Below are 225,253 nucleotides of genomic sequence, written 5' to 3'. Positions count from 1 at the left end.
GGGCCAAGGCCACCTTTGGGGCGGTTCCCCGGCCCCTACGCCAAATCGTCAATCATCTGGTATACGTTCCGCGACAATGATCGCCGAATCTCCCCGCCTCCCCCTTCGCCTGCTCGCCCGGTTGGTCCCGGTGCTGGTGGTTGCCCTGTTTTGCCTCTGGAGCAACCCGGCCGCCGCCGATTTCCGGCTGTGCAACAACACCTCGAGCCGGGTCGGCATCGCGCTCGGCTACAAGGACGCCGAGGGCTGGACCACCGAGGGCTGGTGGAACATCTCCTCCCGCTCCTGCGAGACCCTGCTGCGGGGAACGCTGGTCGCCCGCTACTATTACATCTACGCGATCGACTACGACCGCGGCGGCGAATGGTCGGGCCAGGCCTTCATGTGCTCGCGCGACAAGGAATTCACCATCCGCGGCACCGAGGATTGCCTCGCGCGCGGCTATGACCGGACCGGCTATTTCGAGGTCGATACCGGCGAACAGCGCGCCTGGACGGTCCAGCTCACCGATGCCAACGAACAGCCGGCGCAGCAGCGCGTGCCTGGCCTGCCCGGCCCGGTTGGCCCGGGCGGCGTTCCGGGTTTGCCCAATGGCCCGCCCGGTGCTACGCCCCCGGGCTCGCCCGGCCTCCCACCCCCGCCTGGAAATAAGCCATGAGGCGTCTTCGCCGTATCAAGATTCTCGCGACGCTCGGACCTGCATCTTCGGACCTCGCGATGATCCGCCGCCTGTTCGAGGCCGGCGCCGACCTGTTCCGCATCAACATGAGCCATACCCCGCATGACAAGATGCGGGAGCTGGTGGCGACGATCCGCAATGTCGAGAGCAGCTACGGCCGCCCGATCGGCATCCTGGTCGACCTCCAGGGTCCGAAGCTCCGGCTCGGCGCCTTCGCCGAAGGCGCGGTGCAGCTGCAGAACGGCCAGATCTTCACGCTGGATTCCGACAAGACGCCGGGCGATGCCACGCGCGTCAATCTTCCCCACCCCGAGATCCTGGCCGCGCTCCGGCCCGGCCATGCGCTGCTGCTCGACGACGGCAAGGTCCGCCTGATCGCCGAAGAGACCACGAAAGAGCACGCGGTGACGCGTGTCGTCGTCGGTGGCCGGATGTCCGACCGCAAGGGCGTCAGCCTGCCCGACACAGATCTGCCGGTCTCGGCGATGACCCCGAAAGACCGCGCCGACCTCGAGGCCGCTTTGGTCACCGGCGTCGACTGGATCGCGCTGTCCTTCGTGCAGCGCGCCGACGACGTGATCGAGGCCAAGAAGATGATCCGCGGCCGCGCCGCCGTGATGGCCAAGATCGAGAAGCCGCAGGCGATCGACCGCCTCGCCGACATCATCGAGGCCTCCGACGCGCTGATGGTGGCGCGCGGCGACCTCGGCGTCGAATTGCCGCTCGAGCGCGTGCCGAGCCTGCAGAAGCAGATGACGCGCATGGCGCGCCGCGCCGGCAAGCCGGTGGTGATCGCAACGCAGATGCTGGAATCGATGATCCAGTCGCCGGTGCCGACCCGCGCCGAAGTCTCCGACGTCGCCACCGCGGTCTATGAGGGCGCCGACGCCATCATGCTGTCGGCGGAATCGGCGGCCGGCAAATTCCCGGTCGAGGCGGTCTCGACCATGAACCGCATCGGCGAGGAGGTCGAGCGCGACCCGACCTACCGGTCGGTGATCACCGCGCAGCGCCCCGCGCCCGAGGCCACCGCGGGCGATGCCATCGCCGACGCCGCGCGTCAGATCGCCGAGACGCTCGACCTGCCCGCTTTGATCTGCTGGACCAGCTCCGGTTCGACTGCGGTGCGCGTCGCGCGCGAGCGGCCGAAGCCGCCGATCGTGGCGATCACGCCCAACATCAATGCCGGACGCCGGCTCGCGGTGGTCTGGGGCGTGCACTGCGTGGTGGCGGACGATGCGCGCGACCAGGACGACATGGTGAGCCGTGCCGGCCAGATCGCCTTCCGCGACGGTTTCGTCCGCGCCGGCCAGCGCGTGATCATCGTCGCCGGCGTGCCGCTCGGCATCCCCGGCACCACCAACATGGTGCGCATCGCCTCGGTCGGCCCCGAGGGCGAGGCGAACATGTAGGCCCGCCCAAGCGGCCAAAACAAAAAGTGCGAAAACAACCCCATGCACAGTAGCCGGCGCTGCCGGCAACCTTGTGCGGGTTTTGCGAAAAGACGCGCTCAGACAACGGCCTGAGCGTGATCAGGCGTCAACCCCGGCCGCAGCCTCGATTTAAGCCCCAACCAGCGCCTTGGTGGTCGGCAGCAGCGTCTGCTGCACCACGAGGCCACGGGCGCGGGCGTCCATGACGCCGACGGCGCGCAGCGCCAGCAGGGTCACGGTCTGGACTGCGTCACGCATCTTGACGGGATCTTCGAGATTGTCGGGCGCGAGCGGGCCGACCAGGGCCTCATGCAGCGCCCCGAGCAGCGCTGTGGCTGCCAGCGCAGTGTCCTGCGCCGGCAGATGACCGGCACGCACGGCGGCATCGATCCGCGCGGCGATCTCGCCGGCGATCTCGCGCCGGCTGGCAAGCCGGGAGACGCTGACATCGACATCGACGGGCTCGGCCAGAATGCCCCAGGCCAGGCGGCGCTGCGACAGCGTATGGACCGCCACGGTGGTGACAGCCGCGGCCAGCGCCGAGGACGGGCCCGGCGCGGCATCGGCGGCCCGCCGGATCGCCGCGAGCTCGTCGCGCGAGACCTCGGCGATCAATTCGGAGATCAGCTCGGCCTTGGAGGGGAAGTAGCGGTAGACCGTCCCCGCGGCCACACTGGCCCGGACCGCGACCGGCGCGATCTGCACCGCCGCCATCCCGCCTTCCGCCGCCGCCTCGCGCGCTGCCGCCAAAATCGCGCTGCGCCGGGCTGCCAGGCGCTTAACCACTTGATGCGTCCGCCGATAAACCATGGCGCGCTTCCTGTCCCACACGCCAGCCGCACGCCCGCGGCCGAACGCTTCGTCACTGCAAAGATGCAAATCGCCCCGCAAGGACTGAACAACTATTCACGGGGGATGACAAGATGCATTTGCGTAAAGCGTCATGTCATGCGGTGGGAGGCGACTCTTCGCAAATGCACAACGCCGGTTCGCAAACGGCTAACCACGCTCGTTACCGCCATCTTAAACCTGCTCCGCGACTGTGCCGCGGTACTGCAATTCCACTTGTGCGTTTCCTTGGGTGCAGCATGCGCGACACCGACGCCTGGACCGCCTGGCAGCTCTTCCAGCTGAACTGGTTTCCCATCGTTGCCATGGGCAGCCTGCTCGCGTTCGGCCTGCCCGCGACCGGCCTGAGCCTCGAGCCCGTCGCCTACGGCATCACGCTGGCGATCGCGGCCGTCCTCGTCGCCGTCGCCTATCACCACCGCCTCGCCAAGGGCGACCTCGCCGATCCGAAGCTGGTGTTCTCGCTCGGCACGATCGGACAGGTGATTCTCACCTGCGCCATCGTCGGCCCCTTGAGCTACGTCGCGGGCAAGCTGAACTGGCCGCTGCAGGACGACGCGCTGCTGGCGATCGACCGCGCGCTCGGCCTCGATCCCGAACCGATCGCGCGCTACATCAACGATCATCCCTGGCTCGCCGATATCCTGGCGCGCGGCTATGGCCTGATCAAATGGCCGCTGCTCGGCATCCCCGTCGTGCTGACACTGACGGTGCGCTATGTGCGGCTGCAAATGTTCATGCTCGCGATGAGCCTTGCGCTCGCGGTCACCATCGCGATCTCCGCCGTGGTGCCGGCGATCGGCACCTATTACGCCCTGCAATTGCCGGCCGCGCATTTCCCCGAAATCAACACCGCGGTCTATGCCGGCCAGTTGCGCGACATCCTCGCGTTGCGCGACGGCAGCCTGCAGGAGCTGCGGCTGTTCTTCCTGTCCGGCATCGTCTCGTTTCCGAGCTTCCACGCCGCATCCGCCGTGCTCTACATGTGGGCGCTCTGGCCGGTGCGCTATGTCGGCGGCATCGCGGCCGCGCTCAACATGCTGATGATCGCGGCAACGCCCGCGATCGGCGCGCATTATCTCATCGACGTCGCCGGCGGCATTGCGCTTGCCGCGGCCTCGATCTGGGTGACGAAGTTTTATGTCGAGCGGCTCGGCCGCGCGGCGTCCATGTCTGCCGCGCCTGTGCCGGTGTGGCAGCCCAGCCTCGCGGAGTAGCGGCGCGCTCGTCGCCGTCACAAGCACACTGCCGTAGGGTGGGCAAAGGCGCGCCCACCATCTCTCAACAACTGAGATCGAAGTGATGCGCGCGCTAATGCTTCAGTGTCATTGCGAGCGCAGCGAAGCAATCCAGAGTCTCTCCGCGGAAACAGTCTGGATTGCTTCGCTGCGCTCGCAATGACGTTGTGGGTACGGCGTACGCCCACCCTACAAATTTCAATTCCGTCATCCTGAAGTGCTCGCGTAGCGAGCCTCGAGGGATCAACGGCCGAGATGCAGCCGGGCCGTCGCCCTTCGAGGGCCGCTGAAGAAGCGGCCACCTCCAGCAACAGCGGCTTCGCCGCTGCGCGGGGGTGAAGGAGCTCAAAAGAAAAGAGCCCCGCCAAAAGACGGGGCTCTCAAAATTCCCAGATCGTCCAGTCTTACTTGAGGCTGGTCGAGATCGAGCCGAACTTGGTGTTCAGCGTGCTGCCGAGGTTGTTGACGACGGTGATGATGGCCAGCGCGATGCCGGCAGCGATCAGACCGTATTCAATGGCGGTGGCGCCGGATTCATCCTTCACGAAACGCGCAACGAGGTTCTTCATAGAGTGCTCCCAAAAAGTACACAAGGCTACAAGTGGTCTGGTCTCTTCGGCTTCCCAGCGCCGCCCGACCATGGAACCGAACGTAGAGGCAAAGAATTGCGCCGCAGTTAATTCGACTGCGTAAACACTGAGCGGTTTGCGTGTATTGGGCGATGGTAAACCGGAATTGAAAACAACCCGTTAAATTGTAACGACATCACACAGGCCCGCCGTCGATTTACTCGAAGTTATGACCGCCGTGGTTTGATGCTGCGCAACGCGACAAGAACAAGCAGGACGACGAGGCGGCATGTCCCTTTCCTTTGCCAACAGCATCGCTGTGCAGAGCCGCGCGCGGGCGCTGGTGCCGCTCTGCGTCGGCGCGGGCGCCTATCTCTTCTTTCTCTATGTCGGCGACACGTTGCTGCAGGACTCCGACTCGTTCTGGCAGATCAAGATCGGGCAATGGATTCTCGATGACCGCGCCCTTCCCTACACCGACTTCTATTCCTTCACGCGGCCGGGTGCGCCCTGGGTTTCGACCTCGTGGCTGTCGCAGGTCGCCTTCGCGCTGTCCTATGCGCAATGGGACTGGGCGGGACCTGTGATCCTCACCGCGCTCGCGGTCGCATTGTCGGCGGCGATCCTGGTCGATCTGCTCGATGCGCATATGGAGATGCCGCGCTCGGTGCTGTTCGCGATGCTGGCGGTCGTGCTGTCGCTGCATCACATCCTGGCGCGGCCGCACATCCTGGCTCTGCCCGTGATGATCGCGTGGGTCGGCATGCTGATGAATGCCGCCGATCGCCGCAGCACGCCGTCATGGGCCTATCTGCCGCTGATGTCGCTGTGGGCGAATCTGCATGGCGGCTTCGTGCTGGGCCTCGCGCTGATCGGCCCGATGGCGTTCGTGGCGCTGTGGGGACTCGAATCCGACAAGCAGGTCCGGCTGCTGCTGCGCTGGTTCCTGTTCGGTGTCGCGGCGCTGGCCGCGTGCTGCGTCACACCCTATGGCTGGCGCACGCTGCTGGGTGCGACCAACATCCTCAATCTCGGCGAGCTGCTGACGGTCATCTCCGAATGGTCGCCGGTGAACTTCGCATCCTTCAACGCGTTCGAAGGCGCGCTGTTCGGCCTGATCGCGCTCGGGCTCTATCGCGGCCTGACGCTGTCGCCGCCGCGCATTCTGCTGATCCTGCTGCTAACCTGGATGGCGCTCACCCATGTCAGGAGCATCGAGGCCTTCGCCTTCCTGGTGCCGCTGGTGCTCGCCAAGCCGCTCGGTGAGAAATCGCCGTTGCAGCAAGCCGACGCGCAAGGCGGCCAGAGCCCGCTCGCCCGCTACGTCACCGCAGCCGGCGCGCTGATGATCGTCGCCGCGGCCTGGACCTCGACCTCGCTCTTCATGTCGCATCACCGCTTCAACTTCACGATGGACCAGACGCCGGTTGCGGCGGTCGACCTGCTCGAGAAGCGCGGGGCGCAGCGCATCTTCAACGCCTACAAGTTCGGCGGCTATATGATCGCGCGCGACGTCCCGGTCTTCGTCGACGGCCGCGCCGAGCTCTATGGCGAGAAGTTCGTGATGAATTTCTTCAACGCGACGGAGGGACGCAAGCCCGCGTTGCTTCCCGGCCTGCTCGACGAATACAAGATCGACGCCACGCTGCTGGTCGCCGATTCTCCGGGTCCCCAGATTCTCGATCACCTCAAGGGCTGGAAGCGGATCTATACGGACGGGATCGCGGTGGTCCATGTGCGGGACGAAGCGGGCGCGACACCGACGAAATGAGCTTGCAGGGTGGGCAAAGCTAAGCGTGCCCACCATGCTGCAACACTCGCTGAAAGAAGGTGGGCACGCTACGCTTTGCCCACCCGACCTCTGGCCCCTTCTCCTCGGCGACTCCTCTTGCAGGCTGATTACCTGCAGAGATAACGGACGCCGTTCCGGGCGAGATAGGTGCCCGTCGCCGGATCGAAGGAGCGATAGCGTTCGGAGCAAGCCCGCGACGCGCGCGCCATCGCGTTGTCCACGCCTCGCACAGCCGCTCCGCCGTCCGGCAATTCGAGGCCGAGCCGGCCGGCCGGCGTCAGCGTGCCATTGAGGTTGCGATCGGGATTCTCGGCCTCGTACGCATCGGGATGGCTGCTCGCAAAACCGGATTGCGCGTAGGCGGTCGTTGCGGTCAGGGCCGACAACAAAGCCACGGCAGCGAGGGTTTTAAGTCCAGTCATGTTCGATCTCCTTCATGCGCCGGTGCATCCTGCGGCCGGTGCCAGGACGTGGGTCGACATGGTGCGCGGGACAAGCGCGTCGCGAGCCCAACTCGCCATCAGGCGCAATCCGGCCGTTCAAATCCGGAAAGAGTCGTTTGTTTGCAGAATGCGGCCGCGCATACGCGCCCTTGCCTGCCCTGCGTCCGCTTCACGTCTCGGTGCGACGCTGCCTTGAGACGTGACTCGCCAGCATTGCCATGCTGGTAATATCCGTTGCCGAACAGGGAGGGCATCATGATGCTTCGCAATCTTTTCGCCGCGCTTCTCATCATGGTGTCCATCGGCGCATCCCATGCCGCGCCGCAATGGCTGAACCTGCCGCCGACACCGACCTTGCCGAGGGCGACGCAGAGCGGGTTCGCCCCCGTCAACGGCATCAAGGTCTGGTACGCCGTCTACGGCCGCGGCGATCCCGTCATCCTGCTGCATGGCGGCCTCGCCAACGCCAATTATTGGGGTCACCAGGTCCGCGCGCTGCAACGGCATTATCAGGTGATCGTCATGGAGAGCCGCGGGCACGGCCGCAGCAGCCGCAATCAGGAGCCCTATGGCTACGATCTGATGGCCTCCGACGTGGTCGCCCTGCTCGATCATCTCAAGATCAGGAAGGTCGCGATCGTCGGCTGGAGCGACGGCGCGATCATCGGCCTCGACATCGCCATGAAGCACCCGGAGCGGGTGAGCAAGCTGTTCGCCTTCGCGGCGAACTCGGACCCGTCAGGCGTTGCTGACATCGCAAACAGCGACGTCTTCAACGCCTACATCGCGAGGGCCGGCGAGGAGTACAAGCGGCTGTCGCCGACGCCGACGGAGTACAAGGGCTTTGTCGCCGACATCACCAAGATGTGGGAGAGCCAGCCGAAATGGACGGCCTTGGATCTCGCGGCGATCAAGGTGCCGACCTGGATCGTCGATGGCGACCATGACGAGGCGATCAAGCGCGAGAACACCGAGTTCATGGCGGCGAACATTCCGGGCGCGGGCCTCTTGATCCAGCCGCAGGTCAGCCACTTCTCGTTCCTGCAGGATCCCGAGCAGTTCAACGACGATTTGCTGCGGTTTCTCGGGCGTGGAGCCGCGGCGAAGTGAGATATCCGCGCGCGGCACGCCGTCAATTTCCCGTCTGCAATTCGCCGAAGCGCTCCCAGCTCTTGCCGTTGAAGCGCATGAACTGCATCTGGTCGACCGGGACGTGATCGGTCGGGCTGGTGTTGACCTTGATGCCGGGCAAGAGCATCGGCAATTCGAGGTCGCGGATCGCGTAGGCCTGCTTCAGGATGTTCTCGGTCGACAAATCGTCGCCGCAGGCTTTCAGCACGGCCTCGAGCGCCATCGCACTGTTGTAGGAATTGACATAGTTGGTGTCGTGCTGGTCGGCTTCCGGCACGTATTTCGTCATGAACTCGCGCCAGCCTTTCACGCCGGGATCGTCCTTCCAGGCGGGATCGTCGGGGTCTTTCACGTAGGCGGTGGAGAGAATGCCGGTGCCGGCCTCCAGGCCCGCGGGCTCCATCACGGTCGAAACCCACACCGCGACGTTGGAGAGGAATGTCATCGGACGCCAGCCGATCTCGAAGGATTTGCGGATCGCTTGCGCGGCGAATTTCGGCGTCGCCGCGATCACGAACACGTCGGCGCCTGACGCCTTCAATTTCACGATCTGGGAATCGATGGTCGGATCCTGGATCTCGTAGGTGGCATTGGTGACCACGGAATCGTATTTCTCGCCGAGCACGTCCTTGAGGCCGGCGAGATAGTCGCGGCCGTAATCGTCGTTCTGCGAGATCACGGCGAATTTCGCGTTAGGGTTCTTCGCCAGCGCGTAGCGCGCATAGAGCCGCGCCTCGTAGCGGAACGGCGCCTGCACGCCCATGGTCGCCTGCGGATATTGCGCGATGTCGGCGAATTTCGAGGCGCCGGAGCCGATGAAGAGCTGCGGCACGTTCTTGGATTGCAGATATTTCGCGATCGCCGTGTTGTGGGCGGTGCCGATCGAGGAGAAGATCAGCGCGACTTCGTCGCTCTCCACCAGCCTGCGCGTCTGCTCGACCGATTTCGGCGGCGCATAGCTGTCGTCGAGCGAGATCAGATTGACCTTGCGACCGTTGATGCCGCCCTTCTCGTTCAGCATCTTGAAATAACCGACCTCGCCCTTGCCGAGCGCGCCGAAGGCGGAGACCGGGCCACTGTAAGGCATGGTCTGGCCGATTTTGATTTCAGTGGCGGTGATGCCGCGCATCTCGGCGGCAAGCGAAGCAGCAGGCAACAGCAGGAACGAAACGGCGCCAAGCGCGCCCAATGCCGCCCTAGAGCGCATCGGCCTCCCCTCCCCTTTTGTTGATGCGGTCGGGCCGCATCTTTATTTGACGAGAGCATGCCATGAGATCGCGGCGAACTCCAATCATTATCGGGCGGCGATCACCGCGGCCGGGTGGGCAAAGCGGCTTGTCTCGCCGTAGCACGAAGAGCGAAGGCGGAAGCGTGCGCATCACTTCCGTCGAGACTGCCGAGAGGTGGTGGGCACGGCGCGTTGCGCCTTTACGCACCCTACGAGACTGCCGTTGTCGCAGGCGCAACCGCATCCACATCGTCATTGCGAGCGCAGCGAAGCAATCCAGAATGTCGCCGCGGAAAGTTTCTGGATTGCTTCGCTACACTGCGGGCTGGGGTACGAGACCTGGCCCGGAAGCAAACGTTCAGCCAACAAAAAACGCGGCGTTGCCGCCGCGTTTTTCAATTTCATCCTGCCGCTTGCGTTACGCCTGCGGCTGCGGCTCCAAGCCGGGATCCGGATCGGGCCGCGGGCGCGACTTGCCGGCCGGGGGCACGGCGGAGGCGCGCGGCGTGGTCGGCTCGAGCACGGACTCGCGGTTCGGCTTCTTGCCCTTGAGCAGGTCGACGATCTCGTCACCGGAAAGCGTTTCGAACTCGAGCAGGCCCTTGGCCAGCGCTTCGAGGTCGGCGTGCTTCTCGGTGAGGATGCGGGTCGCTTCCTTGTAGCCTTCCTCGACCAGGCGGCGGATCTCGGAGTCGATCTTCTGGACGGTCGCCTCAGAAGCGTTCTGCGTCCGCGAGACCGACATCCCTAAGAACACCTCGTCCTGGTTCTCGCCATAGGAGACCGTGCCGAGCTCTTCCGACAGGCCCCAGCGCGTCACCATCATCCGGGCAAGGCGGGTGGCCTGCTCGATGTCGGAGGCGGCGCCGGAGGTGACCTTCTCGCGGCCGAAGATCAGCTCTTCGGCGACGCGGCCGCCCATCATGATGGCGAGGCGCGAGGTCATCTGCTCCAGGGACATCGACAGCTTGTCGCGCTCGGGGAGCTGCATCACCATGCCCAGCGCACGGCCGCGCGGGATGATGGTCGCCTTGTGGATCGGATCGGTCGCGGGCACGTTGAGGCCGACGATGGCGTGGCCGCCCTCGTGATAGGCCGTCAACAGCTTCTCTTCCTCGGTCATGACGAGCGACTTGCGCTCGGCGCCCATCATCACCTTGTCCTTGGCTTCCTCGAACTCGGCCTGGGTCACCATGCGCTTGTTGCGGCGCGCAGCGGTGAGGGCTGCTTCGTTGACGAGGTTCATCAGGTCGGCGCCGGAGAAGCCCGGGGTGCCGCGCGCGATGGTCTTGAGGTTGATATCGGGGGCCAGCGGCACCTTGCGGACGTGGACCTTGAGGATCTGCTCGCGGCCGACGACGTCCGGATTGGGCACCACGACCTGGCGGTCGAAGCGGCCCGGACGCAGCAGCGCGGGATCGAGCACGTCGGGACGGTTGGTGGCGGCGATCAGGATCACGCCCTCGTTCGCCTCGAAGCCGTCCATCTCGACCAGCAACTGGTTCAGCGTCTGCTCGCGCTCGTCATTGCCGCCGCCGAGACCGGCGCCGCGGTGACGACCGACCGCGTCGATTTCGTCGATGAAGATGATGCAGGGCGCGTTCTTCTTGGCCTGCTCGAACATGTCGCGGACGCGGCTGGCGCCGACGCCGACGAACATTTCGACGAAGTCCGAACCCGAAATGGTGAAGAACGGCACGTTGGCTTCGCCCGCGACCGCACGCGCGATCAGGGTCTTACCGGTGCCGGGAGGGCCGACCAGCAGCACGCCGCGCGGAATACGGCCGCCGAGGCGCTGGAACTTGCCGGGGTCGCGGAGGAATTCGACGATCTCCTGCAGGTCCTGCTTGGCTTCGTCGACGCCTGCGACGTCCTCGAAGGTGACGCGGCCATGCGCTTCGGTCAGCATTTTCGCACGCGACTTGCCAAAGCCCATGGCCTTGCCGGCACCGCCCTGCATCTGCCGCGACAGGAAGATCCAGACGCCGATCAGCGCGATGAAGGGCAGCCAGGAGACCAGCAGCGAGACGAACCACGGCACGTTGTCGCCGGGCGGCTTCGCGGTGATCTGGACCTTGCTGTCATAGAGGCGCTTCACCAGCGTCGGGTCGTTCGGCGCATAGGTCTGGAAGCTGGAGCCATTGGTGAAGGTGCCGTGGATATCCGGCCCCTGGATCACGACGTCGCGCACATTGCCGCGGTCAACTTCGCTCAGGAGCTGGGAGAAGGCGATGTCCTGCGAGGAGGCGCGCTGACCCGGATTCTGGAAGAGCGTGAACAACGCCAATAGCAGCAACACTATGATGACCCAGAGGGCGAAATTGCGCAGATTGGCGTTCATCGATCTTCCTTCGTGGTCGCGCGGATCGCGGCCCTAATCCTTGGGCAATGCGAGGAAATCCCCAAGGAATCCTCTCGGTTAGACGCATACAATTTAGGTGCCGCCCCGCTCGCTGCCAAGGGAACGAGATGGGACTATTTATCCCATCTTAGAGCGATTCCCGCTGAAATAATGGCGACCTAGCCTGGGTTTTTCCTGCCTGGTTCCTGCCTGGTTAAGGTGTCCTGACGCCGGACGGCGGAAACGGCCGGTGTCATGATCCGCCCTCATCCGCCCTTCAAGTCCCTTTGCGGCCGCCGGGCCGGCGCAGGCGTGACGTGGATACGCCCCCCGGCAAGGCTGATCAAGGCTCCCGCAAGGGTCTGCTTCAGGATCGCACGGCCATTTGCGGCTGCGCGGGGATTTTCCGCCAGGGCGCGATCGAGTGCGGCCAGAAGGGTCTCGACCTTGCCGAGTTCCGCCGGCCCCTCATGGCCGAGGGCATTGATGGCCCGCAGCAGCAGCCGCAGCCGGACCTCCTCCGGCAGGAGGGCAAAGGCCTCGGCTTCGAAGACGGTTTGGGCCTCGAAGCTGCGTCCTGTCGCCTGCGACGCATCGCCGCGCGAGCGGAGCTGGAGGAAGCGCTCGGCGCCATCGACCAGCACCTCGACGGCCGCATTGGCGCGCGCGAGGCGTGCGGCCAACCGCGCAAGGCTCCTGCTGTCGCCGCCCTCGGCCGCAAGCTGAGGCAGCAGCGCGCGCAGCCGTGGCCGGGTGAAGGCGGTGTCGCGGTTGGTGGGATCGTCGGCAAAGCCGATTCTGGCCCGCTTCAAGGTCGCGATGAGCTGCGACTTCGGAACGTCGAGCAGCGGGCGCGCCAGCACGATGCCGTCGCGCGCGGTGAGGCGGGCCATCGCCGACAGGCCGGCAAGCCCGCTGCCGCGGAGCATGCGCATCAGCAGCGTCTCGGCCTGGTCGTCGCGGGTATGGGCGGTCAGCACATGGCTCGCACCGGTTTTTCGCGCGGCCTCCGCGAGCAGGCGGTAGCGGGCCTCGCGCGCGGCGGCAGGCAATCCCGTCTTCGGCTTGGCGCCGCGCCAGCGCAGGGTCCGGTGCGTCAGGCCAAGTGCCGTGGCCAGCCGCTTGACCTCACGCGCCTCGCGCGCCGCTTCCGGACGCAGGCCATGATCGACGGTGACGACAGTAAGACGCGGGCCGCGTGCAAGGCTGCGCTGCCAGCGTGCGGCGAGCCACATCAGCGCAACCGAGTCGGGCCCGCCGGAAACGGCGAGCACCAGCGCCGGCGCGCCTTTCAGCCCGGCGAAGAGCTGCTTCGCCGCGCGCGCCGAGATCGGTGAATTGTCGTCGTCTGACATGACGCTGCAATCGTCCGCGGATGGACCGACTGTTTAGCGCAGCACTGTCCGCCTTGTCAGCGGATCAGCACTTCACCCGCTTCTGCTCGCGATCGACCGCGGCTTTGACGCCGGCGGAGGCGCGCGGATATTTGCGGCCGACCTCGCCGAAGGCGGCGCAGGCGGCTTCCTTCTCCTTCAGCGCGGCCAGCGACTGGCCGAGCCGCAGCAGCGCATCGGGCGCCTTGCCCGATTTGTCGTATTTGGTGGTGACGGCGAGGAAGGCTTCCGCGGAGTCGCGATATTGCTGGCGCTGGAAATAGCTCTCGCCGAGCCAGTATTGCGCGTCGCCGAGCAGCGGGTCGCTCGGATATTTCTGCGCAAAATTCTTCATGGTCTGCTCGGCCAGCGCATAGTCCTTGCGCTGCATGTAACCGATGCCGAGATCGAATTCGTCGCGCGGCGTCGCCGAGGGCGGCAGCGTCGTCAGGCCGGCGCCGCCTGATGGCGCCGGATAGCCCTGCGGCTGTTGCGCTGGCGGATAGCCGGGCTGTGCCGCCGGCGGCACCCCCTGCTGATAGCGGGGGCTATTGGCGAGATCGAGCGGCTCGCCGGGATTGCGCCCGCCGGGCGCACCGACCTGGCCGCCCGCCGGCATCGGCTGCTGTCCACCGCCGAGGGCGCGCGGCGCGCCGGGGGCGTTCGGGCTCTGGCTCGGATCGAAGGCATCGCCGCGACGGCGTGAGCCCGGAGCGCCGGGCCCCGGCTGCTCCTGAACGATCGGCGCGGGCGCGGCGATCTGCGGCTGCTCGTAATTCGGCTGGACCTGCTGCTGTTGCGGCTGCTGGCGATAGGCCGGCGCCACCTGGGCGGACGGCACGGCGGCGACATTGGGCTGGACCGGCGGCTGGCCGGGCGCGGCCTGCGCGCCGCCCTCGAGCGCCCGCAGCCGCTCCTCGAGCTGGCGGTTGCGGTATTGCAGCTCCTCGTTCTGGCCGGTGAGCTGGCGCAGCTGGTTCTCCAGCCGCTCGATCCGCATCTCGGGATCATCATCCGTCTGGGCGAGGACGGGCGCGCTCAAGAAGACGGGCGCGCACAAGGAGAGAAGCGCGGCAGTGGCCACGGTGCCGGTTAAAACCTTAAATCTGGATGACATCTTGCCCTGACGACGAAAGCTAAATGGCCTGCGACGGAACATGCGACGCGCCACAGATTGAAGCTGAGTACGCCAAAACTGTGACTGGCACCACGGGGTTCCTGTCACAGAATGCTGAAACGAAACCGGCGCCCGTGAGGGCGCCGGCATGATCGATTCATCAAGATGAACGGCGCCTGACTGAGAGCGTCAGGAGCTCGCGTTCAGCACAGTCACAGCACGACGGTTCTGCGACCAGCAGGAGATATCGTTACAGACCGCGACGGGACGCTCCTTGCCGTAGGAGATCGTGCGCATGCGGTTCGGATCGATGCCGCGCGAGGCGAGGAACGAACGCACCGACTGGGCGCGGCGGGCGCCGAGGGCGATGTTGTATTCGCGGGTGCCGCGCTCGTCGGCGTGACCTTCGATGGTGAAGGAGTAGCGCGGATAGCTCTGGAGCCACTGCGCCTGCTTCTCCAGGGTCACGATCGCCTGCGGGGTCAGGTCGGTCTGGTCGCTCTCGAAGAACACGCGGTCGCCCACGTTCACGACGAAGTCCTGCTGGCTGCCCGGCGTCGCCGCATTGGCCATCGCATCGGTCGGCCCATTCTGCTTGGCGCATGCGCCCATCGACAGCGCGATTGCGACCACCGCAGCCAGCTTCAATCCCTGGAGGATACGCATAGGATAATTCATTCCGGAGCCTCCACGCTCACGTTCGTCCACTGCTGTCCGGTCTACAGGGGGTTGGTTAAGCGAACGTTCCGTCAACCTTGACGGAACCTTGCTTCAGCCGGTCAAATGCCCCCAACCAACGAAAAGCACCCATGATGGTTAATGGGTTGTAAATGTGGCGCGAGGGTGAAAGCAAGCTGCGTTAGCCGGCAAAAACGCCTGTTTTGCTTGAATTTTGAGCCGGGGACTGCGCCCGCCGGACTCAGACGTGGGCGGCGTCCGCCACCAGCACCGGTCGCTGCGGGACCTGGCGCTGGCCGCCGCGCCCGAACAGCATCCGCCGCTCGAACGCGGTGGAGCGCATGATCGGATAACGCTCGAACACCTTCTTGCGGAAGGTCGGGAAGTCCGCCGCCATCAGGCCGAACGCCTTGGTGAGACCGGGCACGAGCCGGGGCTCGGCAATGGTCTCGTGCAGGAACACCCGGCGGTAGAAGGCCTGATGCTCGGGACGCACGATCGCAAGGCCGAGATCGGCGTTGAAATGCTCGCAGGCCATGTAGGCAAGGCGTGTCGTCAGATAGGGCAATTCCGGAACGCGCTTGACCTGGTCAGGATCGGCGACAAAGCGGGTCGGGTCGATCATGACCTCGCCGCGATCGAGCCGCGGCAGCAGGATTTCCGGGAAGACGTCGGCCGAGGTGGATTCGCGCCATTCCGAGGTGAGCACACTGATGCGCACCGAGCTGCAGAGCTGGCCACGGAGATAGACGCCGAAGGTCCACGCGTTCGGCAATTCGTCATAGCGGTCGGTGACCCGGGCTTCCGCCGATTCCTTGACGGCGCCCTCGCGCAGATAGGCGCGGTAGCGGAGATTGTAGATCTCCTCCTTCTCCGCGGGCGTTTCCGCAAGATGATAATCGACGTCGGTCAGGAGTTCGGCACCCCGTCCAACAGCCGAAATGATCGCTCTGGCTGAGGACTGCATTCCAACTCCCTACCCCCACCACTCACCGCAAGTCGCGAGGACAACTTCCGCGCGCGTGATGAATTGTTAACAGCTTCTTAACAACGAAGCAAAGCAATCGAATGGTTAGGGTTAACCACCCGTAGCACTACGGTGCGCAGCAACAGACTGAAACGACAGAAAAATCCTGGGAGTGGATTCAGGCGAAGGAGCGCGAGCCGACGACCTGGAGCAGGCTCTCGCCGCGCCGTCCGTGGGAGGCGTTGAGGAGCTGGCGCATCCGCACGGCAGGCACCGGGCGGCTGAACAAATAGCCTTGCGCCTCCGAGACGGTGCCGTCGGCGCTGATCAGCTCGAGCTGCTCGTTGGTCTCGATGCCCTCGACCACGACGGCCATGCCGAGGTCGGCGGACAGGCGCGCGACGCCGCGGAGCAGCGTCAGCGGCCGGTCGGTGTCGATGCCTTCCAGGAAGGAGCGGTCGATCTTGACCTTCTGCATCGGGAAATTGTGCAGATAGCTGAGGCTCGAATAGCCGGTGCCGAAATCGTCGAGCGAGATGTGCACGCCGAGCGCATGCAGCTGCGACAGGATATCGTGGGTGAGCTGGGTGTTACGCAGCAGCGAGGATTCGGTGATCTCGATCTCGAGCCGATGCGCCGGCAGGCCCGAGACCTCCAGCGCGTAGCGGATTTCGCTGAGCACGTCGCGCTGGTGGAATTGCTGCGGCGAGAAGTTGACGGCGACGCTGACGCCCTCCGGCCACTTCATGCACTCCATGCAGGCGCGGCGCAGGATCCAGCGGCCGAGATCGACGATCAATCCCATGTCCTCGGCAACAGGAATGATGTCGACCGGCGAGACCGTACCGCGCACCGGATGATTCCAGCGCAGCAGCGCCTCGCAGGTGGTGATCTTGCCGGACTTGAGGTTGACCAGCGGCTGGTAGAACAGCTCGAACTCCTCGTTGGCGAGCGCCTTGCGCAGGTCGAGCTCGAGGATGCGGCGGGCCTCGACGGTCGCCGCCATCTCGTCGCGGAAGAAGCAGAAGGTGCCGCGGCCATCGGCCTTGGCGCGGTACAGCGCCATGTCGGCGTTCTTGAGCAGCGTGTCGGCGCTGACGCCATCCGGCGAGGTCAGCGCGATGCCGACGCTGGCGCCGATCTCGACGAGGTGATTGTCGATGCGATAGCGCTCGCTCAGGCGTTCGACGATGCGGCGGGCGAGGCTCGCGGCGTCTTCGGCCACGCTGATGTTCTGCTGGAACACGACGAACTCGTCGCCGCCGAAGCGGGCGACGAAATCCTCGGGCCGCAGCATCTCGCGCAAACGGTTGGCGACCGCGCACAGAAGCTGGTCGCCGCAGGGATGGCCAAGCGTGTCGTTGACCTGCTTGAACTGGTCGAGGTCGACGAACAGCAGCGCGGAGAGCCGTTCGGCATGCTGCGCGTTCGCCAGCAGCCGCTCGATCTCGTCGCGGAACGAGACCCGGTTGGGCAGCGCCGTGAGCTCGTCATAGCGGGCGAGATGGCTGATACGGGCTTCGGCGTTGGTGCGCTCGGTGATGTCTTCCAGCAGCAGCACGGTGCCGCCGCCGGTCATCGGCTGGAACGTCCAGGCCAGCGTGCGGCTGCGCGCCGAATCCGGATCGCCGGTGACGATCTCGCAGATCCGCGCATGCTCGATCTCGGCCAGGATCTGGTTGCCGCTCTCCGCCGAGATGGAGCCTGCGGCGACGCAGGCCGAGACGATGTCGGCGGCGGTGGCGCCGCGCTTGACGAGGTCTTCCGGCAGGCTCATCAGCACGCCGAAGCGATGGTTCATCACCGCAAGGCGTCCGTCGGCGCGAAACATGCACAGGCCGTGCGGCATGTTGTTGAGCGCGGTATCGAACTGGCTCGCCAGCGCGGATTCGCGGAAGCTCGAGGTCAGCGCCTTGACGAAGATCGCATGCAAAGTGAGGTTGATGTTCTTCAGCCCGATGAAGAAGAACACGAGCAGGATGGCGAGCCCGATATGGTAGAAGCCGCCGTGCAGCACCAGAGCGAGCGACATCGGGAAGCAGGCGAGCGCGACGTGCCACTGGATCATCCGCGGCTGGCCGTAATTGCGCGCGGCGCCGCCGGCGGTGTAGCCGATGCCGATGGCGACACAGAGCATGTCGGCAACCGGATCCTCGTTGAGATAGATGACGACGAAGGCCCAGACGCCGAGCACCGCGGCATAGCTGATCGCACCGAGCCAGTAGCGCGGCTCCAGATGCTTGGCTTCCTCGAATGACAGCGGCTTCGTACGGTTCTCGTATCCGCGCATCTGGAACGCGCGCGCGGTGCCGATGGCGATCAGCAGGAATGCGAGCGGCCACAGCCGGGCATCGCCGGTCTTGAGCGCAGTCATCACCGCGGCCACGGCCGCGGAGGCCGAGCCCAGAAAGATCGCCCAGAAATTCTGAACCATAGAGTTGATGAGAGCGGCGTAGAGTATGGGCTCCAGCTCGTCCCGATCGCTCTGCTTCTGGTCAGCCAGCTGCATTGCCTGTTACGCGTCCTGTTTGGCGCGTAGTTTTACCCAGCCGAGATGAAGTCTTTCTGAGGGAACATCGTTAAAGTCGGGTTGTTTTTCGGCAATAGCGAACCCGTTTCCGCTGAAATATCAAGCAACTAGGCAAGCGTTGCCGGGCACAAGGTGAAGGAAAGCTTGCTTTCCTCACCGAACCCGAAAAAATCGGCGCGTTTTTTCGAAAAGATCGCGCGGCTGAACGCGCGATCTATTGACCCGCCGTGGAGGACAACAGCGGAGACCATGCCGGGTCGGAGGCGAAGCCCGGCGTCGGCACCTTCAGCTCGTTGCGGCCGGAGATGTCGACCGAGTACAGCGACGGTCCGCCATTGCCGCCGGGATCGCGGAAGAACATCAGCACGCGGCCGTTCGGCGAGAAGGTCGGGCCTTCGTTGTGATAGCCGGAGGTGAGCAGACGCTCGCCGGAGCCGTCCGGCTTCATGACGCCGATCGAGAACTGCCCGCCGCCCTGCCTTGTGAAGGCGATGTAATCGCCGCGCGGCGACCATACCGGCGTCGAATAGGTGGCGTTGGTATCGTCCTTGGAGAAGGAGATGCGCTGCGCAGGTCCCCCGCCCGCCGCCATCACGTAGATCTGCGACCTGCCGCCCCGATCGGATTCGAAGCAGATGCGGGTGCCATCGGGCGAGTAGGACGGCGAGGTGTCGATCGCCGGCGTGTCGGTGAGGCGCGTGGTCGAGCGCGAGCGCAGATCCATCACGAACAGGTTGGAATTGCCGCCCTGCTGCAGGCTCATGATGACGCGCTGGCCGTCCGGCGAGAAGCGCGGCGCAAAGGTCATGCCCGGGAAGTTGCCGACGATCTCGCGCTGGCCGGTCTCGATGTTGAAGAGATAGACCTTCGGATCGCCCTGGCCGAACTCCATGTAGGTGATCTCTTGCGAGTTCGGCGAGAAGCGCGGCGTCAGCACGAGGTCGGAGCCGCGGGTCAGATAGCGCACATTGGCGCCGTCCTGGTCCATCATGGCGAGCCGCTTGACGCGGCGCTCCTTCGGCCCGGTCTCGTCGACGAACACGACGCGGCTGTCGAAATAGCCCTTTTCGCCGGTCATCTGCTCGTAGATCTGGTCGGAGATGATGTGGGCGATGCGGCGCCAATATTCCGGCGAGGTGAAATATTGCTGTCCGGCGAGCTGCTGGCCGGTGACCACGTCCCACAGGCGGAATTCGGCCTTGAGCCGGCCGTCCTGCTGCCGCGTCATGCGGCCGGTGACGAGCGCCTGCGCGTTGAGGGTCTTCCAGTTCTGGAATTGCGGCGCGACGTCGATGTTGCTGATGCGCTCGATGAAGGCAGCCTGGTCGATCGGGGCAAACAGGCCCGAGCGCTTCAGATTGTTGGTGATGACCTGGGTGACGCCGTTGCTGACGTCGCCGTCGGCGGGCGAGCCCGGCACGAAGTTCGAGATCGCGATCGGGATCGGACGAAACTCCGTGGGATCGATGCGGAGGCGCCCCTGGGCAAAGCTCTCTCTGCTTCCGAGCAGCGCGAGCGTCGATCCGGTCAGGGTCAGGAAACGGCGGCGGTTCATCGATCGGACGTCATTCATCGCAAAATTCTTTTGTTCGGATGTCACAACATGTCTTTCAGGCCGAAAGTCATTTCGATCTTCTTCCAGCCGTCATATTGCTGCTTGGGCATGAACGAATAGACCTGACATTGCACGATGGCGCGCTTGGCGCTCTCGGCCACGGCCTGGGCAATGGACCTGGACGGGCCCCGCACCTCGACGATGATCGGCTCGGCTGCAAGCGAGCCATCGATCTTCATCGGGATATCGATGTCGGCCTCGTATTGATCGGCGTCCTGCCCGTTATAGGTGGGCGTGAAGCAGCGCCGGACCGCAGTCGTGAACGCGCCACGCCAGGTCGCGACGTTGTTGGCGGCAGTCCCGGTCGTCGATCCCAGCGAGGCCGAAGCGTTCAGCGCCGAGCCGGCGAGCTCGTGCCGGGTCGCGGCGCGCTTGTCGAGGTCGCGCTGGATTTGCGCGGGATCGAAGCTGCGCTCCTTGGGCTTCGGCTGCTGCTGCGGCTGCACGGCGGCGACCTTCTGCTCGACCGGCTTCGGCGGCGGCTTCTTGGCCTCCTGCTTCTTCATGAGCTCGGCGAGCGGATCTTCCTTGGCCGGGTCAGGCTTCTTTTCCTGCGGCTTCGGCTCTTCCTTCGGCTTGGTCTCCGCAACCGGCTTCGGCGGCTCGGGCTTCTTCTCGACCGGCTTCTCGACGGGTTTTGGCGGCGGGTCGGGCTGCGAGTTGGTCTTGATCAGCTCTTTCTTCTCGGTGACCTTGCCGACGGCATCCTCTTCGGGCTTGGCCTCGGCGATCTTCTCGACCTTGGGCTTCGGCTCTTCCTTCTTGCCGGTCTTCTGCCCCGACATCATCTTGGCAAGCTGATCCGACGAGATGATGTCGACCGGGAGCGACTCCTCCGGCGCGATGAAGGCCTTGCTGCTAAAGGTGACCAGCCCCCATCCAAGCACGAGGACGTGGAGGGTAATCGACGCAACGAGTGTCTTGTCGACCTTCACCTTCACCGGCTTAGGACCCCTGATCCGCTTCGGTGACGAGCGCCAGCTTCTTGAATCCGGCACCGGACAGCAGGCCCATCACCCTGGCGACCGTGCCGTAATCCGCCTTCTTGTCGGCGCGCAGATAGATGCGCTCCTCGAGCCCGCCGCGCGCATCGGTGATCGCTTTCAGCTTCGGCACCAGCTCGGTGATCGGAACCTCGGCGTCGTTGATGAAGACCTTGCCCTTGATGTCGATGGACATCTGGAGCGGCTTCTGGTCGTTGTTTTCGAGGCTCTTGGCCGCGGTCTGCGGCAGGTCGAGCGGCACGCCGACCGTCAACATCGGCGCCGACACCATGAAGATGATGAGCAGCACCAGCATCACGTCGACCATCGGCGTGACGTTGATCTCGGCCACGACGGGCTTGCGCCGGCCGCGGCGGCCGCCGCCTCCGGACGAACTGGCTACGTTCATCGCCATGATCGAGTGCCCAAATTGCCCTTCACACTATACATGCCGCCCGTCAGCCCCGCTCGTCGATCTGACGGGACAGGATGGCTGAAAACTCATCGGCGAAGCCTTCGAGCCGCTGGGCCTGCCGGTTCACCTCGGAAGTGAACTTATTATAGAAAATAGTGGCAGGAATGGCGGCGATAAGGCCGACGGCGGTCGCAAACAGCGCCTCCGCGATGCCGGGCGCCACCACCGCCAGAGAGGTATTTTTCGACGCCGCGATCGACTGGAAGCTCGACATGATGCCCCAGACGGTGCCGAACAGGCCGACGAAGGGCCCGGCCGAGCCGACGGTGGCGAGCACCAGCAGGCGGCGCTCCAGCCGCTCGACCTCGCGGGCGATCGAGACGTTCATGACCTTGTCGATGCGCATCTGCAGGCCCGCGACGGAGCGGGCGTGGCTCTCGAACGAGCGCTTCCATTCGCGCATCGCCGCCACGAAGCAGGCCGCCATGGAATGCGTCGGCTTGGCCGAGAGGGTGCGATAGAGTTCCTCGATCGACTCGCCGGACCAGAACGCCTGCTCGAAACGGTCCATCGAGCGGCGGGTGCGGGCAAACAGGAAGATCTTGTCGATGGCAATCGCCCAGACCCAGACCGAGCAGGACAGAAGTCCCAGCATCACCGCTTTCACGATCCAGTGAGCCTGCCAGAACAGCGCGATCAGCGACACGTCCGCGGAAGCGGCAACCGGAAGGGCTGACTGAGCCACGTCGGCCGGATTCATAAGCAGTATCCTCTCAAGGCGATCGTTACCTGATGTCCGTGACAGCAAATGGCTGCCAGTTCCCCAATTGCCGCGCCACCAACCGGCGCGGCCGGCAAGCCCGCTCAAAGCCTTGTCTTTCTGGGGTGCAGGGGGCTCGTCCAAAGCCGGCCGCCTGCATTCCCTGCCAAGATGTCAAAACTATGGGCCTTGACCCCCGGCCTTGACGTCGGGCTCCGGGCACGCCTGTCCACCCTTACCAGAGCCCGGCGATGGTTAATGCGGGGTTACCAGGGCCGAATTTGGCTGCGGGAAAGGTAGGCCGCACAGGGGGATGGGGGCGACGGGGCCCGGGGCAGGATGCCGCGTGGATGGAAAAGCGTCGGCCGCGGACCGAGGTCGTTTTCCGCCCCCTGCGGGCGGATTGGGGAGACGGGTTCCCTGGGATTCGTAGCCCGCATGAGCGAAGCGACATGCGGGATCTTCGGGCGACGGCCCCGGATATCGCTCCGCTCATCCGGGCTACGAAGCCGCGCCCTTATCACGGCTGCCCCCTCACCACTTCTCCTTCGAGGTCCGCACGTCGAGCTCGAACGACCAGGCGCGTTCGGGCTGGCGGTAGAGGAAGGCGAAGGCGTCGACGATGCCTTCGATGTCGATCAGGCTGTCCTCGCGGCTGGCGGCGTCCGGAAAGCGCGAGAAGATCTTGTCGCCGGCGATGGCGCCGTCGACCACGACATGGCCGACATGGATGCCGTCGCCCGCATATTCCTTGGCCATGGCCTGCGCCAGCGTGCGCACGCCTGCCTTGGCCGAGTTGAAGGCGCCGTAGCCGGAGCGTCCGCGCAGCGAGGCGCTGGCGCCGGTGAAGAGCAGCGTTCCGGTCTTCTTCGGCACCATGCGGCGCACCGCCTCGCGGCCGAACAGGAAACCGCCGAAGCAGACCACGCGCCAGGCCTGCTCGAAATAGTCGGCGTCCATCTCGATGATCTTGCCCGGCGTGTTGTTGCCGGCGTTGTAGATCGCAAGGTCGAGATTTTCGCCGGCGGCGTCGAACAGGGCGATGATGTCGCTCTCCTTGGTCGCGTCCGCGACGAAGGGCACGGCCGCCCCGCCCGCCTTGGTGATGTCATCGGCAACGGCCTGCAACGCGGACAGCGTCCGGCCCGCGACGATCACCTTGTGCCCCTCGCCCGCAAAGCGCTTGCAGAGCCGGGCTCCGAGCCCGCGGTCCGGGCCGACGCCGATCACGATTGCCGTCTTCATTTGCAGCTCTCCGAAACAGTGATGGGATCAGGCCGCCGAAGCGGGCTCCGGGCAGTTGGTCAGCCGCGCGGGATTGCCGACCGCGGTGCAGCCGGCGGGAATGTCCGACGTCACCACCGTATCGGCGCCGATCTTGGCGAAATCGCCGATGCTGATGTCGCCGAGAATGGTGGCGCCGCCGCCGATGAAGACGCCGCGGCCGATCCGCGGCGAGCGCGCCGGCAGTTCATTGGTCCGGCCAATGCTGACGTGCTGCAGGATCGTGACCTCGTCGCCGATCATCACGTTCGCGCCGATCACGATGCCGGTGGCGTGGTCGAGATAGACCGATGATCCCACGCGCGCGGCCGGATGGATGCTGACCTGCAGGGCATTCGACGCCTCGTTCTGGAACAGCAGCGCCGCATCGCGATGATCGCGGCGCCAGAGCCAGTTCGAGACGCGCCAAGCCTGAAGCGCGACATAACCCTTGTAGTGCAGCAGCGGCGGCAGCAGATCGGCGATGGCGGGATCGCGGCGCGCGATCGCCAGCAAGTCCTGACTGGCGGCTTCGATCAGGTCCGGCTCGCCACCAAGGGCCGCTCGGGAATAGGACGTGAAACGCGCGCGCTCGGCACCGCCGCGGCCGAGCCGCTGCCCGATCAGATCGGCCAAGGCGCCGACAAAATCATCATGCGCGAGAATGCTGCCGACAAGGGCCTCGCCGAACACGGGATCGGCCGCGACCGCGCGCTGCGCCTCGCCGCGGATTTTTTGCCAGAGGCCGTCGCTCACCGTGCCCGCAGCTTCCACCATTGTCGCCTCCGGTATTTCGGCACTCACATGCCGAATATAGGCCGCGAGCCACCCGTGCGCCATGCCGCGTCAGCGGCACGCATGACCTCCCAACACGTATGGCCTCCCAAGATGCCGCAGTTCCCCGTGAGGCTACGAGCTTGCATGCCAGGCAGCCGCGACCATATAGTTCGTCGAATTCTGGCCGACGAGCGTTGGCCGGAGACCTACACGCAGAGCATCTCGTTCAAGACCCGCGGTGGTCCGCCATCCGCGGGTTTTTCGTACCCGGCAGCCGTCGGCGCTGCCGAAACGAATTCCGGATTCCCCTCACCCAAGGTTACGCCAAGACATGTCGCCCAACGCGCCCGCCGACGACCAGCACGACGACGTCATGTACCCCTCCGCCGTGCCGTTCGTGCTGGTCCATCTCGGCTGCTTTGCGGCGATCTGGTCGGGCGTCACCTGGCAGGCCCTCGCGATCTGCGGCTCACTGTATGTCGTGCGCATGTTTGCGATCGGAGCAGGTTACCACCGCTATTTCTCGCACAAGGCTTTTGCCACCGGCCGGGTGTTTCAGTTCATCCTGGCCTGGCTTGCGCAAAGCACCGCGCAGAAGAGCGTGTTGTGGTGGGCGGCCAAGCATCGGCATCACCATCTGCATTCCGATACCGAGTTGGACGTGCATTCGCCGCGTCAGCGCGGCTTCCTGTACAGCCATGTCGGCTGGATCTTTTACCGGCAGCACGATGCGACCGACCTCGTGAAGGTCGGCGATCTCACGGTCTATCCGGAGCTGATGTGGCTGCATCGGCTCGAACTCCTGCCGGCCTTTGTGCTTGCGGCGCTCTGCTTCCTGGTTGCGGGATGGTCGGGTCTGGTCGTCGGCTTCCTGTGGAGCACGGTGCTGGTCTATCACGCGACCTTCTGCATCAACTCGCTCGCCCATGTGCATGGACGCAAGCGCTACGTGACGGGCGATGATTCCCGCAACAACTGGCTGCTGGCGCTGCTCACCATGGGTGAAGGCTGGCACAACAATCACCACGCCTACCAGAGCAGCGTGCGACAGGGCTTTCGCTGGTGGGAAGTCGACGTGACCTATTATATCCTGAAGGTCCTGTCCTGGTTTGGAATCGTCTGGAACATGAAGGCGCCGCCTGAGCTCGTGCTGCGCAATGAGCAGCAGCTCGGCGCACGGGTCATCAACCGCGCAGCCCGCCAGCTCGCCGGACGGTTCGATGCTCACGCGCTGGCGCACGCAATCTCGTCGGCGCTGCACCGCGCCGATCCGGCCCAGCTGCAACTGCCGACGCTGCACGACATCCTCAATCGCGCCCATGACGGTGTCGATGCGCTGACGCATCTGCATCTGCCGAAGATTCCGACCCGCGACGAGTTTCTCGCCGAGGCCAGGGCGATGTTCGCGAGAACGCGATCTCTCAACGAGATCGTGGACCACGCCTACGAACACTTCCTGACGTCGGTTCGCGCGCAGCTCGTGACGGTGCGCTGAGAGGTGCGCTCAGGCCTCGCGGGAAGCGGGTTCTACCGGTCCTGCACATGGGCGTGATCGACGCCGCATAACGAGCGACCGCCGGCACAGAGACGAAAATGGCAGTCGGGATCGGCCGCGCAGCCGCCGTAGATGAGGCTGATATAGCCCAGCACCGCGAATGCGGTGAGGCCAAGCAACAGGCGGGTCCAGAGATCCATGATGCGCGTCATCCAACATGAGCGGCGCTGCGGAACGGGCGCGCTCGGATCTTAGTGTCGGTTCGTCGGCAGTCGGTTCTCGTCCGCGCAAAACCAAACCGCCCGCCTGCGGGTTGCGCAGACGGGCGGCTCGGGGCCATCAGGACTTTGGGGGCATGCGCCTGAAGGCTTTGAGAGGTTTCCTGATCAGCCGTTCTCAGATCAGCCCTGGGGCTGGTCGTTCGGCGGCGGGGTCGGGCGCGTCTTGTGCTGCGCCATGAACTGGTCGAACTCTTCCTTGTCCTTGGCGTGACGCAGACGGTCGAGGAAGTTCTTGAACTCGACCTGCTCTTCCTCGAGCCGGCGCAGCGTCTCGCTGCGGTATTCGTCGAAGGCGCGGTTGCCGGAAGACGGCGGGCCGAAACCGAAGCCGAAGCCACGGCGCTCCATGCGGTCGCGCATGCGGTCCATCTTGTACTGCATCCGCTCCATCTTGTTCTGCCAGCGATCCTGGCCGCTCCAGCACGACATTCTTCTGCTCCCGAGTGTGAAAAAGAGAAGGGCAAGTCCGATCGGCCACCAGATGATGAAGCCGAGGATGGTCACGGCAATCCAGCCAGGATGCCAGGGCGTATCGAGCATGTGGGGCCGCTCGTACTGCTGTTGGTCCGAGGGGCCGCGCCAGCGATTGACATCAGCGGTGTAGGCCATTTCCCTTCTCCATCACGGCATCTGCCGTTGTGAATGTAAATAACATTTACATAGCTAGACCATCCCGCGATTTTGTCAAGCTGGCCGCCTGACACGCCTGCGGAATTATTTGCGCAACTTTATTTCGGCTTGCCCCAGGGCCCACCCGGCGGGACGCCAGAACCGGAGGAAGCCTCCGGTGGCACCGGCGGCGGCTCGGCGCTTTTCGCCTGCGGACGGCGGTCGGTCGGGAAGCCGAGGCCGCGCAGATAAATCAGCACCTCGGCCTCGAGCAGCTCGTCCGGCGACATCGGCAGTTTGCGTCGCGCGGCATCGCCGCGCGAGAACAGCGAGGCGACGCCATGCGCCATCGACCAGATGTGCAGCGCCATCATCATCGCGGGCGGGCGCGGCATGCCGGGCGGGGCGAGTGCCGCAAGGCGCTCGGCCGCAGCGCGAATGACGTTGAAAGCCCGCTCGCTCGCTGCCTGCAGCGCCGCATTGGCATCGACCGGCAGGCCGGATTCGAACATCGCGTTGTAGAACGCCGGCTCCTCGCGGGCGAAGGCGAGATAGGCGCGGCCGACGCGCTCGAACGCCGTGACAGTGTCGGGACGTCCGTCGTCCCAGGCCGCCGTGAGGCGCTGCTCGAACTGCTCGAACCCGCGCTGGGCGATCGAGGACAACAGCTCGTCGCGATCGCGAAAATGCCGGTAAGGCGCCGCTGCGCTGACGCCGGCCATGCGCGCAGCATCGGCGAAGGTGAAGCCGGCCGCGCCCTTCTCGGCGATCAAACCGAGGGCGGCCTGCAACAGGGCTTCCTTCAGATTGCCGTGGTGATAGCCGCGCTCGGCGCGGCCCTGCTCCTTGCGCCAGCTCATGTGAACGACTTTTACATGAGCTGCGCGCGAAGGTCACTAGCGGCGATGCGGCGTGATTAACCCCGTACTTCCACGGGTGGTGCCGGGCCGATGCGGCGACATCGCGCCCGGAACGCCCCTGCCCGAAGCTACATCTGCGGGATGGCCAGCACAGGCATGACCTCGACCGCCTCGCCCGGGAAGATCGCAAAGTGCGGATGGTTTTCGAACAGCTTTGCGGCCTCCTCCTGCGAGGCGGCCCGCACCACCGTGAAGCCTGTCAGCGCGTTGCTGATCTCGGTGATGCCGCGTCCATCGATCCTGCGGGTCTTGCCGAGCGGCCCGCCCAACTCGACGATGACGGCCTTGTGCTTCTCAACCCAGCCGTGCCAGGCGGCCATGCCTTCGCGCTCCTTGGCCTTGCGCTCGGCCTCGGGCATCGCGTTCCAGGCCTTCATTTTCTCGCCGCTCATGCTGCCGAGATAGACGGCCAGGAATTTGTGTTCGGTGCTCATCGCTACTCTCCCTTGTTGATTGATGGACAACAGCCGCGATGATCTCGCGGCCGGTGTGACTACTTCTTGAGGTCGTCGAAGCCGGCGGCGGCGGCCTGCACCTCCGGCGGAAAGTCGGACATTTCCTGCACCTGCCGGATCTCGATGACTTCGTTGGCCGAGGCCGGGCACTTCTTCGCCCAGGCGATCGCTTCCTCGCGCGAGCCCACCTCGATCATCCAGTAACCGCCGAGGACTTCCTTGGCTTCCGCGAAGGGACCGTCGGTGACGATGGGCTTGCCGGTCGCAAACGAGACGCGCGCGCCCATCGAGAGCGGGTGCAGGCCGTCGAGCGTGATCAGGATGCCGGCATCCTTCAGCGCCTCGTTGTAGCGCATCATCGCGGCGACGCGTTCGGGATCGAGTTGCACGTCCGGCGGCGCGGTCTCGTAGCCGAGCGGAATCATCAGCATCATGAATCGCATGGGGGGATCCTATTTCTTCGCCGCGTAGGCGCGGGTGCGCTCTTCCTGCTCACGCAGCTCGGGCGTGAAGGCTTCACCAAAATCCTCCGCCGAAAACACCTGACGGATCTCGATCTCGGCCCCGGGCTCGAACGGCGCGCGCTTCATCCAGGCAATCGCCTCGTCCAGCGAGGCGGTCTTGATCAGCCAGAAGCCGGAGATCAGGTCGGGGGAGATGTCGAACGGACCGCGGGTGACGCTCGCCTCCGGCGCGCCGTACTTGACGCGGGCGCCCTTCACCGTCGGATGCAGGCCCTCGCCCGCCTCGATCACGCCGGCCTTGGCCATCTCCTCGTTGAACTTGCCCATCGCCGCCAGCATCTCTGTGGACGGCATCTTGCCGGCCTCGGTGTCCGGGTTCGCCTTGACGATCACCATGAAACGCATCGACCTGCTCCCTGAATTCTCTGCGGCAGCGGGCCGATCCGGCCCATGCTCCCCTGTAAGACGAACGAGGTTGTAAGATACCGACAGGGGGTGCGAAAATTATTTCGGAGGTCATTGTTCCCTGGAATCGTGCCACGCATCAGCGCGGTTGCGGCACGAACCGGCCATCCTGGAACGCTGCGCCGAAGTAGACCTCGATACGGCGGACCTTGCCGGCCGCGAATGTGAAGAACTCGGTGTTGCGAAAGCTCCTGCCATCCCTTGCCAGGCAGTGATAGGTGACGAAAGCCTCATGACCGGCGACAAAGATGCGCTCGATCTCGTGACGCGCGATCCAGCCGGTGTCGCGCCAGCAGCGTTCGAAATAGTCGACCTTGTTGATGTTGTCGAAGACGCGAGCGCCTCAGGGCGACGGCTTGATCGCGTGAGCACTCCACCACATTGCCGCTCATCAAACCCTTCCTCGCGGGCACCAAAGCGCAGTAAAAGGAGCGCGTGCTCGAGCACGCCCCTTTTCTGATCCAGGACGAATCGCCCATGACCGCCTCCCCGCAGAAAGTCGCCCTTGTCACCGGAGCCGCACGCGGCATCGGGCTCGCGACAGCCAGGAAGTTTCTGGCCGAGGGCTGGCGCGTGGCGCTGCTCGATATCGAGGGCGAGTTGCTCGGCCGCGCGGTCGCCGAGATCGGCCAGCGCGAGGCGACGCTGGCGCTGACCTGCGATGTCTCTGATGCGACCGCGGTCGGCGCCGCGATGAACTCGGTCGCGCAGCGCTTCGGCCGGCTCGATGCGCTGGTCAACAATGCCGGCATCGCGGTGTTCGCGCCGCTGATGGAGACGTCGGACGCCGACTGGCGCCGCGTGCTCGAGGTCAACCTCACCGGCCCGTTCCTCTGCACCAAGGCGGCGGTGCCGCTGATGCGCGACAGCGATGGCGGCGCCATCGTCAACATCACCTCGATCTCGGCGGTGCGCGCCTCGACGCTGCGCTCGGCCTACGGCACCAGCAAAGCCGGCCTTGCGCATCTGACAAAACAGCTCGCGGTCGAACTCGCCTCGCTCAACATTCGCGTCAACGCGGTCGCGCCGGGGCCGGTCGACACCGCGATGGCCAAACAGGTGCACACCAAGGAAATCCGCGCCGACTATCACGACGCCATTCCGTTGAACCGCTACGGCCTCGAAGAGGAACTCGCCGAGGCCATCTATTTCCTGTGCTCGGGGAACGCGAGCTACATCACCGGCCAAATTTTGGCCGTCGATGGCGGCTTCGATGCAGCAGGCATCGGCCTGCCGACGCTGCGCGGCCAGCGGCGCAACGGGTAGAACCCTGTAGGGTGGGTTGGCACGGCGGCTGCGCGAAGCGCGGCCGCTGGGCGTAACCCACCTCTTCTCGGGCGCCGCGAATGATGGTGGGTTACGCCTTCGGCTAACCCACCCTACGAGATCTGCTTCGTGGAGTGCTTCATGCGACGCGTCACATTCGCCAAGGCTTTGCTGCTCGTCGCACCCCTGCTCGCCGCCGCACCTGCCGCGGCCGAAATCCGCATCATCCAGTCGCCCGGCGGACAGGTCGGGCCGTTCCTCGATCTGTTCGAGCAGGTACGCGAGAGCGGCGAGCGCGTGGTGATCGACGGTCCGTGCCTGTCGGCCTGCACGCTGGTGCTCAGCATCGTGCCGGGCGAGCGCATCTGCGTCACCAAGCGCGCCGTGCTCGGCTTCCATGCGGCGCGCTCGGTGGACCGGCGCGGACGCTTCTATGCCGAGCCGGAAGCCTCCGAAGCGGTGCTTGCGGCCTATCCCGGCCCGGTGCGCGACTGGATCAGCCGCCGCGGCGGCCTGTCGTCCCGATTGCTCCTGCTGAAAGGGCGCGACCTCGCCGCGATCTATCCGCGCTGCAGGTAGGGACCGCGCGGCCGCGCGTGATGTGACTGCGCGACATCCGCTTCTGTCCGGTGATTAGGCAATTTCGCAGGATTCCGACTTTCGGCGCGCTGAATCCGCTCAAGCGCTTCGCAATGCCTGCCCAATTTACGCGGTTTCCGGCTTTCCCCGACCGTCTATGATGGGGCTGTCCAGATTGAGGCCGCTCCCGGCTCAAGATGGCCGCGGGGCCGTCACAATCCCAGCAGTGGTCGCGGACTAGGAATGGTTGCGTTTTTTCAAGATTACTCATTTTCAAACGGGTCGCAGGCTGTGCAGCCTCTCGATTTTCACTACCGCCTGTCGGAGCAGGGACGGATCGTCCTTGGTCTGCTGAGCTCCGAAGAGACCGTCGAATTCGAGCTGCTGTCGCGGCGCGACCGCGAGGGCCTGATGGACCTGCCGTCCGAGCTGCGGTTGCTCGAGCTCTATGTGAAATATGCCGGCTCGGGCGCTGGGGCCCCGCTCGCGCCTCGCGAGCCCGCCTGGGAGGCGAGCCAGCCGCCGAGACCGCGACGGCCGCCCGTGCGCACGGCGCGGCCGCGCAACTACATCCTGTCGATGGTCGTGATCGCGAGCGTCAGCTTCACGCTCATCGCATTGCTCATCGGCTAGCAGGCGAGCGCAGCGGCACGATTGCGCCAGTCACGCGCTTCGCCAAGCCTGATTTCGCCAAGGCTGGTTTCGCCAAGCCTAATAGAGCCTCTGGATCGTCTGCGCCAATTCAAGGCTCGCGCAGATAAGCATACCCCATAGTGCGAAATTAATTTGCAGCGCCGCCGCCATCGGTCGCTCCCTTCCAAGTTACGCCCACCCACTTTGTAGAATTTATGAAGAAATTATTAGCGATTCTGTCGCAGAGTGCACAGCCTATTATTGCGCCAGTTGTTGTGCGATGCGATCCGCATCATTTCACGAAGCGGCCGCACTGATCTCGCAAAGTGATGCGAATCGAGTCGCTGCATATTCGGCCATGCCGGCCGCATCATTTCTCTTAGGTTCCATTTGATCGGGGCAATGCAGAGCTTCCTGCGCGGAGTCTTGCGTGTCGCCGTCCGCAAAGAAGGTCCGGCATGGTACGACACGGCTTGGTCTTGCTCACTTTTTGCGCAGCGCTCACGAGCTGCACAGTCGCGCCGGCGCAGGAGCGTCGGCCGATCGCATGGGACGGCCTCGGGCGCGATCCGAACCGGCCTCCTGTCACAAAGCGGCGCGCAGCGAATCCCGCGCCCGCGCAGGACAACCCCAATCAGGAGCGGGAAAGAGTGCTCGGCACCCTGCGCCCGTATTCAGATGCGTGGTGGGCAGTCCAGGACGAGATCGAAGCGGAGAATGACAGGCAGCTCGGCTCCAAGCTCATGATCTGCCCGCGCTGCGTTCAATCGTCCCCACAAGGCGAGGACGTGACCGGATCGATCCGCTGAGCGAGCACCCGGCTCGCCGGTGCGCGCCCCTCCCCATGGCAATAAAGAGTGGGGCGGCCCGTTGGTGAATCAGGCGGTCCGCGCCTGTCACATTCCTTCGGCCGGGCAGTTCACCATCCAGGGAATGCCGAACTTGTCGACGCACATGCCGAAGCCCTTGGCCCAGAACGTCTTGCTGAAGGGCATGGTGACGGAGCCGCCGTCGGCCAGCGCGTCGAACTTGCGCTCGCCGTCGGCGGGATCGGTGACGGTGAACGAGATCGAGAAGCCCTGCGGCTTGCTGAAATGCTCGGGCGGCACGTCGGAGGCCATCAGCACGCTGCCGTCGGGCAGCGACATCCGCGCATGCATGATCATCTTCTCGCGGCCGGGCGCGGCGGGCATGTCCGGCGGCGCGTCCGATGACCGCATCATGGCGTCGATCTTGCCGCCCAGAACCTTGGCGTAGAAGTTGAACGCCGCTTCGCAGGTGTCCTGATAGAACAAATAGGCATTGAGCATCGTTTCTCTCCTCTTCTTCGCTTCCTTGAGGGCGTTACTTCTCGGTGAGCTTCTTCAGGCTGGCGAGGCCGGCCTCGAAGTCCTTGCCGATCATGGTGTCCATGTTGACGAACACCTGCATGACCTTGGACATGAACGGAGCCGGACCGTACATCGCCCATGTGACCAGCGTGGCATCGCCTTGCGGCGCAAAGGTGAACTCGGCGGTGTTGTGACCCTCGAACGGCCGCTCGAAATCGAGCTTGATGCGGAGCTTTGACGGCGTGCTCGCCTCGAGGATCTCCATGTTGCCGGCACCGACATTATTATTGCCGTCCCAGGCATAGGTCGCGCCCTTCCCGGCCGTGGCGCCGCCATAGGTGCGCTTCATGGCGGGATCGCGGTTCTCATAGGGCGACCAGCCGGTCCAGAAACGGAAATCGGAGACGAGCGGATAGATCGCAGCCGCCGGCGCCTTCACCGCGAGCGAGCGCTCGACCCGGAAGCTGTCGGGCTTCGTCAGGGCAAAGACGAGGATGCCGGCAATGCCGACGGCGAGCACGATGGCGATGATGGCAATGGCTTTCAGCATGAATGGCTCCCCTGGATACGGGACTAGGACGAACGGGGAACGGCGCGGCCGACAAAGCGGAGATGAGATTTTTTTGATCGTCATTCCGGGATGGTCCGAAGGACCAGACCTCAGGTGCGCAATTGCGCACCGGGGAATCTCGAGATTCCGGGTTCGCCCTCCGGGCGCCCCGGAATGACGGCTGCGCCGTCACTTGGCCTTCGCGCCCTGCCGGGCCCCGCCATTGGCCCCCTTCGGCTGGCTGTCCCGGATCAGGCGATCGAGGTGCATGCGGATGTGGGCGGCTTCGGCCGAGGTGTTGGCGAGCGCGATGGCGCGGTCGAAGGCGATACGGGCCTCGTCATTGCGGCCGAGCTGCATCAGGAAGGCGCCGCGCACGCCGTAGAAGTTGAAATAATTGGCAAGCTTCGGCGCCAGCGGCTCGATCAGGTCGAGCGCGGCCTGCGGCCCGCGCACCTTGGAGACGGCGACCGCACGGTTGAGCGTCACCACCGGCGAGGGCTGCACCACCTCGAGCGCGCCATAGAGCAAATCGATCTGGGTCCAGTCGGTCTCTTCCGGCGTCGACGCGCGGGCATGCAGCGCCGCGATCGCGGCCTGGATCTGGTAGGGGCCGCTGCGGCGGTGGCGCATCGCCTTGTCGATCAAAGCGAGGCCCTCCGCGATCATGGTGCCGTTCCACAGCGTGCGGTCCTGATCGTCCAGCAGAATCAGCGAGCCGTCCGCGGCGAAGCGCGCGGCGCTACGCGCGTGCTGCAGCAGGATCAGCGCCGTCAGTCCCATGATCTCCGGCTCGCTCTGGAACAGCCGCAGCAGCAGCCGCGCCAGCCGGATCGCCTCCTCGCAGAGCGGCTTCCTGATCTCGGCGGTGTCGCCGCTCGCCGAATAGCCCTCGTTGAAGATCAGGTAGATCATCGCGGCGACGCCGGCGAGCCGTTCCGAGCGCTCGATCGCGCCGGGCGCCTCGAACGGCGTGCCCGCCTCCGCGACCTTGGCCTTCGCGCGCGTGATGCGCTGCTCCATCGCGGCTTCCGACACCAGGAAGGCGCGCGCGATCTGCTTCACGGTCAGGCCGGAGACGATGCGCAGTGCCAGCGCGAGCTGCTGCGTCGCCGGCAGTTGCGGATGGCAGCAGATGAACATCAGCCGCAAAATGTCGTCGCGATAATGCGAGCCGTCGAGCCGCTCGGCGAGCGCACCTTCGGCGTCGTCGAGATCGGAGATCGCCTGGTCGTCCTCGGGCAGCGGCTGCTGCCTGCGGGCGCGGCGCACCTCGTCGATGGCAACGTTGCGGCCGACCATGATCAACCAGGCCGCGGGATCGCGCGGCGGCCCGTTCTGCGGCCAGGTCTTCAGCGCGCGCAGGCAGGCATTCTGAAAGGCTTCCTCGGCGGTATCTAGATCGCGGAAATAGCGCAGCAGCGCGCCCACCGCCTGAGGTCGCGCCGAGGTCAGCGCGGTCTCGATCCAGGCGGTGTCGGTGTCGCTCACGCCGAAATTCCTCCGGGCCGGAACACGCCGACGGGCCGCACCTCATAGGCGCCGCCGGGATTGGCCGAGCCGAGGTCGCGTGCGACGTCGAGCGCCTCGTCGAGGTTCTTGCAGTCGACGATGTAGAAGCCGAGCAGCTGCTCCTTGGTCTCGGCATAGGGACCATCAAGCACCAGCGGCGGGTCTTCCTTGCGCAGCGTCGCCGCCGCTGTGGTCGGCAGCAGCCGCGCCACCGGGCCGAGCCGTCCCTGCTGTGTCAGCTTGTCCTGCACCACGGCGAGCTTCTTCATCACGGCTTCGTCCTGGTCCTTGCTCCAGGAGCCGACGAAGTCCTCGTCGTGATAGCAAAGGATCGCATAAAGCATGGGCAGCCTCTTCCCTGAACGCTTGTTTTGAAGACGATCCACTATGCCCCGCCCCGACAGGGCTGCGGAAAAAATTTGCGAGAAAAATCCGGCAGATCGTGTCAAGGAGGGCCACCAAACGCGGAACTGTAAGAGGACTTCGAATGACCAAAGGCACACTGGCCGTCCTGATCAACAGCACGCAGCAGAACTGGCTGCCGGAGCGCTGGAAGGCCCGGTTCGACGCGGTCTGCGGCGGCCGCCGCGTGGTGCTGCTGCCGGATGCAGGGCTCGATCCGGCCGAGGTGCATTATGCGGCGGTGTGGAAGCCGGTGCCGGGCGATCTCGGCTCCTTCCCCAATCTGCGGGCGATCTTCAATCTCGGTGCCGGCGTCGACGCGCTGATGGCGGACAAGAGCCTGCCCAACGTGCCGCTGGTCCGCGTCGCGGTGCCTGACCTGACCAACCGCATGACCGAATATGTCGTGCTGCACGTGCTGATGCACCACCGCCAGGAGCTCTACTTGCGCGACTCGCAGCGCGCCAAGCGCTGGGCGCCGCTGTATCAGTGGCCGGCGAGCGCGGTCACCGTCGGCGTGATGGGCCTCGGCACGCTGGGCGCTGATGCTGCCGACGTGCTGCGGCGGCTCGGCTTCCGTGTCGCCGGCTGGAGCCGCAGCCCGCGCACCATCGAGGGCGTCGAGTGCTTTAGCGGCACAGCCGGAATGGATGCGTTCCTGCGCAAGACCGATATCCTGGTCTCGCTGCTGCCGCTGACGCCTGATACCCACGGCATCCTCAACCGTGACGTCTTCGCAAAGCTCAATCGCACCAGCCCTCTCGGCGCGCCGGTGCTGATCAATGCCGGCCGTGGCGGCCTGCAGAACGAAGCGGATATCCTGGCCTGTCTCGACGACGGCACGCTGGGCGCCGCCTCGCTCGACGTGTTCGTGCAGGAGCCGCAGCCGGCCGACAGCCGGTTCTGGACCCACCCGAAGGTGGTGCTGACGCCGCACAACGCCGCCGACACCGACGCGGACGCGATCTCGGCCTATGTCGCCGCGCAGATCGCAAGGTTCGAGGCGGGCGGTGCGCTGGAGAACGTGGTGGATCGGACGCGGGGGTACTGAGACGCCTCGGCGTCCCGCCCCCACAACCACCCCGCGCCCCGGCTCGTTCACCCTCTCTTAGCGAGAAGTTGATAGGCGTTGTTAACCAACGCTGAAACAACGAGTCGGACATGCGGACGAGCCTCGGCCTCAGGATGCGGATCACGGTTGCGCTGGCGGTGACGGCGGCGGCGACCGCGCTGATTGCCGTGCTGGGCGCGATGTGGATCATCGCAGGGATCATCGACCGCGCCGACCAGCGCGAGCTGCGCAGCCATTATGATGCGCTGCTGTCGCGGATCGCCGAAGAATCCCGCCGCGCCGCCGCCATGAGCACAGTGGTGGCGGCGATGCCGGCGACGCAGGATGCGATGACGAAGCAAGACCGCAACGCGCTGGTCGGCCTGTTCGGGCCGGTGTTTGCCGCGACCAAGTCCGAATACGGCGTCGAGCAGTTCCAGTTCCATGTCGCGCCGGCGACGTCGTTCCTGCGCGTGCACCAGCCAGCGAAATTCGGCGATGACCTCTCCGGCTTCCGCAAGACGGTTCTGGTGGCCAACCAGGATCGCAAGGTCGTGGTCGGCCTCGAAGGCGGCGTCGCCGGGCTCGGCATCCGCGGCGTGGTGCCGATCGCGCAAGGGACCAATCATCTCGGCTCGGTCGAATTCGGCCTGACGTTCGGCCAGTCCTTCCTCGACGACTTCAAGACCAACCGCCATGTCGACGTCGCTTTCCATCTCGCCGACGGCGCGAACTTCAAGCTGTTCGGCGGCACGCTGAAGGGCAAGAGCTTCTTCGATGCGGCCGATTACGGCCGCGCCACCGGCGGCGAGTTCACGGTGCGGCAGGCCAAGCTCGACAACACACCGGTCGCCGCGCTGCTCGGGCCGATCAAGGATTTTTCCGGAAAGCCGCTCGGCGCCGTCGAGCTGGTGATGGACAATGCCGATTACGAGGCCTCCGCCGATCGTGCCTGGTGGCTTTCGATCGCGATCGCTGCACTCGGCCTCGTGCTCGCCGCCATCGTCGGCTACCTGATCGCCCGCAGCATCTCGCGGCCGATCCTGTCGATCACGAACGTGATGCGCGAGCTCGCGGACGGACGGCTCGACGTCGACGTTCCCGAAAGCCGAGCCAATGACGAAGTGGGTGCGATGGTGAAGGCGGTCGCGGTGTTCCGCGACAATGCGGTGAATTTCAACAAGCTGCAGGCCGATCAGCTCGAAGCCAAGGCGCAGTCCGAGGCGGAGAAGCGCCGCGCCTTCGCCGCGCTGGCCGACAATTTCGAAGCGTCGATCCGCGACGTCGTCACCACGGTATCCTCGGCCGCAGTCGAGATGGAGCACACCGCGCGCTCGATGTCTGATATCGTCGAGCAGTCGCGGCAGCAGACCCGCACCGTGTCGTCGGCTTCGGCGCTGGCCTCGGAGAACGTTCAGACGGTCGCGGCCGCCGCGGAGGAATTGTCCTCGTCGATGACCGAGATCAGCCGCCGCCTTGCACATGCGACCGAAGTGGTCGGCAGGGCCGCGAACGACGGCCGGGCGTCGAACGCGCGGGTGCAGAGCCTGGCCGACGCCGCGCAAAAGATCGGCGACGTCGTCTCCTTCATCAATGGCATCGCAGGGCAGACCAATCTTCTGGCGCTGAACGCGACGATCGAGGCGGCACGCGCGGGCGAAGCCGGCCGCGGCTTTGCCGTGGTCGCCTCGGAAGTGAAGCAGCTGGCGACCCAGACCGCAAAGGCGACAGAGGAAATCGGCGCGCAGGTGACGGCCGTGCAGGGCGAGACCAGCGGCGCGGTGGACGGCATCCAGTCGATCTGCGCGACGATCCAGCAGGTTGACGAGATCTCGGCTGCGATTGCCGCCGCCGTCGGCCAGCAGGGCACGGCGACGCAGGAGATTGCGCAGAACGTTCAGCAGGCCGCCGCCCGCACCGGCGAGGTCTCGCAGAACATCGCAGGTGTCACCGACGGCATCGCGGCGACGGGCACGGCCGCAGAGGAAGTGCTGGGCTCGGCGATCGAACTGTCGAAGCAGTCGCAGCGGCTGCGGGACGAGGTGGATCGGTTCCTGGCGCATATTCGCGCGGCGTAACGCTACCCTTTAACGCCCACCATCACGTCGATCGCGCCCTTCACGATCGCTTCCAGATCCTTGCGCGACACGCGCGCGCGGGAGCGGATGGCGATCGAATGCACCGTTGACGATGCGAGCTGGGCCAGCACCACCGGGTCGGCACTCTCCGGCAACTCGCCCTTCTCCTTCGCCCGCCGGAAGCAATTGGCAAAAGCCTTGTCGAGCTCGCTGAGGCCGTCGAGCACCATCGCGCGGATATCGGGATCGCTCACCGCCTCGGAGGCCGCCGTCACCACTGTGAAGCAGCCGCGCGGGCCAGTCTCGCCCGAGAGATAGATGTTCAGCGCGGCGGCGAAGATGCGCTCGAGCCGCTGGCGCACCGGCATCTCCTCGCGAAAGATCTCGACCATCGAGGCGCGCGCCTCCTCGCGGTAGCGCTGGTAGCTCTTGATGTAGAGCTCGCGCTTGTCGCCGAAGGCGCCGTAGAGGCTCGGCCGGTTCATGCCGGTCGCCTCGCTCAGATCGTCGAGCGACGTCGATGCAAAACCCTGGCGGCGGAACAGGTCGAGCGCCTTGCCGAGCGCGACGTCGGGCTCGTAGGCGCGCGGCCGTCCCCGGCGCTTTGGTTCGCCGCGGCGCTCGGGTTCAGTGGCAGCAGTTGGCGGCTTCGATTTTTGTACCATTTCGCAATTTAATCCTTGACCGTCGATATATTATGCAAGATGGTACAAAAATCAATCTGGCCAGGTTGAGCGACACTCCAAGAGTCACGTCTCCAAGAGACACGTGAAGAGTCACCAGAGGAATTGCCCAAGGAGGCCCAAGATGGATCTTTATTTCTCGCCGCTCGCCTGCTCGATGGCGACCCGCGTTGCGCTGTACGAAGCCGGCGCCGAGGCGAATTATCTCGAAGTCGATCCGCCGACCAAGAAGGTGCTGAACGACGGCACCGACTTCCGCACCGTGAACCCGATCGGCCTCGTGCCGACGCTGCGCACCGACGACGGCGTGGTGCTGACCGAGAACGCGGCGATCCTGCAATATGTCGCCGACCGCTTCCCGCAATCGGGCCTCGGCGCGGCGCAGGGCATCGACCGCACCCGGCTGCATCAATGGCTCTGCTTCATCGGCACCGAGCTGCACAAGGGCCTGTTCATTCCCGTGCTCGACCGCAAGGCGCCGCAGGAGACGAAAGCCTATGCGCTGGAGAAGAACCTGTCGCGGCTCGACTATCTCGACAACTACCTTGATGGCCGCGACTTCCTGCTCGACCATTTCAGCGTGGCCGATGCCTATCTCGTCACGGTCATCAACTGGACCATGGCAACGCCGCCGATCGAGCTCGCCAAATGGCCGAACGTGAAGGCCTATTACGAGCGCCTGCGCCAGCGGCCGTCGGTGGCGAAAGCGATCGCGGAGGAGTTCGAGCTGTACAAGGCCGAGCAGGCGCGGAAGAAGGCCGCGGCCTGACACCGAAGCAGGATCTTCGTAGAGCGACGTCGTCCCGGCACCAAACCGGAACGGCGTCGTTCTTTCGGTAATTCAGCTATCTCGGCGCCTGCAATACGACCCCATAGCGACCGTATATCCGATCGATCGTGCCGTCACCGCGCAGCCGATCCAGCGCCGCGTCGATCGCCTCGCGCAACGCATCGTCCGGGCGAACCATGCCGACGGCGACATTCCAGTTGAGATCGGCGACGCCCTCGTCGCGATCCAGAATCCGGAGTGCCTTGTCAGGATGCGTCAGATTGAAATAGCTCGCCGCGGTAGGCGTGACCGCGGCCGCATCGATCTCGTGGTTTGATACGGCGTCGAGGCTGTCGGTCTCGAAGCCGAATGTCGATGTGGGCACACGCCGTTGACCGATGATCATGGCAGCGATGGAGCCGACTTGGACCCCCACCTTGGTATGCTCGCCGAGGCTCTTGAAAGATGTGAGCGCGCTGGATGAAGGCACCGCGAGCGCGACGCCCGTGCGATAGTACGGCTTCGAGATCCTCAAGCGGGTTTCGCCTTGCGCTTCGCGGTCGGCGATGACATCCAGGAGAACGTCACAATTGGCGGCGCGCATCTGGTACTGCGTGATGATCCAGTCGAGCCGCAGCGAGACACCGAGCTCTCGTGCCAGCTGCCGTCCGAGCTCGACCTGAAAGCCGGGCGGATCGCCGGCCTTGCTCGCAAAAGGAAGCGAGTTGGGGTGCGCGCATAGTCCGAGCACGCCACTCGCGCGGATCGCGTCCAGGGTTCGCGCATGCACCGGTTCCGACAGCCCTATGGCGGCACCGACGATGGCCAGGACAATTGACTTCATTCCGCGTCCTCATCTGGATGAATCGGGTCCCGGCGGGTCAATCCGCGCGCGGCTTCAAGGCGCGGATATATTTGACGATCTGGTCGATCTGCGCGTCATTGAAGCTCTCGCCGAACGCCGGCATCGCACCTTGCTTGCCGCTCTTGATGCGGTTGTGCAGAAAGTCGTCGTCTCGTTGCGAATTCATCAATTGTGGCCCCCTGCCGGCAGACCGGCCGCCATCGGAGTGGCAAAAGCCGCAGGTCCCCGCGAACAACTGCTCGACGTCCAATGACCCGTTGTCCGGCACGGGCGCGGCAGATTGTGCGCGAGCGACCACAACGCATAGCAACGACGCACCCAGCATCGCCGGATACGATTTCAAACGCAGTTTCAACACGTCAGCTCCATTCCTGAATGACGCGCGGCCGCTGCGATCGACTGAGAAGCGGGCTCGCGCCCGCTCCTCTGCAGATCGTCCAAGGGAAGACTATTTCAAGCTGAAGACGATGAGCGCGCCGTCGTCCCGCGGCATGCTCTTGTAGACGCCACCGAAGTTCGGTGCATATTCGTCTGCCAGCATACCGCCGAAGCCGGCCGCCACGGCGATGTATTGCTTGCCCCCGACGGAGTAGCTGACGATACCGCCCTGGTGGCCGGTGCCGTTGTTGTGCTTCCACAACTCCGCCCCGGTTTCGGCATCGTAGGCGTGAAGGACGCCGCGGGAGTCGGGCACGAACACGAGATTACCCCCGGTCGACAAAACGCTCCCAAGCGGCGGCTCGGGAAAGCGAACCTCCCATTTCTTCGCGCCTGTGATCGGATCCCGCGCGTCGAGATGTCCGTAGATCTCGCCGCTCGGAGGAGGCGCCATCTTGAAGTCGGCGCCGATGTTGAGCTGGACCTGGGGCGCGGTGACCGGCGTCGTCTTCTGAATATCCAGCGTCATGCACCATTCCTGACCGATCTTGTAGTAAAGATTGGTCTTCGGGTTGTACGAGCCGGCATTCCAGCTGATGCCGCCGCCGATGAACGGACACAGCGGCTGTTCAGTGACTTTCCCGACGGGGAAATCGCGACGGCCGATCAGCGCGCCTGTCTTGGGATCGATATCCTTGACGAAGTTGATGTTCTCAACCAGCCGCCAGACGTTCTTCACGCCAAGGTTACGGTCATAGACGAAGACGAAGCCGCCCTTGTTCGGATGAACCACGTATTTCTGGCCGTCGCGCTCGAGCATCACGAACTCACCGACGGCGCTGTCGAAGTCCCAGGCATCGTGCGGCAGTTCCTGATGGTAGGATTTCAGCTTTCCGGTATCGATATCGAGAGCGATAACGGAACTCGTATAGAGGTTGTCGCCGGGGCGCGCACCTTGCGTCTTGTAGTCAGCGCCCGACCAATCATAGAGCGGGGCCGGGTTTGCGGTGCCCCACAGGATGGAGTTGGTCTCTGAGTCGTAGGTGCCTGGCATCCAGCCGCCGCCACCGCCAGTGCGCCAGGAATCGTTACCCCAGGTCTTCATGGCTTCGTCGGTACCCGCCACCGTCAGGAACTCCCACTTCTTCTTGCCGGTGGTGGCATCGACGGCGAAGATCGGGCCGCGACCCGGCCATTCCCCGCCCTGCGAGCCTATGATCACGCTCCCCTTCGCGTAAAGCGGCGCCCCGGTGAAGCCGACCGTGAGCTTCTGCGAGTCGATCAGCCTGGTTTCCCAGAGAACCTTTCCCGACTTCGCATCGAGCCCGAAGAGACGACCATCCATCGTACCGACGAAGACCTTGCCCTCGCCAAGGGCTACGCCGCGGTTATAGGGCGAGTGTGTCTGTCGGCTGATAAGCGCCTCATCGAGTTCCGGAAAGAACGACCAGATGACCTCGCCCGTCGCGCCGTTCAACGCAAAGACCCGGCTGTAGGAACCCGAATAGTAGAGCACGCCATCGGCCACGAGCGGCATTGACTGCAGGCCGCGCGTCGATCGTCCGGGAATATGCATCCAGGCTACGCCCAGATTGCCGATGTTGTTCGTATTGATCTGCGCAAGCGGGCTGTAGTGATGGGACTTGTATGAACCGTGATAGGTGAGCCAATCGTTCTGACCGGCGGCCTCGATCCGGGCTGTATCCACCGATTGAGCCAACGCCGCCGACGCCGCAAGTGTCACGCCGACAAGGACAGGTAAACCCGAGCTAAGCCACTGCTTCCTCATATGCACTTCCTCCCGCTTCTGTGTGATTGCGTCTTATGAGCACCGCCGCGAGGGATGTTTGCAGTTCAGTACGCGTCGATTGTTCTCCGTCGGAGATGAGCTGCCAACAGATCTCCCTCCCTTTCGGCGCATGTCGCCAAAGGAGTTACGTTTACTGGAGTGGTTGCTATTGCACTTCTGCTCGCCCTCACAGAGTACGCCGGATCACGGGGAGTGCAAAGACGGAATGGGCACTCGGCGTGAACTTGACGCACGGGGACGACTTGAAACGGCAGTGGCGCTGACCGTTTCGTCCCGATCGACAAATCTTCGCGCTGAAGCGGGTTATTCGCACCAGCACGCGGCGTAAGCTCCGCAAATGGCCGTCCCGGCTGTGCAGCCGGGCGGCGCTACCCGTATAGCACCCGCGGCAGGATCGTGACGATGCCGGGCCAGAGCGTCAGCAGCAGCACGAAGCCGACCATGATGATCAGATACGGCATCGTGACGCGCGCGATGTAACCGAGGCCGTCCTCGGTCAGGCCCTGGATCACGAACAAATTGAAGCCGACCGGCGGGGTGATCTGCGCCATCTCGACGGCGAGCACGAGGAAGATGCCAAACCAGATCTCGTCGAAGCCCGCCCCCTTCACGATCGGCAGCACGATCGGCAGCGTCATCACGATCATCGAGAAGCCGTCGAGGAAGCAGCCGAGGATCAGATAGAAGATGATCAGCACCACGATCAGCATGAAGGGCGACAAGCCGAGCCCTTTCACGAAGGCCGCGACCGCCTGAGGGATACCGAGGAAGGCCGCGGCATTGCCGAGGATCGACGCGCCGAGCACGATCAGCGCGATCATCGAGCAGGTCACGACCGAGCCGATCAGCACGTCGCGCATCACCTGCTGCGACATCGAGCCTTGCGCCCAGGCGACCAGCCCGGCGCCAAGCACGCCGACCGCGGCGGCCTCCGACGGTGTCGCGAGCCCGCCATACATCGAGCCGAGCACGCAGGCGATCAGGAACAGCGCCGGCGCGAGATCCTTCAGCGCAGCGAAGCGCTCGCCCCACGGCACCTGCGAGAGCTTGGCCTCCGTCTCCGGCACCATCGCGGGCTTGAGCGTCGTGTGCAGCATCACCCAGCCCATGAAGGTGGCGGCGAGCAGCAGGCCGGGCAGCACGCCGGCGGTAAAGAGCTTGAGAATGGAAACGTCGCCGAGCACGCCATAGATGATCATGATGTTGGACGGCGGGATCAGGAAACCGAGCGTGCCCGCGCCGGCGAGCGAGCCGATCGCGATGTCGCGGGAATAGCCGCGGCGCGTCAGCTCGTTCAGCGACATGCGGCCGATCACCTGCGTGGTCGCCGCCGACGAGCCCGAGATCGCCGCGAAGATGGTGCAGCCGATCACGTTCACGTGCAGCAGGCGGCCGGGCAGAAGGCCGGCCCAGGGCGCAAGTCCCTGGAACAACGAGCGGGACAGGCGGGTGCGGAACAACAGTTCGCCCATCAGGATGAACAGCGGCAGCGCCAGCAGCTCCTGCGTGGTCAGGATGTTCCAGGCGTATTGCGGCAGCAGCTTGTCGAGCGGGATCGAGCGGAACATCGCGAGCAGCAGCGTCGCGGTGAGCGCAAGTGTGAGACCGATCCAGACGCCGCAGGCCAGCAGCGCAAACAGGATCGCGAAAAGGGCAACGACTTCGATGGTCATGCGATCTTGAATCCGGGAGCGAGCAAGAGGGTCATTCGACGGGCGAGGCCTTCATGCGATGATCCTCCAGCGGCAGGCCGAGCACGGCCTGGATCGCGCGCGCCAGGAATTGGAGCGTGAGCAGCAGCATGCCGAAGGTGACGACGGCTTCCGGAAACCACAGCGGCGTATCGCTCGAGGTCGAGACCTGGCCGCGCACATAGGCGCCGAAGGCGAACTTGGCCATTGCCGAGGTCAGGAACGCCATGAAGGCGAAGCCGGCTGCAGCCGAGAGCACCTCCAGCGCGCGTTGCAACGGCCCAGGCACATTCTTCAGGAGCAGCACGACACGGATGTGGCCGCCGACGCGCAGCGTCATGGCGGCGCCGAAAGTGAAGGACGCCGCCATCAAGTAAGACGAATATTCCCAGGCGATCGAGATCGTCGGCGGGAAGAAAGAGAGAAAGTTCGAGAGGAAGCGGGTTGCGACCTCGCACAGCATCAGCAGCGTCAGCGTCAGCAGGCAGCCGCCGCCGATCCAGCCGTCGAGCCGGCCGAGACGGTCGATGCCGTCGAGCAGGATGCGCAGCGGCGCGGGCGCCGCTGCATTGAGGCTCCGCGGAGCTTCGGGCGAAACGCTCACCACGGCGCCGCCCTCAGCCGCGCTTCATTTCGGCGAGATAGGCCCGCACCGGCTTGTCGGCCGCTGGCACGCGCTTGAGGAAGGCATCGAGCTGCGGCGCTGTCTTGGCGCGGATCTCCGTCATCATGGCGTCCGAGACCGGCACCACCTCCATGCCACCTTCCTTGAGGCGGTTGAGGCTGTCGACGTCGGCCTTGAGCGAGTTGGCCCAGAAGCCCGGCTCCAACTTCGCCGCGATGCCTTCGACGAGCTTCTGCTGATCGCTGCTCAGCGCCTTCCAGGAATCGAGGTTGACGGTGAGCATCTGCGACGACCAGACGTGATTGGTCGGATAGATGTATTTCAGGAACTCCCAGAACTTGCCGTCGACGCCCGACACCGCCGAGGTGGAGACGCCGGACACCGCGCCGGAGGCCAGTGCCGGAATGGTCTCGCCCCAGGGGATCATCACCGGCGCCATGCCGACCACGGCCAGCATGTCGACGGCGTTCTTGTCGGGGACGCGGATCTTGATGTTCTTCAGACCCTCGACGTCGGCGACCTTGGTCTTGAGATGCAGGTACTGCGTCGGCCACGGCACGATGTAGAGGATCTTCTGGTTGTTGCGCGCGGCGACCTTCTCGTATTCGGGCCGGACATATTTGTGCAGCACCTTCAACTCGTCCATCGAGCCGCAGAGGAACGGGATGCTCTCCACGCCCATGAAGGGCTCGTCGCCGACCTGCTGGATGTTGAGCACGTCGGCGAGCGGCACCAAGCCGTCACGCACGGCGCGCAGATGCTCGGGCCCCTTGAAACCGAGCTGGCCGCCGGCCTTCACGGTGATCGCGACGGCGCCGTTGCTCTGCTTCTTCACTTCGTCGGCGAACGCCATCGCGTTCTGGGTGTGGAAATTGCCGTCGGGCCAGACCGTCGACATGTCCCAGCTCACGGTCGCGGCCCGCGCGCGGGTCGAGATGTGGCCGGCGGCGAGCAGCGTCGCTGCGCCCGCGGTGAAATTCCGTCGCGTGATCATCAAACCCCTCCGTTTACCAAGCGCGCTGATGTTTCAGCTCGCGTACCCATAAACCTCAATCGCGTTCTCTGAAGACACGAGGCCGCTTTCGATGTCGTCCTTGACGGCCGCACGATCGCGCTCGGCGGGGGCACCGATACCGGCACCTCCGGGTGTGAGCACCACCAGACGGTCATCCGGCGGCACCTGCTGAAAGCCTTTGCCGCGCAGCTTCTTGCCGGACTTCAGGCCGACATAGCCGGCCTCGCCGTTCTTTCCGCCGTCACGTCCGCGCGGCGGATGCTCGATGCGGTCGAACGCCGCCAGAATGTCGAACGGTGCATCGACGCCGCTGCCGACCTCGATGATCTGACCGAGACCGCCGCGGGTGCGTCCTGCACCGCCGGAATCCGGACGCAGCTCCTTGCGCCAGAAGATCAGAGGCGTTTGCGTCTCCGCGATCTCGACCGGCGTGCCGCGCACGCCGCTGGGATAAGCGGTCGCCGACAGGCCGTCCTTGCCGAAGCGCGCACCGGTGCCGCCGTTGGACGTCACAGCCATCGAGAACCCGTAATTGCCGCCGACGCCGGAGCGGGTCTGGCCGCGCACATTCAGATTCCACAGGCACGAGGTGCCTTCCGCCGGCACGCGCTCGGGAATGATCTGGCGCAGACAGCCGAACACCACGTCGGGCAGCATCTGGCCGATGATGTGGCGCGAAGCGACCGGCGCGGGCTTCGGCGCATTCAGGATCGCGCCTGTTGGCGCCGACACCGTCAGCGGCGAGAGCGAGCCGGCATTGTTCGGAATCTGCGAGGCGACGACGCAGCCGAGGCCGAACACGGTGTAGGCCGTAGTGTAGGACAAGGGCACGTTGATGCCGAATTTCGAGGCGGCGGACGTGCCGTCGAAATCGACGTGGATGCCTTCGTCGGAAATCGTCAGCGTTGCCGCCAGCGTCACCGGCGCATCATAGCCATCGACGACCATGGTGTTGCGCCAGCTTCCCTTTGGCAGCTTGGCGATCTCGGCGAGCACCGCCTCGCGCGAGCGGTCGCAGATGTAGTCGCCGAGCACGTCGAGCGTGTCGATGCCGAACTCGGTCATCATCTCGACCAGGCGCTCGCAGCCGACGTCGTTGCAGCCGGCCAGCGAATAGGTGTCGCCCTCGGTGTCGATCGGCAGCCGCGTGTTGGTGCGGATCATCGCCATCAGCGTCTCGTTGACGACGCCCTGGTCGATCAGCTTCAGCATGGGGATGTAGAGCCCCTCCATGAACACGTCGGTGGCGTCAGGTCCGAAGCCGATGCCGCCGATGTCCATGAGATGACTGGTGCAGGAGAACAACGCGACGACCTTGCCGTCCTTGAAGCAGGGCGTGGTGACGACGAAATCGTTGAGATGGCCGGTGCCCATCCAGGGATCGTTGGTGATGTAGGCGTCGCCCTCCTTCATCGTCTCCAGCGGGAAGTGGTTGATGAAGTGCTTGACCGATTCCGCCATCGAGTTGACGTGACCGGGCGTGCCGGTCACCGCCTGCGCCAGCATCCGACCCTTGAGGTCGAACACGCCGGCCGAGAGGTCGCCGCATTCGCGCACGATCGGGCTGAATGCGGTGCGGAGCAGCACCTGCGCCTGCTCCTCGACCACGGCGATCAGCCGGTGCCACATGATCTGAAGGTCGATCAGGCTCGCGCCATTTGCCTTGCTCATGATCAGGCCGCCTTCCGTTCCATGACGATGCTGCCGGCACCGTCGATATGGGCATCAAAACTGGTGGAGACGAAGGTGGATGTCTCGTCCTCCGCGATCACCGCCGGACCCGCGATCGTCGCGCCCGGCGCCATGTCCTCACGGCGATAGAGCGGGATCTCGATCACTTCCCCTGCCCGTCCGTCGAAGAACTTGCGGCTGCCGGAGGCCTTCGCTGCGGGCTTGCGCGTGACGGCCGCGACCGTGGCCGGATTGCGCGCGTCCGTAGTCGCGAGCACCGACCAGCTCAGCACCTCGATCGCGGCGCCCGGGATCGGCCGTTCGAACATCGCGGAATAGTCCGCCTCGAATTTGTGGCGCAGACTGGCGAGATCGGCCGTGGTCAGCGGCCGGTTCGGCAGCTCGACGGTGATCTCGTGGCCCTGGCCGACATAGCGCATGAAGGCCGCGCGGCGTTCGCGCACGGGTGCACCGGCAGCACCTGGCTCGACCAGCGCGCGTGCCTCGGTCACCATCTCCTGCAGGAGATCGGAGACCGAAGCGGTGTCGAAATCATCGAGCCGGACGTGACGGCTGCGCACCAGTTCATAGGCGATGGGAGCGGCGAGGAAGCCGACGGCAGAACCGACGCCGGCATTCGATGGTACGATCACGCGAGACACGCCGATCTTCTCGGCGACACGCGCGGCATGCAGCGGCGCCGCGCCACCGAAGGCGATCAGCGTGTGCTGGCCGACGATCTCGCCGCGCTCGACCGCATGCACGCGCGCTGCACTCGCCATGTTCTCGCAGACGACCTCGTGCACGGCATAGGCCGCGGTTTCCGCCGACAGTCCGAGCGGCACGCCGACGCTGCTCAGCAGAGCCTTCTTCGACAGTTCCGGATCGAGCTTGATCGTGCCGCCGGCAAAGGCGTCGGGATCGATCATGCCGAGCGCAACGTCAGCATCGGTGACGGCCGGGCGTTGGCCGCCGCGGCCGTAGCAGGCGGGTCCCGGCTCCGACGAGGCACTCTCTGGGCCGACGGTGACGCGCTTCATCGCGTCGACATGGGCGATCGAGCCGCCGCCGGCGCCGATCTCGACCATCTCGATCACGGGGATACGCACCGGCAGGCCGGAGCCCTTCAGGAAGCGCGCGGCGCGGTCGACCTCGAACACGCGCGAGGTCTCGGGCTGGTACTTCTCGATCAGACAGATCTTTGCGGTGGTGCCGCCCATGTCGAAGGAGAGCACCTTGCTCTCGCCGAGTCTTGCGGCGATCTGCGCCGCAAAGATCGCGCCGCCGGCGGGGCCGGATTCGACGAGACGCACCGGAAAGCGCCGCGCCGTCTCGATCGAGGTGACGCCGCCGCCAGAGGTGACGAGATAGATGGCGCCGCGGAACTGCTCGACCTGCAGGGCATCGGCCATGCGGGCGAGATAACCATCGATCAGCGGTTGCACATAGGCATTCGCAACCGCTGTGGACGTACGCTCATACTCGCGGATCTCGGGACACACGGCGGACGACACCGTCACGGAGACGCCCGGCAATTCCTCACCGATGATCGCGGCCGCGCGGCGCTCGTGCTCGGGATTGGCATAGGAGTGCAGGAACGCGATCGCGACGCTCTCGACCTTCAATTCACGCAATCTCGGCGCGAGTGCGCGCACCGCTGCTTCGTCCAGCGGGAGACGAACGGCGCCGTGCGCGTCGATACGCTCGGGCACGGTGAAGCGCAGGCTGCGCGGCGCCAGCGGCTTGGGCTTGTCGATGGTGAGATCATACTGGTCGTAGCGGCTCTCGGTGCCGATATCGAGCACGTCGCGAAAGCCGTCGGTCGCGATCAGCGCCGTCTTGGCGCCGCGCCGCTCGATGATCGCATTGGTCGCGAGCGTGGTGCCGTGAATGAAGACGTCGATGTCGCTGATATGGGCACGCGCATCGGTGAGAATGAGACGCATTCCATCCAGCACGGCCTGCTCGGGCCGCTGCGGCGTCGTCAGCACCTTGCGCGTTTTGCGATCCTGACCCACGTCCAGCACGATGTCGGTGAACGTGCCACCGATATCCACGGCAAGCCGCACCTCGGCTCCTTCAAGCATTCCAAAATTCTCCGGCTGATCGTCAGAACTCAGGGTGAAAATGCAGCAATTTCCGTGCCATCGAGCATGCCGAAATGCCGCGCCGGGCTATTCTGCTTGGCACCTATGCAATAGGCAAGACGTGTTCGTGTCGCGCCTGATCAGAGCAGGAATGCAAGTGCTGCTTCGCAGCGCTCCTCGACCTTCAGCGTGAGGAGATCGTCGGCGCGGGTACGGCCGAGATTGACGGCCGCGATCGGAATGTCGCGCTGCGCGGCCGCCTGCACGAAGCGGAATCCGGAATAGACCATCAGCGAGGAGCCGACGATCAGCATGGCATCGGCCTGCGCCAGATGATCCTGTGCGGTGGCAACCACATCGCGCGGCACGTTCTCGCCGAAGAACACGACGTCGGGCTTGAGGATGCCGCCGCAGGCCTCGCAGGCAGGCACCTCGAACGACGAGAAATCAGCGTGATCGAGATCGGCGTCGCCGTCAGGTGCGTCCGCGGCATCCAGCGTCAGCCACTCGGCATTGGCGCGGCCGAGCGCGTGCTGGAATTCATTCCGCGGCGTCTTCGCCCCGCAACCCATGCAGCGGACGAGATCGAGCCGGCCGTGCAGATCGATCACCTGACGATGGCCGGCGGATTGATGCAGCCGGTCGACATTCTGGGTCAGCAGCATCTCGCAGCGCCCGTTCGCCTCGAGCCGCGCGAGCGCGCGATGCGCATCGTTCGGCTTCGCCTGGCCGAACCGCCGCCAGCCGATCAGGCTGCGCGCCCAGTAGCGCTGGCGCGTCGGCTCTTCGGACATGAAGGCCTGGAAATTGACCGGCTGGGTCCGCTTCCAGTTGCCGTGGCTGTCGCGATAGTCGGGAATGCCGGAGTTGGTGCTGCAGCCGGCGCCGGTCAGCACGAACAGCTTTTCGTGCCGGCCGACGAATTCTTCGAGCGGGGAGGTTGCCACCGGAGGGTTTGCCATGGCGCAGATGTAGTCTCTGCCGGCCCGTTTTGCCAGATCAGGGCCGTTCCGGCGGCTCGAACCCCGCGATCAGCTTGACGAGCTCGCTCTGCCGCGCGGTGCCGGTCTTGCGGAAGACGTTGTGGAGATGCGTCTTGACGGTGGCCTGCTTCAGTCCGAGCGCCTCTGCCAGCGCCTTCACCCCGCTCACCTTCATGACGGCATCGAGCAGCCGGATCTCGCTTGCGGTGAGCTTGTAGACCTTCGCCAGCACCTCCAGCGGCGGCGGATTGGCCAGCGAGGTCCTGCGCACGAAGACCGCGGCAACCGCGGAATGCAGCGCGCCGGTGTGCTGACGATCGCCGGAGGTGAGCGGCAGCACGCTGGCAAACCATTGGCCCGGCTGCGCCGTCGAGAGCGAAATCGGCCCGCTGCCGTCAGCCGCCGTATTGCCGTTCTCGGCAGCCGCGAGCGCCTCGCGCAGCGCCCGCTGCGCTTCGGGCACGGTCGCCACCAGCACCCCGTTCCTGTCGATCAGCAGCGAGGCCTCATCCAGTATCGCGCGGCCGGGCGCATTGGTGAAGACGAGGCGTCCGTTCGGGCCGACCAGAAAGACGCCGGCGGACACATGGTCGAGCGTCTGGGCCAGCACCGCCTGCGCCGACTTGCCCTGATCGAACAACCGTCCGATCGACACCGCGCGCTGAAAATGCGGCACGATCAGCGCTAGCCGCCTGCGATCGTCGATATCGGCGAGACCGTCCTCCTCATGCATACGAACCGCGAGGATCGACGCGCTCGTTGCGGTCTTCTCCAGGTTCGCCGCAAGCGCGTCGATGATGCCCTGCGGCTTCATCCACTCCGCGTAGAAACGCGTCTCGACGATTTCCTCGAAGGGAATGAGGTCGGTGGATCCGCACACCTCACCGGCCTCGACGAACGCAGCCGCCGGAAAACACGGATTCAAGGGAAGATACTTCTCGAAATAGAGCTTTGTGTAGTGCGGATCTTCGTTGAAGAGATGCAGGACCGCGGATTGCTCGGTCGCCGTATCGTGCCAGAACAGGCTGCCTGATGAGCCGCCGACGAACCGACAAGCTTGCTCCAGGGCACGGGGCCACAAAGTGGGGTCGAGCGCGGCGTCATAAACGAGGCCGATCAGCTCTGAAAGCAAAACGGCTTCAGACATTACGGCCGGCTTTTACAAATATTGAACAATACTTTTGGCATTCGCGCCCTACAGCAACACATTACCGCAGTGTGCATGACGACTGTAAAACTTCAACCTTACGAATGACGCAAGGTGCTATGCGCGAAGCAGCGGCGTGAAACCGCAATCGGCGTAGGGAGTGATCGATCTGCTCCATCCTTGTGCAGATGCAATTTTCCCTTGTACGTGCTGTTCGCTGCGCGGCGCCTAGCTCGCCCAGTTCTCACGGAACTCGGGGAACAGCGTCAGGCCTCCGCAGGCGTAGATCGTCTGCCCGGTGATGTAGCTCGCATCGTCGGATGCGAGGAAGGCAAAGACGGCGGCGATCTCTTCCGGCGTGCCGACGCGGCCGAGCGGAATGTGGCTGGTGACGACGCCACGCTTGTCAGCATCGCCGGTCCAGGCCCCATTGATCGGCGTGTCGATCGCGCCGGGACCAACTGCATTCACACGGATGCCACGGCTGGCGAACTCCAGCGCCAGCGTCCGCGTCAGATTGGCGATGCCGCCCTTGCTGATCGAGTAAGCGAGATAGCCGGGCTTCGGGATGATCTGGTGCACGCTGGAGCAATTGATGATGCTGCCGCCTCCGCCGCGCGCGACGAAATGCGCGAGCGCCTTCTGCGCGCAGAGCACGGCACCATTGAGATTGACGTCGATGATGCGGCGGTAGGTTTCGATGTCGAGCGTCTCGCTCGCAGACTCCCGCTGAAAGCCCGCATTGTTGACGAGGCAGTCGAGGCGCTTCCAGCGCGCCAGGACCGTCGCGAACATCGCGCCGACCTCCTGCTCATTACTGACGTCGGCCTTGACGATGACGTGGTCGAGCTTGCCGTGGCCGCGATCGCCCGAAGCCGTGCGTGCCAGCACGAGCGTCTCCTCGGCGTTCTCGGGATGATCGACATAATTGATGGCGACGGTCGCGCCTTCCTGGGCGAGCCTGACGGCAACGGCGCGGCCGATGCCCTGCGAGGCCCCGGTCACCAGCGCATATCGGCCGACGAGGCGAGAGGGAAAGGCGGTCGAGAGATCGGTCTGTGGCATGGAGCTTTCTCCGGGATGCCTGATCATGGATGGAACCGGCGTTTTGTTCCATCCGTCACCGCATCCCTGCGATTCATTCCGCGCGACGCGCGATCGGTGACGTCACGATCTGGTAGAGGATAATCGCGCCAAACGTCGCCGTGCCGATCCCGCCGATCGTGAACGCGCCGAATTTCAGCGTGAGATCGCCTGCGCCCGCGGTCAGCGCCACGGCGACGGTGATCAGGTTTGCAGGGATCGCGAAGTCGACCTTGTTCTCGACCCAGATCCGGCCCGCCATCGCGGCGATCAATCCGAACAGCACGATCGAGAGGCCACCGATGACGGGCCCCGGGATCGACAGGATCAGCGCGCCGAATTTGGGCGAGAAGCCAAGCAGGATCGAAACCGTGGCGGCGAAGGCGAACAGCAAGGTCGAATAGACCTTGGTCGCCGCCATGACGCCGATGTTCTCGGCATAGGTGGTGACGCCGGTGCCGCCGCCGCAGGCCGCCACGATGGTCGCGAGACTGTCGGCGAACAGCGCGCGGCCGAGATAGGCATCGAGACTGCGGCCCGTCATGGCGCCGACGGCCTTGATGTGCCCGAGATTCTCCGCGACGAGAATGACCGCAACCGGTGCGATCAGGAAGATCGCATCGGCCTGGAAGGTCGGCGCGGTGAAGTTCGGCAGGCCGAACCAGGGCGCCGCCGAGAGTTGCGCGAAGTCGATCGGCTTGCCGAAGCCGAGGCCGTTCGCGAACAACAGGTACAACAGATATCCGCCGATCGCGCCGAGGATGATCGGCAGCCGGCGCCACAGGCCGGGAGCGGCGACCGCAACCACGCCGATCATCAGGACGGTCGCGAGCCCGATCCAGGTCTCGAACGCGTTGGCGCTCACCGCCTTGACCGCGACGGGCGCGAGGTTGAGGCCGATCGCGGCGACCACGGCGCCGGTGACCGCCGGCGGCATCAGCCGCTCGACCCAGCCGACGCCCGCCCACATCACGATCAGCGCGATGACGCCATAGAGCACGCCGGCGCCGACGATGCCGCCGAGCGCAACGGAGAGGTTCGGGTTCGGCCCCTGCCCGGCATAGCCGGTGGCGGCGATGACCACGGCGATGAACGCGAAGCTGGAGCCGAGATAGCTCGGCACGCGTCCGGCGACGATGACGAAGAAGATCAACGTGCCGATGCCGGAGAACAGGACCGCAACGTTGGGATCGAAGCCCATCAGCAGCGGCGCGATGATCGTCGAGCCCGACATTGCGACGCAATGCTGGAGACCGGAGACGATGGTCTGTCCCCATGACAGCCGCTCCTCCGGCATGATCACGCCCGAGGTCTTGAGTCTCCAACGCGGAAAATAGCCCTGTGATTGCTCGTCCGAGCCGGTTGCGATCGTCATGTTCCCCCCAGTTGCGGTGCAGCGATTGATCTTCGTGCGATCCGACAAAAATGTGATTGTCGCTTCTGCGGCGGCCATCACATGATGCGGAACATACAAGATTCAAAATCTTGCAAGATCAATGCGTTCCGGGGCCCACAATATGACACAAGTCGCGATCCAGCCAGCCATCCATCGCCGGCATCAGCCCTGGTACAAGATCCTCTACGTCCAGGTGCTGATCGCGATCGCGCTCGGAGTGCTCATCGGCTATTTCTATCCCGATCTCGGCAAGGCGCTGAAGCCGCTCGGCGACGGCTTCATCGCGCTGATCAAGATGATGATCGCGCCGGTGATCTTCTGCACCGTGGTTCACGGCATCTCCTCGATGGGCGATCTCAAGCGCGTCGGCCGGGTCGGGCTGAAGTCGCTGATCTATTTCGAGACGGTCTCGACTGTCGCGCTCGCGGTCGGCCTTCTGGTCGGCGAGATCCTGCAGCCCGGGCACGGCTTCAACATCGATCCCGCCACGATCGATCCGAAATCGGTCGCGACCTACGTCACCAAGGCCAAGGAAGAAGGCATCGTCGCTCATCTGATGGCGATCATCCCCGACAGCTATGTGGGCGCGATCGCGCGCGGCGACCTGCTGCAGGTGCTGCTGATCTCGATCCTGTCGGGCTTCGCCATCGCCTTCCTCGGCAAGGCCGGAGAGCCGATCGCGGAGGCGATCGACAAGGCGGCAAAAATGTTCTTCGGCATCATCCGCATCATCGTGCGTGTGGCGCCGATCGGCGCGTTCGGCGCGATGGCCTTCACTGTCGGCGCCTACGGCCTCGGCTCGCTGCTCAACCTCGCCGCCCTGATCGGCACGTTCTACCTGACCAGCATGCTGTTCGTGCTGATCGTGCTGGGCTCGATCGCGCGGCTCGCCGGCTTCTCGATCCTGCGCTTCATCGCCTATATCAAGGACGAGCTCTTGATCGTGCTCGGCACCTCGTCGTCGGAGACGGTGCTGCCGCAGATGATCCAGAAGATGGAGCATCTCGGCGCCTCACGCTCGGTGGTCGGCCTCGTGATTCCGACCGGCTACAGCTTCAACCTCGACGGCACCAACATCTACATGACGCTGGCGACGCTGTTCCTGGCGCAGGCGACCAACACGAATCTGACGATCTGGCAGGAGCTCGGCATTCTGGGCATCGCCATGATCACGTCGAAGGGCGCCTCGGGTGTGACCGGTGCCGGCTTCATCACGCTCGCCGCGACGCTCTCGATCGTGCCTGACATTCCGATCCAGTCGATTGCAATCCTGGTCGGCATCGACAAGTTCATGAGCGAGTGCCGGGCGCTGACCAATCTGATCGGCAATGGCGTCGCCTGCGTCGTCATCAGCATCTCCGAAGGCGAGCTCGACCGCGAGGCGCTGCACGAGACCATGGCCCATCCGCTGGAGATGGGCGAAGCGCTGGAACCTGGTGGCGGGGCTGCGTCGTAGGCCGCGGTGCGGGAAGCGCGGCTGAGTTCCGACGCGGTAGTTTCCCGGAATGGTCAATTGCCGCTGCACGCGTCACAACAGCGGCGTTGGGATCACTGATTGATACTCATTCATTCCACCCGACGCGCTGGGGGCAGAGCGTCGGGTTTTTGAAGAATTCCCGCCAGCACTGGCGCATCAGGCCAACTTCTTGGGCTTTGGCCGTGAGACGGCCAAAGCCGCTGGATGCGCCGGTGATCAGAACGATCTTGGTCATCGGATATCTCCTTTGATGTCTGGTCTTGCGGAATCAGATGATCCCGCCATTGGCGCGCAGCACCTGGCCGTTGATCCATGCGCCATCGGGGCCGGCGAGGAACGAGACCGCCGCGGCGACGTCGGTGGGCTGGCCGAGCCGCTCAAGCGGCGCGAGCTTGGCGAGGTGGTCGATCACCTCTCTGGTCTTGCCGTCGAGGAACAGCTTCGTCGCGGTCGGCCCCGGCGCCACGGCGTTCACGGTGATGTTGCGGCCGCGCAGCTCCTTGGAGAGCACATGCGTCATGGCTTCGACCGCCGCCTTGGTCGCGGCATAGACGCCATAGCTCGGAGACAGCAATCCGGTCTGGCTCGAGGACAGGTTGACGATGCGGCCGCCATTGCGCAGCCGGCGTGACGCCTCGCGCAGCGTGTTGAAGGTGCCCTTCAGGTTGATCGCCATCTGGCTGTCGAACAGCGCGTCGTCGGCCTCGGCGATCGCGGCGAGCCGCATGATGCCGGCATTGTTGACGATGACGTCGACACCACCGAAGGCGGCGTCCGCCATGTCGAACATGCGCGCGACCGCAGCGGGGTCGCTGACGTCGGCCTGCGCGGCGACGGCGCGTCCGCCGGCCTTCTCGATCTTGCCGACCAGCGCTTCCGCGTCGGCGGCGCCGCCCGCGTAGTTGATGACGACCGTGAAGCCGTCGCCCGCGAGCCGTTCGGCAATGGCAGCGCCAATGCCGCGCGAGCCACCGGTGACGATTGCGACTTTTCCGTTTGCGTTGGACATTTGCCTTCTCCGTGGTTCCGAGCCGCTCCTTGCGGCTGACACGGAGGAAATTGCCCTTTGCGGGGTCAAAAATAATCTGGCATAAATTGGCATCATTGTTCTGACATTGCGAACAATAGCCATGGACCGTCTGGACGCGATGCGGCTGTTCACGCGCGTGGTCGAGCGCCGCAGCTTCACCCAAGCCGCAAACGACTTCGGCCTGCCGCGTTCGAGCGCGACGCAGGTGATCCACCAGCTCGAACGCCGGCTCGGCGTGCGGCTGCTCCAGCGCACGACGCGGGTGGTCCGCCCGACGCTCGACGGCGAGGCCTACTACCGCCGTTGCCTTGCCATTCTCGAGGACGTCGAGGATGCCGAGGGCGCGTTTTCGGGGACCAAGCCGAAGGGCATGCTGCGCATCGAGGTGCAGGGCACACTGGCGCGGCACTTCCTGATGCCGAACCTGCCGAAGTTCTTCGCGCAATATCCCGACGTCGAGATCACGATGAGCGAGAGCGACCGCTGGGTCGATCTGGTCCAGGAGGGCGTCGACTGCGCGCTGCGCTGGGGCGAGCTCGCCGACAGCGGCCTGATTGCGCGTCGGATGGCGGTGCTCGATCGCGTCACCTGCGCCGCGCCCGCCTATCTGAAGCGCATGGGACGGCCGAAATCGATCGAAGACCTTGCGCGTCACCACATGGTCGGGCTGCGCCGGCTGTCCAGCGGCGATCTCGAGCCGCTGCGGTTTGCCGTCGACGGCAAGCTGCACGACCTTTCGCTGCCCGCGCCATTCTCGGTCACGGGACCGGAGAGCTATCTGTTGGGAACGCGGCTGGGCCTCGGCATCGCGCAGATGCCGCGTTTCCACATTGCCGACGATCTCGCGCGCGGAAGCCTGGTGGCCCTGCTCCCGGATAACCCGCCGCCGTCGGCGCCGGTCTCGCTGATGTATGCGCAGAACAGGCAGCTCACCCCGCGCGTACGCGCCTTCAGCGACTGGCTGGCGCAGGAATTTCGCAAAGACGGCTCATGAAGATGGCGTGGTGTCGATCGCAGAGAGATCGAGCCGGCGCGTCACGCCAATCGCCTCCAGGAACGCCTCGTCGTGACTGACGATGAGCAGCGCACCGTCATAGGCCCGCAAGCCCGCTTCGACGGCTTCGATGGACTCGATGTCGAGATGGTTGGTCGGCTCGTCCAGGATCAGCAGCGATGGTGGTCTCGTCCCGCCGAACACGCAGGCAAGGCCCGCGCGAAGCAGCTGCCCGCCGCTCAGACTGCCGGCGTCCTGCAAGGCTGCATCGGCGCGAAACATGAACCGGGCCAGGGCGGCATGGCACTCATTGGTGCCCGCCATGGGATTGAGACGCCGAAAATTGTCCAGGATGGAGATCACGGGATCGAGCAGGCTGACCTTCTGGTCGAACAACGCGAAGTCAGGCCTGACACGCACGGTGCCCACAAGCGGGGACATCTCGCCGGCAATCAGCTTTAGCAGCGTCGTCTTGCCGGAGCCGTTGTTTCCGACAATCGCGACACGTTCCGGACCGACGATAGTGAGTGACAGATCGCGCAAGACCGGCCGGTCCGGCTGATAGCCGGCACTGACCCGATCGAGCCAGACCACCTCCCGGCCTGCCGGCAGCTGGGTCGAAGGCAGTTTTACGGTGAGCGGCTGAAGAACCTCGATGCGCCGGCGCGCGGTGTCGACCGCATCGAGCGCCTCCGCACGGCGCCGCTCGGCGATCTCTGCGGTCTTGCCGCCGCTATCCTCGCTGCGGCCTTTGCGCGCGCCGGCCAGGATGCGCGGCATGTCGCCCTTGGCGCGCTTCTTCTTCCCAACGCCGTCCTTGCGCGCTTTCCGTTCGGCCGCCTCTTGCGCCTTGCCGTCGATCTCGGACAGGTGCTTCTCGGCATGCGCGAGATCGTGCCTGACTGCGGCAAGCTCGACGGCCTTCTGCGCGCGATATTGGCTCCAATTGCCGCCATAGCGGGTCGCACCGAGCGAGGTCAGCTCCACGATGGCGTCCATCGTCTCGAGCAGGTCCCGGTCATGGCTGACCACGATCGCTCCGCCGCGCCAGGCGGCCAGCAGATCGATCACCGCCTGGCGCCCGTCATGATCGAGATTGTTGGTCGGCTCGTCCAGCAGCAGGAAGTCCGGCTCGGCAAACAGCAGCGCGGCAAGACGAACGCGCGTGAGCTGTCCGCCGGACAAACGGTCCAACTCGGTGTCTAGCGCAATATCGAACCCGACATGGGCCAAGGCCGATGCGAGCCGAGCCTCCAGGGTCCAGTCGGCGTCGGCGACATCCTCGGCCGAGGCATCGCCGCGCTCGGCCCGGCGAAGCAAATCCAGGGCATCGCGCGCGCCGAAGAGATCGACAACCGTCGCACCGGCGCGGAGCCGGGCGTCCTGGCGCAGCAGCCCGACGGTTCCGTTGACGATCACGCGCCCCGACTGCGGAACGTGCTCGTCCGCGATCGCGGCGAGCAACGTCGTCTTGCCGACGCCGTTACGGCCGACAAGGCCGGCGCGCTCCGCGCCGAAGGTCAGATCGATGTTGGAGAGAAGAGAGCGTCCGTCAGGCGTGGACAGCGACAGGCGCGACAGGATGATTGAAGCAGGCATGGAATTCCCCGTGAGCAATGCGGATCGGCGTTGCGGTCGGGGTGAAATCCATGGCTGCGAATATCCCTATTGATGGGGCTCTCTTACTAGTCCCGCAAGGGGGCGAGATCAAGCCGCGGTGCCAAGGACGACGGCCCGGTGAGCGCCGACGTCCCTCGCGGTCCATACACTCAGCCCTTGAGCGCGGTGACGACGACCTCGATCAGCGCGCCGCCGCCGAGATCGGCGACGCCGACGGTGGCGCGGGTCGGCAGATTGTCGCCGAAGAACTCGGTCCAGGCCGCGTCCATCTCCTTCTTCTTGGAGAGGTCCGTGACGAAGATCGAGGCGCTGACGACGCGGCTCTTGTCGGTGCCGGCTTCCTTCAGATAGCCGGCGATCTTGCCGAGGATGTTGCGGGTCTGGTCGCCCATCGAGACCGAGGTGTCGTCGGCGATGGTGCCGCCGACGAAAACGAAGCCGTTGGCTTCGACCGCGCGGTGCATGATGGGCGTGCGGATGCTGCGGGTGATGCTCATGATGTCCTCTTCTTAGAGCGTGGAGGGATGGAAGCGGTCGATGCCGAGATCGCTGACGCGGGTCTGGCTGCCGCCATTGACGATCAGCTCGGCCATCACGGCGCCGGCGCCGGGGCCGAGCTGAAAACCGTGCAGCGAGAAACCGAACTGGTGGTAGAGCCCCCTGTGGCGGCTGCTCGGGCCGAACACGGGAATGTCGTCCTTCATCTTGGCTTCGATGCCGGCCCAGGCGCGGACGATCGTGGCGTTGCGCATCACCGGGAACAGCTCGAACACGGTGCGCGCGCTGATCGCGAGGCTCTTCCAGTCCAGCACCGTCTCGTTGCGATCCTGATAGGGCGTCGCCAGATGGCCGCCGCCGATCAGAACGGTGCCGTTGGAGAACTGCTTGAAGGACAATTTGCGGCCGCGCAGGATCACGACGGGATCGATGAAGTGCGGCACGCGCGAGGTGATCATCAGCATCGGCGCCACGGTCTCGACCGGCACGGGCTCGCCGAGCGCGGCGGCGATCTTGCCGGCCCAGGCGCCGGCGGCATTGACGAGCACCGGTGCAGCAAAGGTCTCGGTCCCGACATCGACATGCCAGAGGCCGTCGTTGTAGCGGATGTTGCTGGCGGCCACGCCTTCGCGCACGGTGGCGCCTAACTGTTCGGCCTTGCGGCGGAACGCCGTCGTCGTCTGCGCCGGATTGGCCGCGCCGTCGCGGCGCGAGACCACGCCGCCGGGACAGGTCTCGGCGACCGCCGGCACGAGGCGCCGCAACTCAGCGGCGTCGATCAGCTCTTCATGGGTGAAGCCGAGCGCGTTGAGCTCGGCGACGCGCGCGCGGCAGACCGCGAGCTCCTCCTCATTCTCCGCGACCAGCACCTGACCATGGCTCTCGAAGCTGCAATCGTCGTCGAGGAGGTCCTTGATCTTCTCCCAGATCCCCATCGAGCGGATCGAGAGCGGGATTTCGGGGATGTGCCGCGCGAGCTGACGCACGCCGCCGGCATTGACGCCGGAGGCGTGGCGGCCGGCGTAATCTTTCTCGATCAGCACCGGTTTCAGGCCGGCGAGGCACAGATGCAGCGTCGTCGAGCATCCGTGGATGCCGCCGCCAATGACGATCGCATCCACATTCCTGGTCATCCGCGCACCACGGCCTTGATGTCGGCCTCGCTCTTCGGGACGGCGGCGAGCTCGGCGAGCGTGATCGGCTTCACCGGCGCGCGCAGCCGGTAATAGCCGATCTCCTGCGGAGTCTTGCCGCGCGCCTGCGCCATCAGCTCGGTGACGGTGAGGCCGCAGAGCCGGCCCTGGCAGGGGCCCATGCCGGTGCGGCGATAGGCCTTGAGCTGGTTCGGCCCGGTCGCGCCGATCGCAACGGAATCGAGAACGTCCTTTGCCGTGACCTCCTCGCAGCGGCAGACGATGGTGTCGCCCGAGGGAATACGGAATTGCGGCGCGGGGCGGAACAGTGTGTCGAGGAAGACGCGGCCACGCTCGGCCTTGGCGAGATCGGACCGCAGCGTCACCATTGGCGCAAGCTTCGCGGCAGACGCCGGCGCCAGCGCCTCGACCGCGGCGCGGGCGGCGATGCGGCCACGGACCACAGCCGCATTGGCGCCGCCGATGCCCGCGCCATCACCAGCAATCGCGATGCCGGCAACCGACGAACTGCCGCTCGCGTCCAGCACCGGCGACCAGCATAGTTGCAGATCGTCCCAGCGATGCTCGATGCCTGCGGACATCGCCAGGTTGACGTTGGGCACGACGCCCTGATGCAGCAGCAACAGATCCGCAGGAAGGGTCTCGCGCTTGCCGCCCGCGACATAGCTGACGCTCGCAAGCTGGCCGTCACCGGATGCCGCAAGCTCGGTGACGCCGGAGACGACCTGCACCTTGGCTTTCACCTCGCGCATCATCGACAGGCCTTTGGCGAAATAGGGCGAGGTCAGGAACGCGAACGCGTGCGGCAGCGCCGCGAAATAATTGCCGCGCTCGGTGGTGTCGAGGACGCGGTCGATGCGGCCGCCGAGGCGCAGGATCTGCGCGGCGAGCAGCCAGAGCAACGGCCCCTGCCCGGCGATCACGGTGCGTCCATCCGGCACCAGCGCCGACGATTTCAGCATCGTCTGCGCGGCACCCGCGGTCATCACGCCCGGCAGGGTCCAGCCGGGAATCGGGAACGGACGTTCCAGCGCGCCGGTCGCAAGGATCACGCGCTTCGCCTTGACGAAGGCGGACGCGCCGCCGATCGAGATGGCGATATCGAGATTGCGATCGAGGCTCCAGACCGTTGCACGGTGGATGACCTCGGCGCTGCTCGCGCGCAGCGCCTGCACGAGATCGGCGCCCACCCAGTAGTCGGCGCCGAGCTGGTTGCGGTCGGTCACGGGCGTGGACGAGATGGCGCGGAACACCTGGCCGCCCGGACCGATGTTCTCGTCGAGCAGCAGCGTCGTGAGACCAGCTTCCGCGGAGGTCGCGGCAGCGGCAAGGCCTGCAGGCCCCGCACCGATCACCACGACGTCATAGTCTTCGCGCTTGGGAGCCACAGTCATTTTCCGATCTCCCGCTTGCCCTTCTGAATCTCGATCTGCATGCCCTCGGCGACGGGCACGAGGCAGCCCTGACGATTGCCGACACCGTCAATGGTGACGAGGCAGTCGAAGCACACGCCCATCATGCAATAGGGCAGACGCGGCGCGCCACTGACTGCCGTCGAACGCCGCGCGTCCTGACCGGACGCCAGTAGTGCAGCGGACACGGTGTCGCCCTGGCGCGCCGCGACGGCCACGCCGTCGACGAAGATCTGCACTTGCGGGCGTTTGTCCTGTTCGGATCGTCTAAACATGGGATGCCTCTTGGCTCCTTGATATCTCTAGTAACCGCTGTTGTTCGCGGCGCCCGCGCCGCCGAAGCGGCTGGCGGAGAACGCGCCGACCAGCTCCGGCTCGAGCGCGCCCTGCGCAACCATGCGCGCGATCTCGAAGGCGTGGTTGGAGGCGAGCGTCACGCCGGAATGACAGCAGGCGACGAAGGCGCCGGGATGCGTCTCCGACTGGTCGTAGATCGGAAAGCCGTCCTGCGGCATGACGCGGATGCCGGCCCAGCTCCTGACCACGTTGAGCCGTGACAGATGCGGGAACATGCGCTGCGCGCGGTCGGTCATGACAGCGCTGATCGAATGCTTCAGCGTTCGATCATCCAGCTCGTCCTCCTTGCTGTCGCCGATCATCACCGTGCCCTCGTCGGTCTGGCGGATCGTGGTCAGCGGATGCGGCAGGAACGGCATGGTGCGTTCGGTCACCACGATCTGCCCGCGGGTCGGGCCCATCGGCGCGTAGAGGCCGACCATCGGCGCGAGCGTCTGGTTGGCGTTGCCGGCTGCGAGCACAACCTTGGCGGCGCGCACCTCACCCTTCGGCGTGGTCAGGCGGAGTTCGCCGCCGCTCTTGCTGATCGCCGAAACCGGCTGCTCCGGGAAATAGTCGATGCCGAACGCCTTGAAGCCGGTATGGAAGGCGCGGAAGGTGCGCAGCGAATTGACGTGGCCGTCGAGCGGGCAATAGCTGCCGCCGGAGACTTCCGGGCCGATCAGCGGCAGCGACTTCTTCACCTCGGATGCCGAGAGCATCTCCATCTTGTAGTCGGCAGAGCCGGTCTGGTTGTGCATGCGCTTGACGAGCTCAGTGCGCTGACCGAATTCGTCGTCGCCGAGCGTCAGATGGAAGCCGCCGTTCTGCTGCAGGGAAACGTCGAGGCCGGTCTGCTGCTTCAGCTCCGAGGCGAGCCGGCCCCAGGCTTCCGATGCCCGCACGGTCCAGACCGTATAGGCGGGCATGCCGAGCCCCTTGCTCTGCACCCACACCAGCGCAAAGTTCGCGCGCGAGGCGCGCTTGGTGATGTCGCCTTCGTCGAGCACGGCCACGCGCTTGCCGAGCCTTCCGAGGCCCCAGGCAATGGCGGAGCCGAGCAGTCCGCCGCCGACAACGGCGACGTCGTATTCCCTGGACATGGGTTCTCCTATCGTCCCGTATCGCCCTTGCCGGCGAGCACACGGTCGAGCCCGTAGAAGCGGTCGAGCAGAATGAGGGCGGTCATGGTGATCGCGATCACGCAGGCCGAGACCGACGTCACCAGCGGATCGATGTTGTCCTGGATATAAAGGAACATGCGCACCGGCAACGTCTCGGTGCCGGGTGCCGCAAGGAAGACGGTCATGGTGAGATCGTCGAAGGACTGGATGAAGGCGAGCGCCCAGCCGCTGATGACGCCGGGCAGGATCAGCGGCAAGGTCACGCGGCGGAACAGCGTCCAGCCGCCGGCGCCGAGCGAGACCGCGGCCATCTCGACCGTGCGGTCCATGCCGGTCGCGGCCGCCAGCGTCAGCCGCAGCGCGAACGGAAACACGATGATGACATGCGCGATGATCAGCGCGGCAAAGCTGCCGCCGAGGCCGGCCGAGGTGAAGAAGCGCAGGAAGGCGATGCCGAGCACGACATGCGGGATCATCAGCGGCGACAGGAACAGCGCCGCCAGCGCATCACGCCCGCGAAAGCGATAGCGCGCGATCGCCAGCGCCGCCGGCACTGCGAACAGCAGCGCCACGAAGGACGACAGCGCGCCGAGACCCAAGCTGACCCAGAAGGCGTGGATGAACTCGGGATAGTTGCCTATCGCCCTGAACCAGCGCAGCGAAAAGCCGTTGGACGGCAGTGACAGAAATCCTTCGGGCGTAAAGGCGACGAGGCAGACCACCAGGATTGGCGCCACCATCACGATGACGAAGATGGTGTGGAAGATCAGCGCGAGCGGACCGTTCTGCCTCATCGGAACACCTCGGCGTAGCGGCGTTCGATCAGGGCATTGCTGCCGACCACGATCAGCACCAGCGCGACCAGCAGCAGTGTCGCGACCGCCGCTCCCAGCGGCCAGTTCAGCGTATTCAGGAATTCGTCATAGGCGAGCGTCGCCGCGACCTTGAGCCGGCGGCCGCCGATGATCGCGGGCGTCGCAAAGGCGCTGGCCGACAGCGAAAACACGATGATCGCGCCCGACAGCACGCCCGGCATGATCTGCGGCATGATGATGCGGCGGATGATGGTCACGGGCCCGGCGCCAAGCGACATCGCGGCATTCTCGATCTGCGGATCGAGCCGCTGCAGCGCCGCCCACACCGACAGCACCATGAACGGCATCATCACATGCGCGAGCGCGACCACCATGCCGGTTTCGGTGAACATGAAGGGGATGGGGGAGCGGATCGCGCCGAGCGACATCAAGAGCTTGTTGACGAGGCCGTTATTGCCGCCGAACAGCAGTGCCCAGCCGAGCGTGCGCGCCACCACCGAGATCAGCAGCGGCCCGAGAATGACCAGCAGGAAGAAGCTCTTCCAGCGGCCGCTCATGCGGTTGAGGATGTAGGCCTCGGGCGCACCAAGCAGCGCGGTGAGCAGCGTGGTCAGGATCGCGATCCGAAAGGTCCGCCAGAACATCTCGGCGTAATAGGGATCGGTCGCGATCTCATGCCAGTTCTTGAGGATGAAGACCGGCTCGATGCCCTTGTACTGGCCCCAGTCGTGGAACGACAACATCACAGTCATCGCCAGCGGAATCAGCAGCACGCCGACGAACAGCATCAAGGCGGGCGCGGTCAGCGCCCAGGGCGCACGCGCGACGCGCTCCTCGGCAGCCGCGCTCATGCGCCGGCCCTCGCGCGCACGCTCATGTCCTCGGGCCGCCAGGCGAGGCGAACGGCCTCGCCTTCGGCCGGCTGCGCCGTGCCGTTATTCTGGCGGATCACGATCGCCGGGCCGCATTCGCTGTCGCACTGGAACAGCCAGTGATTGCCCTGGAAGATGCGCGTGACGATCTTTGCGCTGAGGCCGGCATCGCCGAAGCCGATTCGCTCGGGGCGGATGCTGACGGTGACAGGACCGCTCAGCCCGGCCGGCGCCGGCGCGCTCCAGGAACCCGCCACGAGTTGCGTGGGCGTAACGGTCCGATCAATGGTCCCGGCGAAATCGTTGGTCTTGCCCAGGAACTGAGAGACGAAGGCCGAGGCCGGCTTCTCATAGGTTTCCTGCGGCGTGCCGATCTGCTCGATCTTGCCCTGGCTCATCACCACGATGCGGTCGGACAGCGACATCGCCTCGTTCTGGTCGTGGGTGACGAGAATCGTGGTGGTGCCGATGGTGCGCTGGATCTGCCGCAGCTCGATCTGCATCTCCTCGCGCAGCTTTGCGTCGAGGTTCGACAGCGGCTCGTCGAGCAGAAGCACGCTCGGCTTGATCACCAGCGCGCGCGCCAGAGCGACGCGCTGCTGCTGGCCGCCGGACATGCGGCGGGGATGGCGGTCCTCGTAACCGGCGAGGCCCACCATTGCCAGTGCGGCACGCACGCGCTCGGCCCGCTCGCTGCGCGGGACGTTGCGCATCTCGAGACCGAACGCGACGTTCTCCGCCGCCGTCATATGCGGAAACAGCGCGTAGCTCTGGAACACGATGCCGAGCCCGCGCTTGGCCGGATGGATCGCGGTCAAATCCTTGCCCTCCAGGCGGATCGCACCGCGCGTGGGATCGAGGAAGCCCGCGATCATCTGCAGAGTCGTGGTCTTGCCGCAGCCGGAGGGGCCAAGGAAGGAGATGAACTCCCCCTTGCCCACCGCGAGACTGAAGTCGTCGACCACAGTCTGCGCGCCGAACTGCTTGGCGACCCGATCGAGCTCGAGAAAGGCCATGACGCTGTCTCCGCGAACGTTCAGATCAACGCTCGACCTCGCGGTTCCAGCGCTTGGTCCACTCCTCGCGCTTCTCGTTGATGACGGTCCAGTCCGGATTATAGAGCTTGGCCGCGCGCTCGCCGATCGGAGCCATCTTGCCGAGTTCCGGCGGTACCTTCAGCGATTTCAGCACCGGGCCGTAGCCGTAGTCCTTGAGCATCACGAGCTGGATTTTTGGATCGAGCAGCATCTTCACGAAGCTCGACGCCAGCGGCGAGGCGTTCGGCTTGGTGATCGGACAGGCCGTCGTCAGCAGCGTCGCGGCGCCTTCCTTCGGGTAGACGAAGTCGACGGGGAAGCCGGTGTTGGCAAAGCTCTGCACGCGGCCGGTGCCCCACACCGCGATGACGGCCTGACCGGACTGGAACAGCTCGGTCATCTTGCCCGGCGACGGCTCATAGGCGAGCACGTTCGGATTGATCTGCTCCTTGAAGATCTTGAAGCCCGAATCGACGTTGGACTCGCCGCCGCCGTTCATCTTCGACAGCATCACCAGCGCTTCGAGACCGTAGGTGTTGTTGATCGGCGGGATCACGAGCTGCTTGGCGTATTTCGTGTCCTTCAGATCGTTCCACGAGGTCGGCGGCGCCCAGCCTTTCTCGGCGAACACCTTGGTGTTGTACATCAGGCCGGTGGCGACGATGCCGATCGCAACGGCGCGATCGTCCTTGAAGCGCGCGGTGTCGTAGAGATCGGCCGGAAGACCATCGAGCTTGCCGCAGAATCCGAGCTGGATCGCCTGGTACATCGGGCCGTCATCGACGATGGCGACGTCGATCTGCTGGTTGCCCTTCTGCGCCTGGAGCTTGGCCAGCGTGTCGGTGGAGTTGCCGGCGACGTACTCGACCTTGACGCCGTTCTCCTTCTCGAAGGCCGGGATCACCTCGTCGCGGATCGTCTTCTCGAACGAGCCGCCGTAGCCGGCGACATAGAGCGTCTTTTGCTGGGCCGAGGCGGCCGACGGGACGGCAATGAGCGCCGCGATGCTGGCCGCTGTCAGAAGGCGAAGAGTCTTCATGTGGTCCGATCTCCATACCGGAATGAGGTGACGTGCCGACAAATCTCAGACTGAGGCGCCTTCCGCATTTCCTTCCGCGCAAGCCCTCTCCGGACAGGGCTCCGGCCCCCGTGCGGCGGGTTTTGGCGCGATCTGGAGGTTTGAACCCCTCCAATCTGCCGAAAAAGCAGGCTGTCTCCAGTCCTGATGAAAAAGATCGCAACCTATACTTCCATCGTCCAATGAATAATGGCACCATCTGGATGCCGAAATGTTATGAATGGAAATCGGGATGGCGCGGATCAATTCGCGGCAGGTGGAGGCCTTCCGCGCGACGATGCTGACCGGCAGCGTCACCGAGGCGGCGAAGCTGATGGTGGTGACGCAGCCGGCGGTCAGCCGTCTGCTGCGCGACCTCCAGGCGCTGTTGAAAATGGAGCTGTTCGAGCGGCGCGGCACCGGCCTGGTGCCGACCGCGGCAGCGATGGCGCTTTATACCGAGGTGGAGCGCTCCTTCGTCGGCCTCGAACGCATCACCGCGGCGGCCGAAGAGATCCGCGGCCGCCGCACCGGCTCGCTGCGCATCGCGGCATTGCCGGCGCTGTCGAACGGCTATCTGCCGCGGCTCACGGGTCACTTCCTGAAAGAACGGCCGAACCTCAACCTCGCCTTCTTCGGGGTGATCTCGCCGATCGTGGTCGACTGGGTGCTGAACAATCAGTGCGACGTCGGCTTTGCCGAGGTGCCGATCGCGCATTCCGGCCTGCCGAGCCAGAGGCTGCCGGCACCCGCGCGCGTCGCAGTGCTGCCGACAGGTCATCGCCTCACCGAAAAGGACGTGCTGGAGCCGCGCGACTTCGAGGGCGAGACGTTCATCTCGCTGTCCTCAGGCACGTCGAGCCGGCACCTCGTCGACCAGGTCTTCCATCGCCACGATGTCCGCCGCGTGCTGCGGGTGGAGACCACGTTGTCGGAGATCATGTGCGGCATGGTGTCGTCGGGCCTCGGCGTCGCAATCTGCGATCCCTTCACCGCGCAGGAGTTTTCGACCCGCGGCGTCGTCGTGCGCCGCTTCCTGCCACGCATCGACTTCGAGTTCTCCGCCGTCTTCCCGGCGCAGCGCAGTGCCTCGCCGATGGCGCTGGATTTCGTCGAGACCGTGCGCAAGGCGCTCGCCGAGTTCGACGATCTGCCGGAAGCCGCGATCAGCCGTTGAATGCGGCCTGCGCCTCCGGCAGGTCCCAGATCTTGCCGATCGCGGCGGTGCCTGCCGCCATGATCGCGGCTTCGTCCGCAGCGAGATAACGGCCGGCATCGACCAGCATGCGGCCATCGACCATGACCTGGTCGATATTGGCCCGGTTGGCGAGTGCGATCAGCGCGCGGCGCGGATCGAACAGCGGTTGAAGATGCGGATGGGTGAGATCGACGACGGTGAGGTCGGCGGTGGCGCCCGGCTCGATCCGGCCGAGGTCCGGCCGCTTGATGACATCGGCGGCCACAGCCGTGTTCGCCTCGATCAGCTCCGGCGAGTTCGCCACGTCGGCGCGCTGCGAGGTAACCTTCGAGATCAGCGAGGCCGCATTGAGCTCGCCGAGCAGGTCCATGTTGTAGCCGTCGGTGCCAACCACGGTGCGCACGCCATGCTCGGCAAACCGGCTGAATGCCGCGGTAACGCCAGCGCGTGCGAACACGCGCGGGCAATTGAGCACGGTCATGCCGCGCGCGGCCATCAGCTTGAGATCGGCATCGCTGCTGAACATGCAATGCGCCGCCATCAGATCGGGCGCAAGCAGGCCGAGCCAGTCCAGATATTGCGCCGGCGTACGGCCGCCATAGCGCTTGCCGATGGTCTCGACCTCGGCGCGGCTCTGCGCCATGTGCGTGGTGATGGGAACGCCGAGCTCGCGCGCCCGCGTGGCGCAGGCCTTCAGCAGATCCGGGCCGCAGGTATCGGTGGCATGCGGGCTCATGGCGAGGCTGATGCGGCCGTCACCGCGATTGTTCCAGCGCTGGTAGAGCGCGTCCCATGTCGCCATGTCGGCGGTGCCGTCGTCGCCGGAATAGCGCACCACGCCATCGGGGCCGGCCTTGGCGTCCGACGTCGAGAACAGGTAGGGCGCGCCGTAGAAGCGGATGCCCATCTCCTCGGCCGCGTCGAACATCTCTGGGATCGAATTGCGGAACGGCTCCATCACCGTGGTGGCGCCGCCCTTGAGCAGCTGGAGGATGCCGAGCCGCGCGACCGCGAGCCGCTCCTCCGCCGACAGGATTTCGGCGCCGCGCTTGGTCAGCGGCAGCAGCACCGTATAGACGATGCTCTGGTTGTTCTTGCGGCCGTTGCCGTCCTCGGTGTGGCTGCGCGCCACCGCTTCCGAGAAGCAGTGATTGTGCAGGTTCAGGAGGCCCGGCAGCACGAAACGGCCCGGGCGGTCGTAGACCTCGTCCGCGCTCGGCTTGCTGCGCGTGATCGCGGCGATCTTCTTGCCTTCGACCAGGACCCAATGGTCGCGCAGCACATCCTGCGCGCCGTCTTTGCGTGACAGCACATAGCTGCCGAAGATTGCCGTGGTGCTCATGCGGGGCGTACGTTCCAGAAGACGGCGGTGCCGTCGAGAATGCCGGTGATCTCTTTGCGATAGGCGGTCGGCTGCTTGTACAGGCCGATCGGAATATAGGGGATTTCCTCGAACGCGACTGCCTGGATCTCGCGGCAGATGCGCTGCTGCTCGGCGAGCTCGGAGGCCGCCAGCCACTGGCTGCGCAACACGCCCATCTTCTCGCTTGCATACCAGCCGGCGACCTTGCCTTCGCCGCGGATATTGGTGTTGCCGGCGGGATTCAGCCAGTCGATGCCCTGCCAGTTGCCGACCGCCGCGCTCCAGCCGCCCTGCCCGATCGGATCTTTCTTGAGCTGGCGCTGCAGGACGACGGCAAAGTCGAGCCCGGCATATTCGACGTTCATGCCGGCCTTGCGCAAGCTGTCCACCGCGATCTCGCCGAGCGGCTTCTGCGCCAGCGAATTGGTCGGGACGAGCACGACGATCTTCTCGCCATTGTAGCCGGCGGCCTTCAGGTCGGCCTTGACCTTGTCGTAGTTGCGCGGGCCGCGGAACACATCGAGGCCGACATCGTTCGCCATCGGCGTACCAGGCGCGAAGAAGCCGATCGGCGAGACCTGGAAGGCGGGATCGGTGCCGGCCACCGCCGTCATGAACGCTGCCTGGTCGATCGCACCGAGCAGCGCGCGGCGCACGGCGGGATTGTCGAACGGCGGCTGCAGATGATTGAGGCGCAGCATGCAAGCGTAGCCGCGAGGATCGAGGATGCGCGTCTCGATATCGCCGGCGGCCTTGATGATCGGGAGCAAATCGTGCGGCGTGGTCTCCTGCCAGTCCTGCTCGCCGGTCTGGAGCGCGGCGACGCCGGTGCCGGCATCGGGCGTGGTGGTCCAGACCACGCGATCGTAGTGGACGATCTTCGGACCTGCGGTCCAATCCGGCTTGCCGTCGGTGCGCGGCTGATAGCGGTCGAACTTGGCATAGGCGTTGCGGGCGCCCTGCACGCGCTCGTCGGCGAGATAGCGGAACGGACCGCTGCCGACGACTTCGGTCAGCGGCTTGAACGGATCCTGGCTCGCCAGCCGCTCCGGCATCATGAAGCAGGGATTGATCGCGGCCTTGCCGAGCGCCTGCGGCAGCAGCGGGAACGGACGCTTGAGACGGAAGCGGATGGTGCGGTCGTCAGCGGCCGACAGCTCGGCAGTCGCCTCCAGAAGCTCGCCGCCAAAACCGTCGCGTGCGGCCCAGCGGCGGATGCTGGCGACGCAGTCGCGCGCGAGCACGCGCTCGCCGTCATGCCAGAACAGCCCGTCACGCAGCGTGAGGTCCCACTGGAGCTGGTCGCCGGAGATCGCGTGGCCCGACAGCATCTGCGGCGAGACCTGCAGCGCGGAGCTCATGCCGTAGAGCGTGTCGTAGACCATGAAGCCATGGTTTCGCGACACCTGCGCGGTCGAATAGATGGGATCGACGAAGGCGAGGTCGATGACGGGAATGAAGCGCAAGGTGCGCTGCGCCTCGGCACGGACGATACCTGGCAGCGACAGCGCCGGCATGGCGGCGGCGGCCTTGAGGAGCGAGCGGCGGGAGATAGGCATTAAGGGAGGCTCCTGAAGATTTAGGTATTCAACAAGACCGCGCCGATCGCGGCCGCAACGGCCTGCTGTGCAGGTTCAATGACCGGCACGCCAATCGCTTCCGCAATCGCCGCGCGATGCGAGGCCATGCCGGCGCAGCCCATCACCACGACATCGGCGCGGCATTGCGTGACCAGCGCACGGCCGGCCTCGATCAGCCGGCCGCGGATGTCCGCGCTGGCCGTTTCGGCTGCGCTCGCGCCGACCGACCAGCTTCCGGCATAGCGACTGTCCACGCCCATCACCCGCGCCATGCGCTGCTGGCGGCGGATGCTGGAGGGCGACAGCGCAATGACGCCGAAGCGCTCGCCAAGCATCAACGCGCGAAAGATGCCGCATTCGGCGATGCCGAGCACCGGACGACCGCCGGCGGCTTCGCGCACCGCATGCAGGCCGGGATCGCTGAAGCAGGCGAGCACGAAGGCATCTGCATCCTCACGCGTGACGCGATTGACCAGCGGCATCACCACGCTATCGGCATCGCGCTGCGAGCTGATGCCGGGCGGTCCCTCGGCAAGGCCGACCACATCGATATCAGGCCCGCCCGCGATCCGCAGCGGCGCAACCGCGTCATCGATCGCCGCCGTCACCGACGCCGAGGAGTTGGGGTTGATGACGAGGATACGGCGACGGGTCATGGCATGGCTCAACGGTTGGCCGCCTCGTGGCGCAGGAAGTTCTCCGCGATCTTCTCGCCGGTCGTGATCCAGACATCCGGGCACGATTTTGCGTAGGTCAGGAACTCGCGCAGCAGGCGCAGCCGCATCGGACGGCCGCTGCACTGCGGATGCAGCACCGTCGTCACCATCGCGCCCCAGTCGCGGACCTCATCCAGCTCGTCCTTCCACATCGAGAGCACGTGCTCCTTGGGGAAGATCGAGCGCGGGCTGAAGCGCGCGGACAGGCCGTGCATCCAGTCGTCATAGCTTGCGGTGACCGGCAGCTCGATCGTGCCGGGCTTGCCGTCGGCGAGGCGGTGGCGATAGGGCCGCACGTCGTCGCGGAACGAGGACGTGTAGACGATGCCGTGACGCACCAGCGCCACGCGCAACTCCTCGGTGAATTCGCCGTAGGGCGCACGATAGCCGGTCGGCTTGACGCCGAGCCGGCGCTTCAGCGCCTCGAAGCCGCGCTCCAGCTCCTCCTCGATCCAGGGATCGCCGGGATCGGGCAGCAGATGGTGATAGCCGTGATGGCCGATCTCGTGGCCGGCCTTGAGGATGGATTCGGCCATCGCCGGATGCGCATCCACCGACCAGCCCGTGACGAAGAACGTCGCCTTGAGATCGAGCTGGTCGAGCAGCTCCAGCAGTTTCGGAGTGCCGACGCGGGCTTCATAGCCGCCATAGCTCATGGTGATGAGCCGCTGCGCATGCACCGCGTCCTTGCTGGTCCACGCGCTCTCCGCGTCCACGTCGAACGACAGGAACATCGCCGCCTTGTACGGCTTCGGCCAGGGATATTCCGGCGCGGGATCCGCGGTGTTGGCTGGGGTGAGCGGGATGCTCTGGAGTGCCTTACTGTCCAGCATTGATGGTCGCCTTCTCTATTGCGTTGTCGCTCAGTTTCCACTTGGCGAGCAGGGTCTTGTAGGTGCCGTCGGCGATCAGCGCATCGACGGCCTCCAGCATCGCCTGGTGAAGCGCCTTTTCCTTGACCGGCAGCGCGATGCCGGTGAATTGCTGCGCAAGGGTCTGGCCGACCGGCACGTAAGCGCCGGGCTCCTGATCCATGATATAGGGCAGCGTCTCGTCACCCTGCACGGCGGCGTCGATGCGCCCCTGCCTGAGCTGGGTGCGGGCATCCGCCGAGCCGTCGGTGCCGACGAACACGATGGCATTGCCGCCGCAGTTCTTCTCGCTCCAGGCCGCGATCTGCGCCGGGAACATGGTGCGGCGGCTGGCACCCACCTTCTTGCCGCAGAGCGAGACGGCGTCCTTGAACTCCGCCGCGCGCGACTGCTGAACGAAGAAGCGCGGACCGCTGCGAAGATAATCGACGAAGGTCGCGGTCTCGTGCCGGCTTGCATAGTCGGTGAAGCCTGACAGGATCGCGTCCGCCCGCCCCGTCGCAATCGACGGCATGAACTCGGCGAAGCTGGTCTCCTGCCATTCGATCTTGACGCCGAGCTTGCGGCCGATCGCTTCGCCAAGCTCGACGTCGAACCCCGTGAGCGCATTGGTGGCGGGATCACGGAACTCCATCGGCGGATAGTTCGGCACCAGCGCCACCTTGAGGCTGCCGCGCTTGGCGATCTCCGCGGGAAGCTCGATCGCCAAAGCCGATACGGTCATGGCGCCCAGGACTGCCGCCGCTACGAAAAGTCTCTTCATCAACTCGCCCCCACTGCTAGATCACTGCTGAAAGAAATGCCTTGGTACGCTCCTCGCGCGGCGCACCCAGCACGTCGGACGCCCGTCCCTGCTCGACGATCGCGCCCTGGTCCATGTAGACGACGCGGTCGGCGACCTCGCGAGCGAAGCCGAGCTCGTGCGTCACCACCATCATGGTCATGCCGCTCTTCGCCAGCTCCTTCATGACGGCGAGCACCTCGCCGACGAGTTCGGGATCGAGCGCGCTGGTCGGCTCGTCGAACAGCATCAGCATCGGCTTCATCGCCAGCGCACGGGCGATGGCGACGCGTTGCTGCTGGCCGCCCGAGAGTTGTGCGGGATACCAATCGGCTTTCGCCGACAATCCGACGCGCCGGAGCAATTCGAGGGCTTCAGAGCGCACCGCGTCGGATTTGCGGCCCTGGACCTGAAGCGGCCCCTCGGTGATGTTCTCGAGCGCGGTCTTGTGCGGAAACAGGTTGAAGCGCTGGAACACCATGCCGGTCTTCAGCCGCTGCCGCCCGATCTCCCCCTCGCTGAGGCGATGGAGCTTGCCGCCCTGCTCGCGCACGCCCAGCAGTTCACCGTCGAGCCAGATGCCGCCACTATCGATTACGGCGAGCTGGTTGATACAGCGGAGCAGCGTGGTCTTGCCGGAGCCGGAGGCGCCGATCAGGCACATCACCTCGCCGGGCCAGACGTCGAGCGAGACGTTTTTGAGAGCCTGGAACTCTCCAAAGTTCTTGCTGACGGAGCGGATCGCGACGAGGGGTTTTGTCATCGCGCAAGCCGCAATGTGCCGCGCGCGAAGCGGCGTTCGAGCAGCATCTGGAGCGGGGTCAGGATCGAGACCACGAGCAGGTACCATAGCCCGGCGACGATCAGGAGCTCGATCACGCGGGAATTGGCGTAATAGATGTTCTCGGCGTTGTGCAGCAATTCCGGATACTGGATGACGCTCGCAAGCGAGGTCGCCTTCACCATGCCGATGAACTCGTTGCCGAGCGGCGGAATCACGACGCGCATCGCCTGCGGCAGCACGATCCGGCGCAGCGCGCGCAGCCGCCCCATTCCGATCGCCTGCGCCGCCTCATATTGCCCGATATCGACCGACAGCATGCCAGCGCGCATCACCTCGGACGTATAGGCGCCCTGGTTGATGCCGAGCCCGAGCAGCGCAGCGAGGAACGGCGTCATGACGTCGACGGCGCGCGCACTCCACAAGCCGGGAATGCCGATGGTCGGAAACACCAGCGCGAGATTGAACCACAAGAGCAATTGCAGGATCAGCGGCGTGCCACGGAACAGCCAGGTGTAGCCGCCGGCCACCGTCTTCAGCACCGGATTGGGCGACAGGCGCATGATCGCGACGACAATGCCGAGAAAGATGCCGAGGACCATCGCCAGCATCGCCATCACCATGGTGTTGACGATGCCTTCGAGGATGACCTTTGCGGTCAGGAAGCGGCTGACATAGGACCATTCGATCTGGCCGTTCGCAAAGGCACGCACGATTACCGCCAGCACGAGGACGATCAGGGCCGCGCTGAGCCAGCGAAACCAGTGCGGCTCGCGCGCGATCCGCATCCCCGACAAATCAGGGAAACCCTCCGCGAGTGCCGGCGCCGGCTTCATTGCGGCGCCGCGTTCAGCATGGGCTGCGCGACGGCGTTGGCGCCGAGACCCCATTTGTCGAGAACGGCCTTGTAGGAGCCATCAGCGATCATCGCGGTGAGCTTCTCCGTCACGACCTCGCGCAGGGCCGCATCGTCCTTGCGGAACATGATGCCTTGATATCCCTTGGCAAAGGGCTCCCCGACGACGCGGTATTTGCCGGGCTCCTGCGATTGCGCATAAGGCAGCGTCTCGCTGCCCTGCACGGCGGCGTCGATGCGGCCCTGCTTGAGCTGGTTGCGGACGTCGATCGAGTTCTCGCCCGGAACGTACTGAATCGCAGGCTTGCCGGTCGTCTCGCAGTTCTGCTTGCTCCACTTCTCGATCTCGACCGGGAAGCTGGTGCTGCGCGTGGTGCCGACCTTCTTGCCGCAAAGATCGGTCGCGTCCTTCGCCGCACTGTCCGCCATCACGAAGAACTGCGGGCCGGTCCCGAGATAATCGACGAAGTCGGCGGTCTCGCGCCGCGAGGCGCGGTCCGAGATGCCGGAGATGATGAAGTCGGCGCGCTTGGTCTGGAGCGACGGGATCAGCTCGGCGAACGGCGTCTCGCTCCAGACGATCTTGACGCCGAGGCGCTTGGCAAGCTCGTTGGCGAGATCGATGTCGAGCCCAACGAGTTCGTTGCTGGCGGGATCGCGATATTCCATCGGCGCGTAGGTGGAGTTGACCGTCAGCTTCAGCGTGCCCGCCTGCTTGATCTCCGCCGGAAGCTCGGCCGCCTGCGCTGACGTGGCGGCAGCCAGTGCTGCAAGAGCGAGGAAATGCGAGAGGCGTGTCATGTCAGCTCCTTTGCTAACGCTTTCCGTTGCCGGTCCTATTCGGCGCTATTGCGAGCGCCGTGCCATTTGGTCAGTCCGCGTCGAGAACCGCCGGCTCGATGACGCCGGCACGCTCGGTGATCACCCTGTATTGCTCCGGCCGCCGGTGGGCGGCGAAATTGAACATCTTGTCCTTGCCCTGGCGGCAGAGATCGAGATCGATGTCGGCGACGATCACCTCATCTGCCAGCGTCTGCGCCTGTGCGACAATTCGTCCATTGGGATCGACGATGCAGGACCCCCCGATCAGGCCCGAACCATCTTCTTCGCCCGCCTTCGCCACCGAGATCGCCCAGGTCGCATTCATATAGGCGTTGGCCTGCGTCACCAGCGTCGAGTGGAAGGTGCGGAGCGCTCCGTCTTCCGTCGTGCCGCCATTGGGATCATAGGCCGCCGAATTGTAGCCGATGCAGACGAGTTCAACGCCTTGCAGGCCGAGCACGCGCCAGGACTCCGGCCAGCGACGATCGTTGCAGATCATCATGCCCATTATTGCGTGGGCCCAGGCCGAGCCGGCGCGGAAGGCGGGGAAGCCGAGGTCGCCATATTCGAAATAGCGCTTCTCGAGCTGCTGGTAGCGCGCGCCCTCGCGAGGCTCGACCGAGCCCGGCAGATGCACCTTGCGATAGCGGCCGAGAATCTCGCCGTCGCGGTCGACCAGGACGGCGCAATTGTAGCGGCGGCCGTCCGGCGTCAGCTCGGCATAGCCGACATAGAAGCCGACGCGCAGCGCGCGCGCCCGGTCGAACAGCTTCGCCACCGCCGGGTTCGGCATGCCGCGCTCGAAATAATGGTCGAGCGCATCGCCCTCGAGCAGCCAGCGCGGAAAGAAGGTGGTGAAGGCAAGCTCGGGGAACACCACGAGGCTGGCGCCGCGGCTTGCCGCCTCCTCCAGCATGGCGAGCATTCGCGAGAGCGTGTGCTCACGGCTATCTGCTTTTTGCGTCGGCCCCATTTGAGCGGCGGCGGCGCGAAGGACACGAACCAAGATTGCCTCCAATCTGTGCGTAGTGCTGCCTCAATGGGCGAATGAACCCTTTGATGCGACGTGCAAATCCGTCGCCATTACGCGGAAGCGGGGCTGCAAAATCAATTCGTTCTGCTATGATGTTTTGGCCCAGAGTATAATCGGCAGTGATATGAACCTGCGTCAGCTCGAGATCCTGCGTGCCGTCATCCGCCATCGCACCACGGTGGCGGCGGCGGACGAGCTGGCGCTGTCGCAGCCCGCGGTCAGCAATGCGCTGAAGACGATGGAGGCGCAGGCGGGCTTTGCGCTGTTCGAGCGCGTCAACAACCGGCTGTTTCCGACCGCCGAAGCGATGGCGCTCTACAAGGAGAGCGAAGCCATTTTCGCGCTGCACGCAAAGCTCGAGAGCCGCGTGCGCGATCTGCGCGAGAACCGCTCCGGGCATCTTGCGATCGTGGCGACACCGCCGCTCGCCTACAGCATCATCCCGTCCGCACTGTCAGGCTTCCTGCGCCGCCGCCCGGAGACGCGCGTCTTCTTCGACGTGCGGCGCTACGAGGGGATCATCGAAGGCGTGCTCAGCCGCGTCGCCGAGCTCGGCTTCGCGCTCGGGCTGACGCATCATCCCGGCATCGCGCATGAAGTGGTGCATACCGGCGAGATGGTCTGCGTCCTGCCGCCGCAGCATCCGCTCGCAGGCAAGCCGGTGATCTCGGCCGCCGATCTCTCCGGCATGCCCTTCATCGGGCTCGAACGCGGCACGCGGCTCGGCGAGGCCGTGCGCGACAGTTTTGCGCGGGCCGGCGCGCCGTTCCGGCCGACCGTCGAGGTGCGCTACTGCAACACGGCCTGCGTGCTCGCAGCCGCCGGCGTCGGCGCCGCGGTGGTCGATCCGTTCTCGCCGCGGCAGAACGGCGGCAGCGGGCTCGTCGTGCGGCCGTTCACGCCGACGACGCACGCGGTCGCCTATATGCTATGGTCGGAAGCCGAGCCGTTGTCGCGCCTCGCCAAGGCCTTCCTCAACGAGGTCCGCAAGGAGAGCGGGTTGCTGGAGCCCACAGCGCCACACCAGCAACATGGGGCAGAAAGCGACTGAGCTTCGCAACCTTTTGACCTTGGGGGGCACATGGCACGCATCACCATCATCGAGACCGGACAGGTCCCGCAAAAGTACCGCGAGCAGCATGGCTCGTTCCCGGACATGTTCGAACGCATGGTCCGCGCCGAGGACCCGACCGCCACGGTCGACGTGGTCAGCATCCCCAATGGCGATGCGCTGCCCGATCCGGGCAAGCTTGAAGCCGTGCTGATCACGGGTGCTGCCGCCGGCGTCTATGACGGGCTCGACTGGATCGCGCCGCTGGAAGATTTCGTGCGCACCGCCTACGCCAACAAGACGCCGATGGTGGGCGTCTGCTTCGGACATCAATTGATCGCGCAGGCGCTCGGCGGCACCGTGCGCAAATCCGACAAGGGCTGGGGCATCGGCCGGCACGTCTATCAGGTGCTGCCGGAGAACGGCGTCGTCGACGGCGAAGCCGTCGCCATCGCCTGCTCGCACCAGGACCAGGTGATCGAGGCGCCGAACGATGCGTTGACGATCCTCTCGTCAGAGTTCACCCCGCATGCCGGCCTGCTCTACGCCAACGGCGCCACGCTGACCGTCCAGCCGCATCCCGAGTTCGACGTGGAGTTTGCGGAAGTGTGCTGCGAGCTGCGCGACGGCAAGGCGCCGGAGGATGTCGTGGCAACGGCAAGGGCGTCGCTGGCGGAGCCGATGGACAGCGCGAAGCTCGGTGGGGCGATTACGCGGTTTCTGGCGCGCAAATCCATCCCCTCATCCTGAGGAGCCCGCCAAAGGCGGGCGTCTCGAAGGATCGAGGCCCGAGCTGCAGCAGCGGGGCCTTCATGGTTCGAGACGCCGCGGAGCCTGTCATCGGGCCGCGCGCTGCGCGGACCCGTTGGCGGCTCCTCACCATGAGGGGCGAGAAGTATCAGAACGGATCCGTTCCCAGACCCGGCACGTCGGCCGGCCGGGGCCCCGGCGCCGCCCAGTGAAAGCGGCGGTCCTTCTCCGCAATCGCGATGTCGTTGATCGACGCCTCGCGACGCTTCATCAGCCCGTGCTCGTCGAACTCCCACTGCTCGTTGCCGTAGGAGCGATACCACTGCCCGCTCGCATCGTGCCATTCGTACTGGAAGCGCACTGCGATGTGATTGCCGTCGAAGGCCCAGAGGTCCTTGATCAGGCGGTAGTCCTGTTCCTTCTCCCATTTGCGGGTGAGGAACGCGACGATGGCTTCGCGGCCCTGGAACACTTCCGAGCGATTGCGCCAGCGGCTGTCCTCGGTATAGGCGAGCGACACTTTCACCGGGTCGCGGGAATTCCAGGCGTCCTCGGCCATACGGGCCTTTTGCGCGGCGGTCTCACGGGTGAAGGGCGGAAGCGGCGGGCGCGACATGGTGGCCTCATCGGTTGATCGGGGCCGCAAATCTATCGTCGCGGGCGACGGAGTCGAGAGGCCGTTACAAATCGGGCGATCACTTATCGGGCGATCACGAAATCAAATCGGCCTTCATCAGCATGCGGATCGATTTCGGGATCGGCTGCGCGCGGCCGCCGCTGATGAAGGCGACGCGCACTTCGGCTTTCACCAGCACGTCCTCACCGCGCCGCACCTCCTGCGCCAGCATGATGGATGCGCCCTTCACAGCGATTGGCCAGGTCACGACGTCGAGCACGTCGTCCATCCGCGCGGGCTTGAGGAAATCCAGATGCATCGAGCGCACCACGAAGGCGAAGCCCGCGCCTTCCGTCTCGGGCTGGTCGAACAGCGCCTGCTGCTCGGCTCCCATCAGCCGCAGATGATTGGTCCGGCCGCGCTCCATGTAGCGCAGATAATTGGCGTGGTAGACGATGCCCGAGAAATCCGTGTCCTCGTAGTAGACGCGGACCTGCATGTGATGGCGGCCGTCGCGGATCTCGCCGTCGAGATGAGCTGTCACGTCGCGAGCCTCTTCGCTTGTCACTACCGATCCGTTTTGCGCAAAAACGGCCGGCCGCGCAAGCATGGTCAGGACACGACCAGCCCCGTTTGTCCCAGCGTCACCTCGACGATCTCCGGCGGCACGCCGAAACGCACGGGCATGACGCTGCAGCCGAGGCCGCCGGACACGATGAGGTCGCATTTCAGCCGGAAGTGACCATAGGCGAGCCGGATGCCGTGCTTGGGCGACACGGCCGGCGACCAGCCGAGCAGGCGGATCTGGCCGCCATGGGTGTGGCCGGACAGTTGCAGCGCGACCCGCCCGGGCACGCGCAGCGCGACGTCGGGCTCGTGTGCGAGCAGGATGACCGGTGCGTCGTCGGCGATCTTCGCCAGCGTACCCGCAAGATCGTCGGCGCCGAAGCGCACCATGCGGCGATAGCGTTGCGCCGGAAAATAGGCGAGCTGATCGCCGAGGCCGGCGAGCCAGAACGGACGACCGTCCTTGGTCAGGCGCACCGCGTCGTTCTCGTAAACGGGAATGCCGGCCGCCTCCAGCGCGCGATGGGCCACCGTCGGCCCCTGCCCGATCTGCTGCACGGTCTTGTCGTCCCAATAATCATGGTTGCCCATCACGGCATGGACGCCGAGCGGCGCCTTGAGGCCGGCCAGGACCTTGGCCCATTCGCTCGACGGAATGATGCGCGTGACCCGGCGGACGCCGGCGACATAATCGCCGAGCAGCACGATGATATCGGCCTTCAGCGCGTTGGTGCGATCGACGATGGCCTCGATCCGCTCCAGCGACATCCAGGGATCGCAGGCATGGATGTCGGCGATCACGGCGATCTTCAGCGGAAAATCCGCCGGCCATTGCCGCGGCGTCGGATGATAGCGGGTGACGTTGAGCCGCAGCACCGGCTCGACGCCGACGCCATAGGCCGCGGTCGAGACACCGAGCGCGGACAGGGCACCGATGGAACGGATGAGATGACGACGCGTGATCATGGAAGCCCGATGGTGATGCGGCCTCTTGATGCTGTCCGATTGGAGCGGAATTGGGGTGCGTTCGTGCAGACCGTCTGCAGCCGCGTGCAGAATTCCGCATCAAGGTTACCAGCGCCGCTCGCCGACCAGCGCATCCAGCCGCGCCTTCAATTCGTCGGGAGCGCGGTAGTACCAGACGCCGCCGAGCAGATCGCGAAAACGTGCGTCGGCGCGCGCCTCGCGCTCGATACGGTCGATCGTTCCGGTGCTGATCACATCTTCGAGGGGACCTGCGGCCAGCAGCGACAGCAGCACCGGATTGGACTCGATCTTCAGGATCTCCAGGATCAGGTCGATCATCCTGTCCGGATCGTCCTCGCGCAGATCGCGCTCGAAATCCATGATCGTGAACAGATTGTCATCCTGATCGCGTTCGGACTTCGAATATTGCTCGACCCAGGCGCGCGCGAGTTCGGCGATCGGCATGCCGGCGCAATCGAGCGGCTCGCGCGGCGTGCGCTGGGCCAGATGGTCGGCACGCCAGGCCTCGCTGTCGGCAAGCCCGACAATGCGCGACATCAAGGGATCGTCAGCGGCGACATGCACGCCGCCGAGCAGCCAGCGCAGCCGGTCATTGTGTGCTGCCTCCAGCTCGACGCGCGCGATCACGTCCTTGCCATGCGCGTAGAACAGCGCCAGCAGGAACTTGTCGTTGAGCTGCATCACCGTCGGCTTGTCGGCCTCGGTCCTGAGCACCTCGAGCACGAGATCGAGCGCGGCCTGCGGCCGGCGATGCGGCAGATGATCGAAATAGAGTTTGAGCGCCCACAGGCTGCCGACCTGGTCGCGGCGGCTGACGCGCTGAAGCGCGCACCACATCGACGCCAGCTCGCCGAGCGGCATCGGATCCAGAAACGCCTCGGTCTCGTCGGGCGTGCGCAGTTGCGGCGCGGCCGCGATTGTCTCCAGCAGCGTCGCGTCAGTCTGCCCGATGTCTTCCTGCCCCATGTCTTGCTGCCCCATGTATTCCCACTCCCGTCCGTATGCGTGAGCAGCGATCCCGATCGTTGCTCGTTCGCATTAGTGACGGAGTGGAACTCGCGGGTTCACCAATTGTGACAGTCAGTCGTCGTCGGCCTGATCAGTGCCGAACAGGCCGAACTGTGCCGCCGCATCGCGTGAGGGCTCGGCGATGTCGAGATGACGGAAAGCGTGCGAGGTCAGCAGCCGGCCGCGCGGGGTGCGCTGGAGATAGCCGCACTGGATGAGATAGGGCTCGATGATGTCCTCGATCGCATCGCGCGGCTCGGAGAGCGCTGCGGCCATCGTCTCGACACCGACCGGGCCGCCGCCATAGTTGAGCGCGATGGTCGAGAGGTAGCGGCGGTCCATGGCGTCGAGGCCCGCGGCGTCGACCTCGAGCGCACTGAGTGCATGATCGGCGATCTTGCGATCGATCGTGTCGGCATTCGCCGCCGAGGCAAAATCGCGCACGCGCCTGAGCAGGCGCCCGGCGATACGCGGCGTGCCGCGGGCGCGGCGCGCGATCTCGTTGGCGCCATCGGCGCTCATGCCGACATTGAGCACGCGCGCGCCGCGGCTGACGATGCTCTCGAGCTCCTCGATGGTGTAGAAGTTGAGCCGCACCGGAATGCCGAAGCGGTCGCGTAAGGGATTGGTGAGGAGGCCCGCGCGCGTGGTGGCGCCGACGAGGGTGAACTTCGACAGCTCGATCTTCACCGAGCGCGCCGCCGGCCCCTCGCCGATGATGAGGTCGAGCTGAAAATCCTCCATCGCGGGATAGAGCACCTCTTCAACCGCAGGGTTGAGGCGATGGATCTCGTCGATGAAGAGCACGTCGCGCTCTTCGAGATTGGTGAGCAGCGCGGCGAGATCGCCGGCCTTGGCGATCACGGGACCCGACGTGGCGCGAAAGCCGACGCCGAGCTCCTTGGCCACGATCTGCGCCAGCGTTGTCTTGCCGAGGCCGGGAGGGCCGACGAACAGCACATGATCCAGCGCCTCGCCGCGCTTGCGCGCGGCTTCGATGAAGATCGAGAGATTCTTGCGCGCCTGCTGCTGGCCGACGAAGTCGGACAGCGATTGCGGCCGCAACGCGGTGTCACCGACATCGTCGCTGCGGCGCTCGGGCGAGACCATGCGGTTGGCCTTGGGATCGCTCACTTCGAGAGCTCCTTCAGGCCGAGGCGGATGAGCTGCGCCGTTTCGGCGCCTTCACCCGCGCTGCGCGATGCCGATGCAATGGCCGCGGCGGCCTGCGGCTGACCGTAACCGAGATTGACCAGCGCGGAAATCGCATCCGCAACCGGGCGCGGCGCGCGCTGATCGTCGACGGCGCCGGCGAGATGCACGACGGCGGGATCGACATTGGCGAAAGCCGGCGCCTTATCCTTCAGCTCGGTGACGATGCGCTCGGCGACCTTGGGGCCGACACCGGGCGTGCGCGCCACTGTGGCCTTGTCGCGCAGCGCAATGGCGTTGGCCAGATCAGCCGGCGCCAGCGTGCCGAGCACCGCGAGCGCGACCTTGGCGCCGACGCCCTGCACGGTCTGGAGCAGGCGAAACCATTCGCGCTCCTGATCGGTGCGGAAGCCGAACAGCTTGATCTGGTCCTCGCGGACATAGGTCTCGATCGACAGCACGGCCGCCTCGCCCGGAGACGGCAGATGCTGCAGCGTCCGCGTCGAGCAATGCACCTGGTAGCCGACGCCGCCGACATCGAGGATGACGAAATCCTCGCCGTAGGAATCGATCAGGCCCTTGAGCTTGCCGATCATAGCCCGGCCACCTTCAGCCTGAGCGCCGTGCTCTGGCGGTGATGGGCATGGGTGATGGCGATGGCGAGCGCGTCGGCGGCGTCCGCGGTCGGCGGCTCGGCCTTCGGCAGTAATATCTTCAGCATCATTCCGATCTGCTGCTTGTCGGCGTGGCCGGCGCCGACCACGGTCTTCTTCACCTGGTTCGGCGCGTATTCGGCGACAGAGATGCCGAACATTGCAGGCGCCAGCATGGCGACGCCGCGGGCCTGGCCCAGCTTCAGCGTCGCGGCGCCGTCCTTGTTGATGAACGTCTGCTCGACCGCCGCTTCCATCGGCTTGTGATCGGACAGGACGGAAGCGAGCCCCTCGTGGATCGCGAGCAGCCGGCTCGACAGCGGCAAATCGTCCGGCGGTTCCACCGAACCGCAGGCAACGTAGATCAATCGGTTGCCGTCGGCCTCGATCACGCCCCAGCCGGTGCGGCGCAGGCCGGGGTCGATGCCGATGATGCGAACGGGGACGCGAATCGGGAGCGCGGTCATGGGCCAGTGATAGCGGCTGGCCGCCGCAGGGGAAACAGAAACAGAACGGAAGTAACAGGGGAAGTGATAGTCCGTGCCCCGGGCGCGACGCAGCACGAAGTGATGCGTCGCAGAACCGGGGCCTATATCGCCGCCGGCACATAGGAGGCACCACGGGTCCCGGCTCTGCGCAGCAGCGTTTCACGCTGCAGCGCGTCCGGGACACGAGAAGCCGCTACCCGCCCATCTTCGCGACCAGCGCGTCCGACACCTCGAAATTGGCGTAGACGTTCTGGACGTCGTCGTGCTCGTTGAGCAGGTCCATCAGCTTGAGCAGCTTCTCGCCGGTCTCGTCGTCGACGGCGACCGTGTTCTGCGGCTTCCAGATCAGTGCGGCCTTGCGCGGCTCGCCGAACTTGGCTTCCAGCGCCTTGGCGACGTCGCGATAGCTTTCGGTCGAGGCGTAGATCTCGTGGCCGCCTTCCCCGGAGACCACGTCGTCGGCGCCGGCCTCGATCGCGGCATCGAGCACGGCGTCGTCATCGGCGACGCTGCGGTCGTATTCGATGACGCCGGTGCGGTCGAACATGAAGGAGACCGAGCCGGTTTCGCCGAGATTGCCGCCCGACTTGGTGAAGAAGGAGCGGATGTCGGAGGCGGCGCGGTTGCGGTTGTCGGTCAGCGCCTCGACGATGACAGCGACGCCGCCCGGGCCATAGCCCTCGTAGCGGATCTCGTCATAGTTCTCGCCGTCGCTGCCGAGCGCCTTCTTGATGGCGCGCTCGATATTGTCCTTCGGCATATTCTCCTGGCGCGCGGCGATCACGGCGGCGCGCAGGCGGGGGTTCATGGCGGGGTCGGGCGTACCCAGCTTGGCGGCGACGGTGATTTCCCGCGCCAGCTTGCCGAACAGTTTCGACTTCTGCGCATCCTGCCGCCCCTTGCGGTGCATGATGTTCTTGAATTGGGAATGTCCGGCCATGCGTGATCTTCTCTAGGGAATCGTGCGCCAAAAGTGAGCGAGGGAAGCGCGGCCTTATAGGCCGCCAACCCACCGGAATGAAAGAGGCTCTACGACTTTAAGGTAATTCCGTAGTGGCCCGTGCCCAGAAGTCAGGCAGCGTTAACCCTGATTTCATTCCGGCTTGCGAAAATAGCGTCCGCCCGTCTCCCGGCAAGAGTTGACCTGATGGCGTTCGCATTATTTCGGAAGCGTCTGCCGGATGCGCCTGCGCTTGCGCTTGCCCCAGCGCCGCAAGTCTCGCAGTCGCCGGTCGATGCCGCCCCGCCCCCGGCCACCGAGGGTGATTCCGCCCGGGAGATCCTGGAACTGCTGGAACTCGAGCTCGGGGCCATGATCCGCCAGCTCGAGCGCGCCGCCAATTCGGTCGCCGGCGGCGCCGAGGCGACCGCCGCAACGCTGGCCACGATCCGCGACCGCACCGACGCCCTGACCGGCCGCAGCAACGCCGCACAGTCGACCGCGTCCACCTTCGCCCACGCCGCAGACAAGTTCACCCAGTCCGCGCAAGGCATCGGCGCGCAGGTCCGCGCCGCCGGCAAGCTCGCCGACGAGGCCAGCACCGCGGCGCAGGAAGCCCGCGCCAACGTGGACCGCTTGCGCGAATCCTCCGCCGCGATCGGCAACGTCGTCAATCTGATCGCGCAGATCGCGCGGCAGACGACGCTGCTCGCGCTCAATTCGACCATCGAGGCCGCACGCGCCGGCGCGGCCGGCAAGGGCTTTGCGGTGGTCGCGACCGAGGTCAAGGCACTGGCGGTGCAGACGCAAGGCGCCACGGAAGAGATTTCGCGGAAGATCGACGCCTTGCAGCGCGACGCCGCCGGCTCGGCCGACGCCGTGCACCGTATCTCGCAGGCGATCGAGGCGATCCGCCCGGTGTTCGACACCGTCAACGGCGCCGTCGCCGAGCAGAACGCCACCACCAGCGAAGTCTCCGGCAATGCCGCCAGCGCCTCGGACTTCATCATCTCGGTCGGCGAGAACGCGGCCGAGATCGATGCCGCGACCAAGGCCGCCGAGAGCCATGGCGAGAACGTCGCCAGCGCCGGCAAGGCCGTCACCACTTTCGCCCGGAAACTGAAATCGCGCTGCGCGGTGCTGCTGCGCCAGAGCGAGCACGACGACCGCCGCAAGACCGAGCGGCTGCCCTGCCATCTCAAATTCGAGACCGCGCGCGGCACGATGCCGGTCTACGAGATATCGATGGACGGCGTGCTGATCGGCAGCGCGGAGGCGGGCCGGCTTGCGCCGCAGGCGATCGTCGAGGGCACGCTCGAAGACGTCGGCGCCTGCCGCCTGCGCGTCATCGAGCAATCCAGGGCCGGTGCCCGCGCGCAGTTCGTCAGCCCCAATGCCGCGCTCGGCGAAAAGATCGAAGACAAGCTCTGGTCGATCCACGAGGAGAATAGCGAGTTCGTCACCCGCGCCATGGAAGCGGGCAACGCGCTGACCGCGATCTTCGAGCAGGCGGTCGCGCGCGGCGAGGTGAAGATCGACGATCTCTTCGACGCCGACTATGCGGAGATCGCCGGGACCAATCCGCAGCAATATCGCACGAAATATCTTGATTGGGCCGACCGCGCGCTGCCGCCGTTCCAGGAAGCCTTCCTCACCAAGGACCAGCGCATGGCATTCTGCGCCATGGTCGACCGCAACGGCTTCCTGCCGGTGCACAACAAGATCTATTCGCACCCGCAGCGGCGGGGCGACGTCGCCTGGAACACCGCCAATAGCCGCAACCGGCGCATCTTCAACGATCCGGCGGGGCTGGCTGCCGCGCACAACCAGCGCTCGTACCTAGTCCAGAGCTATGCGCGCGACATGGGCAACGGAAATACGGTGATGATGCGCGAGATCGACGTCCCGATCCGCGTGCAGGGCCGGCACTGGGGTGGATTCCGCACCGCTTATAAACTGTAGTACAGGCTCCAGTGCACTCTCGGGCAAGACGGCGGGCGCGAATCATCCTTTAAGCTTGGAATTGGAATTGGAATGGGAATGCCCGCGGTGAGCCGATGAACGGCTCCGCCTGGAGAACGCCCGTAAATGTCCCTCGCACAACTTGCAGTCATGGACACCGGCTCCAACCGGACGCTGGCCGAGCGGCTGATCGACCAGCTCGCCGACCGCATCGGCGGTCTCGGTGTCGAGCTCGCCGACATCGCCGGCAATGTCCAGGAAGTCGCCAACCGCGTCGCCAACCAGTCGGAGCGGTTCCACCACCTCCAGAAGACCGCCGAGACCATGGTCTCGGCCAATCACGACATCGCCAATGCCTCGCAGGCGGTGCAGACGACCACATCGGCCGCGGTCGGCGAGATCGCGCAGTCGCGTAGCGCGGTCGATACCGCCGTCAGCCACATCTCCGAGCTCGTCGCCGCCGTGGAGCGGATCGAGGCGCGTCTCAGCGCCGTCGGCTCGGCGCTGGCGCAGGTGGCGAAGGTCTCCGGCTCGATCGAGGCGATCGCGAAACAGACCAATCTGCTGGCGCTGAACGCCACCATCGAAGCCGCGCGCGCCGGCAATGCCGGCCGCGGCTTTGCGGTGGTCGCAAGCGAGGTGAAGAACCTCGCCGAAGCCACCCGCCAGGCCACGCATCAGATCTCCGACACCGTGCGCGATCTCGACGGCCAGATCGAAGGCCTGATCGGCGAGAGCAGCGATGCCTCGCAGCGCGCCAAGACCGCGGGCGAAGGCGCCCAGCAGATCTCCGGCATCATCTCGCGCGTCCAGCAGGGCTTTGCGTCGGTCGAGGCCGAGATCGACAGCGTCACGCGGGCAGCGACCTCCAATCTGGGACATTGCGACACCGTCATCAGCGAGCTCAACGAGCTTGCCAAGGGCGTTGACCTCTCTTCGCACGACCTTGGGAATGCCGACCGGCGGATCGCAAAGCTGCTCGACACCTCCGAGGGCCTGATCGCGCTGATCGCCGACAGCGGCGTGGAGACGTCGGATGCGCCGCTGATCCGCATCGTCGTCGAGACCGCCAGGCAGGTCTCGGCCGAGTTCGAGGCCGCCATCGGGCGCGGCGAGATCACGCTCGACCAGCTCTTGGACGAGAACTACCGCGAAATCCCCGGCACCGATCCGAAGCAGTACAACACCGCCTATGTCGACTTCACCGATCGCGTGCTGCCCGCCATCCAGGACCCGATCCAGAAGTCCGATCCCCGCATCGTGTTCTGCGTCGCCTGGGCCAAGGGCGGATATCTACCGACCCATAATCCGAACTATCGCCTGCCGCAGGGCAAGGACCCGGTCTGGAACAATGCCAATTGCCGCAACCGCCGCCTGTTCACCGATCGCGCGGTGAAGAAGGTCGCGGCCAACACGAAGCCGTTCCTGCTCCAGACCTACCGCCGCGACATGGGCGGCGGACAGTTCGTGCTGATGAAGGACCTGTCCTCGCCGATCGTGATTCGCGGCAAGCACTGGGGCGCTTTCCGGATGGGTTTTCGGCAAAGCTGAGGGCCGCTGCGGCGGCCCTTGAATCAAAAACCTGAAAAACAACCCCATGCACAGTAGCCGGTGCCAGGGAAATCAATGGCTTGGGTGCCCGGGCTTGAGGCTCGTCGAGCCGACGCCAATGCCTCACGCTTCAGGCGCGGAATGCAGCCGTTGACCCGTCGGGCAAAACAGGGATATAATACGATTATTCCGAAATAGCGCGCATGCTGAGACAGACGCCTCGCTCCAGTGAATCTGCGTGTGCCGCCGTCGGCGCCCTCTCCCACAAGGGAGCTATCGCGTATGGGCTTGGCGAGTATGGGCTCGGCGAGGCCTGAGCAAGCGCCTCGTCCTTCGAGACGACCGCTTCGCGGTCTCCTCAGGATGAGGCTGAGTGGGAGCTTTGCCTGCCGAAATTGCCGCCACACATTCCGTCCTCATCCTGAGGGCCCGCCGGAGGCGGGCGTCTCGAAGGATGGCCGCGTGCGAGGTTCGCCACGTTTTTCTGACATGCAATAGCCCTGCGCAAGGAGGGCGAGCACAGCAAATGCTGCGATCGATCCCGACGGACGCGCCGCCTGACTTTCCCAATCGCACGACTTTCGTCATCGCATGGTTTTGCGCATTCGCACGACCGCGCGCGGCAATCAACAATGCATGTGACGAAAAAGCGTCAGAAAATGACGATTATCATATCAATCGGCCCAAAACGCTTGCAGCGATCGGCGCACGAATTCGTGAACGTCATGGCCTGACGCGTCGGTCGCGCAAATATGCATCGCGAGAAATTTCGGCGCTTCATCGTTTCGCACCGGTATGATTATGGTCGCGCGGAAATTCGCCGACCCGATCGCCGTAAGCGATCCAGCGAGCAAGGGGATGCATATGGCAACAACACTCACCATCAACGGCGAAACGAAATCGTTCGACGCGCCACCTGAAATGCCCCTGCTGTGGGTATTGCGCGACATCCTCGGAATGACGGGCACGAAGTTCGGCTGCGGCATCGCGCAATGCGGCGCCTGCACCGTGCATGTCGACGGCAAGGCGGTGCGCTCCTGCGTGCTGCCGGTGAGTGCGGTCGCGAACCGCGCGGTCACCACCATCGAGCATGTCGGCAGCACGCCGGCCGGCGCGAAGGTGCAGAAGGCCTGGTTAGAGGCCGAAGTGATCCAGTGCGGCTACTGCCAGTCCGGCCAGATCATGGCGGCGGCCGCGCTGCTGGCGGCAACGCCCCATCCTGACGATTCCGACATCGACGCCGCGATGGCCGGCAACATCTGCCGCTGCGGCACCTATGTCCGCATCCGCGAGGCCATCAAGCAAGCCGCCAACGGCCGTCAGTCCTGAGGTTCGCCATGAATGCACACAACAACCTCTCCCGCCGCACGCTTCTGACCGGCGGCCTCGCCAGCGGCTTCCTGCTCGCCTTCCATCTGCCGCTGCGCGCCGCCGCCAACGAGCCGGTGCAGCCCCGCGACGTGACCGACGGCAAGTTCGCACCCAACGCCTTCATCCGGATCGACCCTGAAGGTGTGACCACGCTGGTGATGCCGCAAGTCGAGATGGGACAGGGAATCTACACCGCGGTCTCGATGATCCTGGCGGAAGAGCTCGACGCGGACTGGTCGAAAGTCCAACTGCTGCACGCGCCCGCCAACGAGAAGCTCTACGGCAACCCGATTTTCATCATTCAGGCAACCGGAGGCTCCACATCGGTCCGGGCATTCTGGAAACCGCTGCGCGAAGCCGGTGCCAGCGCACGCGCCATGCTGGTGCGGGCCGCAGCCGCGCAATGGGGCGTCGATCCTGCCAGTTGCACGACGTCGAAGGGTGAGGTGACCCACAAGGCGAGCGGCCGGAGGCTCGCCTATGGCGCGCTTGCCGCCGCCGCAAGCGGCCAGACGCCGCCCAAGGATGTCCCGCTCAAGGACCCCAAGGATTTCGTCTATATCGGCCAACCGTTCAAGCGGCTCGACACGCCCGAGAAGGTCAACGGCAAGGCCGTCTACGGCATCGACGCCATCGTGCCGGACATGAAGTTCGCAACGCTGGCGCAGTGCCCGGTGTTCGGCGGCAAGGTCGGCAAGGTTGATGACCGCGCCGCAAGGAAGATTCCGGGCGTGCGGCAGATCGTTGTGCTCGACGATCTCGTCGCCGTCGTCGGCGATCACATGTGGGCGGCGAAGAAGGGCCTCGACGCGCTCGATATCGCGTGGAACGAGGGTCCGAACGCGAAAGATCAATTCGAAAGCGATCTGGGACGATTTGCGCGCTGCCAGCGCAAAGGACGGCGTGGTCGCCAAATCCACCGGCGACATCGCCAAGGGCCTCGCCTCCGGTGAAAAGATCGAAGCTTCGTTCGAGCTGCCGTTCCTCGCGCACGCAACGATGGAGCCGTTGAACGCCACGGTGCATTGCAAGGCCGACTCCTGCGAAATCTGGACCGGCACCCAGATCATGGCGCGCGTGCAGTCGGAGGCGGCAAAGGCGGCCGGGCTCCCGGTCGAGAAGGTGACCGTCAACCAGCACCTGCTCGGCGGCGGCTTCGGCCGCAAGCTCGAGCCCGACATGGTGGTCGCGGCCGTTCGCATCGCCAAGCAGGTCGACGGGCCGGTCAAGGTGGTCTGGACCCGCGAGGAAGACATTCAGCACGACGTCTATCGACCGGTCTATCGCGACACGATCGCAGCGACCCTGTCCGGCGGCAAGATCACCAGCTGGAAATACAAGATCGCCGGCGCGGCGATCATCGCACGCTGGCTGCCGCCGGCCTTCCAGAAGGGCATCGATATCGACGCGATCGACAGCGCCACCGACGTGCCCTATGACATCCCGAACTTCCACGTCGAATATGTCAGGGCCGAACCGCCGGCGATACCAACGGGGTTCTGGCGCGGAGTCGGCCCGAACAACAACGTGTTCGCCGCCGAATGCTTCATGGACGAGCTGGCGCGCAAGGCGGGCAAGGACCCGGTCGAGTTTCGCCGTGGAATGCTGGCCAACCAGCCGCGCTTCCTGGCTGTCCTCAATCTCGCGGCAGAAAAGGCCAATTGGGGTCAACCCTTGCCCGCGCGCGTCGGGCGCGGCGTGTGCCTGCAGCCGTCCTTCGGCAGTTTCATCGCCACCGTGGTGGAAGCGGAGGTCGACGAGCTAGGTGAGGTCAATCTGCGCCGTGTGACCTCGGTGGTGGATACCGGTATCGCCGTCAATCCCGATACGATCGTGGCGCAGGTCGAGGGCGGCCTGGTCTTCGGTCTCACCGCTGCGCTCTACGGCGAGATCACGATCGAAAAGGGGCGCGTCCAGCAATCCAACTTCCATGACTACCGGATGTTGCGGATCAACCAGATGCCCAAGATCGAGGTGCACGTCGTCAAGAGCGGCGAGGCGCCCGGCGGAATCGGCGAGACCGGCACCACCGCTGGACCGCCGGCGCTGCGCAACGCGATTTACGCCGCAACCGGCGTGGCGCTGCGGCGCCTGCCGATCGATCGAAAACTGCTGGCTGCGGGGAAGAAGGCATGAGCGGCAAGATGCGTATCCTCACAAGCGTCGTTGTGATCGCAATCGTCGCAGCAGGGCTCGGCACCTGGATCATCCGCGGGCCCGGCCCGCTCGATTTCGCCGGCGGCACCAGGGTGGCGCTGGCGGATTACCGCACCGGCAAGCCGACCGGCGTGCCGGCCAAGCTCGAAAAGGCCAGTCTGGTCGAGCGCGGCGAATATCTCGCCAAGGCGGCCGACTGCATGGTCTGCCACACCAAGCCCGGCGAGAAGGACTATTCCGGCGGGCTCGGCTTCAAGCTGCCGTTCGGCACGCTCTATTCGACCAACATCACGCCGGACAAGGACACCGGCATCGGCAATTACAGCGACCAGGATTTCCTCAACGCAGTCCAGCACGGCAAACGCCGCGACGGCGCGCGGCTCTATCCGGCGATGCCGTATACGTCCTACACCTTCATGACCGACGAGGACGTGCTGGCGGTGAAGGCCTATCTGTTCAGCCTGCCGGCGGTCCGCGCCAAGGCGCCCGACAACACGCTGTCGTTCCCGTTCAACCAGCGCTCAGCGATGATTATCTGGTCGGCCGTGTTCAATCCGGACACGCGCTTTACGCCTGACGCCTCGAAGAGCCCCGAGTGGAATCGCGGAGCGTATCTCGCCGAAGCGCTGGCGCATTGCGGTGAGTGTCACACCCCGCGCAATCTCGGCTTCGCGCTGGATAACCGCAAGAAGTTCGGCGGCGCGATCACCGCGGGCTGGCGCGCCTTCAACATCTCCTCGGACAAGGCGACGGGTCTCGGCAACTGGAGCGATCAGGATCTGATCTCGTATCTGTCGCTCGGCCACGCTCCGGGCCACGGCTCGGCATCGGGTCCGATGGGTGAAGCGGTCGACCACAGCTTCAGCCAGTTCGCGCCAGAGGACATCCGCTCCATCGTTGCGTATTTGCGCAGCGTGCCGCCGGTCGCCTCGCCGGACCTGCCTGCGACCACGGCGCCGGTCGCGCCCGCCTCGCACAAGGAAGGCGTCACGGCGGACGCGCGCGGCAAGAATGTGTTCGCCAGCGCCTGCGCCAGCTGCCACGGCTGGAGCGGTGAGAGCCCGGTGTCGCCGATGGCAACGCTGACCGGCACCTGGGCCGTCAACGACCCCGCCGCCACCAACGTCGCGCAGATCGTGCTGTCAGGCACCAAGCGCCACACGCCCGACGGCGCACTGTCGATGCCGGCGTTCGGCAACGCCTATACCGACGACGAGATCGCGGCGGTGGCGAATTACGTGACGGCGCGGTTCGGCACCAAGGGCTCGAAGCTGACGGCGAAGGACGTGGCGGAGCTGCGGGAGCAGACGGCGGAGTAAGTCTCTCGCCGCAAGCGCCGCTGCCCCTTCTCCTCTTGCGGGAGAAGGTGGCATAGGCGGCCTTCGGCCGCCGTTCTTGAGAACGCCGAAGCGACGCTTCGGCTATGGCGCCGGATGAGGGGTTGTCTCCGCGAATTCAAATGCGAGAGGCTCACACGCGGAGAGAAACCCCTCACCCGTCTCGCCGCGGCGCGCTCCGCGCGGGCAAGAGCCGCCTTGGCTTGCTCCAGCGCATCTTCGCGCGTCAGAGTTCCGGCCGCGTCCGCCGGCTGCGGATGTGATCCCAGTAAAAGTATTTGGATTCGCGGCCGGCCGCAAAGCGCACCTCGAAGCTGCCGGATTGCGGCACGGCCTCGTGCTTGATGATACGGACACGGTCCGTCATCAAGACGCGTCCATCACTCGGCTGAAGGCGGGATGCTGCCGATTCTTGACCTTGATTCAGCGGTCGAAACGAGCGCCACGGTACCGTGCCAAAGGGTCGCTACGGATCGCGCGGTCCTTTCCAGTCGGTAAAGTCGTACACACTCCACCAGCGATGAAGCGTGTGGTTGCACTCCGTGCAATCAAAACGGCCGTTTCCTGCGACCGACCGCTTTATCTGGATTGCACTGTGGAGTGCACCACAAAACAAGCAACTGAAGAAGACGCGGATCGGGCTAGTCATTGATTTGAAACGAAGGTGCGTGTGCCTGTCGGGGAGACCGCGACGCCATATGCGAAAGAGAAAATGGTGTCTTGGCAATTCGAGCCAAGAACTTGTGAATTTGCGCCAACAACTGGACGCTATCCACCATTCCTGAATCGTTCCTGATCCCTGGTTGATACAATCGCCGCCATCTCCCAATGTCGCTGTTCTGATGAAGTGTGTCCTCTCGCCGGGTGATTTTGGGGATAACTGCGATCAGACCTCGGCGCCGTTGATCTAAATCAAACGGGCAATCTGGCCAGTCGGATCATTCACCGCGACCGGGTCGTAGTCCGGTTCACCCGGTCGAGCCGCTAGGCTAGGAGCGACTCTGGAATGCGGACCCCGGCCACCCACCCAACCCGGCTGGGGTCCGATTTCCAGCTGACGGATGCCAGAAGTGCAAACATGCCGTTCGCCGCAGCGCGGATTGATCGACTCTCGGAGCCGTCCGGTGGTTGCCCTGGCCGCGCCACAACGTCAGTTCGCTTCGGCCGTGCGCCCGCGAAGAGCGGCCGGCTCTTTTCTGGGCAACGCTCCGAGCTGGTTCATCCTATCGGGATCGAGCATCCCAAGCATGTCTAACAGCGGGCGGCGATGACTTCGTTTGGCTTGCTGGTCGTTACCATCATCGGCATCCTGTGTGCCGCAGTGCTCGTAGCGCCAACGACGCGACACGCCTATCTCGGCCAAGCCCGCCGCATGGTCGGCATCTTGTTTTGGCTCGCCCTGTTCGTGCTGCTTGTGAGCCTCTGGTCGCGGATCGGCTGGTGATTTTTGGCCGCCAAGGTGCTCGAACGAACCGAGGTAATAAGCCCGGTCGACTTGGATCGGGCCAACTGAGCGGGTTAGGCCACGAGTTTCATCGGCTTGACGGCCTTCACGGCAAACTCGCTGATGATGCGCCGTAGGTCAGAGGGGTTGTCTCCGCGAATTCAAATGCGAGAGATCACACGCGGAGAGAGACCCCTCACCCGCCTCGCCGCGGCGCGGCGAGCCACCCTCTCCCACAAGGGGCGAGGGTGCACCGTCAGCGCTGCTCGAGAATTCAGCTCAACCAGAACCGCGGCGTCGCCGGCTCCAGCCGCCCGCCGATGCGCACCGGCGCGATCTTGAGCGCGAGTCCCGTCGCATCGTCCGTTTCCACCGCGACACCGCTCAGCGTCGCCACGCCCGCGGCCGGCTCGAAACGGCCCGACGGAATCCCCGACGTGAACCGCCGCAGCGGCTCTTCCTTCTGCATGCCGATGATGGAGTCGTAATCGCCGGTCATGCCGGCGTCGGTCATGTAGGCGGTGCCGCCTGACAGGATCTGGTGGTCGGCGGTCGGCACGTGGGTGTGCGTGCCGACGACGAGGCTGGCGCGGCCGTCGCAGAAGAAGCCGATGCCCTGCTTCTCGCTGCTCGCTTCGCAATGGAAGTCGACGACGATGGCATCCGCGGCGACGCCGAGCGGACAGGCGCCGAGCTCGCGTTCGAGCGCGGCGAAGGGATCGTCGAACGGGGTCATGAAGACGCGGCCGAGCGCGTTGACGACGAGGGCATGCTTGCCGTTCTTGGTCTCGACCAGCGCGGCGCCGCGGCCGGGCGTGCCGCGCGGATAGTTCGCCGGACGCACCAGGCGCTCGGCGCGCTCGATGAAGACGAGCGCCTCGCGCTGGTCCCAGGAATGATTGCCGAGCGTCACCGCATCGGCGCCAGCATCGAGAAACTCCTGGTAGATCGCTTCGGTGATGCCGAAGCCGCCGGCCGAGTTCTCGCCGTTGACGACGACGAAATCGAGCGACCAGTCCTTGACCATGCCGGGCAGATAGTCGGCGACGGCCGTGCGTCCTGCACGGCCGACGACGTCACCCACGAAGAGAATGCGCAACTTCAGAACTCCGGAAATCGAACGCGTCGGATTCGGTTAGCACATAATCCAGCGCGACGTCGTGCGATAGTGCCGGGACCGCCTCGATCTCCTGTGCGGCAAAAGCGAGCCCGATGCCGACGATATTCTTGGTCTTGCGCAAATGCGCGAAGGTGAAGTCGTAATGCCCCGCGCCATAGCCGATGCGATGGCCGAGGCGGTCGAACGCCGCGAGCGGCGTCAGCATGATGTCGGGAATGACTTCCGCCGCTGCCGGCGACGGCTCGGGAATGCCGAGCGGGCCGAGCATCAGGCGATCATTCGGATGGAAGATGCGGAAGATCAGCGACTGGCCGCGCGCGGTGACGCAGGGCAGCGCCAGCCTGGCGCCCTCCTCGGCGAGCTTCTTCAGCAGCGGCATCGGGTCGATCTCGCTGCGGATCGGCGAGTAGCCGGAGACGATGCTGCCGGGCAGGAGCTCGAACGGCAGCCCGCGCTTGGCGAGCTTTGCGGCGGCCGTGGCGCGCTTCTTCTCGCTGAGCGCGTCGCGCTTGGCGAGGGCTTTGGCGCGGAGCTCGGCTTTCGAATTGGGCATGCGCGTTTTCCCCCGAGGCAGAGCCCTGCTCTGCTGCCATCGGCCGCCTTGCACGCAATTGCGCTTCGGACGGCCGAACCGATATTGCAGAAACGCCAGTGCAAGAACCTCGACGCCGCGGCGTACTGGATGCCCCGGTCAAGCCGGGGCATGACACCGAGACCTTGATTGAACCGCAAGCGTGTCGGGGACGCAATTCGACGGACACGAACCAGAAGGAAACAGTGCGAAGCCGCGTACGCCGTTGAAGCACTCGATCCCGGAGTTCCCTACGAAAGTAGGTGGGCACCATATGTCCGGGCCCACGGGCCCGGCCAGGGACAGTTCCCTAAAGGATCGATAAGGCCCCGGGGATATATGGCTCCTGACGCGCGTCGCAGCCTCGCCGGAGCAATGTAACAACGATACTGACGAATCGCCAGCCCAACCGCACGGCCGTCCAAAATCAGCCGATCGCGATCCCGTTGCCGACGGTCCGGTTCAGGACCTGGGTCGACTTCTCGATGCGTTCGGCGGCGGCATTCAGCGCGTTGACCACGGCGGTCTGCGTCATCCTGGCGCGCTCGACGGCGGCATTGCGGAAATCCCGCAGCTCGGTCAGCTCCTGCTCCATGGTGCGGATGCGGTTGCCCGAATCGACCAGCTCGTCACAGACGGTCAGCGCGGCCATCACGGTGAGGCGCGCGTCGCCGATCTCGCCGAATTTTCCGCGCAGCGACTGAATCCGCGTTTCCAGGCTTTCAGCGAGCTTCAAGAGCCGCACCTCCTGGCCTTCCTCGCAGGCCATTCGGTACTGCCGGCCATTGATGGTGACGTTGATGTGGCTCATCCGTCCTCTCCGGTATCGAGCACCGAACGTATCGTGACGATTGCGGAATCCAGCCGGTCGGAGATATCGCGATTGGTGCGCTCGAGCTTGCGCGCCTTCACCAGTGCGCCGTCGAGCTCGTCGGCAAGCCGCGAGCGATCCGCGCCCAACGCCTGGATTCGTGCTGCAAGCTCGTTCTCGTCGCGATCGGCATCGCGCCGCCGCTCCACCGCGCTTTCGAGCGAGTCGAGCGCCGCCATGAGTCTGCGCGTCGCGATCTCGATCTCGACGGCGGAGGACTCCGTCATGGCAGAGCTGTTGGAAACGCGATCGTTCATGCAGTCAGCGGCGGAACCTTTGGCCTATCCTGCGGCCTTTACCCGGGAGCTTGCCGTCCGGCAAAAGACTCGGTTCGGCAAACGGTTAGAAGCAGAAATTTACGTGGCAAGCTAGGGAAGCGCAACGCCGCCGCGAAACTATGCACTGCTAAGCAACTTTTACGGCCAAACCGGCGTTTGATTGCCTTGGACTCCCGGAACCGAGGTGCTATCCCAGCCCGACCTTCCGTGGCCGCCAGGCTCCCCCCACGCGGCCCGCACCACCGCCAAGCGCCTCATTTCAGACGGATTTCAGACATGACGCAAGTCGACCACACCCGTATGGCCAACGCGATCCGTGGCCTCTCGATGGACGCTGTCGAGAAGGCGAAATCGGGCCACCCCGGCCTGCCGATGGGCGCCGCCGACATCGCCACGGTGCTGTTCACGCAGTTCCTGAAATTCGACGCTGCCGCCACCAACTGGCCCGACCGCGACCGCTTCGTGCTCTCGGCCGGCCACGGCTCGATGCTGCTCTATTCGCTGCTGTATCTGACCGGCAATGTCGACATGACGCTGGACCAGATCAAGCAGTTCCGCCAGCTCGGCGGCTTGACCCCGGGCCACCCCGAGAACTTCCACACCAAGGGCATCGAGACCACCACCGGTCCGCTCGGCCAGGGCATCTCGACCGCGGTCGGCATGGCGCTCGCCGAGAAGATGCTCGCCGCCGAGTTCGGCAAGAAGATCGTCGACCACCACACCTACGTGCTCGCCTCCGACGGCGACCTGATGGAAGGCGTGTCGCAGGAAGCGATCGCGATGGCCGGACACTGGAAGCTCGGCAAGCTGATCGTGCTCTACGACGACAACGGCATCTCGATCGACGGGCCGACCTCGATCGCCGATTCCGTCGACCAGGTGAAGCGATTCAAGTCCGCCGGCTGGGCCGCCGAGAAGATCGACGGCCACGACCAGGCCGCGATCGCCGACGCCATCACCCGCGCGAAGAAGTCGAACAAGCCGACGCTGATCGCCTGCCGCACCACCATCGGCTTCGGCGCGCCGCATAAGGCCGGCACGTCGAAGGCGCATGGCGAAGCGCTCGGCGCCGACGAGCTCAAGGCCGCCAAGGAAAATCTCGGCATCTCGCTCGAGCCGTTCTCGGTGCCCGATGACGTGCTGAAGGCCTGGCGCGCAGCCGGCAGCCGCGGCGCTGCGGCCCGTCAGGAATGGGAAGGACGGCTCGGCGAGCTCGGCAGCCGCAAGCGCGCCGAGTTCGAACGCCGCCTGCGCCATGAGCGTCCGGCTTCGCTCGCGAAAGCCATTCGCGCGTACAAGAAGGAGCTGCTGGAGAAGCCGATGACGGCGGCGACCCGCAAGTCTTCGGAAGCCGTGATCGAGGTGATCGCCGGCGCGATGCCGATGGAATTCCTCGCGGGCTCCGCCGACCTCACCGGCTCCAACAACAACAAGGCGAAGTCGGCGACCGCGTTCTCCGCCAAGACGCCGAAGGGCCGCTTCATCCATTACGGCATCCGCGAGCACGGCATGGCGGCTGCGATGAACGGCATCTTCCTGCATGGCGGCTTCGCGCCGAACGGCGCGACCTTCCTGGTGTTCACCGACTATGCGCGTCCGGCGATGCGTCTCGCCGCGCTGATGGGCACCGGCGTCGTCTACGTGATGACGCACGACTCCATCGGTCTCGGCGAAGACGGCCCGACCCACCAGCCGGTCGAGCATCTCGCCGCGCTTCGCGCCATTCCGAACATGCGCGTGTTCCGCCCCGCCGACTCCATCGAGGTCGCCGAGTGCTGGGAGCTTGCGCTCAATCGCATTGACGGTCCGACCGTGCTGGCGCTGACGCGGCAGAACCTGCCGCAGCTCCGCACCAATGCGCCGAACGACGTTCCCTGCGCGGCCGGCGCCTATGAGCTGGTCGCCGCCCAGGGCGAAGCCAAGGCGACGCTGTTCGCCTCCGGCTCCGAGGTCGAGATCGCGGTGGCCGCCCAGAAGCAGCTCGCCGAGCGCGGCATCGCGTCACGGGTGGTTTCGGTGCCCTCGCTCGAGCTTTTGTTAGCGCAACCAGAAGCCAAGCGTGCCGAGATCATCGGCAACGCGCCGGTGAAGGTCGCGATCGAGGCCGCGGTGCGCTGGGGCTGGGATGCCGTGATCGGCCAGGATGGCGAATTTATCGGCATGCATTCGTTCGGCGCGAGCGCGCCGGCGAAGGATCTTTACAAGCATTTCGGCATTACCGCCGAGGCTGCGGTTAACGCTGTGCTGAAGCGCGTCAGCTGAGAGTTGAGCTTGCCAAAAAAAAGGACTACGTAATCTCTCATATGATCAAGCACCGCCCGGCCGAACCGGGCGTCCGCCCCTAAAAAACCCTCGCAGGCGCGTAAGTCGCGCGTTGTGCGGGGAAGATTAGGCGTTATCGAACCCGTCATTGAACGGTCATAAGGAGATGAAACATGGCAGTCCGCGTCGGAATTAACGGTTTTGGCCGCATCGGCCGCAACGTGTTGCGCGCTATCGCCGAGTCCGGTCGCAAGGACATCGAGGTCGTCGGCATCAACGACCTCGGCCCGGTCGAGACCAACGCCCATCTCCTTCGTTTCGACAGCGTCCATGGCCGCTTCCCCGGCACCGTCACCGTCGATGGTGACTCCATCAATCTCGGCAGCGGCAAGATCAAGGTGACCGCCGAGCGCGATCCCTCGAAGCTGCCCTGGAAGGATCTCGGCGTCGACATCGCGATGGAGTGCACCGGCATCTTCACCGCAAAGGACAAGGCCTCCGCGCATCTGACTGCCGGCGCCAAGCGCGTGCTGGTCTCCGCCCCCGCCGACGGCGCCGATGCCACCATCGTCTACGGCGTCAACCACGACACGCTGACCAAGGACCACATGGTGGTCTCGAACGGCTCCTGCACCACCAACTGCCTCGCGCCGGTCGCGAAGGTGCTGAACGACCTCGTCGGCATCGAGACCGGCTTCATGACCACGATCCACGCCTATACCGGCGACCAGCCGACGCTGGACACGCTGCACAAGGATCTCTACCGCGGCCGCGCTGCTGCGATGTCGATGATCCCGACCTCGACCGGTGCCGCCAAGGCGATCGGCCTCGTGCTGCCCGAGCTGAAGGGCAAGCTCGACGGCGTCTCGATCCGCGTGCCGTCGCCGAACGTCTCGGTCATCGACCTCAAGATCGTCGCCAAGCGCGCCACCGACGCCAAGGAAATCAACGCGGCGATGAAGCGCGCCTCCGAGCAGCAGCTCAAGGGCATTCTCGGCTACACCAACCAGCCGAACGTCTCGATCGACTTCAACCACGACCCGCACTCCTCGACCTTCCACGAGGACCAGACCAAGGTGCAGAACGGCACGCTGGTGCGCGTGATGTCCTGGTACGACAACGAGTGGGGCTTCTCGAACCGCATGGCCGACACCGCCGTCGCGATGTCGAAGGTGATCTAAGCAAGGTCTCGTGTCCCGGACGCGGTGCAGCGCGCTTGCGCTGCTCCGCAGAGCCGAGCCCCATCTCCCCGCGTAGGTCCCGGTTCAGCACAGCGGCACTTCGCGCCGCTAGTAGCGCCCGGGACAAGAGAGAGTGTCCGATGGCGAACAAATTCCGCACCCTCGACGACGTCGACGTGAAGGGCAAACGCGTGCTGCTGCGCGTCGATCTCAACGTGCCCATGGAGAACGGGCGCGTCACCGACGCGACCCGGCTCGAGCGCGTCGCGCCGACCATCACCGAAATCTCGGACAAGGGCGGCAAGGTCATCCTGCTCGCGCATTTCGGCCGGCCCAAGGGTCGCGATGCCAAGGAGTCGCTCAAGCCCGTCGCCGAAGCGCTGTCGAAGGTCGTGAAGAAGCCCGTCGCCTTCGCCGATGATTGCATCGGCGAGCCCGCGGCAACGGCTGTGGCGGCGCTGAAGGACGGCGACATCCTGTGCCTCGAAAACACCCGCTTCCACAAAGAGGAAGAAAAGAACGATCCCGCCTTCGTCGCGGAATTGGCAAAACTCGGTGACATCTGGGTCAACGACGCGTTCTCGGCCGCGCACCGCGCCCACGCTTCGACCGAAGGCCTCGGCCACAAGCTGCCGGCCTATGCCGGCCGCACCATGCAGGCCGAGCTCGACGCGCTGGAGAAGGCGCTGGGCTCGCCGACCAAGCCCGTCATCGCCATCATCGGCGGCGCAAAGGTCTCGACCAAGATCGACCTGCTCGAAAACCTCGTCAGCAAGGTCGATGCGCTCGTGATCGGCGGCGGCATGGCCAACACCTTCCTGCACGCCCAGGGCGTCGCGGTCGGCAAGTCGTTGGCCGAGAAGGATCTCGCGCCGACCGCGCTGCGCATCATGGAGAAGGCGGAAGCCGCCAACTGCGCGATCATCCTGCCCGTCGACGCAACCGTCGCCTATCACTTCGCCGCCAACGCGCCGTCGCATGCCTACGGGCTCGATGCGATCCCGGCCGACGGCATGATCCTCGACGTCGGTCCGCAGTCGATCGCGCGCGTCCACGCCGCCATCGACGATGCGGCAACGCTGGTCTGGAACGGACCGCTCGGCGCCTTCGAGATGCAGCCGTTCGACCGCGGCACCGTCGCGGCCGCCAAGCACGCGGCCGAGCGCACCAAGGCCAAGAAGCTGATCTCGATCGCGGGCGGCGGCGACACCGTCGCGGCGCTGAACCAGGCCCATGTGGCCGGTCAATTCACCTATGTCTCGACGGCCGGTGGCGCATTTCTTGAATGGATGGAAGGCAAGCCCCTGCCCGGCGTCGAAGTTCTGCGCACCAAGTAATTCGTCGGAAAAAAGCACGCGGCCCTTAGGCCCAAACGGAGAAAAAGACACATGGCTCGGATCACGTTGCGTCAATTGCTCGACCATGCGGCTGAGAACGATTACGGCGTACCGGCCTTCAACATCAACAACATGGAGCAGGCGCTGGCGATCATGGACGCCGCCAACCAGGTCGACGCTCCCGTCATCATTCAGGCCTCGCGCGGCGCGCGCTCCTACGCCAACGACGTCATGCTCAAGCACATGATGGACGCGGTCACCGAGATCTATCCGCACATCCCGGTCTGCGTGCATCTCGACCACGGCAACGAGGCCGCGACCTGCATGACCGCGATCCAGGCCGGCTTCACCTCGGTGATGATGGACGGCTCGCTCAAGGCCGACGGCAAGACCCCCGGCGACTGGACCTACAATGTCGGCGTCACCAAGACCGTGACCGACATGGCCCATCTCGGCGGCATCTCGGTCGAGGGTGAGCTCGGCGTGCTCGGCTCGCTCGAAACCGGCATGGGCGACAAGGAAGACGGCCACGGCGCCGAAGGCAAGCTCAGCCACGACCAGCTCCTGACCAATCCGGACGAGGCCGTGAAGTTCGTCCAGGAGACCAAGGTCGACGCGCTGGCGATCGCGATGGGCACATCGCATGGCGCCTACAAGTTCACCCGCAAGCCCGACGGCGACATCCTCGCCATGAACGTGATCGAGGAGATCCACCGCAAGCTGCCGAACACGCATCTGGTCATGCACGGTTCGTCGTCGGTGCCGCAGGACCTCCAGGACATCATCAACGCCTATGGCGGCAAGATGAAGCCGACCTGGGGCGTGCCGGTCGCCGAGATCCAGCGCGGCATCAAGAACGGCGTGCGCAAGATCAACATCGACACCGACAACCGCATGGCCATGACCGGCCAGATCCGCAAGGTCCTCAAGGACAATCCGGAAGAGTTCGATCCGCGCAAGTACCTGAAGCCCGCGATGGAAGCCATGACCAAGCTGTGCAAGCAGCGGCTCCAGGAGTTCAACACCGCCGGCCAGGCCGCCAAGTTCAAGAAGATCCTGACCCCCGCCGACATGGCCAAGCGCTACGCCAAGGGCGAGCTGGATCCGAAGGTGGCGTAAGCCCCTCAAGCCTATTCCCGGGTCATTCCGGGACACGCGAAGCGTGGGCCCGGAATCCATAACCACAGTCTGGGGTTATGGATTCCGGGCCTGCGCCTTTCGGCGCATCCCGGAATGACAGAAAGCCCCCTTTACCCTGCGACCAACGTTAACTCGGCAATTGCCCGAGAACGGTCTATTTTCACAGGCAAGGGCAGAATCGTTTTGGGAGGAACTCTCGATGAATCTGACTGAGCTCAACAGGATCGCGACCGCCATGGTCGTATCAGGCAAGGGTATCCTTGCCGCCGACGAATCCTCCGGCACCATCAAGAAGCGGTTCGACGCGATCGGCGTGGAATCGACCGAAGGCAATCGCCGCGACTATCGCGAGATGCTGTTCCGCTCGAAGGAGGCCATGAGCCAGTACATCTCCGGCGTGATCCTCTATGACGAGACGATCTGGCAGGACGCCAAGGACGGCACGCCGCTGGTCAAGCTGATCGAACAGAGCGGCGCCATCCCCGGCATCAAGGTCGACGAGGGCACGCAAGCCCTGCCGATGTGCCCGGGAGAGCTCGTCACCGTCGGGCTCGACAAGCTCGCCGAGCGGCTGAAGAAATATTACGATCGCGGCGCGCGCTTCGCCAAATGGCGCGCGGTGATCGACATCGGCAGCGGCATTCCCTCGATGACCGCGATCAGCGTCAACGCCCACGCACTCGCCCGCTATGCCGCGCTGTGCCAGGCCGCGCAGATCGTGCCGATCGTCGAGCCTGAGGTGCTGATGGACGGCGATCACGACATCGACCGCTGCTATGATGTCACTAGCCGCGTGCTCAACAAGACGTTCCAGGAATTGCGCGTGCAGCGCGTTGCACTCGAAGGCATGGTGCTGAAGCCGAACATGGCGATCTCCGGCAAGAAGTCACCGAAGCAAGCCTCCGTCGAGGAGGTCGCGGAGAAGACGATCCGGCTGCTCAAGGCCTGCGTGCCGGCGGCGGTGCCCGGCATCGCCTTCCTCTCCGGCGGCCAGTCGGACGAAGAGGCGACCGCGCATCTCAACGCCATGCACAAACTGGGGCCGCTGCCCTGGGGCCTGACCTTCTCCTACGGCCGTGCGCTGCAGGCAGCCCCGCAGAAGGCCTGGTCCGGCAAGGCCGAGAATGTCGCCGCGGGTCAAACCGCATTCAGTCACCGCGCCCGCATGAACGGCCTCGCCTCCAAGGGCGAATGGCAAAGCAGCCTGGAAAAGAAGGCAGCCTAGATCTTGTCGAACAAACCGCCTCCGCCGCGCCCGGCGCCGCGTCTCTATCTCGCGACGCCCGTCGTCGATGATCCCGCTGCGCTCGTCGCCGAGCTGCCGGCTCTGCTGGCCGCCGCCGACGTCGCGGCCGTGCTGGTGCGGCTGAAGGAGACCGACCAGCGCACCATGATCACGCGCATCAAGGCGCTGGCGCCGCCGGTGCAGAAGGCGGGCGCCGCACTGCTGGTCGACGGCTACCCCGAGCTCGTCGCACGCGGCGGCGCCGACGGCGCACACCTCCCCGGCATTGCCGCGTTGAAAGAGGCGCTGCCCTCGCTCAAGCCCGATCGCATCGCCGGCGTCGGCGGGCTGACGACGCGACACCATTCCATGGATGCGGGCGAGATCGGCGCGGACTATTTGCTGTTCGGCGAGCCCGACGCGAGGGGACAGCGGCCCTCGGCGCAAGCGATCGCCGAGCGGCTGGACTGGTGGGCCGAGCTGTTCGAGCCGCCCTGCGTCGGCTTTGCGACCTCGCTGGAGGAAGCCTACGACTTCGCCGCCAGCGGCGCCGATTTCGTGCTGGTCGGCGATTTCATCTGGGCCGATCCGCGCGGGCCCAAGGCTGCGCTGATCGAGGCCGACGCTGCGATCAAGAAGGCCCATGCGGCTGCGCCTGCTAGCGAGGAGCACGGCTAGCGCCCGACATGAAGCTCCCGCGCATCACCATTCTGGCTACGCTGCTGATGACGGCGCCTGCGGCCGCGCAGCTCCAGATCACGCCGCCGGCCGCAACGCCGCCTCCTCCGGCCGAGAAGCAGAAGCCCAAGCCGCCGGCGCCTCCCAAGAAGAAGGAGGCCGCGCCGGCGCCAAAACCTTCAGCTTCGCCCAAGCCGGCCGCGTCCCCCAAGCCGGCGCTACCCGCAACCGTGATCCCCGCACCGGAAGCTGATACGCCCGGTGTCGATCTGGTGTTCGGCGCCTATCAGCGCGGCCAGTACAAGACGGCGTTCGAGCTCGCCAAGGCCCGCGCCGCGACCGGCGATCCCAAGGCGATGACCATGCTGGGCGAACTCTATTCCAACGCCATGGGCATCCGCCGCGACTACGCCAAGGCGCTGGAATGGTACAAGCGCGCTGCGGATGCCGGCGACCGCGAGGCGATGTTCGCGCTCGCGATGCTGCGCATGTCCGGCCGCGGCGGCCCGGTCGACAAGGGCGAGGCGGTCAAGCTGATGGCCTCCGCCGCCAAGCTCGGCGAGCCCAAGGCGGCCTACAATCTCGCTCTGCTCTATCTCGACGGCCAGACCCTGCCGCAGGACGTCAAGCGTTCCGCCGAGCTGCTGCGCCAGGCGGCCGATGCCGGCCTGCCCGAGGCGCAATACGCGCTGGCGACCTTCTACAAGGAAGGCACCGGCGTGCCGAAGGATCCCGAAAAGGCCGCACGGCTGCTCCAGGCCGCCGCGCTCGCCGACAATGTCGATGCCGAGGTCGAATACGCCATCGCGCTGTTCAACGGCACCGGCACGCCGAAGAACCAGCCGGCGGCCGTCGCGCTGCTCCGCAAGGCCTCCCGCCAGGGCAGCGCGATCGCGCAGAACCGCCTGGCCTGGGTGTTGATCAACGGCATGGGCACGTCCGTGGACAAGGTCGAGGGCTTCAAATGGCACCTGGTGGCCAAGACCTCCGGCAAGGGCGATCCGGAGCTCGACAAGCAGCTTTCCGACCTGCCAGCCGAGGATCGGTCCAAGGCCGAGGCCGCCGCCAAGAAGTGGCTCGGGACCAAATGACTTGACCTCAAGCCCCTCGCAGGGCACCCAATTCCCTCAAATGGCGCGGTTTTGCGCCCCTGCCCCCGATCAAGACCAGAGCTCATGCTGTATTCCGCAACTATCAACGTCATGGTCAAGGCGGCGCGCCGCGCCGGCCGCAGCCTCAAGCGCGATCTCGGCGAGATCGAGCACCTCCAGGTCTCGCTGAAGGGGCCGGCCAATTTCGTCTCGCTGGCCGACAAGCGCGCCGAGGAGATCCTCTACCAGGACCTCGCCAAGGCCCGGCCCGGCTACGGCTTCATCGGCGAGGAAGGCGGCACGCGGGAAGGCACCGACAAGAGCCACACCTGGATCGTCGACCCGCTCGACGGCACCACCAACTTCCTGCACGGCATCCCGCAATTCGCGATCTCGATCGGTCTCGTGCGCGAGGGCACCATCATCGCTGGCGTGATCTACAACCCCGCCAATGACGAGCTCTACATCGCCGAGCGCGGCAAGGGCGCCTTCCTCAACGACCAGCGCCTGCGCGTCGCCGGCCGCCGCCAGCTCAACGAATGCGTGGTGGCCTGCGGCCTGCCCCATATCGGCCGCGGCGACCACGAGGAATTCCGCCGCGAGATGACCGCGATCCAGGACCGCGTCGCGGGCCTGCGCCGCTTCGGCGCCGCCTCGCTCGACCTCGCCTTCGTCGCCGCCGGCCGCCTCGACGGCTATTGGGAGCGCAATTTGCAATCCTGGGACATCGCCGCCGGCATGCTGATGGTGCGCGAAGCGGGTGGCACGGTCAGCGACATCGCGACGCCGGGCGACCCGCTGGTGACGGGCCACGTCGTGTGCGGCAACGAGTTCGTGCACGGGGAGCTGGTGAAGATTTTGAGGAAGCCGGCGTAAGGCGCAGGCTCGCGCTCCAACGGCTAGGAGTCGTCCTCGTCCGATTCCTCGTCGCGATACTCGCCTCCGAGGGTCAGGCCCTCGATCGTCGTGGCGCCTTTCGACTTGATCACCCGGCGAAGCGGGACCGAACTCTCGCTTCGCAAGGCCGCCATCAGCTGTTCCGAATGGGTGACGATCCAGATGTCGGCGCGGCCTGATGCCTTGACGATCAGCCGGGCCAATGGCGCCAGCAGCGACGGATGCAGGCTGGTCTCGGGTTCGTTCAGTGCAATGAACGGCGGAAGCCGGTAGCCCATGAACACCGCGAGCAGGCAGATGTATTTCAGCGTCCCATCGGATAATTCGTGAGCCCTGAACGGCCGCGGCATATCCGTCAGCTGCAGATCAAAATCACATAAGCCGTTTGCTTCCCATGCGCGGAGCTCAGCGCCCGGGAATGCATCTTCGATTGCGTGCTGCAGGTCGGCGGTGTCTCCCCGGATGGTGTAAAGCGTCGCCAGGGCCGCGGCCAAATCGGTGCCGTCGGCACTGAGCGAGGGCGTCGTGATCGCGAGACAAGGCTTTCGGATCGGTGACGCCGGATCGGTGCGAAAATCGTGATAGAAGCGCCAGCCCAGCATCGCGTTTCTGACCAGATCAATTTCGGGGCATTCCTTTCCATCGGAAAAACCCGCGAGCGCCGTCTCGGACGGCAGCACCGCGTCCTTGTGGCTGTTCCAGGCGCCGCTCTCGCTGCGGACACTGACGAGCGAATTCTTCCGCTCCATCATTTGAACCGTTCGTTTGCCCCGCGTCGCTTCGATAGTTTCGGCCTTGATCATCGGTTCGCCGGAAAATGCCGCCTCGAGCGGGCCGGGAAATCCGAGCTCGATGGAATATCTGAGATGGTCGAATTTGGCCGACAACCGCAGTCGTCCATCTTCGCCTCGCTTGCGAAGGCCGGACCAGCAGACCGAATTCAGTCCGCCTTCCTCGGCGATCGTGCGCGTAATTCGACCTGTCGCCGCGTCGCGCAACAGCGACAAGGACTTGTAGAGATTGGATTTGCCGACACCATTCTCACCCACAAACACGGACAAGGGGTGGATCGGTATCGAGAGCCGCCGAATGGAGCGATAGTTGGAGATCGCAACATCGGTCGGACGCATCGCATGCTCTCAATCGGCGGGCTGGCTGTGCATTCGCGCCGCGGCGCGAATACATGTACTTTCAATCGGGAGCTGTAGTCTGGATTGACCACCCCGAGAAAGCAAGCCGACCGATCCGGCGTTCAGTGGCCGGCCCTTGCCGGCGCGGGCGGCCCAGACATTTCGGCCTTCTTCTCCTCTGCCTTCTCCCGGTCTCCCGCCAGCACGCGCTGCACCGAGACGAAGAACACCGGCACCATCAGCAGCGCCAGGATCACCACCGCGATCATGCCGCCCATCACGATGCTGCCGAGCGCCTGCTGGCTGGCGCCACCGGCGCCGTGGGCGATGGCCATCGGCAGCACGCCGCAGATGAAGGCGAGACCCGTCATCAGGATCGGGCGGAAGCGCAGGCGGCAGGCTTCGATGGTGGCTTCCACCAGCGGCTTGCCCTCTTTCCGCAGATCCTTGGCAAACTCGATGATCAGGATCGCGTCCTTTGCTGCAAGGCCGATGATGGTGATCAGGCCGACGGTGAAATAGACATCGTTCGGCAAGCCCCGCAGCATCGCCGCGATCACGGCGCCGACGATGCCGAGCGGCACGGTGAGCAGCACCGCGAGCGGAATCGTCCAGCTCTCATAGAGCGCGGCCAGACACAGGAACACCACGAAAATCGAGAGAGCGAGCAGGAACGGCGCCTGCGAGCCCGACAGCTTTTCCTGCAGCGACTGACCGGTCCATTCATAGCCGAAGCCGCGCGGCAGCTTGCCGGCGAGCCGTTCCATCTCGGCGATGGCGTCGCCCGAGGTGAAGCCGGGTCGGGCTTCGCCGGAGATGCGCACCGCCGGATAGTAGTTGAAGCCGGCGATCTGGGTCGGCCCACGCGCCCATTCGACGGTGGCGAAGGACGAGAACGGCACCAACTGGCCGCGGCTGTTCTTGACGTTGTAGTTCAGGATGTCCTCGGTCCGCATGCGGTCGCGGGCATCGGCCTGCACCACGACGCGCTGCATGCGGCCGCGGTTCGGGAAGTCGTTGATGTAGTTCGAGCCGAGATTGGTCGAGATCGTGTTGTTGATATCCTCGAAGGTGACGCCGAAGGCGCCGGCCTTCTCGCGGTCGATCACGAGGTTGACCACGCCGGCTTCGGGCAGGCCTTCGATATAGACCTTCTGCAGCACCGGGCTCGCATTGGCTTCGGCGATCAACTGATCGGCGGCGCGCATCAGGGCCGGATAGCCCTTCTGGCCGCGATCCTGGAGGCGGAACGAGAAGCCGGAAGAATTGCCGAGATTGTCGATCGGCGGCGGCTGCAGCGCGGAGATCTTTGCGTCGCGGATCGAGGACGACAGATCGCGGTTGATGTCATTGACGATCGCCGCGGCGGAATCCTTCGGCCCGCGCTCCGACCAGTCCTTCAGCGTGATGAAGGCCTGTGCGGTGTTCATGCCCTGGCCGGAGAAGCTGAAGCCGGTGAGGAAGGTGACGTTGTCCACGCCCGGCCGCGCGGCCAGATATTTCTCGACCTTCTCGATCACCGCCTCGGTACGGGCGTAGGACGAATCCGACGGCGTCTGCACGTCGGTGGTGACGAAGCCCTGGTCGTCGATGGGCAGGAAGCCGCCGGGCAGGCTGACGAAGGCCCAGGACAGGCCGACCAGCAGCGCGACGTAAACCATCATCAGGCGGCCGGTGCGCTTCAGCGAGAAGCCGACGGTGCGGGCATAGTGGAATCGGCAGGACTCCAGCAGATGATTGAACCGGCTGAAGACGAAATTGCTCGAGTGGCCGTGCCCCTTCGCAACCGGCTTGAGCAGCGTGGCGCACAGCGCCGGCGTCAGCGAAAGCGCGAGGAAGGCTGAGAAGCCGATCGCCGCGACCATGGTCACCGAGAACTGGCGGTAGATGATGCCGACCGAGCCCGGGAAGAACGCCATCGGCACGAACACCGCCATCAGCACCAGCGTGATGCCGATGATGGCGCCGGTGATCTGCGACATCGCTTTCCGCGTCGCTTCCTTTGGCGACAGGCCCTCCTCGGCCATGATGCGCTCGACATTCTCGACCACGACGATGGCGTCGTCGACGAGGATGCCGACCGCGAGCACCATGCCGAACATCGAGAGCATATTGATGGAGTAGCCGGCGAGCAGCAGCGTGGTACAGGCGCCCAGCAGCGCCACCGGCACCACGATGGTCGGAATGATGGTGTAGCGGATGTTCTGCAGGAACAGGAACATCACCACGAACACCAGCACCACGGCCTCCAACAGCGTCGTCAGCACCTTCTTGATCGAGGCCTCGACCACGGGCGTGATGTTGTAGGGGATCTCGTAGGAGATGTTGGCCGGGAAGAAGCGCGACAGCTCCTTCATCTTCTCCTCGACCGCGCTCGCGGTCGCCAGCGCGTTGCCGGTCGGCGACATCAGCACCGAGAGACCGGCGGTCGGCTTGCCGTCGAGGCGGGTGTTGAACTGGTAGCTGAGACCGCCGACCTCGATGCGCGCGACGTCGCGCAGGCGCACGGTCGAGCCGTCGGCATTGGCGCGCAGGATGATGGCGCCGAATTCATCGGGGGACGAGAGCTGGCCCTTGACCAGCACCAGCGCTGAGGTGCGCTGGTTCGAGGTCGACGGCTCGGCGCCGATGCTGCCCGAGGCGACCTGCGCGTTCTGCGCGGCGATCGCCTTGTTGACGTCGTCAGCGGTCAGCCCATAGCCGACGAGTTTCGCCGGATCGACCCAGACGCGAAGCGAACGCTCGGTGGAATAGAGCGTGGCGCGGCCGACGCCGGGGATTCGGCGGATTTCGCCGAGCACGTTGCGGATCATGAAGTCGCCGAGGCCGACCTCATCCAGGCTGCCGTCGGTCGAGTTCAGCGTGATGATCTGCAGCACCGCGCTGGAGGCTTCCTCGATCAGGATGCCCTGCTGGATCACCGCGCGCGGCAGGCGCGCTTCGACGCGCTTGATGCGGTTCTGCACCTCGACCGAAGCCGCGCTGGTGTCGGTGCCCGGCTGGAAATTGGCGATGATCTCGACCTGACCGAGCGAGTCGCTGGTCGATTCGAAATTGAGGATGCCGGAGGCGCCGTTGAGCTCCTCCTCGATCAGGCGCGTGACGCTGTTGTAGAGGTTTTCGGGCGACGCGCCCGGATAGCTGGTCGAGATCGAGATCGAGGGCGGCGCGATGATCGGATATTGCGCGATCGGCAGCAGCGGCACCGCGATCGCGCCGATCAAGCAGATGAACAGCGCGACGACCCATGCGAAGATCGGCCTGTCGATGAAGAAGCTCGGCATTTGCCGCTTTACCCTCGTTGTTTCGTTAGTCCCTCATGGTGAGGAGCGCGAAGCGCGTTCGAACCATGAAGGCCCGGCTCTCACCCGTGGCCATCCTTCGAGACGCCCGCGTCCAGCGGGCTCCTCAGGATGAGGAAGACACTTGCCGCGCTAAAGCGTTACCGCGTGACCTTGAGGGCGTGCCGGTTGTCCGCGTTCGCCTCGGCCTCGGACCAGGATTGCGGCTTGACCTTGTCGCCGGCGGCGAATTTCTGGAAGCCTTCGACCACGACCTTGTCGCCGGCCTTGAGGCCCTCGGTGACGAACCAGACGCCGTCCTGCACCGAACCGGTGCGCACGGGCTGCACCGCGATGTGGTTGTCGTCCTTGACCACGAACACTTCGCTGCCGCCGCCGCCATTGCGCTGGATCGCCTGCTGCGGGACGGCGATGGCGTCGCTATCGAGGCCCTGGTCGATGCGGACGCGGACATACATGCCCGGCAATAGCTCCCGCTTGGGATTGCGGAACTCGCCGCGCAGCGTCACCTGGCCGGTATGGGCATCGACCTTGGCATCGGAGAACAGCAGCTTGCCCTCGAGCGAGTAGAGGGTGTTGTCGTCGAGCACGAGGTGCACCTTGGCGGCGTCAGCCGCGATGCGCTCGAGGTCGCCGCTCTCGAACGCGCGGCGAAGCTGGTTGAGCTCGGTCACTGATTGCGTGAAGTCGGCATAAATCGGATCGAGCTGCTGGATGGTGGCGAGATTGGTCTCGTTCTGCACGACGAGCGCGCCCTCGCTGACGATTGCCGCGCCGACGGTGCCGTCGATCGGCGCGCGCACGGTGGCATAGTCGAGGTTGAGTTTTGCGCGGGCGAGCTCGGCCTTGCGGCCCTCGACCTCGGCGTGGGCCTGACGCTCGGCGGCAACAGCCTTCTCGTTCTCGGCCTCGGGCGCGGCGCGCTGGCTGGTCAACGTGGCGATACGGTGCGCCTGCTGCTTGGCCTGCATCAGCGCGGCATCGGCCTTGGCGAGCGCGGCCTCGTTGGCCATCACCTCGACCTCGAACGGACGCGGATCGATACGATAGAGCGGATCGCCGGCCTTCACCTCGCTGCCCTGGCGGAACAGGCGTTCGACCACGATGCCGGAGACGCGCGGCCGCACGTCGGAGACGCGGGTCGGCGCGATACGGCCCGGCAGCTCGCGCACCACGGCGCGCGGCTGCGGCTTCACGACGATAACGCTGACATCAGGATCGGTGGCCGGAGCAGCAGAGACGGCCGAGCTCGATTCGTCGCAACCCGCGAGCAGCGGCGCAAAGGCCGCGAGCATCATTGCAACGCATGCCGATCGCGCGCGAAGTCCTGACATGAAGTTAAGTGCCCCGATGTTGTTGAAACTGGTCACGCGACACGGAGCCCGTTCTGGGCGATTCCGCGCAGCTGATGCCGTCAAAATAGAATGGACTTGCTGCGACGCAACGGATGGCGCGGGCGGCTCAATGTCACACGGCCTATCATGCTGAGTTCCGGAGGCTTTTTGGGGGTCACTCGATTGTGAGTCCGGTTCCATCAGGGCGCGCTGCGACCGAACATCGCAATCACTCGGCGGCCTTCATCCGGTAGCGGCTGACGCCCCACTCGGTTCCATCGGCGTAGCCGAACAGGCCGGAGGTCGCGAGCAGGAACCAGCGCCAGCGGCGCATCCACTGCGCGGTCTCCTCGCCGTAGACATTGCGCAAGGATGCTTCGACCGCGTCGCGATTTGCATCGAACCTGGCGAGCCAGTCGTTGGCGGTGCGCTGGTAATGCGTGCCGCTCCAGCACCATTCCTTCTCGATCGCGAAGATGTCGCCGAACTGCCTGACGAGGTGATGGCTCGGCATCAGCCCTTCCGTGAAGACGTGCTGCGCGATCCAGTCCTCGCGGTCGGTCATGTCGCACAGATGCGAGCCGGAGCGATGGGTGACGATGTGCATGAAGAAGCGCCCCTCGGGCGCGAGCCACGACCGCACGCGCGTCATCAGCTTGCGCCAGTTCAGGATCTGCTCGAACACCTCGATCGAGACGATGCGGTCGAACTGGCCCTCGGGCGCGAACACGTTCATGTCCGCGGTGATCACGCGCAGGTTCAACAGCCCGCGCTGCTGCGCCTGCGCCTCGACATAGGCGCGCTGGGCCTGCGAGTTCGACACCGCCGTGATCTTCGCATGCGGAAACTGCCGCGCCATCGACAGCGACAGCGAGCCCCAGCCGCAGCCGAGCTCGAGGACGGTCTGGCCGTCGGCGATGCCGGCATGCTCGACCGACTGGCGCAGTGCCTCCTCCTCCGCCTCCTGCAGGGTGGTCGCATCGGTCCTGTAGAAGCAGGACGAGTATTTGAGGTTGGGACCGAGCACCTGCGCGAAGAACGAAGCGGGCACCTCGTGATGCCCGTCACCCGCCTCCCCGGCGATCGGCCGCAGCATCATCCGTCCGGCGAAGGCGGCATCGTCGGCCGCCCCCAGCGCGGCGAGGCGGCCCGCGCTGCGGGAGCAGAGGCGCTGGATCGCGGCGCGGATCACGACGTCAGGCAGCGGCACGCGATCGGCGCTGCCGATGATCGTGGACACGAAGCTCATACGACCACTCCGTCTCTGGCGGCAGGGGCGAATGACGGCCTAAACCCGTGGAATGCCGACGTTTTGCGGCACACGTCGCTGTCAAAGCGCGGTCCGGGCTTTGGGTTCCGGGAGCTCTCCACGAAATCGGCTCATCCGGCGCTTTTTTTGGGCTGGCGCTGTGCCATAGTGCGCACTGCAAGCAAGTTCGTAACGGATGATACCGGCCATGCCGTCTGGCGCCCCGCCCCGCTCTTCCATCGATATCGAGTACACGAAACTGTCCTCACCCAGCGTCTTCCTGGTGCGGATGCTGGTCTTCCTGGTGCTGTGCAGCCTGGTCGGTGTGGTGCTCTACAAGCAGATCATCCAGGCCTTCTTCGCCAATCCGGGCCTCAACGCCCTGATCGGCGCGGTGCTGTTCATCGGCATCGTGCTGGCCTTCCGACAGGTGATCCGGCTCTATCCTGAAGTGTCCTGGGTCAACAATTTCCGCATCGCCGATCCCGGCCTGGCGCCGGCCCGGCACCCAAAGCTGCTGGCGCCGATGGCGATGATCCTGGGTGGCGAGCGCACCGGGCGGATGTCGATCACCCAGACCACGATGCGGCATCTGCTCGATTCGATCGCGACCCGCCTCGATGAGGCCCGCGACATCTCCCGCTACATGACCGGCCTGCTCGTCTTCCTCGGCCTGCTCGGCACCTTCTGGGGTCTGATCGAGACGGTCGGCTCGGTCGGCAAGGTGATCGACGGGCTCAAGGTCGGCGGCGATTCCGGCGCGCTGTTCGACACGCTGAAGGAAGGCCTCGCCGCCCCGCTCGGCGGCATGGGCATCTCGTTCTCGAGCTCCCTGTTCGGCCTCGCGGGTTCGCTGATCCTCGGCTTCCTCGATCTGCAATCGAGCCAGGCCCAGAACCGCTTCTACACCGATCTCGAAGACTGGCTCGCCACCACCGTGCGCGAATATGGCCATGGCGAGGTTGCGGTCGCGGCCGGCGGCGGCAGCAGCGTCGCCAGCGGCGAGCTCCAGGCCGCGGTCGAGCGCTTACGCTCCGTGCTCGAGGAAGGCAGTGCCAGCCGCGGCACCACCGCCGCGATGGCGAGCCTTGCCGAAGCCATCCAGGCGCTGGTTTCGCACATGCGCACCGAGCAGCAGATGATCCGCGAATGGGCCGACGGCCAGGGCGAGCAGAACCGCGAGATCCGGCGCCTGCTGGAACGAATCGCGCGCCAGCCCGAGAAGGGTTGAGGACGAAACGAAGGTCTCGTGCCCCGGACGCGATGCAGCACGAAGTGATGCATAGCGTCCGGGGCCCAGCACCTTCTGAGTGACAGATGGGTCCCGGCTCTGCGCAGCAGCGTTGCACGCTGCAGCGCGTCCGGGACACGAAAGTGGAGATCGACGACATGGCTCTAGCGCGCGGCCGCCGCAGCGAAGGCGCCTTCAACTACTGGCCGGGCTTCGTCGACGCGCTGTCGACGCTGGTGCTGTCGATCGTGTTCCTGCTGTCGGTCTTCCTGGTCGTGCAGTTCTTCCTGTCGCAGGAGGTCACTGGCAAGGACAAGGCACTGGAGCTGCTCAACGCCAAGATCGCCCAGCTCAACGAGTTGCTGTCGCTGGAGAAGCTCGGCAAGCTCACGCTCGACGACCAGGTCTCGCAGCTCAAGGCGGGCCTGGCCTCAGCCGAGACCGAGCGCGACCGCATCAAGGGCCTCTACGACGGCCTCGCCGCCGCCGGCAACGACGCGCAGGGCAAGACCAGCGAGCTCGGCAAGGCGCTGGATTCGGAGAAAGCCGTCTCGGCGCGGGCGCTGGCGCAGATCGAGGTGCTGAACCAGCAGATCAGCGCGCTGCGCCGGCAATTGGCGGCACTCGAAGAAGCACTCGATGCGAGCGAGAAGCGCGACAAGGAATCGCAGAACCGCATCGCCGATCTCGGATCGCGCTTGAACGTGGCGCTGGCCCAGCGCGTGCAGGAATTGTCGCGCTACCGCTCCGAGTTCTTCGGCCGCCTGCGCGCCATCCTCGGCAACCGCCCTGATATCCGCATCGTCGGCGACCGCTTCGTGTTCCAGTCCGAAGTGTTCTTCGACACCGGACAGGCCGTGCTGCTGCCGGAGGGCCGCGCCGAGCTCGACACATTGGCAGCTGCGCTGATCGAGCTCGACAAGAAGATCCCGAGCGACATCCCCTGGGTGCTGCGCGTTGACGGCCATACCGACGTGCGCCCGGTGAGCGGCGCGAACTTCAAGTCGAACTGGGACCTGTCCGCGGCCCGCTCTATTTCGGTGGTGCAGTATCTGATCTCGCTCGGCGTGCCGGCGCAGCGCCTGGTTGCCGCCGGTTTCGGCGAATTCCAGCCGCTCGACACCGCCAACACGGAAGAGGCCTACAAGCGCAATCGCCGCATCGAGCTGAAGCTGACGGAGCGGTAGTGAGCGGCGCGATCCACCTTCGCCCCTACCGGCCCGAGGACGAGGCAGCCTCGATCGATCTCTGGCATCGCACCTGGCAGCAGGCCTATCCGCAGATCGACTTCGCCGCGCGGCTGGACTGGTGGCGCGAGCGCTGGCGCAACGATCTGGTGCCGAAGGCGCAGGTCGTCGTTGCCGAACAGGACGGCGCCCTCACCGGCTTCGTCACCATCGACGGCGAGGGCTATCTCGACCAGCTCGTGGTCGATCCCGATCACTGGGGCTCGGATGCGGCGCGGCTGCTGGTCGATGAAGCCAAGCGGCTGTCGCCGTCGGGCGTCACGCTGCTCGTCAACAAGGACAATGCCCGCGCCATCCGCTTCTATGAGCGCAACGGCTTTGCCCGTGCCGGCGACGACGTGAACCCGACCTCGGGCCGGCCGGTGCTGAAGATGATATGGCGGGCGTGACGCCTGTCACTTAAGGGCGCCGGCGACGTCTGCTAGTCGTGGCGACGATGGCAAAGCAACGGAGACGATCGATGAAGCTGGCTGACCTCGCCAAGGGGTCTACGGTCCTGCTCGGCGTCATCGTCGCCGGAGTTGTGTCGACGAGCTATGTCGACCAGCGCTTCGCCACGCAGCTCAAGGCCGCGAGTGAGCCTGCTCCGGCGAGCAGCCCCCCGCCGACGAGCCCTCCTGCGTCGACGGACGTCCCGGCTCCAACAAACACCCCCGCAGCATCGGCCTGCATCGGCGAGGACGGCCGATGGAAGAACTGGCCGTGGCCGAACGTGCCGATGGGCTCGCCGAAGTGCAAATGAGGACCGCGCAGTCGGTCATCGCCGGCGCTTGAAAACAAGAATGTCGAAAACAACCCCATGACGTGGCGCGTTCGTCCATCCGCCCTCCCTCAGAACCTCACATTGAAGTTGGCGCGGAGGGATTGATCGGTGAGACCCGAGCCGAACTGACCACCATATGAGACGCCGAGCATGGCGGCGGGCGTAATCGCGTAGTCAAGACCGGCTTCGATCGCCGCCGCATTGCGCGCGATTGGAACACCGCCGATCGAGAAAGTGTCACCGCCACCGGCGAACCGGATCTGGGAGAGCGGCGTGGTGTCGCCGAAGGCGTGCCGCCAGCCGAGCATGCTCTTGGCCGTCACGGTCGCACCGTAGAGGTCGAACCTCGTCGACGCGCGCAGGCCGAGCGTCGTGAACGCCGCATCGGTGGTCGAGCTGCCGCTCGCCAGCGCCGCAGCGCCGCCCTTCTCGGTGAAGCCGTCGGTGCTCAGGCTGACATAAGCGAGGTTGGCGAAGGGCTCGAACCGGGCAGCGCGCATCGTGATGGCGTAGCCGAACTCGCCGAAGGCCTGCGCGGTGCCGGCGTTGTAGTTGCCCTTCAGACTATCCCCGAAGCCCGGGAACGCCACCGAACGGCTCGTCGAGATATCGTGCCAAGTGTAGGCAGCACCCGAGCGGAAGGCGAGATCGCCCCATTGCGTACCGCCATAGAGCCCGACATGGTAGTTGTCGCTCGATCCGGACGAACTGCGATCCCCGACGTTGAAGGTCGAGCGGCTGTAGCCGCCGAGCATGCCCACGCGCCAGGTGTCGCCGACGACGCCGTCGGCGCCCATGAAGAAGCCGCCGATGTCGCGCTTGATCGTAGCGGCATTGCCGTTGCCGTTCGACTGGCCCCAAGCGCCGAAGCCACGGCCCCAGACGGCAAAACGATCGCTGGTGGCTGACGCCGCGACCGGCTTGCCGTCAACATAGGTCATGACCGGCGAGCGCACCGCACCGACCGCATCGAAGGCATCGCGCAGGCGATCCAGCGCAGCATCGCGCACGAAGCGGCTGTCCTCAATCATCCCCGCCTTGGCCGAGGCATGCACCTCACCCGAGAGCTGGTCGAAGGAGCGCCGCGCCACCGCATCGGTCGGCAGCATAAGGACGGCATCGTAGATCGGATTGCCGCTGCCCAGGCTGTCCGTGCCCGCGCCGGTCGCCCGCTGGTTCGGCGTCAGGCCGGCAGCCGCAAAAGACTTGGTCTGGGCCACGTCGAGATAGACATGCGTCGGGTCATAGCGCTCGACCAGACCGATGAAGGCCGAGAGCGCGGTGTCGCCGGTGAGCGTATAGGTGCCGCTGACGCCGCCATTGGCTTGCAACACCGTATAATGCGTGCCCAGCACATAGGGTGCGGCATCGAGCTTCACGATGTTGAGCACCGCGCCGTTGGCGATCGTCGCCGTGCCGGTCGCATTGATGCGGTCGGCCAGACCCGTCGAGGTCAGTTCGACCTGATAGGTCGAGCCCGCCGCCTGCGCGATATTGCCGTTGACGTTCAGCGTGCCGATCGAGTTGCCCGGCCCGATGGTGCCGCCGGCATTGGCGACGATGCCGCCGACCGTGCCGTTGCCGCCAAGCATGCCGCCGCCCGACACCGTCACCAGCGAGTTGGCCAGCGAGCCGTTCACCGCCAATCGGCCGCCGGTGACGTTGGTGGCGCCGGTGAAGGCGCTGGAATCCGCGGTCAGATTGGTGTTGCCGGCGATCTGGTTGATGGTGCCGAAGCCGGCGATCGCCAAGCCGAAGGTGTAGTTGGCGTCGGTGTGGTTGAAGTTGACCGCGCCGTCGCCGAGGCCGAACTGGACGTTCGTGGCGTTGAGCGTGCCGGCCCCAGCCGCAGCCGATCCGACCACACTGCCGATGTTCAGCGCGCCGGCCGAGCCGGCCTGCGCCGCGATGACGGCAGCGCCGCCAACCGACACCATGCCGCCGTTCGAAATCGTCAGCGCGCCGGAGCCGATGTTGCCAACCGTGAGGCCGCTGCTATTCGTCCAGGTTGAACCGGCGCCGTCGACAACCACCGTCCCCTGTGCGCCCGAGCCATTGCCCACGGTCGCAGACGTGTTGCTGACCGCGCCACCATTCAGGATGTTCAGTGTGCCGGAGCCACCATGGCCAACGGTCAGGCTTCCGCTGTTGGTCCAGGTCGAGCCCGCTCCCGAGACGGCAACCGTTCCCGTCCCGGTGGCGATATTGCCGATGACGCCGCCGACGCTGTCGACCGCTCCTCCGTTGACGATCGTCAGCGTGCCGGTGCCGGCATCGCCGACGAAGAGGGCCATACTGTTGGACCAGCTCGAGCCGGCGCCGGTGACCGCGACCGCCCCGGTAGAGCCGAGAGAATTGCCGATATGGCCCACCGTATCGCTGACGCTGCCGGCGTTCGAGATCGTCAGCGTCCCGTCGCCGCCCGAGCTCACCCCAATATAGAGGGCCGAACTGTTGTTCCACGTCGAGCCGACACCGTCGACCGTAGCAAAACCCTTCGCATAGTTTCCGAGATAGCCGATGACACTTTTGACCGTACCCCCGTTTGCGACGGCCAGGGTCCCGGTCCCGGCTCGGCCGATGGCCAGGGTGGAGCTGTTGATCCAGGTCGAGCCCGCACCGGAGACCGTCACCGCTGCCGTGGACGATGCCGCATATCCGACATAGCCCAACGTGTTGCTGACCGTGCCCCCACTCGAAATGGTCAGCGCAGCCGCACCGGATTTGCCGATCGTGAGATCGGCGCTGTTGGTCCAGGTCGAGCCGGTACCGTCGACGGTCACCGTGCCGATGGATCCTGCCTGCGAGCCGACGAGACCCACGGTGTTGCTGACAGCGCCGCCGTTTGAAACGATCAGCTTCCCCTCGCCGCCATCACCGACTGTCAGCTGCCCGCTGTTGGTCCAGGTCGAGCCCGTGCCGTTGACGGTCGCCGTGCTCGTCGAGCCGCTGAAAGCCCCTATCTTGCCAGCGACGCTGGTCACGGTGCCGCCGGCGGTCACGGACAGTGTTCCCTGCCGGAAATTTCCGACGACCAGATTGCCGGTGTTGGTCCAGGTCGAGCCTGCGCCGCTGATCGTCACCGTGCCCATATGCGTGTCGGCGATCAGCCCGTTGACGTCGGTGAGATGGCCACCATTGGAAATTGTCAGCAGGCCTGTGCCCGCCTGGCCGACGGCCATGTCCGCGTTGCTGATCCAGGCCGACCCCGCTCCGTCAATGCTCGCGGTGCCGGTGGAGCCGGAAAAATAACCGACATAGGCGGCGCCACTCACAACCTTGGCGCCATTCGTGACGCTCAGAGTGCCGCTGCCCGAGGTGATATGGCCGACATAGAGCGACCCGACGCTGGTCCATGTCGAGCCGGCACCGTCCACCAGCACCGTCCCGTTGGTCGCGCCGGTATAGCCGATCGAGCCGATACCGCTGCTGGTAAGCTGTCCGCCGCCCGAGATCGTCAAGAGGCCGTCGCCGATCGACAGATTGTTGGTGGCCGCGTTCGGCCCCGCGATGACGGCGGGGTTCGGAGTCGAGGTCGCGATGAAGACGTTGACACCGGATGTGGGGAGCGTGCCGGTGTTCCAGTTTCCGGTCACGAACCAGTCGCTGGACGTGGTCCCCGTCCAATCGGCCGCCCTGGCCGCATCCGGGAGGGCCTGGCCGACCGATAACGTCAGGGCGAACACGGAGGCCGACGACAGGAGACGACGGCCGTCGAGCGGCCGCAATCCGAGGGACCTCAAATATAGCCCCTTGCGGCTGGTAAGACTGCCCATGCGAATCCAAAACCTCCGATTCAACAGCCACTTGGCTTGTGCTCGGAGCTATCGCATCGCGTTTGGACATCGTCTTGCCCTGGACTGCGGGCGAATTGACCTGGGGTGCGGCGCGACCGCTTTTCCGATCGGGCGTGACCGCGGGGCCATACGTTCGATGGCGCGTTGCTCTGCGCTCCATCCTTGGCAGGACACGAGAACCAACGGCGCGGTCTATTGTGTGGTGGAAGACCGGGAACTGCCCGGCATTGCGATCGCCGCGTCCGGCCCGGGCGCGGCCGGACTCACGGATCGATATCCGTAGCGCTACCGGACGGAACCTGGGGTGCAGCCGAAGCGATGGCGGAACGCGCGATTGAAATAGGAAAGACTGCTGAAGCCGCAGGAATAGGCGATCTCGCTCACCAGCAGCTTGTCGTAGGCCCGATCAGACAGGATCTGCCGCGTTTTCTGCAACCGCAATTCGAGGACGTGCTCAGCAAAGCTGAAGCCGGTCTCTTCCAGAATTTCGTGAACATAGCGAATGGACAGTCCGAGTTCCTGCGCGACCCTGCGTGCGGAAATTTCAGGACTGAGGAAGCCATCCCGGATCTTGGCCAGAATCGCCTGCAATCGCGCCGCCCGCAGGCCGCGCAGGCCCGCGATCTCGGCCGCCTCGCCTTTTGCGCCGGTCGCCAGGCCGACGAGATCGACGATCGTCTCGCCAACATGCGCCATGAGATCGGGCGAGACGATGGGCGGGCCGGCTTCGAGAATGCGACAATATCGCGTGAGCAGACCCAACGCCTCGTTCTCGGCGTCGATGCGCAACGCCAGCCTGTCATCGACATGTTTGAATGTGGTGGCGAGCACGTCGCGGGGGATCACCACATTGGCCCAGAGGTTTCTGTCTCCGCCGATCATTTTCAATGGCTCGGCTGCCGAAACCAGAGCGGCCTGTCCAAATCCGACACTATAGTCACGACCGACCTGCGTTCCGGCCAGCACCGTGTCGCCCCTGTTGACGAGCAGGAGATAACCGTCACGGCCATCGTCGGCGATGTTCCTGGCCTGCCTGTTGGCCCGTTTGATGGTGCCGGCCATCTGGCCGAGAACCAGCGGCCCAATGGCGGTAGCCTCGATATCCGCCTCGAAAGGGAGATTGTCGGAGACGCTGTATTCCACCGACCAGATTTCAGCGACGTGGATGTCCTGCCAGCGGGCGAATCTTGCTTTATCGTTCAGCTCTGAAGGCAGATCACGCGATGAAAATACCGTCTTATGTAGCAACGATGCAGTCCCAGCGAAAACAGACGCCCTTCGATAAGGAATGAACAGGCTTCGATCTTATCAAGATCGACAGGTTTTATAGTCAAATTCGATACTTATGGATCAGGACAGTCGGGCATCGCAAAGCGGCTGCTCGTATTCCGTTGCATGCCGCTGGTCTCGTCCGAAACCAGTCCCGCCGCATCTGCCGCAAGCTGGCTGATGAGCCGTCGGTTGAGGCCAAACGGGTATTTTGCGATGTTCCAGCCAGACACCGAGCTCTGCGGCTCTCCTGAGAGGCGACGGCGAGGTTCTGTGATTGCGAGTGCGAACGGCGGGCGTGTTGGACGCCTATGGGGGATGCGTGCAGAGGATAGTCTACAGCTCAAATGACCTGATAGGCGATGAAACACTCCGGAAAGAGCAGTGGATTTCATCGCTCTCATCCGGCTATGCCCATCTGCGTGCCGATCCGTCGATCGGCAGGTCATTTGAGGGCGAGCTCAGAATTGCCCGAACCAACGATGTCGCCGTAGGCACAATCCATGGCACCGTGAAGTCGATATCGCGGACCACGAGTGATATCGCTGCTCACAATACGAACAATGTCGTGCTGCTCCTGAATGCGGGGCAATACCCGCTCGGGGTCGACCAATCGGGGAAGAGCGTCGAACTTGCTCCTGGAGCGTCCGTACTCATCGAGCAGAGCGCGCCCTCGATCATTCTGGCTAGCGACGGACAATGCGGTCTCGTCGCTGTGCAGACGGAGCGGGAACGCGTTCGCCAACGATGCGCTCTGTTCGAGGACGGCCTGATGACGGTCGTATCCGGCCCGTCGGTGGTCAATGGGCTTCTCCGCGCCTATATCGATGTCCTCGTCGGAGAGACCGCCCCCACGATTCCCCTGATCAAGCAGTTCGCGGCTGATCATATCGCCGATCTGATCGCGGCGACGGCTTCGATCGCTATTCCCAATCTGGGGGAGGACAACGCACGGTTCGGAATCTCGAGCCGCGGGCGTCTGATGTCGGCTCGGCGCTACATCTCCCAGCGCCTCGAGGATCCTTTCCTGAGCGAGGAAGGCATTGCCGCGCATGTCCGCGTCTCCACCAGCCAGTTGCGAAAGGACTTCGAACGCTGCGGATTGAGCGTCGGTCGCTATGTCCGTGAACAAAGGTTGGAGAAAGCCGTGGCGATGTTGCGAGACCCGGCCTTGCGACGCCATCGCATCATCGACATTGCGTTCGCGTGCGGTTTTCGCAATCTCGTGACCTTCAACCGCGTCTTCCGAGCCGCTTACGGCATGCCTCCTTCCGAACTCAGGCAGGTAGGTGCGCCCCACTTCCAATGAAGCACCGCGCCAGCACAGAACCTCACGCCCCCTCGAACTGCAGCCTCGCCAGCCTCGCATAGAGACCGTTCGCGGCGACGAGCTCGGCATGCGTGCCCTGCTCGACGATCTTGCCCTGGTCCATCACCAGGATACGGTCGCAGGAGAGGACGGTGGCGAGGCGGTGGGCGATCACGAGCGTGGTGCGATGACGCATCAGCTCTTCGAGCGCGGTCTGCACCAAGGTCTCGCTTTCGGCATCGAGCGCGGAGGTCGCTTCATCGAGCAGCAGCAGCGGCGCATCGCGCAGGATGGCGCGGGCGATGGCGATGCGCTGGCGCTGGCCGCCGGACAGGGTCACGCCGCGCTCGCCGAGCGGGGTCTCATAACCTTCGGGCAATCGGCGGATGAATTCGGCGGCATGCGCGAGCTCGGCGGCGCGCTCGACCTCGGCGTCGGTCGCATCGGGACGGCCGAAGCGGATGTTCTCGCGGGCGCTGGCGGCGAACACGTTGGATTCCTGCGGCACCAGCGCGATGTGCGAGCGGAAGTCGCGCGGGTCGGCGGACTTGACCGGCACGCCGTCGAGCAAGATCGCGCCGTTGCGCGGATCGTAGAAGCGCAGCAGCAGATGGAAGATCGTGCTCTTGCCGGCGCCGGAGGGACCGACGATCGCGACCTTCTCGCCGGGACGCACGGTGAACGACACGGTGTCGAGCACGTTAACGTCGGGCCGCGCGGGATAGGCAAAGCTGACGTGATCGAAGCCGACCTCGCCGCGTGCCGGCACCGGCAGCGTACGCGGCGATGCGGGCGCGGCGATCTCGGGCTTCACATGCAGGATCTCGAACAGACGCTCGGCCGCGCCTGAGGCCGCCGAGACCTCGCCCCAGACCTCGCTGAGCTGGCCGAGGCCCGCCGCGGCAAACGCCGCATAGAGCACGAACTGGCCGAGGCGACCGGGCGAGATCGTGCCGATCAAGACGTCATGCGAGCCGATCCACAGGATCCCGACCACGCTGGCGAACACGATGAAGATGACGATGGCGGTGAGAACCGCGCGGGCCTGGGTCGAGGTGCGCGCGGCCTCATAGGCCTGCTCGACCTCGCCGCCAAAACGCTTCGCAGCCAGTCCTTCGCTGGTATAGGCCTGCACGGTGCGGATTGCGCCGACCAGCTCGCCGGCATAGGCCGAAGCGTCGGCCAGCGTGTCCTGCGCATTGCGCGACAGCCGCCGCACCCAGCGCCCGAAGGCGACCAGCGGCAGCACGATCAGGGGGATCGCAAGCAGCACGAAGCCGGAGAGACGCGGGCTGGTGATGACCATCATGGCTGCCGCGCCAAAAAACATCATCAGATTGCGCAGCGCGATCGAGACGGAGGCGCCAACCGCGGACTTGATCTGCGTGGTGTCGGCGGTCAGGCGCGACACCAGTTCGCCGCTGCGCGCGGAATCGAAGAAGGCGGGCGAGAGCGAGAGCAGATGGGCGAAGACGTCGCGGCGCAAATCAGCAACGATGCGCTCGCCGATCGTCATCACGAGGTAGTAGCGCGACGCGCTCGCCAGTGCGAGCACGGCGACGACGGCGATCATCACCGAGAAGTAACTGTTGATCAGCGCGATGCCTTCGGGCGTCAGGCCGAAATCGATCATCCGGCGCACCGCGACCGGCACCAGCAGCGTGGTCAGCGCGGCGACCGTCAGCGCCACGAAGGCGAGCGCGGCACGGCCGCGGTAACGGTTCACATAGGGGGCGAGGGCGAGCAGCGGCCGCAGCTTGGCGCGGCCCTTGGCGGGCTGCTCGACCAGCTCGGCTTCGATGGACCGGGCTTCCGCCGGCGCGGTGTCGGGCGCGTCGCGATACTGGTCGTCAAGCCGTTCCACAGCGCTCATGAGATCGGACCCAGGAAGAGAGATTAACTCCACATAGGCCGGTGCGGGAGGAGTGGCAAATCCGGGATGTCCCTTAGGGGACGGCCCGGTTCTCAAGTCCCCACAATGGCTTGTTTTAAAGGGGGCTGTGGGGTATAGACCCCGCCAAATCCGTCATTCGAGAGTCACTCAAGCCGGGCGCCGGGCGCCCTAGGAATTGCCATGAAAGCCGAAATTCATCCGGATTATCATACGATTAAGGTCGTCATGACCGACGGAACCGAGTACCTGACCCGCTCCACCTGGGGCAAGGAAGGCGACACGCTGAACCTCGACATCGACCCGAAGTCGCACCCGGCCTGGACCGGCGGCAACGCCCAGATCATGGACCGCGGCGGCCGCGTCTCGCGCTTCCAGAAGAAGTTTTCGGGCTTTCTCAAAAAGGATTGATCCGGCCCGCAAGGCTGGAGACGAAAAACGCCCCCGGAGCACCGGGGGCGTTTTTGCTTTTGGGGGGACTGTCGTTCCGGGGCGATGCGCAGCATCGAACTATGGTGCGCGCCCCGGAATGACAGAAGATAGACCTTACCGCTCGAACGCGGCCTTCAGCGCGTTGAGGTGCGGCACCAGCGGGTTGCCGATGGCGACGTGCTCGGCCGGCGCGGTGTGGATCGAGGTGTCGAGGCGGCGGACGCGGGCCTGCAGGCTCATCGAGCGGTGGATCAGGTCCTGGAGCTGCGTCGGCAGCTTCTCGATGGTGTCGGTGGGACCGGGATCGGCGGCGCTGAGCTTGACCTTGGTCTTCTCGCGGTTGGCCTGGACCAGCGTCATCTCGCCTTCCTTCACCGCGCGGTGCAGCAGCAGCCACGAGGCGAGTTGCATCAGGCGCGTGGTGAGGCGCATGCTCTCGGTCGCGTAGGTGAGGCTGACGGCGCGATCGAGCGCCTTGGCTTCAGTGCGGCCGGCGCCGTCGAGATAGGCAGCGGTTTCTTCGACGAGGTCCATGCCCTCGCGGAACAGCGTGCCGAACGCCGCAGAATTGGTGAACCGCTCGCTGAGTTGAACGAGAGCGCCGTCGGCCTGCAAACGTTCCATGGTTAACGCCCCTTACGCAACTGTTTACCCACCCGGCTTAGGCGCCGGCTTATGATGAACAAATCATTGCGCGGGCGAGGCGCCGAGTCCAGCGACAAGCGCGGATATGGTTTCCGCGGGTCATTCCTCGGAATTCAACCGAAGGGAGAGGCAAAAAAAGAGCCGCCGGAAGACCGGCGGCTTTGAAAGTTGATAACAGGGAGGCGTCAAACAGAGTGGACAGGAGCCACTCGGTGTCCAAACGAGGACAGCTCCAGTCATAAAGTGAAAAGCTTAATCGACCGTAAACGAACGAATTTTTTGAGGGTTCGTTAGCCATGTCGGCCAAAGGCCGAGCCGCGCCCGTGCCCCGGACGCAGTGCGGCACGAAGTGCTGCGCTGCTGAGCCGGGGCCCAGCTTTTGGGCCGATGAATTTCGAGAGGCATGGGTCCCGGTTCTGCGCGGCAGAGCTACGCGCCGCAGCGCGCCCGGGACACACGAGAGTTGATTGCCGAACCTACGACTTGAAAAAACTGTTCGCCGCATCGCGCGAGGCGCGCTTCTTGGTGGCGGCTTCTTCGAGCCTGGCGATCTCGGTCTTGAGCAGGGTGACGCGCTCGGTCAGTTCCTCCACTGACAAGAGTGAGAGATCCTGTCCGATTTCATGCGTGATCTTCTTGCGCGGGCGGTCGTCGTCTTCGATCGGCATCCTCGTTCCTCCTGCGTTCGCGCCACCACACGGCCGAGGCGGTTGCCAGCTTGGACCGCGCTGGCTAAGCAATGGCCTCGTTCCTCCCGCACCTTTGCTCAAGGACACATCATGGACAAGCTGCCCGCGCAAATGACCGTGGTCGCCATCTCCACTCCCGGCGGACCGGAGGTGCTGGTGCCGGAACAACGCGCCCTGCCGCAGCCCGGCCCCGACGAGATCCTGGTCAAGGTTCAGGCTGCCGGCGTGAACCGGCCCGACGTGGCGCAGCGCTCCGGCGCCTATCCGCCGCCGCCCGGCGCCAGCGACCTGCCCGGCCTCGAGATCGCCGGTGAGGTGGTCGCCGTCGGCAGCAACGCCAAGCGGCACAAGATCGGCGACAAGGTGATGTCGCTGGTCGCCGGCGGCGGTTATGCCCAGTACTGCATCGCCCAGGACGCCCAGGCCATGAGCGTGCCGCCGGCACTCTCGATCAAGGAAGCCGGCGCGCTGCCGGAGACCCTGATGACGGTCTGGCACAACGTGTTCGAGCGCGGCGGCCTGAAGGCCGGCGAGACGCTGCTGATCCATGGCGGCTCCTCCGGCATCGGCACCATGGCGATCCAGCTCGCCAAGGCGTTCGGCGCCAAGGTGTTCGTCACCGTCGGCTCGCAGGACAAGGTCGATGCCTGCCTCAAGCTCGGCGCCGACCGCGCCATCAACTACAAGACCGAAGACTTCGTCGCCGTGATCAGGGAAGAGACCAACAAGGTCGGCGTCAATCTGATCCTCGACATGGTCGCCGGCGAGTATGTCGACCGCAACTATGATGCCGCCGCCATGGACGGCCGCATCGTCCAGATCGCGACCCTCAACGGCCCCAAGATTACCGCCAACATCGCCAAGGTGATGGTCAAGCGCCTGACGCATACCGGCTCGACGCTGCGTCCCCGTAGTAATGCGGACAAGGCGGCGATGGTGGCCGCGATCGAAGCGAAAGTGATGCCGCTCTTGCGCGAAGGCCGGGTCAAACCGCTGATGGACAGCTCTTTCCCGCTGGAAAAGGCATCCGACGCGCACCGGCGCATGGAGACCTCAGCACATATTGGCAAAATTGTGTTGGAGGTCTAGGCCAGCGGCCCACGGGGGACGCCGGAAACCCTTTGATTTTCCTCGCTTTCGTGGCATCTATCGCGTCGCACCGAACCAATTCCGTCCGGTGTGAAATCGTCTTCCACCGAAGAGTTGCGTCGAACGCGGAGAACTGACCTTGCGTCTGATCAGGTGCCTCGCGCCCATCGCGCTGGGCCTCATGATTCTCGTCGCCGCGTATCCTGCGCGCGCGCTCGACGCCGTCAGCGTCCGCAGTGACGCGCCCGCGATCGACCTCACCGGCGTGCTCGAGCATCAGCGCAGCGATGCCGACCGCATCCAGGTCTCGACCGCGCCCGGCACCGACGGCATCGTCCGCCGCATCGAAGTGCGCGCCCGCGAAGGCGGCCAGAACTGGATCGTGTTCGCGCTCGCCAACAACACCGACGACCAGCTCGACCGCCTGATCGTCGCCCCGCATTACCGCATCGTCTCCTCAGGCCTGTTGTGGCCCGACCTTGGTCTCTCACGCATCGCGACCATCACGCCCTCGACGGGCGACCGGCCGGAGCGGCAGGAAAGCCCGACCGCCGACGTGTTCCGCGTCACGCTCGACCCGGGCGCCGTCGTCACCTTCGTCGCGGAACTGCGCACCGACAAGCTGCCGCAGCTCTATCTGTGGGAGCCGGAAGCCTACAAGGACAAGGTCAACTCGTTCACGCTGTACCAGGGCATCGTGATCGGCATCTCCGGCCTGCTTGCGCTGGTGCTGACCATCCTGTTCGTGGTCAAGGGCAGCATCATGTTCCCGGCCGCAGCGGCGCTGGCCTGGGCGGTGCTGGTCTATATCGGCGTCGATTTCGGCTTCTGGGGCAAGGTGCTCGACATGTCGAACAACGCCGAGCGCATCTGGCGCGCGGCAGGTGAGGCGATATTGGCGGCGACGCTGCTGGTGTTCCTGTTCGCCTATCTCAACCTCAGTCGATGGCATGTGCGCTACTCGCACATCACGGTGGGCTGGCTCGCGTTCCTCGGCTCCCTCGTCGCGCTCGCTCTGTTCGATCCGGCCGTCGCCTCCGGCATCGCGCGCATCTCGCTGGTGCTGATCGCCTTCGCCGGCTTCGCGCTGATCGTCTATCTCTCCACCCACGGCTTCGACCGCGCGGTGCTGCTGATCCCGACCTGGTTTCTCCTGGTGGTCTGGGTGGTCGCGGCCGGCATGACGGTTGCGGGTTCCGTCACCAACGACATCGTCGGCCCTGCCCTGCTCGGCGGCCTCGTGCTGATCGTGATGCTGATCGGCTTCACGGTGATGCAGCACGCCTTCGCCGGCGGCGGCGCCACCACCGGCGTCGTCTCCGACATCGAGCGCCGCGCACTGGCGCTGGCCGGTTCCGGCGACCTGATCTGGGACTGGGACGTCTCCGCCGACAAGGTCTTCACCAGCCCCGAGACCGAGGCCCTGCTCGGCCTCAAGCGCGGCACGCTGGAAGGTCCGGCCGCCTCCTGGCTGGAAGTGCTGCACCCGCTCGACCAGGACCGCTTCCGCGCCGCGCTCGACAGCGTGCTCGACCAGCGCCGCGGCCGCCTGGTGCAGGACTTCCGCCTGCGCACGCCCGACGGTCACTTCATGTGGTTCGCGCTGAAGGCGCGCCCGGTGGTCGGCTCGGACGGCGAGGTCTCGCGCGTCGTCGGCACGCTCACCGACGTCACCGAGCTGCGCAACGCCGAGGAACGCCTGCTGCACGATTCCGTGCATGACAATCTCACCGGCCTGCCCAACCGCAAACTGTTCATGGACCGGCTCGGTGCCGTCGCGCATTTCGCCAAGTCGATGCCAACGCTGCGGCCGACGCTGATGGTGATCGACCTCGACCGCTTCAAGCAGGTCAACGATTCCGTCGGCATCGCGGTCGGCGATTCCATCCTGCTGACGCTGGCCCGCCGCCTCACCCGCATCCTGAAGCCGCAGGACACGCTTGCGCGTCTCGCCGGCGACCAGTTCGGCCTGATCCTGCTCTCCGAGCAGGACCCGGCCCGCATCACCGCCTTCGCCGAGACCATCCGGAAGACCATCCGCGCGCCGATCGCCTTCAACGACCGCGAGATTTTTCTCACGGCCTCGATCGGGCTGGCGCTGTCCGATCCGCAGACCCAGCTCACGGACGAGATCATCAAGGACGCCGAGCTCGCGATGTATCACTCCAAGCGCATCGGCGGCGACCGCATCGACGTCTACAAGCCGGCGATGCGGGCACGGAAGACCGACCGCCTCACGCTGGAGAGCGAGCTGCGCCGCGCCATCGAGCGGCAGGAGATCACGATCCTGTACCAGCCGATCGTGCGGCTGGAGGATCGCTCCGTGGCGGGCTTCGAGGCGCTGGCGCGCTGGGATCATCCGAAACTCGGGCGCATGGCGCCGTCGGAATTCATCGGCATTGCGGAAGAGACCGGCCTGATCGTCGATCTCGGCATGTTCGTGCTCGACCAGACCGCGAAGCAGCTCTCGGTGTGGCAGCGCGCGATGCGCTCGCGCGAGCCGATCTTCGCCTCGGTCAACGTGTCGTCGCGGCAGCTTTTGCGCCACGACCTGATCCACGACGTCCGCACCGTGCTGTCGCGCTCCTCGGTCGCGCGCGGCACGCTCAAGCTCGAACTGACGGAATCGCTGGTGATGGAGAATCCGGAGCACGCAGCGCAGATGCTGACACGCATCCGCGAGCTCGGCACCGGCCTGTCGCTCGACGATTTCGGCACCGGTCATTCCTCGCTGGCCTATCTGCAGCGCTTCCCGTTCGACACCATCAAGATCGACCAGTCCTTCGTCCGCACCACCAGCCGCGGCACGCGGCCGGTGATCCTGAAGTCGATCATCGCGCTCGCGCATGATCTCGGCATGGATGTGGTCGCCGAAGGCGCCGAGACCGATTCCGATGCGGTCGAGCTCTACCAGATGGGCTGCGAATACGCGCAGGGCTTCGCCTTCGGCGAGCCGATGGACGCGGACGCCGCGATGCGGCTGCTGACGGAAGTGCGGTTGGAAGCGGCGAGCTAGTCTCTTTCCTCTCCCCCGCTCGAGAGTCCGTTCGCGAAGCAAGCAGGTGATGCATCGGCGCGCTGATGCCGGGCTTGATCCAGATCAATGGGCCCTCCCCGACCGCCACGGAAGATTGCACAACTGCATTCGATCCGGAACAGCGTCGTCATCGAGGTCACTGGGCTCGCCGCCGTCGTTCCCGGAATAAGCGAACCACACGCGTCTCTCTCGGGAGCTACCGATGACCCGGCACCTGTTCTTCGCGATCACCCTCATCAGCACCGGCATGTTCCTTGCCGCATCAGCCGAAGCCGCAACAGTGACAGCCGCTCTATGCGAGGATCGAGGCGCAAATTGCCTCGGCACGTGTGCCGACTACGCCGGTGGGGCCGGTGACGTTCGGGGGCGCCAGAACACATGCGTGCGCGCCTGCGACCGGCAGACGACCAGATGCCTGATACGAACACATGCCGCAGACGACCGCTGGCCCCATAATCGCCAATGAAGGCTGTGGTTTTGCACGTAGGCTGACCGCCCCTTCTCGCGCTTGCGGCGTACCGCATCCAGCTGGCCTACCCTGGCCTCCGCCGCAACCCCATCACCAGCCCAAATCCCGCCAGCAGCGACATCGCGGCGAGGCCGCCCCAGACCATTCCCGCCTGCTCGAGATACACGTCCTGCGAGACCGGATCGAAGCAGCGGCCGAGCTCGTTGAAGCAGTCGCGCCAGCGCCAGTAGCGGGCCTCGAAGGCGAGCGCGAACAGCACGCCCAGGCCGATCAGGGCTGCGCCAAAAATCCCCCTTAGCCAGCGCAGGATCATGCCGCGTCAGCTCACCTGCGCTGCTTCTTCTTCGTGAACCGCACGCTCGCGCCGTCAGGCATCCGCGTCGCCACGAACCCGGCGGCGAGACAGGCTTCGCGCTGCGGCATCTGGATGTCGGGGCTGCGCAGGCTGTCCCACCATGAGGCACGGTTGGCCGCGCGCGGCAGCGCCGCGCCGATGATCTCCTCGATCTGCTCGAAGGTCAGCACGAACTCCGCCTGCTTCTGCCGCATCAGATAGTCGCGCAATGCGTCGTAGTCGTTCACAATCGTCCTCTCGTCCGCAGCCGGATCGCCGATCAGGCCTGCCGAAAATCGTTAGCCGGGTAAACCGCTTCTTAACTCATTGCGACAGCGTCGTCGCGGCTTAAACACTACTCAAGATTTCGGGCGCATCCATCAGGGTCGGGAGCAAACGATGCTGTCTGGATGGCGCGAAGCCATGGCCCGCCGGCCGTGGCGGATTTCGGCGAAACTGCTGATCGTCTCGTCCCTCGTGACGGTGATCGGCTTTTCCGCCATTTGCGTCAACGTCATGCTCGACATGCGCCGCGGCGAGGAGGCGCTGGCCCGCCAGACGCTGGAGAACCTCGCCACCTCCATCGAATCCGACATCAGCCGCAACATCGAGATCTACGATCTGTCGCTGAAGGCGGTGGCGAGCAACATGCTGCTGCCCGAGCTCGCCACGGTCTCGAAAGCGGTCCGTCACCTCATCCTGTTCGATCATGCGACCACGGCGCGGCACTTCGGCGCCATCCAGGTCTACGATGCCGAGGGCAGGCTGACCATCGACGCCTCCGCGCTTGATCCGCGCGCCGAGAACCGCGCCGACGAGGATTATTTCAGGGTTCACCGCGACAATCCCGGCGCGGGCCTCTACATCAGCCGGCCGATGCTGTTCCGCGGCGCCTATTCGATCGTGCTGAGCCGGCGCATCAGCGACACCGACGGCGGCTTCCTCGGCGTCGTGGCCGGCTCGATCCGCTTCAGCTATTTCCACGAATTGTTCGAACGGCTGAACCTCGATCCCGAAGACACCATCACCGTGCTCAAGCGCGACCGCACCATCATGATGCGACGGCCGTTCGATCTCGACGTGATCGGCACGAACCTCGGCGAGCGCCAGGCCTGGAAGGCCGACAATCTGCGTGTCGGCGCATCCTATTCGGGCCAGGGCCCGGTCGATCCGACGCCGCGGCTCTATGCGCGCAGCGGCGACAGCGGGCCGCTGTTCGTCGTCGCCGGCAAGCCGTTGAGCGCCGTGTTCGACCTCTGGCGCAAGGAGGCCATTCGCATCGGCGCCGTGGTGCTGCTGCTCGCGCTGTTCCTGCTGGGATCCTCGATCGTGCTCGCGCGCGAGATCGGCCGGCGCGCCGAAGCCGAGAGCAAGCTCGAGGAGATGGCGACGACGGACGCACTCACGGGCCTGAAGAACCGGCGCAAGTTCGATACCGTGATCGACAGCGAGTGGCGGCGCGCGATGCGCCAGAAAGCGCCCATCGCGCTGCTCATGATCGATGCCGATCACTTCAAGGCCTACAACGACACGTTCGGCCACCAGGCCGGCGACCAGGTGCTGGTCGGCATCGCCATCTGCATTTCCGATTCGGTCAGCCGCGCCGGCGATTGCGCCGCGCGCTATGGCGGCGAGGAATTCGCGGTGCTGCTGCCGAACACCTCGGCCACCGACGCCTTCAAAGTCGCCGAGGCGATCCGCGGCAAGGTGCAGGGCTGGTCCGACGACCAGACGGCCTCGACCGTCTCCTGCGGCATCGCCAGCCTCGTTCCCGCCATCGGCATGGACTGGACCGTGCTGGTCGCCGCCGCCGACAAGGCGCTCTATGCGGCGAAGGCGGGCGGGCGCAACCAGTCGGTGGTCGCGAGCCTGCCGAAGCTGTCGCTGGTGGCGTGAGGTCCCTCGGTGTCGTCCCCGCGAACGTGGGGACCCATACCGCGGAATCTATCGATCGTTGCCGGTCACAATACCGAACGACGAGTCTTCGCCAAACTACTCCCTGTGGTTATGGGTCCCGGATCTGTGCTTCGCTTGTCCGGGACGACACAGAGTATTTGGCTACGACTGCCCCAGATACTTCTTCATCTCGGCGATCAACCCGTCGCGCAGCTCGGGCCGCTTCAGGCCGTAGGCGATGTTGGCGCGGAGGAAGCCGGGCTTGGAGCCGCAATCGTGGCGCTCGCCCTCGAACTCGACGCCGTAGAATTTTTGCGTCTTGGCAAGGCCGATCATGGCGTCGGTGAGCTGGATCTCGCCACCGGCGCCGCGCTCCTGCGTCTCCAGGATCTTGAAGATCTCGGGCTGCAGGATGTATCGGCCGGTGATCGAGAGGTTGGAGGGCGCGGTGCCCTTGGCCGGCTTCTCGACCATGCCGTCGACCTCGAACATCTTGCCGGTGCGCTTGCCGACGCCGCAAATGCCGTATTGATGGGTGAGATGGTCGGGCACGGCCTCGACCGCGATGACGTTGGACTTCTCGCCGAGCTTGTTGGCGGTCTCGATCATCTGCTTCAGGCAGCCGGGCGTGTTGAGCACGAGCTCGTCGGGCAGCACGACCGCGAACGGCTCGTCGCCGACGATGTCGCGCGCGCACCAGACCGCATGGCCGAGGCCGAGCGGCGCCTGCTGGCGGGTGAAGCTGACGGCGCCGGCTTCCGGCTGGTTCTGCGCCAGGATCTCCTGTTCGGCCTTCTTGCCGCGCTGGCTAAGCGTCGTGTCGAGCTCGAACATCTTGTCGAAATGATCTTCGATGACGTTCTTGTTGCGGCCGGTGACGAAGATGAAATGCTCGATGCCGGCTTCGCGCGCCTCGTCATAGACGTACTGGATCAGCGGCTTGTCGACGATGGTCAGCATTTCCTTCGGCATCGCCTTGGTGGCGGGCAGGACGCGGGTGCCAAGGCCGGCGACGGGGAATACGGCTTTGCGAATTTTCATGGGATTGATCGAATACCTGAGGAGATACGTGACGGGAGCAATGTCATCTTGCTAGCCTGTTTGCAGCCGCTAACAAAGGCGGATGTGGGGCCTCGCGATCACAGAGTTAAGAAAAAAGCAGCCAACAAAATTTCACCTTTGTTAAGCTATTGGCAACCGTAACCGGGCCTCCTGAGGGCGGATTTCTGGCCGGACGGGTGAGGTATGATGCAATCAATGGCAGGGCTGGCAAAACGTGCTGGATTTGTGACCGGCGTAACTCTAGCTGCCTTGCTGCTGCCGGCTTCCGCGCACGCCCAGGCGCAGAACGGCCTCTCCAACCTGTTCGGCGGCATTTTCTCCGGCTCCAATCCGGCACCAGCGCAAGCCCCGCCCGGCCCCGGCGGCGCGCAAACTGGAGCGTTGCCCTGGACCGGCGAGGACGGCGCCTCCGGCCATCCGCTGATGACGGCCGCGGCGATCCGCGAGGCGGCAGGCAATTTCGACAATTGCGTTGCGGGGATGTGGCCGGATGCCGCACGCCGCAACATCACGCAGGAGAATTTCCAGCGCTTCACCGCCGGGCTCTCGCCCGACCTGCGCATCATGGACCTGATGGACTCGCAGCCCGAGTTCACCAAATCGATCTGGGATTATCTCGACATCCTCGTGAACGACAACCGCCTCGCCAAGGGCCGCGAGGTGCTCGCCAAATACAAGGCGCAGTTCGACGCCACCGAGAAGGCCTATGGCGTCGATCGCTACATCATCGCCTCGATCTGGGGCATCGAGTCCAACTACTCGACGCAGATGGGCGACCGCAGCGTGCTGCAATCGACCGCGACGCTCGCCTGCATCGGCCGCCGCCAGGCCTATTTCAAGGACGAGTTCCTCTCGGCGCTGGAGATCCTCAACCGCGGCGACCTCAGGCCCGAGCAGATGCGCGGCTCCTGGGCCGGCGCGTTCGGTCCGACCCAGTTCATGCCGACCGCATTCAAGCGCTTTGCCGTGGACGGCGATGGCGACGGACGGCGCGACGTCGTCGACAACCCCACCGACCTGATCGCCTCCACCGCCAACAATCTCAAGAAGGACGGCTGGCAGGCCGGCCAGACCTGGGGCTTCGAGGTCGCAGTTCCCCAGGGCTTCAACTACATGCTGGCCGACCGCGCCAAGGCGATGACGATCGCGCAATGGGAGAAGCTCGGCATCAAGCGCCCGAGCGGCCAGCCCTTCCCGCACCCGGCGGAGAAAGCCTATCTGCTGGCGCCCGCCGGCGCACAGGGCCCGGGCTTCCTGATGCTGCAGAACTACCGGGTCATCATGAAGTACAACCCGGCCGAGGCCTATGCGCTCGCGATCGGCCATTTCGCCGATCGCCTGCGCGGCGGCCAGCCCTTCGTGCAGCCCTGGCCGCGGCAGGAACGGGAGCTGTCGCGCACCGAGCGGCTGGAACTGCAGCAGCTGCTGGCCCAGCGCGGCTTCTACAAGGGCACCCCGGACGGCCAGTTCGGCGGCCAGACTCGGGAGGCGCTGCGCAATTTCCAGGCCTCGATCGGGGTCCCCGCCGACGGATTTGCCTCCTCCGACGTGCTGGACCGGCTGCGCGGGCGGTAAAATCGCGCCGAAAGTAACCCTGAACTGGGATTTTGCCCGGCAGCCTTGACGGGAGCGGCTGTTCCCCGGTGTATGGGGTCAAGAATCTGTCAAAGAATCTGCGACGGAACCTGCCCGTTTGGCGCCTGATTCCGTTATTATAACGAACCAGTTCCGATCCCCATTGCGCGTGCCCGAGATCGCATGTCGAAGCCAAAGTCCTTCTTCAAGGCGCTGACCGAGACCGGCCCGTTGATCGCGCTGGGGACGGCGGTTGCGATTCTGGTGTCGGTCGCAGGACCCGCCTCGGCGCAGTTCTTCAACTTCCCCGGCTTCGGCGGTCCGCCGCAGCGCCAGGCCCCGCCGCCGCGCAACGGCGGAGGCGGTGGTGGCGGCTGGTTCGGCGGCGACTTCTTTGCGCCGTTCCAGCAACAACAGCCGCAGGCGCCGCGCCAGGACTTTTCGCGCGCGCCGTCACCGGCCAAGCGCGACACCATTCCCGACAAGAACGTGCTGGTGATCGGCGACGCCATGGCCGACTGGCTCGCCTATGGCTTAGAGGACGCCTACAGCGAGCAGCCCGACATGGGCGTGATCCGCAAGCACAAGACCACGTCCGGCCTGATCAAGTACCAGCCGAAGGGCGAGCCCTCGGATTGGGCGGCCGCGGCCAAGGGCATTCTCGAGACCGAGAAGCCCGACGTCATCGTCGTCATGCTCGGCCTCAACGACCGCAGCGCGATCCGCGAGCCGGTGACGGAAAAATCCGACAAGGCTTCGGACAAGGACAAGAAGAACGACAAGGGCGCGCGCGCCAAGCCACCGGCCAAGCCCGGCGAGGCCAAGCCCGATGCTGCCGCGAAACCGGACGACAAGCCTGCCGACGCCGATCTGCCGCAGGACGACGCCGACAATGCCGATACGCCGGCCGCAGCGCCCGAGAAGACCGCGCGCAATCCGAACGGCCTCTACGAATTCCGCGACGAGCGCTGGGTCGAACTCTACGGCAAGAAGATCGAAGAGCTCGCCAACGTCCTGAAGTCCAAGGGCGTTCCGGTGCTCTGGGTCGGCCTGCCGGCGATCCGCGGCCCGAAGGGCACCGCGGACATGCTGTTCCTGGATTCGCTCTACCGCGAAGGCGCGGCCAAGGCCGGCATCACCTACGTCGACGTCTGGGACGGCTTTGTGGATGAGGCCGGCCGCTTCCTGCAGAAGGGCCCGGACTTCGAAGGCCAGATCCGCCAGCTCCGCAGCTATGACGGCGTCTACTTCACCAAGCCGGGCGCGCGAAAGCTCGCGCACTATGTCGAGCGCGAGATCACGCGCCTGCTCGCGGGTCGCTCCGGCCCGATCGCGCTTCCGAGCGAACCGGCGACGCCCGACACCAGCGCCGAGCCCGGCAAGCCCGCGCCACGGCCGCTCGCCGGCCCGATCGTGCCCCTGATCGCGGCCTCGATCACGACCGATCAATTGCTGGGCGGACCGGGCTCGCGTCCCGCCGCCGTCGATGCGCTCGCTGCGAAGACGATGGTGAAGGGTGAGCCGCTGTCGGCGCCGGCCGGCCGCGCCGACGATTATGCCTGGCCGCGCCGCGAGGTCGGCCGCGAGCAGGCCAAGGGCGATACGCCGATGGCCGCGACGACGCCTGAGGGCGGCACGCCGAATGCATCGGGCACGCCCGGTGCAGCCGCGGCGATCGCGCCCCCCAAGCCGCTCGCGCCGAAGAAGCCGCCGCCGGTGGTGCAGCAGCCGGCGCAGGCGCAGCCTTCATTCCGCGATTTCTTCGGCTTCGGCTCGCCGCAGCCGGCACCGCGCCAACTCGCACCGGCGCCGCGTAATCCGAATCCCAATGCCAATCCCTGGATTCCACGTCCGCCGGCTAACGTCGGGCGCTCGGCCGAGATGTTCCGGTAGCCTTGTGTCCCGGACGCGCTGCAGCGTGTAACGCTGCTGCGCTGAGCCGGGACCCAGCCGTCTCACGACATTCACAAAAATATGGGCCCCGGCTCAGCAGCGCAACACTGCGTGCTGCGCTGCGTCCGGGGCACGAGAGACGTGGCTTCGGCTCAGCTGTAATAACGCCAGCGCGACGGCGGAGGGCGGCGCGCGGGGCGCGACATCAGCAGCGCCAGCGCAAAGCCGATGCCGCCGGCGATGAGCAGCGCACCGAGCGGATTGTCCTGCACCTTCTTCGACAGCGCCTGCGTGCCGTCGCGAAAAGTCTCGCCGCTGTTGTCATAGGCGTCCTTGGCATAGCTCGCCGCGGTGTCGGTGGCATCGCGCACGGCGTCCTTGGCCTGGCCGTAGAGATTCTGCACGGTGCCGGCGGCTTCGCGCGCCTTGCCCGACGCCTGGGTCTGCGCATCGCCCGCCATGTCTCCGATGGCGCCTTCCGCACGTCCGGCGAATTCCTTGGCCGATCCGACGATCCGATCCTTGTCCATGATGCTCCTCCTCGGGGGTCTGCCCAAGTAACCGATCAGGAGGGGCGCAGTTCCAAGTGATGACGAAAGTGTAGAAGGCGTAGTGCGTAGCCCGGATGAGCGAAGCGACATCCGGGACTTTGCTTGCACCGTTCCCGGGTATCGCTGCGCTCACCCGGGCTACAGAATAAGCCCGCCGTCGACGACCAGCGTCTGTCCGATGATGTACGACGACAGTGGCGAGGCCAGGAACAGCGCCGCGCCCGCCATGTCGGCCGGCGTGCCCAGGCGCCGCAACGGAATGCGCGACAAGGCGCCTTCGAGCCGCTTGGGATTGTCGGTCGTCACCTTCGTCATCTTGGTGTCGACGAGGCCGGGCGCGATGCCGTTGACCCGGATGCCGTCCTCTGCCCAGGCCTCGCCCAGCGTGCGCGTCAGTCCGACCGCGCCGGTCTTGGAAGCGTTGTAGGCGGGATTGCCCATGGTGGAATGATAGGCCGCGGTCGAGGACACCATGATCAGCGCGCCCTTCGAATCCCGCAACATGGAATGAAAGCGCGTCGCGCACGCCATCAGGCTCATGAGGTTGACCTCGACGACCTTGCGGAAGCCCACCATCTCGAACTCGCCGCGGCGATAGATCACCGCGCCCTGCGCAAGCACGAGGATGTCGAGCCGGTCGAACGACGGCTTGAAGGCTTCGATCGCACCGGGGTTGCCGACATCGAGCTGCGCATAAGCGAGGCCTGAGAGATCGGAGCCTTCCTCCGCCGAATATTCCGCTGCACGAGCACGCGTGCCGCACACCGCAACTGCTGCGCCTCTCACGCGAAAAGCTTGCGCGATGCCGTTGCCGATGCCGCTGGACCCGCCGACGACCAGCACCTGCTTGTCTGAGAAATCCAGCTCGTTCGCCATCGCGGCCTCCCCATTGTTTTGCTTGTTTGACCTGTCTGCGGATCGGTGCCAGCCTTGTCAATCTCATAACAACAAACAAGACGGCGCGAGGAAACAGCCATGTCGGAGTTCAAAGAGCTCAGCCGGTCGGTGAAGGGCCTGACCGTACTCGTCACGGGCGCAGCGAGCGGCATGGGGCGCGCCACGGCGCGCGTGTTCGCAAGCGAAGGCGCGAACGTTGCCGTCACCGATTATGACGAGCAAGGTGCGCATGCTGTTGCGAAGGAGATCGCGGGAAGCGGCGGCTCAGCGAAAGCGTGGAAGCTCGACGTTGCCGATGGCGGCGAGATCAAGCACGTGGTCGGCGATGTCGCCGCGCATTTCGGTGGGCTCGACATCATCGTCAACAATGCCGGCATCTCCGTGCGCGTCGCGATCGACGACGAGGCTTATGAAGATGCCTGGGCGAAGGGCCTCGCGGTGATGCTGACGGCGCATCCGCGCATCATCCGCGCCGCATTGCCGCACCTGCGCAAGTCGAACAGCCCGCGCATCGTCAACATCGCCTCGACCGAGGCACTCGGCGCCACCGCATTGCACAGCCCCTATTCGGCGGCGAAGGGCGGCGTCGCCAGCCTCACGCGCTCGCTCGCGGTCGAGCTCGGCCGCGAGGGCATCACCGTCAACTGCATCTGCCCGGGACCGATCCGCACAGGGATCACCGACCGCATCTCGGAAGAGCACAAGACGATCTACGCCAAGCGCCGCACCGCACTCGGCCGCTACGGCGACCCGGAAGAGGTCGCGCATATGACGCTGAGCCTGTGCCTGCCGGCGGCGTCGTTCCTCACCGGCGCGGTGATCCCGGTCGACGGCGGGTTGATGGCGCGGAATGCGTGAGCGGCGTCAAAGGTGCGTAGCCCGGATGAGCGAAGCGACATCCGGGACCTTGCATGCACCGTTCCCGGGTATCGCTGCGCTCGCCCGGGCTACATCGTGCCCGCTACGGGCAGCCATGCGCACCAAGCGTTGACAACCACCGGTGCGAGAGTAGCTTTTTCGGCAGCAGAGCGGGACCAACCGCTCGCGGTTCGCGGGAGAAACACCATGACGATCGCCATCCGGCAGCTTCAGACGCATTTTGTCGGCGAGGTTTCCGGCCTCGACCTGCGAAAGCCGCTCACGCCGGACGAGGCGCGCGAGGTCGAGGCCGCCATGGACAAGTATGCGGTACTTGTCTTCCACGACCAGGACATCACTGATGAACAACAGATGGCCTTCGCGCTGAACTTCGGTCAGCGCGAGGATGCGCGCGGCGGCACGGTCACGAAGGAGAAGGATTACCGGCTCCAGTCCGGCCTGAACGACGTTTCCAATCTCGGCAAGGACGGCAAGCCGCTGGCGAAGGACAGCCGCACGCATCTGTTCAACCTCGGCAATTGCCTGTGGCATTCCGATAGCTCGTTCCGGCCGATCCCGGCAAAGTTCTCGCTGCTGTCGGCGCGCGTCGTGAACCCCAAGGGCGGCAATACCGAGTTCGCCGACATGCGCGCGGCCTATGGCGCGCTCGACGACGAGACCAAGGCGGAGATCGAGGATCTCGTCTGCGAGCACTCGCTGATGTATTCGCGCGGATCCCTCGGCTTCACCGAATACACCGACGACGAGAAGCAGATGTTCAAGCCGGTGCTGCAGCGGCTGGTGCGGACGCACCCGGTGCATCGCCGCAAGTCGCTGTACCTGTCATCGCATGCCGGCAAGATCGTCAGCATGAGCGTGCCGGAGGGACGGCTGCTGCTGCGCGATCTCAATGAGCACGCCACGCAGCCCGAATTCGTCTACGTCCACAAATGGAAGCTGCATGACCTCGTGATGTGGGACAACCGCCAGACCATGCACCGCGTCCGCCGCTACGACCAGTCGCAGCCGCGCGACATGCGCAGGGCAACGGTGGCGGGGACCGAGCCGACGGTGCAGCAGCAGGCGGCGGAGTAGCGACGCTCAGCGCTACTCAGCAATCCGTGTCATCGCCCGCGAAGGCGGGCGATCCAGTATTCCAGAGGCCGGTATTGGAGAACTCGCTCTCACCACATCTGCTGCGGCGTACTGGATGCCCCGGTCAAGCCGGGGCATGACGGCGGCGGGTGGGGCGAAGACAGCGGAGGCTAACGCTACGCGTGCCCGGCCTCGTTCGAGAGCATGCCGGGGTCGATGCCGATCTTGCGCAGGGCGCGGCCGTATTTCTCATCGACATCGTCGCCGAAGATCAGATCCGCATCGGCGTCGCAGTGCAGCCAGCCGTTGCTCTGGATCTCGGTCTCGAGCTGGCCCGGCGCCCAGCCGGCATAGCCGAGCGCGAGGATGGCGTGCTTGGGGCCGGAGCCGTTGGCGATCGCGCGCAGGATGTCGACGGTCGCGGTGAGGCAGACGCCGTCATCGATCCGCAGCGTCGCATTCTCGATGTAGAAATCGCTGGAGTGCAGCACGAAGCCGCGGCCGGTATCGACCGGGCCGCCGCGCAGCACTTTCATGCTCTCGGCATTCTCGGGCAGCTTGATGTGCTCGCCCTTCTTGATGATGCCGAGCTGCTGCAGCAGCTCGGGGAAGTCGATGCTGCCGGCGGGATGATTGACGATGATGCCCATCGCACCTTCCGCCGAATGGGCGCAGAGATAGATCACCGAGCGCTCGAAGCGCTCATCGCCCATCACGGGCATTGCGATCAGCAGCCGGCCGTCGAGATAGCCCCCCGAATTGGGGAGCGCCGGGCCCGCGCTGCGGGTGCTTTCGCCCGTTCTCTTGCCTGTGGGAGCCATCGGTAAAGCACTCCGGTTTCAATTCCTATCCTGATGTCGGGCCGGGCCGCTGTCAAATCAAGGCTTGCAGAGACTTGATTCGAATGCATCCATCACAAGCAATTCAATGGTTTGCCCCGGGGCGACCCTGTAAAGACGTGCCATGCTCACACAAGTTCCCCTGCGTGCGGCGATTGGCGTCGCGACAACCCTGCTTGCGTCGTCGCTGGCGATGGTAGCCCGTGCCGATGATTCTTCACCATGGCAGCGTGACGGACATTCCGCGGTGCGGCTGCTGGCGGGCTCGCGCAGCGGTGCTGTGCTGCTCGGCGGTATCGCCTTCCAGCTGCAGCCCGGCTGGAAGACCTATTGGCGCATACCGGGCGATTCCGGCGTGCCGCCGCGGTTCGACTTCTCGAAGTCGGACAATGTCGAGGCGGTGACGGTGATGTGGCCGGCACCGCTGAAGTTCGACGACGGCGCGGGCGGCCATTCGATCGGCTATCACGACCAGATCGTGCTGCCCCTGCGCATCGTCGCCAAGGCCGCCGACAAGCCGGTGACCCTGCGCGCCGAGATCAACTACGCGGTGTGCGAGAAGCTCTGCATTCCCGTCGACGCCAGTGTCGAGCTCGGCTTCAACAACGTCGCCTCGACCGAGGACGCCAATCTGCGTGCCGCGCTCGACACCGTGCCGAAGCCCGCCACGATCGGCGATCCCAACCCGCTCACCATCCGAGACGTCAAGCGCGACGGGCCCAAGAACGTGCTGGTCGACGTGGTCGTGCCCGACAGCCGCAACGTCCATCTGTACGTGGAAGGGCCGACGCTCGATTGGGCGTTGCCGATCCCGGAGCCGGTCAAGGAGAGCCCGCCAGGCGTGAAGCGGTTTTCGTTCGAGCTCGACGGCCTGCCGCCGGGCGCCAAGCCCGACGGTGCAGCGCTGAAATTCACGCTGGTCGGGCCGGAGAAGTCGTACGAGTTCAATACGAATTTGGAGTGAGGCCGGCTGTCGTCCCGGGGGGCGCCAAGCGCGAGCCCGGGACGACACCGAGTATGGGAACCCCCACCCAACCGAATCTTAACGAATGGTTGCTAAGCCCCAAGGCCACCGCAGCAGGCCTGCCGCATGCGGATGCCTTGGGGACTCTTCGTGGCCGTGATGGATGCAGAACCCGCAACGACCGGACCGGCCGGGCTGATCGCGCGGCTGCGCGGCAAGCTGACGGGCGGGTCGAGCGAAGCGTCGCTGACGCGGCGGCTGGCGGGCACCATCTTCATCATCCGCGTGATCAGCGCGGGACTTGCCTATTTCTCGCAAGTGCTGCTCGCGCGCTGGATGGGCACGTCCGACTACGGCATCTATGTCTATGTCTGGACCTGGGTGCTGTTGCTCGGCAGCATGATGGATCTCGGCATCGCCGCCTCCGCACAGAAGATCATTCCTGAATACCGCAGCAGCGGCGATCACGCACTGCTGCGCGGCTTTCTCTCCGGCAGCCGCTGGCTGGTCTTCGCCGTCTCGACGCTGGTGTCGCTGGGCCTTGCCGGAATCGTCAAACTGCTGTCACCCTGGATCAATCCGGCCGAGGAGCTGCCGCTCTATATCGGCTGCATGACGCTGCCCGCCTTCGTCGTCGCCAACACCCAGGACGGCATCGCGCGCTCGCATGACTGGATGCAGCTCGGCCTGATGCCACAATTCATCATCCGCCAGGCGCTGATCATCGGCATCACGGCCTCTGCCTTCCTGCTCGGTTATCATCTCGGCGCGGTTGCGGCGATGGTCGCGAGCGCCGGCGCCGTGTGGATCGCGATGACCGGGCAGATGGTGGTGCTGAACCGCAAGCTCGCCGATCATATCGAGCCCGGCCCCAGGGCTTACGACATCGGCGGCTGGCTCGCGGTGTCGCTGCCGATCCTGCTGGTCGAGAGCTTCTATCTGCTCTTGTCCTACACCGACGTGCTGGTGCTGCAACAATTCCGCCCGTCCGACGAGGTCGGCGTCTATTTCGCCGTGGTGAAGACGCTGGCGCTGGTGTCCTTCATCCACTACGCGATGGCGGCGACGACGGCGCATCGCTTCGCCGAATACAACGCCAGCGGCGACAAGGCGCGGCTGTCGGCCTATGTCGCCCATGCCATCAACTGGACGTTCTGGCCGTCGCTGGCGGCGACCATCGTGCTGCTCGCGCTCGGCAAGCCGCTCTTGTGGCTGTTCGGACCGCAGTTCACGATCGGCTACGACATAATGTTCGTCGCCGCAATCGGCCTCGTGGTGCGCGCTGCGATCGGCCCTGTGGAGCGGCTGCTCAACATGCTGGGCCAGCAGAAGATCTGTGCGCTGGCCTACGCGCTGGCCTTCGTGATGAACGTCGTGCTCTGCATCGCGCTGGTGCCGCGCTTCGGCGGCCACGGCGCCGCGGCCGCGACCTCGATCTCGCTCACCTTCGAGACCGTGCTGCTGTTCTGGATCGTGCGGCAGCGGCTCGGCCTGCATGTGCTGGCGTTTGGGCGCTAGCGGGTTTGATGCGAATGGAACTTGCAGCGATGGTCTGATACCCTTCAGCCTATGGCGAAGCGCGACCAAACAATCCCTCCTCAAGATGTACGCGATGGCGGCGAGTACTATGCCACCGCGGATGAGCTGCGGATGATCGATGCCGCCTTAGCTTCCATAGATCGCGGCGAGGTTGCGACCGAGAGCGAGGTCAAGGCAGCCTTCGCAAGATTTCGCCGCGACTGAAATCCTCCGCGAGGATCGGGCGAAACGCGCATGTCGCGGAAGGTCCGAAATTTAGATAAAACGACCTGTCATCGTCGCCCCGCAGCACAATTTTTCTTATTGCTCCCGGATGATTGCACGCTAAGGGAAATTTATTCTACGTCATATTGCCCAAGTGACGAGATGAACCTAAGATTCCCCAGACATGATTGACCCGCTCTACGTCGCCTCCGGTTTCGGCGTCGGCCTGCTTGTCGGAATGACCGGCGTCGGCGGTGGCTCGCTGATGACGCCGCTGCTGATCCTGCTGTTCGGCATCCATCCCGCCACGGCCGTCGGGACCGACCTGCTCTATGCGGCCGCCACCAAGACCGGCGGCAGCGTCGTGCATGGCTGGTCGCGCAGCGTGCACTGGCCGGCGGTGCTGCGGCTCGCCTGCGGCAGCATTCCGGCGAGCGCGCTGACGCTGCTGGTGCTGTGGAAGCTCGACCTCAAGAGCGATTCCGAGCGCGACCTCGTCAACCTCGTGCTGTGCTTCGCGCTGCTGCTGACCGCGACGTCGCTGATCTTCCGCAAATCGATCATGGAGCGCTATCGCAAGCGCCTCCAGCAGGTCGACGAACGCACCACGGCGATTGCGACCGTCGTCACCGGCATCGTGCTCGGTGTGCTGGTCTCGATCTCGTCGGTCGGCGCCGGCGCAGTCGGCGTGACCGTGCTGCTGCTGCTCTATCCGCGCCTGCCGATGGCCACCATCGTCGGCTCCGACATCGCCCACGCCGTGCCGCTGACGCTGGTCGCCGGCACCGGGCACTGGCTGCTCGGCTCAGTGGATTGGGCCCTGATGGGAGTTTTGCTGATGGGCTCGCTGCCGGGCATCATCGTCGGCAGCTACAGCGCAACGCGCGTCCCCGAAACGGTGCTGCGCCTGACGCTGGCCTGCGTGCTGTTCGTGGTCGCCGGCAAGATCATGTTCGCGGAACTGAATCTGTCGTCCGCGATCGTGACGGCGCTGGCCTGGACGCATTGAGCAGAGAGCGGCATCGAGCCGTTCAACGAAAAACGGCGGGATCCGGTCCCGCCGTTTGCGTTGCTCGTTCCGGAACGCCTACTCCGCGGTCCAGCCGCCGTCGATCGACAGGTTGGTGCCGGTGATCTGCGCGGCATCGTCGCCGCACAGGAACAGCGCCAGCGCCGCGACCTGCTCGGACGTCACGAACTCCTTGGTCGGCTGCGCGTCGAGCAGCACGTCGTTGATGACCTGCTCGCGCGTCAGGTTGCGCGCCTTCATGGTGTCGGGGATCTGCTTCTCCACCAGCGGCGTCCAGACATAGCCCGGGCTGATGCAGTTGCAGGTGATCTTGTGGGTCGCCACTTCCAGCGCGACGGTCTTGGTCAGGCCGGCGATGCCGTGCTTGGCCGACACATAAGCCGACTTGAAGGGCGAGGCGACCAGCGAGTGCGCCGATGCCGTGTTGATGATGCGGCCCCAGCCCTTCTTCTTCATGCCGGGCACCGCGGCGCGGATGGCATGGAAGGCCGAGGACAGGTTGATCGCGATGATCTGGTCCCACTTCTCGACCGGAAACTCCTCGATCGGCGAGACGAACTGGATGCCGGCATTGTTGACGAGGATGTCGACCGAGCCGAACGACTTCTCGCCCAGCGCGATCATCCCGGCGATCTCGGCCGGCTTGGTCATGTCGGCGGGCGAGTAGACCGCCTTGACGCCGAAATCCGACTCGATCTTGGCGCGCTCCTTCTCGATGTCCTCCGGCGAGCCGAAGCCGTTGATCACGACATTGGCGCCGGCGGCGGCGAAGGCGCGCGCATAAGCAAGCCCGATGCCGCTGGTCGAACCGGTTACGACGGCGTTCTTGCCTGACAGAGTACCCATCTTATTCGCTCCTTTTTGGCGGGGGCGCGGTGACGTCCCCCGTGAGATCGTAGGTCACCATGGTCTCGCCGGATTGCGGCTTCTCGAGCCAGTCTTTGTGGCGCATCGACAGATGCACGTCGCGCACGCCGGCTTCCCAATGCTCGACCATGGCGACATGCGAGAAGTCGTAGTCCTTGGACGAGGATTCGTAGTTCTTGCTGCGGTAGATCAGGTGCACCACCGTGACGGTGCTCTCACGAGATGCCTTGGCAAGGAATTCGACGGAAGGGTCGTTCTTGAGATAATCGGGCAATTTGGAAATCAGGTCGCGCACCGCCCTGCGGGCATTGTGCAGCTGCTTGTTCTTGTCGGTGTTCATTCGCGTGCGGCTGGAGAAGCGGATGTCCTTCTCGCGCTCGGTGGCCTCGAGCAGCGAGTTCGGCAGATCGCCGCGCGCGGAAAACAGGTCGACCTGGAAGATCAGCATGTCGCGATCGACCTCGGCGTCGAGCACGTAGTCGAGCGGCGTGTTGGAGGCGATACCGCCGTCCCAGTAATGCTCGCCGTCGATGACGACGGACGGAAAGCCCGGCGGCAGCGCGCCGGAGGCCATGATGTGCTCGGGGCCGATCTTCTTGCCGAGCTTCTTGAACTCGTAATTGTCGAAATACTTGAAGTTGCCGGAGGTCACGCCAACGGCTCCGACGGAGAAGCGCGTCTTGAGATCGTTGATGCGGTCGAAATCGACCAGCCGTTCCAGCGTCTTCTTCAGCGGCGAGGTGTCGTAATAGCTTTCCGCCTCGGGATGGCCCGGCGGCCACATCGGTGCAGGCGGAACGCGCGGCACGAAGAAGCCCGGCACGCCGAAGGTCGCGATCAGCGCGGCGCTGGTCGAGTTGAACAGCTCGCGGCTGTGATCGCTCTTGCCGATCGGCTTCCATGGCACCGGCGCGGAAACCATCTCCCAGAACTCCTTGAGCCGCTTGACGCGGATGTGGCCTTCATTGCCGGCGATGATGGCGGCGTTGACCGCGCCGATCGAGATGCCGGCGACCCATTCCGGCTCGAAGCCGAAATGGCACAGCGCCTGATAGGCGCCGGCCTGGTAGGAGCCGAGCGCACCGCCGCCCTGCAGGACCAGGACACGTTGCGCATTCGCGGGGACGCGGGCGGATTCCGGACTGTGATCGGTCATCTGGGAACAATAGCAAAAGGCGACCCACCGTGGCGACAGTTTCGCCGCGGCGTCAATGCATTCCGGGATCAAGTCTGGCTTATCGGGGCTCCGTCGCGGCCAGGATCATGGTCCAGAACACCTTGTATTTGGTGCCCGGAGCATAGCTCGCCGCGATGCCCAATTTTGTGACACCGCCCTTGAGCATGTTGGCGCGGTGCGGAGGCGAGTCGCGCCAGCCGGAAAACGCTTCCGCCAGCGTATGATAGCCGGCCGAGATGTTCTCGACCGCCACCGTTGCGGGATAGCCGCCGGCGGCAAGGCGCTTGGCCAGGGGCGCGCGGACGTCATGGTCCATCTTGTTGGCCGCGGCCATGGCGTTGGACTGGGATTCGGCAAGCCGCATCAGATCGGGGTCGATCACAACGGTGCCGAGCGCGTTGTTCTGGCGGTATTGCGAGATCATGATCGCGGCCGCCTGGGCGTCGAGCTTGGAGCCCGGGACCGCCATGTCGGCATACATCGACGGCTGCTGCTGGATCGGCGCCTCGTTGCCGGCGCAGCCGGCGAGAAGCAAAAGAATGAGTATCGCCGCCGCAGCGCGCATGAATCGAAGCCCCCAAAGGAAGGGCCGTTGTTGCATATCAACCGTGGCTGAAAGGTGAATTTTGCGGAAAAATCGACCCTTTGGATCGGCTCAGGCGCCCGCAAATATCCGGTAGCGGCGCGGCTCGAGGCCGATCGTGTCGCCGGCGTGCAGTTCCTTGTCGCGGGGGGCGTCGATCTCGATGGTGCCGCCACCCGACAGCGCCACCTCGGCCCGCTGCACGGGGCCGAAATTACGGACGTGCTGAACGGCGCCCTCGAAGGCGCCGCTGCCGGGCGGGCCGACCAGCATGTCATGTCGCCGCACGAACAGCTTTGACGCGCCAGGCGCAAGCCCCTCCGCGGCGAGCCGCAGCGGCTGGTCGCCGAGCCTGATCACGCCACCCTCGACCTGGACCGGCAGCTCGATGGATTCGCCGATGAAGCCGTGGACGAACGCAGTTGCGGGCGTCTCGTAGACGTCGTCGGGCGAGCCGATCTGCTCGATCCTGCCTTTGTCCATCACCACGACGCGGTTGGCGACTTCGAGCGCCTCCTCCTGGTCGTGGGTGACGAAGATCGAGGTGACGTGGATCTCATGGTGCAGCGAGCGCAGCCATTTGCGCAGTTCTTTCCGCACCTTGGCATCGAGCGCACCGAACGGCTCGTCGAGCAGCAGGATGCGCGGCTCGATCGCGAGCGCGCGGGCGAGCGCGATGCGCTGGCGCTGGCCGCCGGAGAGCTGGCTCGGATAGCGGTCGGCGAGCCAGTCGAGCTGCACGAGGTCGAGCAGCTCCTTGACGCGCGCGCGGATCGTCGCCTCGTCCTTGCGGATCGCGCGCGGCTGCACGCGCAGGCCGAAGGCGACGTTCTCGAACACGCTCATGTGCCGGAACAGCGCGTAGTGCTGGAACACGAAGCCGACGTTACGCTCGCGCGCGTCCTGCGTCAGCGCGTCCTCGCCGTTGAAGGAGACTTCACCCGCGTCCGGCCAGTCGAGGCCGGCGATGATCCGCAGCAACGTGGTCTTGCCCGACCCTGACGGGCCGAGCAGCGCCAGCAGCTCGCCGTCATTGACCTTGAGGTCGACGCCGTCGAGCGCGGCGAAGCTGCCGAACTTCTTGACGAGATTCTTGACTTCAATGGTCATTGACGTCCTGTCCTTCGTCGAGGTGACGTTCGAGAATGGTCTTGGCGATCAGCGTGATCAGCGCCAGCATCGCGAGCAGCGAGGCGATCGCGAACGCGGCGACGAACTGGTACTCGTTGTAGAGAATCTCGACCAGCAGCGGCATGGTGTTGGTCTCGCCGCGGATGTGACCGGAGACGACCGACACCGCGCCGAACTCGCCCATCGCGCGGGCATTGCAGAGCAGGACGCCGTAGAGCACGCCCCATTTGATATTGGGCAGCGTGACGCGGAAGAAGGTCTGCAGGCCCGAGGCCCCGAGCGAGATCGCCGCCTCTTCTTCCTGCGTGCCCTGCTCCTGCATCAGCGGGATCAGCGCACGCGCCACGAAGGGGAAGGTCACAAAGGTGGTGGCGAGCGCGATGCCGGGCACCGCAAACAGGATCTGGATGTCGTGATCCCGCAGCCAGTTGCCGAAATAGCCCTGCGCGCCGAACAGCAGCACGAAGACGAGGCCCGAGATCACCGGGCTCACCGAGAACGGCAGGTCGATCAGCGTGATCAGGAAGGTCTTGCCCGGGAATTCGAACTTGGCGATGGCCCAGGACGCGACGAGGCCGAAGATGAGATTGAGGCTGACCGAGATCGCCGCGACGATCAGCGTCAGCTTGATCGCAGCCATCGCCTCCGGCTCGGCGAGCGCGGCGAGATAGGCCATGACGCCGCGAGAAAACGCCTGCGCGAACACCAGGACCAGCGGCAGCACGACGAAGACGCTGAGGAAGACCACCGCCAGCGCGATGATGACAGCCCGCACCACCGGCGGCTCGGTGCGGAGGCTGTCGCGCGCCGCCACGGCGTGCGCCCGCGCGCGCGCATCCTGCGAGGTCAGCGAGACGGGCTCTGCGATCTGCATCGTCATGATCCGCCCTCAGCGCGCCGGAATCCGGCTCTGCGCCCAGCGCTGGAGCCGGTTCACCGCAAAGATGATGACGAAGGACACGACGAGCATGACAGCCGCAATGGCGGTCGCATCGGCGTAGCGGAATTCGGACAGACGGATCACGATCAGGAGCGGCGCGATCTCGGAGATGTTGGGCAGGTTGCCCGCGATGAAGATCACCGAGCCGTATTCGCCGACCGCGCGCGCGAAGGCGAGCGCAAGGCCCGTCAGCAGCGCCGGCGCGAGCGAGGGCAGGATCACGCGGATGATGGTCTGCCAGCGGCTGGCGCCCAGGCTGCCCGCAGCCTCCTCGATCTCGGGGTCGAGATCCTGCAGCACCGGCTGGACGGTGCGGACCACGAACGGAATACCGATGAAGATCATGGCGACGAAGATGCCGACCGGCGTGAACGCCACCTTGATGCCGAGCGCGGCGAGCGGCGCACCCAGCCAGCCCTTCTCGGCGAACAGCGCCGTCAGCGCGACGCCGGCAACCGCCGTCGGCAGCGCGAAGGGCACGTCGACGATGGCATCGAAGATGCGCCGGCCGGGAAAGCGGTAGCGCACCAGCGCCCAGACGATGATGCTGCCCATCACGAGGTTGACGCAGGCCGCCGCGAAGGCGAGGCCGAACGAGACCCTGAGGGCGTTCAGGGTGCGGCGGCTGGAGAGGATGTTCCAGAACTGCTCGGGACTGAGCTCGAACGATTTCAGGAACAGGCCGGCGAGCGGAATCAGGATGATGACCGACAGCCAGGTCAGCGTCAGTCCCATCGTGAGACCGAAGCCCGGCAATGTCCGTCGTCGTGCTGCAATCACGCTCACCAGGCCCCCTACTGCCCCTCCGACAGCGCCCGATCAGTTCTTGTAGATCTGATCAAATACGCCGCCGTCGGCAAAATGTTCCTTCTGCGCCTTGGTCCAGCCGCCGAAAACGTCGTCGATCGTGAACAGTTCGACCTTGGCGAAGGAGTTTTCGTACTTTTTGGCGATCTCGGCATCGCGCGGGCGATAGAAATTGCGCGCCGCGATCTCCTGACCTTCCTTGGTGTACCAGTACTGGAGATAGGCGTCAGCGGCGTTGCGGGTGCCTTTTTTGTCGGCAACCTTGTCGACGATCGCGACCGGCGGCTCGGCGAGGATTGACAGCGGCGGCGCCACGATCTGGAATTTCTCCGGACCGAACTCCTTCAGCGCCAGATAGGCCTCGTTCTCCCAGGCCAGCAGGACGTCGCCGACGCCGCGCTCGACGAAGGTCACGGTCGCGCCACGCGCGCCGGTATCCAGCACCGGCACCTGCTGGAACAGCTTGCCGACGAACTCCTTGGCCTTGTCGGCCGAGCCGTATTTCTTCTGCGCAAAGCCCCAGGCCGCAAGATAATTCCAGCGCGCGCCGCCCGAGGTCTTCGGGTTCGGCGTGATCACGGCAACGCCCGGCTTGAGCAGATCGTCCCAGTCCTTGATGCCCTTGGGATTGCCCTTGCGCACCAGGAACACGATCGTCGAGGTATAGGGCGATGAATTCTGCGGCAGACGCTTCTGCCAGTCGGAGGCGGTGAGGCCCTTGTTCGCGACGGCGTCGATGTCATAGGCGAGCGCCAGCGTCACCACGTCGGCCTGCAACCCGTCGATCACCGCGCGCGCCTGCGAGCCGCTGCCGCCATGCGACTGCTTGATCTCGACGCTCTTGCCGGTTTCCTTCTGATAGGCGGTCGCGAACGCCTTGTTGAACTCGACATAGAGCTCGCGCGTCGGATCGTACGACACGTTCAGAAGATTGATGTCAGCGGCGAGAGCCGAGCTTGCCCAGAGCAGTCCTGCCGCGAGCGGAACGATACGGCGCATCATGTCCATCTCCATTCACCTCGACGACTTCAGCGTCGTCGATGGCACGCGGGCATAACTCAGGGCGAAAGGCTCTCAAGTCAACGGAACCGGATTTTCTTGTTCGCTAGCTCGCAGCTCGCCTGTGCTACGAAATCTTCATCGTGTGGATGCCGCATTCTGTCTTGGCTCGGCCACGCCAGCGACCCGCGCGCTCATCCTCACCTTCGGCCGTTCTGCTGGTGCAAGGCATACACCCAACCGAACGGAAACCGGACGCCGCAAGTGGATGACGCGGCAATTTGGCGCGGACGAAAATCGCTTCGAGTTCCTCGCGCGAGACATTGGCGAACGGATTGAACTTCAACCGCACGCCGTCGTCCTCAACCACCGGAATATCGGTGCGCGCATTGCCCTGAAAGCGCTTGCGGCCGTTGAGCCAGGCATCGAACGGCTTCAGCGCGCGCGCCAGCGGCTCCACTTTACGAATGCGGCAGCAGGCGTCGGGATCGGAGAACCAGAGGTCGCGATCGGGATCCTTCTGCAAGAGCGTCTCCTCGGGCGGCTTGACCGAGCGGACGTCCTTGAGGCCCAGCATTGCGACCAGCGTGTCGCGATAGGCCAGCGTTTCTTCGAACAGCCAGCCGGTGTCGAGGAAGATCACCGGGATCGCCGGATCGACATCGGCAACCACCTTGAGCAGCGTCGCCGATTCCGTGCCGAAGGACGACAGCAGCGCAAGCTTCTCGCGCCCGACCGCCTTCAACGCGGCCGCGACGACCTCCGCAGGAGACGCATCGCGCAAGGCGCGGTCGAGCTCGTCCGCAGTCGGCGACACCGACGCGGATTGGGATGCAAATTGAGTAGCCATCGCGTTCACGTGCCGACACCCTCGGAATGACGCAGCTGCATGCGCCGGTGCAGCGCCGTGATCCGGCCGTCGCCGGTCGGCTGGTAGAACACCGAATAGCGCTTCGCGGTCTGCATGAAGGCTTCCGCATCCGCCTGCTTCTTGACCTCGAAGGAATCGAAGCCGGCACGCAGCATGAACACGAACTGGTCGCGCAGGATCTGGCCCGTGGCGCGCAGTTCGCCACGGTAATTGTAGCGCTCACGCAGCAGCCGCGCCTGGCTGTAGGCGCGCCCGTCACGGAAGGTCGGGAACACCAGCGCGACCACGGCGATCTTGCCGAGATAAGGCACGAGCTCGGCAATGTCGCGATTGTTCGGCCAGATCACGCCGATCTTGCCCGAACGATTGAGCAGCGCATCGGCTTCGCCGAGGAAGCGCTCGGCCGGTACCAGGATGTCGCCGCCCTCGGGCAGCGGCGTGTCGACGGCGAGCTTGACGAAGCTGTCGTCGGCGATTTTTCCGCCGTTAACGAGTGGCATAAACGCGCTCCTTGAAGGGTTCGACGCCGAGGCGCTTGACCGTGTCCATGAACAGCTCTTCCGGCCGCTCACGCAGCGCAAGGTAGGCTTCCACGACGTCCTCGATGACGTCGGCAACCTCGTCGAATTTCACGCCGGGACCGATCAGGGTGCCGAGCGCGGCGTTCTCGTCGGCGCGGCCGCCGATGGTGATCTGGTAGACCTCCTCGCCGTTCTTCTCGACGCCGAGAATGCCGATATGGCCGACATGGTGATGGCCGCAGGCATTGATGCAGCCGGAGATGTTGATGTGCAGACGGCCGATCAGGTTGGCGAGCTCGTGGTTGGCGAAGCGCCGCGTCAGCTCCTGCGCGATCGGGATCGAGCGCGCATTGGCCAGCGAGCAATAATCCAGACCCGGGCAGGCGATGATGTCGGTGATCAGGTTGACGTTCGGCGTCGCCAGCCCGAGCTTGTCGAGCGCCTTCCACAGCGCCGGCAGATCGCGCTTGGCAACGTGCGGCAGCGCCAGGTTCTGCTCGTGGCCGACGCGGATCTCACCGAAGGAATATTTGTCGGCGAGATCGGCCAGCGCATCCATCTGATCTGCGGTGGCATCGCCGGGAGGCGCGCCGATCGGCTTCAGCGAGATGGTGACGATGGAATAGCCCTGCACCTTGTGCGGGGCCACCGAGTTCTTGCGCCAGGCTTCGAACTCGGGATCGGCCGCAGCCTGCCGCAGCTCGTCCGGCATGTGCGGCAGCTTCTCGTAAGCGGGGTAGATGAAGCGCGAGCGGATGTCCTCGATCACCTCGTCGTCGATCTCGAGCGAGGAATGACGGATCTGCTGCCACTCCTCCTCGACCTCGCGCGAGAATTTCTCGATGCCGAGCTCGTGCACCAGGATCTTGATGCGCGCCTTGTAGATGTTGTCCCGGCGGCCGTACTGATTGTAGACGCGCAGGATCGCCTCGATGTAGCTGAGGAGATCGCGGCCGTGGACGAAGTGCTTGATGGTCTTGCCGATGAACGGCGTCCGGCCGAGACCGCCGCCGACCAGAACCTCGAAGCCGGTCTCGTCCTTCTCGTTCTTGATCAGCTTGAGGCCGATGTCGTGAACCTTGATCGCGGCGCGGTCATGGTCCGACGCGGTGATCGCGATCTTGAACTTGCGCGGCAGGAACGAGAATTCCGGATGCAGCGTGGTGTGCTGGCGGATCAGCTCCGACCAGATGCGCGGATCCTCGATCTCGCCGGGCGCGACGCCGGCCCACTGGTCGGAGGTGACGTTGCGCATGTTGTTGCCGGAGGTCTGCATCGCGTGGATGCCGACCTCGGCGAGATCGGCAAGCGCATCCGGCAGGTCCGACAGCTTGATCCAGTTGAACTGGATGTTCTGGCGCGTGGTGAAGTGGCCATAGCCGCGGTCGTATTTGCGCGCGACGTGGGCGAGTGCCCGCAACTGGTTTGACGCAAGCGTTCCGTAGGGGATCGCGACGCGGAACATATAGGCGTGCAGTTGAAGATAGACGCCGTTCTGCAGGCGCAGCATCTTGAACTCGTCCTCGGTGAGCTCGCCCGAGAGACGGCGCTGCACCTGGTCGCGGAATTCAGAGACGCGCTCGTTGACCAACGTGCGGTCGATTTCGTCGTAAGCATACATGATTGAAGTGCCTTACAGCTCGGCCTGCGATCAGACCGGCAAGTCGATGGTCACACCGTCGCGGCGGATCTGCTCGCGCAGATTGCCCGGCAGGATCTTGCCGGCGTCATCGACCTGCACCGGCGCGATATAGGGGCCGATCGCACCGACGTCATCAGCCACGGCCTCGGCGAGCAACGCTTTCGCCGCATCCGAGTCCCGCACGATCGAGGCATCGGTCAGCTCCACCGACCAGCCCTTGGCGGCGGTACGATAGACCACGACGCCGTCCCAGGTCCGGTTGGCGGTCACGACGGAAGGGCCCGTGATTTTCAGTTTCTGTTGCAGAGGAGAGGTCATTCGGCAGCATCCAGGAGGTCAGAGATGATTTGAGCTGAGTTTTTCTTGGGAGTTTGACGACCAAGCGAACCGGCATGCCGGACCACGTCGCCGATGATGAGGATGGCGGGACCGCCATTGGTCCGCCGCACGAGTTCGGGCAGGTCGCGCAGCGTACCGATCGCGCCTTGCGCATCGGGACGCGTGACGCGGGCGAACACGCCGACCGGCGTCTCTGGTGAACGGCCGGCGGCAAACAGCCCGGCGCGAATCGCGGGCGCCGCGGTCATGCCCATGTAGACCACGACGGTCATTTTGGTGTCGGTCAGGGTCGACCAGTCCACCGTCTCCGCATCGCGCGCCTTGTGCGCGGTGAGGAAGGTGATGCGGGTCGCTTCATGGCGATAGGTGAGCGGCACCTCGAAATCGGCAGCGCCGCCGAGACCAGCGGTGATGCCGGGAATGATCGAATAGGCGATGCCGGCGGCGCGCACGGCTTCGACTTCCTCGCCGCCGCGGCCGAACACGAAGGGATCGCCGCCCTTCAGCCGCACCACGCGCTGGCCGGACTGTGCGGCTTCGATCATACGCTTGTTGATGGCGTCCTGCCCGATACCGGGCTTGCCGATGCGGCGGCCGACCGGAACGCGCGTGGTGTCGCGGCGGATGCGGTCGAGAATTTCAGGCGAGACCAGCTCGTCATGGAAGACGATGTCGGCATCCTGCAGCGCGCGCAGCGCCTTGATGGTGAGAAGGTCAGGATCGCCAGGGCCGGCGCCGACCAGCGCGACCGAGCCTTCCGGCTTGTCGGCGCGCGCGAACGCCGACGGATCGGATATCTGCTTGAGCATCGCGTCCGCCTCGTCCTTGCGGCCGGCGAGCACGGATGCGCCGATCGGACCGTCAATGACGCGCTCCCAGAAACGGCGGCGCAGCGGAAACTCGGCGATGCGCTCGTTGATGGATTTGCGGAAGCCGCCGATGAACTCGGCGAGCTCGCCGATGCGCGCCGGCAGCAGCGCCTCGATCTTCTCGCGCACGCGCCGCGCCACCACCGGCGAGGTGCCGCCGGTGCCGACCGCGACCACGACATCGCCGCGATCGACGATGGCCGGGAAGATGAAGCTGGAGTGCTCGAGATCGTCCATGACGTTGACGGGCAGACCAAGCGACTTGGCGCGCGCCGACATGGCAACGCCGACATCGCCTGCGCCGGCGCAGACAATCGCGATGACGCCCGAGAGATCGGCGGTGAGCGGATCACCGGTCGCGATCTCGATGCGCGCCGCGTCCTCGGAGTTCAGGCCCAGCTCGTGATTACCGTCGACCGCGTGCACGCGGATGCGCGCACCGGCGGCGGCAAGCACGCGCAATTTTGCGCGCAAAAGCTCACCCGCGCCGATGAGAACCACCGGACCGGCCTTGAGATCGAGGAACACCGGCAAGAACCGCATGCGATACTCGCTTCCCCCACATCCGGGGTTGACTGGAATTATTTTCTATATATGTGTCGTTTCGAGCGCGCAAAGAGAAAATTTTTTCTTCTCTTCTGCACCGCAACTATAGAAAATTCGCCTCCAAACGCAAAGTGGCAGAGATGCATCTTCTCAGGACCGATTCCGGTGCAGATGGGCGCGACTCCCGCGCCCCCGTTTCCGAGCAAATTCCCGTCGGGCTGACCGCCCCCAGCATGGACCATCTCGACCAGCTCGAGGCGCAGAGCATCTACATTTTCCGCGAGGCCTTTGCCCGTCTGAAGAAGATCGCCCTGCTGTGGTCGCTCGGCAAGGACTCCAACGTCATGATCTGGCTGGCGCGGAAAGCGTTCTTCGGCCGCATGCCGTTCCCGGCGCTCCATGTCGACACCGGCAAGAAGTTTCCGGAGATGTATCGCTTCCGCGATCATTACGGGAAGGAGTGGGATCTCGATCTCCGCGTCGAGCCCTGCCCGCCCATCGATGCCGTCGACCCAACGTTGCCGCCGGCCGCCCGTTCCGCCGCGCGCAAGACCGAGGGCCTCAAGATGGCGCTCGCCAAATACGGCTTTGACGGCCTGATCGCCGGCATCCGCCGCGACGAGGAAGCCACCCGCGCCAAGGAGCGCGTGTTCTCGCCGCGCGGCCTGGAAGGCAATTGGGACGTGCGCGACCAGCCGCCGGAATTCTGGGATCATTTCAACGCCTCGCCGCCGCAAGGCGCGCATTTGCGCATCCATCCGATCCTGCATTGGACCGAGGCCGATATCTGGGCCTACACCAAGCGCGAGAACATCCCGATCATCCCGCTCTATCTCGCCAAGGACGGCAAGCGCTATCGCTCGCTCGGCGATCAGGACATCACCAATCCCGTGAATTCGACCGCGACGACCATCGACGAGATCCTGATCGAGCTCGAGCAGACCAAGGTGCCGGAGCGTGCCGGCCGTGCGCTCGACCACGAGACCGAGGACGCTTTCGAGCGCCTCCGCGTCGCCGGCTATCTGTGATCTCAAGGACGCGAGCGCGATATGAACATGATCGTCACCCCCTCTTCGTCCGCGACGCCGAACGGCACCACGCGGCCGCAAGTCCGCATCGTCATCGTCGGCCATGTCGACCACGGCAAGTCGACGCTGGTCGGCCGCCTCTTGCATGAGACCGGCAGCCTGCCCGACGGCAAGCTGGAGATGCTGAAAGCCGTCAGCGCGCGGCGCGGCATGCCGTTCGAATGGTCGTTCCTGCTCGACGCGCTCCAGACCGAGCGCGACCAGGGCATCACCATCGACACCACGCAGATCCGCTTCCGCACCAATTCGCGCGACATCGTGCTGATCGACGCGCCCGGCCACGCCGAATTCCTGCGCAACATGATCACTGGCGCCTCGCAGGCCGACGGCGCGGTGCTGATCATCGACGCGCTCGAAGGCGTGCGCGACCAAACCCGGCGACACGGTTATCTCCTGCATCTGCTCGGCGTGAAGCAGGTCGCGGTCGTCGTCAACAAGATGGACCGCGTTGATTTCAGCGCCGATCGCTTCAAGGAGATCAGCGACGAGATCTCGGCGCATCTCAACGGCCTCGGCGTCACACCGACGGCCGTGATCCCGATCTCGGCCCGCGACGGCGACGGTGTCGCCGAGCGCACCGACCGGATCGGCTGGTACAAGGGACCGACCGTGGTCGAGGCGCTCGATCGGCTCGAGCCCGCGCGGCCGCTGGAAGCACTGGCGCTGCGCCTGCCGGTGCAGGCGATCTACAAGTTCGACGATCGCCGCATCGTGGCCGGCCGGATCGAATCCGGCAGCCTCATTGCGGGCGACGAGATCGTGATCATGCCGGCCGGCAAGATCGCCAAGATCAAGACGGTGGAGAGCTGGCCGGTGACGCCGGTCGCGGGACGTCAGGGCGCCGGCCGTTCGGTCGGCATCACGCTCGACCGCGAATTGTTCATCGAGCGCGGCGACATCATCGCCCATGCCAACGCCGCCCCGCGCGAGACGCGCCGGCTGCGCGCGCGCATCTTCTGGCTGCACGACAAGCCGCTCGAAAAGGGCGACCAGCTCCTGGTCCGCTGCGGGCCGAAGGAAAGCCGCGCCACCGTCGTCGCCATCGAGAAGGCGGTCGATCCCGGCGAGCTCTCCAGCAGCGAGAACAAGGCGATCGGCCGCAACCATGTCGGCGAGATCGACATCTCTCTGTCGAACCCGATTGCCACCGATCCCTACACGGAGAATCCGCGCACCGGCCGCCTCGTGATCGAGGTGTCCGGGCGTATCGCCGGCGGTGGTCTGGTGCTGTCGGTCGATGCCGGCCAGCGCGCCGTGCCGGTCGACATCGTGCCGGTGGAATCGGCGCTGCGGCCCGACGAGCGCTCCGCGCGCTATCGCCACAACGGCGCGGTGGTCTGGCTCACCGGCCTGCCGGCGTCCGGCAAGTCGACGCTGGCGAAGGCGCTGGAGCGGCGTCTCTTCACCAATGGCGGCTCGCCGATCCTGCTCGACGGCGACACGCTGCGCGCCGGCCTCAACGGCGATCTCGGCTTCTCCGCCACTGATCGCAGCGAGAACATCCGCCGCCTCGCCGAAGTCGCGACGCATCTCGCCCGCAACGGCCATATCGCGATCGTCGCGGCCGTGTCCCCTGCCCGCGAAGACCGCGCCGCGGCGCGCCGCATCGCCGACACCGCGTTCCGCGAGATCCATGTCGCAACGCCGGCCGGCGTCTGCGAGGAGCGCGACCCCAAGGGCCACTACAAGAAGGCCCGCTCAGGCGCGCTCGCCTCGTTCACCGGCATCGGCAATGACTACGAGCGGCCTGAAGCGGCCGAGCTCGTGATCGACACCTCGACGCGGACGGTTGCCGAGGCCGCGGATGAGATCGAGCAGATGCTGAAGACATCAGGCGTGCTGTTCGACGAAGTCCTGGACCTCGCCGCGAACATTTGAGGCTATCCCAGCCCCCGCTGTCGTCGCCCGGCTTGACCGGGCGACCCAGTATTCCAGAGACAGCGTTGGGATACGGAGAAGCCGCGGCGTACTGGATTCCCCGCTTTCGCGGGGAATGACAGCGGTGTGCGCCTCCCCCACCTCGTCTTGACATTTTGACAAACCTTTGGGGGTCTTCTCAGCGCCCCGATTTTGGGGCTAATAGGTCCTGAAAGCTGCCCCACGTGGGCGCATTTTGCTGCTGTCGGGTCAAAAGCAGCCAAAAACAGCCATTTCCAACAAGAAAGACCATCATGAAACGCGTCGACGCCCACGGATTGAAGATCGCACCCGTCCTTTTCGATTTCATCGCCAACGAAGCGGCCCCGAAAACCGGGATCGCGCCGGATGCGTTCTGGGCCGGGGTTGCAGGGATCATCAAGGACCTCGGGCCGAAGAACCGCGCGCTGCTGACGTTGCGCGACACGCTGCAGGCCAAGATCGACGACTGGCATCGCGCCAACAAGGGCAAGGCGTTCGACCTCGACGCCTACACCGCCTTCCTGAAGGAGATCGGCTATCTCGTCCCGGAGCCGGCGACGCAGAAGGTCGAGACCGCCAATGTCGACGAGGAGATCGGCAAGATCTGCGGCCCGCAGCTCGTGGTGCCGCTCACCAATGCACGCTACGCGCTGAACGCGGCGAATGCGCGCTGGGGCTCGCTCTATGACGCCTTCTACGGCACCGATGCGATCCCGCACGATCCGTCCGAAGGCGGCAAGGGCTACAACAGGGCGCGCGGCGACAAGGTGATCGCCAAGGCCAAGGCCTTCCTCGATGCCGCCGCGCCGCTCGCGACCGGCAGCCACACCGACGTCACCGCCTACAGCGTCGTCGCGGGCCAGCTCGCCGTGAAGCTGAAGAGCGGCAATGCCACCGCGCTGAAGAACGCCGCGCAGTTCGCGGGCTTCCAGGGCGATGCGGCCGCGCCGAGCGCGGTGCTGCTCGTCAACAACGGCCTGCATGTCGAAGTGATGATCGATCGCGGCAGCGTGATCGGCAAGGACGATCCGGCCGGCGTCGCCGACATGATCATGGAAGCCGCGGTCTCCACCATTCTGGACATGGAAGATTCGGTCGCAGCGGTCGATGCCGAGGACAAGGTGCTGGTCTATCGCAACACGCTCGGCCTGATGAACGGCACGCTGTCGGCGGACTTCGAGAAGGGCGGCAAGACGCTGACGCGCTCGCTCAATGCCGACCGCGCCTACAAGACGCCTGACGGCAAGGGCGAGCTCAAGCTGCACGGCCGCAGCCTGCTGCTGATGCGCAATTGCGGTCACCACATGTTCACCGATGCGGTGCTGGACGAGGCCGGCGAGGAAGTCCCCGAGGGCCTGCTCGACGCCGCCGTCTCCGGGCTTCTTGCCATTCATGACTTGAAAGGCAACTCCAAGGTCAAGAACAGCCGCACCGGATCGGCCTATATCGTCAAGCCGAAGATGCACGGCCCGGACGAGGTCTCGCTGACCTGCGAGATCTTCGACCGCGTCGAGAAGATGCTGGGCCTGCCCGAGAACACGCTCAAGGTCGGCATCATGGACGAGGAGCGGCGCACCACCGTCAACCTCAAGGCCTGCATCCAGCGCGCCTCCAAGCGCATCATGTTCATCAACACCGGCTTCCTCGACCGCACCGGCGACGAGATCCACACCTCGATGGAAGCGGGCCCGATGATCCGCAAGAACGAGATGAAGGCGCAGGCCTGGATCAAGGCCTACGAGGACTGGAACGTCGACATGGGCCTGATCGACGGCCTGCCCGGCCATGCCCAGATCGGCAAGGGCATGTGGGCCGCCCCCGACAAGATGGCGGACATGCTGGCGCAGAAGCTTGCCCATCCGCAGGCCGGCGCCACCACGGCGTGGGTCCCCTCGCCGACCGCCGCGACCTTGCACGCGCTGCACTACCACCAGGTCAACGTGATCGCGCGTCAGCAGGAGCTGACCAAGGGCGGCCCGCGCGCCAAGCTCTCGGACATCCTCACCATTCCGGTGTCGAAGTCGAACTGGGCGCCCGACGACGTCAAGCAGGAGATCGACAACAACTGCCAGGGCATTCTCGGTTACGTCGTGCGCTGGATCGACCAGGGCGTCGGCTGCTCCAAGGTACCCGACATCCACGATGTCGGCCTGATGGAAGACCGCGCCACCTTGCGCATCTCCAGCCAGCATCTCGCCAACTGGCTGCATCAGGGCGTGATTACGGAAGCGCAGGTGATGGAATCGCTCAAGCGCATGGCCGTGGTCGTCGACAAGCAGAACGCGGGCGATGCGATCTACAAGCCGATGGCGCCCGCCTTCGACGGCGTCGCCTTCAAGGCCGCCTGCGACCTCATCTTCAAGGGCCGCGAGCAGCCGAACGGCTACACGGAGTACATTCTCACCGCGCGCCGTCGCGAGGCCAAGGCTCTTGGATAAAAAGGCTCTTGGCTGATAAGCTCGTCTATTCAGACATCAAAAGCCCCGGCCCAGGCCGGGGCTTTTTTGTTGGGCGAAACGTCGCGGCGCACGGAGGAACGGCCGCCCACGCATCGCGTTGTCGGGCCATCAGCAACGGGAGATGCACATGGACTGGAATCGCATCGAAGGGAACTGGAAGCAGTTCAAGGGATCGGCCAAGGAGAAGTGGGCCGAGCTCACCGATGACGACCTCACAGTGATCGAGGGCCGCCGCGAGCAGCTCGAAGGCCGGCTCCAGGAGCGCTACGGCAAGGCCAAGGACCAGGTTCGTCAGGACGTCGACGACTGGCTCAAAGGGCTGCATTAAGCGCAGCACAAACGAAGCCCCGGCTCAGGCCGGGGCTTTTGTTTGAGCGCGTAGCCCGGATGGAGCGCAGCGCAATCCGGGTTGGTGTCGCTTGGGGCAAGACCCCGGATTTCGCTGCGCTCCATCCGGGCTACGAATTCCTGCTAGAACACCGCGAGATATTTCAGCAGCGACACGATGCCGATGATGATGACGATCACGCGCGCGATCTGCTTGGCGCGGCCGTCCATCGGCAGCATGTTGATGAGATAGAGCACGAGAATGACGACGAGAAAGGTGACGAGAACGCCGACCAGCATTTAAGGACCCCCTTCAGGCAAATTGCTAACGGTGTCCTAACGCCCGTCGCTCGCGCCGGTTCCGTCCTCGCAACCCATTACAACTTCTGGTAAATCCGTATTTGTACAGGTAGGCCGACTGCCTAAAACTTTACCCTTTTCCTTTCAAATGCAGAAACCGTGTGCGCTCCAGGCGCAAACGGCATGCGATTGCCGATCTGCCGCGCCCACCGTTTTTTCGATGTTGCCGGGCGTCTTCACGAACTTTGCAATGGGAATTTGGGGGGACTTCGATGCTCAATCGCCTGACCGTGTCCGCGCTTTTGAAAGCGGTGATCGCCATCACATCGGTCTGCGTGGTGATCGCACTCTCGCTCACGGCCTACGCATCGTGGGATCGCCTGAGGACCGCCAACCGCATCTCGCAGATCGCGGACGCTTCCGCCGATCTGTTCAAGGCGATGCACAATCTGCGCACCGACCGCTCGACCACCTCGCGTCTCCTGAACGCGACCGAGCCGATGGATTCCGAGATCGAGAAATACCTGCGCGCCTTGCGCGATGCCCAGATGCCGGCGATGGCGCGGGCGCTCGAGCTGCTGCCCGGCATGGACTTCCCGCAATCGGGCTCGCTGGTGCCTGAGCTGTCGCGCCTCTACAAGCTGCTGATCGAGGAGCAGAAGGAGTTCTGGGAGAGCGTGGCCAAGCCCAAGGACCAGCGCCGCGCCGGCCTCACCAAGGAATACATGGAGACGACGCAGGGCCTGCTCGACGTCCTCGACAAGCTCTCGAACACGCTCGCCGCCACCGTCAACCACCAGGACGCCGAGATCGACCAGCTGCTGTCGATCAAGCAGAGCGCCTGGCTGCTGCGCAACACCGCAGGCGAAGCCTCGCTGATCGTCTCGACCGGCCTTGCCGCCGGCAAGATCACGCCGGAAGGCCGTTACAACTATACCCAATATGTCGGTGGCACGGCCGCGATGTGGAAGGCGCTGGAGCTGGCGACCTCGGGCATGCAGCTGCCGCCGGCGCTGGCCTCCGCGATGGCCGCCGCGAAGACCGGCTATTTCGAGCCGCAATATCTGGCGCTGCGTGACCGCCTCGCGGACGCGCTGGTCAAGGGCGAGAAGGCCGAGATGACCGCCAACCAGTGGAGTCCGGTCACGGTCGGCCGCATGGCCAGTGCGGTCGCGGTCGCCGAGGCCGCCCTCGACGCTGCCAAGGCCCATACGCAAGAGCAGCGCGGCGCCGCCCAGAGCGCGCTGATCGTGCAGCTCGTGCTGCTGGCGCTCGCCATTGGCCTCGCCATCGGCGCAAACGTGCTGGTCAGCCGCCGCGTCATCAATCCGCTCAACACCATCCGCGACGCAATGCTCAAGGTCGCCGGCGGCGATCTTGCCGTCGACAGCGGCTATCTCGACCGCCAGGACGAGATCGGCGCGCTGGCCGGTGCACTGGAAACCTTCAAGCAGCAGGCGACCGAGAAGCTCAAGATCGAGGCGCAGGAGCGCGAACGCAATGTCGGCGCAGCCGCACGCCAGCGCGCCGTCGAGGCCTATGTCGGCGAGTTCGAGGGCGCCGTGCGCAAGACGCTCGGCGAGCTGAGCGAGGCTTCCGGCGAAATGCGCAAGACCTCGGGCGATCTCTCCGCCGTGTCACGCCAGACCAACGACCGCGTCCAGGTCGCCGGCAAGGCCTCCAATGACGCCTCGATGAGCGTCGACAGCGTGGCCGCCGCCGCCGAGGAGCTCTCGGCGTCCATCAACGACATCAGCCAGCAGGCGGCGCATGCCGCGGGCATCGCCGGCCGTGCCGTCACCCAGGCGCGCGAGACCGACGGCACCGTTCAGGGCCTGCAGAAGTCCGCGGGACGCATCGGCGAGGTCGTCGGCCTGATCAACACGATTGCGGCGCAGACCAATCTGCTCGCGCTCAACGCCACGATCGAAGCGGCCCGCGCCGGCGAAGCCGGCCGTGGCTTCGCCGTGGTCGCCTCCGAGGTGAAATCGCTCGCAAGCCAGACCGCGAAGGCGACGGAAGAAATCTCCGAGCAGATCGCCGACATCCAGAAGGTCGCCGGCGATGCCATCAACGCGATCCAGACCATCGGCGGCATCATCGGCGAGGTGAACGAGGTCGCCACCGCGATTGCAGCCGCCGTGCAGGAGCAGGGCGCCGCCACGCAGGAGATCACGCGCAGCACGCAATTCGCGGCGCAGGGCACCAAGAACGTCTCGGACAACATCACCGGCGTCAAAGCCGATGCGGATGCCGCCGCAGCGGCCGCCGACAACGTGAAGAGCGCTTCCGAGATGTTGGAGAACCAGAGCCGCCAGCTCGGCCACGAGGTCAGCGACTTCCTCGGCAAGATTCGCGCCGCGTAAGCTGCAAGCTGTACGCAAGCACCGCTGCAAGCGCCCACGTCAGCCCACGACGTGGGCGCAAACTTTTTCAGTAGCCGAAACATCGTCAACGCACCGTAATTATACGGCAGGAACACTGTCTAAGTTTTTACCCTTTTCGGGCCAAATGGGTGCCAAGCGCCGGCCATAGGGCATGCGCGACTGCGTGCATCCCTGGTCGTTCGAAGTTCGTTGGGGGCTGCCGTTCGGAGCCACGAACTTCGAAACGCGTACCGGGGTGTCCGATGCTCAATCGCTTGTCCGTATCCACGCTGCTGAAGGCGGTGATCCTGTCCACGGCGCTCGTCGTCGTCATCGGCTTCTCGATCAGCGCCTGGAATTCATGGGGCCGGCTGCAGCAGGCCAACCGGATCGTCGCCGTCTCGGCCGCTTCGGCCGAAGTGTTCAAGGCGATGGCCAACATCCGGGCCGACCGCTCGACCAGCAACCGCCAGCTCACCTCCGACGTCCCCATGGACAAGGACATCGAGAAATACATCCGCGAGATCCGCGAGGCCCTGATGCCCGCGCTGGCCCGCACGCTCGAGCTGCTGCCCACGACCGACCTCGGCCAGCGTGACACGTTCCTCAGCGAGCTCGGCGCGCTGAACAAGACGCTGCTGGCGGCACAGGCCGAGTTCTGGGTCGAGGCGCTCAAGCCGCGCGCCGAGCGCCGCGCAGCGCTCGCGAAGGAATATGTCGCGACCGAGGACACGCTGATGACACAGCTGGACAAGCTCGCCGGCGCCCTCGTCGCAAGCGTCAACAACCAGGACGCCACCATCGACCAGCTCCTGACCATCAAGCAGATGGCCTGGCTGCTGCGCAGCACCGCCGGCGAATCCTCGCAGATCGTCGGCAACGCCCTCGGCAGCGGCAAGATCGCACCCGAGGTGCAGCTCGCCTACACCAAATTCGTCGGCGGCACCGACACCGCCTGGACCGCGATCGAGCTTGCCGCTCTGGGCATGCAGCTGCCGCCGGCGCTGGCATCCGCGATCACCGAGACCAAGTCGGTCTATTTCGACCCGCAATATGCTGCCACCCGCGACGGCGTCATTACGTCGATCGCCAAGGGCGAGAAGCCGTCGATGACCGCTAACCAGTGGAGCCCCTATTCGGTGCCCCGCATGATGACCGCGGTGAAGCTCGCCGACGCGGCGCTGCAGGCCGCCAAGGATCACTCCGCCGCACAGCGCTCGGCCGCCGTGCAGTGGCTAATCATCAACACCGCCCTCCTCGTGGCCGCGATCGTGCTGACCGGCGCCGCGATGCTCGCGGTGAGCCGCCGCGTGATCACCCCCTTGCACCGGATCCGCGATGCCATGCTGAAGGTCGCCGGCGGCGATCTCGGCGTCGACAGCGGCTATCTCGACCGCCAGGACGAGATCGGCTCGCTCGCGGGCGCGCTGGAGACGTTCAAGCAGCAGGCGATCGACAAGTTGAAGATCGAGGAGCAGGAACGCGAGCGCAATGCCGGTGCCGCCGCGCGCCAGCGCGCGATGGAGGCCTATGTCGGCGAGTTCGAAGGCGTCGTCCGCAAGTCACTGGGCGAATTGAGCGAGGCTTCCGGCGAGATGCGCAAGACCTCGGGCGATCTGTCCGCCGTGTCGCGCCAGACCAACGAGCGCGTCGAGATCGCGGGCAAGGCCTCGAACGACGCCTCGACCAGCGTCGACAGCGTCGCGGCGGCCGCCGAGGAGCTCTCGGCCTCGATCAACGACATCAGCCAGCAGGCCGCGCATGCCGCGGGCATCGCCAGCCGCGCGGTCAACCAGGCCCGCGAGACCGACGGCACCGTGCAGGGGCTGGCGCAGTCCGCAGGGCGCATCGGCGAGGTCGTCGGCCTGATCAACACGATCGCGGCGCAGACCAATCTGCTGGCGCTGAACGCCACGATCGAGGCGGCCCGCGCCGGCGAGGCCGGCCGCGGCTTTGCCGTGGTCGCATCGGAAGTGAAGTCGCTGGCCAGCCAGACCGCGAAGGCGACGGAAGAAATCTCCGAGCAGATCGCCGACATTCAGAAGGTCGCGGGCGATGCCATCAACGCGATCCAGGCGATCGGCGGCATCATCGGCGAGGTCAATGAAGTCGCCACCGCGATCGCCGCCGCCGTGCAGGAGCAGGGCGCGGCGACCCAGGAGATCACCCGCAGCACGCAATATGCCGCGCAGGGGACCAAGAACGTCTCCGATAACATCACCGGCGTGAAGGCCGACGCCGACACCGCCGCCGGTGCCGCCGAGAACGTCAAGCAGGCCTCCGAAACGCTGGAGACGCAGAGCCGCCAGCTCGGCCAGCAGGTCAGTGACTTCCTGGGGAAGATCCGCGCGGCGTAGGGGAGCGCAGCCCCCTACTCCTTCGCCACCACCGGCACCTGGCGGAACTTCGCGCGCACCGAGTCCGGCAGCGGCGAGAAATTCATCGCGACGCCGCGACGATCATTGGCGTTGCGGCTCGCAACCACCAGGCCGTCGCTGCCTGCGACGATGTCACCCTTGCGCAAGGTGGGGTCGTCCTCGACCTTGACCTGGGCGAGACCGACCGGATCCTTGCCGTTGCAGGTACAGCCCGCGACGATCTCGTTGCGATAGCGGAACGCATTCGGCAGGTCGGAATAGGATTTGCCCTTGTCGGTCGTGGCGTCGTCGATGTTGCTGCCATAGACCAGCGAGGTCTCGGACGTCGGGCAGAAGCTCTTGCAGGATTGCGCCTTGCTCTCGGCGTCGTTGCCCTGCGCCGGGAAATAGCGGCCGTCGCAACCGCGTACGCAATAGGCGGTGCCGCCGCCATAGCCGGCGCGGGAACGCGGTGTCTCATAGCGCGGCATGTCGTCGGTCGGGAACGGCATGCGGATCTCCGGTGGCCGCCTGCCGAATCCGCCGAACAGGGCCGAGAAGAAATCTTGCGCATGCGCCGACGGGGTCAGCGCGAGGCCCACGGAGGCGACGGCGAAGACCGCCGCCGCACCACCGGCCAGTTTGCCGATCAAACGTCTCTTCATGTCACCTCGCGCAACTTCGTTTAGTTCACGGCCGACGCAGGGATGTTCAACGCCTGCCGTCCGGTCGGCAGCGTCGTCACCGCAGGGCGCTTGCGCACGGGATCGCCGCCCTTCGCCATCAGCGGCGCGTTCTTCGGCAGCACCACGACCTTGGTGCCGACACTGACGCGGCTGAAGAGATCGCTGACGTCTTCATTGGTCAGGCGAATACAGCCGGACGAGACGAACTTGCCGATGGTGGTGGGATCGTTGGTGCCGTGGATGCGGTATTGGCTGGTACCCAGATACATCGCGCGGGCGCCGAGCGGATTGCCGGGGCCGCCGGCAACGAAGCGCGGCAGATAAGGCTGGCGCGCGATCATCTCTGCCGGCGGATGCCAGTCCGGCCACTCCGCCTTGCGGCTGACGCTCTGCACGCCCGACCAGGTAAAGCCCTCGCGGCCGACGCCGACGCCGTAACGGATCGCGCGGCCATTGCCGAGCACGTAATAAAGGTATGTGTTGCCGGTATCGATCACGATGGTGCCGGCAGGCTCGCTGCGATCGAAGCTGACGATCTGCTTGCGCAGTCGGTCGGGCAGCTGGGCATCCTCATCGGTGGCCTGCGGCGCCTCATTCGAATAGCCTTGCGAATAGCCTTGGTTCGCATAGCCCTGGCTCGCGTAACCCGGCGAATAGGCCTGCCCTTGCCAATAAGGCTGCGAATAAGCCTGCGGCTGCATCGGCGCGTAGAGGGTCTGGGCCTGCGCCGCAAACGGCATGGTCAGCAATGCTGTCGCGAAGGCACAAGCGGTGACGGCGCGCGGCGAGAAGCTGCGACGGACTGCAGAGAACTTTGTCATGTGCTGCCCCGTTGGATGTGCATCAGGGTGATGCGGCTTCCAAACAACGCAGATCAGGCGACTCAAGTTCCGGCGAACGATGCGGCGGCGACGTCACAGTCAAGCGAGGACGACTTCACGAAACCGCGATGGAACCGGGGCGCCCCCGGGACGTTGTCACATCATCAATGGGCGCGCGGAGGACTTCCGTGCGGGAGAGAAATCGTGCGCGTCCTTCCCAGCGAACGTCTGATTTCCGGCAGCAGCGAAGGTGACCCGCTCCCCGGCAGCCATGCCGAGTTGCCGCCGGTGATCCGCCGCACCGAGTTCGTCGCCTTTGCGCTGGCCGGCTTGCTCCTGATCGCCATGGTCACCGTGCTCTATGTCGCCAAGGCATTTTTCCTCCCCGTCGTGATGGCCATTGTCGCCGGTACCATGCTGTCGCCCGCTGCATCCTTCCTTGAGCGACGGCACGTCCCGCGCGCCCTCGGTGCCGTGCTGATCGTGATCGCGGTGACCGCGCTGGTGACGTTCGTGTTCGCACTGATTGCCGCGCCCGCAATGGAGTGGAGCTCCCGCCTGCCCGAGCTCGGCGCGCAGCTGAAGGACAAGCTCCACGTCTTCGACCGCCCGCTGGCCTTGTGGAAGGAGCTTCAAACCATGATGGGCGGCTCCGAAAACCTGCCGGGCTTCCAGATGCCGAAATTCGAATGGGTGCAGCCGACGCTGGAATTCCTGTCGCCGACCTTCGCGGAGTTCCTGCTGTTCTTCGCCACGCTGATCCTGTTCATCGCGAGCTGGCGCGACCTCAGGCGCGCGCTGATCATGACGTTCGGCGACCGCGACGCGCGGCTGCGCACGCTGCGGATCGTCAACGAGATCGAGGTCCATCTCGGCAACTACCTCCTGACCGTCACCGTGATCAATATCGGCGTCGGCGTCGCAACCGGCCTCGTCTGCGCACTCACGGGCATGCCCAATCCGGCCGGGCTCGGCGCCCTCGCGGCCGCGCTCAACTTCATCCCGATCATCGGACCGGTCGCGATGTTCGTCGTCCTGGTCGTGGTGGGGCTCGTCGCCTTCCCGACCCTCGGCGGCGGAATGATGGCCGCCCTCGCCTTTGCCGGCATCACCTTCATGGAAGGGCACTTCGTCACGCCGATGATCATCGGGCGGAGACTGGCGCTGAATGCGCTCGCCGTCTTCATCGCGCTGGCGTTCTGGACCTGGCTGTGGGGGCCGATGGGCGCGTTCCTGTCGTCCCCGCTGCTGATCGTCGGACTGATCCTGAAGGAGCATCTGATGCCGGTGAATTCGCCGCAACTGCCGCAGGCCTGACCGTTTTCGTAAACGGAACTTCCCCCAGGACGAAACGTTTCTCGGCTATCTCAGCCGCCAACAATTCGGAGTCCCAGATGTCATCGAGTCAAGCCGAATCCGGAATGAGAGACTGGACCGACAAAGCCACCAGAGAACGCCTCGAGAAGGATGTAGCAGCCGTGAAAAGCGATATCGCCGCCCTCACCGAACAGATCACCGACGCGCTCAACACGTTCGCCAACTCCACCAGCAAGCAGGCCAGACGCGGCTATCGCCAGGCGCGCGACAACATGGATTCCGCGATCGACGACATGTCGGAGCGCGGCAGCGCGATGATGGGCGCGGCGCAGGACGCCTACGGCTCGATCGAGGAAACGCTGGAAGACGCGATCACGCAGCGGCCGCTCGCGACCGTCGGGCTCGCGCTCGGCATCGGCTTCCTGATCGGCGCTGCCTGGCGCCGGTAAGGCCGCGACGCGGATAGTGAGACGGCGGCGCTGCGGTGCCGCCGCTATTGGCTTGTGACGATACGGCTTGTGGGGAATCGAGGAGCAAGTCCATGTTTCAACGGATCATCGACGGCATCAGCGCGTCGACCGGCGCGACGGTCCGACTGACGTCGCTCGCCGCAGGTGCCGCATTCGCGCTGTTCATCACGACATGCTTCCTTTGCGCCGCCGCCTTCATCTCGGTCCTGCAGACCTATGGACCGGTGCAGGCCTGCCTCGCGGGCGCGGGCATCTTCTTCCTGCTGACGCTCGCTGCGGCCGGGACCTATTGGGGCTACAAGCGGGAGATGCAGAAGCGCGCCCGGATCGCCGCCGAGCGCGCCGCCAAGTCGGCGGCCGCGAGCATGCTTGCCGATCCCATGCTGATTGCGACGGGCCTTCAAATCGTTCGTGGCATCGGCATCAAGCGGCTGTTGCCGATCCTGGCGATCGGCGGCGTCGCCCTCGGGATCATGGCGAGCCGGACAGGTGTTCCCGACGAGGCATCGGCTGAGCCGGCCGAGTAACGGCGATGATCAGTCCCGGCTGCGGATGATGCAGATCGCGGCCACAACAAGCGGAACGGTGAGCGCGATCCACGACAACGGCAGCCATATCCCGGTCTGACCGATCAGGGCGGCCAGCAGGCCGAACACGCTCAGAACGGCGAGCAGCGCCGGCCAGCGCCAGATCACGCCAATCGAACGGTGCGCGCTCATTCTGCCGCTCCGGGCGACGGCAATGGCAAGTCCGCGGCCAACCGCTGTTGCCTTTTCGCGGCTCGCGACCGCGCGAGCCAGAGATAAAGTCCGCTGCCGAGCACGACGATGGTCACGAGGTCGAGCACCACCCAGATGATCTTCAACGGCATGCCGCCGTAATCGCCGAAATGCAGCGGGCGCGACAGCTCCAGCGCGCGGAGATACCAGGGCATGGTGACCGCGGACACCAGCGCGCCGCTTCTGGCATCGACCAGCACCGGGCTGAACAGGCGCGAGGTCAGCGGTTCCTTGCCCTTGGTCCAGACCACGTAGTGAAACGGCGATCCGAACGGCGAGCCCGGATAGACCACGCTGGTCGTGATCATGTCGGGGAATGCGACTTTCACCGTATCATACGCGGCCTGCGGCGAGGACAGCTCACTGGTCTGCGGCACCGGCTTGCCCTGCAACGGCGCCAGCATCGCGCGCACGTCGGTCTGCTGCCACAGCGCGAACAAGGGCGTCGAGAGCTCGTTGATCACGCCGGTCGCGCCGACCACGAGCGCCCAGCCGAGCGTGACCACGCCGAGCAGATTGTGCAAATCGAGCCATTTCAGCCGCCGCGACCGGGCCGCGCGCACGGTACCGAAATCCAGCTTGCGCATGAAGGGCCCGTAAATCGCGATGCCGGAGACGATGGCCGCGATGAACAGCAGCGCCATCGCACCGAGAAACAGCTCGCCGGGAAGACCCGCGAACAGGTCGCGGTGCAGGGAGAGCATCAATTGCAGGAAGGTGAGGCCGTCCTCGCCGAACGGCTTGGTCTGCTTCAGCACTTCGCCTGTATGCGCGTCGAACCGGATCGAATGCAGCGACTTGCGGTTGGCCCTGAACGCCTCCCAGGAGCTCGCCATGAACACCATGATCTTGGGCTCGTCGTCATCGACGAACACCGAAAGGATGGTCTCGCCGGGATAGAGCTTCCTGCTGGCCTCGACCACCCGGTCGAGGCTGACACTGGGCGTGCCCTCCGCCACCCGCGCATAGGGCAACGCGTCGTCGAGCAGGCCGTCGATCTCGTCGCGCAGCACGAGCGGCAGGCCGGTGATGCAGATCAGGAGCAGGAACAGCGTGCAGATCAGGCTCGACCATTTATGCACGAACAGCCAGCGCCGCAGCGCGGGCTTTCGCTCATACACACGGTCGTCGAAGATCGCCTGATCGCTCATCGCCCACCCTCACCAGCGGTAACGCAGCGTCGCTATCACATTGCGGCGCAGGCCGTAATAACAGCCGGTGTCCTGGCAGAGCTGGACATAGGTCTTGTCGAACAGATTGGTCACGTTCGCACTCGCGAGGAAGCCCTTGAACTGCGGACCGAGGCCGGACAGATCGTAGTGCACGCCGAAGTCGACCAGCGTGGCAGCCGGGACGTCGAACGTGTTGAGCGAGTTGCCGGGCGAGCTGCCGAGATAGCGCACGCCGCTCGACAGGCCAAAGCCGTCAAGCACGCCGCCGTGGAACGTGTAGTCGGCCCACAGCGCGGCGGCGTGTGGCGGGATGCCCGGAACGCGCTTGCCGAGATTGGTCGAGTTGGACGCCGTGTTGACGATGTCGGTATAGGTGTAGGAGCCGAGCACGGTCAGACTGCGGTTGATCTCGCTCTTGCCTTCGAGCTCGATGCCGCGTGAGCGGACCTCGCCGGTCTGCACATTCGAACGCACCCCGCCGATGATATGGGTCGGGTCCGGATCCGGGGTGAGCACGTTCTGCTGCGTCAGGTCGAAGGCGGCCAATGTGATCAGCGTCTTCGGATCAGGCTGATACTTGACGCCGATTTCCTCCTGCTGGCCCCGCGTCGGCTTGAACGCCTGGCCGAAAAAGTTGGTGCCGAGCCTCGGCTGGAAGGATTCGGTATACTGGATGTAGGGCGCGACGCCATTGTCGAACTTGTAAAGCAGCGCCGCGCGCTTGGTCAGCGCGCCGTCCGATTTCGGCGCGGTCGTACCGGCGAGGAGATTATCGGTATTGAGGTCGGCCTGGTCGTAGCGCAGGCCGAGCAGCGCGACGAAGCCACCGCCGAACTTGATCTGGTCCTGGCCGTAGAACCCGACCTGCTCGAGCCTCTGGCGGTTATAGGAGGCCACCTGCGGAGTCGGGAGCGGCAGGCCGTACACGGGATCGAAGGCGTTGATCGGCGGCACGCCCGTGGTCGTGTTGCGGCCAAGCGCGGTATCGACGGAGTTGCGATAGTCGATGCCGACCAGCGCGGTGTGGTCGAGCGGGCCGGCCTTGAACTTGAACTCGCCCTGATTGTCGAGCGCAAGCGAGCGCAGCGTCTCATAGGTCGAATAGACGCCGCGCGGCAGGCTGAACGGGTTGGTCAGGACGGTTGGCGAGACCACCGCGAAATCGGTGGAGTTGTCCATGTAGCGCAGGTTCTGCCGCACCGTGACCACGTTGTTGAAATGGTGCTCGAACAGATAGCCAACGGAGGCCACTGTGCGGTCGGTCTTGTCGAAGCCCGGCTCACCCGAATAGAAGCTGGTCGGAATTTTCGCGCCGCCCGCGACGGGAAACACCGTGCCGTTGGCCGGCAGCAGGTTGAAGAAGCCGGCCTTGGGATCGCGCTGATAGGTGCCGAGGACCGTGAACGTGGTCTGGTTGTCCGGCCGCCATGTCAGTGACGGCGCGATCGAGACGCGCTGATAGCCGGTATGATCCACCTGGCTACCGACATCGAAGCCGGACGCGGTGAAGCGGTAGAGAAACTCCTTGTTCTTGTCGATCGGCCCGGACAGATCGACACCGGCCTGTGCGCGACCGTAGCTGCCGGTCGAGACGAACATCTCGTGATAGGGCTCGAGCGTCGGCCGCTTGGAGACGAGATCGACCACGCCGCCCGGCGAAGCCTGGCCGTACAGCACCGAAGCCGGGCCGTGCAGGATTTCGACACGCTCGAGATTGAACGGCTCGACGATCGGATAGGCGAAGATGCCGGCATTCATCAGCCGCAGCGAATCCAGATACTGGTCGGCGAGAAAGCCGCGAATGTAGACCTGGTCGAAGCGCGCATCCGCACCCGCCGGCTCCACCATCACGCCCGAGACATAGCGCACCGCCTGCGAAACGCTCTGCGCGCCCTGGGCCTGGATCTGATCCTGCGTCACGACCGAGATCGCAGCCGGCGTCTCGATCAGCGCCGCATCGGTCTTGGTGCCGGTGCCGCTGCGGGTCGCCACCATGCCATCGACATGGCCGAACGCCGATTCCTTGCGACCCGCACCGGCGCTGGCCCCGGCTGCGGCCGCCGCGGCGGCGCTGGCGGCTGAATTCGCGCGCGCGGCAGCACGTGCGCGGGCCGCAGCGCGGCTGCGCGCGGAGGATGCAGCGGTACGTTTCGGAGCAGCGCTGCCCTGGACGATGACCGGGCTAAGCTCGGTGGACGAACCCGCCGTCGATGATTGCGCCGCCGCGCCGCCACTCACTGCGATCAAAACGACTGAGCTGACGGCCCCCACGAACCGCCAGCGCCCCACTTCCAAAATGCCCACTACAACTTCCCCAACTTCCAACGGCTACGCATCGGCAGCCGGAGCTAGGAGTTAGCGCAGCGGTTCAATGAAGCGGGCTGGAAGCTCTCCAGACTGGAGGTTTTCCATTTCCAGACTTCAGAAACTCTGCAGCCGCAGGCAGCACGGTGCAGCACCGGCCCTTGCAGGCGCCTGGCCGCGCGAAGCCAGGAGGGACGACCTAGCCAACGCCGCCACGACCGCTGGTCGGACCGCCTTGCTTTGCAAAAGTTGCGTCTCGGACGGAATTAGCCGGGGGCGCAGGAAGGCTCCGGCCCGCTCTGCGCAATTTTTGGCCAGTAGGGGACAAATCAGCCCCCACTCACGTAAAAGCTACTCGGATAGGCAGGCGGTTGCCGGTAAAAGCATCAACCTGATTCCCAAACCTATTTTACTCAATGAAACCGTCCGTTAAGGCGAACCTCGCCGCATTTCATCACGACGCCCGGCTGTATTTGACGCTCGGCATCGCCAATTGGTCGGTGTTCGTCGATCACATCCCGAACAACGTCGTCAATTTGCTGACGCTGCGGAATTTCGGTTTCAGCGGCGCAGCCGATTTGTTCGTGTTCGTGGTGGGCTATGGCGTTGCCATTATCCACGGCAGGATGGCGCTGGAACGCGGCTACCTCGTCGCGGCGACGCGGATCTTCCGCCGGGTGTGGCGGCTCTACGCCGCCTATGTCGTGCTGTTCGTCATCTACATCGACACCATCGCCTATGTCGCCTCGCAGTCGATGGCGCCCGAGATCATCCACGAATACAACATCTCCGGCATTCTCGAGCATCCGCTGCGCATCCTGATCCGTGGCCTCGTGCTGCAGGAAGAGCCGCTGAACCTCGACCTGCTGCAATTGATGATCCCGCTGATGGCGTTCTTTCCGTTCGCGCTGTGGGGCCTGTTGCGGCGGCCGAACGTGACGCTGGCGGCATCGGTCGCGCTGTACGTTGCGGCGCGCTGGTTCGACTGGAATTTCCGCGTCTATCCGGACCAGGACTGGACCTTCAATCCGCTGTGCTGGCAGATGCTGATGGTGCTGGGCGGCTGGTTCGCGGTGACGGGAGCACCCGGCCGCGCGCTGCACGGCATGTCCTGGCTGCGCATCCTCGCCGGCGCCTATCTCGTGTCCGCGATGGCGATCACCCTGATGCGCCACTCGCCGGCGCTGTCCGCCTATCTGCCGGACCTGCTCCTCAACAACATCGCGCCGACCGACAAGGAGAACCTTGCGCCCTATCGCGTGGTCCACTTCCTTGCCCTCGCCTTCATCGCGACCCATCTCATTCCGGCCGATCATCCCGGCCTGAACTGGCGGCCGCTCCAGGCCGTGATCACGTGCGGCGAGGAATGGCTCGCGGTGTTCTGCACCGCCGTGTTCCTGTCCTTCGCCGGCCATCTCATCCTGATCACCGGTCCCAATCTGGTGGTGATGCAGATCGCGGTGAGCCTTGTCGGCTTCGCGGCAATGACGGGTGTCGCCTATTACATTTCCTGGTCGCGACGGCAGGACCTGCCTGCCGCGTTGCGGCAGCAGGCCTAGAGCGTCCCTCGAAGGCGCCTCATCAAATAATCGTGCGATTCTGCTAGGCCGAAAGCGGCCGCTGCGCTATGCCGGGAGGCGTTGAGGAGACCGGGCGCGGCGATGGCGAAAGGCGGAGGTGAAGAGGCGGGCAACGCTCCCAAGCGCGGCCGGCCAAGATCGATCGAGACCACCAACGCCATTCTCGAAAGCGCCTATGCGCTGATGGCCGCCACCGGCCTTGCCACCACCACCATCGACGCCGTCGCGCGCCATTCCAGCGTCTCCAAGATGACGATCTACAAATGGTGGCCCTCGCGCGAGGCCTTGCTGATCGACGCCTTCCTGCACCATGCGGCGCAGATGCTGCCGCTGCCGCCGGCGAGTTCCGGCAGTCCCGCGGCGCGCGCCCGCCGCCATGCCGCGGCCTATGCCGAGGCGCTGCAGGGCGAGTTCGGCAAGGTACAGCTCGCGGTGATCTCCGAATGCATCTCCAAGACTGGCTCGGCGGAGCTGTTCTATGCGCGCTATCTCCAGTTCCGTCGCGACGCGCTGGTCGAGATGATCGCCGCGGGCCAGAAGGACGGCAGCGTTCTGGCCGAAGGGGCGGCCGAAGATCTCTACGACGCGATCTATGGCGGCCTGTTCTATCGCTACGTCTTCGGCATCGCGCCGATCACGCCCGGCTATGCGCGCAGCCTGGTCGACCTGGTGCTGCGGCCCAAGAGCTAGCTGCGCACCGGCCGCACCGGCGCCGAGATCTTGTCGGTGCGATCGCGCTCGGTCATATCGACCACCGTCTCCATCGGCGCAGTCAGCTCGTAGACGTAGGAGACGTCGGTGAAATAGCGCTTGGCGGCGCCGCCGAGCGCTTCGGGCGCGACGCGGTCAAGCAGGATCAGGCCGAAATCGGAATCGGGGCGGCGCGTCGCCTCGCTGGTGTTGAACTCTTCCCAGCGGAAGTGGAAGATCTCCGCGCCCTCCTCGCCCGTCACCGTCCAGTTGGCGGTGATGTGCGGATGCTTGCCGACCAGCGACAGGCCCTCGTCCGAATGCGAGGCGAGCTCGAAGAACAGCAGCGACAGGCTTTGCGCCGCGCGCGCGCTGACCGCGATGTCGGGACCGGTGACGGCGATGCGGTCCGCATGCGGAATGGCGCGGGCCTCGAACAGGCCCTTCAGCTTGACGCCCTGCCATTGGCTTTCGCTGAGCAGCGAGACCACGTTGGACATGGCGTGGATGCGGCCGATCAAGAGCTCGCGCGCGACGTCGATATCCGAGCCGTGGCGCAGCGTGCGCGTCACGATCGACTGGATCACCGCCAGGATGTTCTTGACCCGATGGTTGAGCTCGTCGATCACCGCGGTCAGCCGGCGCTCGAAGCCGATCCGCACCTGGATCTCGCGGCTGAGCCTCAGATTGTTGTAGGCGACGTAGCCGAACAGGCCGCACACCATCGCGGTGATGGCAAAGCCGATCGCCGCGACGATGATCGCGGTCTGCTCGGCGCGCCGCGCCGAATTGGTCTTGGCGTAATAGCTGAGCTGCCAGTCACGCCCGCCGAAGCTCATGGTGCGCGTCGCCGATGGCGCCGGCCCGTCGGCCGCCGCCGTGCGGGTCGAGACCACGCCCTGGTCATTGGCAACGAGCTCGCCGCCGTCCTTGCGCGGATCCTTCAGCGCGACCGAGAACAACGACATGTCGTCGTTGGTCAACATCAGCGACGCCAGCTCATAGGAGAATGTCACGAAGCCGACCGGCTCCGTCGCGCCTTCCGGAATCACGGGAGCAGCGACGATGACGCCGATCGGCCCGTTACCGCGCAGCAGCGGAATGGGGTCCGAGGCAATCGATCGCTTCTCGATCCGGGCGCGCGTGAGCATCGCGCTGCGCACGGGGTCCTGGTCATAGCTGCGGCCAGGCAGCGCCTTGGTCTCGTCGCTGCGCGGCTCGAGATCCATCAGCACGTCGATCGGCCGGTTCAACGTCGCCGGGTCGATCGGCTTGTCGCCGTAGTCGCGGATTTGCGGCTTCGGGAAGCCGGCGGCCGCGATCGCGTTCTGCGCCGCGGCGATCTCGTTCGGCTGGATCCGGGCGACCCAGCCGGCCACCACGAAATCGGTCTTGAAGGCGTAGATCGCCGAGCGCAGCGGCTCCAGCATGTTGGGCTTGAGCACCGACGGCGCGCGGAACAGGCCTGAGGCGACACGGGCGAGCAGCTCGCGCTCCGTCAGCCGGTCCTGCACCAGGCTTGCATGGACGTCGATTGCGCGCGCCAGCGCAATCCGGTCCAGCGCCAGCTCCTGGTCGTGGACGCGATAGGCCGCGAGCCCGGAGAGCATGACCCCGAGCAGAGCGATGAAGCCGATGATGAATCCCAGCCGGACCACGCGACTACTCAGGCGGAAGCAGGAGGTCGGCAATAAACACGGAGCATATGAACGCCGCTCGAACGGCCACGTGCCGAAACAGGGTGAACCCCAGTGGCGGAGATAATGGAGGAGGAGGCATCAGTACGCAACTTGGGTCGCCTGAAAAGCTTAATCCGCCCGGCCGATGGTCCGGCCAAAATCACTCGACATGACGGCTTTGCCCCGGGCACCGGAGGTAGTTAATCGCCGTGTCGGAAATTTGTTCCGCAAGGAGCGGCTCTGCCCCAAGTGTTAACGGTAAAAACACCTGCGCCAAGTCGTCGCGTCGGGCGGCCCGGCCGCTTCAGGCCGCGGGTTTCAGCCCACCCTTGGCCTCGATGAAGCCGACGATGCGGTCGAGCCCCTCGCTCTTCTTCAGGTTGGTCATGACGAACGGGCGCTCGCCGCGCATGCGCCTGGCGTCCGTGTCCATCTTCTCGAGCGACGCGCCGACATGGGGTGCAAGGTCGATCTTGTTGATGACCAGGAGGTCGGAGCGGGTGATGCCGGGGCCGCCCTTGGACGGGATCTTGTCGCCGGCGGCAACGTCGATCACATAGATGGTGAGGTCGGCCAGCTCCGGGGAAAAAGTGGCAGCGAGATTGTCGCCGCCGGATTCAATCAGCACGAGGTCGAGGCCGGGGAATTTCGCGCGCATGTCGGCAACCGCCGCGAGGTTCATCGAGGCGTCCTCGCGGATCGCGGTGTGCGGGCAGCCGCCGGTCTCGACGCCGGCGATGCGGTCCGGAGTCAGCGAGCCGGAACGCACGAGAAATTCGGCATCCCATTTGGTGTAGATGTCGTTGGTGATCGCGGCGATGTCGTAGCGCTCGCGCATGGTCTTGCAGAGCAGATCCATCAGCGCGGTCTTGCCCGATCCGACCGGGCCGCCGACGCCGACACGCAGGGGGCCGTGAGATTTCGCCATGTGACTTGCTCTCTCTTGATGGTTGAAGGCGGCACCGCTCACGAGCGGAACAGCCGCGTATATTGCGCCTCGTGCCGCAGGCTGGCGAGATCGGCGCGGAAGGTGGCGCTGCCGAGATCGTCCAATGTCGCATTCAACGCACGATTGGCGGTGGCGGCAACGGCAGATTCCAGCCTGACCAGCACGCGTTGGCTGTCGGTCTGGCCGAGCGGAATGAGGCGGCTCGCCGCGGAAATCCAGTTCGAGACCAGCGCATGCAGGAAGGCGTGCAAGGTCGGCGCCAGCGGCACGCCGTGCATCGCGGCGACGACGCCGACGGCGACGGGATAGATCAGTGGCGAGCGGCATGACGCGACCATGGCATCCAGGCCCTCCGCATCCCAGGCGGCGCGGGAGATGTCGATGAAGGCGCGGCCCTGCGAGGTCGTCTCGAGCTGCCGCTCGCGCGACGGCACGAAGGCCCAGGCAAGCTCCGCGGTATCGCTCAGGGCAGCTTCTTCACCCGCTTCGGCCGCGCGATAGGCGTGGACCAGAAACGTCGCGTCGCAAAAGCCCGAGCCGTCGCCCAGCATCGCATCGAGCCAATCGGCCAGCGTCGCGATATCGGTGATGTCGCCCGCCTCGACCGCCCACTCGATGCCGCTGGAATAGGAAAAGCCGCCGACGGGGAACGCTGGCGACAGCCAGGTCATCAGTCGGTACAGCGCCGCCGCCTCGCGCTCGGCGAGGTCACCGGCACCGACCGGCTCATTTGTGGTCATGAGCATGCTTGTGGCCGTGGTCGTGGTCGGGATGGTCGCAATGCTCGTCGTGGTGATGATGGTGATCATGGTCATGTCCATGCGCGGCATGGTGATGATGGTGATGATCGTGGTGATCATGATGCCCGTGATCGTGATGGGCATGATCATGATGCGCATGGTCGTCGTGACCGTGCGCGTGGCCGGCATCGGCGTAGGCACCGCCTTCGGGATCGAACGGTGCCTCGATCTCGACCACGCGGGCACCGAGACCTTTCACCATGGCCTCGATGACGTGGTCGCGGCGGATGCGCAGGGCCTTGGCCATGATCTGCGTCGGCAGATGACGGTTGCCGAGATGCCAGCCGACGCGGATGAGGTGATGCGGATCGCGGCCGCGGATCTCGAGCAGCGGTTCGGGCGCCGCAACCACTTCGACCAGCCTGCCGTCCTCCAGCACCAGCGCATCGCCGCCGCGCAGCGCGACGGCATTCTCCAGGTCGAGCAGGAAATTCAGCCCCCGCGTCCCCGTCATCGCCATGCGGCGGCGGTGCCGATCGTCGAAATCGAGCACGACCGTATCCACCGGTGCTTCGGTGAAGCGGTGTTGTCCCTTGACCTGCGTCGCCCGGATCATGCGCTTTATCCTGTTACCGTGTCTCGACCTTCTCGGGCGTGATCACCTCGATCTTCGGCGGCGCCGTGAAGCACTTCACCGCAACGCGGCCGAACGTCTTCATGTGCTCCATGCCACGATGCGGCACCAGCGCCTCGGCATTCTCCCACTGCTCGACGAACACCATCTTGCTGGGATCGGTGACGCTCTCATGCAGGTCATAGGCGATATTGCCGGGTTCCTTCCGCGTCTCCTTGATGCAGGCGGTGGCGGCAGCAATGAATTCGGCGCGCGTCTCGGGCTTGATGGTCAGGGTGGCAACGACGTAGATCACGAGAAATCCTCCCGGCTTTTCTTTTGAGGTTAGATACCGGGCGGGACATTAGACCAGGCGGGATCGAACGCAAAACCGGAAAAGCCGCCCCAAGGCATGCAATCGGGCATGCTCCGGGGACATGCGTTGAGTGGCTATTTCAGTACATGAAATATCGCTGCGCCATCGGCAGCACCTCGGCGGGCGGGCAGGTGAGCAGCTCGCCGTCGGCGCGGACCTCATAGGTCTCCGGATCGACCTCGATATTGGGCGTGGCGTCGTTGTGGATCATGCTCTTCTTGGAGATCTTGCTGCGGGTGTTCTGTACGGCATAGAGCTTCTTCTCGATGCCGAGCTTTCGCGCGAGACCGCTGGTGATCGCGGCCTTCGAGGTGAACACCACCGAGGAAGCCGTGCGCGCCCTGCCGAAGGCGCCGAACATCGGCTGGTAGTGCACCGGCTGCGGCGTCGGGATCGAGGCATTGGGATCGCCCATGGGCGCCGCGACGATGGTGCCGCCCTTGACGATGCAGTCCGGCTTGACGCCGAAGAAGGCCGGCGACCACAGCACGAGATCGGCGAGCTTGCCCTTCTCCACCGAGCCGATCAGTTTCGACACGCCGTGCGCGATCGCCGGATTGATCGTGTATTTCGCGATGTAGCGCTTGACGCGGAAATTGTCGTTGTCCTTGCCCTTGTCCTGCGGCAGCGACCCGCGCTGCTTCTTCATCTTGTCCGCGGTCTGCCAGGTCCGGATGATGACCTCGCCGAGACGGCCCATCGCCTGCGAATCCGAGGACATCATCGAGAGCGCGCCGAGATCGTGCAGGATGTCCTCGGCCGCGATCGTCTCCTTGCGGATGCGGCTCTCGGCGAACGCCAGGTCTTCCGCGATCGAGGGATCGAGATGGTGGCACACCATCAGCATGTCGAGATGCTCGTCGATGGTATTGCGGGTGAAGGGGCGCGTCGGGTTGGTGGAAGACGGCAGCACGTTCTTCAGGCCGGCGACCTTGATGATGTCAGGGGCGTGGCCGCCGCCGGCGCCTTCGGTGTGGAAGGCGTGGATGGTGCGGCCCTTGAACGCCTTGATCGTGTCCTCGACGAAGCCGGACTCATTCAGCGTGTCGGAATGCAGCATGACCTGGATGTCGTAATCGTCGGCCACCGACAGGCAATTGTCGATCGCGGCCGGCGTCGTGCCCCAATCCTCGTGCAGCTTCAGCGCGCAGGCGCCGCCCTTGATCATCTCGACCAGCGCGGCAGGGCGCGACGCATTGCCCTTGCCGGAGATGCCGAGATTGACCGGGAAGGCATCGAACGACTGGATCATCCGCCCCATGTGCCAGGGACCGGGCGTGCAGGTCGTGGCAAACGTGCCATGCGAGGGACCGGTGCCGCCGCCCAGCATCGAGGTGACGCCACTCATCAGCGCGTGCTCGATCTGCTGCGGACAGATGAAGTGGATGTGGCTGTCGAAGCCGCCGGCGGTGAGGATTTTTCCTTCGCCCGCGATCACGTCGGTGCCGGGACCGATGATGATGGTGACGCCCGGCTGGATGTCGGGATTGCCGGCCTTGCCGATCGCAGAGATCATGCCCTCCTTGATCGCGACGTCGGCTTTCACGATGCCCCAATGGTCCACGATCAGCGCATTGGTGATGACGGTGTCGGCCGCGCCCTGCTTGTTGGTGACCTGCGACTGTCCCATGCCGTCGCGGATCACCTTGCCGCCGCCGAACTTCACCTCCTCGCCATAGGTGGTGAAATCCTTCTCGACCTCGATGATGAGATCGGTGTCGGCCAGCCGCACCTTGTCGCCGGTGGTCGGGCCGAACATGTCGGCATAGACGGAACGCTTTATTTTGACGGACATCACAAGCCCCGTTTGCATTTGAATGTTTTGATGGTGCTCACAGCGAGGCCCTCGCCTTTCGCACCGTATTGTCGAATGTCGTGTCGAGCCATGAATTGCCGCCGCGGCAGCCGGCTACGACCTGCTCGGCCCAGCCGGTGTAATCGACGAGATCGTCGCGCTCTTCAGTGGTCGGATCGGAATGAATGCGCGCGCCGATATTGCTGATCTTGTCGGCGATCTTGATCAGCTTTGCGCCCGGCGATTTGTGGGGCGCATCGACGACCTGCAGGCGCCGCCGCTCGGCCTTGGGCAGGCTCATGTTGTCGGTGCATTCGACGACGAGCGAGGCGACGCGATCGGAAAATTTTTGAACGAGCTCCTCCCGCGTGGTGTCGGTATCCTCGATCACATCGTGCAGCCAGCCCGCCGCGACCAGTTCGGCATCGGCACCGTCCGTCGCAGTCGCCAGCAGGTTCGCGACCTCCGCGAGATGGTTGATGTAAGGCTCATTCCCCCGCCCCTTGCGCGCCATGCCATTGTGCCGGCGCGCGGCCAGCTCAGCAGCTTCGGAGATGAGGCGGATGGCGGAGAGCATGAATCACAGCTTCCCCATCACGTCGCCACGAAAACCGTAGATCGTCTTCTTCCCCGCCATGGCGACGAGCTGGATGTCGCGGGTCTGGCCGGGTTCGAAGCGGACGGCGGTGCCGGCGGCGATGTCGAGGCGCATGCCGCGGGACTTTTTGCGGTCGAACTTCAACGCCGGGTTGGTCTCGAAGAAATGGTAGTGCGAGCCGACCTGGATCGGGCGGTCGCCGGTGTTGGCCACCGTCAGCGTCACGGTCTTGCGGCCGGCATTGAGCTCGATCTCGCCGTCCTGGATGAAGAGTTCGCCGGGGATCATGCTTCTCGCTCCTACCTGATCGGTTCGTGCACGGTGACGAGCTTGGTGCCGTCAGGGAACGTCGCCTCGACCTGGATGTCGTGGATCATCTCCGGAATGCCCGGCATCACCTGGTCGCGGGTGAGGACCTGCGCGCCTGATTGCATCAGCTCGGCGACGGTACGGCCGTCGCGCGCGCCTTCGAGGATGAAATCGGAGATGATCGCGATCGCCTCGGGATGGTTGAGCTTGACGCCGCGATCCAGCCGGCGTCGCGCCACGATGGCCGCCATCGAGATCAGAAGCTTGTCCTTTTCGCGGGGAGACAGGTTCATGAAGAATCTCTTCCGTTCAACACTTCAATTCAGCCACAACCGGGGCAGCGCCGCGCCGGTGCGCGCCAGCACGGTCATCATGTCGGCGCGCAAACGCGCCGCATCTTGGGCACAGAACCGCGCCATTGCAAAGCCATTCCAGGCCGAGATTCCGACCTCGCCGGCGAAAGATTCCGATGCCTCGCGAATGCGCTCCACCAGTGCCTCGTCGCCGGGAACGATCAGGGCCGTGCCGATCGCAGCGCCGCCCTTGGCGACAGCGGATCGCGCGAGTTTCGCGCCGATATTGCCGTCGAGCCTGACGGTCTCGGCAAACACCAGCCTGCCACCACGGCGCAGCCGCCAGCGGTCGACGAACTCGCCCTGCTCTACCCGCTCGCCCATGGCGGTGCGGCCGAAGACGACGATTTCGCAAAGCAGGAGCGAGGCGGCATCATCGAGCTCGATGTCGAAACCGCGATGGACCCGGGCGCGATCGAACAGGATCGTCTCCTGCGGCAGCCAGCCTAGATGCGCACCCGCGGCAGCCTTCAAGGCAATGCTGAGCTGCGCCGGCGCGCCGGGCGCGCGATAGACCTTTTCGGCCGCGGCCGTGGTCAATGTCAGGCGCGCGCCTTCGGCCGCCGCGATCTCGATATCGAAATTGTCGCCACCGGCGACGCCGCCGGCCGTGTTGACGAACACGCCCGAGAGCCCCTCGCCTTCAGGCGAGGGAAAGCGCACGCGCAGCGAGCCGGATTCATGCAAGGCCCCGCGCCGCGTCACGCCGTCGCGGGCGTGCACGTCGAAGCGCACGGCGCCACGGGCGCGGTTGGCCTCGAACACCGAAGATGTCGCCAAAGCGTCGCTGCGCATCCGTCTCCCCAGCCGGTCGCGGCAGGATTGTTCCGGCTTACAGCGCCATCTGGCGGCTGATCTCGCCGGGATCGAGGTTGGAGCGGTCGCAGGTGAACTTCACCGCACCGCGATCCATCACCGCGAAACTGTCGCCGAGTTCGCAGGCAAAGTCGAGATATTGTTCGACCAGCACGATGGCGATGTTGCCGAGGTTGCGCAAATAGGAGATGGCGCGGCCGATGTCCTTGATGATCGAGGGCTGGATGCCTTCGGTCGGCTCGTCGAGCAGCAGCAATTTCGGGCGCATCACCAGCGCGCGGCCGATGGCGAGCTGCTGCTGCTGGCCGCCGGAGAGATCGCCGCCGCGCCGGCCGAGCATGGATTGCAGCACCGGAAACAGCGAGAACACGTCGTCGGGAATGTGCTTGTCCTCGCGCTTGAGGGGGCCGAAGCCGGTCTTGAGGTTCTCCTCGACCGTCAGCAGCGGAAATATCTCGCGGCCCTGCGGCACGAAGCCGATGCCCTTGCGCGCGCGCTCATAGGGCTTGAGGCCCGTGATATCGCTGCCGTCGAGCACGATCGCGCCCGAGGAGATCGGATACTGGCCCACCATGGCGCGCAGCAGCGAGGTCTTGCCGACGCCATTGCGCCCGAGCACGCAGGTGACCTTGCCCGGCTCGGCCGCGATCGAGACGCCGCGCAGCGCCTGCGCCGCGCCGTAGAACAGGTTGATGTCCTTGACCTCAAGCATCGCTCAGCGTCCCAGATAAACTTCGATGACCCGCTCGTTGGACGAGACCTGGTCGATGGTTCCTTCCGCGAGCACCGTGCCTTCGTGCAGGCAGGTGACCTTGACGCCGAGCTCGCGCACGAACGTCATGTCGTGCTCCACCACCATCACGGTGTGGGTCTTGTTGATTTCCTTCAGCAGCTCGGCGGTGAGATGCGTCTCGACGTCGGTCATCCCTGCCACGGGCTCGTCGACAAGCAGCAGTTTCGGGTCCTGCGCCAGCAGCATGCCGATCTCGAGCCACTGCTTCTGGCCGTGACTGAGGCTGCCGGCGAGGCGGTTGCGCGCGTCGGTGAGGCGGATCGTCTCCAGCACCTTGTCGATGCGCTCGGATTCGGCCCTGCTGCCGCGCCAGAACAGCGTGCCCTTGACGCTGTGATCGACATTGAGCGCGAGCAGGAGGTTGTCCTGCACGGTCTGGCTCTCGAACACGGTCGGCTTCTGGAATTTGCGGCCGATGCCGAGCTCGGCGATGCGGGTCTCATCGAGCCGCGTCAGATCCGTGACGCCGTCGAACAGCACCGTGCCCTCATCGGGCTTGGTCTTGCCGGTGATGATGTCCATCATCGTGGTCTTGCCGGCGCCGTTCGGGCCGATGATGGCGCGCATCTCACCGGGCGCGAGCGTCAGCGACAGATTGTTGATGGCGTGGAAACCGTCGAACGAGACGTGCACACCGTCGAGATAGAGCATTGCGGAGGTCGCGCGGGTGTCCATGACGTTCATGACCGCTTACTCCGCCATCTTTGGTTGGGTGACGCCGTCTTCGGCCGCAGCGCTGGCCGAGGCGGCGGCGCGCTTTTCCTTCGAGGAGTCCCACCAGGCGTTGAAGGTGCCGACGATGCCCTTGGGCAGCAGCAGCGTCACCAGGATGAACAGCGCGCCCAGCATGAACAGCCAGTACGGCGCCAGCACGCCCGAGGTGAAGAACGTCTTGGCGTAATTGACGACGACGGCACCGAGCGCCGCGCCGACCAGCGTGCCACGGCCGCCGACCGCGACCCAGATCACCGCCTCGATCGAATTGCCCGGGGCGAACTCGGATGGATTGATGATACCGACCTGCGGCACATAGAGCGCGCCGGCGACGCCGGCCATGCAGGCCGACACGGTGAACACGAACAGCTTGTAGGATTCGACGCGGTAGCCGAGGAAGCGCGTGCGCGACTCCGCGTCACGGATAGCGATCAGCACCTTGCCGAGCTTGGACGAGACGATGGACCGGCAGATCAGGAAGCCGAGGATCAGCGCCAGGCAGCTGAGCGCGAACAGTGCTGCGCGGGTGCCTTCGGCCTGGACGTTGAAGCCGAGGATGTCCTTGAAGTCGGTCAGGCCGTTGTTACCGCCGAAGCCGAAATCATTGCGGAAGAAGGCGAGCAGCAGCGCATAGGTCATCGCCTGCGTGATGATCGACAGATAGACGCCGGTGACGCGGGAGCGGAAGGCGAGCCAGCCGAAGCAGAAGGCGAGCAGGCCGGGCACGAACAGCACCATCAGCGCCGCGAACCAGAACATGTCGAAGCCGTACCAGTACCAGGGCAGATTCTGCCAGTTCAGGAACACCATGAAGTCGGGCAGGATCGGGTTGCCGTAGACGCCGCGGGTGCCGATCTGCCGCATCAGATACATGCCCATCGCGTAGCCACCGAGCGCGAAGAAGGCGCCGTGGCCGAGCGAGAGAATGCCGCAATAGCCCCAGATCAGGTCGATCGAGAGCGCGAGGATCGCGTAGCAGACATATTTGCCCCAGAGCGCGACGAGATAAGTCGGCACCTGCAGGAACGAGCCCGCCGGCAGCAGCAAATTGGAGAGCGGGATAAGAATTCCGCAGGCCGCGACGACGGCGAGGAAGATCGTCGCGCCGCGGTCCAGCGATCGCGTCAGCATGTGAGGGGTCATGCTTCCACCGCACGGCCCTTGAGCGCGAACAGTCCGCGCGGGCGCTTTTGAATGAACAGGATGATGAGAACCAGGATCGCGATCTTGCCGAGCACGGCGCCGGCGACCGGCTCCAGGAACTTGTTGGCGATGCCGAGCGTGAAGGCGCCGACCAGCGTACCCCAGAGATTACCGACGCCGCCGAACACCACGACCATGAAGCTGTCGATGATGTAGCTCTGGCCGAGATTGGGGCTGACATTGTCGATCTGCGACAGCGCCACGCCGGCGATGCCGGCGATGCCCGAGCCGAGGCCGAAGGTCAGCGCGTCGACGCGCGAGGTGGCGATACCCATCGAGGCCGCCATGCGGCGGTTCTGCGTCACCGCGCGCATCTCGAGGCCAAGCGCGGTATAGCGCAGCATCGCCAGCAGGATCGCGAACACGGCGAGCGTGAAGACGAGGATCCAGAGCCGGTTATAGGTGATGGTGATCTGGCCGAGCTCGAAGGCGCCGCTCATCCAGGAGGGGTTGCCGACCTCGCGGTTGGTCGGGCCGAACATGGTGCGCACCGCCTGCTGCAGCACCAGCGACAGGCCCCAGGTCGCGAGCAGCGTCTCGAGCGGGCGGCCGTAGAGGAAGCGGATGATGCTGCGCTCGATCAGCACGCCGATCGCGCCGGCGACGAGGAAGGCGAGCGGCACGGCGATCAGCAGCGAGTAGTCGAACAAGGCGGGGTAGCGGGTGCGGATCACTTCCTGCACCACGAAGGTGGTGTAGGCGCCGATCATCACCATCTCGCCATGCGCCATGTTGATGACGCCCATCACGCCGAAGGTGATGGCAAGGCCGATCGCGGCAAGCAGCAGCACCGAGCCGAGCGAGAGGCCGTACCAGGCATTCTGGACCGTGGACCAGACCGCCAGCGAAGACTGGATCGAGCTGATCGCGCTCGCCGCGGCCTTGGTCACCGAGGCCGGCTGGTCGCCCATGCCTGTCAGCAGCGCCATGGCCTCCTGGTCACCGCGCGCCTTGAGGGTGGCGACCGCCTCGAGCTTCTCGACCTCGCCGGCGTCGGACTTGAATAGCAGGATCGCCGCACGGGCATCGCCAAGCGCGGCCTTGACCGATTTGTTGGTCTCCTTGGCAAGCGCGGCATCGACCGCATCGAGCGCGGTTTCTTCGTGCGACTTGAAGACGGATTGCGCGGCCTGCAGGCGCGTCGCCAGATCCGGCGACTGCAGCGTCAGGCTGCCGAGCGCGGCATCGACGCTGCGGCGCAAGCGGTTGTTGAGACGCACCGCGCTCGCACTGTCGGGAACGCTGGCGACGGGCTCGCCGGTCGCGGCATCGATCGACTTGCCGTCGGTGCCGGTGACGTAAACCTTCTTGGTATCGGGATCGGCCATGAGGCGGCCGTCCTGGAGCGCGCTGATGATCGGGAAGGCCAGCTTGTTGCCGCTGCTTGCGACAACACCGATCGCTTCATCGGTGTCGGAAAAATCGTCATTGGCGAATTTGGCGACCGCATCCTCGAACGGACCGGCAAAGGCCGGCAGCGCGAACGCGATCAGGAACAGCGAGAGGACGAACGAGCAGAGACGAGCGGACAAATTGATTGGCACTTTGAATCACCCCGGCAGAAGCGGGGAGAAGGCGGCGGAATAGCCGCCTCCTCCCGTCGTGCAGTAGAGAGCGTCAGGTCCGGATCAGGAGCCCGAGCCGAGGCACTTGTTGGTCTTGGTGTTGAAGTTGCCGCACTTCTTGCCGACCCAGTCGCCGATCAGGTCCTTGGAGCCGTCGAGCTCCTTCGACCAGGCGTCGCCAGCGACGAGGCTCGGGGTCTTCCAAACCACGTCGAACTGGCCGTTGCCCTTGATCTCGCCGATGAACACCGGCTTGGTGATGTGGTGGTTCGGCAGCATCTTCGACACGCCACCGGTCAGGTTCGGCGCTTCGATGCCGGGAAGCGCGTCGATCACCTTGTCCGGATCGGTCGACTTCACCTTCTCGACGGCCTTCACCCACATGTTGAAGCCGATCACGTGCGCTTCCATCGGGTCGTTGGTCACGCGCTTCGGGTTCTTGGTGTAGGCCTGCCAGTCCTTGATGAACTTCTCGTTCGCCGGGTTCTTGATCGACTCGAAGTAGTTCCAGGCGGCGAGATGGCCGACCAGCGGCTTGGTGTCGATGCCGGCGAGCTCTTCCTCACCCACCGAGAACGCGACCACCGGGATGTCCTTGGCCTTGATGCCCTGGTTGCCGAGCTCCTTGTAGAAGGGAACGTTGGCGTCGCCGTTGATGGTCGAGACCACCGCGGTCTTCTTGCCGGCCGAGCCGAACTTCTTGATGTCGGCCACGATCGTCTGCCAGTCGGAATGACCGAACGGCGTGTAGTTGATCATGATGTCTTCCTGGGCGACACCCTTCGACTTCAGATAGGCTTCCAGGATCTTGTTGGTCGTGCGCGGATAGACGTAGTCGGTGCCCGCGAGCACCCAGCGCTTCACCTTCTCGTCCTTCATCAGATAGTCGACGGCGGGGATCGCCTGCTGGTTCGGCGCAGCGCCCGTGTAGAACACGTTACGCTCGGACTCTTCGCCCTCGTATTGCACGGGGTAGAACAGAATGTTGTTCAGCTCCTTGAAGACCGGGAGCACCGACTTGCGCGACACCGAGGTCCAGCAGCCGAACACGACCGAGACCTTGTCCTTGGTGATCAGCTCGCGGGCCTTTTCGGCGAACAGCGGCCAGTTCGAGGCGGGATCGACGACGACGGCTTCGAGCTTCTTGCCGAGCACGCCGCCCTTCTTGTTCTGCTCGTCGATCAGGAAGAGGATAGTGTCCTTCAGCGTGGTTTCGCTGATGGCCATGGTGCCGGAGAGAGAGTGAAGCACACCGACCTTGATGGTGTCGTCCGCGGCCTTGGCACCGGAAATGGAAGCCAGACCGAGCATCAGGCCGGCGGTCGCGGCGAGCACGCCGCGGCGGCTAAATGACGCCGCTATATCGTGAATGGATTTGGTAGGCATGGATGTATCATCTCCCTGACGCAGACGTGAAAAACGCTGCGAAACGGCCCCACGGCCGCCTGCGATTAACGGAATCGCAAGAACCGTGCCATGGCCTAGGCACATGCCAACTCATTGGTCAGATTAGACAATTTGACTGCAATCCAAGTTTCGCCGTAGTCTGATTGCTCAAAATATGGGCGAATAAAATGTATGCCAATGCGGCAGACAGGTCATTTATTGAGCAAATAACCGCCTCTGTCTAAATTTCCGGCATAACTATTTCTGCACCGCAATCGTCGTTTGGCGCCGCTTTGCCTTGAAAGCGCCCCCTCAATGTTCCATATGACCACCCGAGACCTCTTGAGAATCAAGGGGTCGTAGCGAGCCGCGTGTTCTTAAGCCCGTACGGGCCTCTGGCTTGCCCCATAGCTCCCAAGCCATCCGACACCCCAAACACGCAGGTGTCTTCTTGACACCCTTTTGCGCGCGCCGCGCTGAATGCGCCGGGCGTTCGCCTTTGACATGGAAAGAACCCATCTTTTGACTTCGTTTCAGGACTTCGGCCTCGCCGAACCGATCGCACGTGCTCTCGCCGAAGAGAATTACGTCACCCCCACCCCCATTCAGGCCCAGACCATCCCCACGGCGCTGACCGGCCGCGACGTCGTCGGCATCGCCCAGACCGGCACCGGCAAGACCGCATCCTTCGCGCTGCCGATCCTGCATCGCCTGCTCGAGAACCGCATCAAGCCGCAGCCCAAGACGGCCCGCGTCCTGGTGCTCTCGCCCACCCGCGAGCTTTCGGGGCAGATCCTCGACAGCTTCAACGCCTATGGCCGCCACATCCGCCTGTCCTCGACGCTGGCCATCGGCGGCGTGCCGATGGGCCGTCAGGTCCGCGCCCTGATGCAGGGCGTCGATGTGCTGGTCGCCACCCCCGGCCGCCTGCTCGACCTCGTGCAGAGCAACGGCCTGAAGCTCGGCAGCGTCGAGTTCCTCGTGCTCGACGAGGCCGACCGCATGCTCGACATGGGCTTCATCAACGACATCCGCAAAATCGTCGCCAAGCTGCCGATCAAGCGGCAGACGCTGTTCTTCTCGGCCACCATGCCCAAGGACATCGCCGAGCTCGCCGATTCGATGCTGCGCGACCCCGCCCGCGTCGCGGTGACCCCGGTCTCCTCGACCGCCGAGCGGATCAACCAGCGCATCGTCCAGGTCGACTTCTCGGCCAAGCCCGCCTTCCTGACCAAGCTCCTGAAGGACGAGCCGATCAACCGCGCGCTGGTCTTCACCCGCACCAAGCACGGCGCCGACAAGGTCGTGAAGACGCTCGAAAAGGCCGGCATCCCCGCCAGCGCCATCCACGGCAACAAGTCGCAGAACCATCGCGAGCGCACGCTGGCGCAGTTCCGCTCGGGCGAGATCCGCACCCTGGTCGCCACCGACATCGCCGCCCGCGGCATCGACGTCGACGGCATCACCCATGTCATCAATTTCGACCTGCCCAACGTGCCCGAGACCTATGTGCACCGCATCGGCCGCACCGCACGCGCCGGCGCTGACGGCACGGCGATCTCGCTGGTCGCCGGCGGCGAGGAACTCGCCTATCTCCGCGACATCGAGAAGCTGATCCGCGTGGCGCTGCCGCGCGAGGATCACCGCACCGACGCCGGTCGCCGCGATGCGGGTCCTCCCCCGCAGCAGCAGCGACAGGGCCGGCCAGGCGGCCGCCCGGGCCAGCGTCCGCAGGGCGCACGGCATGGTGACGGACGGCGTGGCGACGACAGGCATGCCGACGGGCGCCACCATAGCGGTGGCAGGCACGGCGACGGACGGCCCGGTGAAGGCCGCCATGGCGAGGGCAGACCTGTTGATGGCAGGCCCGGTGAAGGCCACAAGGCCTCCAAGGGGTCTCGCCGCCGCCGCGGTTCCGGTGGTAAGGTGAATTCCTCACCAGCCGATCGGTCGGAACAGCGTCCCGCGCATAGCGCCGGCAAGCCTGATGGAATACAAGGCGTTGCCTTTTTGCGTCGCGAGAGCCGCCCCAACGGCCGACCGAACCGCAATCCTCATTCGAACTAACAGTCCACGACTGGAGACAACCACATGGCTAAGGAAGAGCTGATCCAGTTCGAAGGACTGGTCACCGAAATCCTCCCCGACGCCCGCTACCGCGTGCAGCTTGATGCCGGACACGAGATCGTCGCCTACACCGCCGGCAAGATGAAGAAGAACCGGATCAAGACGCTGGCGGGTGACCGCGTGACGGTGGAGATGTCGCCCTACGACCTCGAGAAGGGCCGGCTGATTTTCCGCCACAAGGACGAACGTCCCAGCGGCGTGGGCGGACCTCCGCGCCCCGGTCAACGCGGTGGCCAGTTCCGCCGTCGCTAATCCCTTTGGGCGCGAGAGCGCGAAGTAAAATTCCGACCTGTATGCTGATCTGCCGCGAACATCGCGGCGGATCAAAAAATCGTGCACGTCAGGATTGTTTAGAGGCCCTATTTCCAATAAAATGAATTAATCGATTTTCGGCCGGACGACATTAGCATCCACCGGTACAGCCGGTTCAGACACGCTGACGACCCTTCCAAAAATTCGATCTAACCTGCCTGCGCAAGCAGGCTCCGACACTGTGTATTTGAGAAGGGACTACCCCCATGAGCATGGGAACCGTGAAGTGGTTTAACGCGACCAAGGGCTTCGGCTTCATCCAGCCCGACGATGGCGGCCAGGACGTGTTCGTTCACATCAGCGCCGTCGAGCGCGCTGGCCTCGGCACGCTGCGTGAAGGCCAGAAGCTCTCCTACGAGATCGTGGCTGATCGTCGCTCCGGCAAGTCGGCTGCGGACAATCTCCGCTCCGCCGGCTGAGCCTGCGCGTCGGCCCGGATCGTTTCGGACGAACCAGCCAAAGAAACAGAAAAGGCCGTGCGCGACGCACGGCCTTTTCATTTGAGGCTTTGCTTGCCGATGTCAACAGGTCGCCGGGACGCTGTTGTAGGCAATGCAGGTGACCTGGCGCGGCCGCGTGTAGGCGACGTCGCTCAGATTGATGCCCGACTTCAGGACAAATTTGACCGAGGGCGTGTAGGTGTAATTCACCTCGCTGAGGATGAGGTAGGTCGACGGGATCAGCAGCGTCGACGGAATCATCGAGGTGACCGTGGTACCCGCCACCCGCGTCGAAGGCGGATTGGTCAGCGTCGCCTGCGTCGCGCCGCTCGCGATCGTGGCGGACTTGGCCCACGAGATTTTGGCGACGCTGTTGGTGTCGATATAGATCTCGGAGAGCGTGGCGTTCACGAGAGAGGCGTCGTAAGGCGTCATCACCGAGATGCTTGCCGTGAACGTGTTCTGCAAATTGGTGTCGGTCACGGTCGACGACGATTGCGACGTCAGATCGGACAGCGTTCGCGCGATCAATGTGACCTTGCGATCGATCGCCACCGCCGACGAGAACTCGACCGTGCCGAAGAACATCACCAGCATCAGCGGCACGATCACCGCGAATTCGGTAGCCGCCAGACCTCTGCCGTCGGCAAGGAACTCGTACGCGTAAGAGCGCGCCGTCCGCCAGATTTTCGCAATCGCCTGCATCGTTCCGCCGATCCGTTGTCTCAGTAAGGCTCGTTCTTGAACGCGGCCGTGGCCACCAGCAGCCGCTTGCTGCCGGTGAGATTGGAGATGTTGTAGCCGAGCCCGGTGACGAACAACGGCCATTGATAGAACAGCCGCACCACGACGATGTCGCCTGCGGCGCCCGGGCTGTAGCCCATGGTGGAATCGAAATTGCCGGCGGCATCGATGTGGCTCGGCAGCGTCACCGCGGAGAACGACGAGAAGCTCGTGACGTCGACATAGAGGCTGTTGCAGTCGAACAGCGCCGGAATCTGGCTGCAGACATAGGTCTTGAAGGTCGCCTGCGTGCAGGGCGCGCTTGCGCCCGACACGGCACAGGCCGTCACCGAACCGGATTGCGCCTGCCCGGTCAGCACGACGCGCGCGGAATTCTGCGTGATGGTCTCGAGCACCTGGCCCGCGAAGAACATCAGGGCCGTCTCGATGATGGCGAACAGCAGCGCAAAGAACATCGGCGCGACCAGCGCGAACTCGACGGCGGCGGAGCCGCGTCGATTGCCGCGAAACCGGCGTAGCGCAGTTCGGAGCGTAAATCTCTTAGGTGCAGGCGACGGCATCGCGTCAAATTCCCCGGCAGCGGCGATCATCTGCCTCGTTCAGTAGCGGAAACTGATTGTTTAAGTGTTTCAGGCGATCCGCACCCGGCGGACCGCGCCCTCAAGGATGCGTTAACCACGAGCGATCCGAACGGCGCGGAGAAAGGCGTGTCTGAAAGAGAGCTCTTCAGCGCGCGCGTGTCCGGACCGGATCATGCGATCCAGCCCGGGCAAACGGTCAGGCTAGTTGGTCTTGTCAATTGGTCTTGTTAGTTAGTCTTGGCGCCCGCACCGGCGCCGCCGCTGGCATTGTTGCTCAGCGAGCCGGCCTGGCTCATCGTGTTGTTGAAGTAATTGTCGCTGTCGCCCAGCGTCACGCGGCGCTGGCACTGCGGCACGCAGCTGTAGGACTCCCGCTCGATCCCGCGATAGACGGTGACGAGCCGGTCGCTCGGACCTTCGACCTGGATCTGACGGTCCACCAGGATCTCGCCGGCCCGGTCGAGCGCGATGAAGTTGGTCGCGCCATAACCCTTCCCGGTCACGACGATCATGCCGCCGGGCTGGAGCGTGACGTCGGCGATCAGGGGATTGCCGACCACGATGGTCGCCACCTTGCCCGGCAGCCGGACCAGCTTGGCCTGGTCGACATTGACGGCGATGGTATCGGCGGTGGACTCGGCCAGGCCGACAGAAGGCGATGCCAGCACCGCGGCGGCAACCAGAAGACAGACGCGCGCATGGCGGCGCAGCAGTTCTTTACGCATACTCTTACCCCCGGGACGTCACAAACCGGCAGAAGCGATTGGATCGAAGCGGAGCCGGCGCCCGACCGCGCTAACCTGCCCTTAATTCGTGAACGTTCCGCAAACTCGCCGACTATTGTTTGAACGGACTGGCGTTTTCTGAACCGCTAACGGCGGAACGGATAGGCGAGCTGGCCCGCGATCTCCTTCGGCATGGTGGCTTCGTCCTTGCCGTAGTCCTGCGGCAGTTGCCCCTCCGGCATGCGGAAGGTGCCGAACAGCACGTCCCAGATCGGGAACGTGCCGGCGAAATTGGTGTCGCCGCCCTCTTCGAGCGGGGTGTGGTGCCAGCGGTGAAACACCGGCGTCGCCAGCACATATTTGAACGGCCCGAAGGTCCAGTTCAGGTTGGCGTGCACGAAGGCCGAGTGGAAGGTCGTGAACGGGGCGACCCAGACCATCACGTTCGGGGAGATGCCGGCCATCAGCAGCACGACGTCGACGCCGATCGTGCCGAGCACGAGGTTGACGGGATGGAAGCGGGCCGCCGAGATCCAGCTGATCTCTTCCGAGGAGTGATGGATTGCGTGGTACTTCCAGAACTCGCCGCCGTGAAACAGCCGGTGCAGCCAGTACAGCATGAAGTCGGACAGCACCAGGAACAGCACGGCCTGGACCCAGAGCGGCAGTTGCGCCAGCGGACCGTGGCCATTGTCGTAGAAGGCGATGAGCCCGTCGGCATCATGGATGTTGAAGACGAGGCTCGCGCCGACGATCAGGAGCCCGATCCGCATGGTGCGGGCGAACACCGGCACGAAGAACCAGTAGCAGATGTCGGTGACGATCTCCCGCTTGCGCCACCACGGCACACCGGGATTGCACGCCCAGAAATGCTCGAGCACCGTGAAGATCATCGCCAGCACGAAGGTGACGGGGACCACTTTCGCGATGGTCTCGCCGAGCATCAGCGCGACTTGCATGGGCAGGCTCGACATCGTCGCCTCTCTTTACGAACAGCTGGTCCGCCTTAGGCCTACTCCGCGAAATTTAAGGGACGGTGAAGCCGGCGGTGCGCTTGCAGCAGATCCGGAACCGCGGCGAGTTTCAGCGAGCGCCTTAAGGTGAAATTCACTCTGGGCAAAAGCATCGCGCAGGATTCGGGTTTGCACGATCGAATTAACTCTACCGAAAGAGCTCGGCTCTCATGTTCGGGGCGTCAAAGACAGCGCCGAACGAGGCGATCCAACCAGACGGAGTGAGTTCATGAAGAACCTGATTGCGCGTTTCGCCAAGGATGAATCCGGCGCCACCGCCATCGAATACGGTCTGATCGCCGCCGGCATCGCGCTCGCCATCATCACCGTCGTCAACAACCTCGGCAGCACGCTGAGCACCAAGTTCGGCTCGATCAGCACCTCGCTGAAGTAAGCGACCGACGACGACGGCAAAAGCCCCGGACCTCCGGGGCCTTTGTTTTTTTGAGGACGGCGAGTTCCAGTGGCGTTGCGCGAGTACAGACCCGATGCCGCAGTTGCGGCGAGCAAGGCGGAGACGGTGCAGACCGGCTCACCGGCCTACTGGGTTTGCCTCGCTTTGCTGCTTGCCACGGTCGCGCTCGCCGCGCGCATTGCCAGCCTCTGGTGAGCACCTTTGCGGTCGCTGCCGTTGTCGGTTTGTTTAGCACTGCCCGCTAGCATCGCCGGACGCCAGATCCCGCGACGAAACCAGCCCTCAAGACGCAGCTCATGATCCTCGACCTTGCGCGCCTTCTGCTGTTCCCGGCTCTGATGGCTTTTGCCGCCGCGAGCGACCTCTTCACGATGACGATCTCGAACCGCGTCTCGCTGGCGCTGGTCACGGGCTTCTTCGTGCTCGCGTTTGCCGGTGGCATGGCACCGTACGAGATGCTGAGCCATGTCGGCGCCGGCGCGCTGCTGCTGGTCGTGGCCTTCGGCTGCTTTGCGATGGGCTGGATGGGCGGCGGCGACGCCAAGGTCGCGGCCTCGGTCGCGCTGTGGTTCGGCTTCGCGCAGTTGATGGACTTCCTGCTCTATGCGTCGCTGTTCGGCGGCGCGCTGACGCTGCTCCTGCTCCAGTTCCGGCAATGGCCGTTGCCTTACGGGCTGGCGGGCCAGGCCTGGCTCGCACGGCTGCACGACAAGGAGAGCGGCATCCCTTACGGCATCGCGCTCACGCTCGGCGCGCTGATGGTCTATCCGGAGACCGAATGGGTGAAGGCAATCGACCTCGCCCATCTCGCACTGCGCTGAACACACCGGGTAAACCCGGCGTTAAGCCGATTTAGATACGCCTCATTAACCATGCTTTGACGAATAGCTGGTCAACTGCCGATCACGGCGGCGGCAGCGTCGCGGCGTTTTGTGGAAAGTGAAGCGTATGAATAGGGCACGCATAGTCGTCCTGACGGTCGCCATCTGCGCCGGCGGCGTCGCCGCGTACCTGGCGAGCGGCTCGGACAATTCTGCGCATCCGCCAGCGGCTCCGGTCGCACAGCTTCCCACCGTCGACGTGCTGGTGGCCAAGAACGACATCGGCCTCGGTCAGACCGTGAAGCCGGAAGACGTGCAATGGCAGACCTGGCCGGCAGCGACCGCCAGCACCACCTTCATCCGCCGCAACGAGCGTCCCGAGGGCGCGAGCCAGGTGACCGGCTCGATCGCGCGCGCTCCGTTCATCCAGGGTGAGCCGATCCGCGACCAGAAGCTGGTCAAGCCCGAAGGCTCCGGCTTCATGGCGGCGATCCTGCCGACCGGCATGCGCGCGATCTCGACCGAGATCTCGCCGGAGACCGGTGCAGGCGGCTTCATCCTGCCCAACGATCGCGTCGACGTGCTCCTGACCCGCCGCCTCAAGAACCCCGACCAGAGCAGCGGCGCCCCAGACATCGTCACGTCCGAGATCATCCTGACCAATGTCCGCGTGCTCGCGATCGACCAGGCTCCGAAGGAGAAGGAAGGTCAGAACGCGGTGGTCGGCAAGACCGTGACCCTCGAGCTCAATCCGTCGCAGACCCAGTTGCTGTCCGCCTCCCGCCAGAGCGGCACGCTGTCGCTGGCGCTGCGCAGCATCGTCGACGTCAAGATGAGCGAGATCACGCTCGACGATTCCGCGCAGAAGCGCGACGGCGTTTCGATCATTCGCTACGGAATCCCAAGCTCGACGGCGAAGCCACGATGAGGACTGTCGATATGAAATGCAGGGCAGATATGGCGACGATGCGAACCTCGATGGTCCGCGCCCTGTCGTTCTCGGCCGCTCTCGCGCTGACGCTGAACCCGGCGCTGAGCCCCGTGGTCGCAGCCGACTACCGCCCGGGGACACCGGTTGCGGCCGACGGCCAGATGAACGCGCGCTTCCTCTCGCTCGGCGTCGGCAAGTCGATCGTGATCGACCTGCCGCGCGACATCAAGGACGTGCTCGTCGCCGATCCCAAGATCGCCAATGCGGTGGTGCGCTCGGCGCAGCGCGCCTACATCATCGGCGCGGCGATCGGCCAGACCAACATCGTGTTCTTCGATTCCGCGGGACAGCAGATCGCGGCCTATGACATCGCGGTCAAGCGCGATCTCAACGGCGCGCGGGCCGCACTGAAGCAGATCCTGCCCAATTCCGACATCCAGATCGACGGGCTTGCCGAGGGCATCATCCTGACGGGCTCGGTGGCTTCCCCGATCGAGGCGCAGCAGGCCCAGGAGCTCGCCACGCGCCTCGCCGGCGGCGCCGACAAGGTGGTGAACTCGATCGTGGTTCGCGGCCGCGACCAGGTCATGCTCAAGGTAACGGTGGCCGAGGTCCAGCGCAGCATCGTCAAGCAGCTCGGCATCGACCTCACCGCGAACCTGAACTACGGCACCTCGGTGGTGAGCTTCACCAATACCAACCCGTTCACGGCTCTCGGCCACAACCTCGTGGACGGCAACAATCTGACCACGAAGTTCGGCTCGACGCCGTCGGTGCAGGCCACGCTGCGTGCGATGGAAACCGCGGGCGTGATCCGGACGCTGGCCGAGCCGAACCTGACCGCGATCTCCGGTGAGTCCGCGACCTTCATCGCCGGCGGCGAATTCCCGGTGCCGGCAGGTTATGCGTGCGACCCGACCACGCATGTCTGCACCACGCAGATCAGCTTCAAGAAGTTCGGCATCTCGCTCAACTTCACCCCGATCGTCCTGAGCGAGGGCAAGATCAGCCTGCGGGTGATGACCGAGGTCTCGGAACTGTCGAACGAAAACGCGATCACGCTGTCCCAGGCGGTGACCTCGACCTCGGTGAACTCGCTGACGGTGCCCTCGATCAGGACCCGCCGCGCCGAGACCTCGCTGGAAATTCCCTCCGGCGGCGCGATGGCGATGGCCGGCCTGATCCAGCAGCAGACCAAGCAGGCGATCAGCGGATTGCCGGGTCTGATGCAGCTCCCGGTTCTCGGCACGCTGTTCCGCAGCCGCGACTTCGTCAACAACGCGACCGAGCTGGTCGTGATCGTGACGCCCTACGTCGTTCGCGCGGCCTCGCCGAAGGACCTGTCGCGGCCGGATGACGGCTTCGCCGCGCCCTCCGATCCGCAGGCCGAGCTGCTCGGCAACATCAATCGCATCTACGGCGTGCCCGGTAAGACCGAGCCGGCGCGCAACTACCGCGGCACCTACGGTTTCATCACCGACTGAAGCGGAACGGGGACCTCACGATGACCACAAGACCACCCCAGCTTCGCAAACGCGCCATCGGCCTCGGTGGCGCGCTCGTCGGCATCGCGCTGGCGCTTGGCGGCTGCCAGCACGACCAGGACGTCGTGGCTTCCATTCCTGACGATTACAAGCAGCGTCATCCGATCGCGATCGAGGAGCAGAACCGCTCGATCGTCGTCTTTGTCGGCCACGCCCGTGGCGGATTGACCGCCGCCCAGCGCGCCGACGTGATGGGCCTGGCATCGACCTGGATGCACGAGGGCACTGGCGCCATTCATATCGACGCGCCGTCCGGCACGCCCAACGCGCGCCCGGTCGCCGAAACGATGCGCGAGATCCAGGGGTTGCTGGCGGCCGCGGGCGTTCCACCGCGCGGCGTCACCGTCCGCCCCTACCAGCCGGAGGACAAGCGCTTCCTGCCCCCGATCCGGATGACCTATTCCAGGATCGCCGCGGTCGCCGGCCCCTGTGGACTGTGGCCGGAGGACCTCGGCCCCTCCATGAAGAACAAGAGCTGGTTCCAGAACAAGGACTACTACAATTACGGCTGCGCCTATCAGCGCAACATGGCCGCCATGATCGACAACCCGTCGGACCTCGAGCAGCCGCGCCCGGAAACGCCGTCCTACACGACGCGGCGCACCGCGGCCTTCGAGAAATATCGCAAGGGAAATCCGACCGCGGTTACCTATCCTGAGGCCGAAAAGGCCAAACTCAGCGACACCGGCAAATGATCAGTTACGCTCGCCAGACACACGAAGAGCAGCCGGAGGCTCCGCCCCCGCCGGTCGAGGAGCATATTGCGCCCGCGCCGCGCGTCTCGGTCCAGGCCTTCTGCGAGACCGTGGAGACCGCTGCCGCGGTGCAGTCGGCCGGCGAGGATCGCCGGCTCGGCAAGGCTCATTTGAAGATCCAGATGGGCGGCATGGCTGCCGCGATCGAGGCCTACCGCTCGGCCCCGACGCCGAACGTGATCGTGCTCGAGAGCGACGGCCGCACCGACCTCCTGGGCGGGCTCGACCAGCTTGCCACCGTCTGCGACGCCGGCACCCGCGTGGTCGTGATCGGCCGCATCAACGACGTCATGCTCTATCGCGAGCTGGTGCGGCGCGGCGTCAGCGACTACGTGCTCGCGCCGGTCGGCGCGATCGACGTCGTTCGCTCGATCTGCAACCTGTTCTCGGCGCCGGAAGCCAAGGCGGTCGGCCGCATCATCGCGGTGGTCGGCGCCAAGGGCGGCGTCGGCGCCTCGACCATCTCCCACAACGTGGCCTGGGCGATTGCGCGCGACCTCGCGATGGACGCGGTCGTCGCCGATCTCGACCTCGCCTTCGGCACCGCCGGCCTCGACTACAATCAGGACCCGCCGCAGGGCATCGCGGACGCCGTGTTCTCGCCGGATCGCGTCGATACCGCCTTCATCGACCGCCTGCTGTCGAAATGCACCGACCATCTCAGCCTGCTGGCCGCCCCGGCGACGCTCGACCGGGTCTATGATTTCGGCACCGACGCCTTCGACGCCGTGTTCGACACGCTGCGCTCCACCATGCCCTGCATCGTGCTCGACATCCCGCATCAATGGTCGGGCTGGACCAAGCGCGCCCTGATCGGTGCCGACGACATCCTGATCGTGGCCGCGCCCGACCTCGCCAATCTGCGCAATACCAAGAACCTGTTCGACCTTCTGAAGGCCTCGCGACCGAACGACCGGCCGCCGCTGTACTGCCTGAACCAGGTCGGGGTGCCGAAACGGCCCGAAATCGCCGCCGCGGAGTTCGCCAAGGCGATCGAGAGCCAGCCGGTCGTCTCGATCCCGTTCGAGCCCCAGATCTTCGGGGCTGCCGCCAACAACGGCCAGATGATCGCGGAGATCTCGGCCAACCACAAGTCGATCGAGATGTTCCTCCAGATCGCCCAGCGTCTGACCGGCCGCAGCGAAACGAAGAAACAAAAGTCGTCCCTGCTTTCACCCCTGATTGAGAAGTTGCGGGGAAAATAGGCCGCCGCATGGAGTCGTTAAGTGTTCGGTAAGCGTAGCGGAACAGACACCGACCTTCGGGCCCCGAAGCCCGCCGCGTCGCCAGAGCCAGCCCCGGCTCCGGCGCCGACGGTGTCGCGCGCGCCGCCCCCGCCGGCCGTCGCCTCGCCGCCGCTCGCCCCGGCGAAGCCCGCGCCGGCCATGGAGACGCGCCGCTCGGACAATTACTATGAGGTCAAGGCGACCATCTTCGGCGCGCTGATCGAGGCCATCGACCTCGCCCAGCTCGCCAAGCTCGATTCGGAATCGGCCCGCGAGGAAATCCGCGACATCGTCAACGAGATCATCGCGATCAAGAACATCGTGATGTCGATCGCCGAGCAGGAAGAGCTGCTCGACGATATCTGCAACGACGTGCTCGGCTATGGTCCGCTCGAGCCGCTGCTGTCGCGCGACGACATCGCCGACATCATGGTCAACGGCGCCAACACGGTCTTCATCGAAGTCAACGGCAAGATCCAGAAGACCGGCATCCGCTTCCGCGACAACCAGCAGCTCCTCAACATCTGCCAGCGCATCGTCAGCCAGGTCGGCCGGCGCGTCGACGAATCCTCGCCGATCTGCGACGCGCGCCTCGCCGACGGCTCCCGCGTCAACGCCATCGTGCCGCCGCTGTCGATCGACGGCCCTGCGCTCACCATCCGCAAATTCAAGAAGGACAAGCTGACGCTCGATCAGCTCGTCAAGTTCGGCGCGATCTCGCCGGAGGGCGCCGAGATCCTCCAGATCATCGGCCGCGTTCGCTGCAACGTGCTGATCTCCGGCGGTACCGGCTCGGGCAAGACCACGCTGCTCAACTGCCTTACCAACTACATCGAGCACGACGAGCGCGTCATCACCTGCGAGGACGCCGCCGAGCTCCAGCTCCAGCAGCCCCATGTGGTGCGGCTGGAAACCCGCCCGCCCAACATCGAGGGCGAGGGCCAGGTCACGATGCGCGAACTGGTGCGCAACTGCCTGCGTATGCGCCCCGAACGCATCATCGTCGGCGAGGTCCGCGGACCCGAGGCGTTCGACCTGCTGCAGGCCATGAACACCGGCCATGACGGCTCGATGGGCACGCTGCACGCCAACAACCCGCGCGAAGCCCTGTCGCGCTGCGAATCCATGATCACGATGGGCGGCTTCTCGCTGCCGTCGCGAACCATCCGCGAAATGATCTGCGCCTCGATCGACGTCATCGTGCAGGCGGCGCGCCTGCGCGACGGTTCGCGCCGCATCACCCACATCACCGAGGTGATGGGCATGGAAGGCGACACCATCATCACCCAGGACATCTTCCTCTACGACATGGTCGGCGAGGACGCCAACGGCAAGATCATCGGCAAGCACCGCTCGACCGGCATCGGCCGTCCGAAGTTCTGGGAGCGCGCCCGCTATTACGGCGACGAGAAACGCCTTGCCGCCGCGCTCGACGCCGCGGAAGTGGCACCGAAGACGTGAGCAGGTCATCGACGCCATGAACATGCAGGTCCTCGCCCTCGCCTTCCTCGCCACCGCCGCCGTCGGCGGCATCGCCTGGGTCTTCCTCTATCCGCTGCTGTCGGGCGAGCGGAAAGCGGAGAGCCGCCGCGCCTCGATCGCGCGCGCCGATGCCCCCGCGGCCAAGCAGTCCGAGAAGAGCCAGCGGTCGCGCCGCGAGCAGGTCGAGACGTCGCTGAAGGATCTCGAGGCCCGGCGTCAGCAGGAAAAGAGCGTTCCGCTCAGCGTCCGCCTGTCGCAGGCCGGGCTCGACTGGACGCCGCAGAAATTCTGGATCGTGTCGGCCGTCGTGGGCGGCGCGTTCTTCGCGGGCGCCATGTTCGTCGGCGGCGGCCTGCTCGGCGCCGCGGGCCTTGCCTTTGCCGGCGGCCTCGGCCTGCCGCGCTGGGCGCTCGGCTTCCTGAAGAAGCGCCGCGAAACCAAGTTCCTGGCGGCCCTCCCCGACGCCGTCGACGTCATCGTCCGCGGCATCAAGGCGGGCCTGCCGCTGTTCGAATCGATCAAGGTGGTCGCGGCCGATTCGCCCGAGCCGCTGCGCAGCGAGTTCCTGGCCATCATCGAGACCCAGGCGATCGGCATGCCGCTCGGTGAAGCCTGCACGCGCCTCTACGAGCGCATGCCGCTGCCGGAAGCCAACTTCTTCGGCATCGTCATCTCGATCCAGCAGAAGTCGGGCGGCAACCTCTCCGAAGCGCTGGGCAACCTCTCCAAGGTGCTGCGCGACCGCAAGAAGATGAAGGAAAAGATCCAGGCGATGTCGATGGAAGCCAAGGCTTCGGCCGGCATCATCGGCTCGCTGCCGCCGATCGTGATGTTCCTCGTCTATCTGACGACGCCACACTACATCTCGCTGCTTTGGACCCATCCCACCGGCCAGCTCATGCTGGTCGGCTGCGTCATCTGGATGTCGATCGGCATCATGGTGATGAAGAAAATGATCAATTTCGACTTTTGACGGTGCCGTATGGTCGAGTTTCTCGTTGCGAAACTACATGACGTCCGCTTCATGACCATGCTGCTGGCGGCCATCGCCGCCAGCGCGACCGTCTATACGCTGGTGATGCCGCTGTTCGCCGGCGAGGGCCTGTCCAAGCGCATGAAGGCGGTGGCGAGCGAGCGCGAGCGCATCCGCCAGCGCGAGCGTGACCGCCTCAGCAAGAACGAGAAAGTCTCGCTGCGCCAGACACCGAAACAGGTCGTCTCCAGGGTCGTCGAAGACTTCAACCTCACCAAATGGCTCGCGCAGGAAGCAGCGCGCGAAAAGCTCATCATGGCCGGCTACCGCGGCCAGGCGCCCTACGTCACCTTCCTGTTCGCCCGCATGGTTGCGCCGATCGTGCTGTTCGTGGGCACGGTCATCTATGTGTTCCTAATTGCACACATGGACCGGCCGATGCCGATCAAGATTGGTATCTGCGTCGGTGCGGCCTATCTCGGCCTGCAAGCGCCGATGCTGTTCCTCAAGAACGCGATCTCCAAGCGCCAGCTCTCGATCAAGCGCGCCTTTCCCGACGCGCTCGACCTGCTGCTGATCTGCATCGAGTCCGGCATGTCGGTTGAAATGGCGTTCCGCAAGGTCGCGACCGAAATCGTGGGCCAGTCGATCGCGCTGTCGGAAGAATTCACCCTGACCACCGCCGAGCTGTCCTATCTGCAGGATCGCAAGGTCGCCTATGAGAACCTGGCGCGGCGCACCGGGCTCGAAGGCGTCAAATCGGTGTGTCTCGCGCTTCAGCAGGCGGAGCGCTACGGCACGCCGCTCGGGCACTCCCTGCGCGTCATGGCGCAGGAAAACCGCGACATGCGCATGAACGAGGCCGAGAAGAAGGCCGCCGCGCTGCCGCCGAAGCTGACGGTGCCGATGATCCTGTTCTTCCTGCCGGTGCTGTTCGTCGTCATTCTCGGACCGACCGGCATCAAGATCTCCGAACTGCAGTGACTCAAAAGGCGGACCGCGAGCGGTCCGCCGGCAACTTCAAAAATAGGGTCTGATTAGGACGCGGACTCATTAAGGCGCAGCCACAGCCTGATTGACGCGAGTTGAACGAAGGCAAGGTAGTTGGCGGCGAGCCTGTCGTAGCGCGTTGCGACCCGACGACATTGTTTGATCCTGTTAAAGAACCGCTCGACCCGGTTGCGAGCGCGGTAGAGATAGGGGCTGAAGCAGATCAGATCGCTGCGGTTGCTTTTCGGCGGGATGTTGGCCCACGCGCCCTTCTTTATGGCGAGCTCCCTGATCCAGTCGGCATCATAGCCACGGTCGGCAAGCAGCATTGACCCGACTTTCAGACGAGACAGCAGTTTTGCGGCAAGTCGAACGTCGTGCGCCTCACCGGGGCTCAGCGCCAGCCGTACCGGCGGACCATTGCTATCGACCACCGCATGGATTTTGCTCGTCAAGCCGCCGCGGGACCTTCCCATCGATTGGCGCTGGTTTCGTGTGATGCAGGCTCCATGCTGATGTACACGGACAATGGAGGTGTCGATCATCTGGACAGCGGCATCGTGGGCAGCAGCAAGTGCGTCTATGATGCGGCCCCCAGACACCAGCCCGCCGCCAGCGGACGAAACGATTATAGCAGGTCGTGTAAGGGCCAAAATGATCCGGCAAACCGCGCCAAGGTGCCCCGGATCGCAGGACCCAGAAGATGCCGTTGAGGACACGCCGGTCGTTTACCCGGGGAACGCCACGCGGCTTGTTCGGCAGCATGGGCTTGATGGCAACCCATTCATAGTCGGCGAGTTCGTCGCGCATGATTCGCCCCCCAGTTTGGGAGTTTGAATCGCGCGGGGCCGCCCAAGCGCAACGCTTCTGGCCCGGCCCCGGTTCGGCGCTCACAGGGTAGAAGCGGACATCAACCTCCCGACAACCCCCGCTGAATCCGTCGAAAATGACCCGAAGCGGACATTGGATTGCGATCCTAGTTAGCACCGGTCAGCCGTTTTCGTGCGAAGCCTCGGCCAAGTAAATTTCAGCGGAACGGCGGCAAGTGGACCGACCAGCGATGACCACGGCACTAGACAATCGTCTCTACCGTGGTCACGCCACGCAATGTCGGGTTACGTGAGCAACCCGATGACGATGATCCCGGCGGCGAGGGCCAGACCGCCGGCGAGCAGACCGAAGAACACTCCATCATTGTGACCACCATGATGTTTGCCACCAGTCACCTGCTCGAGATCGTCGAGGGACAGCTCAGTTAATCGGCAATTTCGGGGATCAAGGGTTTGGTAGTCATGGCAATCTCCGTTTGCTTCCGACCGGGCAAGCGATCATCGCTTCCGTTTATCGCGTGACGACTGAATGCCGGAATGTCTGGATGCGCGCTGTTCCCGAGGGAACACCCAGACCGGGCGGATGATATTCGATCCTAGCGCCCCCGGCCGCGGGGTGCGCGCGGTCTGCGTCAATTGATCCACATCAAGCGGGCGTTTCGGTTCTGTGCCGTCATCCTGTTCTTAAGTCCATGTGGAGGCGACGGATGTTTCTTTTCGCTGCACTTTGGTGCGGGTATTCGGATCGGATGGTCAGTGATCGCAGCCTCCGTGGCGCAGCGCGGCATCCCGGGAAAAATGGCTCGCAGAGATCAACCCTTCTCCTCGTCGTGCTGACGCTCGCCGGACTTGGCGCTGCGCAGCCGGCGCGTGCTGACTCTTCCCCCGAGTGGCGCGAGTTCAGCGGAACGTGGACGGCGGCCGGCAGGCGACAGGACATCGGTCTCGGCGGCGATCGTCGCGCCTCGGTTGCGGATTACAGCGGATCACTGATGCTCTACGGGACCTCGCGTCCTGCGCTGGGCTTCCGCGCGGAGGCCGTCGTGCTCAACGACAGTGCGACGGGCTTGATCGGACGGGCTGTCTGGACCGACGAGACCGACAACCACGTCTACAGCGAGCTTCGCGGCGAAACCACCGCGGCAGGCAACCGCATCGTCGGGACCTTTGTCGGTGGCAGCGGCCGGTACAGGGGCGCGACAGGCACCTACGAGTTTTCCTGGCGCTTCCTGCTGGAGACCGAAGACGGGATCGTGCAGGGCCAGTCAACGGGGCTCAGCGGCAAGGTCCGGTTTTTGCCGACACTGGGCCGGCCGGGCGGAGGCACGTCCGACCGATGACACCACCCCTCACACTCCTGAAGCAGGCGTTGCCGTTCGTGCTTGCGATCGGCATCTGGCTGACACCCGTTCCCGCTGGATTGACCGCGCCCGCCTGGCACCTGTTTGCCGTGTTTGCAGCGGCGATCGCCTCGGTGCTGATCGGCTCTTTTCCGCTGCTCCCGTCCGCGCTGCTCGCTGTCGCGGCGGCGGTCCTGACCGGCACCGTCTCGCCGGCGAAGGCCTTTTCCGGCTTTGCCAACCCCAGTGTGCTGCTGGTCGTGATTGCCTTCCTGGTCGCGATCGCCGTGGTGAAGTCGGGCCTGGGGCGACGCATCAGCCTGTTCATGGTAAGCCTGTTCGGCCAATCGTCCATTGGGCTTGCCTACAGTATCGTCATCACGGACGCGCTCATCGCTCCGGGCTTTCCCAGCAACACGGCGCGAGGCGGTGTTCTGTTCCCGATCGTGCTGTCGGTCGCCACCGGGTCCGGTTCGCGACCGGATGATCCCAACGGTCGCAAACTGGGCGGCTACCTCATGTTCTGCGGGATGGCGAGCTTGTCGGTTTCGTCGGCGCTTTGGATGACCGCCACCTCGGCGAACCCGCTCGGGGTCCAGGTGGTCAAGGATTTCGGGGTGGCAATCGGCTTCGGCAAATGGCTGGTCGTGGCGGCCGTGCCTGCACTGACTGCGCTTCTGCTGCTTCCCTGGGTTGTGACGCGCATTTTCCCGCCGGGAGTTGGCCAAACACCCGATGCACCCGTTGCGGCGCGGAAGGAACTTGCGACGCTCGGTCCGCTCAAGCGCGATGAATGGATCACGGCCGGCATATTTGCGTTCATGATCCTGGGTTGGGTGTCTGCCGATCTGTTGCAGCTGAATGCCACCAGCGTCGCCTTCGCCGGGCTCGGAATGCTGCTCATTTCAAGAGTCCTGGAATTGACAGACATCGCGGAACACGGAGAGGCGCTCGAAACTTTTCTGTGGCTTGCCGTTTTGTTTGCCTTGAGCGGGCAGCTCAACGAAATGGGGTTCATGGGTTACGTCGGCCAGCGGCTGGCCTCCTACATCGTCGGCCTTTCATGGCAAATGACGTACGTCGTTCTGATCGTGCTGTACGTGCTGATCCACTACTTATTTGTCAGCCAGACTTCACAGGTGCTGGCTTTGCTCGGCGTTTTCGTTGACGTCGGCGTCCGGGGAGGCGTGCCAGCACCGCTGATGGCGTTTGCGCTGCTGTTTGCGAGCAGTTACTTCTCGGTCATCACACCCCAGGGCGGCAGCCAGAACGTGATCTTCGTGAGCAGCGGCTACCTCACACAGGCGGAACTCTACCGGCTTGGCCTGCTCGTGACACTCTTCTTCCTTGCAGTGTTTCTGATCATTGGGACCCCGTGGATCCTGCTAGTCGCTTGACGACTCGCCGAAGCGCCCCTCATGGCGGGGTTGACGACGACAAAGCTGGCGGCCGTCGCGCTGACCGCAGCGCCCGGCGCGATAGTCGGGGTCGCGGCGGCGGGTGAGGACGGGCATGGGCGTATTTAAGCCGATAGTCGCCAGGCCGAGGCAACGTGCTGCGGGCGGGGATAAGTAGTTCTACGGGCCGACACGGGAATCAACCTAGAGACCGCCAAGGACTTGGGGATTAAAGTACCGATGTCGCTACTCGGCCGCGCTGATGAGGTGATCGAATAGTCAGCTTGCTGCGATGCATGAGTCCGGAAATGGCCCATCGCGACATATTGCGCTGCCGCACGAGCTCGGCCGCTACAGGGGCAAAGCGGACATTGCGTTCGTCGCATGACGTCGCTGGGTTGCTGGGTTTATGGGTACACGGCCTAGTCGGGCTGGCTGAGCGAGGCGACCGGCGTCCGCTTCGGCGCGCCGCGCGGAGCTTCGTTGCGGTTCAGCATATCCTTCAGATATGCGACATTGGCCGCGGCCTGATCCGGCGGCAGGTCCGCCTTGACGATGGTCTCGGCCTCCGCGAAGCGGCCCTGGAGACCGACGACGAGGCCGAGATTCTGCCGCACCCGGCTGCTGGCACGCGGCGAGGCATAGGCCTGCCGCAGCGCCTCTTCAGCCTTGGGCAGATCCCGCGAGAGCATGTAGGACAGGCCGAGATTGGAGAGCACGCCGGGATCACCCGGCGCGATCTTCAGCGCGCTCACGTAATAGGAACGCGCTTCCTCGTGGCGTCCCATCTGGTCGAGCGCGGTGCCCTGCACCGAGAGCAGGCGCCAGTCCGGATTGTCGGGCGAATGCGCCTTCGACAGCACGTCGAATGCCTGCTGGAAATTGCCGTTGTCGGCGAGCGCGCGGCCATACTGGGCCAGCAGCGGCTTGTTGCCGGGATTAGCGATGGTCGCCTGTTCGAGCACGGCGGCGGCCTGGGCGCGCTGGCCGTTGGCGCGCAAAGCCTGGCCATAGCCGAGCGCGGCCTCGGCGTCCTTGGGATTGGCGCGGTAACGTTCGCCATAGACTTCGACGGCACGCGCCGGATCGGTGGGAGCGGCCTCCGCCCGCGGCGATCCGATCGAGCCGGTGACGTCGGAGAACTTCGGCATCGACGAGCAGCCGCCGAGACTCATCGCCACCATCGCAACGAGCGAGGCAGACGCAAGAAGCCGTGCAGGACTGAACCGTTGACGCATGACGCCTTAACTCTCGAGCGGATGGATCGAGCCGAACGCGTCAGCAATAGACTGTTAACCCTAATGGCCGGTTAACGACGCGCCCTCACGGCGGCGTCTGCGGCGGCGCCTCCCCGCCGAGGCCGAGATCGAGGCCGAGCGCCTTCACCTGCTCGTTCAGGTCCCGCAGAAACAGCCCTCTCTGCGCGTTGAGATCGGTGCCGGCGCACGGCTCCGCGGGCCATTCGCGCCTGACGTCCTCGCGGCTGACCAGACGCCTCGCGACGAGCTCGTCGAACTGAAATGGATCAATGCCGAGCGCACCGGCAGAGTGCGCGATCAACCGGCGCAGCAGCCCGGCCGTCGCGGCGAGCGCCTCAACGTCATGCTTGCGGCCGGACCTTCCGAGCTTGCCTTGGAGATCGGCGAGGGCCTGCGAGGTGACGAGATAGACATAGAGTGCGCTGGTCCAATCCGCCCCGCCATCAGCATAGAAGGCGCGGCGCATCAGCAGCCGGCGAACCAGCCCCGCAACCTGATCCCGCTTGAGTGTCGCGAACGACGCGATCTCGATGGCCACCTGGACGGCTGGGTCGCGGGCGTAATCCCGCCCTGCCGGCAGCCGGATGACGCCATCAGGCAGGTTGGAGTCGAGCAGGTGGAAGCCACCATTATTGCGTGGCCGCGAATAGCGCGCGATCGCAAACCCGTATTCGACATCGTGGCCCGCGGACATCGGCCCGAAACGGATGATGTTGAAGCCGGCGTCGTCGCCGGCCTGCCCCGTCGACGACGGACAGGACAGCACGTAGATCGTGCGCCAGAATGTTTCATCGCCCGCGCTCCGCGTCGCACGCGGATCGGGAATCGAATAGCGGGTCAGCCCCTCGACATGCCGGTGACCGTGCAGGACCAGATCGACGTTGAGCGAGGTCGCAGCTTCGAGAAAGGTCGCAGGCGCGGCGAGATACATCAGCGGCTCGTCCGGCACGCCGAGAAACCGTTTGCCCTCGCCGGTTGCCTGCGGCAGCGGATGATGATGCAGCGCCAGCACCCGCACCAGGTTTTCCCCAGGCTCTGCATAGTCGGCGCGCCCCGCGGACCCCATGCTGCCGGCGAGCTCGATACTCAGCCGGGCGGAGTCCGCGACCATCGCATGGTAGGTGGTCTCGTCGATATTGCCGCGCGCAAGCGTCGTGAGGCTGGCGCGATTGGAATCCAGCAGCACCAGATCGAGACCGGCCTGGCGGTAATAGATGCTCTTCGAGGTCCGCGGCAGATGCAGGTAATCATAGACGTCGTGTCGTCCGGCGCGCTGGCTCGTCCGCTTGACGTCGTGATTGCCGGCTATCGCCTGGATGTCGGTGAATAGCCCTGTCTGCCGGAACGATGCGATGACAGCGAGCGCCTCGTCGAGCGCACGCGGCGTCGGATCGTCGACGAGATCGCCTGTGATCAGCAGGATGCGATCGGGAATGTCAGCGAGGCCCGCCATTCTCTCGCGCAGCGCAGCGCCGAGGGCCTCGATCGTCGCAAGCAGCCGCCCTGACCCGTCCAGATGCAGGTCGGAGATCTGCGCAATAACGAACGATCTATCCATGTTGCGCCGCTCATTGCGAATGCTGCGCCGCCCAAACGATGAGAGAAATGCCGTCGACGAGAAGCTTCAAGCCGGTCTCGGCCCGGGCAAGGATGACTCCGGGCAAGTATCAATCGTGTGCCGCTGCGCTTCCACACGCGACGCGTGCGACGCCGCACGGAACAATTTAAAATACCCGTCGATCATGCCACAACCGCAGCGCTAGTAAAGCCCTGCGGCCGCGCGGACGTGAACGGCAGTTCTCGGCGTGGGGAGCTACGGAATCCGGCCGCCCGAGGTTTCGCTTCGCCCGATCAATATTCGATGGCCATCCGCTTGCGGATTTCGTCGATGCGCTTGTCGAGCGCATCGAAGCGCGCGTGAACAGAGCGATCGTGGAGGTAGAAGACGTAGCCGCCGGCCAGGAACGCGAAGATCCAGTGATGATGCTCGACATAACCAAAGATCGCCTCGACGGCCTGGCCGATGAACGTGACCACGCTCCACACGAACTCCATTGCTGTCCTCCCGGCAGGATTTGCTTCGGCCACCCGCGCTTCTCCACGTCCGGCGGCCGTTTTTCGGAACCTAGCATGGCGCCCCGGCCACGAGTAGCGGCTCGCCGAACGGTGACGGCAAAGCGGATTGCGGCCACGGCAAAACTCTGCGAAGTCTGCTCCATTCGCTCATCAGCTTGAACTGACGACCCGGACCCGCCAATGCCTTCTGTCTTCGAGACGTCGCCGACCGCCATCCCGATCACTTTCGTCACCAAGTCGAGCTGGGATCAAATCGCCGAGACGCTGCCGCCGGCGCAACGCCAGTTCGCCAAAGCGAGCGCTTTTGCCGGCAAGCCCGGCGGCTACCTGGCGCTGCCGGCGCCCGACGGCACGATCGCGCAGGTGCTGTTCGGCCTTGATGACGAGGGTGCAAAATCGCGCGACCTGTTCCGGCCAGGCGCCCTGCCCGGCCTGCTGCCGCCGGGCACCTATCGTTTTGTCAATACGCCGCACGATGCGCGACTGGCGGCGCTGGCTTTTGTATTGGGTTGCTACCGCTTCGCCCGCTACCGCAAGGCCGATCGCCCCGATGTCCGCCTGGTGCCGCCGGATGGCATTGACGCCGCCGAAATCGATCGCATTGCGGATGCTGCGATGCTGGCGCGCGACCTCATCAACACGCCATCCAACGACATGGGTCCGGCGGAGCTGGCCGCGGCGGCGCAGTCACTGGCCTCCGAATTCGGCGCGAGCTTCGCCTGCACCATCGGCGAGGATCTGGAAAAGAACTTTCCGCTGATCCACGCCGTCGGCATGGCCTCCAGCCGCGCCCCGCGGCTGATCGACATCGGCTGGGGCGACCCCGACCATCCCAAGGTGACGCTGGTCGGCAAGGGCGTCTGCTTCGACACCGGCGGGCTCGATCTGAAACCCTCGAGCGGCATGCTGATCATGAAGAAGGACATGGGCGGCGCCGCCAACGTGCTGGCGCTCGCGCGCATGGTGATGGATGCCAAGCTGAAGGTCCGGCTGCGCGTGCTGATTCCCGCCGTGGAGAACGCGGTTGCCGGCAATGCCTTCCGCCCGCTCGACATTTTCACCTCGCGCAAGGGCATCACGGTGGAGATCGGCAACACCGACGCGGAAGGCCGCCTCGTGCTCGCCGACGCGCTGGCGCTGGCCGACGAGGAGAAGCCCGACCTGCTGATTGACTTGGGCACGCTGACCGGCGCGGCCCGCGTCGCGCTGGGCCCGGATTTGCCGCCCTTTTACACCAATGATGAGACGCTGGCCGCCGACGTCGCGCGGTGCGCGGTGAAGGAGAACGATCCGTTGTGGCGCATGCCGCTATGGCCGCCCTACGATGCGTGGCTGGATTCCAAGACCGCCACCATCACCAACGCGCCCTCCGGCGGCTTTGCCGGCTCGATCACCTGCGCGCTGTTCCTGCAGCGCTTCGTCGAGCACGCCAAGAGCTGGCTGCACGTCGACATCTACGGTTGGACACCGTCGGCGAAGCCGGCGCGTCCCGAAGGCGGCGAATGCCAGGCGGCACGCGCCATCTACAAGATGCTGAGCGAGCGCTATGCATGATCCGCGATTGACACCGGCACGAGGCGACCTCGCCGCAAAGTACCTCGAAGGCAAGGTGCAGGCGGATCGCTTCGTCACCGGCGAAGAGTTCGAGGTGACCGCGCCGATCGCGCCGGTGCGCGAGCAGCCGTCGTCGGGCGCGATGCTGATGACCGAAGCGCTGCGCGGCGAGCGCGTCACCGTCTACGACCGCAACGGCGAAGGCTGGGCCTGGGGCCAGCTCAGCGGCGACGGCTATGTCGGCTGGCTACCGGATGCGGCACTGACAAAGCCGGTGGCAACCCCGACGCACAAGGTAAGCGCGCTGCGAACGCTGGCTTTCCCCGGTCCCTCGATCAAGCTGCCGCCGGCCGACACGCTGGTGCTGGGATCGAAGATTACCGTGGCGCGCGAGGACGGCAGCTTCGCCGTGGCGCGCGACGGAACGTTCCTGCCGAAGTCGCATCTCGCCGCGCTCGATCATCGCGAGCCGGATTTCGTGGCCGTCGCCGAGCGTTTCGTCGGCACGCCCTATCTCTGGGGCGGCAAGAGCAGCCTCGGCATCGACTGCTCGGGCCTGGTGCAGGTTTCGCTGACTGCGGCCGGCATCGGCTGTCCGCGCGACAGCGACATGCAATTGGCCGGGCTCGGACGCGCCCTGGAGCCGCACGAGCGGAGCAAACTGCAACGTGGCGATCTGATCTTCTGGAAGGGCCATGTCGCGATCATCAGCGACGCCGTCACCATGGTTCACGCCAACGCGTATCACATGGCGACGGTGACCGAGCCGATCGAGCCCGCCATCGCGCGGATCAAGGCGGCCGGCAGCGAAATCGTCGCGATCAAGCGGCTTTAGGCGCACGCCAAGTTGCCGATTCCGCGTCCCGGCGGCCGTTGGATTGATCTATCTCAAGCTCCGCCCGAAATGCGGACCCAGCTTAACCTTCGCAAGCCGGCGATACGTCCGGGCGATCGGAAGGTGGGGCATGTATCGGCATATTCTCATTCCAACAGATGGCTCCGAGCTGGCGCAGCGCGGGGTGGCGCACGGATTGGCCTTGGCCAAATCCGAGGGCGCGAAGGTATCTCTCATCTATGTTGTGGAACCGCTGCTTGCTGTGACCGGCGATTTTGCGAGCGTGCTGGATCACGCAGAGATGGCGGCCCGGGAGGCCGGCGTAACCTGCGAGACAATCCAGGTGGAGCACGGCCAGCCCGACCAGGCCATCGTCGCAGCCGCCGAGGACAAGGGCTGCGATCTCATCGTGATGTCATGGCATGGCCGCAGCGGGCTTTCGACGCTTCTCATCGGCAGTGTGACAAACAAGGTGCTGACCTACGCGAAAATCCCCGTGCTGGTCTGCCGATGAACATGCAGACCGTTTTATCCAGCACCATCAGGTCATGGGGCTTGTGAACAGGATGCCGGAAGCTTCGGATTTTTCGTTCGGTGGTGTGCTGGATCCGATGGAGCGGATCTCGGAGACCCTGTTCGGCCTGATCATGGCTCTCACCTTCATCTGCTCGCTCGGCATCGCGACGGGATCCAACATCAATCTTCAGACCATGCTGATCGGCGCTCTCGGCTGCAACCTTGCCTGGGGCATCGTCGATGGCGGTCTTTATCTGCTGGGTCAGATCAACAGCCGCGGCGGCAAGGTTCGAATTCTCGACGCGGTGCGGCAGGCGCCGGATTCCGAGACCGCGCGTCGCGTGATCGCCGACGCCCTGCCACCGGAATTGGCGGCGCTTCTGCCGGCGCAGCATTTGGAAGCAATGCGGCAGAAATTGCAGCAATTGCCGGTGCCGTCCCGCCGCGTCAGCTTGACCAGGCGCGATTGGACCGGGGCGGTGGGCCTTTGCCTGCTGAGCTTCCTTGCGACCTTCCCGGTGGTCATTCCGTTTATCTTCCTGAGCGACGCCAGAATGGCACTGCGCGTCTCCTACGCCGTCGCCATCTTGATGCTGTTCTGCTGCGGTTACGTGTTCGGAATTCAAAGCGGCTTGCGGCCCTGGGCGGCAGGTCTTGCAATGGTGGCCCTTGGTGGTGCGTTGGTCGGCGTCGCGGTGGTTCTCGGAGGATAGCGACAGTGAAGCCATGGGGCGGAGCATCGGTTCGGCGGTTACGCGATGCCTCATGCACCGCGCTGGCCGGGCTGTGGCTTGCATCCATGACCGGGGCTTTGGCGCAGACCAGTCCCCCAAGCTCAGGCGGCGCGATCGGTCTTGGCAATCGCGGATGGTCGGCCGCCGACACCAACCGTGAATCCTCGACGACCGAGCTCGAATTCAGTGCCCGCGCGGGCGCTGCATCCGACTACATCTATCGCGGGACCACACTGTCCGATCATGGGCCGGCGGTCGGTGCGGCCTTCGAGGCGCGATTCGGCGCGCTCTATGCTGGAACGACAGCGGCCACCGTCAGGCTGCCGACCCAGCCGGCGGCCGAGCTCACCTTCGCCGGCGGGATCCGTCCGAAGATCGCAAACACCGATTTCGATCTCGGCATCACTTATTTCGCCTATCCCGGCGAAAGGCTTCCCGGCGAAACCAACGGCATCAACTATTGGGAGGCGGTGATCCGCGGCGATCGTCAGATCGGCGAGCAGATTCGCATCGCGGCCGGCTACGCCTATTCTCCGAACGTCTCGAACACCGGTGCGTGGAGCCAATACGCTGCGGCCGGTATCGGCTATGATGTCCCCGGACGGCTGCTGCCGCAAAACCTGGCCGTATCCTTCACGGCTGCTGCCGGCTATTCCTGGTTCGGCAATCAGGCCGCGCAACTCGGTGGCTTCCCGTTACCAGCCTATCTCAACTGGCAGGCGGGCGTGACCTTCACCCACAAGGCGTTCAACCTCGATCTGCGCTATTACGATACCAATCTGTCGAAGGAAAACTGCTTCGTCTTTACGGGCGATCCAAATGCGCAGCCGGGCGGCCGCATGAATCCTGTCACCAACCCAGAGGGCCTCGTCTCGAACTGGTGCGGCGCGACATTCGTTGCCAAGGCCTGGTTTGCGTTCAACTAGCTCTTGCCCGCGAGCGATCCAACGCAACCAGCAGAACCTACGTCGCTACCGACCCATTCCCGGCCGTCTCCAGCCGGAACGCCGCCGCGAACAGCGCGCGCGTGTAGTCGGTCTTCGGACTCTTGAACAGCTCGGCGGCCTGGCCTTCCTCGACCACCTTACCGTTACGCATCACGATGAGATGGCTGGCGAGCGAGGCGACGACGCGCAAATCGTGCGAGATGAACATGTAGGTGAGGTCGCGCTTGCGCTGAAGCTCGCGCAACAGATCCACCATCTGCGCCTGGAACAGCATGTCGAGCGCGCTGGTTGGCTCGTCCAACACGACGAAATCCGGCTCCAGCACCACCGCGCGCGCGATCGAGATGCGCTGGCGCTGGCCGCCGGAGAATTCGTGCGGATAGCGGTAGCGGGTGTCCGGCTTCAGTCCGACATCCTCGAGCGCCTTGACGACGCGCGCCTCGCGCTCCTCGCGCGACAGCTTCGGCTGATGCACGGACAGGCCCTCGGCGATGATGTCGGCGACCGACATGCGCGGGCTGAGCGAGCCGAACGGATCCTGGAACACGATCTGCATGTCGCGCCTGAACGGCCGCATGTCCTTGAAGCGCAGACCCTGGATGTCTTTTCCTAAGAATACGATGCGCCCGTTCGAGGAGATCAGGCGCAGCAGGGCCAGCCCGAGCGTGGTCTTTCCCGAGCCGGATTCGCCGACGACGCCGAGCGTCTCGCCCTTGCGCACGGCGACGCTGACGCCGTCGACCGCCTTGATGTGCCCGACCGTCTTGCGCATCAGGCCGCGCTTGATCGGAAACCAGACCTTGAGATCGTCCGCCGACATCACCACCGGCGCATCCGGCTGCGGCGGCGCCGGATCGGGCTTAGGCTCCGCGGCCAGCAAATCGCGCGTATAGGGATGCTTCGGAGCCTTGAAGACCTGCTCGACCGGCCCCTGCTCGACGATCACGCCGCCCTTCATGACGCAGACGGTGTCGGCGATGCGGCGCACGATGCCGAGATCGTGGGTGATGAAGAGCAGGCTCATGCCGAGCCGGGCGCGGATCTCGGCGAGCAGCGCCAGGATCTGCGCCTGCACGGTGACGTCGAGCGCCGTGGTCGGCTCGTCCGCGATCAGCAGATCAGGCTCGTTGGCGAGCGCCATCGCGATCATCACGCGCTGGCGCTGGCCGCCGGAAAGCTGGTGCGGATAGCTCTTCAGCCGCGTCTCGGGCTCGGGAATGCCGACCTGGGTCAGCAGCTCCAGCGTGCGCTTGCGCGCCTGCGCATGGCTGGTCGGATTGTGCAGCTGGATGATTTCGCCGATCTGCGCCTCGATCGTGTGCAGCGGGTTGAGCGAGGTCATCGGCTCCTGGAAGATGATGGAGATGTCGCTGCCGCGAATCTCCCGCATCTGCTGCTCGCTCTGGTCGATCAGCTCCTGCCCCTTGAAGCGGATGCTGCCCGAGGGATGCGAGGCATTCGGATAAGGCAAGAGCTTCAGGATCGAGAGCGCACTGACCGATTTGCCGGAACCGGATTCGCCGACCAGCGCGACGCATTCGCCGCGCTTGATCTGGAACGAGACCTTGTCGACCGCGAGCGTGGTTGCACCGCCCTGGTGGAAGGCCACCGAGAGATCGCGCACGCTGAGCAGGGGCTGGTTGATCGCGTCCATCACGCCCTCACTTGAACGTCTTGCGCGGGTCGAAGGCGTCACGCACGGCCTCGCCGACGAAAATCAGCAGCGAGAGCATGATCGCCACCGAGAAGAAGCCGGTGAAGCCGAGCCACGGCGCCTGCACGTTGGACTTGCCCTGCGACAGCAGCTCGCCGAGCGAGGGCGAGCCGGGCGGCAGGCCGAAGCCGAGGAAGTCCAGCGCGGTCAGCGTCATCACCGAAGAGGAGACGATGAACGGCAGGAACGTCATGGTCGCGACCATCGCATTCGGCAGCAGATGCCGGAACATGATCACCTTGTTCGACACGCCGAGCGCCCGCGCGGCCTGGATATATTCGAAATTGCGCCCGCGCAGGAATTCGGCGCGCACGAGGCCGACCAGCGACACCCACGAGAACAGCAGCAGGATTCCGAGCAGCACGAAGAAGCCCGGCACCAGCACCGACGACAGGATCAGCAGCAGATAGAGCGAGGGAATCGCGGTCCAGATCTCGATGAAGCGCTGGAAAGTGAGATCGATCCAGCCACCGAAATAACCCTGGATGCCGCCGGCGGCGATGCCCACGATCGAGGAGACGATGGTGAGGCAGAGGCCGAACAGCACCGAGATCCGGAACCCGTAGATCAGCCGCGCCACCACGTCGCGGCCCTGATCGTCGGTGCCGAGCCAATTGTATTCGAGGTCGCGGCAGCTTTTCAGGCCCTTCTTCTCGACCACCGGCTTGCACTGCGCCTCCGTCAGCATCCAGGTCGGCGGCGACGGCGCGGGCGTCGGCAAATCGAGATTGTGGGTGTCGTAGGAGTAGCGGATCAGCGGCCAGACGATGCTGCCGCCCTTGTCCTTGATCAGCTTCTGCAAATAGGGATCGCGATAGTCGGCCGCGGTCTCGAAGTCGCCGCCGAACGTCGTCTCCGAATAGGTGACGAAGGCCGGCCAGTAGAGATGGCCGTCATATTTGATCAGGAACGGCCGGTCGTTGGCGATCAGCTCGGCGAACAGCGACACCACGAACAGGACCATGAAGATCCAGAACGACCAGTAGCCGCGCCGGTTCGCCTTGAAATTTTCCCAGCGCCGCCGGTTGAGCGGCGACGGCGCGAACGGCTTGCGCGTGGCCGGTACGGCTTCGCCGAGCGGCGACGTCGTTGTGGTCTCGATCGGGGTCGGGGCGGTCAGCGTCATCAGACCTCCCTCGCCTCGAAGTCGATCCGCGGGTCGATCCACATATAGGTCAGATCGGAGATCAGATTGACCACGAGGCCGACCAGCGAAAAGATGTAGAGCGTGCCGAACACGACGGGATAGTCACGGTTGAGCACGCTCTCGAAACTGAGCAGCCCGAGCCCGTCGAGCGAGAAGATCGTCTCGATCAGCAGCGAGCCGGAGAAGAAGGCGTGGATGAAGGCGCCCGGGAAGCCCGCGATCACGATCAGCATGGCATTGCGGAAGATGTGACCGTAGAGCACCTGGCTTTCACTGCAGCCCTTGGCGCGCGCCGTCATGACATATTGCTTGCGGATCTCGTCCAGGAACGAGTTCTTGGTCAGCAGCGTCATGGTCGCGAAGGCGCTGAGGCCCATCGAGAGCAGCGGCAGGGTCAGGTGCCAGAAATAGTCGATGATCTTCCAGTACCAGGGAAACTGCGACCAGCCGTCGGAGGTCAGGCCGCGCAGTGGGAACAGGTTCAGGAAGGAGCCGCCGGCGAACAGGATGATCAGGAGGATCGCGAACAGGAAGCCCGGGATCGCAAAGCCGATGATGATCACCGCCGAGGTCCAGGTGTCGAAGCGCGTGCCGTCCTTGACTGCCTTGCGGATGCCGAGCGGGATCGAGATCAGGTAGGTGATCAGCGTCAGCCAGATGCCGAGCGAGATCGAGACCGGCAACTTCTCCTTGATCAGTTGGATCACGCTGACGTCGCGGAAATAGCTCTTGCCGAAATCGAAGCGGGCGAAATTCCACACCATCAGTGCGAAGCGTTCCGGCGCCGGCTTGTCGAAGCCGAACTGCGCCTCCAGCTTCTTGATGAAGTCAGGGTCGAGCCCCTGCGCGCCGCGATATTTCGAGCTGATCGCGTCGCCGCCGGCGCCGACCTGCCCCGGCGCGCGCTGCGCAAAATCGCCACCACCCGAAATGCGGGAGCTGCCGCCGGTATCGGCGCCCGAGAGCTGCGCGATCACGCGCTCGACTGGCCCGCCCGGCGCAAACTGCACCACGACAAAGGACACGAAGAGGATCCCGAGCAAGGTCGGGATCATCAGGAGGATGCGGCGGGCGATATAGGCGCTCATGACTATTTCGCCTGCTCGAGCTTGGCCGCCTTGGTGCCGTCGTGCCACCAGATGTCGGGAGCGCCGACGCCGTTGGCGTAACGGGGCAGCTTCTGCGGATGACCGAACTGGTCCCAATAAGCCAGCCGGTGCGTCTTGTTGTACCATTGCGGCACCCAATAGCGGCCGGCGCGGAACAGGCGGTCGAAGGCGCGGCAGGCGATGGTCAATTCCTCGCGGCTGTCGGCGGCCATGATCTTCTCGATCATCGCATCGATCGCCGGGCTGGCGACGCCCGCCAGATTGTACGAGCCCTTGGTGGCCGCGACCTGCGAGGAGAAGAACGCGCGCATCGCATCGCCCGGCGTCGCCGACATGCTGAAGCGCTGGATCGTCATGTCGAAGTCGAAATCTTCCTGACGCGCCTTGAATTGCACCGCATCGACGAGACGCACGCTCGCCTCGATGCCGAGCGTCCCGAGATTCTTGATATAGGGCGCATGGTGCGGCTGGAACGAAGGCTCATCCAGCAGGAACTCGATCTTGAATGGCTCGCCGTTCGGCAGCACCCGCTTGCCGTCCTTGATGGGAACGCCGGCCTCGGTCAACAATTGCTGCGCCTTGCGCAACAGGCCGCGGTCCTGTCCGGAACCATCCGAGACCGGCGGCGAGAATGGCGCGGCGAACACATCGTCGGGCACCTGGCCGCGGAACGGCTCGAGCAGCTTCAGCTCTTCGTGCGATGGCGGACCAT

The 225,253-nt window shown here is 65.1% G+C and carries 215 protein-coding genes, 1 other RNA gene and 2 pseudogenes (1 of these 218 running past the window's edge); 83 read left to right on the top strand and 135 right to left on the bottom strand.

The genetic code is table 11. The features are described 5' to 3' along the window. Positions 1-76: 76 nt before the first annotated feature. Positions 77-658: a DUF1036 domain-containing protein gene (locus VGR99_RS21855; RefSeq protein WP_326901243.1), complete on the top strand. Its 582-nt coding sequence runs from the start codon at positions 77-79 to the stop codon at positions 656-658. Further along, positions 655-2,091 (top strand): pyruvate kinase, encoded by a 1,437-nt coding sequence (gene pyk / locus VGR99_RS21850; RefSeq protein WP_326901242.1) that lies wholly within the window; start codon positions 655-657, stop codon positions 2,089-2,091. The genes VGR99_RS21855 and pyk overlap by 4 nt, the downstream gene beginning before the upstream one ends. 150 nt (positions 2,092-2,241) lie before the next feature. Here pyk and VGR99_RS21845 read toward each other — a convergent pair whose 3' ends face one another. Continuing rightward, entirely contained in the window at positions 2,242-2,922 is a 681-nt protein-coding gene (locus VGR99_RS21845) for a helix-turn-helix domain-containing protein (protein ID WP_326901241.1), read from the bottom strand. 278 nt (positions 2,923-3,200) lie between these two features. On the opposite strand from VGR99_RS21845, the gene VGR99_RS21840 reads away from it, so the two are divergent. Then, a complete protein-coding gene (locus tag VGR99_RS21840; RefSeq protein ID WP_326901240.1) occupies positions 3,201-4,178 on the top strand; it encodes a phosphatase PAP2 family protein in 978 nt (325 codons plus the stop codon). 425 nt (positions 4,179-4,603) lie between these two features. Here the strand turns inward: VGR99_RS21840 and VGR99_RS21835 are convergent, their stop codons facing one another. Next, positions 4,604-4,768 carry a Flp family type IVb pilin gene (locus VGR99_RS21835; RefSeq protein ID WP_130363127.1) on the bottom strand — a complete coding sequence of 55 codons (165 nt, stop codon included), beginning with the start codon at positions 4,766-4,768 and terminating at the stop codon, positions 4,604-4,606. A 289-nt stretch (positions 4,769-5,057) separates the two neighbouring features. On the opposite strand from VGR99_RS21835, the gene VGR99_RS21830 reads away from it, so the two are divergent. Then, the gene (locus VGR99_RS21830) at positions 5,058-6,539 is read left to right on the top strand and encodes a hypothetical protein (protein ID WP_326901237.1); all 1,482 of its coding nucleotides are present in this window, start codon (positions 5,058-5,060) and stop codon (positions 6,537-6,539) included. A gap of 128 nt (positions 6,540-6,667) precedes the next feature. Here the strand turns inward: VGR99_RS21830 and VGR99_RS21825 are convergent, their stop codons facing one another. Further along, positions 6,668-6,982: a BA14K family protein gene (locus VGR99_RS21825; protein WP_326901236.1), complete on the bottom strand. Its 315-nt coding sequence runs from the start codon at positions 6,980-6,982 to the stop codon at positions 6,668-6,670. 276 nt (positions 6,983-7,258) lie between these two features. Here VGR99_RS21825 and VGR99_RS21820 point away from each other — a divergent pair, with 276 nt between their 5' ends. Next, a complete protein-coding gene (locus tag VGR99_RS21820; RefSeq protein WP_326901235.1) occupies positions 7,259-8,113 on the top strand; it encodes an alpha/beta hydrolase in 855 nt (284 codons plus the stop codon). Between the two features lie 22 nt (positions 8,114-8,135). Here the strand turns inward: VGR99_RS21820 and VGR99_RS21815 are convergent, their stop codons facing one another. The 13 genes from VGR99_RS21815 to VGR99_RS21755 all read right to left on the bottom strand — a co-directional run bounded on the left by VGR99_RS21815 (position 8,136) and on the right by VGR99_RS21755 (position 24,181). Next, positions 8,136-9,341: an ABC transporter substrate-binding protein gene (locus VGR99_RS21815; RefSeq protein WP_326901234.1), complete on the bottom strand. Its 1,206-nt coding sequence runs from the start codon at positions 9,339-9,341 to the stop codon at positions 8,136-8,138. A gap of 439 nt (positions 9,342-9,780) precedes the next feature. Further along, positions 9,781-11,703, bottom strand: coding sequence for an ATP-dependent zinc metalloprotease FtsH (ftsH, locus tag VGR99_RS21810; RefSeq protein ID WP_018641582.1), 1,923 nt, complete (start codon positions 11,701-11,703; stop codon positions 9,781-9,783). Positions 11,704-11,969: 266 nt separating this feature from the next. Then, positions 11,970-13,058, bottom strand: a complete 1,089-nt coding sequence (gene tilS, locus VGR99_RS21805; protein WP_326901232.1) for a tRNA lysidine(34) synthetase TilS — start codon at positions 13,056-13,058, stop codon at positions 11,970-11,972. A gap of 64 nt (positions 13,059-13,122) precedes the next feature. Next, on the bottom strand, positions 13,123-14,193 hold the full coding sequence (gene ybgF / locus VGR99_RS21800; RefSeq protein ID WP_326901231.1) for a tol-pal system protein YbgF: 1,071 nt from the start codon (positions 14,191-14,193) through the stop codon (positions 13,123-13,125). 189 nt (positions 14,194-14,382) lie between these two features. Next, a complete protein-coding gene (gene pal, locus VGR99_RS21795) occupies positions 14,383-14,871 on the bottom strand; it encodes a peptidoglycan-associated lipoprotein Pal (protein ID WP_326901230.1) in 489 nt (162 codons plus the stop codon). A gap of 241 nt (positions 14,872-15,112) precedes the next feature. Continuing rightward, positions 15,113-15,838, bottom strand: a complete 726-nt coding sequence (locus VGR99_RS21790; protein ID WP_326901229.1) for an N-acyl amino acid synthase FeeM domain-containing protein — start codon at positions 15,836-15,838, stop codon at positions 15,113-15,115. Positions 15,839-16,016: 178 nt separating this feature from the next. After that, entirely contained in the window at positions 16,017-18,347 is a 2,331-nt protein-coding gene (locus tag VGR99_RS21785; RefSeq protein ID WP_326901228.1) for a putative bifunctional diguanylate cyclase/phosphodiesterase, read from the bottom strand. A 235-nt stretch (positions 18,348-18,582) separates the two neighbouring features. Continuing rightward, complete coding sequence (gene tolB, locus VGR99_RS21780) at positions 18,583-19,941, bottom strand: Tol-Pal system beta propeller repeat protein TolB (RefSeq protein ID WP_414645149.1); 1,359 nt, start codon at positions 19,939-19,941, stop codon at positions 18,583-18,585. A 23-nt stretch (positions 19,942-19,964) separates the two neighbouring features. After that, on the bottom strand, positions 19,965-20,924 hold the full coding sequence (locus VGR99_RS21775) for a protein TolA (protein WP_326901227.1): 960 nt from the start codon (positions 20,922-20,924) through the stop codon (positions 19,965-19,967). 4 nt (positions 20,925-20,928) lie between these two features. Then, on the bottom strand, positions 20,929-21,381 hold the full coding sequence (tolR, locus tag VGR99_RS21770; protein WP_326901226.1) for a protein TolR: 453 nt from the start codon (positions 21,379-21,381) through the stop codon (positions 20,929-20,931). A gap of 43 nt (positions 21,382-21,424) precedes the next feature. Continuing rightward, positions 21,425-22,141 carry a protein TolQ gene (gene tolQ, locus VGR99_RS21765; RefSeq protein WP_018641591.1) on the bottom strand — a complete coding sequence of 239 codons (717 nt, stop codon included), beginning with the start codon at positions 22,139-22,141 and terminating at the stop codon, positions 21,425-21,427. A gap of 534 nt (positions 22,142-22,675) precedes the next feature. Then, complete coding sequence (locus tag VGR99_RS21760; RefSeq protein WP_326901221.1) at positions 22,676-23,386, bottom strand: SDR family NAD(P)-dependent oxidoreductase; 711 nt, start codon at positions 23,384-23,386, stop codon at positions 22,676-22,678. Between the two features lie 27 nt (positions 23,387-23,413). Beyond that, on the bottom strand, positions 23,414-24,181 hold the full coding sequence (locus VGR99_RS21755) for a serine O-acetyltransferase (RefSeq protein WP_326901219.1): 768 nt from the start codon (positions 24,179-24,181) through the stop codon (positions 23,414-23,416). A gap of 331 nt (positions 24,182-24,512) precedes the next feature. Between VGR99_RS21755 and VGR99_RS21750 the strand changes: the two genes are divergently transcribed. Further along, on the top strand, positions 24,513-25,676 hold the full coding sequence (locus tag VGR99_RS21750) for an acyl-CoA desaturase (RefSeq protein ID WP_326901218.1): 1,164 nt from the start codon (positions 24,513-24,515) through the stop codon (positions 25,674-25,676). A 32-nt stretch (positions 25,677-25,708) separates the two neighbouring features. Here the strand turns inward: VGR99_RS21750 and VGR99_RS21745 are convergent, their stop codons facing one another. The 7 genes and pseudogenes from VGR99_RS21745 to VGR99_RS21715 all read right to left on the bottom strand — a co-directional run. After that, positions 25,709-25,876: a hypothetical protein gene (locus VGR99_RS21745; protein WP_326901217.1), complete on the bottom strand. Its 168-nt coding sequence runs from the start codon at positions 25,874-25,876 to the stop codon at positions 25,709-25,711. A gap of 201 nt (positions 25,877-26,077) precedes the next feature. Continuing rightward, on the bottom strand, positions 26,078-26,566 hold the full coding sequence (locus VGR99_RS21740) for a DUF2852 domain-containing protein (protein WP_326901215.1): 489 nt from the start codon (positions 26,564-26,566) through the stop codon (positions 26,078-26,080). Between the two features lie 119 nt (positions 26,567-26,685). Next, positions 26,686-27,426 carry a TetR/AcrR family transcriptional regulator gene (locus tag VGR99_RS21735; protein ID WP_326901214.1) on the bottom strand — a complete coding sequence of 247 codons (741 nt, stop codon included), beginning with the start codon at positions 27,424-27,426 and terminating at the stop codon, positions 26,686-26,688. Positions 27,427-27,554: 128 nt separating this feature from the next. Beyond that, positions 27,555-27,920 carry a YciI family protein gene (locus VGR99_RS21730; protein ID WP_326901213.1) on the bottom strand — a complete coding sequence of 122 codons (366 nt, stop codon included), beginning with the start codon at positions 27,918-27,920 and terminating at the stop codon, positions 27,555-27,557. A 59-nt stretch (positions 27,921-27,979) separates the two neighbouring features. Beyond that, positions 27,980-28,384, bottom strand: coding sequence for a YciI family protein (locus tag VGR99_RS21725; protein ID WP_326901211.1), 405 nt, complete (start codon positions 28,382-28,384; stop codon positions 27,980-27,982). 9 nt (positions 28,385-28,393) lie between these two features. After that, positions 28,394-28,810 carry a YciI family protein gene (locus VGR99_RS21720; RefSeq protein ID WP_326901210.1) on the bottom strand — a complete coding sequence of 139 codons (417 nt, stop codon included), beginning with the start codon at positions 28,808-28,810 and terminating at the stop codon, positions 28,394-28,396. A gap of 139 nt (positions 28,811-28,949) precedes the next feature. Beyond that, positions 28,950-29,186: pseudogene (locus VGR99_RS21715) on the bottom strand (DUF4440 domain-containing protein); the annotation flags it as partial. A 161-nt stretch (positions 29,187-29,347) separates the two neighbouring features. Here VGR99_RS21715 and VGR99_RS21710 point away from each other — a divergent pair. The 4 genes from VGR99_RS21710 (at position 29,348) to VGR99_RS21695 (ending at position 32,157) form a co-directional block, all read left to right on the top strand. Next, positions 29,348-30,136 (top strand): SDR family oxidoreductase, encoded by a 789-nt coding sequence (locus VGR99_RS21710; RefSeq protein WP_326901208.1) that lies wholly within the window; start codon positions 29,348-29,350, stop codon positions 30,134-30,136. A gap of 141 nt (positions 30,137-30,277) precedes the next feature. Next, the gene (locus VGR99_RS21705) at positions 30,278-30,715 is read left to right on the top strand and encodes a hypothetical protein (RefSeq protein ID WP_326901206.1); all 438 of its coding nucleotides are present in this window, start codon (positions 30,278-30,280) and stop codon (positions 30,713-30,715) included. A 291-nt stretch (positions 30,716-31,006) separates the two neighbouring features. Next, positions 31,007-31,348: a hypothetical protein gene (locus VGR99_RS21700; RefSeq protein ID WP_326901205.1), complete on the top strand. Its 342-nt coding sequence runs from the start codon at positions 31,007-31,009 to the stop codon at positions 31,346-31,348. 458 nt (positions 31,349-31,806) lie between these two features. After that, positions 31,807-32,157, top strand: a complete 351-nt coding sequence (locus tag VGR99_RS21695; RefSeq protein WP_326901203.1) for a hypothetical protein — start codon at positions 31,807-31,809, stop codon at positions 32,155-32,157. An 87-nt stretch (positions 32,158-32,244) separates the two neighbouring features. Here VGR99_RS21695 and VGR99_RS21690 read toward each other — a convergent pair whose 3' ends face one another. The 4 genes from VGR99_RS21690 to VGR99_RS21675 all read right to left on the bottom strand — a co-directional run bounded on the left by VGR99_RS21690 (position 32,245) and on the right by VGR99_RS21675 (position 35,085). Next, a complete protein-coding gene (locus VGR99_RS21690; RefSeq protein WP_326901202.1) occupies positions 32,245-32,658 on the bottom strand; it encodes a VOC family protein in 414 nt (137 codons plus the stop codon). 34 nt (positions 32,659-32,692) lie between these two features. Beyond that, positions 32,693-33,229 carry an SRPBCC family protein gene (locus VGR99_RS21685; RefSeq protein WP_326901201.1) on the bottom strand — a complete coding sequence of 179 codons (537 nt, stop codon included), beginning with the start codon at positions 33,227-33,229 and terminating at the stop codon, positions 32,693-32,695. Positions 33,230-33,418: 189 nt separating this feature from the next. Beyond that, positions 33,419-34,720: an RNA polymerase sigma factor gene (locus VGR99_RS21680; protein WP_326901199.1), complete on the bottom strand. Its 1,302-nt coding sequence runs from the start codon at positions 34,718-34,720 to the stop codon at positions 33,419-33,421. Further along, positions 34,717-35,085, bottom strand: a complete 369-nt coding sequence (locus tag VGR99_RS21675; protein ID WP_234680602.1) for a YciI family protein — start codon at positions 35,083-35,085, stop codon at positions 34,717-34,719. Before VGR99_RS21675 ends, VGR99_RS21680 begins: the two co-directional genes overlap by 4 nt. Positions 35,086-35,228: 143 nt before the next feature. Here VGR99_RS21675 and VGR99_RS21670 point away from each other — a divergent pair, with 143 nt between their 5' ends. Then, positions 35,229-36,194, top strand: coding sequence for a glyoxylate/hydroxypyruvate reductase A (locus VGR99_RS21670; protein ID WP_326901197.1), 966 nt, complete (start codon positions 35,229-35,231; stop codon positions 36,192-36,194). Positions 36,195-36,304: 110 nt separating this feature from the next. After that, positions 36,305-38,272 (top strand): methyl-accepting chemotaxis protein, encoded by a 1,968-nt coding sequence (locus tag VGR99_RS21665; protein ID WP_326901196.1) that lies wholly within the window; start codon positions 36,305-36,307, stop codon positions 38,270-38,272. A 2-nt stretch (positions 38,273-38,274) separates the two neighbouring features. On the opposite strand, the gene VGR99_RS21660 is transcribed toward VGR99_RS21665, so the two are convergent. Next, complete coding sequence (locus tag VGR99_RS21660) at positions 38,275-38,937, bottom strand: TetR/AcrR family transcriptional regulator (RefSeq protein WP_326901195.1); 663 nt, start codon at positions 38,935-38,937, stop codon at positions 38,275-38,277. Between the two features lie 142 nt (positions 38,938-39,079). Between VGR99_RS21660 and VGR99_RS21655 the strand changes: the two genes are divergently transcribed. After that, positions 39,080-39,724, top strand: coding sequence for a glutathione binding-like protein (locus VGR99_RS21655; protein ID WP_326901193.1), 645 nt, complete (start codon positions 39,080-39,082; stop codon positions 39,722-39,724). A 76-nt stretch (positions 39,725-39,800) separates the two neighbouring features. Here VGR99_RS21655 and VGR99_RS21650 read toward each other — a convergent pair whose 3' ends face one another. The 12 genes from VGR99_RS21650 to VGR99_RS21595 form a co-directional block, all read right to left on the bottom strand. Next, positions 39,801-40,568, bottom strand: coding sequence for a substrate-binding periplasmic protein (locus VGR99_RS21650; protein WP_326901192.1), 768 nt, complete (start codon positions 40,566-40,568; stop codon positions 39,801-39,803). A 37-nt stretch (positions 40,569-40,605) separates the two neighbouring features. After that, complete coding sequence (locus VGR99_RS21645; protein WP_326901191.1) at positions 40,606-40,947, bottom strand: cytochrome c; 342 nt, start codon at positions 40,945-40,947, stop codon at positions 40,606-40,608. A 90-nt stretch (positions 40,948-41,037) separates the two neighbouring features. Then, positions 41,038-42,756, bottom strand: coding sequence for a pyrroloquinoline quinone-dependent dehydrogenase (locus VGR99_RS21640; RefSeq protein ID WP_326901190.1), 1,719 nt, complete (start codon positions 42,754-42,756; stop codon positions 41,038-41,040). Positions 42,757-43,145: 389 nt separating this feature from the next. Further along, complete coding sequence (locus VGR99_RS21635) at positions 43,146-44,450, bottom strand: TRAP transporter large permease subunit (protein ID WP_326901189.1); 1,305 nt, start codon at positions 44,448-44,450, stop codon at positions 43,146-43,148. 31 nt (positions 44,451-44,481) lie between these two features. Beyond that, on the bottom strand, positions 44,482-45,075 hold the full coding sequence (locus tag VGR99_RS21630; RefSeq protein ID WP_326901188.1) for a TRAP transporter small permease: 594 nt from the start codon (positions 45,073-45,075) through the stop codon (positions 44,482-44,484). Between the two features lie 10 nt (positions 45,076-45,085). Beyond that, entirely contained in the window at positions 45,086-46,087 is a 1,002-nt protein-coding gene (locus tag VGR99_RS21625; protein WP_326901187.1) for a TRAP transporter substrate-binding protein, read from the bottom strand. A 33-nt stretch (positions 46,088-46,120) separates the two neighbouring features. Then, positions 46,121-47,779, bottom strand: a complete 1,659-nt coding sequence (locus tag VGR99_RS21620) for a hydantoinase B/oxoprolinase family protein (protein WP_326901186.1) — start codon at positions 47,777-47,779, stop codon at positions 46,121-46,123. 2 nt (positions 47,780-47,781) lie between these two features. Further along, entirely contained in the window at positions 47,782-49,866 is a 2,085-nt protein-coding gene (locus tag VGR99_RS21615) for a hydantoinase/oxoprolinase family protein (RefSeq protein WP_326901185.1), read from the bottom strand. 140 nt (positions 49,867-50,006) lie between these two features. Then, complete coding sequence (locus VGR99_RS21610) at positions 50,007-50,828, bottom strand: NAD-dependent protein deacetylase (protein WP_326901184.1); 822 nt, start codon at positions 50,826-50,828, stop codon at positions 50,007-50,009. Between the two features lie 37 nt (positions 50,829-50,865). Next, complete coding sequence (locus tag VGR99_RS21605) at positions 50,866-51,996, bottom strand: helix-turn-helix transcriptional regulator (protein WP_326901182.1); 1,131 nt, start codon at positions 51,994-51,996, stop codon at positions 50,866-50,868. Positions 51,997-52,224: 228 nt separating this feature from the next. Beyond that, the gene (locus VGR99_RS21600) at positions 52,225-53,061 is read right to left on the bottom strand and encodes an SDR family oxidoreductase (RefSeq protein ID WP_326901180.1); all 837 of its coding nucleotides are present in this window, start codon (positions 53,059-53,061) and stop codon (positions 52,225-52,227) included. A 73-nt stretch (positions 53,062-53,134) separates the two neighbouring features. After that, positions 53,135-54,454: a solute carrier family 23 protein gene (locus VGR99_RS21595; RefSeq protein ID WP_326901179.1), complete on the bottom strand. Its 1,320-nt coding sequence runs from the start codon at positions 54,452-54,454 to the stop codon at positions 53,135-53,137. A gap of 142 nt (positions 54,455-54,596) precedes the next feature. Here VGR99_RS21595 and VGR99_RS21590 point away from each other — a divergent pair, with 142 nt between their 5' ends. Beyond that, positions 54,597-55,931: a dicarboxylate/amino acid:cation symporter gene (locus VGR99_RS21590; RefSeq protein ID WP_326901178.1), complete on the top strand. Its 1,335-nt coding sequence runs from the start codon at positions 54,597-54,599 to the stop codon at positions 55,929-55,931. A gap of 106 nt (positions 55,932-56,037) precedes the next feature. Here VGR99_RS21590 and VGR99_RS21585 read toward each other — a convergent pair whose 3' ends face one another. Next, entirely contained in the window at positions 56,038-56,187 is a 150-nt protein-coding gene (locus VGR99_RS21585; RefSeq protein WP_326901177.1) for a hypothetical protein, read from the bottom strand. A gap of 33 nt (positions 56,188-56,220) precedes the next feature. Further along, complete coding sequence (locus tag VGR99_RS21580; RefSeq protein ID WP_326901175.1) at positions 56,221-56,961, bottom strand: SDR family oxidoreductase; 741 nt, start codon at positions 56,959-56,961, stop codon at positions 56,221-56,223. Between the two features lie 121 nt (positions 56,962-57,082). Here VGR99_RS21580 and VGR99_RS21575 point away from each other — a divergent pair, with 121 nt between their 5' ends. Beyond that, positions 57,083-57,976 carry a LysR family transcriptional regulator gene (locus tag VGR99_RS21575; RefSeq protein WP_326901173.1) on the top strand — a complete coding sequence of 298 codons (894 nt, stop codon included), beginning with the start codon at positions 57,083-57,085 and terminating at the stop codon, positions 57,974-57,976. On the opposite strand, the gene VGR99_RS21570 is transcribed toward VGR99_RS21575, so the two are convergent. From VGR99_RS21570 to VGR99_RS21525, 10 genes are all read right to left on the bottom strand, one after another. After that, complete coding sequence (locus VGR99_RS21570) at positions 57,971-59,575, bottom strand: ABC-F family ATP-binding cassette domain-containing protein (protein ID WP_326901172.1); 1,605 nt, start codon at positions 59,573-59,575, stop codon at positions 57,971-57,973. The two genes, VGR99_RS21575 and VGR99_RS21570, sit on opposite strands and share 6 nt — an antisense overlap. A gap of 170 nt (positions 59,576-59,745) precedes the next feature. After that, positions 59,746-60,093 (bottom strand): RidA family protein, encoded by a 348-nt coding sequence (locus VGR99_RS21565; RefSeq protein WP_018641632.1) that lies wholly within the window; start codon positions 60,091-60,093, stop codon positions 59,746-59,748. 12 nt (positions 60,094-60,105) lie between these two features. Continuing rightward, entirely contained in the window at positions 60,106-61,227 is a 1,122-nt protein-coding gene (locus VGR99_RS21560) for an FAD-dependent oxidoreductase (RefSeq protein ID WP_326901168.1), read from the bottom strand. After that, a complete protein-coding gene (locus VGR99_RS21555) occupies positions 61,224-62,642 on the bottom strand; it encodes an NAD(P)/FAD-dependent oxidoreductase (RefSeq protein ID WP_326901167.1) in 1,419 nt (472 codons plus the stop codon). Before VGR99_RS21555 ends, VGR99_RS21560 begins: the two co-directional genes overlap by 4 nt. Continuing rightward, a complete protein-coding gene (locus VGR99_RS21550) occupies positions 62,639-62,935 on the bottom strand; it encodes a (2Fe-2S)-binding protein (protein WP_212298280.1) in 297 nt (98 codons plus the stop codon). The genes VGR99_RS21555 and VGR99_RS21550 overlap by 4 nt, the downstream gene beginning before the upstream one ends. 27 nt (positions 62,936-62,962) lie before the next feature. Beyond that, entirely contained in the window at positions 62,963-64,099 is a 1,137-nt protein-coding gene (locus VGR99_RS21545; RefSeq protein ID WP_326901166.1) for an FAD-dependent oxidoreductase, read from the bottom strand. Positions 64,100-64,107: 8 nt separating this feature from the next. Then, positions 64,108-64,914 carry an ABC transporter permease gene (locus tag VGR99_RS21540; RefSeq protein WP_326901164.1) on the bottom strand — a complete coding sequence of 269 codons (807 nt, stop codon included), beginning with the start codon at positions 64,912-64,914 and terminating at the stop codon, positions 64,108-64,110. Next, entirely contained in the window at positions 64,911-65,786 is an 876-nt protein-coding gene (locus VGR99_RS21535; RefSeq protein ID WP_326901163.1) for an ABC transporter permease, read from the bottom strand. Before VGR99_RS21535 ends, VGR99_RS21540 begins: the two co-directional genes overlap by 4 nt. After that, positions 65,783-66,823, bottom strand: coding sequence for an ABC transporter ATP-binding protein (locus tag VGR99_RS21530; protein ID WP_326901162.1), 1,041 nt, complete (start codon positions 66,821-66,823; stop codon positions 65,783-65,785). Before VGR99_RS21530 ends, VGR99_RS21535 begins: the two co-directional genes overlap by 4 nt. A 25-nt stretch (positions 66,824-66,848) precedes the next feature. Further along, positions 66,849-67,883 carry an ABC transporter substrate-binding protein gene (locus VGR99_RS21525; protein WP_326901161.1) on the bottom strand — a complete coding sequence of 345 codons (1,035 nt, stop codon included), beginning with the start codon at positions 67,881-67,883 and terminating at the stop codon, positions 66,849-66,851. Positions 67,884-68,154: 271 nt separating this feature from the next. Between VGR99_RS21525 and VGR99_RS21520 the strand changes: the two genes are divergently transcribed. Next, positions 68,155-69,078: a LysR substrate-binding domain-containing protein gene (locus VGR99_RS21520; RefSeq protein WP_326901159.1), complete on the top strand. Its 924-nt coding sequence runs from the start codon at positions 68,155-68,157 to the stop codon at positions 69,076-69,078. Here VGR99_RS21520 and VGR99_RS21515 read toward each other — a convergent pair. The 9 genes from VGR99_RS21515 to VGR99_RS21475 all read right to left on the bottom strand — a co-directional run bounded on the left by VGR99_RS21515 (position 69,068) and on the right by VGR99_RS21475 (position 77,876). Further along, positions 69,068-70,441, bottom strand: a complete 1,374-nt coding sequence (locus VGR99_RS21515; RefSeq protein ID WP_326901158.1) for an amidohydrolase family protein — start codon at positions 70,439-70,441, stop codon at positions 69,068-69,070. The genes VGR99_RS21520 and VGR99_RS21515 overlap by 11 nt on opposite strands. Continuing rightward, positions 70,438-72,021 carry an ABC transporter substrate-binding protein gene (locus VGR99_RS21510; RefSeq protein WP_326901157.1) on the bottom strand — a complete coding sequence of 528 codons (1,584 nt, stop codon included), beginning with the start codon at positions 72,019-72,021 and terminating at the stop codon, positions 70,438-70,440. The genes VGR99_RS21515 and VGR99_RS21510 overlap by 4 nt, the downstream gene beginning before the upstream one ends. Positions 72,022-72,041: 20 nt before the next feature. Then, a complete protein-coding gene (locus tag VGR99_RS21505; protein WP_326901156.1) occupies positions 72,042-72,698 on the bottom strand; it encodes an aspartate/glutamate racemase family protein in 657 nt (218 codons plus the stop codon). Positions 72,699-72,706: 8 nt separating this feature from the next. Next, positions 72,707-73,591, bottom strand: a complete 885-nt coding sequence (locus tag VGR99_RS21500) for a polysaccharide deacetylase (protein ID WP_326901155.1) — start codon at positions 73,589-73,591, stop codon at positions 72,707-72,709. Continuing rightward, a complete protein-coding gene (locus tag VGR99_RS21495; RefSeq protein WP_326901154.1) occupies positions 73,578-74,393 on the bottom strand; it encodes an ABC transporter substrate-binding protein in 816 nt (271 codons plus the stop codon). The genes VGR99_RS21500 and VGR99_RS21495 overlap by 14 nt, the downstream gene beginning before the upstream one ends. Before the next feature lie 16 nt (positions 74,394-74,409). Beyond that, positions 74,410-75,174 carry an amino acid ABC transporter ATP-binding protein gene (locus tag VGR99_RS21490; protein WP_326901153.1) on the bottom strand — a complete coding sequence of 255 codons (765 nt, stop codon included), beginning with the start codon at positions 75,172-75,174 and terminating at the stop codon, positions 74,410-74,412. Next, positions 75,171-76,028, bottom strand: a complete 858-nt coding sequence (locus VGR99_RS21485; RefSeq protein WP_326901152.1) for an amino acid ABC transporter permease — start codon at positions 76,026-76,028, stop codon at positions 75,171-75,173. The genes VGR99_RS21490 and VGR99_RS21485 overlap by 4 nt, the downstream gene beginning before the upstream one ends. Further along, entirely contained in the window at positions 76,025-76,849 is an 825-nt protein-coding gene (locus VGR99_RS21480; RefSeq protein ID WP_326901151.1) for an ABC transporter substrate-binding protein, read from the bottom strand. Before VGR99_RS21480 ends, VGR99_RS21485 begins: the two co-directional genes overlap by 4 nt. Before the next feature lie 70 nt (positions 76,850-76,919). Continuing rightward, on the bottom strand, positions 76,920-77,876 hold the full coding sequence (locus VGR99_RS21475; RefSeq protein ID WP_326901148.1) for an N-carbamoyl-D-amino-acid hydrolase: 957 nt from the start codon (positions 77,874-77,876) through the stop codon (positions 76,920-76,922). Positions 77,877-78,027: 151 nt separating this feature from the next. Between VGR99_RS21475 and VGR99_RS21470 the strand changes: the two genes are divergently transcribed. Both VGR99_RS21470 and VGR99_RS21465 read left to right on the top strand, forming a co-directional pair. After that, positions 78,028-78,954, top strand: coding sequence for a LysR family transcriptional regulator (locus tag VGR99_RS21470; protein WP_326901147.1), 927 nt, complete (start codon positions 78,028-78,030; stop codon positions 78,952-78,954). A gap of 30 nt (positions 78,955-78,984) precedes the next feature. Continuing rightward, positions 78,985-79,704 (top strand): type 1 glutamine amidotransferase, encoded by a 720-nt coding sequence (locus tag VGR99_RS21465; protein ID WP_326901145.1) that lies wholly within the window; start codon positions 78,985-78,987, stop codon positions 79,702-79,704. 148 nt (positions 79,705-79,852) lie between these two features. Here the strand turns inward: VGR99_RS21465 and VGR99_RS21460 are convergent, their stop codons facing one another. The 8 genes from VGR99_RS21460 to VGR99_RS21425 all read right to left on the bottom strand — a co-directional run bounded on the left by VGR99_RS21460 (position 79,853) and on the right by VGR99_RS21425 (position 86,115). After that, positions 79,853-80,320, bottom strand: a complete 468-nt coding sequence (locus VGR99_RS21460) for a nuclear transport factor 2 family protein (RefSeq protein ID WP_326901143.1) — start codon at positions 80,318-80,320, stop codon at positions 79,853-79,855. 94 nt (positions 80,321-80,414) lie between these two features. Further along, a complete protein-coding gene (ybgC, locus tag VGR99_RS21455) occupies positions 80,415-80,864 on the bottom strand; it encodes a tol-pal system-associated acyl-CoA thioesterase (RefSeq protein WP_326901141.1) in 450 nt (149 codons plus the stop codon). 68 nt (positions 80,865-80,932) lie between these two features. Continuing rightward, positions 80,933-81,853 carry a metallophosphoesterase gene (locus VGR99_RS21450; RefSeq protein ID WP_326901140.1) on the bottom strand — a complete coding sequence of 307 codons (921 nt, stop codon included), beginning with the start codon at positions 81,851-81,853 and terminating at the stop codon, positions 80,933-80,935. A 105-nt stretch (positions 81,854-81,958) separates the two neighbouring features. Then, positions 81,959-82,855 (bottom strand): DUF6869 domain-containing protein, encoded by an 897-nt coding sequence (locus VGR99_RS21445; RefSeq protein ID WP_326901138.1) that lies wholly within the window; start codon positions 82,853-82,855, stop codon positions 81,959-81,961. Between the two features lie 99 nt (positions 82,856-82,954). Continuing rightward, a complete protein-coding gene (ruvB, locus tag VGR99_RS21440) occupies positions 82,955-84,016 on the bottom strand; it encodes a Holliday junction branch migration DNA helicase RuvB (protein ID WP_326901136.1) in 1,062 nt (353 codons plus the stop codon). Beyond that, on the bottom strand, positions 84,013-84,630 hold the full coding sequence (gene ruvA, locus VGR99_RS21435) for a Holliday junction branch migration protein RuvA (RefSeq protein ID WP_326901134.1): 618 nt from the start codon (positions 84,628-84,630) through the stop codon (positions 84,013-84,015). Before ruvA ends, ruvB begins: the two co-directional genes overlap by 4 nt. Then, positions 84,627-85,154: a crossover junction endodeoxyribonuclease RuvC gene (gene ruvC, locus VGR99_RS21430; protein ID WP_326901133.1), complete on the bottom strand. Its 528-nt coding sequence runs from the start codon at positions 85,152-85,154 to the stop codon at positions 84,627-84,629. The genes ruvA and ruvC overlap by 4 nt, the downstream gene beginning before the upstream one ends. A 214-nt stretch (positions 85,155-85,368) precedes the next feature. Beyond that, positions 85,369-86,115, bottom strand: a complete 747-nt coding sequence (locus VGR99_RS21425) for a YebC/PmpR family DNA-binding transcriptional regulator (RefSeq protein WP_326901132.1) — start codon at positions 86,113-86,115, stop codon at positions 85,369-85,371. Positions 86,116-86,322: 207 nt separating this feature from the next. Here VGR99_RS21425 and VGR99_RS21420 point away from each other — a divergent pair, with 207 nt between their 5' ends. The 6 genes and pseudogenes from VGR99_RS21420 to VGR99_RS21395 all read left to right on the top strand — a co-directional run bounded on the left by VGR99_RS21420 (position 86,323) and on the right by VGR99_RS21395 (position 94,475). Next, positions 86,323-88,077, top strand: coding sequence for a methyl-accepting chemotaxis protein (locus VGR99_RS21420; RefSeq protein WP_326901131.1), 1,755 nt, complete (start codon positions 86,323-86,325; stop codon positions 88,075-88,077). A 126-nt stretch (positions 88,078-88,203) separates the two neighbouring features. Continuing rightward, positions 88,204-89,628: a methyl-accepting chemotaxis protein gene (locus VGR99_RS21415; protein WP_326901128.1), complete on the top strand. Its 1,425-nt coding sequence runs from the start codon at positions 88,204-88,206 to the stop codon at positions 89,626-89,628. 526 nt (positions 89,629-90,154) lie between these two features. After that, the gene (locus VGR99_RS21410; protein WP_326901127.1) at positions 90,155-90,427 is read left to right on the top strand and encodes a hypothetical protein; all 273 of its coding nucleotides are present in this window, start codon (positions 90,155-90,157) and stop codon (positions 90,425-90,427) included. Between the two features lie 65 nt (positions 90,428-90,492). Further along, the gene (locus VGR99_RS21405) at positions 90,493-90,957 is read left to right on the top strand and encodes a (2Fe-2S)-binding protein (protein WP_326901125.1); all 465 of its coding nucleotides are present in this window, start codon (positions 90,493-90,495) and stop codon (positions 90,955-90,957) included. A gap of 8 nt (positions 90,958-90,965) precedes the next feature. Next, positions 90,966-93,135, top strand: a pseudogene (locus tag VGR99_RS21400) (molybdopterin cofactor-binding domain-containing protein). Beyond that, positions 93,132-94,475, top strand: coding sequence for a cytochrome c (locus VGR99_RS21395; protein WP_326901123.1), 1,344 nt, complete (start codon positions 93,132-93,134; stop codon positions 94,473-94,475). Before VGR99_RS21400 ends, VGR99_RS21395 begins: the two are co-directional and overlap by 4 nt. A gap of 244 nt (positions 94,476-94,719) precedes the next feature. On the opposite strand, the gene VGR99_RS21390 is transcribed toward VGR99_RS21395, so the two are convergent. Then, on the bottom strand, positions 94,720-94,860 hold the full coding sequence (locus tag VGR99_RS21390) for a hypothetical protein (protein WP_326901121.1): 141 nt from the start codon (positions 94,858-94,860) through the stop codon (positions 94,720-94,722). 900 nt (positions 94,861-95,760) lie between these two features. Here VGR99_RS21390 and VGR99_RS21385 point away from each other — a divergent pair. Continuing rightward, positions 95,761-95,937, top strand: a complete 177-nt coding sequence (locus VGR99_RS21385) for a hypothetical protein (RefSeq protein ID WP_326901120.1) — start codon at positions 95,761-95,763, stop codon at positions 95,935-95,937. Positions 95,938-96,211: 274 nt separating this feature from the next. On the opposite strand, the gene VGR99_RS21380 is transcribed toward VGR99_RS21385, so the two are convergent. From VGR99_RS21380 to VGR99_RS21360, 5 genes are all read right to left on the bottom strand, one after another. After that, on the bottom strand, positions 96,212-97,036 hold the full coding sequence (locus VGR99_RS21380) for a TIGR00282 family metallophosphoesterase (RefSeq protein WP_326901119.1): 825 nt from the start codon (positions 97,034-97,036) through the stop codon (positions 96,212-96,214). Continuing rightward, positions 97,014-97,610 (bottom strand): 5-formyltetrahydrofolate cyclo-ligase, encoded by a 597-nt coding sequence (locus tag VGR99_RS21375; RefSeq protein ID WP_326901118.1) that lies wholly within the window; start codon positions 97,608-97,610, stop codon positions 97,014-97,016. Before VGR99_RS21375 ends, VGR99_RS21380 begins: the two co-directional genes overlap by 23 nt. A gap of 225 nt (positions 97,611-97,835) precedes the next feature. Continuing rightward, positions 97,836-97,996, bottom strand: a non-coding RNA gene (ssrS, locus tag VGR99_RS21370) — 6S RNA. A 59-nt stretch (positions 97,997-98,055) separates the two neighbouring features. Further along, positions 98,056-98,439: a cell division protein ZapA gene (locus VGR99_RS21365; RefSeq protein ID WP_211382142.1), complete on the bottom strand. Its 384-nt coding sequence runs from the start codon at positions 98,437-98,439 to the stop codon at positions 98,056-98,058. Beyond that, the gene (locus VGR99_RS21360; protein ID WP_414645148.1) at positions 98,436-98,756 is read right to left on the bottom strand and encodes a DUF4164 domain-containing protein; all 321 of its coding nucleotides are present in this window, start codon (positions 98,754-98,756) and stop codon (positions 98,436-98,438) included. The genes VGR99_RS21365 and VGR99_RS21360 overlap by 4 nt, the downstream gene beginning before the upstream one ends. Between VGR99_RS21360 and VGR99_RS21355 the strand changes: the two genes are divergently transcribed. The 9 genes from VGR99_RS21355 to VGR99_RS21315 all read left to right on the top strand — a co-directional run bounded on the left by VGR99_RS21355 (position 98,725) and on the right by VGR99_RS21315 (position 108,567). Continuing rightward, entirely contained in the window at positions 98,725-98,871 is a 147-nt protein-coding gene (locus VGR99_RS21355) for a hypothetical protein (RefSeq protein ID WP_326901111.1), read from the top strand. The two genes, VGR99_RS21360 and VGR99_RS21355, sit on opposite strands and share 32 nt — an antisense overlap. A gap of 182 nt (positions 98,872-99,053) precedes the next feature. After that, entirely contained in the window at positions 99,054-101,039 is a 1,986-nt protein-coding gene (tkt, locus tag VGR99_RS21350; RefSeq protein ID WP_326901109.1) for a transketolase, read from the top strand. A 173-nt stretch (positions 101,040-101,212) separates the two neighbouring features. Continuing rightward, entirely contained in the window at positions 101,213-102,220 is a 1,008-nt protein-coding gene (gene gap, locus VGR99_RS21345) for a type I glyceraldehyde-3-phosphate dehydrogenase (RefSeq protein ID WP_326901108.1), read from the top strand. A 140-nt stretch (positions 102,221-102,360) separates the two neighbouring features. Next, complete coding sequence (locus VGR99_RS21340) at positions 102,361-103,557, top strand: phosphoglycerate kinase (RefSeq protein ID WP_326901107.1); 1,197 nt, start codon at positions 102,361-102,363, stop codon at positions 103,555-103,557. A 51-nt stretch (positions 103,558-103,608) separates the two neighbouring features. Continuing rightward, positions 103,609-104,676: a class II fructose-bisphosphate aldolase gene (fba, locus tag VGR99_RS21335; RefSeq protein WP_326901105.1), complete on the top strand. Its 1,068-nt coding sequence runs from the start codon at positions 103,609-103,611 to the stop codon at positions 104,674-104,676. A 220-nt stretch (positions 104,677-104,896) separates the two neighbouring features. Beyond that, a complete protein-coding gene (locus tag VGR99_RS21330) occupies positions 104,897-105,922 on the top strand; it encodes a class I fructose-bisphosphate aldolase (RefSeq protein WP_326901103.1) in 1,026 nt (341 codons plus the stop codon). A gap of 3 nt (positions 105,923-105,925) precedes the next feature. Further along, a complete protein-coding gene (locus tag VGR99_RS21325) occupies positions 105,926-106,600 on the top strand; it encodes a thiamine phosphate synthase (protein WP_326901101.1) in 675 nt (224 codons plus the stop codon). An 8-nt stretch (positions 106,601-106,608) separates the two neighbouring features. After that, on the top strand, positions 106,609-107,691 hold the full coding sequence (locus VGR99_RS21320; protein ID WP_326901099.1) for a tetratricopeptide repeat protein: 1,083 nt from the start codon (positions 106,609-106,611) through the stop codon (positions 107,689-107,691). 84 nt (positions 107,692-107,775) lie between these two features. After that, entirely contained in the window at positions 107,776-108,567 is a 792-nt protein-coding gene (locus tag VGR99_RS21315) for an inositol monophosphatase family protein (protein ID WP_326901097.1), read from the top strand. 23 nt (positions 108,568-108,590) lie between these two features. On the opposite strand, the gene VGR99_RS21310 is transcribed toward VGR99_RS21315, so the two are convergent. From VGR99_RS21310 to VGR99_RS21295, 4 genes are all read right to left on the bottom strand, one after another. After that, complete coding sequence (locus VGR99_RS21310; RefSeq protein ID WP_326901095.1) at positions 108,591-109,718, bottom strand: AAA family ATPase; 1,128 nt, start codon at positions 109,716-109,718, stop codon at positions 108,591-108,593. Positions 109,719-109,840: 122 nt separating this feature from the next. Continuing rightward, positions 109,841-113,002 (bottom strand): multidrug efflux RND transporter permease subunit, encoded by a 3,162-nt coding sequence (locus VGR99_RS21305; protein ID WP_326901093.1) that lies wholly within the window; start codon positions 113,000-113,002, stop codon positions 109,841-109,843. Between the two features lie 158 nt (positions 113,003-113,160). Continuing rightward, on the bottom strand, positions 113,161-114,354 hold the full coding sequence (locus tag VGR99_RS21300; protein WP_326901091.1) for an efflux RND transporter periplasmic adaptor subunit: 1,194 nt from the start codon (positions 114,352-114,354) through the stop codon (positions 113,161-113,163). 229 nt (positions 114,355-114,583) lie between these two features. After that, positions 114,584-115,603 (bottom strand): cyclopropane-fatty-acyl-phospholipid synthase family protein, encoded by a 1,020-nt coding sequence (locus VGR99_RS21295; protein ID WP_326901089.1) that lies wholly within the window; start codon positions 115,601-115,603, stop codon positions 114,584-114,586. 208 nt (positions 115,604-115,811) lie between these two features. Here VGR99_RS21295 and VGR99_RS21290 point away from each other — a divergent pair, with 208 nt between their 5' ends. From VGR99_RS21290 to VGR99_RS21275, 4 genes are all read left to right on the top strand, one after another. Continuing rightward, positions 115,812-116,834: a flagellar motor protein MotA gene (locus VGR99_RS21290; RefSeq protein WP_326901087.1), complete on the top strand. Its 1,023-nt coding sequence runs from the start codon at positions 115,812-115,814 to the stop codon at positions 116,832-116,834. Between the two features lie 158 nt (positions 116,835-116,992). Next, positions 116,993-118,021 (top strand): peptidoglycan -binding protein, encoded by a 1,029-nt coding sequence (locus VGR99_RS21285; RefSeq protein WP_326901085.1) that lies wholly within the window; start codon positions 116,993-116,995, stop codon positions 118,019-118,021. Further along, positions 118,021-118,470: a GNAT family N-acetyltransferase gene (locus VGR99_RS21280; protein WP_326901083.1), complete on the top strand. Its 450-nt coding sequence runs from the start codon at positions 118,021-118,023 to the stop codon at positions 118,468-118,470. Before VGR99_RS21285 ends, VGR99_RS21280 begins: the two co-directional genes overlap by 1 nt. 71 nt (positions 118,471-118,541) lie before the next feature. Next, positions 118,542-118,823: a hypothetical protein gene (locus VGR99_RS21275; RefSeq protein ID WP_326901081.1), complete on the top strand. Its 282-nt coding sequence runs from the start codon at positions 118,542-118,544 to the stop codon at positions 118,821-118,823. An 89-nt stretch (positions 118,824-118,912) separates the two neighbouring features. Here VGR99_RS21275 and VGR99_RS21270 read toward each other — a convergent pair whose 3' ends face one another. Beyond that, entirely contained in the window at positions 118,913-122,587 is a 3,675-nt protein-coding gene (locus VGR99_RS21270) for an autotransporter outer membrane beta-barrel domain-containing protein (RefSeq protein ID WP_326901080.1), read from the bottom strand. A 339-nt stretch (positions 122,588-122,926) separates the two neighbouring features. Continuing rightward, positions 122,927-123,889 carry an AraC family transcriptional regulator gene (locus VGR99_RS21265; RefSeq protein ID WP_326901079.1) on the bottom strand — a complete coding sequence of 321 codons (963 nt, stop codon included), beginning with the start codon at positions 123,887-123,889 and terminating at the stop codon, positions 122,927-122,929. 319 nt (positions 123,890-124,208) lie between these two features. Here VGR99_RS21265 and VGR99_RS21260 point away from each other — a divergent pair, with 319 nt between their 5' ends. Next, positions 124,209-125,219 (top strand): helix-turn-helix domain-containing protein, encoded by a 1,011-nt coding sequence (locus VGR99_RS21260; RefSeq protein ID WP_326901078.1) that lies wholly within the window; start codon positions 124,209-124,211, stop codon positions 125,217-125,219. 22 nt (positions 125,220-125,241) lie between these two features. Here VGR99_RS21260 and VGR99_RS21255 read toward each other — a convergent pair whose 3' ends face one another. Beyond that, positions 125,242-127,092 (bottom strand): ABC transporter ATP-binding protein/permease, encoded by a 1,851-nt coding sequence (locus VGR99_RS21255; RefSeq protein WP_326901076.1) that lies wholly within the window; start codon positions 127,090-127,092, stop codon positions 125,242-125,244. Positions 127,093-127,293: 201 nt separating this feature from the next. Between VGR99_RS21255 and rpmE the strand changes: the two genes are divergently transcribed. Beyond that, positions 127,294-127,521 (top strand): 50S ribosomal protein L31, encoded by a 228-nt coding sequence (rpmE, locus tag VGR99_RS21250; RefSeq protein ID WP_011084323.1) that lies wholly within the window; start codon positions 127,294-127,296, stop codon positions 127,519-127,521. 135 nt (positions 127,522-127,656) lie between these two features. Here rpmE and VGR99_RS21245 read toward each other — a convergent pair whose 3' ends face one another. Continuing rightward, positions 127,657-128,166 (bottom strand): DUF1465 family protein, encoded by a 510-nt coding sequence (locus tag VGR99_RS21245; RefSeq protein WP_326901068.1) that lies wholly within the window; start codon positions 128,164-128,166, stop codon positions 127,657-127,659. Between the two features lie 497 nt (positions 128,167-128,663). Beyond that, the gene (locus VGR99_RS21240) at positions 128,664-128,855 is read right to left on the bottom strand and encodes a DUF1192 domain-containing protein (RefSeq protein WP_326901065.1); all 192 of its coding nucleotides are present in this window, start codon (positions 128,853-128,855) and stop codon (positions 128,664-128,666) included. Positions 128,856-128,966: 111 nt separating this feature from the next. On the opposite strand from VGR99_RS21240, the gene VGR99_RS21235 reads away from it, so the two are divergent. Both VGR99_RS21235 and VGR99_RS21230 read left to right on the top strand, forming a co-directional pair. Then, positions 128,967-129,965 (top strand): NAD(P)H-quinone oxidoreductase, encoded by a 999-nt coding sequence (locus VGR99_RS21235; protein WP_326901063.1) that lies wholly within the window; start codon positions 128,967-128,969, stop codon positions 129,963-129,965. Positions 129,966-130,104: 139 nt separating this feature from the next. Further along, the gene (locus VGR99_RS21230; protein ID WP_326901061.1) at positions 130,105-132,981 is read left to right on the top strand and encodes an EAL domain-containing protein; all 2,877 of its coding nucleotides are present in this window, start codon (positions 130,105-130,107) and stop codon (positions 132,979-132,981) included. A 554-nt stretch (positions 132,982-133,535) separates the two neighbouring features. On the opposite strand, the gene VGR99_RS21225 is transcribed toward VGR99_RS21230, so the two are convergent. Both VGR99_RS21225 and VGR99_RS21220 read right to left on the bottom strand, forming a co-directional pair. After that, positions 133,536-133,784: a hypothetical protein gene (locus VGR99_RS21225; RefSeq protein ID WP_326901060.1), complete on the bottom strand. Its 249-nt coding sequence runs from the start codon at positions 133,782-133,784 to the stop codon at positions 133,536-133,538. Between the two features lie 11 nt (positions 133,785-133,795). Then, positions 133,796-134,053 carry a DUF7662 domain-containing protein gene (locus VGR99_RS21220; RefSeq protein WP_326901059.1) on the bottom strand — a complete coding sequence of 86 codons (258 nt, stop codon included), beginning with the start codon at positions 134,051-134,053 and terminating at the stop codon, positions 133,796-133,798. A gap of 151 nt (positions 134,054-134,204) precedes the next feature. Between VGR99_RS21220 and VGR99_RS21215 the strand changes: the two genes are divergently transcribed. Then, on the top strand, positions 134,205-135,701 hold the full coding sequence (locus VGR99_RS21215) for a diguanylate cyclase (RefSeq protein ID WP_326901058.1): 1,497 nt from the start codon (positions 134,205-134,207) through the stop codon (positions 135,699-135,701). 162 nt (positions 135,702-135,863) lie between these two features. Here VGR99_RS21215 and galU read toward each other — a convergent pair whose 3' ends face one another. Then, the gene (gene galU / locus VGR99_RS21210) at positions 135,864-136,742 is read right to left on the bottom strand and encodes a UTP--glucose-1-phosphate uridylyltransferase GalU (protein WP_326901057.1); all 879 of its coding nucleotides are present in this window, start codon (positions 136,740-136,742) and stop codon (positions 135,864-135,866) included. A 207-nt stretch (positions 136,743-136,949) separates the two neighbouring features. Between galU and VGR99_RS21205 the strand changes: the two genes are divergently transcribed. Further along, positions 136,950-138,338, top strand: a complete 1,389-nt coding sequence (locus VGR99_RS21205) for a lytic murein transglycosylase (protein ID WP_326901252.1) — start codon at positions 136,950-136,952, stop codon at positions 138,336-138,338. 183 nt (positions 138,339-138,521) lie between these two features. Continuing rightward, positions 138,522-140,231: an SGNH family hydrolase gene (locus tag VGR99_RS21200; protein ID WP_326901055.1), complete on the top strand. Its 1,710-nt coding sequence runs from the start codon at positions 138,522-138,524 to the stop codon at positions 140,229-140,231. A 152-nt stretch (positions 140,232-140,383) separates the two neighbouring features. Here VGR99_RS21200 and VGR99_RS21195 read toward each other — a convergent pair whose 3' ends face one another. Beyond that, positions 140,384-140,761 carry a CsbD family protein gene (locus VGR99_RS21195; protein ID WP_326901054.1) on the bottom strand — a complete coding sequence of 126 codons (378 nt, stop codon included), beginning with the start codon at positions 140,759-140,761 and terminating at the stop codon, positions 140,384-140,386. 159 nt (positions 140,762-140,920) lie between these two features. Next, a complete protein-coding gene (locus VGR99_RS21190) occupies positions 140,921-141,658 on the bottom strand; it encodes an SDR family oxidoreductase (protein ID WP_326901051.1) in 738 nt (245 codons plus the stop codon). Between the two features lie 99 nt (positions 141,659-141,757). Between VGR99_RS21190 and VGR99_RS21185 the strand changes: the two genes are divergently transcribed. Next, positions 141,758-142,537, top strand: a complete 780-nt coding sequence (locus tag VGR99_RS21185; protein ID WP_326901049.1) for an SDR family NAD(P)-dependent oxidoreductase — start codon at positions 141,758-141,760, stop codon at positions 142,535-142,537. 207 nt (positions 142,538-142,744) lie between these two features. Then, positions 142,745-143,632, top strand: coding sequence for a TauD/TfdA family dioxygenase (locus tag VGR99_RS21180; protein WP_326901048.1), 888 nt, complete (start codon positions 142,745-142,747; stop codon positions 143,630-143,632). A gap of 176 nt (positions 143,633-143,808) precedes the next feature. Here the strand turns inward: VGR99_RS21180 and VGR99_RS21175 are convergent, their stop codons facing one another. Next, entirely contained in the window at positions 143,809-144,453 is a 645-nt protein-coding gene (locus tag VGR99_RS21175; protein WP_326901047.1) for a YqgE/AlgH family protein, read from the bottom strand. A 142-nt stretch (positions 144,454-144,595) separates the two neighbouring features. Here VGR99_RS21175 and VGR99_RS21170 point away from each other — a divergent pair, with 142 nt between their 5' ends. The 4 genes from VGR99_RS21170 (at position 144,596) to VGR99_RS21155 (ending at position 148,187) form a co-directional block, all read left to right on the top strand. Further along, positions 144,596-145,435, top strand: coding sequence for a protein-disulfide reductase DsbD domain-containing protein (locus VGR99_RS21170; protein WP_326901046.1), 840 nt, complete (start codon positions 144,596-144,598; stop codon positions 145,433-145,435). A gap of 150 nt (positions 145,436-145,585) precedes the next feature. Then, positions 145,586-146,953: an oligosaccharide flippase family protein gene (locus tag VGR99_RS21165; RefSeq protein WP_326901251.1), complete on the top strand. Its 1,368-nt coding sequence runs from the start codon at positions 145,586-145,588 to the stop codon at positions 146,951-146,953. 51 nt (positions 146,954-147,004) lie between these two features. After that, on the top strand, positions 147,005-147,178 hold the full coding sequence (locus VGR99_RS21160) for a hypothetical protein (RefSeq protein WP_326901044.1): 174 nt from the start codon (positions 147,005-147,007) through the stop codon (positions 147,176-147,178). Between the two features lie 184 nt (positions 147,179-147,362). Then, positions 147,363-148,187, top strand: a complete 825-nt coding sequence (locus VGR99_RS21155; protein ID WP_326901042.1) for a sulfite exporter TauE/SafE family protein — start codon at positions 147,363-147,365, stop codon at positions 148,185-148,187. 78 nt (positions 148,188-148,265) lie between these two features. Here the strand turns inward: VGR99_RS21155 and VGR99_RS21150 are convergent, their stop codons facing one another. The 12 genes from VGR99_RS21150 to cysG form a co-directional block, all read right to left on the bottom strand. Continuing rightward, the gene (locus VGR99_RS21150; protein WP_063694203.1) at positions 148,266-149,054 is read right to left on the bottom strand and encodes a 3-hydroxybutyrate dehydrogenase; all 789 of its coding nucleotides are present in this window, start codon (positions 149,052-149,054) and stop codon (positions 148,266-148,268) included. Position 149,055: 1 nt separating this feature from the next. Continuing rightward, complete coding sequence (locus tag VGR99_RS21145; RefSeq protein WP_326901039.1) at positions 149,056-150,231, bottom strand: patatin-like phospholipase family protein; 1,176 nt, start codon at positions 150,229-150,231, stop codon at positions 149,056-149,058. A 79-nt stretch (positions 150,232-150,310) separates the two neighbouring features. Further along, entirely contained in the window at positions 150,311-150,817 is a 507-nt protein-coding gene (locus tag VGR99_RS21140; RefSeq protein WP_326901037.1) for a CAP domain-containing protein, read from the bottom strand. 90 nt (positions 150,818-150,907) lie between these two features. After that, complete coding sequence (locus VGR99_RS21135; RefSeq protein WP_326901035.1) at positions 150,908-151,945, bottom strand: sulfate ABC transporter ATP-binding protein; 1,038 nt, start codon at positions 151,943-151,945, stop codon at positions 150,908-150,910. Continuing rightward, complete coding sequence (cysW, locus tag VGR99_RS21130; RefSeq protein ID WP_326901034.1) at positions 151,935-152,846, bottom strand: sulfate ABC transporter permease subunit CysW; 912 nt, start codon at positions 152,844-152,846, stop codon at positions 151,935-151,937. The genes VGR99_RS21135 and cysW overlap by 11 nt, the downstream gene beginning before the upstream one ends. 9 nt (positions 152,847-152,855) lie before the next feature. Further along, entirely contained in the window at positions 152,856-153,692 is an 837-nt protein-coding gene (gene cysT, locus VGR99_RS21125) for a sulfate ABC transporter permease subunit CysT (RefSeq protein WP_326901032.1), read from the bottom strand. Positions 153,693-153,725: 33 nt separating this feature from the next. Further along, positions 153,726-154,727, bottom strand: a complete 1,002-nt coding sequence (locus VGR99_RS21120) for a sulfate ABC transporter substrate-binding protein (RefSeq protein WP_414645147.1) — start codon at positions 154,725-154,727, stop codon at positions 153,726-153,728. Between the two features lie 112 nt (positions 154,728-154,839). Further along, the gene (locus tag VGR99_RS21115; protein ID WP_326901029.1) at positions 154,840-155,562 is read right to left on the bottom strand and encodes a phosphoadenylyl-sulfate reductase; all 723 of its coding nucleotides are present in this window, start codon (positions 155,560-155,562) and stop codon (positions 154,840-154,842) included. 5 nt (positions 155,563-155,567) lie between these two features. Beyond that, entirely contained in the window at positions 155,568-156,083 is a 516-nt protein-coding gene (locus tag VGR99_RS21110; protein ID WP_326901027.1) for a DUF934 domain-containing protein, read from the bottom strand. Next, positions 156,070-157,725 (bottom strand): nitrite/sulfite reductase, encoded by a 1,656-nt coding sequence (locus VGR99_RS21105; RefSeq protein WP_326901026.1) that lies wholly within the window; start codon positions 157,723-157,725, stop codon positions 156,070-156,072. Before VGR99_RS21105 ends, VGR99_RS21110 begins: the two co-directional genes overlap by 14 nt. Before the next feature lie 30 nt (positions 157,726-157,755). After that, positions 157,756-158,064 (bottom strand): DUF2849 domain-containing protein, encoded by a 309-nt coding sequence (locus VGR99_RS21100; protein WP_326901025.1) that lies wholly within the window; start codon positions 158,062-158,064, stop codon positions 157,756-157,758. Next, positions 158,061-159,497 (bottom strand): siroheme synthase CysG, encoded by a 1,437-nt coding sequence (gene cysG / locus VGR99_RS21095; protein WP_326901024.1) that lies wholly within the window; start codon positions 159,495-159,497, stop codon positions 158,061-158,063. Before cysG ends, VGR99_RS21100 begins: the two co-directional genes overlap by 4 nt. Positions 159,498-159,733: 236 nt before the next feature. Between cysG and cysD the strand changes: the two genes are divergently transcribed. From cysD to VGR99_RS21075, 4 genes are all read left to right on the top strand, one after another. Further along, positions 159,734-160,528, top strand: a complete 795-nt coding sequence (gene cysD, locus VGR99_RS21090; protein ID WP_326901250.1) for a sulfate adenylyltransferase subunit CysD — start codon at positions 159,734-159,736, stop codon at positions 160,526-160,528. A gap of 21 nt (positions 160,529-160,549) precedes the next feature. After that, positions 160,550-162,466, top strand: coding sequence for an adenylyl-sulfate kinase (gene cysC / locus VGR99_RS21085; RefSeq protein ID WP_326901023.1), 1,917 nt, complete (start codon positions 160,550-160,552; stop codon positions 162,464-162,466). Between the two features lie 293 nt (positions 162,467-162,759). After that, complete coding sequence (locus VGR99_RS21080) at positions 162,760-164,925, top strand: malate synthase G (protein ID WP_326901022.1); 2,166 nt, start codon at positions 162,760-162,762, stop codon at positions 164,923-164,925. A gap of 148 nt (positions 164,926-165,073) precedes the next feature. Next, complete coding sequence (locus VGR99_RS21075) at positions 165,074-165,274, top strand: CsbD family protein (RefSeq protein WP_326901021.1); 201 nt, start codon at positions 165,074-165,076, stop codon at positions 165,272-165,274. A gap of 143 nt (positions 165,275-165,417) precedes the next feature. Here the strand turns inward: VGR99_RS21075 and VGR99_RS21070 are convergent, their stop codons facing one another. Further along, positions 165,418-165,573: a Thivi_2564 family membrane protein gene (locus VGR99_RS21070; protein ID WP_008546817.1), complete on the bottom strand. Its 156-nt coding sequence runs from the start codon at positions 165,571-165,573 to the stop codon at positions 165,418-165,420. Between the two features lie 272 nt (positions 165,574-165,845). On the opposite strand from VGR99_RS21070, the gene VGR99_RS21065 reads away from it, so the two are divergent. Together VGR99_RS21065 and VGR99_RS21060 are read left to right on the top strand one after the other, a co-directional pair. Continuing rightward, positions 165,846-167,939, top strand: coding sequence for a methyl-accepting chemotaxis protein (locus tag VGR99_RS21065; RefSeq protein ID WP_326901011.1), 2,094 nt, complete (start codon positions 165,846-165,848; stop codon positions 167,937-167,939). Between the two features lie 263 nt (positions 167,940-168,202). Beyond that, the gene (locus VGR99_RS21060; protein ID WP_326901010.1) at positions 168,203-170,296 is read left to right on the top strand and encodes a methyl-accepting chemotaxis protein; all 2,094 of its coding nucleotides are present in this window, start codon (positions 168,203-168,205) and stop codon (positions 170,294-170,296) included. A 14-nt stretch (positions 170,297-170,310) separates the two neighbouring features. Here the strand turns inward: VGR99_RS21060 and VGR99_RS21055 are convergent, their stop codons facing one another. Together VGR99_RS21055 and VGR99_RS21050 are read right to left on the bottom strand one after the other, a co-directional pair. Next, positions 170,311-170,961 (bottom strand): DUF2865 domain-containing protein, encoded by a 651-nt coding sequence (locus tag VGR99_RS21055; protein WP_326901009.1) that lies wholly within the window; start codon positions 170,959-170,961, stop codon positions 170,311-170,313. 20 nt (positions 170,962-170,981) lie between these two features. After that, entirely contained in the window at positions 170,982-171,803 is an 822-nt protein-coding gene (locus tag VGR99_RS21050) for a L,D-transpeptidase (RefSeq protein ID WP_326901008.1), read from the bottom strand. A gap of 204 nt (positions 171,804-172,007) precedes the next feature. On the opposite strand from VGR99_RS21050, the gene VGR99_RS21045 reads away from it, so the two are divergent. From VGR99_RS21045 to VGR99_RS21035, 3 genes are all read left to right on the top strand, one after another. Continuing rightward, positions 172,008-173,120, top strand: coding sequence for an AI-2E family transporter (locus tag VGR99_RS21045; protein ID WP_326901006.1), 1,113 nt, complete (start codon positions 172,008-172,010; stop codon positions 173,118-173,120). A gap of 77 nt (positions 173,121-173,197) precedes the next feature. After that, entirely contained in the window at positions 173,198-173,569 is a 372-nt protein-coding gene (locus VGR99_RS21040; RefSeq protein WP_326901005.1) for a DUF883 family protein, read from the top strand. Between the two features lie 92 nt (positions 173,570-173,661). Then, positions 173,662-174,117 (top strand): hypothetical protein, encoded by a 456-nt coding sequence (locus VGR99_RS21035; protein ID WP_326901004.1) that lies wholly within the window; start codon positions 173,662-173,664, stop codon positions 174,115-174,117. Between the two features lie 9 nt (positions 174,118-174,126). On the opposite strand, the gene VGR99_RS21030 is transcribed toward VGR99_RS21035, so the two are convergent. The 3 genes from VGR99_RS21030 to VGR99_RS21020 are packed head-to-tail and all read right to left on the bottom strand — an operon-like array spanning position 174,127 to position 177,845. Beyond that, on the bottom strand, positions 174,127-174,309 hold the full coding sequence (locus VGR99_RS21030) for a hypothetical protein (RefSeq protein ID WP_326901003.1): 183 nt from the start codon (positions 174,307-174,309) through the stop codon (positions 174,127-174,129). Then, positions 174,306-175,520 carry a PepSY-associated TM helix domain-containing protein gene (locus VGR99_RS21025; RefSeq protein ID WP_326901002.1) on the bottom strand — a complete coding sequence of 405 codons (1,215 nt, stop codon included), beginning with the start codon at positions 175,518-175,520 and terminating at the stop codon, positions 174,306-174,308. Before VGR99_RS21025 ends, VGR99_RS21030 begins: the two co-directional genes overlap by 4 nt. 9 nt (positions 175,521-175,529) lie before the next feature. Then, complete coding sequence (locus tag VGR99_RS21020) at positions 175,530-177,845, bottom strand: TonB-dependent siderophore receptor (protein WP_326901001.1); 2,316 nt, start codon at positions 177,843-177,845, stop codon at positions 175,530-175,532. A gap of 416 nt (positions 177,846-178,261) precedes the next feature. Here VGR99_RS21020 and VGR99_RS21015 point away from each other — a divergent pair, with 416 nt between their 5' ends. Then, positions 178,262-179,404: an OpgC domain-containing protein gene (locus VGR99_RS21015; protein WP_326901000.1), complete on the top strand. Its 1,143-nt coding sequence runs from the start codon at positions 178,262-178,264 to the stop codon at positions 179,402-179,404. 102 nt (positions 179,405-179,506) lie between these two features. Further along, positions 179,507-180,115: a TetR/AcrR family transcriptional regulator gene (locus tag VGR99_RS21010; RefSeq protein ID WP_326900999.1), complete on the top strand. Its 609-nt coding sequence runs from the start codon at positions 179,507-179,509 to the stop codon at positions 180,113-180,115. On the opposite strand, the gene VGR99_RS21005 is transcribed toward VGR99_RS21010, so the two are convergent. From VGR99_RS21005 to urtA, 15 genes are all read right to left on the bottom strand, one after another. Next, positions 180,112-181,773, bottom strand: coding sequence for a CHASE domain-containing protein (locus tag VGR99_RS21005; RefSeq protein ID WP_326900998.1), 1,662 nt, complete (start codon positions 181,771-181,773; stop codon positions 180,112-180,114). The genes VGR99_RS21010 and VGR99_RS21005 overlap by 4 nt on opposite strands. Positions 181,774-182,098: 325 nt before the next feature. Continuing rightward, complete coding sequence (gene ureG / locus VGR99_RS21000; RefSeq protein ID WP_326900997.1) at positions 182,099-182,722, bottom strand: urease accessory protein UreG; 624 nt, start codon at positions 182,720-182,722, stop codon at positions 182,099-182,101. 38 nt (positions 182,723-182,760) lie between these two features. Beyond that, a complete protein-coding gene (locus tag VGR99_RS20995) occupies positions 182,761-183,489 on the bottom strand; it encodes an urease accessory protein UreF (protein ID WP_326901249.1) in 729 nt (242 codons plus the stop codon). Further along, on the bottom strand, positions 183,470-184,099 hold the full coding sequence (gene ureE, locus VGR99_RS20990; RefSeq protein ID WP_326900996.1) for an urease accessory protein UreE: 630 nt from the start codon (positions 184,097-184,099) through the stop codon (positions 183,470-183,472). The genes VGR99_RS20995 and ureE overlap by 20 nt, the downstream gene beginning before the upstream one ends. Positions 184,100-184,112: 13 nt before the next feature. Further along, positions 184,113-184,412: a putative quinol monooxygenase gene (locus VGR99_RS20985; protein ID WP_027573733.1), complete on the bottom strand. Its 300-nt coding sequence runs from the start codon at positions 184,410-184,412 to the stop codon at positions 184,113-184,115. Positions 184,413-184,551: 139 nt separating this feature from the next. Next, the gene (gene ureC, locus VGR99_RS20980) at positions 184,552-186,267 is read right to left on the bottom strand and encodes an urease subunit alpha (protein WP_326900993.1); all 1,716 of its coding nucleotides are present in this window, start codon (positions 186,265-186,267) and stop codon (positions 184,552-184,554) included. 37 nt (positions 186,268-186,304) lie between these two features. Further along, the gene (locus VGR99_RS20975) at positions 186,305-186,844 is read right to left on the bottom strand and encodes an HD domain-containing protein (protein WP_326900991.1); all 540 of its coding nucleotides are present in this window, start codon (positions 186,842-186,844) and stop codon (positions 186,305-186,307) included. A 3-nt stretch (positions 186,845-186,847) separates the two neighbouring features. Then, a complete protein-coding gene (locus VGR99_RS20970; RefSeq protein ID WP_326900989.1) occupies positions 186,848-187,153 on the bottom strand; it encodes an urease subunit beta in 306 nt (101 codons plus the stop codon). 11 nt (positions 187,154-187,164) lie between these two features. Beyond that, positions 187,165-187,467 carry an urease subunit gamma gene (locus VGR99_RS20965; RefSeq protein ID WP_007605424.1) on the bottom strand — a complete coding sequence of 101 codons (303 nt, stop codon included), beginning with the start codon at positions 187,465-187,467 and terminating at the stop codon, positions 187,165-187,167. Positions 187,468-187,491: 24 nt separating this feature from the next. Next, complete coding sequence (locus tag VGR99_RS20960) at positions 187,492-188,322, bottom strand: urease accessory protein UreD (RefSeq protein ID WP_326900957.1); 831 nt, start codon at positions 188,320-188,322, stop codon at positions 187,492-187,494. Positions 188,323-188,359: 37 nt separating this feature from the next. Next, the gene (gene urtE / locus VGR99_RS20955; protein ID WP_326900956.1) at positions 188,360-189,055 is read right to left on the bottom strand and encodes an urea ABC transporter ATP-binding subunit UrtE; all 696 of its coding nucleotides are present in this window, start codon (positions 189,053-189,055) and stop codon (positions 188,360-188,362) included. 3 nt (positions 189,056-189,058) lie between these two features. Then, positions 189,059-189,820: an urea ABC transporter ATP-binding protein UrtD gene (gene urtD / locus VGR99_RS20950; RefSeq protein WP_014498216.1), complete on the bottom strand. Its 762-nt coding sequence runs from the start codon at positions 189,818-189,820 to the stop codon at positions 189,059-189,061. Between the two features lie 6 nt (positions 189,821-189,826). Then, on the bottom strand, positions 189,827-190,993 hold the full coding sequence (urtC, locus tag VGR99_RS20945; RefSeq protein WP_326900950.1) for an urea ABC transporter permease subunit UrtC: 1,167 nt from the start codon (positions 190,991-190,993) through the stop codon (positions 189,827-189,829). Further along, positions 190,990-192,597 carry an urea ABC transporter permease subunit UrtB gene (urtB, locus tag VGR99_RS20940; protein ID WP_326900949.1) on the bottom strand — a complete coding sequence of 536 codons (1,608 nt, stop codon included), beginning with the start codon at positions 192,595-192,597 and terminating at the stop codon, positions 190,990-190,992. The genes urtC and urtB overlap by 4 nt, the downstream gene beginning before the upstream one ends. Before the next feature lie 84 nt (positions 192,598-192,681). Then, on the bottom strand, positions 192,682-194,004 hold the full coding sequence (gene urtA, locus VGR99_RS20935) for an urea ABC transporter substrate-binding protein (RefSeq protein ID WP_326900948.1): 1,323 nt from the start codon (positions 194,002-194,004) through the stop codon (positions 192,682-192,684). A gap of 480 nt (positions 194,005-194,484) precedes the next feature. Between urtA and VGR99_RS20930 the strand changes: the two genes are divergently transcribed. The 3 genes from VGR99_RS20930 to VGR99_RS20920 all read left to right on the top strand — a co-directional run bounded on the left by VGR99_RS20930 (position 194,485) and on the right by VGR99_RS20920 (position 196,862). Continuing rightward, on the top strand, positions 194,485-196,071 hold the full coding sequence (locus VGR99_RS20930) for a DEAD/DEAH box helicase (protein WP_326900947.1): 1,587 nt from the start codon (positions 194,485-194,487) through the stop codon (positions 196,069-196,071). Between the two features lie 24 nt (positions 196,072-196,095). After that, positions 196,096-196,383 (top strand): translation initiation factor IF-1, encoded by a 288-nt coding sequence (infA, locus tag VGR99_RS20925; protein WP_008131890.1) that lies wholly within the window; start codon positions 196,096-196,098, stop codon positions 196,381-196,383. A 266-nt stretch (positions 196,384-196,649) separates the two neighbouring features. Continuing rightward, positions 196,650-196,862: a cold-shock protein gene (locus tag VGR99_RS20920; protein WP_008131892.1), complete on the top strand. Its 213-nt coding sequence runs from the start codon at positions 196,650-196,652 to the stop codon at positions 196,860-196,862. Between the two features lie 102 nt (positions 196,863-196,964). Here the strand turns inward: VGR99_RS20920 and VGR99_RS20915 are convergent, their stop codons facing one another. The 4 genes from VGR99_RS20915 to VGR99_RS20900 all read right to left on the bottom strand — a co-directional run bounded on the left by VGR99_RS20915 (position 196,965) and on the right by VGR99_RS20900 (position 199,907). Further along, on the bottom strand, positions 196,965-197,588 hold the full coding sequence (locus VGR99_RS20915; RefSeq protein ID WP_326900932.1) for a TadE/TadG family type IV pilus assembly protein: 624 nt from the start codon (positions 197,586-197,588) through the stop codon (positions 196,965-196,967). Between the two features lie 20 nt (positions 197,589-197,608). Further along, positions 197,609-198,187 carry a TadE/TadG family type IV pilus assembly protein gene (locus VGR99_RS20910; protein WP_326900931.1) on the bottom strand — a complete coding sequence of 193 codons (579 nt, stop codon included), beginning with the start codon at positions 198,185-198,187 and terminating at the stop codon, positions 197,609-197,611. Positions 198,188-198,435: 248 nt separating this feature from the next. Then, complete coding sequence (locus VGR99_RS20905) at positions 198,436-198,933, bottom strand: pilus assembly protein N-terminal domain-containing protein (protein WP_326900930.1); 498 nt, start codon at positions 198,931-198,933, stop codon at positions 198,436-198,438. Positions 198,934-199,079: 146 nt separating this feature from the next. Continuing rightward, on the bottom strand, positions 199,080-199,907 hold the full coding sequence (locus VGR99_RS20900) for a sterol desaturase family protein (RefSeq protein ID WP_326900929.1): 828 nt from the start codon (positions 199,905-199,907) through the stop codon (positions 199,080-199,082). A 268-nt stretch (positions 199,908-200,175) separates the two neighbouring features. On the opposite strand from VGR99_RS20900, the gene VGR99_RS20895 reads away from it, so the two are divergent. The 10 genes from VGR99_RS20895 to VGR99_RS20850 all read left to right on the top strand — a co-directional run bounded on the left by VGR99_RS20895 (position 200,176) and on the right by VGR99_RS20850 (position 209,077). Next, positions 200,176-200,340 (top strand): Flp family type IVb pilin, encoded by a 165-nt coding sequence (locus VGR99_RS20895; protein WP_326900928.1) that lies wholly within the window; start codon positions 200,176-200,178, stop codon positions 200,338-200,340. A gap of 69 nt (positions 200,341-200,409) precedes the next feature. Next, the gene (locus VGR99_RS20890) at positions 200,410-200,556 is read left to right on the top strand and encodes a hypothetical protein (RefSeq protein ID WP_326900927.1); all 147 of its coding nucleotides are present in this window, start codon (positions 200,410-200,412) and stop codon (positions 200,554-200,556) included. Positions 200,557-200,657: 101 nt separating this feature from the next. Continuing rightward, entirely contained in the window at positions 200,658-201,182 is a 525-nt protein-coding gene (locus tag VGR99_RS20885; RefSeq protein ID WP_326900926.1) for a prepilin peptidase, read from the top strand. Between the two features lie 127 nt (positions 201,183-201,309). Next, positions 201,310-202,110 carry a Flp pilus assembly protein CpaB gene (gene cpaB, locus VGR99_RS20880; RefSeq protein WP_326900925.1) on the top strand — a complete coding sequence of 267 codons (801 nt, stop codon included), beginning with the start codon at positions 201,310-201,312 and terminating at the stop codon, positions 202,108-202,110. Positions 202,111-202,121: 11 nt separating this feature from the next. Next, positions 202,122-203,597, top strand: a complete 1,476-nt coding sequence (locus VGR99_RS20875) for a type II and III secretion system protein family protein (protein ID WP_326900923.1) — start codon at positions 202,122-202,124, stop codon at positions 203,595-203,597. Between the two features lie 20 nt (positions 203,598-203,617). Further along, the gene (locus VGR99_RS20870) at positions 203,618-204,352 is read left to right on the top strand and encodes a CpaD family pilus assembly protein (RefSeq protein ID WP_326900921.1); all 735 of its coding nucleotides are present in this window, start codon (positions 203,618-203,620) and stop codon (positions 204,350-204,352) included. Then, positions 204,349-205,617 carry an AAA family ATPase gene (locus VGR99_RS20865; RefSeq protein WP_326900920.1) on the top strand — a complete coding sequence of 423 codons (1,269 nt, stop codon included), beginning with the start codon at positions 204,349-204,351 and terminating at the stop codon, positions 205,615-205,617. The genes VGR99_RS20870 and VGR99_RS20865 overlap by 4 nt, the downstream gene beginning before the upstream one ends. 21 nt (positions 205,618-205,638) lie before the next feature. Next, positions 205,639-207,099, top strand: a complete 1,461-nt coding sequence (locus VGR99_RS20860) for a CpaF family protein (protein WP_326900919.1) — start codon at positions 205,639-205,641, stop codon at positions 207,097-207,099. Positions 207,100-207,115: 16 nt separating this feature from the next. Beyond that, positions 207,116-208,093, top strand: coding sequence for a type II secretion system F family protein (locus VGR99_RS20855; RefSeq protein ID WP_326900917.1), 978 nt, complete (start codon positions 207,116-207,118; stop codon positions 208,091-208,093). A gap of 9 nt (positions 208,094-208,102) precedes the next feature. After that, positions 208,103-209,077 carry a type II secretion system F family protein gene (locus tag VGR99_RS20850; protein WP_326900916.1) on the top strand — a complete coding sequence of 325 codons (975 nt, stop codon included), beginning with the start codon at positions 208,103-208,105 and terminating at the stop codon, positions 209,075-209,077. A gap of 53 nt (positions 209,078-209,130) precedes the next feature. On the opposite strand, the gene VGR99_RS20845 is transcribed toward VGR99_RS20850, so the two are convergent. Then, a protein-coding gene (locus tag VGR99_RS20845; RefSeq protein ID WP_326900915.1) for an IS5 family transposase occupies positions 209,131-209,893 on the bottom strand; the annotation gives its coding sequence in 2 pieces (ribosomal slippage) (positions 209,131-209,676 and positions 209,678-209,893; 762 coding nt in all). A 281-nt stretch (positions 209,894-210,174) separates the two neighbouring features. Here VGR99_RS20845 and VGR99_RS20840 point away from each other — a divergent pair. From VGR99_RS20840 to VGR99_RS20830, 3 genes are all read left to right on the top strand, one after another. Continuing rightward, positions 210,175-210,342 (top strand): hypothetical protein, encoded by a 168-nt coding sequence (locus tag VGR99_RS20840; RefSeq protein WP_326900914.1) that lies wholly within the window; start codon positions 210,175-210,177, stop codon positions 210,340-210,342. Positions 210,343-210,620: 278 nt separating this feature from the next. After that, positions 210,621-211,253 carry a hypothetical protein gene (locus tag VGR99_RS20835; protein WP_326900913.1) on the top strand — a complete coding sequence of 211 codons (633 nt, stop codon included), beginning with the start codon at positions 210,621-210,623 and terminating at the stop codon, positions 211,251-211,253. Then, on the top strand, positions 211,250-212,650 hold the full coding sequence (locus VGR99_RS20830; protein ID WP_326900912.1) for a DASS family sodium-coupled anion symporter: 1,401 nt from the start codon (positions 211,250-211,252) through the stop codon (positions 212,648-212,650). The genes VGR99_RS20835 and VGR99_RS20830 overlap by 4 nt, the downstream gene beginning before the upstream one ends. A gap of 422 nt (positions 212,651-213,072) precedes the next feature. Here the strand turns inward: VGR99_RS20830 and VGR99_RS20825 are convergent, their stop codons facing one another. The 3 genes from VGR99_RS20825 to VGR99_RS20815 form a co-directional block, all read right to left on the bottom strand. After that, positions 213,073-213,888, bottom strand: a complete 816-nt coding sequence (locus VGR99_RS20825; protein ID WP_326900911.1) for a tetratricopeptide repeat protein — start codon at positions 213,886-213,888, stop codon at positions 213,073-213,075. 85 nt (positions 213,889-213,973) lie between these two features. Further along, a complete protein-coding gene (locus tag VGR99_RS20820) occupies positions 213,974-215,467 on the bottom strand; it encodes a metallophosphoesterase (protein ID WP_326900910.1) in 1,494 nt (497 codons plus the stop codon). Between the two features lie 293 nt (positions 215,468-215,760). Next, positions 215,761-215,964 carry a hypothetical protein gene (locus VGR99_RS20815; RefSeq protein WP_092032077.1) on the bottom strand — a complete coding sequence of 68 codons (204 nt, stop codon included), beginning with the start codon at positions 215,962-215,964 and terminating at the stop codon, positions 215,761-215,763. Positions 215,965-216,165: 201 nt separating this feature from the next. On the opposite strand from VGR99_RS20815, the gene VGR99_RS20810 reads away from it, so the two are divergent. From VGR99_RS20810 to VGR99_RS20790, 5 genes are all read left to right on the top strand, one after another. Next, positions 216,166-217,539 carry a leucyl aminopeptidase family protein gene (locus tag VGR99_RS20810; protein WP_326900908.1) on the top strand — a complete coding sequence of 458 codons (1,374 nt, stop codon included), beginning with the start codon at positions 216,166-216,168 and terminating at the stop codon, positions 217,537-217,539. Further along, the gene (locus VGR99_RS20805; protein ID WP_326900907.1) at positions 217,532-218,374 is read left to right on the top strand and encodes a C40 family peptidase; all 843 of its coding nucleotides are present in this window, start codon (positions 217,532-217,534) and stop codon (positions 218,372-218,374) included. The genes VGR99_RS20810 and VGR99_RS20805 overlap by 8 nt, the downstream gene beginning before the upstream one ends. 130 nt (positions 218,375-218,504) lie before the next feature. Next, on the top strand, positions 218,505-218,888 hold the full coding sequence (locus VGR99_RS20800; RefSeq protein WP_326900905.1) for a universal stress protein: 384 nt from the start codon (positions 218,505-218,507) through the stop codon (positions 218,886-218,888). A gap of 52 nt (positions 218,889-218,940) precedes the next feature. Beyond that, the gene (locus VGR99_RS20795) at positions 218,941-219,603 is read left to right on the top strand and encodes a VIT1/CCC1 transporter family protein (protein ID WP_326900903.1); all 663 of its coding nucleotides are present in this window, start codon (positions 218,941-218,943) and stop codon (positions 219,601-219,603) included. 86 nt (positions 219,604-219,689) lie between these two features. Beyond that, complete coding sequence (locus VGR99_RS20790; RefSeq protein ID WP_326900902.1) at positions 219,690-220,550, top strand: TorF family putative porin; 861 nt, start codon at positions 219,690-219,692, stop codon at positions 220,548-220,550. A 37-nt stretch (positions 220,551-220,587) separates the two neighbouring features. On the opposite strand, the gene VGR99_RS20785 is transcribed toward VGR99_RS20790, so the two are convergent. The 4 genes in view from VGR99_RS20785 to VGR99_RS20770 are tightly spaced (at most 7 nt apart) and all read right to left on the bottom strand, a layout consistent with a single transcriptional unit that may run on beyond the window. Continuing rightward, entirely contained in the window at positions 220,588-222,225 is a 1,638-nt protein-coding gene (locus VGR99_RS20785; RefSeq protein WP_326900901.1) for an ABC transporter ATP-binding protein, read from the bottom strand. A 7-nt stretch (positions 222,226-222,232) separates the two neighbouring features. Further along, positions 222,233-223,411 carry an ABC transporter permease gene (locus tag VGR99_RS20780; RefSeq protein WP_326900900.1) on the bottom strand — a complete coding sequence of 393 codons (1,179 nt, stop codon included), beginning with the start codon at positions 223,409-223,411 and terminating at the stop codon, positions 222,233-222,235. Continuing rightward, on the bottom strand, positions 223,411-224,520 hold the full coding sequence (locus tag VGR99_RS20775; RefSeq protein WP_326900899.1) for a microcin C ABC transporter permease YejB: 1,110 nt from the start codon (positions 224,518-224,520) through the stop codon (positions 223,411-223,413). The genes VGR99_RS20780 and VGR99_RS20775 overlap by 1 nt, the downstream gene beginning before the upstream one ends. A 2-nt stretch (positions 224,521-224,522) precedes the next feature. After that, positions 224,523-225,253 carry the end of an extracellular solute-binding protein gene (locus VGR99_RS20770; RefSeq protein ID WP_326900897.1) on the bottom strand. Its footprint extends 1,144 nt past the window's final position, so the window shows 731 of its 1,875 coding nt (coding positions 1,145-1,875); the start codon falls outside the window, past its right edge — the gene reads right to left on this strand; its stop codon occupies positions 224,523-224,525.

Origin of the sequence: Bradyrhizobium sp. (genome assembly GCF_035935975.1) — a bacterium.
GTDB lineage: Bacteria > Pseudomonadota > Alphaproteobacteria > Rhizobiales > Xanthobacteraceae > Bradyrhizobium.
This window is presented reverse-complemented; position numbering and strand designations above follow the sequence as displayed.

What these genes read in the sequence shown, in the direction of transcription:
- VGR99_RS21855 (WP_326901243.1), top strand. Translation starts at nt 77, where the DNA reads ATGATCGCCGAATCTCCCCGCCTCCCCCTTCGCCTGCTCGCCCGGTTG.
- pyk (WP_326901242.1), top strand. Translation starts at nt 655, where the DNA reads ATGAGGCGTCTTCGCCGTATCAAGATTCTCGCGACGCTCGGACCTGCA.
- VGR99_RS21845 (WP_326901241.1), bottom strand. Translation starts at nt 2,922, where the DNA reads ATGGTTTATCGGCGGACGCATCAAGTGGTTAAGCGCCTGGCAGCCCGG.
- VGR99_RS21840 (WP_326901240.1), top strand. Translation starts at nt 3,201, where the DNA reads ATGCGCGACACCGACGCCTGGACCGCCTGGCAGCTCTTCCAGCTGAAC.
- VGR99_RS21835 (WP_130363127.1), bottom strand. Translation starts at nt 4,768, where the DNA reads ATGAAGAACCTCGTTGCGCGTTTCGTGAAGGATGAATCCGGCGCCACC.
- VGR99_RS21830 (WP_326901237.1), top strand. Translation starts at nt 5,058, where the DNA reads ATGTCCCTTTCCTTTGCCAACAGCATCGCTGTGCAGAGCCGCGCGCGG.
- VGR99_RS21825 (WP_326901236.1), bottom strand. Translation starts at nt 6,982, where the DNA reads ATGACTGGACTTAAAACCCTCGCTGCCGTGGCTTTGTTGTCGGCCCTG.
- VGR99_RS21820 (WP_326901235.1), top strand. Translation starts at nt 7,259, where the DNA reads ATGATGCTTCGCAATCTTTTCGCCGCGCTTCTCATCATGGTGTCCATC.
- VGR99_RS21815 (WP_326901234.1), bottom strand. Translation starts at nt 9,341, where the DNA reads ATGCGCTCTAGGGCGGCATTGGGCGCGCTTGGCGCCGTTTCGTTCCTG.
- ftsH (WP_018641582.1), bottom strand. Translation starts at nt 11,703, where the DNA reads ATGAACGCCAATCTGCGCAATTTCGCCCTCTGGGTCATCATAGTGTTG.
- tilS (WP_326901232.1), bottom strand. Translation starts at nt 13,058, where the DNA reads ATGTCAGACGACGACAATTCACCGATCTCGGCGCGCGCGGCGAAGCAG.
- ybgF (WP_326901231.1), bottom strand. Translation starts at nt 14,193, where the DNA reads ATGTCATCCAGATTTAAGGTTTTAACCGGCACCGTGGCCACTGCCGCG.
- pal (WP_326901230.1), bottom strand. Translation starts at nt 14,871, where the DNA reads ATGAATTATCCTATGCGTATCCTCCAGGGATTGAAGCTGGCTGCGGTG.
- VGR99_RS21790 (WP_326901229.1), bottom strand. Translation starts at nt 15,838, where the DNA reads ATGCAGTCCTCAGCCAGAGCGATCATTTCGGCTGTTGGACGGGGTGCC.
- VGR99_RS21785 (WP_326901228.1), bottom strand. Translation starts at nt 18,347, where the DNA reads ATGCAGCTGGCTGACCAGAAGCAGAGCGATCGGGACGAGCTGGAGCCC.
- tolB (WP_414645149.1), bottom strand. Translation starts at nt 19,941, where the DNA reads ATGAATGACGTCCGATCGATGAACCGCCGCCGTTTCCTGACCCTGACC.
- tolR (WP_326901226.1), bottom strand. Translation starts at nt 21,381, where the DNA reads ATGGCGATGAACGTAGCCAGTTCGTCCGGAGGCGGCGGCCGCCGCGGC.
- tolQ (WP_018641591.1), bottom strand. Translation starts at nt 22,141, where the DNA reads ATGAATCCGGCCGACGTGGCTCAGTCAGCCCTTCCGGTTGCCGCTTCC.
- VGR99_RS21760 (WP_326901221.1), bottom strand. Translation starts at nt 23,386, where the DNA reads ATGAAGACGGCAATCGTGATCGGCGTCGGCCCGGACCGCGGGCTCGGA.
- VGR99_RS21755 (WP_326901219.1), bottom strand. Translation starts at nt 24,181, where the DNA reads ATGGTGGAAGCTGCGGGCACGGTGAGCGACGGCCTCTGGCAAAAAATC.
- VGR99_RS21750 (WP_326901218.1), top strand. Translation starts at nt 24,513, where the DNA reads ATGTCGCCCAACGCGCCCGCCGACGACCAGCACGACGACGTCATGTAC.
- VGR99_RS21745 (WP_326901217.1), bottom strand. Translation starts at nt 25,876, where the DNA reads ATGGATCTCTGGACCCGCCTGTTGCTTGGCCTCACCGCATTCGCGGTG.
- VGR99_RS21740 (WP_326901215.1), bottom strand. Translation starts at nt 26,566, where the DNA reads ATGGCCTACACCGCTGATGTCAATCGCTGGCGCGGCCCCTCGGACCAA.
- VGR99_RS21735 (WP_326901214.1), bottom strand. Translation starts at nt 27,426, where the DNA reads ATGAGCTGGCGCAAGGAGCAGGGCCGCGCCGAGCGCGGCTATCACCAC.
- VGR99_RS21730 (WP_326901213.1), bottom strand. Translation starts at nt 27,920, where the DNA reads ATGAGCACCGAACACAAATTCCTGGCCGTCTATCTCGGCAGCATGAGC.
- VGR99_RS21725 (WP_326901211.1), bottom strand. Translation starts at nt 28,384, where the DNA reads ATGCGATTCATGATGCTGATGATTCCGCTCGGCTACGAGACCGCGCCG.
- VGR99_RS21720 (WP_326901210.1), bottom strand. Translation starts at nt 28,810, where the DNA reads ATGCGTTTCATGGTGATCGTCAAGGCGAACCCGGACACCGAGGCCGGC.
- VGR99_RS21710 (WP_326901208.1), top strand. Translation starts at nt 29,348, where the DNA reads ATGACCGCCTCCCCGCAGAAAGTCGCCCTTGTCACCGGAGCCGCACGC.
- VGR99_RS21705 (WP_326901206.1), top strand. Translation starts at nt 30,278, where the DNA reads ATGCGACGCGTCACATTCGCCAAGGCTTTGCTGCTCGTCGCACCCCTG.
- VGR99_RS21695 (WP_326901203.1), top strand. Translation starts at nt 31,807, where the DNA reads ATGGTACGACACGGCTTGGTCTTGCTCACTTTTTGCGCAGCGCTCACG.
- VGR99_RS21690 (WP_326901202.1), bottom strand. Translation starts at nt 32,658, where the DNA reads ATGCTCAATGCCTATTTGTTCTATCAGGACACCTGCGAAGCGGCGTTC.
- VGR99_RS21685 (WP_326901201.1), bottom strand. Translation starts at nt 33,229, where the DNA reads ATGCTGAAAGCCATTGCCATCATCGCCATCGTGCTCGCCGTCGGCATT.
- VGR99_RS21675 (WP_234680602.1), bottom strand. Translation starts at nt 35,085, where the DNA reads ATGCTTTATGCGATCCTTTGCTATCACGACGAGGACTTCGTCGGCTCC.
- VGR99_RS21670 (WP_326901197.1), top strand. Translation starts at nt 35,229, where the DNA reads ATGACCAAAGGCACACTGGCCGTCCTGATCAACAGCACGCAGCAGAAC.
- VGR99_RS21665 (WP_326901196.1), top strand. Translation starts at nt 36,305, where the DNA reads ATGCGGACGAGCCTCGGCCTCAGGATGCGGATCACGGTTGCGCTGGCG.
- VGR99_RS21660 (WP_326901195.1), bottom strand. Translation starts at nt 38,937, where the DNA reads ATGGTACAAAAATCGAAGCCGCCAACTGCTGCCACTGAACCCGAGCGC.
- VGR99_RS21655 (WP_326901193.1), top strand. Translation starts at nt 39,080, where the DNA reads ATGGATCTTTATTTCTCGCCGCTCGCCTGCTCGATGGCGACCCGCGTT.
- VGR99_RS21650 (WP_326901192.1), bottom strand. Translation starts at nt 40,568, where the DNA reads ATGAAGTCAATTGTCCTGGCCATCGTCGGTGCCGCCATAGGGCTGTCG.
- VGR99_RS21640 (WP_326901190.1), bottom strand. Translation starts at nt 42,756, where the DNA reads ATGAGGAAGCAGTGGCTTAGCTCGGGTTTACCTGTCCTTGTCGGCGTG.
- VGR99_RS21635 (WP_326901189.1), bottom strand. Translation starts at nt 44,450, where the DNA reads ATGACCATCGAAGTCGTTGCCCTTTTCGCGATCCTGTTTGCGCTGCTG.
- VGR99_RS21625 (WP_326901187.1), bottom strand. Translation starts at nt 46,087, where the DNA reads ATGATCACGCGACGGAATTTCACCGCGGGCGCAGCGACGCTGCTCGCC.
- VGR99_RS21620 (WP_326901186.1), bottom strand. Translation starts at nt 47,779, where the DNA reads ATGAGCAAGGCAAATGGCGCGAGCCTGATCGACCTTCAGATCATGTGG.
- VGR99_RS21615 (WP_326901185.1), bottom strand. Translation starts at nt 49,866, where the DNA reads ATGCTTGAAGGAGCCGAGGTGCGGCTTGCCGTGGATATCGGTGGCACG.
- VGR99_RS21610 (WP_326901184.1), bottom strand. Translation starts at nt 50,828, where the DNA reads ATGGCAAACCCTCCGGTGGCAACCTCCCCGCTCGAAGAATTCGTCGGC.
- VGR99_RS21605 (WP_326901182.1), bottom strand. Translation starts at nt 51,996, where the DNA reads ATGTCTGAAGCCGTTTTGCTTTCAGAGCTGATCGGCCTCGTTTATGAC.
- VGR99_RS21600 (WP_326901180.1), bottom strand. Translation starts at nt 53,061, where the DNA reads ATGCCACAGACCGATCTCTCGACCGCCTTTCCCTCTCGCCTCGTCGGC.
- VGR99_RS21595 (WP_326901179.1), bottom strand. Translation starts at nt 54,454, where the DNA reads ATGACGATCGCAACCGGCTCGGACGAGCAATCACAGGGCTATTTTCCG.
- VGR99_RS21590 (WP_326901178.1), top strand. Translation starts at nt 54,597, where the DNA reads ATGACACAAGTCGCGATCCAGCCAGCCATCCATCGCCGGCATCAGCCC.
- VGR99_RS21585 (WP_326901177.1), bottom strand. Translation starts at nt 56,187, where the DNA reads ATGACCAAGATCGTTCTGATCACCGGCGCATCCAGCGGCTTTGGCCGT.
- VGR99_RS21580 (WP_326901175.1), bottom strand. Translation starts at nt 56,961, where the DNA reads ATGTCCAACGCAAACGGAAAAGTCGCAATCGTCACCGGTGGCTCGCGC.
- VGR99_RS21575 (WP_326901173.1), top strand. Translation starts at nt 57,083, where the DNA reads ATGGACCGTCTGGACGCGATGCGGCTGTTCACGCGCGTGGTCGAGCGC.
- VGR99_RS21570 (WP_326901172.1), bottom strand. Translation starts at nt 59,575, where the DNA reads ATGCCTGCTTCAATCATCCTGTCGCGCCTGTCGCTGTCCACGCCTGAC.
- VGR99_RS21565 (WP_018641632.1), bottom strand. Translation starts at nt 60,093, where the DNA reads ATGAGCATCACCCGCAGCATCCGCACGCCCATCATGCACCGCGCGGTC.
- VGR99_RS21560 (WP_326901168.1), bottom strand. Translation starts at nt 61,227, where the DNA reads ATGACCAGGAATGTGGATGCGATCGTCATTGGCGGCGGCATCCACGGA.
- VGR99_RS21555 (WP_326901167.1), bottom strand. Translation starts at nt 62,642, where the DNA reads ATGACTGTGGCTCCCAAGCGCGAAGACTATGACGTCGTGGTGATCGGT.
- VGR99_RS21550 (WP_212298280.1), bottom strand. Translation starts at nt 62,935, where the DNA reads ATGTTTAGACGATCCGAACAGGACAAACGCCCGCAAGTGCAGATCTTC.
- VGR99_RS21545 (WP_326901166.1), bottom strand. Translation starts at nt 64,099, where the DNA reads ATGTCCAGGGAATACGACGTCGCCGTTGTCGGCGGCGGACTGCTCGGC.
- VGR99_RS21540 (WP_326901164.1), bottom strand. Translation starts at nt 64,914, where the DNA reads ATGAGGCAGAACGGTCCGCTCGCGCTGATCTTCCACACCATCTTCGTC.
- VGR99_RS21535 (WP_326901163.1), bottom strand. Translation starts at nt 65,786, where the DNA reads ATGAGCGCGGCTGCCGAGGAGCGCGTCGCGCGTGCGCCCTGGGCGCTG.
- VGR99_RS21530 (WP_326901162.1), bottom strand. Translation starts at nt 66,823, where the DNA reads ATGGCCTTTCTCGAGCTCGATCGGGTCGCCAAGCAGTTCGGCGCGCAG.
- VGR99_RS21525 (WP_326901161.1), bottom strand. Translation starts at nt 67,883, where the DNA reads ATGAAGACTCTTCGCCTTCTGACAGCGGCCAGCATCGCGGCGCTCATT.
- VGR99_RS21520 (WP_326901159.1), top strand. Translation starts at nt 68,155, where the DNA reads ATGGCGCGGATCAATTCGCGGCAGGTGGAGGCCTTCCGCGCGACGATG.
- VGR99_RS21515 (WP_326901158.1), bottom strand. Translation starts at nt 70,441, where the DNA reads ATGAGCACCACGGCAATCTTCGGCAGCTATGTGCTGTCACGCAAAGAC.
- VGR99_RS21510 (WP_326901157.1), bottom strand. Translation starts at nt 72,021, where the DNA reads ATGCCTATCTCCCGCCGCTCGCTCCTCAAGGCCGCCGCCGCCATGCCG.
- VGR99_RS21505 (WP_326901156.1), bottom strand. Translation starts at nt 72,698, where the DNA reads ATGACCCGTCGCCGTATCCTCGTCATCAACCCCAACTCCTCGGCGTCG.
- VGR99_RS21500 (WP_326901155.1), bottom strand. Translation starts at nt 73,591, where the DNA reads ATGCTGGACAGTAAGGCACTCCAGAGCATCCCGCTCACCCCAGCCAAC.
- VGR99_RS21495 (WP_326901154.1), bottom strand. Translation starts at nt 74,393, where the DNA reads ATGAAGAGACTTTTCGTAGCGGCGGCAGTCCTGGGCGCCATGACCGTA.
- VGR99_RS21490 (WP_326901153.1), bottom strand. Translation starts at nt 75,174, where the DNA reads ATGACAAAACCCCTCGTCGCGATCCGCTCCGTCAGCAAGAACTTTGGA.
- VGR99_RS21485 (WP_326901152.1), bottom strand. Translation starts at nt 76,028, where the DNA reads ATGAAGCCGGCGCCGGCACTCGCGGAGGGTTTCCCTGATTTGTCGGGG.
- VGR99_RS21480 (WP_326901151.1), bottom strand. Translation starts at nt 76,849, where the DNA reads ATGACACGCCTCTCGCATTTCCTCGCTCTTGCAGCACTGGCTGCCGCC.
- VGR99_RS21470 (WP_326901147.1), top strand. Translation starts at nt 78,028, where the DNA reads ATGAACCTGCGTCAGCTCGAGATCCTGCGTGCCGTCATCCGCCATCGC.
- VGR99_RS21465 (WP_326901145.1), top strand. Translation starts at nt 78,985, where the DNA reads ATGGCACGCATCACCATCATCGAGACCGGACAGGTCCCGCAAAAGTAC.
- VGR99_RS21460 (WP_326901143.1), bottom strand. Translation starts at nt 80,320, where the DNA reads ATGTCGCGCCCGCCGCTTCCGCCCTTCACCCGTGAGACCGCCGCGCAA.
- VGR99_RS21450 (WP_326901140.1), bottom strand. Translation starts at nt 81,853, where the DNA reads ATGATCACGCGTCGTCATCTCATCCGTTCCATCGGTGCCCTGTCCGCG.
- VGR99_RS21445 (WP_326901138.1), bottom strand. Translation starts at nt 82,855, where the DNA reads ATGGGGCAGCAAGACATGGGGCAGGAAGACATCGGGCAGACTGACGCG.
- ruvA (WP_326901134.1), bottom strand. Translation starts at nt 84,630, where the DNA reads ATGATCGGCAAGCTCAAGGGCCTGATCGATTCCTACGGCGAGGATTTC.
- ruvC (WP_326901133.1), bottom strand. Translation starts at nt 85,154, where the DNA reads ATGACCGCGCTCCCGATTCGCGTCCCCGTTCGCATCATCGGCATCGAC.
- VGR99_RS21425 (WP_326901132.1), bottom strand. Translation starts at nt 86,115, where the DNA reads ATGGCCGGACATTCCCAATTCAAGAACATCATGCACCGCAAGGGGCGG.
- VGR99_RS21420 (WP_326901131.1), top strand. Translation starts at nt 86,323, where the DNA reads ATGGCGTTCGCATTATTTCGGAAGCGTCTGCCGGATGCGCCTGCGCTT.
- VGR99_RS21415 (WP_326901128.1), top strand. Translation starts at nt 88,204, where the DNA reads ATGTCCCTCGCACAACTTGCAGTCATGGACACCGGCTCCAACCGGACG.
- VGR99_RS21410 (WP_326901127.1), top strand. Translation starts at nt 90,155, where the DNA reads ATGCTGCGATCGATCCCGACGGACGCGCCGCCTGACTTTCCCAATCGC.
- VGR99_RS21405 (WP_326901125.1), top strand. Translation starts at nt 90,493, where the DNA reads ATGGCAACAACACTCACCATCAACGGCGAAACGAAATCGTTCGACGCG.
- VGR99_RS21395 (WP_326901123.1), top strand. Translation starts at nt 93,132, where the DNA reads ATGAGCGGCAAGATGCGTATCCTCACAAGCGTCGTTGTGATCGCAATC.
- VGR99_RS21390 (WP_326901121.1), bottom strand. Translation starts at nt 94,860, where the DNA reads ATGACGGACCGTGTCCGTATCATCAAGCACGAGGCCGTGCCGCAATCC.
- VGR99_RS21385 (WP_326901120.1), top strand. Translation starts at nt 95,761, where the DNA reads ATGACTTCGTTTGGCTTGCTGGTCGTTACCATCATCGGCATCCTGTGT.
- VGR99_RS21375 (WP_326901118.1), bottom strand. Translation starts at nt 97,610, where the DNA reads ATGCCCAATTCGAAAGCCGAGCTCCGCGCCAAAGCCCTCGCCAAGCGC.
- VGR99_RS21365 (WP_211382142.1), bottom strand. Translation starts at nt 98,439, where the DNA reads ATGAGCCACATCAACGTCACCATCAATGGCCGGCAGTACCGAATGGCC.
- VGR99_RS21355 (WP_326901111.1), top strand. Translation starts at nt 98,725, where the DNA reads ATGGCAGAGCTGTTGGAAACGCGATCGTTCATGCAGTCAGCGGCGGAA.
- VGR99_RS21360 (WP_414645148.1), bottom strand. Translation starts at nt 98,756, where the DNA reads ATGAACGATCGCGTTTCCAACAGCTCTGCCATGACGGAGTCCTCCGCC.
- tkt (WP_326901109.1), top strand. Translation starts at nt 99,054, where the DNA reads ATGACGCAAGTCGACCACACCCGTATGGCCAACGCGATCCGTGGCCTC.
- gap (WP_326901108.1), top strand. Translation starts at nt 101,213, where the DNA reads ATGGCAGTCCGCGTCGGAATTAACGGTTTTGGCCGCATCGGCCGCAAC.
- VGR99_RS21340 (WP_326901107.1), top strand. Translation starts at nt 102,361, where the DNA reads ATGGCGAACAAATTCCGCACCCTCGACGACGTCGACGTGAAGGGCAAA.
- fba (WP_326901105.1), top strand. Translation starts at nt 103,609, where the DNA reads ATGGCTCGGATCACGTTGCGTCAATTGCTCGACCATGCGGCTGAGAAC.
- VGR99_RS21330 (WP_326901103.1), top strand. Translation starts at nt 104,897, where the DNA reads ATGAATCTGACTGAGCTCAACAGGATCGCGACCGCCATGGTCGTATCA.
- VGR99_RS21320 (WP_326901099.1), top strand. Translation starts at nt 106,609, where the DNA reads ATGAAGCTCCCGCGCATCACCATTCTGGCTACGCTGCTGATGACGGCG.
- VGR99_RS21315 (WP_326901097.1), top strand. Translation starts at nt 107,776, where the DNA reads ATGCTGTATTCCGCAACTATCAACGTCATGGTCAAGGCGGCGCGCCGC.
- VGR99_RS21310 (WP_326901095.1), bottom strand. Translation starts at nt 109,718, where the DNA reads ATGCGTCCGACCGATGTTGCGATCTCCAACTATCGCTCCATTCGGCGG.
- VGR99_RS21305 (WP_326901093.1), bottom strand. Translation starts at nt 113,002, where the DNA reads ATGCCGAGCTTCTTCATCGACAGGCCGATCTTCGCATGGGTCGTCGCG.
- VGR99_RS21300 (WP_326901091.1), bottom strand. Translation starts at nt 114,354, where the DNA reads ATGTCAGGACTTCGCGCGCGATCGGCATGCGTTGCAATGATGCTCGCG.
- VGR99_RS21295 (WP_326901089.1), bottom strand. Translation starts at nt 115,603, where the DNA reads ATGAGCTTCGTGTCCACGATCATCGGCAGCGCCGATCGCGTGCCGCTG.
- VGR99_RS21290 (WP_326901087.1), top strand. Translation starts at nt 115,812, where the DNA reads ATGCCGTCTGGCGCCCCGCCCCGCTCTTCCATCGATATCGAGTACACG.
- VGR99_RS21285 (WP_326901085.1), top strand. Translation starts at nt 116,993, where the DNA reads ATGGCTCTAGCGCGCGGCCGCCGCAGCGAAGGCGCCTTCAACTACTGG.
- VGR99_RS21275 (WP_326901081.1), top strand. Translation starts at nt 118,542, where the DNA reads ATGAAGCTGGCTGACCTCGCCAAGGGGTCTACGGTCCTGCTCGGCGTC.
- VGR99_RS21255 (WP_326901076.1), bottom strand. Translation starts at nt 127,092, where the DNA reads ATGAGCGCTGTGGAACGGCTTGACGACCAGTATCGCGACGCGCCCGAC.
- rpmE (WP_011084323.1), top strand. Translation starts at nt 127,294, where the DNA reads ATGAAAGCCGAAATTCATCCGGATTATCATACGATTAAGGTCGTCATG.
- VGR99_RS21245 (WP_326901068.1), bottom strand. Translation starts at nt 128,166, where the DNA reads ATGGAACGTTTGCAGGCCGACGGCGCTCTCGTTCAACTCAGCGAGCGG.
- VGR99_RS21240 (WP_326901065.1), bottom strand. Translation starts at nt 128,855, where the DNA reads ATGCCGATCGAAGACGACGACCGCCCGCGCAAGAAGATCACGCATGAA.
- VGR99_RS21235 (WP_326901063.1), top strand. Translation starts at nt 128,967, where the DNA reads ATGGACAAGCTGCCCGCGCAAATGACCGTGGTCGCCATCTCCACTCCC.
- VGR99_RS21225 (WP_326901060.1), bottom strand. Translation starts at nt 133,784, where the DNA reads ATGATCCTGCGCTGGCTAAGGGGGATTTTTGGCGCAGCCCTGATCGGC.
- VGR99_RS21215 (WP_326901058.1), top strand. Translation starts at nt 134,205, where the DNA reads ATGCTGTCTGGATGGCGCGAAGCCATGGCCCGCCGGCCGTGGCGGATT.
- galU (WP_326901057.1), bottom strand. Translation starts at nt 136,742, where the DNA reads ATGAAAATTCGCAAAGCCGTATTCCCCGTCGCCGGCCTTGGCACCCGC.
- VGR99_RS21205 (WP_326901252.1), top strand. Translation starts at nt 136,950, where the DNA reads ATGCAATCAATGGCAGGGCTGGCAAAACGTGCTGGATTTGTGACCGGC.
- VGR99_RS21200 (WP_326901055.1), top strand. Translation starts at nt 138,522, where the DNA reads ATGTCGAAGCCAAAGTCCTTCTTCAAGGCGCTGACCGAGACCGGCCCG.
- VGR99_RS21195 (WP_326901054.1), bottom strand. Translation starts at nt 140,761, where the DNA reads ATGGACAAGGATCGGATCGTCGGATCGGCCAAGGAATTCGCCGGACGT.
- VGR99_RS21190 (WP_326901051.1), bottom strand. Translation starts at nt 141,658, where the DNA reads ATGGCGAACGAGCTGGATTTCTCAGACAAGCAGGTGCTGGTCGTCGGC.
- VGR99_RS21185 (WP_326901049.1), top strand. Translation starts at nt 141,758, where the DNA reads ATGTCGGAGTTCAAAGAGCTCAGCCGGTCGGTGAAGGGCCTGACCGTA.
- VGR99_RS21180 (WP_326901048.1), top strand. Translation starts at nt 142,745, where the DNA reads ATGACGATCGCCATCCGGCAGCTTCAGACGCATTTTGTCGGCGAGGTT.
- VGR99_RS21175 (WP_326901047.1), bottom strand. Translation starts at nt 144,453, where the DNA reads ATGGCTCCCACAGGCAAGAGAACGGGCGAAAGCACCCGCAGCGCGGGC.
- VGR99_RS21170 (WP_326901046.1), top strand. Translation starts at nt 144,596, where the DNA reads ATGCTCACACAAGTTCCCCTGCGTGCGGCGATTGGCGTCGCGACAACC.
- VGR99_RS21160 (WP_326901044.1), top strand. Translation starts at nt 147,005, where the DNA reads ATGGCGAAGCGCGACCAAACAATCCCTCCTCAAGATGTACGCGATGGC.
- VGR99_RS21155 (WP_326901042.1), top strand. Translation starts at nt 147,363, where the DNA reads ATGATTGACCCGCTCTACGTCGCCTCCGGTTTCGGCGTCGGCCTGCTT.
- VGR99_RS21150 (WP_063694203.1), bottom strand. Translation starts at nt 149,054, where the DNA reads ATGGGTACTCTGTCAGGCAAGAACGCCGTCGTAACCGGTTCGACCAGC.
- VGR99_RS21145 (WP_326901039.1), bottom strand. Translation starts at nt 150,231, where the DNA reads ATGACCGATCACAGTCCGGAATCCGCCCGCGTCCCCGCGAATGCGCAA.
- VGR99_RS21140 (WP_326901037.1), bottom strand. Translation starts at nt 150,817, where the DNA reads ATGCGCGCTGCGGCGGCGATACTCATTCTTTTGCTTCTCGCCGGCTGC.
- VGR99_RS21135 (WP_326901035.1), bottom strand. Translation starts at nt 151,945, where the DNA reads ATGACCATTGAAGTCAAGAATCTCGTCAAGAAGTTCGGCAGCTTCGCC.
- cysW (WP_326901034.1), bottom strand. Translation starts at nt 152,846, where the DNA reads ATGACGATGCAGATCGCAGAGCCCGTCTCGCTGACCTCGCAGGATGCG.
- VGR99_RS21120 (WP_414645147.1), bottom strand. Translation starts at nt 154,727, where the DNA reads ATGGAGATGGACATGATGCGCCGTATCGTTCCGCTCGCGGCAGGACTG.
- VGR99_RS21115 (WP_326901029.1), bottom strand. Translation starts at nt 155,562, where the DNA reads ATGGCTACTCAATTTGCATCCCAATCCGCGTCGGTGTCGCCGACTGCG.
- VGR99_RS21110 (WP_326901027.1), bottom strand. Translation starts at nt 156,083, where the DNA reads ATGCCACTCGTTAACGGCGGAAAAATCGCCGACGACAGCTTCGTCAAG.
- VGR99_RS21105 (WP_326901026.1), bottom strand. Translation starts at nt 157,725, where the DNA reads ATGTATGCTTACGACGAAATCGACCGCACGTTGGTCAACGAGCGCGTC.
- VGR99_RS21100 (WP_326901025.1), bottom strand. Translation starts at nt 158,064, where the DNA reads ATGACCTCTCCTCTGCAACAGAAACTGAAAATCACGGGCCCTTCCGTC.
- cysG (WP_326901024.1), bottom strand. Translation starts at nt 159,497, where the DNA reads ATGCGGTTCTTGCCGGTGTTCCTCGATCTCAAGGCCGGTCCGGTGGTT.
- cysD (WP_326901250.1), top strand. Translation starts at nt 159,734, where the DNA reads ATGGACCATCTCGACCAGCTCGAGGCGCAGAGCATCTACATTTTCCGC.
- cysC (WP_326901023.1), top strand. Translation starts at nt 160,550, where the DNA reads ATGAACATGATCGTCACCCCCTCTTCGTCCGCGACGCCGAACGGCACC.
- VGR99_RS21080 (WP_326901022.1), top strand. Translation starts at nt 162,760, where the DNA reads ATGAAACGCGTCGACGCCCACGGATTGAAGATCGCACCCGTCCTTTTC.
- VGR99_RS21075 (WP_326901021.1), top strand. Translation starts at nt 165,074, where the DNA reads ATGGACTGGAATCGCATCGAAGGGAACTGGAAGCAGTTCAAGGGATCG.
- VGR99_RS21070 (WP_008546817.1), bottom strand. Translation starts at nt 165,573, where the DNA reads ATGCTGGTCGGCGTTCTCGTCACCTTTCTCGTCGTCATTCTCGTGCTC.
- VGR99_RS21065 (WP_326901011.1), top strand. Translation starts at nt 165,846, where the DNA reads ATGCTCAATCGCCTGACCGTGTCCGCGCTTTTGAAAGCGGTGATCGCC.
- VGR99_RS21060 (WP_326901010.1), top strand. Translation starts at nt 168,203, where the DNA reads ATGCTCAATCGCTTGTCCGTATCCACGCTGCTGAAGGCGGTGATCCTG.
- VGR99_RS21055 (WP_326901009.1), bottom strand. Translation starts at nt 170,961, where the DNA reads ATGAAGAGACGTTTGATCGGCAAACTGGCCGGTGGTGCGGCGGCGGTC.
- VGR99_RS21050 (WP_326901008.1), bottom strand. Translation starts at nt 171,803, where the DNA reads ATGACAAAGTTCTCTGCAGTCCGTCGCAGCTTCTCGCCGCGCGCCGTC.
- VGR99_RS21040 (WP_326901005.1), top strand. Translation starts at nt 173,198, where the DNA reads ATGTCATCGAGTCAAGCCGAATCCGGAATGAGAGACTGGACCGACAAA.
- VGR99_RS21035 (WP_326901004.1), top strand. Translation starts at nt 173,662, where the DNA reads ATGTTTCAACGGATCATCGACGGCATCAGCGCGTCGACCGGCGCGACG.
- VGR99_RS21030 (WP_326901003.1), bottom strand. Translation starts at nt 174,309, where the DNA reads ATGAGCGCGCACCGTTCGATTGGCGTGATCTGGCGCTGGCCGGCGCTG.
- VGR99_RS21025 (WP_326901002.1), bottom strand. Translation starts at nt 175,520, where the DNA reads ATGAGCGATCAGGCGATCTTCGACGACCGTGTGTATGAGCGAAAGCCC.
- VGR99_RS21015 (WP_326901000.1), top strand. Translation starts at nt 178,262, where the DNA reads ATGAAACCGTCCGTTAAGGCGAACCTCGCCGCATTTCATCACGACGCC.
- VGR99_RS21010 (WP_326900999.1), top strand. Translation starts at nt 179,507, where the DNA reads ATGGCGAAAGGCGGAGGTGAAGAGGCGGGCAACGCTCCCAAGCGCGGC.
- ureG (WP_326900997.1), bottom strand. Translation starts at nt 182,722, where the DNA reads ATGGCGAAATCTCACGGCCCCCTGCGTGTCGGCGTCGGCGGCCCGGTC.
- VGR99_RS20995 (WP_326901249.1), bottom strand. Translation starts at nt 183,489, where the DNA reads ATGCTCATGACCACAAATGAGCCGGTCGGTGCCGGTGACCTCGCCGAG.
- ureE (WP_326900996.1), bottom strand. Translation starts at nt 184,099, where the DNA reads ATGATCCGGGCGACGCAGGTCAAGGGACAACACCGCTTCACCGAAGCA.
- ureC (WP_326900993.1), bottom strand. Translation starts at nt 186,267, where the DNA reads ATGTCCGTCAAAATAAAGCGTTCCGTCTATGCCGACATGTTCGGCCCG.
- VGR99_RS20975 (WP_326900991.1), bottom strand. Translation starts at nt 186,844, where the DNA reads ATGCTCTCCGCCATCCGCCTCATCTCCGAAGCTGCTGAGCTGGCCGCG.
- VGR99_RS20970 (WP_326900989.1), bottom strand. Translation starts at nt 187,153, where the DNA reads ATGATCCCCGGCGAACTCTTCATCCAGGACGGCGAGATCGAGCTCAAT.
- VGR99_RS20965 (WP_007605424.1), bottom strand. Translation starts at nt 187,467, where the DNA reads ATGAACCTGTCTCCCCGCGAAAAGGACAAGCTTCTGATCTCGATGGCG.
- VGR99_RS20960 (WP_326900957.1), bottom strand. Translation starts at nt 188,322, where the DNA reads ATGCGCAGCGACGCTTTGGCGACATCTTCGGTGTTCGAGGCCAACCGC.
- urtE (WP_326900956.1), bottom strand. Translation starts at nt 189,055, where the DNA reads ATGCTTGAGGTCAAGGACATCAACCTGTTCTACGGCGCGGCGCAGGCG.
- urtD (WP_014498216.1), bottom strand. Translation starts at nt 189,820, where the DNA reads ATGAACGTCATGGACACCCGCGCGACCTCCGCAATGCTCTATCTCGAC.
- urtC (WP_326900950.1), bottom strand. Translation starts at nt 190,993, where the DNA reads ATGACCCCTCACATGCTGACGCGATCGCTGGACCGCGGCGCGACGATC.
- urtA (WP_326900948.1), bottom strand. Translation starts at nt 194,004, where the DNA reads ATGCCTACCAAATCCATTCACGATATAGCGGCGTCATTTAGCCGCCGC.
- VGR99_RS20930 (WP_326900947.1), top strand. Translation starts at nt 194,485, where the DNA reads ATGCGCCGGGCGTTCGCCTTTGACATGGAAAGAACCCATCTTTTGACT.
- infA (WP_008131890.1), top strand. Translation starts at nt 196,096, where the DNA reads ATGGCTAAGGAAGAGCTGATCCAGTTCGAAGGACTGGTCACCGAAATC.
- VGR99_RS20920 (WP_008131892.1), top strand. Translation starts at nt 196,650, where the DNA reads ATGAGCATGGGAACCGTGAAGTGGTTTAACGCGACCAAGGGCTTCGGC.
- VGR99_RS20915 (WP_326900932.1), bottom strand. Translation starts at nt 197,588, where the DNA reads ATGCAGGCGATTGCGAAAATCTGGCGGACGGCGCGCTCTTACGCGTAC.
- VGR99_RS20910 (WP_326900931.1), bottom strand. Translation starts at nt 198,187, where the DNA reads ATGCCGTCGCCTGCACCTAAGAGATTTACGCTCCGAACTGCGCTACGC.
- VGR99_RS20905 (WP_326900930.1), bottom strand. Translation starts at nt 198,933, where the DNA reads ATGCGTAAAGAACTGCTGCGCCGCCATGCGCGCGTCTGTCTTCTGGTT.
- VGR99_RS20900 (WP_326900929.1), bottom strand. Translation starts at nt 199,907, where the DNA reads ATGTCGAGCCTGCCCATGCAAGTCGCGCTGATGCTCGGCGAGACCATC.
- VGR99_RS20895 (WP_326900928.1), top strand. Translation starts at nt 200,176, where the DNA reads ATGAAGAACCTGATTGCGCGTTTCGCCAAGGATGAATCCGGCGCCACC.
- VGR99_RS20885 (WP_326900926.1), top strand. Translation starts at nt 200,658, where the DNA reads ATGATCCTCGACCTTGCGCGCCTTCTGCTGTTCCCGGCTCTGATGGCT.
- cpaB (WP_326900925.1), top strand. Translation starts at nt 201,310, where the DNA reads ATGAATAGGGCACGCATAGTCGTCCTGACGGTCGCCATCTGCGCCGGC.
- VGR99_RS20875 (WP_326900923.1), top strand. Translation starts at nt 202,122, where the DNA reads ATGAAATGCAGGGCAGATATGGCGACGATGCGAACCTCGATGGTCCGC.
- VGR99_RS20870 (WP_326900921.1), top strand. Translation starts at nt 203,618, where the DNA reads ATGACCACAAGACCACCCCAGCTTCGCAAACGCGCCATCGGCCTCGGT.
- VGR99_RS20865 (WP_326900920.1), top strand. Translation starts at nt 204,349, where the DNA reads ATGATCAGTTACGCTCGCCAGACACACGAAGAGCAGCCGGAGGCTCCG.
- VGR99_RS20855 (WP_326900917.1), top strand. Translation starts at nt 207,116, where the DNA reads ATGAACATGCAGGTCCTCGCCCTCGCCTTCCTCGCCACCGCCGCCGTC.
- VGR99_RS20850 (WP_326900916.1), top strand. Translation starts at nt 208,103, where the DNA reads ATGGTCGAGTTTCTCGTTGCGAAACTACATGACGTCCGCTTCATGACC.
- VGR99_RS20835 (WP_326900913.1), top strand. Translation starts at nt 210,621, where the DNA reads ATGTTTCTTTTCGCTGCACTTTGGTGCGGGTATTCGGATCGGATGGTC.
- VGR99_RS20830 (WP_326900912.1), top strand. Translation starts at nt 211,250, where the DNA reads ATGACACCACCCCTCACACTCCTGAAGCAGGCGTTGCCGTTCGTGCTT.
- VGR99_RS20825 (WP_326900911.1), bottom strand. Translation starts at nt 213,888, where the DNA reads ATGCGTCAACGGTTCAGTCCTGCACGGCTTCTTGCGTCTGCCTCGCTC.
- VGR99_RS20820 (WP_326900910.1), bottom strand. Translation starts at nt 215,467, where the DNA reads ATGGATAGATCGTTCGTTATTGCGCAGATCTCCGACCTGCATCTGGAC.
- VGR99_RS20815 (WP_092032077.1), bottom strand. Translation starts at nt 215,964, where the DNA reads ATGGAGTTCGTGTGGAGCGTGGTCACGTTCATCGGCCAGGCCGTCGAG.
- VGR99_RS20810 (WP_326900908.1), top strand. Translation starts at nt 216,166, where the DNA reads ATGCCTTCTGTCTTCGAGACGTCGCCGACCGCCATCCCGATCACTTTC.
- VGR99_RS20805 (WP_326900907.1), top strand. Translation starts at nt 217,532, where the DNA reads ATGCATGATCCGCGATTGACACCGGCACGAGGCGACCTCGCCGCAAAG.
- VGR99_RS20800 (WP_326900905.1), top strand. Translation starts at nt 218,505, where the DNA reads ATGTATCGGCATATTCTCATTCCAACAGATGGCTCCGAGCTGGCGCAG.
- VGR99_RS20795 (WP_326900903.1), top strand. Translation starts at nt 218,941, where the DNA reads ATGCCGGAAGCTTCGGATTTTTCGTTCGGTGGTGTGCTGGATCCGATG.
- VGR99_RS20790 (WP_326900902.1), top strand. Translation starts at nt 219,690, where the DNA reads ATGACCGGGGCTTTGGCGCAGACCAGTCCCCCAAGCTCAGGCGGCGCG.
- VGR99_RS20785 (WP_326900901.1), bottom strand. Translation starts at nt 222,225, where the DNA reads ATGGACGCGATCAACCAGCCCCTGCTCAGCGTGCGCGATCTCTCGGTG.
- VGR99_RS20780 (WP_326900900.1), bottom strand. Translation starts at nt 223,411, where the DNA reads ATGACGCTGACCGCCCCGACCCCGATCGAGACCACAACGACGTCGCCG.
- VGR99_RS20775 (WP_326900899.1), bottom strand. Translation starts at nt 224,520, where the DNA reads ATGAGCGCCTATATCGCCCGCCGCATCCTCCTGATGATCCCGACCTTG.